This window comes from Pseudomonas sp. LAMO17WK12:I10, from assembly GCF_900215185.1.
In the GTDB taxonomy this organism is placed as follows: domain Bacteria; phylum Pseudomonadota; class Gammaproteobacteria; order Pseudomonadales; family Pseudomonadaceae; genus Aquipseudomonas; species Aquipseudomonas chlororaphis.
This window is the reverse complement of record NZ_OBDX01000011.1, coordinates 1-188197: the sequence shown is the minus strand read 5'-3', so window position 1 is coordinate 188197 and position 188197 is coordinate 1. Positions and strand designations below refer to the sequence as shown.

124 protein-coding genes and 1 pseudogene are annotated in these 188197 nt (G+C 65.8%); 62 read left to right on the top strand and 63 right to left on the bottom strand.

All coding sequences use genetic code 11. The features are described from left to right. Positions 1-165: helix-turn-helix domain-containing protein (locus CRO75_RS14590; RefSeq protein WP_143503925.1), on the bottom strand; the 165-nt coding region annotated here is incomplete at its 3' end. A 151-nt stretch (positions 166-316) separates the two neighbouring features. After that, positions 317-832 (bottom strand): transcription/translation regulatory transformer protein RfaH, encoded by a 516-nt coding sequence (rfaH, locus tag CRO75_RS14585; protein WP_097136389.1) that lies wholly within the window; start codon positions 830-832, stop codon positions 317-319. Between the two features lie 772 nt (positions 833-1604). On the opposite strand from rfaH, the gene CRO75_RS14580 reads away from it, so the two are divergent. The 19 genes from CRO75_RS14580 to CRO75_RS14495 all read left to right on the top strand — a co-directional run bounded on the left by CRO75_RS14580 (position 1605) and on the right by CRO75_RS14495 (position 27559). Next, the gene (locus CRO75_RS14580) at positions 1605-3533 is read left to right on the top strand and encodes a phage tail sheath C-terminal domain-containing protein (protein ID WP_097136387.1); all 1929 of its coding nucleotides are present in this window, start codon (positions 1605-1607) and stop codon (positions 3531-3533) included. 12 nt (positions 3534-3545) lie between these two features. Then, positions 3546-4064 (top strand): phage tail protein, encoded by a 519-nt coding sequence (locus CRO75_RS14575; protein ID WP_097136385.1) that lies wholly within the window; start codon positions 3546-3548, stop codon positions 4062-4064. A gap of 9 nt (positions 4065-4073) precedes the next feature. Then, complete coding sequence (locus CRO75_RS14570; RefSeq protein WP_143503931.1) at positions 4074-4811, top strand: hypothetical protein; 738 nt, start codon at positions 4074-4076, stop codon at positions 4809-4811. Next, positions 4808-5665, top strand: a complete 858-nt coding sequence (locus CRO75_RS32845) for a hypothetical protein (protein WP_158539496.1) — start codon at positions 4808-4810, stop codon at positions 5663-5665. The genes CRO75_RS14570 and CRO75_RS32845 overlap by 4 nt, the downstream gene beginning before the upstream one ends. A 38-nt stretch (positions 5666-5703) precedes the next feature. After that, positions 5704-6837 carry a Pvc16 family protein gene (locus CRO75_RS14565; RefSeq protein WP_158539495.1) on the top strand — a complete coding sequence of 378 codons (1134 nt, stop codon included), beginning with the start codon at positions 5704-5706 and terminating at the stop codon, positions 6835-6837. Between the two features lie 38 nt (positions 6838-6875). Continuing rightward, positions 6876-8987 carry an ATP-binding protein gene (locus CRO75_RS14560; RefSeq protein ID WP_239990585.1) on the top strand — a complete coding sequence of 704 codons (2112 nt, stop codon included), beginning with the start codon at positions 6876-6878 and terminating at the stop codon, positions 8985-8987. Then, positions 8984-9247 carry a hypothetical protein gene (locus CRO75_RS14555; RefSeq protein WP_097136371.1) on the top strand — a complete coding sequence of 88 codons (264 nt, stop codon included), beginning with the start codon at positions 8984-8986 and terminating at the stop codon, positions 9245-9247. The genes CRO75_RS14560 and CRO75_RS14555 overlap by 4 nt, the downstream gene beginning before the upstream one ends. Continuing rightward, on the top strand, positions 9244-9912 hold the full coding sequence (locus CRO75_RS14550; protein WP_097136366.1) for a hypothetical protein: 669 nt from the start codon (positions 9244-9246) through the stop codon (positions 9910-9912). The genes CRO75_RS14555 and CRO75_RS14550 overlap by 4 nt, the downstream gene beginning before the upstream one ends. Before the next feature lie 8 nt (positions 9913-9920). Further along, the gene (locus CRO75_RS14545; protein ID WP_097136361.1) at positions 9921-10193 is read left to right on the top strand and encodes a hypothetical protein; all 273 of its coding nucleotides are present in this window, start codon (positions 9921-9923) and stop codon (positions 10191-10193) included. Between the two features lie 62 nt (positions 10194-10255). After that, the gene (locus CRO75_RS14540; RefSeq protein WP_097136354.1) at positions 10256-11401 is read left to right on the top strand and encodes a hypothetical protein; all 1146 of its coding nucleotides are present in this window, start codon (positions 10256-10258) and stop codon (positions 11399-11401) included. Beyond that, positions 11401-11985 carry a phage baseplate assembly protein V gene (locus tag CRO75_RS14535; RefSeq protein WP_097136347.1) on the top strand — a complete coding sequence of 195 codons (585 nt, stop codon included), beginning with the start codon at positions 11401-11403 and terminating at the stop codon, positions 11983-11985. Before CRO75_RS14540 ends, CRO75_RS14535 begins: the two co-directional genes overlap by 1 nt. Beyond that, positions 11982-12308 carry a hypothetical protein gene (locus CRO75_RS14530; RefSeq protein ID WP_097136341.1) on the top strand — a complete coding sequence of 109 codons (327 nt, stop codon included), beginning with the start codon at positions 11982-11984 and terminating at the stop codon, positions 12306-12308. The genes CRO75_RS14535 and CRO75_RS14530 overlap by 4 nt, the downstream gene beginning before the upstream one ends. Before the next feature lie 2 nt (positions 12309-12310). Then, entirely contained in the window at positions 12311-12697 is a 387-nt protein-coding gene (locus CRO75_RS14525) for a GPW/gp25 family protein (RefSeq protein ID WP_097136335.1), read from the top strand. Positions 12698-12709: 12 nt separating this feature from the next. After that, positions 12710-15271, top strand: coding sequence for a baseplate J/gp47 family protein (locus CRO75_RS14520; RefSeq protein ID WP_097136329.1), 2562 nt, complete (start codon positions 12710-12712; stop codon positions 15269-15271). Next, positions 15271-17934: a hypothetical protein gene (locus tag CRO75_RS14515; protein ID WP_097136321.1), complete on the top strand. Its 2664-nt coding sequence runs from the start codon at positions 15271-15273 to the stop codon at positions 17932-17934. Before CRO75_RS14520 ends, CRO75_RS14515 begins: the two co-directional genes overlap by 1 nt. Then, positions 17931-20300 (top strand): hypothetical protein, encoded by a 2370-nt coding sequence (locus CRO75_RS14510; protein WP_097136314.1) that lies wholly within the window; start codon positions 17931-17933, stop codon positions 20298-20300. Before CRO75_RS14515 ends, CRO75_RS14510 begins: the two co-directional genes overlap by 4 nt. 13 nt (positions 20301-20313) lie before the next feature. Continuing rightward, entirely contained in the window at positions 20314-25017 is a 4704-nt protein-coding gene (locus CRO75_RS14505) for a right-handed parallel beta-helix repeat-containing protein (protein ID WP_097136308.1), read from the top strand. Between the two features lie 60 nt (positions 25018-25077). Then, the gene (locus CRO75_RS14500; RefSeq protein WP_143503928.1) at positions 25078-26952 is read left to right on the top strand and encodes a DUF4157 domain-containing protein; all 1875 of its coding nucleotides are present in this window, start codon (positions 25078-25080) and stop codon (positions 26950-26952) included. Positions 26953-27166: 214 nt separating this feature from the next. Beyond that, positions 27167-27559 carry a hypothetical protein gene (locus tag CRO75_RS14495; RefSeq protein WP_097136297.1) on the top strand — a complete coding sequence of 131 codons (393 nt, stop codon included), beginning with the start codon at positions 27167-27169 and terminating at the stop codon, positions 27557-27559. A gap of 292 nt (positions 27560-27851) precedes the next feature. Here the strand turns inward: CRO75_RS14495 and CRO75_RS14490 are convergent, their stop codons facing one another. The 12 genes from CRO75_RS14490 to fabD all read right to left on the bottom strand — a co-directional run bounded on the left by CRO75_RS14490 (position 27852) and on the right by fabD (position 91850). Next, positions 27852-29810, bottom strand: coding sequence for a GMC family oxidoreductase (locus tag CRO75_RS14490; protein ID WP_097136291.1), 1959 nt, complete (start codon positions 29808-29810; stop codon positions 27852-27854). 10 nt (positions 29811-29820) lie between these two features. Beyond that, on the bottom strand, positions 29821-32328 hold the full coding sequence (locus CRO75_RS14485; RefSeq protein WP_097136283.1) for a hypothetical protein: 2508 nt from the start codon (positions 32326-32328) through the stop codon (positions 29821-29823). Between the two features lie 250 nt (positions 32329-32578). After that, complete coding sequence (locus CRO75_RS14480) at positions 32579-33409, bottom strand: 4'-phosphopantetheinyl transferase superfamily protein (protein ID WP_097136277.1); 831 nt, start codon at positions 33407-33409, stop codon at positions 32579-32581. Continuing rightward, on the bottom strand, positions 33391-34146 hold the full coding sequence (locus tag CRO75_RS14475) for a metallophosphoesterase (protein ID WP_097136271.1): 756 nt from the start codon (positions 34144-34146) through the stop codon (positions 33391-33393). Before CRO75_RS14475 ends, CRO75_RS14480 begins: the two co-directional genes overlap by 19 nt. Positions 34147-34203: 57 nt before the next feature. Next, positions 34204-35628, bottom strand: coding sequence for a cytochrome P450 (locus CRO75_RS14470; RefSeq protein WP_158539494.1), 1425 nt, complete (start codon positions 35626-35628; stop codon positions 34204-34206). A gap of 49 nt (positions 35629-35677) precedes the next feature. Beyond that, positions 35678-47128, bottom strand: coding sequence for a beta-ketoacyl synthase N-terminal-like domain-containing protein (locus tag CRO75_RS14465; RefSeq protein ID WP_097136257.1), 11451 nt, complete (start codon positions 47126-47128; stop codon positions 35678-35680). Then, on the bottom strand, positions 47128-54237 hold the full coding sequence (locus tag CRO75_RS14460) for a beta-ketoacyl synthase N-terminal-like domain-containing protein (protein ID WP_097136252.1): 7110 nt from the start codon (positions 54235-54237) through the stop codon (positions 47128-47130). Before CRO75_RS14460 ends, CRO75_RS14465 begins: the two co-directional genes overlap by 1 nt. Beyond that, the gene (locus tag CRO75_RS14455) at positions 54221-72316 is read right to left on the bottom strand and encodes an SDR family NAD(P)-dependent oxidoreductase (protein WP_097136245.1); all 18096 of its coding nucleotides are present in this window, start codon (positions 72314-72316) and stop codon (positions 54221-54223) included. The genes CRO75_RS14460 and CRO75_RS14455 overlap by 17 nt, the downstream gene beginning before the upstream one ends. Further along, entirely contained in the window at positions 72313-80673 is an 8361-nt protein-coding gene (locus CRO75_RS14450) for a non-ribosomal peptide synthetase (protein ID WP_097136238.1), read from the bottom strand. The genes CRO75_RS14455 and CRO75_RS14450 overlap by 4 nt, the downstream gene beginning before the upstream one ends. A gap of 42 nt (positions 80674-80715) precedes the next feature. Further along, on the bottom strand, positions 80716-84606 hold the full coding sequence (locus CRO75_RS14445; protein ID WP_097136230.1) for a beta-ketoacyl synthase N-terminal-like domain-containing protein: 3891 nt from the start codon (positions 84604-84606) through the stop codon (positions 80716-80718). Next, positions 84606-89960 carry an amino acid adenylation domain-containing protein gene (locus CRO75_RS14440; RefSeq protein ID WP_097136223.1) on the bottom strand — a complete coding sequence of 1785 codons (5355 nt, stop codon included), beginning with the start codon at positions 89958-89960 and terminating at the stop codon, positions 84606-84608. The genes CRO75_RS14445 and CRO75_RS14440 overlap by 1 nt, the downstream gene beginning before the upstream one ends. Positions 89961-89963: 3 nt before the next feature. Further along, entirely contained in the window at positions 89964-91850 is a 1887-nt protein-coding gene (gene fabD / locus CRO75_RS14435) for an ACP S-malonyltransferase (protein WP_097136215.1), read from the bottom strand. Between the two features lie 887 nt (positions 91851-92737). Between fabD and CRO75_RS14430 the strand changes: the two genes are divergently transcribed. Together CRO75_RS14430 and CRO75_RS14425 are read left to right on the top strand one after the other, a co-directional pair. Beyond that, the gene (locus CRO75_RS14430; RefSeq protein ID WP_097136210.1) at positions 92738-93451 is read left to right on the top strand and encodes an SGNH/GDSL hydrolase family protein; all 714 of its coding nucleotides are present in this window, start codon (positions 92738-92740) and stop codon (positions 93449-93451) included. A 160-nt stretch (positions 93452-93611) separates the two neighbouring features. Then, positions 93612-94112 carry a DUF4142 domain-containing protein gene (locus CRO75_RS14425; protein ID WP_097136206.1) on the top strand — a complete coding sequence of 167 codons (501 nt, stop codon included), beginning with the start codon at positions 93612-93614 and terminating at the stop codon, positions 94110-94112. Between the two features lie 39 nt (positions 94113-94151). Here CRO75_RS14425 and CRO75_RS14420 read toward each other — a convergent pair whose 3' ends face one another. Continuing rightward, a complete protein-coding gene (locus tag CRO75_RS14420) occupies positions 94152-94394 on the bottom strand; it encodes a hypothetical protein (protein ID WP_081361448.1) in 243 nt (80 codons plus the stop codon). A gap of 236 nt (positions 94395-94630) precedes the next feature. On the opposite strand from CRO75_RS14420, the gene CRO75_RS14415 reads away from it, so the two are divergent. Together CRO75_RS14415 and CRO75_RS14410 are read left to right on the top strand one after the other, a co-directional pair. Next, the gene (locus CRO75_RS14415; RefSeq protein ID WP_097136204.1) at positions 94631-94810 is read left to right on the top strand and encodes a general stress protein; all 180 of its coding nucleotides are present in this window, start codon (positions 94631-94633) and stop codon (positions 94808-94810) included. A gap of 83 nt (positions 94811-94893) precedes the next feature. Further along, complete coding sequence (locus CRO75_RS14410) at positions 94894-95307, top strand: CBS domain-containing protein (protein ID WP_097136202.1); 414 nt, start codon at positions 94894-94896, stop codon at positions 95305-95307. A gap of 128 nt (positions 95308-95435) precedes the next feature. On the opposite strand, the gene CRO75_RS14405 is transcribed toward CRO75_RS14410, so the two are convergent. Then, a complete protein-coding gene (locus tag CRO75_RS14405) occupies positions 95436-95627 on the bottom strand; it encodes a PLD nuclease N-terminal domain-containing protein (protein ID WP_097136200.1) in 192 nt (63 codons plus the stop codon). A gap of 338 nt (positions 95628-95965) precedes the next feature. Here CRO75_RS14405 and CRO75_RS14400 point away from each other — a divergent pair, with 338 nt between their 5' ends. From CRO75_RS14400 to CRO75_RS14390, 3 genes are all read left to right on the top strand, one after another. Further along, complete coding sequence (locus CRO75_RS14400) at positions 95966-96655, top strand: DUF2238 domain-containing protein (RefSeq protein ID WP_097136194.1); 690 nt, start codon at positions 95966-95968, stop codon at positions 96653-96655. A 103-nt stretch (positions 96656-96758) separates the two neighbouring features. Beyond that, entirely contained in the window at positions 96759-98093 is a 1335-nt protein-coding gene (locus tag CRO75_RS14395; protein WP_097136188.1) for an erythromycin esterase family protein, read from the top strand. A gap of 42 nt (positions 98094-98135) precedes the next feature. Continuing rightward, the gene (locus tag CRO75_RS14390) at positions 98136-98354 is read left to right on the top strand and encodes a hypothetical protein (RefSeq protein ID WP_097136395.1); all 219 of its coding nucleotides are present in this window, start codon (positions 98136-98138) and stop codon (positions 98352-98354) included. Positions 98355-98374: 20 nt separating this feature from the next. On the opposite strand, the gene CRO75_RS14385 is transcribed toward CRO75_RS14390, so the two are convergent. Further along, a complete protein-coding gene (locus CRO75_RS14385; RefSeq protein WP_097136182.1) occupies positions 98375-99241 on the bottom strand; it encodes a phytanoyl-CoA dioxygenase family protein in 867 nt (288 codons plus the stop codon). Between the two features lie 79 nt (positions 99242-99320). Between CRO75_RS14385 and CRO75_RS14380 the strand changes: the two genes are divergently transcribed. Beyond that, positions 99321-100343 carry an AraC family transcriptional regulator gene (locus CRO75_RS14380; protein WP_097136174.1) on the top strand — a complete coding sequence of 341 codons (1023 nt, stop codon included), beginning with the start codon at positions 99321-99323 and terminating at the stop codon, positions 100341-100343. A 205-nt stretch (positions 100344-100548) separates the two neighbouring features. Here the strand turns inward: CRO75_RS14380 and CRO75_RS14375 are convergent, their stop codons facing one another. From CRO75_RS14375 to CRO75_RS14360, 4 genes are read right to left on the bottom strand one after another with little or no spacing between them, the layout of a single operon-like run. After that, positions 100549-102735, bottom strand: a complete 2187-nt coding sequence (locus CRO75_RS14375) for a lipase family protein (RefSeq protein ID WP_097136169.1) — start codon at positions 102733-102735, stop codon at positions 100549-100551. 12 nt (positions 102736-102747) lie between these two features. Then, positions 102748-103524, bottom strand: coding sequence for a hypothetical protein (locus CRO75_RS14370; RefSeq protein WP_097136166.1), 777 nt, complete (start codon positions 103522-103524; stop codon positions 102748-102750). Continuing rightward, entirely contained in the window at positions 103524-104378 is an 855-nt protein-coding gene (locus tag CRO75_RS14365; RefSeq protein WP_097136163.1) for a DUF4123 domain-containing protein, read from the bottom strand. Before CRO75_RS14365 ends, CRO75_RS14370 begins: the two co-directional genes overlap by 1 nt. Continuing rightward, positions 104375-106450 carry a type VI secretion system tip protein VgrG gene (locus tag CRO75_RS14360; protein WP_097136161.1) on the bottom strand — a complete coding sequence of 692 codons (2076 nt, stop codon included), beginning with the start codon at positions 106448-106450 and terminating at the stop codon, positions 104375-104377. Before CRO75_RS14360 ends, CRO75_RS14365 begins: the two co-directional genes overlap by 4 nt. Positions 106451-106804: 354 nt before the next feature. Here CRO75_RS14360 and CRO75_RS14355 point away from each other — a divergent pair, with 354 nt between their 5' ends. Beyond that, a complete protein-coding gene (locus CRO75_RS14355) occupies positions 106805-109219 on the top strand; it encodes a DUF3772 domain-containing protein (RefSeq protein ID WP_097136159.1) in 2415 nt (804 codons plus the stop codon). Positions 109220-109307: 88 nt separating this feature from the next. Here the strand turns inward: CRO75_RS14355 and CRO75_RS14350 are convergent, their stop codons facing one another. The 5 genes from CRO75_RS14350 to CRO75_RS14330 form a co-directional block, all read right to left on the bottom strand. Continuing rightward, a complete protein-coding gene (locus tag CRO75_RS14350; RefSeq protein ID WP_097136158.1) occupies positions 109308-110267 on the bottom strand; it encodes an SdiA-regulated domain-containing protein in 960 nt (319 codons plus the stop codon). A 75-nt stretch (positions 110268-110342) separates the two neighbouring features. Next, positions 110343-111806: a glycosyltransferase family 39 protein gene (locus CRO75_RS14345; protein ID WP_097136393.1), complete on the bottom strand. Its 1464-nt coding sequence runs from the start codon at positions 111804-111806 to the stop codon at positions 110343-110345. A 63-nt stretch (positions 111807-111869) separates the two neighbouring features. Further along, a complete protein-coding gene (locus CRO75_RS14340) occupies positions 111870-112172 on the bottom strand; it encodes a lipid-A-disaccharide synthase N-terminal domain-containing protein (RefSeq protein ID WP_097136156.1) in 303 nt (100 codons plus the stop codon). A 1-nt stretch (position 112173) separates the two neighbouring features. Beyond that, entirely contained in the window at positions 112174-112914 is a 741-nt protein-coding gene (locus CRO75_RS14335) for a glycosyltransferase family 2 protein (protein WP_097136154.1), read from the bottom strand. 81 nt (positions 112915-112995) lie between these two features. Then, on the bottom strand, positions 112996-113994 hold the full coding sequence (locus CRO75_RS14330; RefSeq protein WP_097136152.1) for an NAD-dependent epimerase: 999 nt from the start codon (positions 113992-113994) through the stop codon (positions 112996-112998). A 492-nt stretch (positions 113995-114486) separates the two neighbouring features. Between CRO75_RS14330 and CRO75_RS14325 the strand changes: the two genes are divergently transcribed. After that, positions 114487-116010, top strand: a complete 1524-nt coding sequence (locus CRO75_RS14325) for a sensor domain-containing diguanylate cyclase (protein ID WP_097136150.1) — start codon at positions 114487-114489, stop codon at positions 116008-116010. Here the strand turns inward: CRO75_RS14325 and CRO75_RS14320 are convergent. Then, positions 116007-116885, bottom strand: a complete 879-nt coding sequence (locus CRO75_RS14320; RefSeq protein ID WP_009043954.1) for a LysR family transcriptional regulator — start codon at positions 116883-116885, stop codon at positions 116007-116009. The genes CRO75_RS14325 and CRO75_RS14320 overlap by 4 nt on opposite strands. A gap of 101 nt (positions 116886-116986) precedes the next feature. Here CRO75_RS14320 and CRO75_RS14315 point away from each other — a divergent pair, with 101 nt between their 5' ends. After that, a complete protein-coding gene (locus tag CRO75_RS14315) occupies positions 116987-118378 on the top strand; it encodes an aldehyde dehydrogenase family protein (RefSeq protein ID WP_097136148.1) in 1392 nt (463 codons plus the stop codon). A 196-nt stretch (positions 118379-118574) separates the two neighbouring features. After that, positions 118575-119432: an SDR family oxidoreductase gene (locus tag CRO75_RS14310; protein ID WP_097136146.1), complete on the top strand. Its 858-nt coding sequence runs from the start codon at positions 118575-118577 to the stop codon at positions 119430-119432. Positions 119433-119504: 72 nt separating this feature from the next. Here the strand turns inward: CRO75_RS14310 and CRO75_RS14305 are convergent, their stop codons facing one another. The 4 genes from CRO75_RS14305 to CRO75_RS14290 all read right to left on the bottom strand — a co-directional run bounded on the left by CRO75_RS14305 (position 119505) and on the right by CRO75_RS14290 (position 121346). Then, entirely contained in the window at positions 119505-119948 is a 444-nt protein-coding gene (locus tag CRO75_RS14305; RefSeq protein WP_097136144.1) for a YetF domain-containing protein, read from the bottom strand. Positions 119949-119956: 8 nt separating this feature from the next. Then, entirely contained in the window at positions 119957-120472 is a 516-nt protein-coding gene (locus tag CRO75_RS14300) for a hypothetical protein (RefSeq protein ID WP_097136142.1), read from the bottom strand. Positions 120473-120480: 8 nt separating this feature from the next. After that, positions 120481-120981 carry a CinA family protein gene (locus CRO75_RS14295; protein WP_092419739.1) on the bottom strand — a complete coding sequence of 167 codons (501 nt, stop codon included), beginning with the start codon at positions 120979-120981 and terminating at the stop codon, positions 120481-120483. Positions 120982-121136: 155 nt separating this feature from the next. After that, complete coding sequence (locus CRO75_RS14290) at positions 121137-121346, bottom strand: hypothetical protein (protein WP_097136140.1); 210 nt, start codon at positions 121344-121346, stop codon at positions 121137-121139. Between the two features lie 320 nt (positions 121347-121666). On the opposite strand from CRO75_RS14290, the gene CRO75_RS14285 reads away from it, so the two are divergent. Both CRO75_RS14285 and CRO75_RS14280 read left to right on the top strand, forming a co-directional pair. After that, complete coding sequence (locus tag CRO75_RS14285) at positions 121667-121969, top strand: hypothetical protein (RefSeq protein ID WP_097136138.1); 303 nt, start codon at positions 121667-121669, stop codon at positions 121967-121969. 146 nt (positions 121970-122115) lie between these two features. After that, positions 122116-122673 (top strand): ATP-dependent Clp protease proteolytic subunit, encoded by a 558-nt coding sequence (locus tag CRO75_RS14280; RefSeq protein ID WP_085530812.1) that lies wholly within the window; start codon positions 122116-122118, stop codon positions 122671-122673. Between the two features lie 51 nt (positions 122674-122724). Here CRO75_RS14280 and CRO75_RS14275 read toward each other — a convergent pair whose 3' ends face one another. After that, positions 122725-122955, bottom strand: a complete 231-nt coding sequence (locus CRO75_RS14275; RefSeq protein ID WP_009043963.1) for a hypothetical protein — start codon at positions 122953-122955, stop codon at positions 122725-122727. Positions 122956-123265: 310 nt separating this feature from the next. Between CRO75_RS14275 and CRO75_RS14265 the strand changes: the two genes are divergently transcribed. Both CRO75_RS14265 and CRO75_RS14260 read left to right on the top strand, forming a co-directional pair. Further along, on the top strand, positions 123266-124633 hold the full coding sequence (locus CRO75_RS14265) for a sodium:proton antiporter (protein WP_097136135.1): 1368 nt from the start codon (positions 123266-123268) through the stop codon (positions 124631-124633). A 193-nt stretch (positions 124634-124826) separates the two neighbouring features. Beyond that, positions 124827-125303 carry a hemerythrin domain-containing protein gene (locus CRO75_RS14260; protein ID WP_097136132.1) on the top strand — a complete coding sequence of 159 codons (477 nt, stop codon included), beginning with the start codon at positions 124827-124829 and terminating at the stop codon, positions 125301-125303. An 86-nt stretch (positions 125304-125389) separates the two neighbouring features. On the opposite strand, the gene xth is transcribed toward CRO75_RS14260, so the two are convergent. Together xth and CRO75_RS14250 are read right to left on the bottom strand one after the other, a co-directional pair. After that, complete coding sequence (gene xth, locus CRO75_RS14255) at positions 125390-126187, bottom strand: exodeoxyribonuclease III (protein ID WP_097136130.1); 798 nt, start codon at positions 126185-126187, stop codon at positions 125390-125392. Between the two features lie 59 nt (positions 126188-126246). Further along, the gene (locus CRO75_RS14250; RefSeq protein ID WP_097136391.1) at positions 126247-128193 is read right to left on the bottom strand and encodes a PAS domain-containing sensor histidine kinase; all 1947 of its coding nucleotides are present in this window, start codon (positions 128191-128193) and stop codon (positions 126247-126249) included. 335 nt (positions 128194-128528) lie between these two features. Between CRO75_RS14250 and CRO75_RS33005 the strand changes: the two genes are divergently transcribed. The 5 genes from CRO75_RS33005 (at position 128529) to CRO75_RS14230 (ending at position 131940) form a co-directional block, all read left to right on the top strand. Next, a complete protein-coding gene (locus tag CRO75_RS33005; RefSeq protein WP_177409750.1) occupies positions 128529-128702 on the top strand; it encodes a general stress protein in 174 nt (57 codons plus the stop codon). 158 nt (positions 128703-128860) lie between these two features. Then, a complete protein-coding gene (locus tag CRO75_RS14245) occupies positions 128861-129319 on the top strand; it encodes a metallophosphoesterase family protein (protein WP_097136128.1) in 459 nt (152 codons plus the stop codon). Between the two features lie 242 nt (positions 129320-129561). Then, positions 129562-131097, top strand: coding sequence for an FAD-dependent oxidoreductase (locus tag CRO75_RS14240; RefSeq protein ID WP_097136126.1), 1536 nt, complete (start codon positions 129562-129564; stop codon positions 131095-131097). 142 nt (positions 131098-131239) lie between these two features. Next, positions 131240-131671, top strand: a complete 432-nt coding sequence (locus CRO75_RS14235; protein WP_097136124.1) for a hypothetical protein — start codon at positions 131240-131242, stop codon at positions 131669-131671. A gap of 44 nt (positions 131672-131715) precedes the next feature. Continuing rightward, positions 131716-131940 carry a hypothetical protein gene (locus CRO75_RS14230; protein ID WP_062826311.1) on the top strand — a complete coding sequence of 75 codons (225 nt, stop codon included), beginning with the start codon at positions 131716-131718 and terminating at the stop codon, positions 131938-131940. Between the two features lie 117 nt (positions 131941-132057). On the opposite strand, the gene CRO75_RS14225 is transcribed toward CRO75_RS14230, so the two are convergent. Then, positions 132058-135126 carry an FAD-binding and (Fe-S)-binding domain-containing protein gene (locus CRO75_RS14225; RefSeq protein ID WP_097136122.1) on the bottom strand — a complete coding sequence of 1023 codons (3069 nt, stop codon included), beginning with the start codon at positions 135124-135126 and terminating at the stop codon, positions 132058-132060. A gap of 160 nt (positions 135127-135286) precedes the next feature. Between CRO75_RS14225 and CRO75_RS14220 the strand changes: the two genes are divergently transcribed. After that, positions 135287-136189 (top strand): LysR substrate-binding domain-containing protein, encoded by a 903-nt coding sequence (locus tag CRO75_RS14220; RefSeq protein ID WP_062825931.1) that lies wholly within the window; start codon positions 135287-135289, stop codon positions 136187-136189. 17 nt (positions 136190-136206) lie between these two features. Here the strand turns inward: CRO75_RS14220 and CRO75_RS14215 are convergent, their stop codons facing one another. Both CRO75_RS14215 and CRO75_RS14210 read right to left on the bottom strand, forming a co-directional pair. After that, positions 136207-136977: a phytanoyl-CoA dioxygenase family protein gene (locus CRO75_RS14215; protein ID WP_097136120.1), complete on the bottom strand. Its 771-nt coding sequence runs from the start codon at positions 136975-136977 to the stop codon at positions 136207-136209. Positions 136978-136982: 5 nt separating this feature from the next. Further along, complete coding sequence (locus CRO75_RS14210; protein WP_097136118.1) at positions 136983-137213, bottom strand: DUF317 domain-containing protein; 231 nt, start codon at positions 137211-137213, stop codon at positions 136983-136985. Between the two features lie 287 nt (positions 137214-137500). Between CRO75_RS14210 and CRO75_RS14205 the strand changes: the two genes are divergently transcribed. The 3 genes from CRO75_RS14205 to CRO75_RS14195 are packed head-to-tail and all read left to right on the top strand — an operon-like array spanning position 137501 to position 139877. Further along, positions 137501-138892, top strand: a complete 1392-nt coding sequence (locus CRO75_RS14205) for an S-type pyocin domain-containing protein (protein ID WP_097136116.1) — start codon at positions 137501-137503, stop codon at positions 138890-138892. 1 nt (position 138893) lies between these two features. Beyond that, the gene (locus CRO75_RS14200; protein WP_239691092.1) at positions 138894-139367 is read left to right on the top strand and encodes a DUF6392 family protein; all 474 of its coding nucleotides are present in this window, start codon (positions 138894-138896) and stop codon (positions 139365-139367) included. Between the two features lie 27 nt (positions 139368-139394). Next, the gene (locus tag CRO75_RS14195) at positions 139395-139877 is read left to right on the top strand and encodes a DUF6392 family protein (RefSeq protein ID WP_097136114.1); all 483 of its coding nucleotides are present in this window, start codon (positions 139395-139397) and stop codon (positions 139875-139877) included. Between the two features lie 55 nt (positions 139878-139932). Here CRO75_RS14195 and CRO75_RS14190 read toward each other — a convergent pair whose 3' ends face one another. The 7 genes from CRO75_RS14190 to CRO75_RS14160 form a co-directional block, all read right to left on the bottom strand. Next, a complete protein-coding gene (locus CRO75_RS14190) occupies positions 139933-140373 on the bottom strand; it encodes a CBS domain-containing protein (protein ID WP_097136112.1) in 441 nt (146 codons plus the stop codon). A gap of 95 nt (positions 140374-140468) precedes the next feature. Next, positions 140469-140858: a nitrite reductase small subunit NirD gene (gene nirD / locus CRO75_RS14185; protein ID WP_009043980.1), complete on the bottom strand. Its 390-nt coding sequence runs from the start codon at positions 140856-140858 to the stop codon at positions 140469-140471. Then, positions 140858-143419, bottom strand: a complete 2562-nt coding sequence (gene nirB / locus CRO75_RS14180) for a nitrite reductase large subunit NirB (RefSeq protein WP_097136110.1) — start codon at positions 143417-143419, stop codon at positions 140858-140860. The genes nirD and nirB overlap by 1 nt, the downstream gene beginning before the upstream one ends. Positions 143420-143869: 450 nt before the next feature. Further along, positions 143870-146284 (bottom strand): TonB-dependent receptor, encoded by a 2415-nt coding sequence (locus CRO75_RS14175; protein ID WP_097136108.1) that lies wholly within the window; start codon positions 146282-146284, stop codon positions 143870-143872. A 68-nt stretch (positions 146285-146352) separates the two neighbouring features. Further along, on the bottom strand, positions 146353-147315 hold the full coding sequence (locus tag CRO75_RS14170) for a FecR domain-containing protein (RefSeq protein ID WP_097136106.1): 963 nt from the start codon (positions 147313-147315) through the stop codon (positions 146353-146355). Beyond that, on the bottom strand, positions 147315-147824 hold the full coding sequence (locus CRO75_RS14165; protein WP_097136104.1) for a sigma-70 family RNA polymerase sigma factor: 510 nt from the start codon (positions 147822-147824) through the stop codon (positions 147315-147317). Before CRO75_RS14165 ends, CRO75_RS14170 begins: the two co-directional genes overlap by 1 nt. Positions 147825-148028: 204 nt before the next feature. Further along, positions 148029-150173, bottom strand: a complete 2145-nt coding sequence (locus tag CRO75_RS14160) for a phospholipase C, phosphocholine-specific (RefSeq protein WP_097136102.1) — start codon at positions 150171-150173, stop codon at positions 148029-148031. Between the two features lie 290 nt (positions 150174-150463). Here CRO75_RS14160 and CRO75_RS14155 point away from each other — a divergent pair, with 290 nt between their 5' ends. Then, positions 150464-153178 (top strand): hypothetical protein, encoded by a 2715-nt coding sequence (locus CRO75_RS14155; RefSeq protein WP_097136100.1) that lies wholly within the window; start codon positions 150464-150466, stop codon positions 153176-153178. Positions 153179-153223: 45 nt separating this feature from the next. Here the strand turns inward: CRO75_RS14155 and CRO75_RS14150 are convergent, their stop codons facing one another. After that, a complete protein-coding gene (locus CRO75_RS14150) occupies positions 153224-154129 on the bottom strand; it encodes a helix-turn-helix domain-containing protein (protein ID WP_009043999.1) in 906 nt (301 codons plus the stop codon). Between the two features lie 162 nt (positions 154130-154291). On the opposite strand from CRO75_RS14150, the gene CRO75_RS14145 reads away from it, so the two are divergent. The 4 genes from CRO75_RS14145 (at position 154292) to CRO75_RS14130 (ending at position 158737) form a co-directional block, all read left to right on the top strand. After that, positions 154292-155650, top strand: a complete 1359-nt coding sequence (locus CRO75_RS14145) for a glutamine synthetase family protein (RefSeq protein ID WP_097136098.1) — start codon at positions 154292-154294, stop codon at positions 155648-155650. 249 nt (positions 155651-155899) lie between these two features. After that, complete coding sequence (locus CRO75_RS14140) at positions 155900-156988, top strand: polyamine ABC transporter substrate-binding protein (protein ID WP_097136096.1); 1089 nt, start codon at positions 155900-155902, stop codon at positions 156986-156988. After that, complete coding sequence (locus CRO75_RS14135) at positions 156985-158286, top strand: FAD-binding oxidoreductase (protein WP_097136094.1); 1302 nt, start codon at positions 156985-156987, stop codon at positions 158284-158286. Before CRO75_RS14140 ends, CRO75_RS14135 begins: the two co-directional genes overlap by 4 nt. A 145-nt stretch (positions 158287-158431) precedes the next feature. Then, positions 158432-158737, top strand: coding sequence for a YceK/YidQ family lipoprotein (locus tag CRO75_RS14130; protein WP_009044003.1), 306 nt, complete (start codon positions 158432-158434; stop codon positions 158735-158737). Positions 158738-158802: 65 nt separating this feature from the next. Here CRO75_RS14130 and CRO75_RS14125 read toward each other — a convergent pair whose 3' ends face one another. Continuing rightward, the gene (locus CRO75_RS14125; protein WP_097136092.1) at positions 158803-159570 is read right to left on the bottom strand and encodes an EAL domain-containing protein; all 768 of its coding nucleotides are present in this window, start codon (positions 159568-159570) and stop codon (positions 158803-158805) included. A gap of 250 nt (positions 159571-159820) precedes the next feature. On the opposite strand from CRO75_RS14125, the gene CRO75_RS14120 reads away from it, so the two are divergent. Continuing rightward, positions 159821-160825, top strand: coding sequence for an AraC family transcriptional regulator (locus CRO75_RS14120; RefSeq protein WP_097136090.1), 1005 nt, complete (start codon positions 159821-159823; stop codon positions 160823-160825). 58 nt (positions 160826-160883) lie between these two features. Here the strand turns inward: CRO75_RS14120 and CRO75_RS14115 are convergent, their stop codons facing one another. Further along, positions 160884-161408, bottom strand: coding sequence for an SgcJ/EcaC family oxidoreductase (locus CRO75_RS14115; protein ID WP_097136089.1), 525 nt, complete (start codon positions 161406-161408; stop codon positions 160884-160886). A gap of 170 nt (positions 161409-161578) precedes the next feature. Between CRO75_RS14115 and CRO75_RS14110 the strand changes: the two genes are divergently transcribed. Genes CRO75_RS14110 through CRO75_RS14095 form a run of 4 tightly spaced genes read left to right on the top strand, consistent with a single transcriptional unit; the run spans position 161579 to position 166222 of the window. Continuing rightward, on the top strand, positions 161579-162763 hold the full coding sequence (locus CRO75_RS14110) for a sensor histidine kinase (RefSeq protein WP_097136088.1): 1185 nt from the start codon (positions 161579-161581) through the stop codon (positions 162761-162763). Beyond that, a complete protein-coding gene (locus CRO75_RS14105) occupies positions 162760-163434 on the top strand; it encodes a response regulator transcription factor (RefSeq protein ID WP_097136087.1) in 675 nt (224 codons plus the stop codon). Before CRO75_RS14110 ends, CRO75_RS14105 begins: the two co-directional genes overlap by 4 nt. Next, positions 163431-165773 (top strand): ATP-binding protein, encoded by a 2343-nt coding sequence (locus CRO75_RS14100; RefSeq protein WP_097136084.1) that lies wholly within the window; start codon positions 163431-163433, stop codon positions 165771-165773. Before CRO75_RS14105 ends, CRO75_RS14100 begins: the two co-directional genes overlap by 4 nt. After that, positions 165770-166222, top strand: coding sequence for a response regulator (locus CRO75_RS14095; RefSeq protein WP_097136082.1), 453 nt, complete (start codon positions 165770-165772; stop codon positions 166220-166222). The genes CRO75_RS14100 and CRO75_RS14095 overlap by 4 nt, the downstream gene beginning before the upstream one ends. 14 nt (positions 166223-166236) lie before the next feature. Here the strand turns inward: CRO75_RS14095 and CRO75_RS14090 are convergent, their stop codons facing one another. The 12 genes from CRO75_RS14090 to CRO75_RS14035 all read right to left on the bottom strand — a co-directional run bounded on the left by CRO75_RS14090 (position 166237) and on the right by CRO75_RS14035 (position 178616). Further along, positions 166237-167496, bottom strand: a complete 1260-nt coding sequence (locus CRO75_RS14090; protein WP_097136080.1) for a DUF2235 domain-containing protein — start codon at positions 167494-167496, stop codon at positions 166237-166239. A 235-nt stretch (positions 167497-167731) separates the two neighbouring features. Beyond that, positions 167732-169087, bottom strand: coding sequence for an OprD family porin (locus CRO75_RS14085; RefSeq protein WP_097136076.1), 1356 nt, complete (start codon positions 169085-169087; stop codon positions 167732-167734). Positions 169088-169167: 80 nt separating this feature from the next. Continuing rightward, positions 169168-170373: a heparan-alpha-glucosaminide N-acetyltransferase domain-containing protein gene (locus CRO75_RS14080; RefSeq protein ID WP_023965444.1), complete on the bottom strand. Its 1206-nt coding sequence runs from the start codon at positions 170371-170373 to the stop codon at positions 169168-169170. Between the two features lie 354 nt (positions 170374-170727). Beyond that, positions 170728-170988 carry a hypothetical protein gene (locus CRO75_RS14075; RefSeq protein ID WP_097136070.1) on the bottom strand — a complete coding sequence of 87 codons (261 nt, stop codon included), beginning with the start codon at positions 170986-170988 and terminating at the stop codon, positions 170728-170730. Positions 170989-171182: 194 nt separating this feature from the next. After that, positions 171183-172082 (bottom strand): polysaccharide deacetylase family protein, encoded by a 900-nt coding sequence (locus CRO75_RS14070; RefSeq protein WP_097136067.1) that lies wholly within the window; start codon positions 172080-172082, stop codon positions 171183-171185. A 157-nt stretch (positions 172083-172239) separates the two neighbouring features. Beyond that, the gene (locus tag CRO75_RS14065; RefSeq protein ID WP_097136060.1) at positions 172240-172926 is read right to left on the bottom strand and encodes a phosphoribosyltransferase; all 687 of its coding nucleotides are present in this window, start codon (positions 172924-172926) and stop codon (positions 172240-172242) included. Positions 172927-172949: 23 nt separating this feature from the next. Further along, positions 172950-173840, bottom strand: a complete 891-nt coding sequence (locus tag CRO75_RS14060; protein WP_097136054.1) for a universal stress protein — start codon at positions 173838-173840, stop codon at positions 172950-172952. A 132-nt stretch (positions 173841-173972) separates the two neighbouring features. Then, positions 173973-174740: an ABC transporter permease gene (locus CRO75_RS14055; protein ID WP_097136047.1), complete on the bottom strand. Its 768-nt coding sequence runs from the start codon at positions 174738-174740 to the stop codon at positions 173973-173975. Beyond that, positions 174740-175939 carry an ABC transporter substrate-binding protein gene (locus CRO75_RS14050; protein WP_097136045.1) on the bottom strand — a complete coding sequence of 400 codons (1200 nt, stop codon included), beginning with the start codon at positions 175937-175939 and terminating at the stop codon, positions 174740-174742. The genes CRO75_RS14055 and CRO75_RS14050 overlap by 1 nt, the downstream gene beginning before the upstream one ends. A gap of 173 nt (positions 175940-176112) precedes the next feature. Next, the gene (locus CRO75_RS14045) at positions 176113-176925 is read right to left on the bottom strand and encodes an ABC transporter ATP-binding protein (protein WP_097136044.1); all 813 of its coding nucleotides are present in this window, start codon (positions 176923-176925) and stop codon (positions 176113-176115) included. Further along, the gene (locus CRO75_RS14040; protein WP_097136042.1) at positions 176922-177992 is read right to left on the bottom strand and encodes an acyl-CoA dehydrogenase family protein; all 1071 of its coding nucleotides are present in this window, start codon (positions 177990-177992) and stop codon (positions 176922-176924) included. Before CRO75_RS14040 ends, CRO75_RS14045 begins: the two co-directional genes overlap by 4 nt. 63 nt (positions 177993-178055) lie before the next feature. Then, a complete protein-coding gene (locus CRO75_RS14035; RefSeq protein ID WP_009044043.1) occupies positions 178056-178616 on the bottom strand; it encodes a carboxymuconolactone decarboxylase family protein in 561 nt (186 codons plus the stop codon). Between the two features lie 104 nt (positions 178617-178720). On the opposite strand from CRO75_RS14035, the gene CRO75_RS14030 reads away from it, so the two are divergent. Next, positions 178721-179644: an AraC family transcriptional regulator gene (locus CRO75_RS14030; RefSeq protein ID WP_097136040.1), complete on the top strand. Its 924-nt coding sequence runs from the start codon at positions 178721-178723 to the stop codon at positions 179642-179644. Between the two features lie 36 nt (positions 179645-179680). Here CRO75_RS14030 and CRO75_RS14025 read toward each other — a convergent pair whose 3' ends face one another. Next, positions 179681-180628, bottom strand: a complete 948-nt coding sequence (locus tag CRO75_RS14025; RefSeq protein ID WP_097136038.1) for an ABC transporter substrate-binding protein — start codon at positions 180626-180628, stop codon at positions 179681-179683. A gap of 337 nt (positions 180629-180965) precedes the next feature. Between CRO75_RS14025 and CRO75_RS14020 the strand changes: the two genes are divergently transcribed. From CRO75_RS14020 to CRO75_RS14005, 5 genes and pseudogenes are all read left to right on the top strand, one after another. Beyond that, positions 180966-181958 carry an aliphatic sulfonate ABC transporter substrate-binding protein gene (locus tag CRO75_RS14020; protein ID WP_097136036.1) on the top strand — a complete coding sequence of 331 codons (993 nt, stop codon included), beginning with the start codon at positions 180966-180968 and terminating at the stop codon, positions 181956-181958. A 64-nt stretch (positions 181959-182022) separates the two neighbouring features. Continuing rightward, the gene (locus tag CRO75_RS14015; RefSeq protein WP_097136034.1) at positions 182023-182871 is read left to right on the top strand and encodes an ABC transporter permease; all 849 of its coding nucleotides are present in this window, start codon (positions 182023-182025) and stop codon (positions 182869-182871) included. Between the two features lie 18 nt (positions 182872-182889). After that, on the top strand, positions 182890-183603 hold the full coding sequence (locus CRO75_RS14010; protein ID WP_062825980.1) for an ABC transporter ATP-binding protein: 714 nt from the start codon (positions 182890-182892) through the stop codon (positions 183601-183603). 132 nt (positions 183604-183735) lie between these two features. Beyond that, on the top strand, positions 183736-183897 hold the full coding sequence (locus CRO75_RS33000) for a hypothetical protein (RefSeq protein ID WP_007929067.1): 162 nt from the start codon (positions 183736-183738) through the stop codon (positions 183895-183897). A gap of 62 nt (positions 183898-183959) precedes the next feature. Further along, positions 183960-184542: pseudogene (locus CRO75_RS14005) on the top strand (XRE family transcriptional regulator). 49 nt (positions 184543-184591) lie between these two features. On the opposite strand, the gene CRO75_RS14000 reads toward CRO75_RS14005, so the two are convergent. Then, a complete protein-coding gene (locus CRO75_RS14000; protein WP_097136032.1) occupies positions 184592-185548 on the bottom strand; it encodes an SDR family NAD(P)-dependent oxidoreductase in 957 nt (318 codons plus the stop codon). Positions 185549-185671: 123 nt separating this feature from the next. Here CRO75_RS14000 and CRO75_RS13995 point away from each other — a divergent pair, with 123 nt between their 5' ends. Next, on the top strand, positions 185672-186622 hold the full coding sequence (locus CRO75_RS13995) for an AraC family transcriptional regulator (protein ID WP_097136026.1): 951 nt from the start codon (positions 185672-185674) through the stop codon (positions 186620-186622). A 58-nt stretch (positions 186623-186680) separates the two neighbouring features. Here CRO75_RS13995 and CRO75_RS13990 read toward each other — a convergent pair whose 3' ends face one another. Together CRO75_RS13990 and CRO75_RS13985 are read right to left on the bottom strand one after the other, a co-directional pair. Further along, positions 186681-187190 (bottom strand): hypothetical protein, encoded by a 510-nt coding sequence (locus CRO75_RS13990; RefSeq protein WP_062825983.1) that lies wholly within the window; start codon positions 187188-187190, stop codon positions 186681-186683. Positions 187191-187572: 382 nt separating this feature from the next. Continuing rightward, positions 187573-187788: a TOBE domain-containing protein gene (locus tag CRO75_RS13985; RefSeq protein WP_097136019.1), complete on the bottom strand. Its 216-nt coding sequence runs from the start codon at positions 187786-187788 to the stop codon at positions 187573-187575. Between the two features lie 244 nt (positions 187789-188032). Here CRO75_RS13985 and CRO75_RS13980 point away from each other — a divergent pair. Further along, positions 188033-188197 (top strand): helix-turn-helix domain-containing protein (locus tag CRO75_RS13980; RefSeq protein ID WP_143503925.1); only part of this gene is annotated, 165 nt, incomplete at its 3' end.

Here is a 188197-nt window from a genome sequence, read left to right as displayed (position 1 = left end):
CTTCAAGGCTTTGGCAAAGGTGTCGGGATGAGCGGTGATACCCGTTTCAGCGTGGAATGCATCCGCTAATTCAGCTTGGCTGGAGAAGGGATGGGCTTGTGCAAGCTTGACTAGCATTGGGTACTGCTCTGCGGTAATCGCGGGCGGGCGTCCGATTCTAGGCATGACTTCGAGGCTGTCCAGGCAGAAGAAATGGTAACTTTAGTTTATTTTGTCTACACCTTCTAAGGTCGTTGAAGGATTCATGAACGACGGATATCGCCCATCAGTTAAATTAAGTATTAGCCACTACCCGCCATCATCCTCATGCTTATGTCTACATCGCTACTCGACCCACCAAATAGGATAACGGTACGCGGATCTGTTGCTGACGATTAAGGATGTTCAGCAACAGCATGACCCGCTCTTCGCCATCCACGGCAAGGAAAATCGCGGACATCTCGGCATCGGAGCTCACCTTGACCTGGACCTTGTCGCCCGGATTAAACGCCTTGAATACGGTGGCAATAGCACAACGTTGGACAAGGTGTCCGATGATGTCATCCGGCACGCGACATGGTTGACCGGAGAAGCTGACGACTTTGCTCACACCGCGGGTCGCGCGTAGCGCGGTCCAATTGTCCTGGGCGTGTAGATGGACAAAGAGATAACCAGGGAACATCGGTTGTGTGAGCTGCTTGAATCGCCCCCCCTTGATGGTTTCGCAGGTCATGGCTGGACAAAAGCAGTCGAATCCCTGGCGAAGCAGATGCTCCTGCGCTCGCTGATCCTGACGCGACTTGCATTGCACGAGGTACCAAGCGATATCGGGTAGATCTATTGGCCGATTCATTAGCTGTCCCTGGCACGAACAAATCCTTCCCTGACGTTAGTTCTTTCCATCTACCCAGGCTGTTTGACCGACTAATGGTAGGGTGAAGAAAACAAGTTCCGCGCCAAGTGCTTTCCGGCCTATCCGCTGGTCGGAAAATATCGCTTCGCCTTGTGGAAAAAATTGCACTACCTGCAACTCGAACTATCTTGAACTTTGTTCTACCCCTACGACCAACCGAAGGCAAATTGCCATCAACTATAGCAGATGGAACTGTGTCAGTTTTTTAATACGCACGTTCCAGTCCTGCACTATTCGCCCCCATTGTGCAGCGGCGAGCCGCGGTAGCCTTGCCTACCATATTTTCTGGATAACTCGTTCTATATCATCAGCTTGCTGCTACTCAAGGGTGAATGATCATAAGCACTTGGCAGGCCATCAGTTCAATAGGTCGCGCTCGGTCAGGCCCGTCTTCCTTATTGAAAAATTGATGACCACTCTGCCCCGCTTTATTTGCCTACTTGAATTCCGATACGTACGCAAACAATTGGCTGAACGGCTTTATACCTTGCGGTAATTAACCAGGTCGCAACTAACTGTATATAGGCTTGATTGATATATGTTTTAGAGCCTGCCTGAATATACGCAGGCTCGATCCGCAGCCAAGTGCCAGACACTGTTTATATCCCGGTCTTCCAACTCATGAACTCATCCATACCAACAGCCCCACCAGGGAAGTCTGTGCCGGACTTGCCCCAGGGTGGGGTCTCTGTATAGCAAAGGAGCCGGCGTCATGGTCCAAGTCAGCTATCCCGGTGTCTACATCGTCGAAAAAGCCAGCGGAGTACGCACCATCACCGGCGTCGCGACCTCGATCACCGCTTTCGTCGGTTATACGCGCAAGGGCGTGCCCGACAGGGCCGTGGCCATCACCAGCTTCGCCGATTTCGAGCGCGGCTACGGTGGGCTGGATCGCGACAGCCCGGTGTCCTATGCGGTGCGGCAGTTTTTCATGAATGGCGGCACGCAGGCACTGATCGTGCGCGTGGCTGCCGGTCACGCCACTGCCGGGTGGACCTTGCAGAACGGCGCGGCGGACGACGTCCTGCAGGTCGCGGCAGCAACCCCCGGAGCCTGGGGAAATGACTTGCGGATCACGGTCGAGCACACCGGCGTACGCAACATCGACGCCGACTTCAACCTCATCGTGTCACAGCTGCCACCGGGCGGTGGCGCAGCGGTGCCGATCGAGACACACCGCAACCTCAGCATGGACGCGAATTCGGCACAGTACGTCGAGTCGGTCGTCAACCACGCCTCGGCGGCGATACGGGTGACCCGCGACGCGATGCTGCCCGCGTTCACCCAGCTCGGGTTTGCGGTCAGCGGCGACCTCTCGGCAGCGTTTGCCCCGCTGACCGCCAGCAATGCAACCCTGGGCGGTACCCTGGACGGCACACTGCCTTTCCTGATCACGCTGGCCAACACCAGTTGGCCCGACATGGCTACGCTCCTGGCCGAGGCGGAGGACGCCATTGATGCGGTGCCCGGCCTGGCCGTCCGCCTCGAGGTCGTGGAAACCGGCGCCGACGGCGGCGCGGGCAGCGACCACCTGACGCTGCGCTCGCTCACGCCCGGTGAGACCTCCAGTGTCGTCATCGCCGGCGGCTCGTTCGGCGGCCTGGCCGCGGTCATCCATATGGGCCTGGCCAACGGTGGCCGTGAATTCACCGGCGCGGCCGAGCATCGCCCGGTCGCGCTCGCCAACGTTGCGCCGAGCAATGCCGGCGCCGACGGCTCGCGCGGCGGCGCCCTCGACTTGCTCGGACTGGAGTTGTCCAAGACCGGCATCTATGCCTTGCGCGACGTCGATCTGTTCAACCTGCTGCTGATCCCGGAAACCTTCGATATGACCGCCGGACAGGAAGCCGGGTTGATTCCGGCGGCGGTCTCGCTGTGCGTGGAAAAACGCGCCTTCTACATCGTCGACGCGCCGTCGAACCGCACACTCGCGACGCCCGGCACGGCGATCGGGGCCTGGGTGCAGTCGATGCTGCACAGCCTGAGCAACAGCGCACGCAACGCCGCCACCTACTTCCCGCCGGTGCGCATCGTCGATCCGCTCGACGGATTGCGCCCGCGTGCGATGGCCCCCTCGGGAACCCTGGCCGGCATCTATGCGAGAACCGATGCACAGCGTGGCGTATGGAAGGCTCCGGCCGGCACCGACGCGACCTTGAACGGCGTGCTGGACGTGACGCTGCCGATCAACGACATCGAGAACGGCCAGCTCAATCCGCAGGGGATCAATGTGATCCGCAGCTTCCCGGCCTACGGCCGGGTGTCCTGGGGCGCGCGCACGGGACGCGGCGCCGATGCCCACACCGACGAGTACAAGTACATCCCGATCCGCCGCCTTGCGCTCTTCATCGAGGAAAGTCTCTACCGGGGTACGCAGTGGGTGGTGTTCGAGCCCAACGACGAACCGCTGTGGGCGCAGATCCGCCTCAACCTCGGCGCGTTCATGAACGACCTGTTCCGCCAAGGCGCGTTCCAGGGCAAAACGCCGCAGGAAGCCTTCTTCGTCAAGTGCGACAAGGAAACCACGACCCAGGCCGACCGCAACCTCGGCATCGTCAACATCCAGGTTGGCTTCGCACCGCTGAAACCGGCGGAGTTCGTCGTTATCACCATTCAGCAGATCGCTGGCGATCTGCAATAAGGGAGTCGAATCATGGCCCAGTTCGCCGTCAACACCCATCGCTTCGATCCCTACAAGAACTTCAAATTCCGTATCAAATGGGACGGTCGCTACGTCGCCGGTGTCAGCAAGGTCGGTGCGCTCAAGCGCAGCACCGAGGTGGTCGAGCACCGCGAAGGCGGCGACCCCTCGACCTCGCGCAAGTCGCCTGGGCGCACCAAGTACGAGGCCATCACGCTGGAGCGCGGCATCACCCACGACCCCGAATTCGAGGCCTGGGCCAATAAGGTCTGGCACGTGAACACCGGGCTCGGTGCCGAGGTGAGCCTGAAGGACTTTCGCAAGGACCTGATCCTTGAGGTCTACAACGAGACCGGCCAGGTGGTGCTTACCTATAAGATCCTGCGTTGCTGGGTGTCCGAGTTCCAGGCGCTACCCGATCTTGACGCCAATGCCAACGCGATCGCGATCGAAACGCTCAAGCTGGAGAATGAGGGTTGGGAGCGCGACCCGGATGTCTCCGAACCGGCAGAGCCGGCCATCGCAGGGTGATCCCAAGCCATGCACCAGCCTCCCTTGAACGTGCGGCCGTTCGGCCAAGCGGTAGACCTCGACCTGGACTTCAACGACGAAAACCGCCCGGAGCTCGTGACCCGGCTGCTCGCGCAATGTGCCGAGCACGGCGACCCGGCGTTCTGGTGGTCGCAACCGGTCAGTGCCCGCACCTCGGCCTTGCTGCGCCTGGTCGCCGCGACCGAGCGGGCCGAGGCGTTTTCCTTCACGGCCCGCTGCGCGCACCTTGCCTGCGGCGAAACCTTCGAGTTCGAATTGCCGCTGCAGGCGCTGGTCGCCAGCGCGGACGACGCGACCCCGATCCGGGTGCTGCTCGACGGGCAGCGCTCGGTGACGCTGCGCCGCCCTACCGGCGGCGACCTGCGCCAGTGGCGTGCCGCCCGGCCGGCTTCACGTGCCGAGGCGGTGCGCATGATGCTCGACACGCTCCTGCCCGACGGGCAGGTCCAGCCACAGGACGAAGCGCGATTGGCCGAATCGATCGCCGTGGCAGACCCACTGGTGGCCTTCGCGGTGTCATGCAGCTGCCCAGCCTGCGGGGCCATGAACGAGGTGCCGGTCGATCTCGACGCAACGGCGCTGGCCCGGCTCGGCGCGCACCAGCAGGCACTGTTGCGCGCGGTGCATGGCCTGGCGTCGCACTATGGCTGGAGCGAATCGCAGGTGCTGGCCATCCCGCCGGCACGCCGCGCGCAGTACCTGGCATTTATCGAGCAGCAATCATGAGCGACTACTTCGGCGCACTGCTGCGTTCCAGCGGCCTGGCGGTCGGCCCTGCCGCGCCGGCGGACCCAGCGCCGCCGGCGAGCGCCGCGGATCTGTTCGAAACAGATCTCCAGCGCAGTGCACCGGCCCCGCAACCGCCAGCCGCGCTGACGACCCAGGACCAGGCCCGGCCATTGAACCCAGCGGCCAACCTCGAGCGCCACTCCGAGCCCGAGCCCGACGTGCCGGCAGCCCGGCCGGCGCCCCCCGGCATCGCCACCCCGGCGGCCGTTGGTCGCCCGCGCGACAAGGCCAGGGGCAAGGACGCGCTGCCCGCCGCCGCGCAACCACCGGTGGCGGCCGCCTCGCCCACCGAGCACGATACCCCGCTCGCCCAGCCGCCGGGCCATGATCGGGTGCGGGCGGTCATGCACTGGCTAGCGGCCGACCCGCTGCTGGCGCCTTCCGAACCGCCGGGCACCACGGGGCAAGAACCCCTGGCGACTGTGGACCTGGCCGACCAGTCTGTCATATGGGAACCGCTATCCAGGGTGGCCAGCGAGCCGCGCGCCAGCAGGCCCGCGCAGGCGCCGACGCATCCCGTGGCGCAGTCTGTCGAGGCGCTGCACGATGCACCTCGCGACGCAGCGGCCGTGTTGGTACAGACGGCCTTCGCGCCGCTATCCTCCCCGCCGCCCTCGCCGCGCGACGAACGAGTCGACATATCCATCGGCGCGATTCACCTGCGTGTCGAGGTCCCGGCGGCACAGACCCTGGCCCGCCCATTGCCACCGCCCGCGGCCGCGCCACATGCCGGCGCAGCCGCCTCGGCCCCACGCAGCGCCCTCGCGCGGCGTGCATTGCGCCGTATCTGACCATGGCACTCGCTGACTCTGGCAGGGCGATCGGCGCCGTGACGCTCCTGCTCCAGGACCACCTGATCCGTCGCGGTTTCGAGGTCTCGATTGGCAAGCCTGAAGATGCAGCCGGGAACGATACCAACGAGAAACTCAACTTGTTCCTCTACGAAACCGCCTTCGATCCGCACCTGCGCAACCTGTCGCTGCGCGACGGCGAACCGCCTCCGCTGTGGCTGGTGCTGAAGTTTCTGCTAACCGCCTTCGACACCGCCGAAAGCAGTGACAGCGCCGCCGCGCACGAGCTGCTGGGCCGTGGCATGGCGGCGCTGCACGACCTCAACTTCCTGCGCCTGGACCCACTGGTGCCGCTGGATGTGCAGCTTGCGCTGGAAAACAATCCCGAGCCGCTGAAGCTGAGCTTCGACGAGTCGAACGCGGACCTGCTGTCCAAGACCATGCAGGGCACCGATGAACGCTACCGGCTCTCGGTGGCCTTTCAAATGCGCCCGGTGATGATAGTGCCGCCCAGCCTGCCGCGCGGTTCGCTGCTGGTGGGGGTCGACTACAGCACCGCGCCCGAGACGCTTATCGGTCGCGACGGCGTGCGGATCGCGGTGATCCCGTCGCTCGGCGCCCGGCTGGAGCGGCTCGAGCCCGCCACCTTCGAAGTCGGCGCGACGCTGACGCTGTATGGCGACGACCTGAGCGCCAGCAGCATGGAAGTGGTGCTCGGCAACGTGCCGCTGACCATCGTCGAGCGCCAGGTCGACCGGCTCGTGGTCACTGCCGAAGGCAGCCCCGGCACCCCCATCGCGTCCGGCGGCACCTTGTCGGCCGGCGAGATGCCGCTTGTCGCGCACCGCCGGCTGTCGCCGACACGCACGCGCTCGAGCAACCTGCTGGCCGCGCGCCTGCTGCCGACCTTGCACAGCGCCGCGCTGGTCGCCGGCAACCTCGAACTGCAAGGCCTGTTGCTCGGCAGCGCCTCCGACGACGTAATGGTGTTGTTCTACCGCGAATCCGACGGCGTGACGGTGCACCTGTTCGACACGCCCACCTCGGCCCCGGACCAGCAGTCCCTGGCGATTCCCGGTGCCGCGGCGGCGGTGCCGGCGGGCAGCTACCGGGTCATCCTGCGCGTGAACAACCAGCAGGCGAAAGCCAGCCCCATCGTGGTGGTGCCATGACGATCAACCCGCTCGCCGCGTACGACGTCGCCGATCCGGTGGCGTTCCTGCCGGGCGTGCGCGGCCAGGATGCGCTGGCCCAGTATTGGCTGGGCCAGGTCACGCTGCGGCTGCGCCGCGAGGTCTGCTGGCTGTGGCGCGAACGCAGCCTGCAAGGCACAGCCAGTATCGGGGACACACCTCTGCCGCCACCGGTGGACGCGGCGCTGGCCGCGCTCGACCTGCTGCGCTATGAGCGCGACAAACGCGGCTTTTTCGCCGAGGACATCACCGCGCGTTACCTGAGCGAGCGCATCGCCATGGCCGCGCCCCCGGCGGCGGCCGACAGCGCCCGCGGGTCCTTCGGCTGGGTCGTGCAGCACCTGGGGCTCGCGCCGGTCGAGTGTTTCGTGCTGGCGATGGCATTGCTGCCCAGCGTCGACAGCGCCGCCGGCCCGGTGATCGCCAGTTGCCTGAACGAACCGTCGCGCAGCACCCCTACCCTCGCGCTGGCACAGCGCCTGTGGGACGCGCCGGACGAGCTGCTGCGGTGCTTCGACCCGGCGCATGCGTTGCTGCGCCATGGCTTGCTCGCCGGTCCTCCAGACCTGGGGCCGCACGACTGGCAGAGCGCGCTTTCAGTGCCGTCGATGGTCGCCCGCGAACTGTTATTCAGCCCAAGCGAGCTGCCGCCGGCGCTCGAGGCGATCAGCCTATCCTGGCTGCCGCAGAGCCTGGACCCGGCGACCAGCGCGCGCATTGGCGCCGTGCTGGCGAACTTGCGCGGCGCCGCCGGGAGCCACGGCATGCACATCGTGCCGGTGATCGGCGTGCCCGGCGCGCCCCTCGCCGAAGTGGCGGCAGCCTGCGCCGAGCGGGCCGGCGTGCCGACCGTGCGGCTCAGCGCCGCGCTGCCGCGCGAGTACCTGGCACAAGCGCTCTGCACCGCCTGGTTGCGCGGCTGTGCCGTGTACCTGTCGGCGGACAGCCTGAGTGCCGGCGCCGCCCACGAAGGCGGGCTGATGGCCCCTTCGCTGCCGGGCCTGGCGCTCATGCTGTTCGTCGGCGTGCACGATCGCGCCACATTAGCCGGGCTGGGCACGACACTACCGGCCATCAGCGTGCCGCCACTGAGCTACGCCCAGCGGCTCGGCTGCTGGCGGCAACGACTGGCCGACACCCCGCTCGCCCCGGCGCTGCCCGAACTGGCACGGCGCTTTCGCTATGAACAGACGGCGATTGCCCGTGTGAGCACGGAGCTGGCGACACTCGCTCGGTTGCCCAGCCGCGCCGAGCTGTTCGCCGCCGCGCGTGCCGACCTCGACCTGGGCAGCCTGGCGCAAATCGTCGAACCGCGTTTTGCCCGCGGCGAGCTGATGCTGCCGCCGGCACAGGCGGTGCAGATCGACGAAATCGTCGCGGCCATGAATAACCTGACCCGCGTGCACTACGAATGGGGCACCGCGCGCGCCTGGAACGAAAGCGGGCTCGCCGCCCTCTTCGCCGGGCCACCGGGCACCGGCAAGACCATGGCCGCCGAGGCACTCGCCGCCGAGCTCGGGTTGCCGCTGTACCGCATCGACCTGTCCCAGGTCGTCAACAAGTACATCGGCGAGACCGAGAAGAACCTGCGCCGCCTGTTCGATGCCGCCGACTCGGCGGACGTGATCTTGTTCTTCGACGAGGCCGACGCCCTCTTCGGCAAGCGCACCGAGGTCAAGGACGCACACGACCGCTACGCCAACCTCGAGATCAGCTACCTGCTCGAACGCATGGAGCGTTTCAAGGGCCTGGCGATTCTCGCCACCAACCGCAGAAAGGACCTCGACGAGGCGTTCCTGCGCCGCTTGCGCTTCGTTGTCGAGTTCCCGTTACCGGGGCCGGCCGAACGGCTGCGCATCTGGCACAGCGTGATCCCCGCCGGGGTCGATGCGAGCGAAGTCGACTTCGAGTTCCTCGCGCAGCGTTTCGCCCTGGCTGGCGGCCATATCCGCGGCATCGTCTTCCACGCCTGCCTGCAAAGCGCGGCCGAGGGCGCGCCCCGGCGCCTGGGCATGCCGGCCGTGATGCAGGCGCTGCAACGCGAGTACGACAAGCTGGACCGTGCCAACAGCCTCGACCAGTTCGGCCCCTACGCCGCGCTGGTCGCCGCCCAAAGGACTAAACGATGACCGCGCCCTGCGCTGCCCGCCGGCGGCTCCACATCGATGCGCTCGAACTTGACCTGCGCGGCGTCTCGCCGGCCACCGCCGAGGCGCTCGCCCGCCTGCTGGGGCCAGCGCTGGCCCGGGCGCTGGCCCAGCAGCCTTATGCGCCGCTCGCGTGTCTGGATGCCGGCCGCCTCGCCTGCGCCGCCTCGCCCGACGCCGAGGCCCTGGCCACGGACATCGCGCAGCGCATCGCCGGTCGTCTGCGGGAGGAACAACCATGAGCCTGCTGCGCGGCGCATTGATCGAATACGGCAGCGGCCTGATCGGGCCGATCCCCAATGTGGTCATCTTCCAGTTCAACCCGGAGTCGCTGTCGCGCACGCTGGAGATTCCGCCACGGCCAACCGGCCCCACCCGGCGCGAAACCGCCCAGGCGGGCGAGAAGACGTTCGAGAGAATCAGCTTCAAGGCGCACTTCAGCGCCGCCGACATGCTCGATGAGGGCAAGGCGCTGGCGCAGCTGTTCGGCATCGGGCCGCAGCTCGCGGCGCTGGAGCAGATGGTGCTGCCCAGCGGCAAGGTCGCCGGCCTGCTCGGCGCCGCCCTCGATGCGATAGGCGATGCGCTCGGAGGTGGCGGCGACGAGCCGCCGGCCCAGCCGATCCCCCGGGAGAAGTACCCGCGCATCCTGTTCATCTGGGGCCTTACGCGGGTACTGCCGGTGACCATCGACTCGATGAGCATCGCCGAGCTTGAGTACGACGCGATCCTCAATCCGACCCGTGCCGAAGTCGATATCCAGCTCAGTGTCATTTCGGTGGATGACTGCTCGGACGACCTGCTGGCCAAGGGCGCGCTCGAATACTCGAGCATCGCCAAGCAAGCCCAGGCCATCGCCAACCTGGCCAACACCGCCGGGCAGATCGTTGAATTCATCCCGCTCTAGGAGGCCGCATGTTCTTGCCCAACTCGCGCTACGCCAAGGTTGCCACTGTCGAGACTCGCACCTCGACCGGCGAAGCCGTGGTCGCCCTGAAGCTACGCTACCTGACGCCGATGGGCGGCGAGCCACAGAGGGTGCAGGCGGGCGATCGCCTCGATCTGTTCGCCCAGGCCCGCACCGGCGACGCGACCCAGTTCTGGCATGTGGCCGACGCCAACACCGCGCTCGACAGCCGCACCCTGGTCGCCGCACCGGGCGACACCCTTGTCGTTCCGCGGAACTGAGATCAATCCCCCTTCGTTTCGCCCCTGCCGTGCCTTGGCGCGGCCCCGTGGGAGGCATGGCCATGACCGAACAACACTGGCGCGTCTGGTTTGGTGACAACGCTGCAAGCGAAGAGCAACTGCGGCGCATCGAGGAAATCCAGGTCACGCAGGAGATGGATGCCTGCTGGGAAGCGCAGCTGCGCATGGTGTTGTGCCTGGATGAAAACGGCGTCTGGCTGCATTGGCCCGGCGACAGCAGCGCGCTTTTTTCGCGGGTGCGGGTCGAAATCGATATCGGCAATGGCCGCTTCGTGCCGCTGATCGACGGCCCGCTGGTCAGCGTCGATGCCGCGCTCGACTCGCAACCCGGCCGCAGCGCCGCGACCTTGGTGGTACGCGACGACAGCGCCTTTCTCAATCGCGACGAGGAAACAGAGGCGCCATTCGAACACCGCAAGGCCAGCGATATCGCCACGGAGCTGTTCGGCCGCTTCGAGCAGATCGGCGATACCCGCATCGACGCCACCCAGGCCTCGCCGCAGACCACCACCCGGCGCGGCACCGTACTGCAATTTCTGCGGGAGCTGGCGAAGGCCAACGACCGCCATGCCTACGTGCTACCGGGTGACCGGCGCGGAGCCAGCATCGGCTGCTTCCTCGCCGACCCGGCGGACGCGGCGGGCCTGCCGCCTCTGGTGCTGGTCGGCGAGAGCCGCAACCTGACCAACGCCAGCGTCATGCAAGACCCCGAAGGTGGCGAGCGCACCCAGGCCCAGGTGCTGCGGGTCGACGATCAGGGTGTCACGCACTTCGAGACCAGCGCGGCAGACCTCGGCCTGATGCGCACGCTGCCGGCGCTACCTGCCGACCTCACGCCGCGGCGGCTGCTGAACCCGTCGGACAACACCCGCGAAGACCCCGCGTCGGCGGCCACCGCGCAGGCGCGGCGCAATGGCTATATCTACGTACTGACCAGCCAGGTGATTCCGGGTTGCTATGGCGGCCTGCTGACGCCCTACCAGAAGGTACGGGTCGACGTCGGCGCCACGCCCTACAGCGGCGACTATCTGATTACCAAGGTGGTCCACCGCATCACGCCGTCGCTGTACACCCAGGAGCTGGAAGCCAAGACCGACTCGGTGACCGAGGTCTCGGAGGCGGCCGTCGCTGAAGCGCTGGGTGGCGGCCTGCAATGGGCGGTATCGGTAAATGGAGGAATCTTCTGATGACCGACCTGATGGAAAGCACCGTCGAACGACTGGTCGAGCGCGTCGGCGCAAGGTATTTCGGCAAGTACCGCGGCATCGTCAGCGATGTCGACGACCCGGACAACCAGTGCCGCATCCGCGCCACCGTGCCTGCCGTGCTGGGCGAGCAGACCTGCGGCTGGGCCCTGCCGGCCGCGCCCTTCGCCGGCGACGGTCACGGCATGGTGTTGCTGCCCAAAGTCGGCTCGGGGGTGTGGATCGAGTTCGAGGCGGGCCAGCTGGACAACCCGATCTGGTCGGGCGCCTGGTGGGCCAGCGGCCAGCGGCCCGAGCCGCAAGGCCAGGGCGTGCGGGTCATCGTCTCCGAAGCAGGCCACAAGGTGATCCTCGACGACGAGGCGAACGAGGTGAAGATCGTGCACGGCGACCCGACCATCGCCAAGACGATCACCCTCACCGCCAGCGAGATTGTGATCAGCTGCGGCGCCTGCGAAATCAGGATCGGCAACGAGAACATCTCGCTGAATAACGGGCTGATCAAGGTCGGCCTGGCCGGCGTCAGCCTGGTAAACGGGGCGATGAGCTTCGGAGTACCGCCATGATCCCGATCCTCACCACCGCCAGCACCGTCATATGCCCCCACGGCGGCATGGCGCAGCTCATCACGAGCAACACCCAGGCGCTGGTCGACGGCGCGCCGATGCTGCTGCAAACCGACGTGCATCCTATCGTCGCCTGCCCGTTCACGCCGGTTGCCTACTCGCCCTGTGTGTCGATCCGCTGGCTGACGGCCGCCACGCAGACCGCGCTGCACAACGTACCGGTGCTGCTGCAAAACAGCGTCGGATTGTGCCTCAACGCGGCACAGGTTCCACAGGGCATGGCCATCGTCGTGCAGGTCCAGCAGCAAGCCAAGGGGATATGAGGATGGCGCTTTCCAATGGTCGACACCTTGGGTTCCCGTTCCGCATCGGCGGCGACGGACGCACCGCCGCGCCGGCGAATGATGACGCCCATGTACGCGACGAGTTGCTCCAGCTGCTGCTGACCAGCCCCGCCGAGCGCCTGTTCCTCCCGGAATTCGGCGGTGGCGTGCGCAAGCTGGTATTCGAGCCCGCGTCGGAAGCGTTGCGCGGCGTGGTCAAGGCGCGGATCACCCATGGGCTGTCGCGCTGGCTGGGCCACCGGCTCACCGTCGAGTTGATCGATGTCGCCTGGGACGACGCCGCGGCGACGGTGGAGCTGACGGTGAAATACCGGCCCGCCGGCAGCCCGGACTCACGCGTCGTCACCTTCCAGCGCAGTTCTCGCTAGGGTTCATCCGTCATGGCTGCCATCACCTTTCCCGATCTGGTCGACGACCGCGCGGACGCGCTGCAAAGCCACGGCCTCGACGGACTGAAACTCGCGCTGGTGTCGCTGCCGCCGGGGCCGAACCCGGACCATGCCGATATCGACCTGCGGTTCTTCAACGGCCTGCACCTGGCAGCTATCCTCGCCGACATCGGTGGCGACCCGGTGCGTGCGCGCCAGGTATTGCGTATCCGTGGCGGCTCGCGCATCGTCGCCGGCAATGCGTCCGGACAGGTGCAGGTCACCGCCGTGACGGGCATCGATGCGACGCGCCTGTCGCTGCGCATCGCGCCCGTCGGCGACTACTCGACCTACCGGCTCGACCTGGTCTGGAACGCGAGCCTGATCGATCCCTTCTTCAGCAGTATCGGTTTCAAGTTCCGCCCTGGCTGCTTCACCAATGACTGCGCCCCGCCGCAACCCGGCCGCCCTGCGGCGCCCAACCCGGCAATCGATTACCTGGCAAAGGACTACGACTCGTTCCGCCACACGCTGATGGTGGCGATGGCCGAGCGCGTACCGGGCTGGGCCAGTACCAGCGAGGCCGACCACGACCAGGTGCTGATCGACCTGTTCGCCGCCGCCGCCGACGAGCTGAGCGACTTCCAGGACCGGGTCATGGTCGAGGCTTACCTGGCGAGCGCGCGCAAGCGCGTGTCGCTCGTGCGGCACGCCAGGCTGGTCGACTACCATGTGCACGAGGGCAACCAGGCCAGTACCTGGCTCGCGCTGGACGTGGTGGCTGGCCAAGCCCCGTTCACCCTGGACGACCAGGAGCTGGTGGCCTGGACCGGTAGCGACCCGGCGCAAGACAATGCGGTGTTCTTCGCCAGCCGCCAGCGCCGCCTGTTGCCCGCGCAGCGCCAGCGGCTGGACCCGCTGTTGAACCGCCTGCGCCTGCACACGTGGCGCAATGCCCAGCCGGCCCTGGCCGCCGGCAGCACCAGCGCCGACATCGCCCTGCCAAGCGGCCTCGCTTCGCAGGTCGAGGCCGATGCACTGCGTGACCTGGTACGCAACGGCCTATGGCGCGAGATGCTGATTGCCGAGGAGCTGAACCCGCTGACCGGCGCCAAGGCCGGGCGCCGCCGCGCGAAGCGGCAGCTGTTGCGGTTGCTGCCGGGCAACCAGAGCGACCGCGGCGCCGCCGAATCGATCTTCGACCCAGTGACGAACACCTGGATCGTCCGCGTGCACTGGCGCGAGGAAGACGCACTGCGCTTCGATTACAGCTTCACCACCTTTTGCCCCGGCCCGCCGCCCGTCAGCGTGGAGAACGTGTCGCTGTTCTACGGCAACCTCGTGACGGTGCACCAGGGCCGACCGCTGCAGGTGCATTTCCACGAGCCGGGCACGCTGCTGCCAAGCGACACCGAGACCGTCAAGCATCGTCACTACCAGCGCCTGGACCGTTACGGCAATGGCCGCGACTGGGTACTCGCCGAGCTGCCCGACGAAGGGCCTCTGGCCTTTTTGCCGCCGCGCCACGGCACGGCGCCGACCGGCGAGGAGCCGGCGCGTTCGACGCTGTGGCTTGAAGTCGAATCGCCCGGCGCGGCACGCGAAACCTGGGATGAAGTGGAGAGCCTGGTGCACAGCGACGATTCGGCGGAGAACGGCGACCACTACATGGTCGAGACCGACGAGCAGCGGCGCAGCGTGCTGCGCTTCGGTAACGGCGGCAACGGGCGCCTGCTGCCGAACGATGCGCAGGTGCATGCCGAGTACCAGGTCGGCGGCGGCCACACCGGCAACATCGGCGCGGACCAACTGGTCAACGTCCAGCCACTAACCGGGGCCCTGGGCGCGGCGATAGTCGCGGCGACCAACCCCTTCGACGTCACCGACGGGCGCGACCCGGAACCGCTCGAGCGCATCCGCCGCAACGCACCCGAAGCCTTCCGCGCCCGGCAGTTGCGGGCGGTGACGCTGGCGGACTATGTGCAACGCGCCGAAGAAGTGCCGGGTGTCGCGCGCGCGGTGGCACGTTACGCTTGGACGGGCAGCTGGCGCACGGTACGCATCGCCATCGACCCGCTCGGCTTCACCGCGCTGGGCGATGAGCGTTCGGACGCGCTATGGGCTGAATTGCGCCCGCGCATTGCCGACCACCTCGAAGCGGTACGCCTGATCGGCGAGGACCTCGAACTGCGCCCGCCGCGCTACGTGCCGCTGGAAATCCGCGTGGTGGTCTGCGCCGCCGAAGCCTACTGGCGCGAAGACCTGCGCTTTGTGCTGGAGCAGGAGTTTTCCAACGGCTGGACCTCGGACGGTCGGCGCGGCTTCTTCCACCCCGATCAATGGACATTCGGCCAGGCCCTGCACCGCAGCCTTATCGAGGGCCGCATCCAGGCAATCGCCGGCATCGAGCATGGGGTGAGCATCAGCATGAAGCGCTTCTCGGCCCCGCAGCCAGGCGTGCCCGGTGCCGAGGTGCTGGAGATCGGTTTCGACGAAGTCCTGCTGCTGGCCAACGACCCTGACCACCTCGAACGCGGCTTGATCCGCTTCGACGTCCAGGGCGGGAGACGATGATGCCTTGCAACCCGCTGATCACCGACCCCTTTGTCTTCCCCCGGCGCGCCGACAACCGCCCCGGGCTGCCGCGCATCGCCTACCGCATCGGCCGCTACGTCGACTTCGTGGAAGCGATGACGCGCGGCATCGACGCCGCGCCCGAGCTCGCCGCCTGGACCCATCGCGAAGCCGACGACCCCGGCATCGCGCTGCTGCAAGGCGCCGCCCTCCTCGGCGACATCCTCAGCTTCTACCAGGAGCACTATGCAAACGAGGCTTATCTGCGCACCGCCGCCTGGCGCGAGAGCGTCGCCGAGCTGGTGCGCCTTACCGGCTACCGCCTCGTTCCGGGCATCGGCGGGCGCGCCACGCTGGCTTTCGAGGCGCGCGGCGACAAGCCGGTGACCCTTCACGCGGGGTTTGCGGTCAAGGTCGAGCTTGCAGACCTGGCGGCCCCCGCTGACTTCCAGACCGATGCCGGACTCAGCACCTGGCCGCACCTCGGCCGCTTCAACCTGTACCGTCCGCGGGCCTATGCCGGCACGCTGGGCGCGGGCGCTACCTCGTTCGAAATTGTCGGCGTGGACGGCGCCAGCGACACCGCCAGCCTCGCCGCCTTCGAGCTCAAGGTCGGCGACCGCCTGCTGCTGCAAGCGCCGGAACCGGGCTGGACCTCCAGCGGCTCGACCCTGACCCAGCAGCAGGCCACGCAGGTGGTCAAGGTCAAGCAGCTCACGCGCCTGCTCGGGCGCATCATCGTCGACCTCGACACCCCCATCCTGCAGGCCTGGAACCAACCGGTGGCGGCCTACCGGGTCAATCGCTCATTCCGCCATTTTGGCCACAACGCACCGGCCAGAACGGTGACCAGCAAGAAGAACAGCAGCGAAATCGTCGGCGCGCTGGAGTCCCAGACTTACTTCGAGCGGCACGTTTATGCCAACCACGATTGCAGCAATACCAGCGCCTCGATCGAACTCACGGCAACCTCAATCCCCCTGGATGGGCCAATCAACGACCTGCAAGCGGGCACCCGGGTCATAGTGCAAACCCGCGTCGGCACGAGCAGCGTCACCGCACCTGTGGCCTTGAGCGTCGTGCGCCGTATCGTCGAAGTGCAAACCCGCACGATCGGTTTCGGCAACCTCAACGGCGCGAGCACGCTGCTGACTCTGGACCAGCCGCTGGTCAAGCATGTGATGCCTGGCTCGCCCTCCAGCGATGTGCGCGCCTACCTCATCCATGAGGTGACGAGCCCGCCGCTCGCCCTGAAGCCGGTCAGCAATCCCTCGGGCAACGCCTTCGCCAGCGGCACCGGCGCGCTGCGTTTCTACGGCACCGCGGCGCAGGCCAGGGTACTGGCAGGGCGGCGGCTGTACCTGACCCATCCCGACGGGCGCAGCGTTGAGTTGCTTTGCACCAGCAACGCGGCCAGCTTCGCCGCGTCAACGCCGGACATCGCGAAGCTGTGGTCGCTGAACTTCGACCGGCCGCCCTCGCCCTTCACCCGTGCCGACTTCGACGAGGCCGAGCCCAGCGTCACGGTGTTCGGCAACCTGGTCGATGCCTCGCAAGGCAAGGCCGAGCGCGACGCGGTACTCGGCAACGGCGACCACCGCCAGGCATGGCAGACCTTCGTGCTGCCAAAATCACCACTGACTTACTTTATCTACGCAGGCGGCCTCCCAGCGCAGACACCTGAACTCCAGGTGTGGGTCGACGGCCGCCGCTGGACACGCGTCGATGCCTTCTATGGCCATGGCGCGCAGGAACAGATTTATATCGTCCGGGAAAATGCCCAAGGCCAGAGTTTCGTGCAGTTCGGCGACGGCGAGACCGGGGCGCGCTTGCCGTCCGGGTTGCAAAACGTCGTCGCCGTCTACCGCAGTGGCGTCGGCGCGCACGGCGCGATCAAGCCCGGGGCCACGCCCACCACGAGCGAGCGGCCGCCGGGCTTCGACAGGCTGTCGCTGGCCGGCCTGGTGTCCGGCGGCGCCGCGCCGGAGGCCCCCGAGAAGGCGCGCGAAGCGGCGCCGGGCAAGGTGCAGAGCCTGGGGCGGCTGGTCAGCATCCGCGACTACGAGGCCGAGACCCTGGGGGTGCCCGGCGTGGTCACCGCGGCCGCCGCCTGGGACCTGCATGCCGGCGTGCCGGCGGTGATCCTGCGCGTGCTGCTGGAAGCCGGGCGCGAGGCCGAGTTCAGCGCGGTGCGGGCGACGCTGGCGCATGCGCAGCGCTGCCGTGGGCCGGATCGCTTTGCCCTGGTGGTGCAGCAGGCGCTGGCGCGCTATGCCTTCATCGACCTCAGCTATGCCCGCGACCCGGGCTACCGGCAGCAGGACGTCGAGGCCGACCTGCGCGCCGCCCTCGGCCTGGCCGGCGATGCCGCTAACGAACGCAGCGGCCTGTTCGGCCTGCGGGCACGCCGCCTGGGCGAGCACGAGTACGCCAGCCGCATCGAAGGCCGCTTGCAGCAGGTGCCGGGGGTGCTCTGGTGCAAGCTCTCGGCGCTCGGGCTGTTCGCGGCCGGGGTGGGCGATCCCCAGACCCTGCCATTGCCGGCGACGCCACGGGCACAGGCTCAAGTGCTGCCGTGCAGCCCGCATGAGCTGCTGCAACTCGCCACGCAGCATTTGACGCTGACCTCGGTGGCCGAACCTTGCGCGGGAGAATACGCATGAATCCGCCCAGGGTCCCGCTGTTCGAGCGCCTGCCCGAGATCTATCGCACGCGCGACGCCGAAGTCGCGCCGCCGAACCAGCTGCGCGCCTATCTGGGCGCTATCGAAGGGCCGTTCGGCGCCCTGCACCAAGACATTGCGCAGCTTTACCAGGACCTGTTCATCGACACCTGCGACGACTGGGTGATTGCCTACCTCGCGGATCTGCTCGGCACCACGCACCTGAAGGGCGAGCCGCGCACCTTGCGCGCCGATGTCGCCGACACCATCGCGCTGCGCCGGCGCAAGGGCACCCTGGGGGCGATGGAGCGCCTGGCGGTCAACCTCACCGGCTGGGCCTGCCGTGGCGTCGAGCTGCGGGCCAACCTCGGCTGGACCCAGCACCTGAACCACCCGCGGCCCGATGCCGGCGGCGAGCCACCCTACGCGGCCCCCGGGCTGACCCGCTTCCATGTGCCGCGTAGCGGCACCGCGCCGATCCGCGACCCCGCCGCACTGACGTTACTCGGCACCCCGTTCGACCACTTCGCCTACACCGCCGATGTGAAACCCGCGTTCGACGATACCCGCCATGTCAACCTGCCCAACCTGGCGATTTTCCTCTGGCGGCTCGCGGCCTATCGGCTGCCGCGGGTCCTGCCGCTGGCCAAGGCGAGCATCGACCTCGGCCCTCAGCCCGCGGACCTGGCGCGGTTCGCGCTGCGCTTCGACCTGCATCCGCTGGACATCCCGGTGCGCCTATTCAATACCAGCCGCCCCGGGTTCCTGCGCGCGGGCACCTCGGGAGGCGTGGTCTCGCCGCTGACCGAGGCCGACGCCGTGCCGGGGCCAATGCTCGATGCGCGCTTGACCAGTCATGCACCTTCGGGCCATCCCGAGGCCTATGTGCAGGTCGACTTCTACAACGCCGCAACCGCGCCGCCGAGCGGCTTTGACCTCGGTGACGTCGGCCTGCACCTGTTCATGCCGCACACCCTGGCGCCCCTGCTGGTGCCGCCGGCGCCGCTCAGCGAATGGCAGTGGCTGTTCCGTGGCGACAACCTCTGTGCCTGGGAAAGCGGCCTGCGCCGGCCGCTGCGCAGCGGCGAGATCGTCATCGACCCCGACATCGGCCGTGTGCTGGTCGGACTGGAGACGGCGGCGCAGGCCGCTGAGCTGATCGTGTCGGAGAACGGCAGCCTCGTCTCGCGCCTGTTCACCAGCTTCACCTACGGCGCCGCCGGGCCTGTGGGCGCGCATCCGCTGACGCGGCACTTCCCGGCGCTCGCGCCCACGGTGGAGCTGCGCCACGTCGGTGAGGTCGGCGGCGGCATCACACTGCAAGCGGCGCTGGACGGCCTGGCCGCCGTGGCCGCGCCCGTGGTCATCGAGATTCACGACAGCCTGGTGCACCGCATCGACCTGTCGCTGCTGCCCGGCACCGCCACCGACGGCACCCTGTCGTTGCGCCTGGCGCAGTCACTGACGATTCGCGCCGCCGGCGATCACCGACCCATCCTGTTACTGGCGCAACCCTTGTCGCTGCGCCCGGTCGCCGCCGGCTCAGCCACGCCTTTCGAACCCCAGGTACGGCTCGAAGGCCTGTACATCGCGCCGGACCAGGACGCGCCCTTCCCCGCTGGCCAGGCGCTGATCGACCGCGCCGCGGTGGCGCGCCTGGAGATTATCGGCTGCACGCTCGCGCCGGGCGGCCACAGCCTGCGCGACGGCAACCGCGCCCCCATGCAGCCGGCGCTGCGGCTGGTCGACGGTTATGGCTTCAGCGACCCGGACGACGTCGCCGCCTTCGTGCCCACCCCCGATATCGTGATCCAGCGTTCGATCACTGGCAGCATGGCCCTCGACGAGCGCTACCGGCTCGACATCCAGGACAGCATCGTCGACGCCGGGCTGGGCCTCAACGACGCAGCAACGGGACTGTTCGCCATCGCCGCCGCCAGCGACCCGGTGAACGGCTGGGCGGCCGCACTCGACTTCGACGGTCTCACCTGTTTCGGCCCGATACGCGTGGCCGAGGCCGGCGGCTTGGGCGGCCTCTTCACGCAGCGCTTCGAGGTGCTGGACAACCAGCGCGGCTGCATCAAGTGGAGCGCGTTCAGCGGCGACGGCGACCGCCTGCCGCCCAACCACTTCTGTGTGCATGCGCCGGACGCGCGCATGGTCTTCACCTCCGAACGCTTCCACGACCCGGGTTATGCGCAACTGCGGCGCGAGACCGACCGCCGGGTGCGCGAACTCGGGCCTGACGACGATGCAATGGGCGCCTTCGGTTTTCTCCTCGAAACACACAAATGGACCAATCTGCACGTGCGGCTACACGAGTTCATGCCAGTGGGCGTGAGACCGCTGATCGTGCCAGTGACATAAGGAAGGGAAAGCCATGCAAGGCGACTTCTCGGTATTGAACTTCGACCCCCACGAACACGAGCGCGGGGTGAACCCACCCGCCGACGGCGTGCTGCGCAACCTCAGCGGCGTGCTGCACCAGCAAGGCCGCGTGACCACCGATGCCGACCTGAGCGAGGGCGAACTGCTCGAACTGGGTTGGCACGGCCAAGCCGGGCGCGACATTATCGGCGCCGGTGTCTGCGCGGTGCCAGCCGCCGAGCCGCAGGGTTTTCGGGTCGAATCGGCGGCGCTGATCGACGGCGCGGTGCGGGTGAGGCTGCGCCCCGGCCGCGCCTGGGCCGATGGCATCCTCACTCACCTGGCCGGCGAGCCGCCCGATCCGCTGGCACCGGTGGCGCGCCTCGCGGCTTACTTCGGCCCGCCGCTGGCCGACCCGCTGCCCACACCGCAACAAATCGCCGACGGCACCCGCGACGCAGTGATCCTGGAGGTTTCGGAAGAGGCCCTGCACGGCTTCCAGTACCCGCAGCGGCTGATCGAGCCCGCGCTGGGCGGGCCGGATACCTGCGAGCGCGCCTTCGTCAACTTCCGCCTCCGCCTGCTGCGCCTGGCCGCGGGCGAAGACTGCCGCAGCAGCATCGCCAAGCTCGGCGACGACCCATCGGCCAAAGGCCGGCTCAGCGCATCGCTGGTGCCGGTGCAGGCCATAGTCGGCGACTGCCCGGTGGTCGGCGGCGGTGGCTACATAGGCTTCGAGCACTGCCTGTACCGCATCGAGATCGCCGATATGCCGCCCGCAACGCCGGCACGCTTCAAGTGGAGCCAGTGGAACGGCGGCCTGGCCGGCCGTGGGCGCTTCGACTTGACGAGCGATCCCGACCGCGTGATCATCGACGCCGGCCGCACGGCCATCGTCAACTCGGGTCTCACCGAGTTCTACCTCGAAGCGCTGCAATACGACACGTTGATCGGTGCCTGGACAGTGGTATACGGCAGCACCGCCACCCTCAACACCGACCACGACCTGGAACTCGCCGCACCGGCCAGCTTCGGCACGCTGCCCGCGACCACCGACTCGGTGTTCTTGCGCCTGTGGAACGGCATCGCCGATGTCTCGGCCTTCCCCGACGTCGCCAACCCGGTCGAGCTGCGCGACGGCATCCGCCTCGCCTTCGACGCGCCGGCCGCCGGCAACTACCAGCCGGGCGACTACTGGACCTTCAAGGTACGCGCCGGCGAAATCGCCAATCCGCAGGTGCTGATCGACGCCGCGCCGCCCACCGGCATCGTCTACCACCGCGTGCCACTGGCCGAAATCAACTGGACCGCGCAGGGCGACACCGAGCTCGGCGGCAGCATCGAAGACTGCCGCAAGCGCTTTCGCCCGCTGACCAACCAGAAGATCTGCTGCACCTTCCTGGTCGGCGACGGGCTGTCCAGCTTCGGCGATTTCAACTCGCTGGAAGAGGCCGCCGCCCACCTGCCGGCAGCCGGCGGCGAGCTGTGCCTGCTGCCCGGATTGCACCGCGCCAACCTGCGCCTGGAAGGCCGCCGCAACGTCAAGATTCACGGCTGCACCTGGCGCACGCTGGTGCTGCCGCACACCGAGACGCGCGGGCAACCCATCCTGCATTTCGTCGACTGCATCGGCATCGAGGTCTGCGATCTCGACCTGCTGACCTACGACGGTATCGCGGTGCGCATCGACGGCAGCGCTGAACACAGCTGCCAGCATCTGCGCCTGCACGACAACCGCATGATCGCGCGCACCAACGCGGTCCGTGTCAGCAACGCCGCCGATCTGGCAATCGTCGGTAATCGCCTGCACCTGCTGGACACGGTCGATGGCCGTGCGACGATCTCGGTGCTTGCCGACGACGTGCTGATCGAGCGCAACACCCTGTTGCTATTGCCCTTCGTCGACCCGACACCCGATGCGCCGGACGAACCCGACGACGACCCGACACGCGACCCGGCCGACCCCTGCGCGCGCCCCCAAATCCTCTACCTGTTCCCGATACTGGTGCAGCAGTACGCGTTCGCGGCCTGGACCTTCCTCGTCGCGCAACTGGCGCCCAAGCAACCCTATCGCGCCATTTGCGGTATCCATGTACGCGCCGGTTCAGAGCGGGTGCGCATCCTGGAGAACTCTATCGCCGGCGGCGCCGGCAATGGCATCACGCTGGGCGGCGACCTGGACCCGGCGGACGTCCCGCCCGCTCCGCCGAGCGAGCCACCGCGCGTCACGGCAGTCGACAATCCGGCCACGGCCCCCGCGGCGGTGAATCTCACCGCCAACGGGCAGTTCCTCGCCCTGGTGCAGGACGAGCAAGGCCGGCCGCTGCCCGACGTCGACCTGTACCTGGAAGCCGAGGAAATCGCCACCGACCGCAGCGACGCGCAAGGCATGGCCAGTATCCAGGCCGCACCCGGAGCCTACCGGCTGGACGTGTCGCCGCCCTATAGGGTGCTGCGTATCACAGAGGCGCGGGACGAAGGCGTGCTGGTCAACGCCGTCACCCTCGCCGCGCGCGACAGGACGGCCGCGCGCGGCTTCCTCCATGAAATCACCATCGAGGCCAACGACATCTCGATGATGGGCCTGTCGGGCATCGGCTTCGCGCCACGCCCCGGCGCCGACCTCAAAGGCCAGGCCCGGGCGATCCCTAGCAATGACCCCAAGGCCGCGCTGCTCGCCTACATCGACGCGGCGCTGCTCAATCTCGCGCTGACGCCGCTACTGCGCTCGACCGACCCGGTGCGCGACCTGGTGATCCTCAACAACCGCCTGCACCACAACTTGCTCAACCCGTTCACCGAGGCGCTGCTGGCCGAGGCGCAGTTCATAGGTCGCGGCGGCATCTCGCTGGCCATCGTCGAATCGGCGCGGATCAGCGCCAACCACATCTATGAAAACGGCCCCCGCGCCGCCGACCCGGCCTGCGGAGTCTTCGTCGGCTACGGCGACAACCTGGAGATCACCGACAACGTGCTCGCCGCCAACGGCGCGACCACGGCGGACTTCGAGAACAACCGCAACGCCGGCATCCGTGGCGGCATCTACGTCCGCTTCGCCGGCGCGATCACCCGCCGGCTCTCCACCTCCAGTGGCCGCAACACCGCGTTGCGCATGCACGACAACCGCATCGACCAACCGGCCGGCCGTGCGCTGAGCGCCTTCACGTTCGGCCCGGTGTCGGTGGCCAACAACCACTTCAACAGTGAGTTCAGCGGCCTGTTCGGCTTCCTCGACACCGCCGTGGGCGGCGTGTTGATCCTCAATCTCGGCGGCATCCACCACCTGCTGGCCCGCAGGTTCGGCGCGTACCTAGCGTTCGAGCCCGGCGCCAGTACCGGCAAGGGGCGCTTTGCCGGGGTTGCCGAGCAGGCGTTGCCCGGCGGCGAGACGCTGTTCGACGACAACTATGTACGCCTGGGTCTGGTCAACCGCTCAATCACCTCGCAGGCGCTGCTGTCCATCGACGACCTGGGTTATGCCTCGAACACCACGGCGGTCTACCGGAGCGACCCCTTCTTCGCCAACGCCGTGCTGATAGCCGACAGCCTGCGCGCGACAGCCTCGCGCTTGCGCGAAGACGCCACGCGGACGATCTCGCTGCTGTCGATGGCGATCCGCATGAACATGACGGCGCTGAATCAGGCCGACCACTGCATCGTTGCGCGGCCGATCGCCGGGGCCAACCCACTACCGACGGTGGACCAACCCAACCAGGTGCTGGACGCCGAAGCCTGCAGCCGGATGTTTGCGCAACCCTCGGGCCTCTGGCGATTCCTCGCCAGTGTGCTGGCAGCCAACGCCGAGCAGCTTGGCGGCACGCTGTCCCAGGAGTCCTTCAGCCCGGACGAACTGACGACGCTGATGCACCAGAACATGGCCACGGCCATCAGCCATGTCAACGCCACCCAGGTCGCCACCACCAGGGCCTACCAGGTCGAGGCGGCACGCATGGCGTTCAAGCGCGGCGCCGAGCATCCGACCACGCTGGCGCTCGTGGCGCAAGGCCAGGCCGGCGCGCGGGTCAACCGGATTCTGCGGGTCAGCGCGCAAACCCTCAGTGTCTCGGCGCCGTCGGCGCCCGCGGGCGGATCGACCCTGAGCGGCCGCTTCATCAACGACCGCGGCCAGGGCCTGTCGGAACACCTGATCGAGCTGGCGAGGGCCGACGGCAGCCGTGTCGAGAGCGTTGGGCGCAGCGATGCCACGGGGTTCTTCAGCGCCACCTACGATGAATCGCGCACCGCAGCGCTGGCCAAGGAAGGCAAGCTCTTCGCCCGCGTGCTGGACCTCGCCGGCAAGGAGCTGCTGCTGGACAAGGCCGTGCTGCGCTTCGCGCCCGACGCCCGACTGCAAACCACGCTGGTGGTGCCAGTGCGCGTGGTGCCCAGGTCGGTGGCGGTCGGCGGCACGCTGATCTATTGGACAGCGCCACCTGCGCAGCCGGGACGCACCACCCTCGAACAACTCGATCTCGACGAGACAACGCGCAAGCAACTGAAGGCCGCCCGCATTGTCGACGTGGAGGGCATCCTGGAGACCGACCCGAATACCCTGGCCAGGATCCTCGGCAGTGAGGAACTGGCGCAAAAACTGATCACCATGGCCAAGCGCCTGCTCGGATCGACCCCGCCCGAGCCGCCGGCACCGCCGAAGCCCGCGACACCCCCCCGCCACCCGCCGGCCGGCAAAAAGAGCACGCCGAAGAAAGCCAAGTAACGGGACATGACCACCGCCCGGGCCGGCAACCATCGCCGGCCCCTGGCGAGGAGAATCGCTATGTTCACGCAAGCCCACAAACCCGGCAAGCCGGCCCCGCACCAGGCGCCGGCCACGCGCGCTGCGCCAGCGCTGCCCGCATCGAGGTCCGCCATACCACGCAAAGCGGCTTGCGCCTGTGGCGGCAGCTGTCCGCATTGCCAAGCCAAACGTGTCCAAGCCAGGCTCAGCATCAGCGAACCGGGAGACGCCTTCGAACGGGAAGCGGAGCATGTCGCGCAAACCGTCATGCGCATGCCGGACCCCACGACGGCCAACCACGGTTCGCCAGCGCGACAAGCACCCTCGATTCAGCGAATGCCCGCGCTGAATGAACAAAACCAAGGGCTGTCCATGTGGTCCACGGACCAGTCCGATCCGCTCGAACCCGAGTGGTTCGGCGACGAGCGAGGCGCCCTGTCTCACCTTGCCCGGCGCGCGGCCAGTACCCAGGCGCCGAACCAAGGGCCGGGGGGGACGCTGGAAGCGGAGTTCGACAAATTGCCGCAGGGCGGCACAGCCCTGTCCCGCGAGGAGCGCCAGTTTTTCGAACCGCGCTTCGGCAACGATTTCGCCAACGTACGCATCCATGCCGACGCAAACGCCGACCGTCTGGCGCGCAGCATCAACGCCGAGGCCTTCACCTTCGGCTCGCATATCGCCTTTCGCTCGCAGCGTTACGCGCCGCGCAGCGAATCGGGCCAGCACTTGCTCGCGCACGAGCTGACGCACGTGGTGCAGCAGACCGGCGCAAACCCGACCGCCGCCCGCCAGATACAACGCACCCTGGGCGACGGCCATGACCTGGCGGCGCCGCGCTTTTCTGGCAACGTGACCCTGGAGGCGGCATTTGACGATGAAGTCCTGCTGCGTCGCGGGGCCAAGGGCGAACCGGTGCGCCGGGTCCAGGAATCGCTGCGCGATATGGGCTATGCCCTGCCGCTAAGCGTGTCGCGCCTGCTGCCAGGGCGCATGGACGGCGATTTTGGCGCGGAAACGGAAGCCGCGGTAACACAATTCCAGCGCGACGCCGGCGCGGTCGACATCGACGGCATTGTCGGTCCCGAAACCATGGGGCTGCTCGACACCCACGACGTATCGCGACCGACCGCGCGCCCGCCGGCGATCACCGGCCCGGTGCCGGCACCACTGGCGGCCACGGATTGCGATGCCCGCTTCACCGGGGTGACGTTCGCGCTCGCCAATCAGGTCGCCAGTGGCGTGGCCATGCCGGCCGATATCCGCGTCGCGACCGCGGGCGGGCGTCAGTTCCTGCGGATGCGTGGGCTTACGCCCGTCACTTACCACCCGGACATCACCATTACCGCACCGAACGATGCCACCGCCCAACAGTTCCGCATCGGGTTCACGCAAACGCTCTTGAACAGCAGCCGCATCGCGAACTACAGCGGTGGCGGCGCCGTGGCCACCATCGTGCCGACACTGCCGATCAAGGATGGCGCGCCGAACGATTACCATCCCATTTTCGTCACCAACCCCGGCGCGGGTATCGTCGAGGACTTCACCGCCGCCGGCGCCACCACGACGCTCACCTGGCCGGACGTGCCCGGTGACGGAGCCTTCGTCAACCTCAACGACAACCCGTCCTGCGCCGTCGCGGGGTTGCCGGCGCAAACCATGACCCGCATGCGCATGAACGACGAGTTCCGCATCTGGGTCGTGGTGCAACATCGCTCGAGCGGCTGCGTGCGCGCCCTGCACCATATCGATTGGAACCTGGACTGGTCGGCAACCCTGACGCCGGCGCTGGGAGCGCCCACCGTTACGGTCACCAGCAACGTCAACAACGTGACCGCCGCCGACGGCGACGGCAGCCCTCGCTTTGTCCAGGGCGGCAACGTGCCTGGGGAAATAGCGTTCAAGCGGTGCGTGTAGGCGTGCCGGGACACTCTGAACCTGGGGCTGGTCTGGCGCCTCGAAAGCTCCTGTCTTGAAAGCTGCTACCTTGAAAGCTGACACCTCGAAACCGATTGCCAGCAACAGATTGCCTGTAAATAACCTGGCTTGCGCATGGCCAGCCTGCGCAACGGCACTGCTCGCGGGCGAAACCTCAGCCGGCGAACGGCCGCCGCCTCTCGGGAGCTCGCAGATGAACGATTCGGATCCACCATCGGGCCACAGCGCTTCGGCAACGCCCTACGACCTGGTGAAACTGCTGCAATATCGCGGCCCGAGCCTGCGCCGCGAGCAATTGCTGCCCGACGACATCAGCATCCTGGACTATCGAAATTCAGATGAGAATGAACGCCTCATCTCAACCCTGCTCTCGGCAAAAGGTATTCCGTTCCACCTCGACCGCCCGTCGCAGAAGGGCTGGAGCCAATCCAGGCAGCGTCTGAGCGTTTCTGTTCCGCGCCAGTTCCTCGACTCAGCGCAAGCGCTGCTCACGGCGGCGACCCAAGCTGGCGCGATAGAAGTAGTCGAAGGGCTGCAAGGCCTGCCGGGCGTGCCGGAGGACCCGGTCTGCCCTCCCGAGGAATAGAACCGCGATCACGCCGTCGGGGAATTCGCCGCGCTGCGCAGACGCCGCTCAGAAACTCTCCGGCGCCCGCCGCAACGGATGAACCGACTCCCGATAGCCGCCCGGCTTCTGGCGTTGACGCTGATCCAAAGCACCGACCGGACCATCACCCGCATCGCCGAGACCCGCAACTATCTCTGCCAAGCGCGTTTCGCCGAGCGCTTCCAGAAGCGCTTCGGGTATTGGCCTCCGACGGTCAGATAGGTTCCAGAGCAAGGCCGAGCTTCTCAACCACTCAGCCCCCTCCCCTCACTCACCGTCTCGACGCAACCATCGCCTCCACCGTGGTCGCCCTGTCCGCACTGGCCGTAGCCTGCCCTGCCCCCCGCACTGCCTGCGCCCGTACCGCGGCCGCATCCTGCAGGATCACCTGCGCCGCTTTCTCCGCCGCCACATAGATCGAAGTGACGATGAAGAAGCCGGGGATTTTCGGGAAGATCGAGGCGTCCACCACCCGCAGGTTGCTCACGCCGCGCACGCGGAAGGCGCTGTCGAGCACCGCCATCGGGTCGTCGTCGGCGCCGATCGGGCAGGTGCAGGAGGCGTGGTGGCCCCAGGCCTGGTTCATGACGAAGGTCCTGAGCTGTTCGTCGGTCTGTACCGCATCGCCGGGCAGTTCCTCGCTGGCGATCAGCCCGGCGTCTTTCAGCGGCTGGGCCAGGTTGCGCACGAACTTGATGCCCTCCACCACCGATTGCAGGTCTTCGCCCTGGGTGTCGCTGCCCTCCTCGAAGTAATGAAAGTTGATCAGCGGGGTGTCGGCCGGGTCTTTCGAACGCAGGGTGACGTAGCCGGCGTTGTTGTTGGTATGGGCCTTGAGTATGGCCCAGGTCAGGTAGTTCAGGTGCTCGACGATCAGCTTCGAGTAGCCGGGGAAATAGCCGCGAAACAGCGCCAGCAGGGAGAAGCAGAACAGGTCCGGCAGCGGCCGTTGTTTCAGGGATTTCTTGATGATCGCCAGGACCGCGCCGTTGGTGCTGTAGACCCCGACCTTGCCCTTGGCCCACTCCTCGTACTGCGGATCGCCCTTGGCGTAGCGCGCGTCCTTGAGCACTTCCCAGTGCTCGAAGTTCATCCGGTTGACCACCCCGACCTCGTAGCGGTCCTGCAGGTTGCGCCCTACGCCCGGCAACTCGACTCGCACCGGGATGTCCTTGGCTTCCAGGGTTTCGCGTGGGCCGATGCCGGAGAGCATCAGCAGTTGCGGGGTGTTGAAGGCACCGCCGGCGAGTATCACTTCGCGGCTGGCGTGCACCTGGCGCAGTTCACCGGCGGCATTGCGCGGCAAGGTGCAGGCCCGGTACAGCCGCGCGCCCTTGATGTACTCCACGCCATAGGCGCGCTGCTGGTCATCAAGCAGCACCCGGGTCACCAGCGCGTCCAGCTCGATGTGCAGGTTGTCCGGGTGGCGCTTTTGCACATCCAGCAGGCGTTCGCGGGTCCCGTGGCGATGGTGGTGCCGGGTGGTCAGCGGCGGATAGCGCAGGCCGATGGCTTCCTCGCGCACCAGCCGCCAGTCGTTGGGGTCGCCCACGCCCTGCAGTTGCCAGCCGATGCGCTTGAGGGTTTCGCCCAGGGTCTTGAACGCCTGCTCGGCGGACTTGACGATCGAGCGCACCAGCGACAGGTCGTCGATCACCGCTTCCGGCACGGCCTTTTCCACGTGCAGCCAGCCCTTGAAACCATGCCGCGACGGGTTGATGCCGAACCAGGAGAGAAACCGCTGGAACGGCCGGTGATGGCAGTTCTCCAGGCGCTGGAAGTGCTCGCGCATGGCACTGGCGTTCCACGACGGGTCGCCGGTGATCTGCGCGATATGGTCCCAGTCCTGGTTGTGCGGGTAGACGGTGATCATCGCGTTGTGCGCGGTGCAGCCGCCCAGGCAACTGGCCCGCGGGTACAGCACCCCGTCGACGTTCTCGCCCTGGAAGGTCCGGGTGAACTTGGGGTCCTGCAACTGGCGGGCGTCGTTGCTGTAGTGGCGGACGAAGAAGTCCCAGCGCATCGCATCGTTCTCGGTGGAGCGCGGGTGGAACGCCGGCACTTCGTACTCCTCCGGCAGCCGCGGGGCGGTGGTGTCCGCCGCCGCCGGGTCGCTGCCCGATTCCAGCACCAGCACCTTGCGGCCCTGTTCGGCCAGGCGGGCGGCGACGGTGCCGCCCCCTGCCCCGGAGCCCACCACGATGTACTCGTAATCCGTTTCGTTGTTCATCGCTGGCCACCTAGAAAGTTTTCAGCAGGGCGATCAAGGCTCGTTTGTCTGCGTCACTCAGGCCCGGCTCCTCCTTGAGGAAACTGGTGCCGAAGTAATGCCCCTTGTCCACCACGAAGTCCGGGCACTTGCTCACCTGCAGCAGCGGCTTGACCAGGCCGGCGAAGACCTTGCGGGCTTCCTCGTCGGTGGCGCCGGCCGGCAGTTGCTTGAGGTCGTGCTTGATCTTCAGCAGCAGGTCCAGCACCTGGTCGCGTTTCTCCAGGTCGATGTTGGACAGCAGGCTCACCGGCGTGCCTTGCGGGATCGGCCCGAGCTGGATGCCATCCTCGCCGAACAGCCACGGCAGCCAGCGGCCGAACAGGCCTTCGAGTTTTTGCAGGAAGGTTGGCAGATAACCGCTGCTGACCCGCAGGTAGCTGGTTTCACTGGTAACGTCGACGGTACCCCTATGGCTCTTGCCGGAGCGGGTCATGACCTGGAAGTCGCCGGTGCGGTTTTCCGGCCACAGCAGCATCTCGATCGCGCTGTCGAAGGACGCCATGCGGTCCTCCACCCCGCCTTTCCAGTGGAATTGCCCCAGGCGGTTGTTCAGCAGCAGCGGCGCGGTGGACCACACACTGACCAGCGACGCCGGCCGCGTATAACCACGTCCGCCCGCCGGCATCGCGTATTCCCAGGGCTCGCCGGTGTAAGGGTTCTGCACCAGCACCGAGCCTACCGCCGGCAACTGCTTGTACGACTCCGAGGAGAAGTTGTCCCAGATATTGCCGCCCAGGGCGTTGGTCGCCAGCGGGCTGCAGGCGTTGGTTTCGGTCAGGGTGACCGGCACCCGCAGTTCGGTGGAGAGGAAGTTGTCGGTCAGGAACTTCTCATCCTTGACGATGGCGCGCATCGCCGTCTTGAACTCCGGCGTCTTGCTCCAGGTCCAGTAATTGTTCCAGCACTTGAGGTAACCGTCGTTCACGCAGCCATGGTCGGGAAAGAAGGTCCAGGCCTTTTCCGGCAGTTTGCTGGAGTGGCAACGGGCGCAGGTGTCGGCGAAGACTTCCTTGCCGCGCTCCAGTACCGCCGCCGGTTCGCTCAGGTGTGCCGTGCCACCGGGGGCGTTCTTCAGGTAGTCCGGGGTCGCCGAGGCCAGGAAGAACAACGCCAGGTCCGGGGTCTGCGCCTCGTTGGCGTTCCAGTAGGAGGAGTTCTTGCGCGCCACGTCAATGCGGAACGGGGTGATCGGCTTGCCGCCGATCAGCGGCCGGAAGTGGGTGGTCCATTCCTCGCTGTACAGGCCGATATTGATGAACACCCGGTTCAAGGCCCCGAGCGCGCCCACCGAGTCGGCGCCGTCCTTGAGCACCCGCGGGGTGAACACCGTGTCAGGCTTTTTGTAGAACTGCGCCAGCGGGCTGTCCGGCGGCACGCCGGGCACCTCGTTGAACTGGCGGTTGTTCAGCCTGCCGCCGGCGAGTTTTTCCTTGCCCAGGTTCGAGGCCAGCTCGATGCGCGCCTTGAGGTTGTAGACTGCGTTCATGGTGCGCGGGTTGTTGATGTAGTCGGTGGAGACGAACGAGGTGTCCAGCGCTCCCGGTTTCGAGGTGTGGAACAGCTGGTACGGGAAGCTGCTCGGGTCCTGGTTCCACATGAAGATCCGGTCGACCCAGAAGTACTGCGCGCCGGGGTTGGAGTTGAGGTTGGACCAGGCCGGATGTTCAGGGTCGGCCGGCGGGTTGGTCGGGTTAGGCCCGACATGGCAGAAGCCACAGGACATGCCGACCCGGTAAGGTTTCACCAGCTTGCTGTCGTTATAATAGGCCGGGTCTTCGTAATAGCGCTTGGCGTCCCACTTCTTCTGCGCGTGCTCGTCGAAGTCCGGGTTGGGGAACAGCCGCAGGCCGACGATCCCGGTGCCGTAGCCGTAATAGGAGCCCACCGGCAGGTTCTTGCCCCGGGCGCCGATCTTCACCCCGGGGTACTTGGTTTCGTTCTCGAAAGGGTCGGCGGCGCAGGACGGGTCGCGCTTGTCCAGCCACAGGCCGTAGCGATCGTCGCGCGGCCCCTCGCCCTTGACGTAGCAGGGTTCGTTGACCACCCCCAGCACTTGCCAGCGTTTATCGCGGTTGTATTTCAGGCTCGGGTGGTTGGAGACGCTCTTGAGCAGGTCCAGGTTGCCGACGCTGTCGCGCGAGAGCTTGTCCCACAGCGCATCGTTGCCGGCGGTCCAGACGATCCAGTTGTTGCGCCCACGGGCGAAGGCCTGGAGCGCCTGCTGTTCGGTAATGCCGGGGATGAAGGGCGACAGCCGCTCGACCAGCAGTTGCGGTTGCCTGGACACGCCGTAGTCCATGTCGGCGAAATAGTCCTCGTCGGCGCCTCTGAGGCTGCTGGCATCGCGGCCGACGCACTTGGCTTCGTCGAGTCGCTCGCCGGGTTTGTCGCCGCAGGGGTTTTTCGTCTCGCTGCTACAGCCCTGTAACAGCACCAAAGGAAGGAAAATGCTCAACATCAGCTTCACGGGTGTCATGCGCTGCTCCTTGCATGTGCTGCAGACCGGTCCCTCTGTCCTTGGGGACACCTGTGTCGCGACCGGTTCTTTTTCTGATGGCCGAACAACCGACTGCCTGCGCACCGGGCCGGTTAACCTCGGTGCGCCAGCCGCTTTAAAACGCCCTACAGCCGCCATACTAGGCCATGGCAAGCGGGTCAATACGTCCATTTGGCGATGAAAAGCCAGGGGTAATTGCGATTGGCTATGCGAGGGTTTACCAGGGACGTTACACGGGAACGAGGTGCCCTTCGGCGGCGGACGTCCGACACATGACGGCAACCCTTGGCCCATGGGTCAGCCCGGGCACCGTTTCGTACAGGCGCACGGCAATCCCGGGCGGGCGTGGCGATTGCGGACGGCAGCCCAGGGACAGGACAAAGGGCCCGCTTTCCCACTGCCAGAAGCGCCAGTCCCGCGCTTCGAGCGGCTCCAGCGCCTGGCAGGAAAAGCCGATCCGCCCCGGCGTCGCCAGATCAAAGGAGAAACTGTCCAGGGGGATCGACAAGCCTTGGCCGCATGCCTTGATATAGGCCTCCTTCAAGGTCCACAGGCTGATGAACGCCGAAGCCCGCCCGGCTGCCGGCAGGCTGGACAGGTAGTGGACTTCGCGGGCGGAAAAAAATCGCTCGGCCAGGTCCGCGTCGGCCATCCGCTGCCGTGACTCCACGTCGATGCCAACGCTGTTTTCCAGGGTCAGCGCCAACGTCACCAACCCCTCGGTATGGGACAGGTTGAACGCCATCGGCACCGCGGGCGCGACAATGGCCGGCTTGCCCCAGGCATTGCTGGCAAATACCCATTGGTGCGGCGCCACCCATGGCGCATACAGCGACAAGGTCGAGCGCAGCAGCGCCCGTGTGACCAGGTACTGATGGCGGTGGTGCTCGAACATCAAGCGTGCCATGCGCTCGGTTTCCTCGGCGCTCAGCCAGGAGCGATACGCCGCCAGCAGCGCCGCGTCGCCAATCTGCGGGTCCCGGGCGCTCCAGACATGGATCTCACCGGATCCCAGCCGCAAGGGTCGAGCGTCGGGCGTGCTCACAGTGCCCCCAGGCATAACAACGCCTTGTTGGCGATATGCCGCTCCGATGGATAGCCAAACGCATTGTTGATATAGGTCACGCCCTCCAGGGTGACGCGGCGATTGAGGTGGCTGTGCCCATAGATATGGGTCTGGGCCCCCAGCCGGCGCACTTGCTGCTCGAGGCGCGCCGAGCCCAGCACCGGATACAGGTAGCGGTACTGGAGCGGCACGCCGTCCGGCATCAGGTCGATCCTGGGCAGGAAATGGGAGAACGACACAATGTGGTGCGCTCCCCGCGTATCGGGCTGCTGGTTGAGTTCATCGAAGGCCCGGCTCACCGCCTCGTCGTCATGGCCGTCCCACTGGCAGGCCTTGAAGTCCATCCAGTTGGCTCGCAACGTCTCGTTGAACGGGCCGAAGGAATAGTCATACCAGCCCAGCAACGGCACGATCAGGGTGCTGCCCACGCGACACGCCTGGGTATGGACCCCGGCGTCCCGGCAGGCCTGGCTGACGGTGCGGTACTTGTCGAACGACGAGCGCAGCTCCGAGCGAATCACCCACAGGTCGTGATTGCCCGGCACGAAGCACACATGGCGAAAGCGCCTGCTCAACTGCGCGAGGCTGGACCTGAGCAGGCCGATTTCATCGGCAACATCCCCCGCCACGATCAGGGTGTCGTCGAGGTAGTCTTCACGGGACAACTGTTCAAGCCATTTCCAGTTCTGCGGATGGTCGGTATGGAGATCTGAAACGGTAAATAGCCGCATGAGGGTACCTGGGCAAGCATAAGCATTGGGAACGGCCCACTGGCGAGGGCTGCGAAGTCACGCCGCATCGATTTTCCTGGCCACCGATGCCGTGGGCGTCTCCTGCGCCGGACGGGCGCCGAGACGGATCTTCAGTTTGTCCGGCACCGCGAAGGTGGTGAATACCTCCTTTATCTGGTCCTTGTCGATCAGCTCCAGGTCGAAGTACTTGACCAGCATCGCCACCGCCACTTTCAGCTCGACATGGGCCAGGGACGCACCGGGGCACGAACGCGGGCCATAGCCATACGGAAACTGCTTTTTCCGTGTCTCCCTCATATCGATCAAGGCGTGCGGTTCGTCCAGCCAACGGTAAGGGTTGAACACCGAGTCCTGCTCCAGGTCCTTCAAACCATCGATCCGGGTCAAGACAAGCATCTTGGTGCCCTGTGCCAGCTCGATATCATCGATGACGGTATCTTCCAGCGTCTCCATCACCATCAAGGGCAACGTGGATTTGATCCTGAAGGTTTCCTCGATCACCGCCTCGGTCAGTGGCAGGTCGGCCAAGGCGTGATAGTCGAGCTGATGCAGATCCAGGCTGGCGACTTCGTTGCGCAGGTTGTCCTGCAGGACCGGGTCCTGGCCGAGGAAATAACACAGCCAGCCGAGCATCGCCGAGGTGGTGCCCTCCCCGGCCAGAATCAACGCCATCATGTTGGCGAACAGCTCATCGTCGGTGAGTGCGCCCTCTTCGCTGTCCACGGCTTCGAGCATGGTGTGCAGGATGCAATGGGCCCCCACGTCTTCCTGGTGTCGCATGCGCTCGCGGGTGTCCCGGGCGATACCGATCACCATGTTCTTGAGATCGTTCATGGAGCGGTCGAAGCGATGGTCCGACGGCAGCTTGAACACCCGCCAGTAAGGCACCACGGCCCGCATGCGGTTGTTGATGGTGTTGACCACGTCATGGAAGGTCTGCAGTGACTGGCTGTAGTCGTTCTCCAGGCTCTTGAGGTCGAAACCGAACACCAGCAGGCAACTGACATCCACCGAAAAGCGCCGCAGGTCGTCCCGCAGGTCCAGCGCCTGCTCCAGATTGCCGCGCAGGCGATCGCGCAGCTTCAGCGCGGTACTGGCGATCTGTGGAGTGAACGCCACCAGGCTGCGCTTGGCAAACGCCGGCATGACCAGCCGTCGCTGACGCTTCCAGGACTCGCCTTCATCGGTGAACAGGCTGCTGAAGCCGACTTCGTCGAACAGTCTGGCCATCTCTTTCATGCGCCGAAACTGCGAAGGCCGGTGCTTGAGGATGTAGCGAACCTGTTCGGGCTCGCTGAAGACCACGCAATGCATACTGGCTATCTGCAAGCGAAATGGCGCGAGGCCAAAATCCCGCGCCCATTGCTCCACGGACAGGTGAAAGGCGTTTTTATCCAGCTGGTGCAAGTTGCCCAGCAAGGGCAAGCCGCGACGTTTCGGTAGATCCTTTAGCGTTTTCATCAGTGACCTCGATGCGGATTGTCCAATGCGTAAAAGTGGGTGGGAACCGTCAGGCGCCCGCCTCCCTGCTGTCGTGCAGCACAGCGGCCATGCCCGAGGGCACAAGGCGGATTTCGGCGGCGCCCGACGGCGTTCCAGGGGCGTTGTCGACAATGTCCTGCAGGACCTGGCCGACATACGCCGTGACCTGCTCGACGCTCTGCCCCGGCTCGATAAACAGGTGGTTGCCCTCGAAGGCCTTGAAGGTGAATCCCGCGTTGCCCAGGCGGCGCCAGCCGCGCACATCGCTCTCCGGCACCTGGATATCCCCCAGGCCGTGCAGGCCGGAAATCGGCAGCGCCAAGGGGGCCGGTGCCCCCGGCTGGAAGCGATCGACCATCTCGAAGGTGGCCACCAGCGAAGGCAACTGCGCGTGGATCAGCTCGCGGCTGAAGTTGAACAGCCCGGCCTGCTTCATGGAGAACTCCAGGGCGTCGATCAGTTTGCCGATCACCGGCTCGGTGCCGGGCTGGCAGATCTCGTCCAGCGACGGCATTCGCTCCAGGCCGTGCTGGCGATAAACCGCGAGCATGTCGCGGATCACCGGATTGACCTCCTGGCCCGGCGCGGAATAGGCCGCCGCGAACAGATGCCGGGGCATTGGCCTGCCGACCGCCCGCAGGTGCTGGCACCAGACATAGGCCATCAGCGCCCCGGCACTGTGGCCATACAGGGCAAAGGGCTGGTCCAGTTCATCGCCCAGGACCTCGGTCAAGGTCGCCGCCAGGCTCCACATGTCCTGCAGCGGCCTTTCGCGCAGGCGGTCGCCACGGTTGGGCAGTTCGATGGGGCGCACTTCCACGTCGGCGGGCAGCAACGCCTGCCACTCCTTGAACACCGTGCTAGACAGGTGCGCGTAGGGGAAGCAGTACAGGCGGATCCGGCTCCCGGGGCGCGCCTGCCCGCGCAGCCAGCGGCTCTTGTCCCGGGACCAAGGTACGAGTTGGGTAAAGGGCGCAAACGCACTGTCCGCCGCCGGCTGCCCAGGGCTGGCCACGTGCGCGCTCCCGGCGCTGTGCGGTTCGTCCGGCCGCACCTGCTCCAGCAACTGGCGCAGGGTCATCTTGAACAGGCCGCTGACGGCGATCTGCTGATGGTCCAGGTGTTTTTGCAGCTTGATCAGCATCAGCGAATCCATGCCCAGTTCCAGCAGCGCCTTGTCCAGGTCGATCTCCTCGGGAGTGCAGTCCAGCAGCTCGGCAATGATCGCCAGCAAGCCGTCGCCGGACAGCCCGCCCGCCTCGGCCAGCTGTGACTGCACGGCGGCGGACAGTTCGCGATTGCTCGTCGCCAGTTGCTGCAGGCTGGCGCGGGCGCAAGTGACCAGGCTTTCGCCGCGGCTGTCCAGCAGCGCCCAGGCGGTCTGGAAGCGGCGCACGGCGGCGGTCGGGACGGCCTCGCCTGTCGGCGCGTGCAGCAGATTGACCAGGCGATACATCTCCTCTCGGCGCAAGGGGCCATTGAGATAAATGTCCTCCATCGTGGTGGTCATGTAGGGCACGTTCTCGTCGCTGTCGGCCAGCAGGATCGACGGCTGCAAGGCCGCATCGATCAGCCCCGGATGAGCGCCAAAGGCATAGCCGCCGGGCTCGAACTGCGCGGTCAGGGTCGACAGGCTGAAGCGTTCATGGAGCCGGCACTCGTCGATGGCCCGCACGAAGCCGTCGGCGGGAAAACCCATTTGCGTGTAACGCGCGTAAAACGCCGTTTCGTCCAGGGTCCGGTTCGGCGTGCCAGGGCTTTGCAACACCGCGGCCAGGTGCGCCTGCACCGACGTGTCGGTCTGGGTCATCGAGGCGAAATCCACCAGGGCTTCGGCCGTCTGCATCCAGGCGCCCGGTGGCTGCGCCAGGGCCCGATAATCGAACCTCAGGCGATATGCCTCGGCGGCCAGCGGTTCAATGCTCATCCGCACCTGGGTGGTGACGTTGTGAGCTATCAGCAGCGGCGACTGGAAGTCGAAACGGCTGACATGCAGGGTGCTGCGCCCGAAGCATTCGCGGAACACCTGGTAGATAGCCTCCAGATAGAAACCGACATGGAAATTGCCGGTGTCCAGCAAGCCCGGGGTCTGCGCTGGCAGGGTGAACAACGCCTCGCGGGTAGCACCGCCCTGCCCCGAGTACTCCACCTTCAGGAAAGCGCCGGACGCAGTGGCCACGGCGGGCACGGTAGCGGGAGACGCGCGCCGCGCCCAATAGGCCTTGAGGGCCAGTCTGGGCCGTGGGTAATGGGCGAGGAACAACCGCTCGCGCTCGGGGGCTGGCGCTGGCGTGTCCACCGAAGTGAGCACGACATGGGCGTTGACCCCGCCAAAGCCGAAGGAACTGACCCCGGCCACCCGCCCCGCCCCGTCCCAGTCCAGCGGGCGGTCCGGCAGGCGAAACGCCGGCTGGCTCGGCGCCAGCAACGGATTGAGGGTCGCCAGGTGGTTGTTGCCGGGAATTTTTCCCAGGTAGAGGCACAAGGCGGCCTTGATCACGCTGGCGATGCCGGCGGCGGGCTCCAGGTGGCCGATATTGGTTTTCAGGCAACCGAGAATGCAGCCCTCGCCGGCACCGCGCCCGTCATTGAGCACATTGCCCAGGGCCTCGATCTCTACCGGGTCGCCCAGGTAGGTGCCGGTGCCGTGGGTCTCGACGTAGCCGGCCCGGGCCGGCGCCAGGCCGGCCCGCTGGAAGGCCTGGCGGATCACGTCTTCCTGGGCCAGGCCGTTGGGCGCGGTCATGCCGTTGCTCTTGCCGTCCTGGTTGACCGCGGAACCGGCAATCAGCGCGTACACCCGCGCATCCGGGTGTTGCGCCAGGTGCTGGCGCGCATCGGCCTGGCGTTGCAGGACGATCATGCCCACGCCCTCTCCCGGCACATAGCCGTCGGCCTTGGCATCGAACGTCTGGCAACGGCCCGAGGGCGACAACATGCCCGAGTCCTGCAGCAGCCGGGTCAGGGCCGGGCTCAGGTTGAGGCTGACACCACCCACCAGGGCGAAGTCGATCTGCCCGCTGCGCAGGTACTGGCAGGCGATGTCGATGGCCACCAGTGTCGAGGAACACGCGGTGTCCAGCACCAGGCTGGGACCGCGCAACCCATAGTGGTAGGACAGCCGGTTGGCGGCGATGGAACCGGCGTTGCCGGTGGCGATGAACAGCGCATTGTCCTTGTCGTAGTCATTGGCGAACTGCATGTACTCGCTGGCGTATTGCGCAATGAAGACCCCGGTGCGGGCAAGGCCCGGATGGTCCTTGATCCCTGCGTCCTCAATGGCCCTGTGGGCATTGAGCAGCAGCAGGCGCTGCTGGGGGTCCATGAAGCGCGCCTCCCGAGGCGAGATATTGAACAAGCCCGGGTCGAACAACTCGATGTCGTCCAGGTAACCGCCGTGGATGCCCAGCAGATCCTGGTCGCTGAAGCTGTCGTTGAGGCCCAGCAGGTCGCGCCGGGCCCTGGGGTAATGGCCGACCCCGTCGAAGCCTGCGCACAACTGCTCCCAGAACCGTGGCAGGTCGGGCGCCTTGGGGAACTGCCCGGACATGCCGACTATGGCAATGGCGGCGCTCTCCTCGGCCGGCCGGGTAACCGGCGCCTGGCCTGTGGCCGCCGGAGCCGGTTCGCGGCTGCCGTTCAGCGGGCCCTGCTCACGGTTGGCGGCAATGTAGTCGGCCAGGGCGCGGATCGTCGGGTAACGGAAGATCGCCGACGGCAGCACCTGATAGGCCAGGCGCTGGGACAGGGTGGAGAAGAACGCCAGCGAGTTGACCGAATCCAGGCCGATCTCGGCGAACGTCTGCTCCGGATGGATATCCTCCAGCCCCAGCAGCTGTTGCAGTTCGTCACGCAGCAGCGCGCCGATATCGAGGGGTTCGCCCGCTGTGGCCTGGGCCGTCGCCATCGCCTGCGCCGCCGGCTTGCCCAGGCGCTCGCGGTAATGGGCAAACACCGGCTGGGTCTGTATCGCCGGATTGATCGCGGCGAACCGCTCCCAATCGGCATCGAACACAATGCATTCGTCGATGGCGTTGGCCAGGATACGTTCGAGCAACGCCACCCCTTGATCGGGGGTCAGCATGCGCATGCCCAGGGCATCGAAGAATGCCCGGTGATTGTGCGCCACCGCCATCCCGGCGCCGTCCCAGTCGGTCCACTGGATCAGTTGCGCCGGTAACCGCCGCTGCCGACGCTCGGCGGCGAAGGCCACCAGGCCTGCGTTGGCGGCGCTGTAGGCGCTCAGGCCGTTGCCCTGCATGCCCTCCACCGCCGAGATCGACGAAAACAGACAGAAATAGCGCAGCGGATCGCCCAGGGTGAGCCGTTCCAGCAGTTGCGCGCCCAGCAGTTTCGGCCGCGCGACCTCGGCCAGCAGGCTCGCCGAGGTCGCCTGGATGGCAATCGCCTCGGTGGTCACGCCGGCCAGATGGAACACGCCGCTGATCGGTCCGCCAAGGAGCGGGCGCAGCCCGTCCAGTTGCCGGGCCAGGGCGGTCTCGTCGCTCAGGTCCGATTGCACGTAGTGCAGCCGCACGCCCTGCTCCCGGGCCAGGCTGTCGATCAGCACCTGCCCGGTGGTGCCTGCGCTCAGGCCGGGGTGCCGCAGCGGCGCCGACAGCGGTTTGCGGCCGATGACGATCAGCGATTTCAAGCCTTTGTTCACCAGCCAGCGCAATACCGTCAAGCCGATCCCGCCGAAACCGCCGGTGACAATCATGCTGCCCGACAAGTCCAGCGCCGGGTCCGACGCGGGATCACGGGCAATCGCCAGCGGTTGCAAGGCCGGGGTCAGCCACTGGCCACCCTGCAAGCGCAGGCGCAGCAGCGCCTGCCGGCAATGCAATTGCTCGACGATCTGCTCCAGGCACGGGCTTTCCAGGCTGTCGGTGTCCAGCACGAGGCTGCCGATTTCCGGGACTTCGTAGCGCAGGAAGCTGAAGTACTTCGTCAGGCTTTCCTGGACCCCATCGGTCTGGCCGTCATGGGTGATGTTCAGCAGCACCAGCTTCAGGCCCTTGCGGGTCGTGGCCAGGCTGGCCAGCGCCTGTACCCGTTGGGTCAAGACTCCGGCCTGCTCGGCGAAACGTCGATCCAGCTCCGCCCCGAACAAGGTCGACAGCGCCGAATACGGCTGCAGCAGCACCAGGGTATCGGCCTGGCTGTCGTCGATCAGTTGTGCGATGCGGCGCTCGTCGAAGACTTCGCTGGAGGTGGTGACGCCCGGCTGCAACGCCCAGGCTTTCAGCATCACCCGATCCTCACCGAACACCAGCACATGGCGCGGGGCCGTTGCTGGCCGGCCGGCCGGTGCCTCGACCCAGCGCGCCTGCATCAGCCAGTGGTCGAGGTTGACCAGCGGCGCGGCGGTTGCGGCCTGGAGCGGGCTCGGGTCCAGGCCCGCCAGCTGGTCGGCGATCCAGTGGCGCCGGGTCTGGAACGGGTACCCCGGCAACGGCACACAGCGGCCGGGGGCCGCGCTCCCCGGCCATTGCACAGGGGCGCCGGCGACCCAGGCCCGGGCCTGCCCATCGAGATCGTCGGCGGCGACAGTGGCCGGGGCTCCGGCGCCACGGTCCAGGCTGTCGGCCAGGTACAGGCCAGGCACCGGGGCGCTATCCGCCTGCTCCAGCCAGGCCCGCAAGCGCATGCGGGCCTCCTGGCGGTCGGCCACCACCAGGGCCAGGCGAAAACGCAACGCCGCCCGATGATGGCCAAGGGTGAAGGCGATATCGGCCAAGGCATGCCGGTCATTGCCCGGCTCATCGAGAAACCCCAGCAGGCGACATGCCTGCTCTTTCAGCGCGCTTGTCGCCTGAGCGCTGAGCACCAGCACGCAGGGACTGTCCGCCATCGCGGGCGGGGCGACGGTCTCGGGGGCCTGTTCCAGGATCATGTGGACATTGACCCCGCCCGCGCCGAACGAACTGATCGCTGCTCGCCGCGGCACGGCCCGGCCCTCGCGCTCGACCACCGGCCAAGGCATCGCCCGGTCGGGGATATGGAACCCGGCCCTGGCGAAGGGAATATCGCTATTGAGCGGGCCATGCAGCAGGCTCGGCACCAGGGTGCCGTGCTGCAGTTGCAGGACGGTCTTGGTCAACTGGGCGATCCCGGCACTGGCCTCACCATGGCCGATGGAGGCCTTAACCGAACCCAGCGCTCGCGGGACAGGCGCATCGCTGCCGTTCGCATAGGCGTCGATCAGCCCCTGGATCTCGATCGGGTCCCCCAGGGTCGTGCCGGTGCCGTGGGCCTCGATGTAGTTGATGGTGTCCCGGGGGACGCCGGAGCGGGCCAGCGCCGCATTGATCGCCTGGGTCTGGCTGACCGGGTTGGGCACGGTAAAACCCTGGGTCTTGCCGTCGTGGCTGACCCCGCTGCCCTTGATCAGCGCCAGGACCCGGTCGCCGTCGCGCAGCGCATCGGCATGGCGCTTGAGCAACACCACGCCCACCCCCTCGCTCGGTACATACCCGTCGCCGCCGGTGGCGAATGCCCGGCAGCGGCCGTCGCTGGCGGCGAAGCCTGCGGCGCACAAGGTCAGGTACTTGCTGGGGTGCAGGGCCAGGTTCACCCCGCCGGCCAGGGCCGCACGGGTTTCGCCGTTGCGCAGGCTTTCGCAGGCCAGGTGCAAGGCGTACAGCGATGAAGAACAGGCCGTGTCCACGGTCAGGCTGGGGCCGGTGAGGTTGAAGAAGTACGACACCCGGTTGGCCACGGAAAAGGTTTGCGAGCCAGCCGGATAAAACGGCGCGCGCGCCTTGAGCGCATCGGCCCCCACCAGCTGGTAGTTATTGACGCTGACCCCGGCGAAGACCCCGAAGTCCCGGGGTGTGGCCTGCCAGCGCGGCGTCAGGTAGCCGGCGCTTTCCAGGCAGGTCCAGGCCATTTCCAGGAACAGCCGTTCCTGGGGATCCATGAACGCGGCGTCCATGGCCGAGACATTGAAAAACGGCGCATCGAACTGGCTGACGTCCCCGAGGAAGCCACCCCACTTGCAATAGATCGCATCCGTACGGCCTTTCGCCCCCGGGGTGAAGATCGAACGGTAGTCAAAACGCTCCAGGGGAATTTCCGTCACGCAATCGACGCCATCGCGCAGGTTCTGCCAGAAGGCCTCTAGGGTCTCGGACTGCGGATAACGGCCGCTCATGCCGATGATCGCGATGCTGTCGTCGTCCATCGCCGGCGCGCTATCGGCGCTGCCCGACGGGGTGCTGGCGATGACCGGCCGGAGCGTCTCGGCCGGGATGGGCGCGGCCACGGCCAGGCCTGGTCGCGCCTGCAGGTACTCGCTGAGTTCGTGCAGGGTCTTGTACTTGTAGAACAGCGTGGCGTCGGTTTCGCCGGTCCAGGCGCTGACCTGCTGGTTGAGTTTCATGATCATCACCGAGTCCAGCCCCAGGCTTTCGAAATCCCCATGGGGATCCAGGCGCTCAGGGCTGATGCCAGTGATCTCGAACAGGGCCTGGGCCAGGCGCTCGAACGCGGTTGTGGCCTGGGCGAGCGGCGCCAGGATGACGGTGTCTGCCGCCGCTGGAGCGGCGACCGCGTTCGCCAGCGCCCGGGGCTCGAACCAGTAGCGCTCCTGGGCGAAGGGATAGCCCGGCAGGCTGATGCGCCGTGGCCGATACTCCTGGTCGCCCGTGGGGCGTTGCTGCTGGTGCCAGTCCACTGCCGCGCCCTGGGACCAGAAGCGCAGCACTTCATCGAGGCGTTGCCGCTCGATCCAGGCATTCACCAGCAACTGGACATCCACCTCGGCCAGTTGCTCCGGCAAGCCGCCTGCCGACGTGCGTTCGCCGACGAACACCTGCTGTTCGCGCAAGCGCGCCAGGGCCCGGGCATCGAGCACCTCGACCGCGAGGAACAACTGCAGTTTCTCCGACAGCTGCGCCAGGGAATCCACCAGCAGCCCGAGGCGATGCGGATGGACCTCGCGCCCGCTCTGCAGGGTGAACGTCACGTCCGCCAGCCGGCGCTGACGGCCGTCCGCCGCCGCTTCCTCCTCCAGCAAGGCGGTGACTCGGGTGCCCAGCGCCCGGGCCAGGCGTTGCAGCTGGGGCTGGCTGGCGGCGGACAGCGGAATCAGGAAGGCTGGTGTCGAGACCTGGCGCCGGTCCTCGGCCGCCAGGTACTCCTGCAACACCATATGGGCATTGGAGCCGCCCGCGCCGAACGAAGACAGGCCGGCCAGACGTGGCAGGGCCTTGCCCTCGAGGTGCAGCGCCGGCCAGTCCTCCAGTTGCTGCTGCACCACAAAGGGCGAGGCGGCAAAGTCGATCCGTGGGTTGAGGGTCGCGCTGTGCAGCGAAGGCACCCGTTGGCGGTGCTTGATCTGCAACAGCACCTTGGTGATCCCGGCAATCCCGGCGGCGCTTTCGCAGTGGCCGATGTTGGATTTCACCGAACCGATGGCGCAGAACTGCCGGTCTTCGGTGTAGGGCCGGAAGGCCGCGCCGAGGGCGGCGATTTCAATCGGATCGCCCAGGGCGGTGCCCGTGCCGTGGGCTTCCAGGTAGCTGATGTGTCGTGGGTCGATGCCGGCCCGCCCGTAAGCGCGAGCAATGACGTCAGCCTGGGTCTTGACCCCGGGCACCGAATAGCCGGCGGACTTGCCGCCGTGGTTAATCTCGCAAGCCTTGATCAGCCCGTAGATATGATCTCCATCGGCCTCGGCCCGGGCGCGCGGCTTGATCAGCATGACGCCGACGCCCTCGCCCGGCACATAGCCGTCGCCGCCTTCGCCGAAGGCCTGGCAACGGCCTTCGCTGGAAACGAAGCGCCCCTGCCCCAGCATCAGGTATTTGTTCGGGTGCAGCGACAGGTTGACGCCGCCCACCAGGGCGCTGCTGCAATCGCCTCGCTCCAGCGCGCGGCACGCCAGGTACAAGGCGGTCAGCGAGGATGAGCACATGGTGTCGACGGCCATGCTCGGGCCGGTGAAATTGCACACATAGGACACCCGGTTAGCGATGCTCGAGGCACTGCCGCCCAGGGCCATGGGGTTGCCCAGCACCGTCTGTTGTGCACCGTACAGCTGATACTCCTGATACATCACGCCCACGTAGACCCCCACGTCCCGGGGCAGGCCCTGGCGGGTGTAGCCGGCGTCTTCCAGGGCATGCACCGCGCATTGCAGGAACAAGCGTTCCTGGGGATCCATGAACCCCGCCTCGCGGGGTGTGATGGCGAAATAGAAGGGATCGAACTGGTCGATATCCTCGAGAAACCCGCCCCAGCGGCCATAGGTCTTGCCCGGGCGATCCTTGTCGGCGTCGAAGTACAGCCCGTGGTCCCAGCGCGTGGCGGGAATCGGGGTGATGCTGTCGACGCCCTGGCTCAGGTTGCGCCAGAACTGCTCCAGGTCGTCGGCCCCCGGATAGCGTCCGGCCAGGCCGATAATGGCGATGTCATCCTCGGCTGGCGCCAGTGCCGCAGCGGCTGCCGGGCGGGAAAAGTTGGCGTTGCTCAAGCGCGCCGGATCGCTCACCTGCCTGACCGAGGCATTGACGATGCTGGCCAGGTGTTCGCCCTCGAGCGACAACACATCGACGTCGAACGCGACATAGCCGGCCTTGGCCGTGCGCAGGCGATTGACCAGATAGACCGTGGACGGCAAGGGCCTGGCCTGGACGATGCGTTCGATCAGCAGCGGCACATACATGCTCGACTGAGGCTGGCCGAAGTCCGGGTCGCGAAAGAAAAAACAGCCGTTGAGCAACAGCGGATCGAACCCGTAATGCGTGCGCCCGCCCTTGGCCCGGGGGGCACCGAGGTCGACCTTGCTCACCAGCAGGGAGTCGCCATCGGTGTACGCCTCGCGGATGTTCTGCAACAACGGCCCCACGCTGAACTGCGGGATCCGCCGGTAGGACTGCTCGATCGCTTCATCAGACAGCCGCGTCAGCCCCGCCAGCAGGCTGTCCGGCGATTGATGGCGGGCCTCGAACCGCTCCTTGAGGCGCAATTGCCCGACACAGCAGGGTTCGACGTTTGCCGCCCGGTCGCGGCGAAAGCCGACGCTGAATGCTTCGCGCTGCGGGTCCAGGGCAACCGTCAGCTCCACCGACTGCCCGGCCTGCAAGGTGATCGGTCCCCCCAGCAGGCGGATGTGCCCCAGGCTCAGCGGAAAGCTGGCGGCGCCCCATTGCTCCAGGCAGGCCTCGATGGCCAGGCACGGATGGGTCACGCCCATCAAAGCCGGCGTGCCCAGTACCAGGTGGTCTTGCAGATAGGCTTCTTCGGCGACGAAGCGCTGGGTCCAGGACGCGCTTTGCGGTATTGCCGTGCCCTGCTCCGCAGCGGGCGCCGGAGCGCTGTCTGGCACTGCGCCATAGTGTTGCTGGAAGAACGCTCCCAACTCCTGCAGGGTAGTGTGTTCGAACAACAGGGTCGGCGACAGCTCGAGCCCCAGCGCCTGGCTGGCATGGGTCACCAGGTCGAGCAGGTCCGCCGAATCCAGCCCCAGCTCGTAATAGCCTTTGTCCAGGGCCACCTGCGACACGCCGGTGCCCAGTTTGTCGGCAATCAGCCGCCGCAGCCTGAGCACCAGCGGATGCTCGCTGCCGCCAGCCGGCGCCGTCGGGGGCGGCGCCTGCCGGGTAGGCACCGGCGGCGCTATCGGCGGTTGATGCAGGCCCTGCTCGGCCCGCACCCGCTTGGCGGTGAAACGCTCGATCTGGGCGATTTTCTCGCCGCTGTCGGCAAAGAACTCCAGGGTGAAGACCACCAGTTCCCCCTGGACGCTGACCGAGTCGGCCTTGATCCGCACCCGGCATTGCCCGGTGATCGGCGCCACCGCGCTGAAGCCCTGGAACAGCAGCGGCAGGTACAGGCTTGGCGGCGGTGCCGATTGCTCGCCGTTGCGCAGTTCCAGGGCCTGGGAACTGATGGCCGCGCCGTCGAACAGCGCCGGGTGGAACAGAAACCGCCCGGCATCGGGCAGCGCCTGCGGCCCCAGCGTCAGGTTGGCCAGCAAGCCGTCGCGACCGGTACGGATATGTCCGCGTACCTGCATGTAGTCGTCATGCATCAATTGATGGTCGCGGCACTGTCCGTACAGGGCCTCTGGGGTCACCTCCCGGGCACCATCTGCGGCCTGGGGCGCGAGCCGCTCCTCGGGTGCAAAAGCCGCGGCACCGGTGTGTTCGAGTTCCGCCGTGGCATAGGGCCGGGCCTGGCCGTCGGTGCTCAGGTCTTCGACCAGCAGGGTGTAATACCGCGGATCATCGCGAAACAGCGCCACCCGCACCACCAGGGTGCCGTCAACCCCCTCGAGGGCCAGGGGGCGGTGGATGCGCAAGGTCTGCAAGCGGTGCTCGGCGAACCCCAGACCATGCTTTTGGCAGACCTGGTAGATCAGGTCGATATAGGCCAGCCCCGGAAACACCGGACGTCCGTGCACCCAGTGGGCGCCGATGACAGGGTTGGCGCAAGACAGCGAAATCTTGCTCTCGGCCAATAGAGTGCGCATCAGAGTTGCTCCCAGATCATAGAGGTGGCCGGCGCGTGGTCGCGGGCCAACGGTATCGGTTCCATCGTCGCCGCCAGCGGGGCATGGCTCTGGCGCTCGCGGTTCAGGATCGGCGCGGCCAGGGGCTGGCGCCGGGCGGGTACGGTCGGTGCTGCCGGGCTCTGCAAGATGGCGTGCACGTTGTTGCCGCCATCGGCGAAGCAGTTGAGGGCGATCCGCACCGGCCGCCCCTCGGGCAGCGCCACCGCGTTGCGCGGAAAGTAAAAGGCCGAGCGTTCGAGGTCGAAATGGCGCAACGGCAGCTGTCCCGAGAGGAACGGCACCAGGCTGTGGTGCTGGATCATCAGCACCGCCTTGATAAAGCTGGCGATGCCTTCGGCGCACAACGGATGGCCGATATTGGGCTTGATCGAACCCAGCCCGCAGGGATTCCCGGCCGAACGTCCCACGCCCTGGCCCTGGCCATACACCGCATCGATGGCCTTGAGCTCCAGCAGGTCGGTGACCTGGGAGCCGGAACCGTTGACCTCGATATAGTCGATCTGCCCGGGCGTCAGCCCCGACTGGCCCAGGGCCTTGCCCATCACCGCCTTCTGGCGCTGCACATTGGGCGTGGCCGGGCCGGCGGTGCGCCCGTCGTTGTTGCTGGCCAGGGCGCTGAGCCGGGCATACACGGTGTCGCCGTCCAGGCGGGCCCGGGCAGCAGTCTTGAGCAGCACCAGGCCGACCCCCTCGCCCAGCACGATGCCGTCGGCCCGTTCATCGAACAGGTGGAACCCGGTGCCGACACTGAGCAGCCCGCGCTGCTGGAACAGGGCATGGGTGCGCTCGCCGTCCAGCAGGCTGACCCCGCCGACCACCGCGGCGTCGATTTCGCCGCTGCGCAGGGCCTGGACAGCCATGCCCATGCCCACCAGCGCCGAGGAACAGGCGGTATCGATCAGCAGGCTCGGGCCGCTGAAGTCGAAGAAGTGCGAGAGATTGGCCGCCAGGTAATTCTGCCCGGCCACCACGATGGGATTGCGCGCCTGGCGCAGGGCCTCGGGGTCCAGGCTGCTGCGGGCGCGGCCGCCCAGGTAGACCCCGGTGGCACTGCCCCTGGTTTCCTCGACCCGATAGCCGGCGTGGGCCCACAGCTTCAGGCACTCCTCCAGCACCATCAGCGCCTGGGGGTCCATGGCGTGGAAGTCTTCCGGCGGAATGTGGAAGGTCTCGCGATCAAAACAATCGGGGTTCTCCAGTGTGCCGGCCAGGTAGTGCGCGCCGTCGGGCCAGCGCCGGGACGACACGGGCGCCAGGGCGCTGCGCCCCTCCTTGAGCAGGCGCCAGTAGTCGTCGAGGCTGGCCGCCCCGGGAAAACGCGCCGACATGCCGACCACGACAATCTCATTGTCCTCGGCCTCGCGCCCGCCGGACGTCATCTTGGGTACCGGCGCCGATGGCCCAGGCATCGGTCCGGGCAGCACCGAAGCTGGCTGGGGTAGCTTGGGCGCAGGTGCGGCGGCGTCGACGGCAAATGCCTGTTCCAGGGCCGATCCCTGGTGGGCCAGCAGCCATTGGCTCAGGTCCCTGAGATTCGGATGCTCGAGAATCAACGACGGCGCCAGGTCGACCTTCAAGCGCCGATTGATGGTACGCAGGATCTGCGCCATCAGAATCGAGTCCAGGCCATAGTTGGCGAAATCCAGCCGGGGATCGAAATCCGCCGCGGCGATCCGCAGTTCACCGGTAAACAAGCCACTCAACCATTGCTGCACCTGAGCCTCGAGGGCATCGCCCGCGACAGCGGCCCCCGCCGGCGCCGCGCTGGCCTGCGCGGCGACGGGCGCCTGGGGTATCGGGGCCTGCAACCACAGGTCGGAGTTGAAGCACGCCGGCAACAGCACCCCCGAGCGGCCGCTGGCCAGCGCTCGGTCCAGCAACGCCAGGCCGTCCTGGTCGCTCAGCCCCAGCAGGCCGGTGCCGCGATACAGCGCGCTGTCCATGGCCCCCATGCCGGTGTCGGTCCAGCTTGGCCATTGCAGGCTCAGTACCTTGTCGGCCTGATGCTGCGCGGCAAAGGCATCCAGGTAGGCGTTGGCCATGGCGTAGTCGATCTGCCCCGCTGCCAGTTCGGGCAATTGCGCGCTGACCGAGGAGTAAAGGACGCACAGCGACAGCGGCGAGCCCTGCAGCGCCCGGTACAGGTTGTCCAGCCCACGGGTCTTGGGCGCCAGGACCTTTTGCACATCGGCAAGCGGTTTGCGGATCAGCGCCGGATTGTTGTAATCCCCCAGGCCCGCGCAGTGAATCACCCCGCCCACCGGGCCCAGTTCGCGGCCGATCCGTGCCACGGCCTGCTGCATCGCCCCGGCATCGTTCATGTCCACCGCCAGGGTCAGCAACTCGACCCCCTGCTGTTGCAGGGCCGACAACGCGATCAGCTTCTCTTGCAGCGGGCTGGCCGGGCCCGCCAGCAGCGCCGGCCATTGCGCGGGCGGCGGCAAGGCTTCGCGACCGCTGAGCACCAGCTTGCGCACGCCGTAGCGGGTGACGAAGTGCTGGGCGCACAACAGTCCCAGGCCCCGGGTGCCGCCGGTGATCCACAGCGCCTGCTCGCCGGGCAGGCTGAAGGCCGGCCTGGCGGCACGTTCCGCCATAGCCCGCAGCGCTGGCAGATAGACCTGCCCGGCGCGATGGCAGACATGCCGTTCGTGGGGCGCGCGATACATCTGTTCGATGATTTGCGCCACCAGCAACGGGTCGTCGGCCGCCAGGTCGGTGTCCATGTGGCCACTGCGCAGGCGCTGATACTCGGCGCCCAGGCAGCGGTACAGACAGGCCGGGACCGCCGCCTGGGCCGCAGGCGCCAGGGAGGCCGGCCGCTGGAAGGCTTCCAGGTACCGGGAGACGTACAGCAGGCGGATGTCGCGCATGCGGGTCTGCTCGACCAGCCGTTGCAGGCCCTCGAACCAGCCCTCCAGGTCATGGGTGCAACGCTCGACGAAGGCCGGGTCGCAGCCGGTGATGTCCAGCACCCCATACAACTCATGCCCGTTGACTTTGCACAGCGGTTCCGCGCGCAGGGCCAGTTCGCTGATCGGCACGATCCGCGCGGCGTCCAGCCCCGCAGCCAGGCGCTCCGCCAGGGCCTGGGTGGCCGCCGTGCAGATAATCAGCATAAAACCCGCTTCGCGGCTGTGGGCAGGCGTGCCCGCCATTGCCGGACGCAGCGACCACTGTTGTTCGAACAGAGCGTTTTGCGCCGTTGACAGGGCTTTCTCCGGCGCTGCCGGGTGCTCGATGGCCGGCGCGAACGCGGCCAGCCAATAGCGTTCGTTCTTGAACGGATAGGCCGGCAGCGGCAGGCGCCGGGGCAGCCGTTCAAAGCCCTGCCGGGGCCCGTACAGTTGCGCCCAGGGCACCGCCACGCCCAGCACCCAGACGCGGGCCAGGGCCGGCAGATTGGCCTTGTCCAGCCAGGTGTGCAGTAACTGTCGGGCGTCTTCATCCCGGTACAGGTCCTGGGTGTCCTTGCCCTGGCTGGCCGAACCGCGCTGCCATTGCGGGTCGACAGCGGACGCGGCCAGGCTGTGCAGGCGCTCTTTGAGCTCGTCGAGGCTGGCGACCACCGTGGCGACGCGATGCTCCATGGCTTCGCGGCCCACTTGCAGGGTGTAGGCCAGGCTTGGCAGCGCATCGTCGCAAAGGTGTAGACGCTCGATGGCCGCCAGCAGGTTGCCGGCCATCAGCGGCAGGCGGGACGTGTCGCGGGCCGACAGCAGAATCAGCCAGACGGCCGCAGATCGAGCCTGGACCGGGGCCGGCGGATAGTCCTCAACGATGGCATGGGCATTGACGCCCCCGGCGCCAAAGCTGCTGATCCCGGCAATGCGCCGGCCCTGCCCCTCCTTGACCGGCCAGGGTACCAACTGCTGATTGACCTGGAACGGCGTCAGGGAGAAATCGATGTTGGGATTCAGCGTCTGCGAATGCAGCGACGGCACTATGACCTGATGCTGCATTTGCAGCAGCACCTTGATCAGCCCCGCGACCCCCGCCGCGCCTTCGCAGTGGCCGATGTTGGACTTGACCGAGCCGATCAGGCAGGGCGTCTCGCGGGGCTGCCCGGGATCATGTTCGAAGGCCCGGGTCAGCCCGCTGATTTCGATCGGGTCGCCCAGTTTGGTACCGGTGCCATGGGCCTCGATATAGCTGATCTGGTCCGGGGTGACCGCCGCCCGCTGCAAGGCCTGGCGAATCACCTGGGTCTGCGCCGAGGGGTTGGGCACGGTGTAGCCGCTGGCACGGCCACCGTGATTGACCGCGGTACCGCGGATCACCCCGTAGATGAAGTCGCCGTCGCGCTCGGCGTCCTCCAGGCGCTTGAGCAACAGCACGCCCACGCCTTCGCCGGGAATGTAGCCGTCGCCGCCCTCGCCGAAACTCTCGCAATGGCCCTTGGAGGAAATGAACTGGCCCTGGGACAACATCAGGTATTTGCTGGGGTGCAGGCTCAGGTTCACGCCGCCGGCGAAGGCCGTGTCGACCGCCCCCGAACGCAGGGCCTGGCAAGCCATGTCGAGGGCCACCAGGGAGCTTGAGCACATGGTGTCGATGGCCATGGCCGGACCGTTGAAGTTGCCGACATAGGCCATCCGCGTGGCCACCGAGGAAGTGCCGCCGCCCAGGCCCATGGGCGTGGTGGATTGCGCGGCGAACAACGGATACTCTTGGCCCATGACGCCGGCGTAGATCCCGACATTGGCCGCGCCGTCCCCCGCGCTGCCGCGCTGCAAGGCTTCGCGGGTGTAGCCGGCGTCTTCCATGGCCATCCAGGCGTGTTGCAGGAACAGCCGTTCCAGGGGGTCCATCACTTCGGCTTCGCGGGGCGAAATCTGGAAGAACAGCGGATCGAAGGTGGCGGCATCGTCGATAAAACCACCCCATTTGCTGGAAATGGTCCCCGGCTCGCCGTTGTCACTGTAGTAGTCGCGCCAGTCCCAGCGGCTGGCCGGGATCTCGCTGATGCAGTCCTTGCCCGCTTGCAGGTTCTGCCAGAAACCGTCGAGGTCGTAGGCCTGGGGAAAGCGCCCGGCCATGCCGATCACGGCCACCCGGTGACCGCCTTGGGCCTGGACCTGAGCCCTGGTTGCGGCTGCGGCCGGTCGAGGCGCGACGCTCGGTTCCAGGCGACGCAACGAGGCATTGACCAGCGACGCCAGCGCGCGCCCCTCGGCGTCGACGATCAGCGAATCGAAGGCGATGAAACCGTCCTTGACCCGCTTGGGCCCGGTCACCACGAAGGCCTTGCGGCCCGCGCGGCGCCACAGGGTCAGGCGTTCGATCAGCAGCGGCACGAAGGTGGCGGCCGCGCCCTGGGGCGACTGGCCCGAGACGGGAAACAGATAACAGCTGTTGAGCAACAGCGGGTCCAGGGCCAGGCCGTTGACAAAGGAGCGCTCGGTGGCGCCCAGCTCGACCTCGCAGATCAGGCTGCCATCGGCGCCCTCGTAGGCGGCGACCAGGGTCTTGAGCATCGGCCCCAGGGCAAAGGCCGGCACCGCGCGGTACCAACTGTCGATCTGCTCCTGGCTGCACGGCCGGGCCGCGCCGATCAACGCCTTGAGATCGAGCGCGGCTGGCTCGGTGCGTTCCGCCGGTTGCAGGCGGCCTTCGCAGCACAGGCTGGCGCCCTCCCCGGCTAGGCGTTGATGCACCCTGAAACCTGTACCGCCGTCGGCCGCAAGGTTGACCTCCACTTCGGCGACCTGCCCCGGTTGCAGCTTCAGCGGGCCGCCATGGAAGCGGATGTCCTGCAGGCTGAGCGGCAAGCCCGCCACACTGGCCAATGCGGTGTGCAGCACCAGGCTCGGGTAGGTGATGCCCATCAGGGCCGGTTGGCCGTCCACCCGATGATCCAGCAGGTACGCCTCGTCGGCGGCAAAACGGTACGCCGCCGAAGCCATCAGCTGCCCGTCGGACACTGGCGCCGTCGATTGGGGCGTGGGCGCCAGCTGGCGAAGATGGCCCAGCAGTTCCTCGACGGTGTTGTGTTCGAACAGCAAGGTCGGGTTCAGGCGCCGGGACAGCAGTTGTTCGATGTCCTTGAGGATGGTCAGCATCTGCGCCGAGCTGAGGCCCATATCGAAAAAGCCGCGCTGCGGGTCCACCTGATCGACGCGGGTCTGCAGGTGCCGGGCAAACACCGCCAGGATCGCGGATGCCAGCTCGGGGCCCGCGGCCTTGGCGGCCTGCGCACGCTGCGGAGCTTGCGGCGCCTGGACCGCGGATGCTCCCAGCGTGGCCCTGACACGTTTGCCGGTCAGCTCGCCAAGGCTGGCCACCCAGCGGCCCGCCAAGTCGTAGAAGTCGATGTCCAGCTTGCGAATATCATTGGCCGTGCTGATCCGGGCCAGCTCGACGCGGGCCACGCACGCCTCCTGCAACAGCGCCCGGGCCTGGAAACTGCCGTAGTGCAAAGGCAGGTACAGGCCGTCATCGCCAGCGGGTAAGCAGTCTTCAAGCACCGCGGAGGCCACAGCCGCGCCGTCGACCAGGGTGGGATGAAACAACGCATCGGGCATCAGCTGCCGCCATTGCGGCGCGACGCCCAGCTCGATCAGGCAGCCCCAGGGAAAGCGATGGATGCAGCCTTCGGCCAGCAACAGCCCGTCATGCACCAGCTGCCGCTGCCGCGCCTGGGCATATAGCTGCTGCAGCGGGACCTGGCTGTCGGCCTCGGCCCTGAGGGCGGCCAGGTCCAGGTCGGGCCTGGCCCCCGCCCCCTCGAGCGTCGGGTGCAAGCGCGCCGTGCAGTACTGCACCTTGGCCCCGACGACAGCCTCGCCTTGCAGCACCACGCCGTCGACATCCACGCCCCAGGCGTCGTCCTGGGGCTGCAGCGCCAGGGTCAGGCGCAGCGCCGAACCGGCCTGGACGATCAACGGCTGGTAAATCACCAGGTCGCGCACCTGGGTATGCAGGCAGTCGAGCCCCAGGCCGTCGCGGGCGACCCGCAGCAGCAAGTCGATATAGGCCAGGCCCGGCAACACGGACTGGCCCTGGACGCGATGATGGGCAACCAGCGGATGCTCGGCGCCGAGCGTCAGATCAAAGTACTTGTTCATGAATCACACCCCAGCTTGACGGGATAGAAGAAGGCGCAACCGCCGCTGCCACGGGGGCAGGCTCAACCCGGGCAATGGCGGCCGGCGCGGGGTCGCGGTGGCGGGAAAAAGAGCGACGGTCGAACACCGGGGCCGGCAAGGGCTGGCGCATTTGCTCGTAGCCAGGGGCGGCGATGAACTCTTCGAGGATCACATGGCAGTTGGTGCCGCCGTCCGGGAAGCAGCTCTGGGCGGCAACCCGGGAGCGGCCGTCGGGGGTTTTCCAGTCCAGCGTGCGACGGTTGAAATGCACCCGCGAAGTGCCGAAGTCGAAGTGTTCGAAAGGCCCCAGGCCGCAGGCGCTGGGCACGATCTGCCGATGGTGCAGGCTCAAGGCGCAGCGTACGAAGCCGGCCAGCCCCGAGGTCAGCAGCAGATGGCCGACGCTGGGTTTGACCGAGCCCAGACAGCAGGCGTCCAGGGCGCTGTCGTCGAGTGCGTAGACCTGGGCCAGCGCCTTGATCTCCACCGCGTCGACCACCGCCGAACCGCCACCATTGACCTCGATATAACCGACGTCCCGCGCGGTTTTTCCGGCCTGCCGCAAGGCTTGCCGCATCACTTCCTGCTGCGCCTTGAGGCTGGGTGAACCCGGCCCCAGGGTGCGGCCGTCGTTGTTCACCGCCAGGCCCTTGACCACGCAGTAGATGCGGTCGCCGTCGGCCTGCGCCGCGGCCAGGGTCTTGCAGACCAGGGCTACCACGCCCTCGCCCAGCACATCGCCCGCGGCGCGGTCGTCGAAGATATTGAAGGCGCCGTCGGGGCTGAGGATATTGCGCGCCGAGAACAGGTCGTGGGCGTCGGACGAGGTCAACAGGCTGGTGGCGCCCACCAGGGCCATGCCGATGCTGCCGTTGCGCAAGGCGTCGCAGGCCAGGGACATGGCGGTCAGGCCCGAGGAACAGGCGGTGTCCACCACCAGGCTGGGGCCGGTCAGGTTGAAGAAGCGCGACAGATTGCTCGCCAGGTAGTTCTGCCCCACACCGAGGATCGGGTTGCTGGCCTCGGCCAGCGACCGGGCGTCGGCGGTGACCCGCAGGCGGCCGCCGATGTAGACGCCCACCGGCCTGCCCGACAGCTCCCGCTGGGAATAACCGGCATCGAACAGGGCCGTGACGCCTTGTTCCAGCATCAGGCGGGCCTGGGGGTCCATCACCGCCGCGTCCTTGGGATTGAGGCCGAAGAACGCCGGATCGAACCGGTCGATAGCGTCCAGCCAGCCGCCGTAGGCCTGGCCATGTCCGCCCGGCCAGCGCTGGTCGCGCATCGGCCCGATGGCCGACCCGCCGCGTTCTTGCAGGGTCCAGAAGGCCTGGGCATCTTCGGCGCCGGGCAGGCGCACGGCCAGGCCGATAATGGCGATGTCCGCTGGCCGGGAGGTCTCGGTCTCGGCCAGGGCTGGCGCTGGTTCAGGCTGCGCCAGCGGTGCCGGTCCGGGGCTCTGCTCCAGGAGGCCCAGGTGTTGCTGCAGAGCCTCGGGGTAAGTGCTTGCCAGATGCTCGCTCAGGCTGCCCAGGGTGGTGAACTCGAACATCAGCGACGGGTCCAGGCGGTTGCCCACCCAGGCGCCGAGGCGCTCCATCAGTTGCAAGACCATGATCGACTCGATGCCGTAGTCGGCGAACGCCATGTCCCGGTCCGCCAGTTGCCCGGCGGAGAACTTCAACTCGTCCATCAACAGCTCGCGCATCGCCTGTTCCACGCTCGCCAGCAAGGATGCGGGCGCCACTGGGGCCGGCACGGCCGGGCTTACCGTGGCCTGAGCTTGCGCGGCCGGGGCGGCTGGATGCCAGTCCAGCTGCGCCGGGCTGAACTGCTCCGGGTCGATATGGCAAGGCAGGCAGACCCCCGGGTTGTCCGGCGACAGGGCCAGGGCCAGCACCCGATCCAGCAGGCTCAGGCCGACAGCAGTGCCCAGGGGCTTGAGTCCCATCTGCGCAGCCAGCGGCCCGCCGTTACCCACTGCCATGCCGACTTCGGCCCAGGCCGGCCATTGCACGGAGCACAGCCCCACGCGCCGGTGAGCCAGGGCGAACTGATCCATATAGGCATTGGCCATGGCGTAGTCGCTCTGTCCCGCCGCCAGGGCCGGCACGCTCGCCGAGACCGAGGAAAACATCAGGAAAAAGCGCAGCCGCGGGCGGTCCAGACGTTGATACAAGGCTGCCAGGCCGGAGATTTTCGGCGTGCACACCGCTGCCATGTCGGCCACGGGTTTCTTGATGAAGGCTGGCGCGTTACTCACCGATCCGGCGCAATGGAAGACGCCGGTGACAGGCCCTAGGTGGTTTTCAACAACAGCGATGGCCTGATCGATGGCCGCTGGCGACTCCAGGTTGCACGACTGATAGGCGACCCGTGCGCCCCGCTCCACCCAGCCTTGCAGACGGCGGACCCTGGCCAGTATCCGGCCGTCGAGCCCGCTATCGCCGGCCAGCACGCGTGGCCACTGCCCGGCGTCGGGCAATGGCTCGCGGCCGATGATCGCGATGGCGCGCGCACCCGCCTGGAGCAGATGGTCCACCAGTGCCGCGCCAATCCCACCGGTGCCGCCGGTCACCAGCAGCACATCGTCCGCCTGGTAGGCCGGCGCCGCCGTGTCGGGCGTTGCGAGCGGTTCGAAGGTGGCGACAAAACGCTCGCCCTGGCGGTAGCAGCAGTCCGCCTCGGCGTCGGCGTTGAACTCGGCCTCGATCTGGGCCATCAGAGCGGTCTGTTGCGTCGGGTCCAGGTCGGTATCCAGGACTCCCGCTCGCACGCTGCGATACTCGGCATTGAGCATCCGGTACAGGCCCGCGGTGCGGGCGCCTTGCAAGGTCGGCCGCAGTTGGTGCCGGCCGTGGGTCACCAGCAACAGCCGCGGCACGTGTTGGCGCTGCTCGGCGACAAAGGCCTGGAGTAGCGCCAGCTTGCCCCGTTCGAGAGCGGTGCTGGCTTCATAGCGTTCATCCAGGGCCGTCAGGTCGATCAGCCCGGTCAACGGCCCCGGGCAACGACGATAGGCCGCCAGGGTGCTGTCCGGGTCATGGAAATCGACTCCCTGCTCGCCCTGATGCACCAGGTAATGCTTGTCCACGCCGCTGCTCGCGAACAGTCTCCGGGCCAGCGCCAGGGTCGGTTCGGTACACAGGATCAGCAGTGCGCCCGGGGCCGCGGGCAGGTCCGCGCTCGCCAGGGGCGCGGCCTGCCAGGCGCGGACCAGGATCGGCTGGTCCCCCAGCGAGGGCCGCGCCGGCGCAAGCGCATCAAGGCCCAAGGGCGCCCAATAGCGTTCCTTGGCGAAGGGGTACAGCGGCAGGCCGATGCGCCGCCCCCGATTGCCCGGTTGCAGGTTGGCCCAATCCAGCGGCGCGCCTTCGACCCAGGCGCGCAGGCGCGCCTCCAGGGCCGCCCCGGTCACAACAGCGGCAGGCGCCACACCCGCCCTGGCCCGGTAGAACACTCCGGCCCCGGCCGGTTCGCGCCACACTCCGGCGCCGCTCGCAGCCTCTGCCTCCAGATGCACCCAGTTCAGGCTCAGGGTCTGCAAGCGCGTCGCGAGAACGTCCAGCGAGTCGGCCATGAACACCAGGCGCTCACGCATGGCTTCGCGCCCCACCTGCAAGGTATGGGCGATGTCGGCCAGGGTCCGTGGATGACCATCGGCCAGGGCCAGGCGCAGTTGTTCCACCTTGTCCCGCAGCTGCGCCGCGGTGCGCGCCGACAACGGGATCGCCCAGGCCTGTCCGTCATCGCTGGCGGGCCGGGCGACGCTTTCGCGTTCCGAGGGTTCGCGCAGGATCAGGTGCGCGTTGGAGCCGCCGGCGCCGAACGAGGACACCGCCGCCACCCGCGCTTCGCCCTCGGCCACCCCCCAGTCCGCCAGGACCTGCTGGACCCGGAACGGCGTGCCGGCGAAGTCGATATTGCCGTTGAGCACCGCCGAGTGCAGCGAGGGCACCAGTTGCCGGTGCTGGAATTGCAGCAGGATCTTGGTCAGCCCGGCGATACCGGCCGCGCTTTCGGTGTGACCGATATTGGATTTGACCGAGCCGATGGCGCACTGCCGGCCGTCCTGCGGGAAAGCCCCCAGGGCCTTGCTCAGCCCGGCGATCTCGATGGGATCGCCCAGGGCTGTGCCGGTGCCATGGGCCTCGACGTAACTGATGGTGCGCGGGTCCACCCGGCCCTGCCGCAAGGCGGCCGCGATCAACGCCGCCTGGGCATTGGGGTTGGGCACCGAATAGCCGTTGGTCTTGCCGCCATGGTTGATGGCCGACGCCTGGATCACCCCATAAATGCGATCGCCCTGGGCCAGGGCATCCGCCAGCGGGCGAATCAATACCGCGCCGACCCCTTCACCGGGCACGTAGCCAGTACCGCCCTCGCCGAAACTGCGGCAACGACCGTCGTCGGAGAGGAAACGGCCCTGGCCCAGCACCAGGTACTTGTTGGGGTGCACGGTGACGTTCACCCCGCCGGCGATCGCCAGCGCGCATTCGCCGGCCAGCAGGCTCTGGCAAGCCATATGGATCGCAGTCAGCGACGAGGAACACATGGTGTCCAGGGTCACGCTGGGGCCATGCAGGTTGCAGAAGTACGACACCCGGTTGGCGATCGAGGCGACGTTGCCGGGAATCGCCAGCGGATGGCCGAGGGCCGTCTCCTCGGGGCCGTAGAGCTGGTACTCGTTGTACATCGCGCCGACGAATACCCCGACGGCGGCGCTGTCCAGGCTGTGGGCGGCGCTGTGTTCGCCACTGTAGCGGCGCGCCGTGGCGGCCAGGGTCGCGCGGGTGTAGCCGGCATCTTCCAGCAGGTGATAGGCGCATTGCAGGAACAGCCGCTCCTGGGGATCGAGGATCTGCGCCTCACGGGCCGAGATGTTGAAAAACAGCGTGTCGAAGCAGTCCACATCGTCGATGAAGCCGCCCCATTTGCCGTAGGTGGTGCCGGGAATGTTTTTCTGCTCGGCGTAAAAGCGTTCGTGGTTCCAGCGCTGCGCCGGGATCGGCGTGATGCAGTCGCGCCCCTGCCGCAGGTTGGCCCAGTACTGCTGCAGATCAGCCGCCAGCGGGTACTGGCCGCTGAGCCCGACGATGGCGAACTCCGCGAGGTCGTCAGCGGCAGGCGCTGGTATCAGTGGCTGTCCGGGCTGCTCAGATACGACGGGGACGGTGGTTGGCGGGACCTCGGGTGTGGCGACGCTGGAGGCCGGCGCCAGGCGTCGTGCCAGTTCCTGGCCATGCTGCTCGAGGAAATACCCGCAGAGTTTCTCCAGGGTCTGGAATTCGAAGAACAGGGTTTTCGACAAGGGCCCGAACACTTCTTCGAGGCGGGCGGTCAAGCGCCCGACCATGATCGAGTCGATGCCGTAATCTTCCAGGGGCGCCCGGGCATCGATCCGATGCGCCGGCAGCGCGAACACATCGCAGAGCAATTGCTTGAAGTACTGCTGCACCTGCTCCGCGGTCACCGCTGCGGCCAGGGCCTGCGTGGCCCGGGGCGGTTCGACCGGCGCGCAGGCCGCCGAGTCCAGGCCAAAAGGCGCCAGCGCCTGGGCCGGATCGCCTTCGGCCACCAGCATCTGGGTCGCGCCTTCGGCCAGTGCGCTGCGTAGCGCCGACAGCGCCACCGCCGTGCTCAGGGGGCGAATCCCCAACTGGCTCCACAAGCGTTCCTCGGTCACTGCGTCGGGGCGCATGCGGCCTTCGGCCCACAGCGACCAATCCACCGCCAAGGTATGGCCCTGGCGTTCGCCACGGCGCACCTGCTGGTTGCGCACATAGGCAAAACCATCGAGGAAGGCATTGGCCGCCGCGTAGTCGGCCTGGCCGACGTTTCCGGTCACGCCGCTGGCCGAGGCGCAGAGCACGAACCACTCCAGGCCCAGGTTGCGGGTGGCGTGATCGAGGTTGGCGGTGCCGCGCACCTTGGGCTCCAGCACCGCGGCGAACTGCGCCTGGGTCTTGTTGAGGATAAAGTCGTCGGCCGTGATGCCGGCGTTATGGATCACCCCGCTCAGGGGACCGTGGGCCTGTTGCACCGAGGCCAGCAAGGCTTCGACTTCCGCCAGTTGGTCAATGTCCGCCTGGCAGTACACGACCCGTGCCCCGCGCTGTTCGAGGTCGGCCAGTTGCTGGTGTTGCGCCTGGCCCAGCAGCGAGCGCCCCACCAGGACGATGCGCGCGTCGCGGCTGTTTTCGATGATCTCCCGGGCGAAGATCCGCCCCAGCCCGCCCGCGCCGCCGGTGATCAGGTAGCAACCGGCATCCTTCCAGACCGGCCGTTGAACGGCCGGCGCCGCACTGCGGTTCCAGACCGGCACCCGCTGTTCACCGCCTTCGAGCCAGACCGCCGAGTGCTCGGTGCCGATCAGCCCCGGCTCGAACCCGTCCAGGCTCGGCATGGCGATCAGTTGCCCGCGCAGCCTTGGGTTTTCCAGGCACGCGGTCTTCAGCAAACCCTCGAGGCCGAGCATGACCGGCGCCGCCGGCCAGCCGAGCAGCAGCACCTGGATAAACAGCGGCTTCTGGCCGGCGCCGGCCCCCAGGCAGGTTTTCAGGTGGACGAACAAGGCTTCGGCCGCCGCCTGGTAATCCCGGGCCAGGGCCTGGTTGTCCTGGCCGCTGGAGCGCACCTCCAGCGCCTGCACCTGTGCCTGGGGAAACAGCTGGCCGAGGCGGCTGGACGCCGCCAGCGGGTCGCCGGCCGACAGCAACAGCACCTGATGCTGGCCCGGCACCCGCGGCACCCGCGGCGACCTGGCGCTCGCGGCCAGCGCTTGCCACTGGCGCAGCAGGCGGATCGGGGCGAGCGTCTCGCGCCCGCCCAGGGCGATCTCCCGCGCAGCCAGGCCGTGCAGGCTCACCCGCAGGCGACCCTGGTCGTCGTACAGCCCGGCATCAAGCTTGCTCACTGCCCCCTGGGTATCGAGGCTCAGCAGCGCCCACATCCTGGCCTCGAGAGCGCCGTGGATATCGAGCCGCTCCAGAGCGAACGGCACTTTCGGCGGCAGGCTGCCGCTGCCGTCCACACCGAGGAAGAACCCCGCCGCCCCTTGCAGCGCACCGTCGAGCAAGGCCGCATGCAAGGTCCAGCCAGTAGTGGGCTGGCCGCCCGGCGCCTCGGGCAATACCAGACGCACCAGGCATTGCCGGCCATCGCAGTGGACCGCCTCGACCACCCGGCAAGCCGGGCCGTAGGCCAGCCCTGCCGCCTGGAAGGCGGCGTAGCAGCCGGCGCCCGACAGGACATGGGTGCTGCGTGCCTTGAGCGCCTGGATATCCAGCATGGCGGGGACCGCAGGGTCCTCGGCCAGGGCCGTGTCGAACAGCGACACCACGCCCTGGCCATGCACGATCGCCTCGACCTCCAGCTGGTCCGCCCCGCGGCTGACAATGCTGTAGGCAAAGCCGTCGGCACCGGCCAGCGGGGTCAACCGGGTTTCCACCTGCCGCGCCTGGTCAGCGTGCCAGGTCAGCGGCGCCATCCAGCCGACCTTGGCCAGGCGCGCGCTGGTCCAGCGCGGTTGCAGCGCGCTGGCGGCTTGCAGGGCCATTTCCAGGTAAGCCACTCCGGGCAGCACGTGGTGCCCTTGCACCACATGGTCGGCCAGGAAGAACTCCTGCCCGGTGAACGTCGAGACAAAAGATCCGCCACCCGCCTGCGCGGCCAGCAGCCGCACCAGCGGCTGTGCCGTAGGCACCGATGGCAGCCTGTCGCGACCGGGGCCCCGGGGGTCGACCCAGTAGCGCCCATGTTCGAAGGGATAGGTCGGCAGTTGCAGGCGCGCGGGTGCCTGCCGTGGGTAACGCAAGTGCCAGGGCAGCGCGTACCCCTGGCAGTAGAAATCCGCCAGGCCACGCAAGGTTTCCTCGTAGCCCTCGGTTTGTGCGCCAGCCTCCAGGTCATCCCCCAGTTGCCGCACCCACTGCTCGATGGTGCGCACGATGGAAGGTTGCGGCGCCTGGCGCTTGTCGCCTTTGCCCAGCAGGACCCGCTCCTGGAACACCTGCGCCGGGAAGGCGTCGTCGCTGGCCGCCCGGGCCCGGGCCTGTGGCAGGTAGTCGCTGGCCAGTTGTCGCAGCAGGTCCAGCGCCGAAGCCTGGTCCTGCGCCACCAGGGCACAGCGGTATTCGAAGTGATGGCGACCGTCGAGCAAGGTGTGGCTGAGCGCCGCCAGGTCCAGTTGCGGCTCGCGGGCCAGGACCTCGATCAACTGCTCGAGCCGATCGCACAACGACAGGATCGAACGCGCCGACAGCACCATCAGGTACGCCGCCGAGGCCCCGAAGCGCTGCGGCGGACGACGTTCGGCGCCCGCCAGGTCGCGCAGGACCACATGGGCATTGGTGCCGCTCATGCCGAAAGCACTCACCGCGCCGTGCCGCGCGCCGTCGGCCTTGACCGGCCATGGGCGCAGCGTGGTGTTGACGAAAAAGGCACTTGCCTGCCAATCGACAAAGTCGTTGTGGGTCTCGAAATTCAAGCTCGGCGGGATGCTTTCATGACGCAGCGCCGATGCCAGGCACAAGGTGCTGACCAGGCCCGACGCGGCCAGGCAGTGGCCGAAGTTGGTCTTGGTCGAGGTCAGCGCGCAATGGGTACCTTCCTGCGAATGGCCGAAGACCTGCGCCAAGGCGTTGACCTCTACCGCATCGCCCAGGGCGGTGCCGGTGCCGTGGGTGACCACGTAATCGATCTGCCGCGGTGCCAGGTTGCAGGCCTCGTAGGTCGAGGCCAGCAGGCGGGCCTGCGCCGCGCCGTTGGGCGCGGTGATGCCGTTGGTCTTGCCGTCGTAGTTGATCTTGCTGGCGGCGATCACCGAGACGATCGGATCGCCGTCGGCCAGGGCCGCCGACAGCGGCTTGACCACCAGTGCCACCACCGCCTCGCCGGGGACCATGCCGTTGGCCCGCTGGTCGAAGGTGTGGCAGCGACCGTCCGGCGAAAGCATGCCGGCCTGGTCCATGCGGGTGAACGACTGCCGGGTGAGCATCAGGTTGGCGCTACTGACCAGGGCCATCTCGCACTCGCCCAGGCGCAGGCTCTGACAGGCTTGATGCAACGCCACCAACCCCGAGGAGCAGGCCGTGTTGAGCGTCATCACCGGGCCGTCGAGATCGAGGAAATACGCCAGGTGCGAGGCGGCGATGGCGCTGTGGTTGGCCGTGATGGAGCCGGCACCGCCCAGCTGGAAATACTCGCCTTCCTCCAGGCCGACAAATACCCCGACGCGGTGGCTGGCCAACTGGCGCGGGCCGATAGCGGCATCCTCCAGGGCGCGCCAGGACTCTTCGAGCAACAAACGCTGGCGCGGGTCCATCTCTTGCGCCGCACGCGGGGAAATGCCGAAGAACAGCGGATCGAACTCATCGACGCCGCGCAACGAACCGCAGCTATAGCCATTCGGGGCTTGCGCCGCGCTCACCGCGCTGCGGCCGTCGAGCAGCAACCGCCACATTTCATCGACCGAGTCGCACTGCGGGAAACGGCCGCTGGCGCCGATGATCGCGATGGGCTCGGCCAGCAGCGCGCCTCCGTTGCCCGGGGCCTGGGCAGGCGCCGGGACAATGGCCCGTTGCTCGCTCGAGGGCCGCGCCGCCTGGGCCGGGGCCGTGACCGGCGCACGATAATGCTCCGTCAACGACGTTGCATGCTGTTGCGCCAGGTGTCCGGCCAGCCGCGCCAGGGTCGGATGGGAGAAAAACAGCGCCGGGCTGACGGCAAAACCGAAGCGTTGCTGCATTTTCTTGGCCAGCCGCGCCAGGTTGATCGAATCGAAGCCGAAGCTGCTCAGGGTGGCATCGCCGGGCAATTCCTCAACCGGGATCTGCGCCACGTCGCTGCACAGGCCTTGCAGCTCCGACAGGACTTGAATGTGCAGATCGATCGCCGCGGATGCCGGCGATGCTTCGGCCCGCGGCGCCACTTCGGGTTGCGCCGGGGTGTCCAGGTCGAACAGTTGCGCCAGCCGCGAAGCGTCGCCGCAGGCCACTGCCGCGTGCTCCAGGCCGCTGTGTAGAATCGCTTCGAAGGCCGCCAGGCCCTGTTGCGCGGTGAGCAAGGCTTGGCCACTGCTGTGCAGGTAGGACGCCAGGCCACGCCCCTGTTCGGAGTCGACGGCGGCCCGCACCGGGCCCATGCCGCCGTCTTTCCACAGCGGCCAGTTGATGGCGATGGTCTGCCCGTGTCGCTCGCCGCGGGCGACCCGCTGGTTGCGATACGTGGCGTGGGCCATCAGGAATCGATTGCCCATGGCATAGCTGGCCGCGCCCATGTCGCCGAGCAAGGCGGCGGTCGAGGAGAAATAGCAGGCATGGACCAGCGGATCGCCGGCGGTCAGGGCATCGAGTATTTCGCTGCCGGCCACCTTGGGCGCTAACACCGTCTGGAATGCCTGCGCCGAGGCCTGCAACAGCCCCGGCCCCTCTTCGACACCGGCGGCGTGAATGAACCCCTGTAGCGGGCCAAAGGCCGCGCGGGCCTGGATCAGCGCCTGCTCCATGGCGGCGAAGTCCGTCACATCGGCCTGCCAGTAACGCACCTGGGCGCCACTGGCGGCCAAGGCCTGCAAGCGCTGCTCCAGGACTGGCGTCGGCGCTGAACGCCCCACCAGCGCCAGGCGCAAGGCGCTGCCCTGGGTGCGCGCCAGATGATCGGCGAACAGCAGCCCAAGATGGCCGCTGCCACCGGTGATCAGCCAGGTATTGGCCCGGGCCGAAGGCATGGCCGCCGGTTGCGCAGTTTCATCCACCACAAGGGCCAAGCGCTGCATCGACAGTTGATAGCGCTGATGCCCCACATACAGGCTGCTGCCGCTTGCGCCGCCGCGCCATTGCGCCAGCAGCGGCTCGAAACAGGCGCTGGCCCGCTCCTGGCCGGCCAGGGCGAAGTCGCACGCCGCGGTGCTTTCCAGCAACAGGGTCTGCCAGGCGGTCTGCGCCAGGATGCGCGGCATGGAACGCTCCAGGCCGATCCAGGACTCCAGCTGGCAACGGTCCGCGCCGTCGCGGCAGATACCGGCCAGCAACACCCGCTGCAGGTTCTGTTGCAAACGGACCAGCGCCTGGACCAGGTTCACCAGCAGCACAGGCTGTCGCGCGAGCTCCGGCGCTTCCAGCGGCCACAGGTACAGCAGGCCGTCGATGGCGCCATGCTGCTGGACAATCGCCCCCAGCACGGCGCTGAGCTCATGGACCCGTTGCGGGTCGAGCACGAAGCTGTCGGCGCTGCCATGGCCCCGACGCGAGAGGAACACCAGGCGACTGCCGGGCAGCTGCATTGCCGCCAGCTGGCGCAACTGCGCCTGATGGTCCGGATCGGACAGGCAGCACAGCACCAGCCGCGGTTGCTCCGGCGCCGCGCTGGCGATCTCGGCGAGCGCCGGTTGCCAGTGCTCGGCGAATGTCAGCAATGTGTGCCGGGTGGACGGATCGGGCGCCGGTGGCGTTGGCAGCGGTGGTTCGTCGATGGCCCAATGACGGATCCGCGCAAACGGATAGCCCGGCAATGCCACCCGGCGCACGCCGGCGGGACGCGGCAGCGCGCGCCAGTCCAGGGCGCTGTCGCGATGTCGGGTCCACAAGCGCGCCAGGGAGTGCAGGTCACTGGCCGCCAGGGCCTGCTCCCAGAGCTGGTCGGGCGCCTCGGCGCCGTTGTCGTCGGGACTGTTCCAGTAGACCGAAGCGGCGGCCGTGAGCTCGTCGCTCAATTGGCCCAGGCGTTGCGCCAGTTCCGCCACGCTGCCCACCACCAGCGCCAGGCGCTCGGCCAGCGGATCGCGGCCCACTTGCAGGGTGTAGGCCAGGTTCGCCAGCGAGATATCCGGTTGTTTCTCGAGATGGCGGGCCAGGCGCCGGAGGCTTTCCAGCAAGCGCTCGCGGGTCCGGGCCGAGAGCACCACCAGTTGCTCGCTGTCCGCATGGGGCGTGGCGGTCGGCGCGACATACTCTTCCAGCACCACATGGGCATTGGCCCCGGAAAAGCTCAGGCTGCTGACCCCGGCCCGGCGCGGGATCGGTTGGCCCTGCGGGTCGCTCAGAGCCGCCCACGGCTGCGGCCGATCGATGATGTAGAACGGGCTGCCGGCCAGTTTGATGTAGGGGTTCTGCTCCTGGAAATGCAGGTTGCCGGGCAAGGTGCGGTGCTGCATCGACAGGATGATCTTGAACAGCCCGGCCATGCCGGCGGCGGCTTCCAGGTGACCGATATGAGTCTTGACCGCCCCCAGGCCGCAGCGCCCTTCGGGAATGTTCACGCCGTGGTTGCGCGACAAGGTGGCGAAGGCCTCTTTCAGGCCATTGATTTCAATCGGGTCGCCCAGGGGCGTGCCGGTGCCATGGGTTTCGATGCAGGTGACGGTCGCGGGGTCGACCCCGGCCCGGGTATAGGCATCCACCAGCAGCATCGCTTGCGCCACCGGGTTCGGCGCGGTCAGCGAGGACGCCCGCCCGCCATGGTTCTCGGCGGTGGCGCGGATGACCGCGTGGATGTTGTCGCCATCGGCGATGGCCTTGTGCAGCGGCTTGAGCAACACCGCGCCGGCCCCTTCGCCGCGCACATAACCATTGGCCTTGTCGCTGAACGTCATGCAGCGGCCGTCTTCGCTCAACATCCCGGCGTCGCTGAACGACAGGGTGAGAAACGGGCTGAGGATCAGGTTCACGCCACCGGCGATCGCCATCTCGCAGCCATTGCGGATGGACTCCACCGCCCGGTGCAGGGCGACCAGCGAACTGGAACAGGCGGTGTCCACCGGCTGGCTCGGGCCATGCGTGCCCAGCAGGTAGGAGATGCGGTTGGCCAGCACCGAGTGGGACAGCCCGGTGGAGGAATAGGCACTGATCGGTTGCCCCGAAGCCACCAGCAGGTTGAGGTAGTCGGTCGCGCCGACGCCGATAAAGACCGAGGTCTGTCTGCCGGCGAAATCCGTGCTGGCGTAGCCGGCGTTGCCAATGGCGCTGAACACCGTCTCCAGAATCAGCCGCTGGGACGGGTCCATCAGCTTGGCTTCATGGGGCGAGATGTTGAAATACAAGCTATCGAACTTGTCGACATCGTCGATGAACCCACCCCATTTGGCGCGGGTCTTGCCGCCCTCGGCCGGGTCGCCGTAGATCGCCTCCCAACTCCAGCGCTGTGCCGGCACCGTGGTGATCATGTCATCGCCGGCGAGCAGGTGTTCCCAGAAGCGCTCCAGGTCGGGCGAGCCCGGCAGCACCCCAGCCATGCCGATGATCGCGATCGGCATGGCGCCGCTGTCGGCTTGCGCCATGACCGCGGTTTCGAGCGTGGCGGCCACCGCTGGCCCTGGTTCCGGCGCGGCCGCTGGCGCCGCGACGGCTTGCGGGTACTGGGCCGAGATGAACCCGGCCACCGCGGCCAGGGTCTTGTGCTCGAAGAACAGCGCCGGGGTGATATCGATGCTGTAGTGGTGGTTGAGTTTGTTGGCCAGCTCGACATAGGTGATGGAGTCGAATCCGTAGCTGCCCAACTCGCTGTCGACGTTGAACCCCGCCGAGCTGGTGTGCAGCACCCCGGCTGCCAGGTCCTTGAGAGTGGCCATCAGGTCGGGGCCGGCGGGCGCCGACAGGGCATATTCGCTGGTCAGGAATTGCGCCACCGCGTCCAGGGTCTTGTGTTCGAAAAACAGCGCCGGAGTAATGTCCAGGGCGTAGTCGCGGTTGATCCGGTTGGCCAGCTCGACATAGGTGATGGAGTCAAAGCCGTAATCGGCCAGGGCCACCTGTGGGCGCAGGCTGCTGGCGTCGCGCCGGAGAATGTCGGCGGCCAGCTGGCCCAGCGCGAGGCCCAGGCTCTCGCCGGCGCCCCCCGGGTGCGGGTTCACCACCGCGGCAGGAGCCGGCCGCGCCGTGGCCATGCCGAGGGTTTTCTCGATCTTCGCCCGGTCGCCCGGCGCCACGCAGATCGACGTCGGGCTCGCCGGGGACAGACCCAGCAAGACCTCCAGCCCCTGTTCCAGGGACAGCGGCTGCACGCCCATCACATTGCGCATCAGGGTCTGGTTCTGCTCGCTGATCCGCATCCCGCCGTCGCGCCAGTACGGCCAGTTGACCGCCAGGGATTTGCCCTGGCGCTGCCCGGCCCGCACTTGCTCGTCGCGCCACTGGACAAAGTGATCGAGATACTGGTTGGCGTAGGCATAAGCCGACTGGCCAACGGTGCCGGCCAGGGACGAGATGGACGAAAACACCAGGAACAGGTCCAGCGCGTCCGCGCGGGTCGCCTCGTCCAGGTGGCGGACCCCGGCGAACTTGGGATCGAGCACCGGCCCCAGGGCACTCAGATCCTGCTTGACGATCAGGCTGTCGCGGATCGCCCCGGCGGCATGCAGGACGCCATTGAGGGCACCGAACTCGGCCTGGATGGCCTGGTGCAACGCAGCGACGTCGGCCTGGCGGCTGACATCGGCTTGCAGGTAACGGGTCACGCCCGGCAAACCGGTCTCTTCGGCCTCGGCCAGGGCTGGCGCCACGCGGTCCGGCGCGGAGCGGCCGCAAAGAATCACCCGGGCGGCGAAACGCCGGCGCAGGTGACGGGCAATCTGCAAGCCCAGGGCGCCGGCGCCACCGCTGATCAGGTAGACCCCATCCTGGCGAAACAGCCCCTGGGGTGCGAACGCCGCCGCCCGCTCCAGGCCCTCGAGTCGTTGCACCTGACGCAGCTGCTGCCGGTAACGGACCAGCACCTGGCCGGCCTCCGGCGCATGACCCAACTCTTGCGCCACATGCTGCGCGGCATCGGCTTCGGAGCCCTCGCTCACGTCCAGGACACTGGCCGACAGCCCGGCATGCTCATGGCGCAAGACCCGGGCGAACCCGGCCAGGGCGCAATGATCCGGGTGGGCCGAGCGGCTCACGAACAGCAGCCGTCCCCGGCTGCGCTGGCGTGCCACCAGCGCGGGCAGGAGCTGATACAACAGGTGCAACAACGCCTCGCCTTGCAACCCTTCCTCCAGCAGGAACAGCAGATTCAAGTCGCCGCCGGCCGGCAGCCTGTCCAGCCACCGCTGCCAGTGCGCATCGCTCCGAGGGTCGATGCCCAGGCTCTTGCCGCCGTCGCCGACCAGCATCGAACCGTCGGCGGCGGGCGTTGGCGACACCCGCCAGGGGGTGAAGCCCAGGGCCTGCTCGAGTGCCTGCCCTGCCCCTTGGGTCGCGGTGAACAGCACAGTGTGCGCGGCCGCCAGCGGGGCTGCCTGGCCGTCGAGGCTCTGCGCCTGCCAGCGGGGGGTGAACAGTTGCAGATCGTCTTGCTTGCGCAGCGAGTAAGGCCGGTAGGACAGGCTGCGCATGGCTGCCAGTACCTGTCCGTCGTCGCTCAGAAGGTCGATGTCGAAACGCTTTTCGGCGAACTGCGCCGAACCATGGTTGCCGGCCACCCGGGCATAGGCGTGGCAGGTCGCCGTGAGCGGCGCGTAGACGGTGATCTCGCCGAGGGCGTAAGGGATGTACAGGGTGTTGTCCCGGCTGGGATCGCCAAGCAGTCCCAGCAGGCTCTGCAAGGCGCCATCCATCAGCGATGGGTGCAGGGTGTAGGCCGCCAGGTCATGGCGCAGGGCCTCGGGCAGGATCAGTCTGGCCAGGGATTCGGACGCATTGAAGTACAAGGTTTCCAGGGTGCGCAGGCCCGGCCCGTAGACCAGATCGTTGCGGTCGAAGATCCGGTAGCAGTCCCGGGCCGGCCAGACCTCGGTGCAGCGCGCCTTGATCGCCGCCAGGTCCAGGCGAGGCACCTGGCTGGGGGCCGGCACCCGCCGTACCCGGCCCTGGGAATACAGTTGTCCGGCACCGTCGCTGACCCGATAAGCCGTGCCGCGCTCGGTCTCCTGCAGGTCGACCTGCACCTGCCGGGGCTGGTCGGTGACGATCACCGGCTTGATCCAGGCCACGTTCTGCACTTGCTGCAACTGGCCGTCCGGCGTGCCGGCGCCGGCCAGGCGCTGAGCGGTGATGGCCATTTCCAGGTGGGAGACGCCGAGCAAGGTCGGCGCCCCGGACACTAGGTGGTCCTTGAGGTAAACCTCGCTGCCGTCGAAGCGATGGCTGAAACCCGGCTGGGCTGTCCCGCTCAGCCGGCGGGACAGGATCGGGTGCAAGGCCGGTGCTTCGCCGGAAACACCGGGCGTGCCGGCGGCCCAGTACGGGGTCGCGGCAAAGGCATAGGTGGGTAGCGGCACGCGGCGCAGGTCGTCCTGGGGCGCGAACCGAGACCATTGCACGGCCGCCCCGGCCACCCACAGGCGGGCCAGGTCGCGCGCCATGGGTTGTGGCAGCGCGGCGAGCTCGGCCTGGGCCGCCTCGCGGCCCTGCTCGTCGGCTTCGCCACCGACAAACACCTGCTGGCGATCGGCACCCTCGGCAAGAAAGCCGCGCAACGCCTGGGCCAGCGACTCCAGGGAATCACACAACAGGGCCAGCCGGGCGGGCATCGGGTCGCGCCCGCTTTGCAAGGTGTGCAGCACGTCGCGAAAGGCCGGCAGCGACGCGCCGCTGTCCAGCCAATGAAGCAGGCGCTCGGCCATCACCACCAAGCGTTCCGGGGTGCGGGCCGAGAGCACCGCCACCCCGGCGCCGGGAGCCTCGGAACGGGGAGCGGGCGCCGGCGCCGGCGCGGCCGGCACGTACTCTTCCAGCACCAGGTGGGCATTGGTGCCGCTGAACCCCAGGGAACTGACACAGGCCCGTCGCGGGTGATCGGCCTGGGCGGCCCAGGGCTGGAGGCGATCGAGGGTGAAGAACGGGCTGTTGGCAAAATCGATGTGCCGGTTGGGTTGTTCCAGGTGCAGGGACGGCGGCAGCGTCTGATGGCGCAGGCACAGCACGGCTTTGATCAGGCTGGTGATGCCCGCCGCAACCTGGGCGTGGCCGATGTTGGTCTTGACCGAACCTATGGCGCAGAACTGCTTGTGTTCCGTCTGCTGGCGAAAGGCCGCGGTCAGGGCCTCGAGTTCGATGGGATCGCCCAGGCGCGTGCCGGTGCCATGGGCCTCGACATAACCGATGGTGCGCGGGTCGATCCCGGCGCGGGCATAGACGTCGCTGAGCAATTGAGTCTGGGCATAGGCGCTGGGCACGGTAATGCCCGGGGTCTTGCCGTCCTGGTTGATCCCCGAGGCGCGAATCACCGCGTGAATGATGTCGCCGTCGCGCTCGGCGGCCGCCAGCGGCTTGAGCACCACCACCCCGACCGCCTCGGAAATCACAATGCCGTTGGCCCGCTCGTCGAAGGTCTTGCACAGGCCGTCCGGCGACAACATGCCCAGCTGCGAGGCCAGGACAAACAGTTCCGGGGTGTTGTAGAGCATCACGCCACCGGCCAGGGCCACGTCGCAGGTGCCGCTGAGCAGGCTTTCGCAGGCCATGTGCACCGACACCAGGGACGACGAACACGCGGTGTCCACGGCCACCGCCGGGCCCTTCAGGTTGAGGAAGTAGGACAGCCGCGCGGCGAGGATCGATGAGGCGTTGCCGGTCAGGCTGTAGGCATCGGCCGGCATCTGCTGCTGGCGCAGGTGCGTCAGGTAGTCGCCGGTGACGCAACCGACAAAGACCCCGCACTTGCTGTTGGACCAACTGCCCGGCGCATAGCCGGCGTCTTCGATGGCGCCCCAGGCTTCCTGGAAAAACAGGCGCTGCTGAGGGTCCATCAACAGGGCTTCGCGGGGGCTGATGTTGAAGAAGTCGGCATCGAAGCCCTTGATGTCGTCCACCAGGCCGGCCCATTTGCTGTAGCTCTTGTCGCGGGCGCTGCGGTCGGGATCGAAATAGCCGCGGCTGTCCCAGCGACTGGCGGGAATCTCCGCCACGCTGTTGCGCCCGGCCTTGAGGTTGTCCCAGAAGGAGCTCGTGCTGTCGGCACCGGGGAAGCGCCCGGACATGCCGATAATGGCAATGTCCATCGCGCCCGCGGGTTGCTCCTTGGCAGGCTGGCTGCTGCCGGCCACCAGGCGCAGCAGGTCGCGGCCCTGGACCAGGGAGATGTGGCCGTCCTTGACCAGGTTGAGGATATCGGTGGTGGTAATGCACACAGTCATTGGAAATCACCCATTAAACGATTGGCCTGGTCGACGCTGAGTCGACCGCTCTGCAATTGCGCGAGGATCTCGAGCACGGCCTGGTCCGGGTCGTCCGCGACAGGCTCGGCCGACTGCGGTGGCGTGACGGGGAGTGGCGCGGCATTGCCCCTGGCGTGCCGTTCAAGCGCGCCGGCAAAGCTGCCCAGGGTCGGATGCTCGAACAACAGGCTGACCGGCAGCGTGATGCCCAGCTCCTGCTGGATCTGGTAGATCAGGCGGGTCGCGGTGAACGAGGTCCCCCCGGCGTTGAAAAAATGGCTGTCGTCGCGCGCCTGCGGCAGGCCGAGGATGGCCGCCCAGACCAGCCCTACCCGCTCTCCCCGGCCCGGCGCCGCCGACACCGGCGAAGACGCGGCCTCGACGGTTTCCGGCGCCGGCAGCGCCTTGCGATCGATCTTGTTGTTGGGGGTCAGCGGCAACGCGTCGAGGCGCACGTACAACGACGGCACCATGTACGCCGGCAGCTCCCGCGCCACCCGTTGCCGCAGATCGGACTTGAACGCCTCATCGAGGATCACCGGCGCGCCGATGACCACATAGGCGGTCAACACCCCTTCGGCATCGTCACCGCTGCCGCGCTGGCGCAGGGTGACAACGCAATCGCGCACCTGGGGATGGCCGCGCAGGATGTTTTCGATCTCGCCCGCCTCGATGCGAAAGCCACGGACCTTCAACTGGCCGTCCTCACGGCCGAGGAACTCAAGCTGCCCCTGGGGTGTGAGGCGTGCCTGGTCCCCGGTGCGGTACACCCGGTCGGCGGCGGCCTGGATGAATTTTTCGGCGTTCAGGTCCGGGCGATTGAGGTAGCCGATGGCGACCCCTTCCCCACCGATGCACAACTCGCCGGCCACGCCTGGGGGCACTTCCACCCGGGCGCCGTCGAGAATGTACAGGCGAGTGTTCTGGACCGGCTTGCCGATCGGCACGATGGCCGACTCGCCCTGGCCATCGACCCGCTCGACACAGGACCAGATGGTGGTTTCCGTGGGCCCGTAGAGGTTCCACAGTTCACGGCTGCGCGACAGCAGTTCGCGCGCCAGGCTGCGGGGCAGTGGCTCGCCGCCGCACAGAATGCGCAGGTCCGGCTTGCCGGCCCAGCCGCTGCTGACCAGCATTTGCCAGGTGGTCGGGGTGGCCTGCATCAGCGTGATCCGCTGCTCGTCCAGCAGGCGCTGCAACTGCAACCCGTCCATGGCCGCCTCGCGGGAGGCCAGGACCACGCAGGCGCCGTTGACCAGGGGCAAGTACAGCTCGAGCGCGGCGATGTCGAAGGAAATGGTGGTGACGGCGAGCAAGCGGTCCTGCGCCGAAAGCCCCGGTTCCCGACCCATGGACTGAAGGAAGTTGCTCAGGGCCTGGAGGCCGATCTGCACGCCCTTGGGGCGCCCGGTGGAGCCCGAGGTGTAGATCACATAGGCGCAGTCTTGCATGCGCGACAGGCACGGCAGGTTGTCGGCCGGGCGGACATCGATGGCCCCGGCCTGCGCGGCCAGGTCCAGCAAGGTCGTGGCCTCCAGGCTCAGGCCCTGGGGCAAGCCGGCCAGGCTGTCGACCACCATGAAGGCCGGCCGGGCATCCTCGACCATGTGTTGCAGGCGCTGGGCGGGGAAGCCCGGGTCCATCGGGATGTAGAAGGCGCCTGCCTTGAACACCGCGAGCAACGCCGCGACCAGGTCGCCCGAGCGCTGCATGCACAGGGCGACCCCCTGGCCTTGCCTCAGGCCTGCGGCCTGCAAGTGATGGGCAAGGCGATTGGCCCGCTGGTTCAAGGCCTCATAGCTCCAGCTGCGCCGGGGGTCGATCAGCGCGGTCTGCGCGGCCTGCCGCAGCACTTGCTGCTCGAACAACTGGGCGGTGGTCAATGGCGCCACGGGTACCTGGATGCCTTGCAGCCAGGTGGCCGAGCGCGCGCGATCCTGCCCGGCGACCACAGGCAGCGACCAGACCGGGGTCCCGGGCTGGCTGACGCAGTGCTGCAACAGGGTCAGGAAGCTGTCTGTCATGCGGGTCATGGTCGAGGCGGCAAACAGATCGGCATTGAACTTCAGGGCGCCGGCCAGTTGCCCGTCGATGTCCATCATCTCCAGACCGATCTCGAACTGCCCCTCCTGCTGGGCAAACGGCAAGGACTCCAGCTGCAGCCCCTGGTGCTGGATCGGCAGCCCTTCGCGGGGCGACAGGATGCGGATCAAGTCACTGTCCTGGTGCGGCTTCTGATAAACGAACTCGGCCTGGAACAGTGGCGTACGCCCGGCTTCGCGGCTGGGGTTGAGGTCCTGCACCAGCTTGGCGAAAGGCACTCGCTGGTTCTCCAGGGCCTCCAGTACCACCTGCTTCTGCTGGCGCAACAGCTCGCTGAAAGACGGATTGGCCCGCAGGTCGGCGGCCAGCACCACCGAGTTGACGAAGTAGCCCACCAGCGGGTTGAAGCGCTGGTCGATCCGCCCCGAGACCGGCGAGCCGATCCACACCTGGCGGTCCGAGGAGTAGCGGCCGAGCAGGCACTGGTAGGCGGCCAGCAGCACGGTGAACACCGTGACGCCTTCGCGTAGTGCCAGGGCCTTGATACCTGCGCTCAGTGCGCTGTCGCACTGGATCGCCACCGAGGCGCCATTGAAGGTCTGGGCCTTGGGCCGCGGGAAGTCCAGCGGCAGGTTCAGGCGCACCTCGGGGTCGGCCAGCCGGTGCTTCCAGAAATCCCGCTGGCGCTGGCCGGCGGCGCTGAGCAGAAAAGCCTCTTCCTCGCGCACGAAATCGGCAAAGCTGGCGGTCAATGGCGCCAACCGCGGCTGCTCGCCACGGCACAAGGCCGCGTAGCCGCTGAGCAACTCATCGAGCAGGAGCCATTGGCTCCAGGCGTCCGACACCAGATGGTGGACGGTCCACAGCACCAGGGTGTCGTGCTCGCCGCAGATGAACAGGCGCAACCGGCTGAGCGCGCCTTGCAGGTCGAACGGCTGGCGATGGGCGCTTTGCAACGCCTGTTGAACCTGCTCGCGGGACTGGCCGACCAGGTTGCTCACGCCAAAGTCGGGGAGCGCCACTGGCGGAATTTCCTGCACCGGTTGCCCCAGACGTTCGCTGAACCGCGTGCGCAGCGCCGGATGACGCTGCACCAGCAGGCTGTAGCTGCGCTCCAGGGCGACGCGATCCAGGGGCGAGCGCAGGCGGAAGGTCATGGCGATGTGATAGGCCGCGCTGTCCTCGTTGAGCTTATGGATAAACCACAGCGCTTGCTGGCCGTGGCTCATGGGCCACACCTCGACATCGGCGAGCGGCGCGGCGCGGGCGATCCCCTCGGCCCTGGGCATGGGGGCCAGGTAAGGGTCGGGATAGCTCACCGCGACTGCCGGCGCGGATGCGGGCACGGGTGTTGCCACAGGCAGCGGCTCAGGCTGCGGTACGGCGGCGCTGGCACTCTCGGCCAGGTGCTCCTCGCAGATATTCGCGGTGAAGGCCTTGAGGCTGGTGTGGCGCAGCAGCGCCGCCGGTTGCACGTTGATGTCGAAGGCGTCGTTGATCTTGTTGATCAGCATCATCGCGCCGATGGAGTCCAGGCCATACTTCATCAGGTCCTGGTCCGGGTCGATATCGGCGGGCGCCAGCTTGAGCAACTCCGCCAGCTCGACAAGGGTTCGCTCCGCCACGGCCGACGGGCCTTGCGCCACCGCGCCGCTGCTTGGCGTCGGGCGCGGCGCGGGGGCCGCGCCGCGCGGCGCCTGGGGGAATTCGTTCCAGGCCGCCTGGACAATACCGGCCTGCCCCTGAATCACCACCCGTTGCGTGGCCCCTTCGGTGGCCAGGCTGCGCTTGAGCGCGGCGATTCCGGCGTCGGCGTCCAGGGCCACCAGGCCGCGACTGCGCTCGAGGAACAACTCACTCTGCTCGTCGATCCGCATGCCGCCGTCACGCCACAGGGTCCAGTTGATCGCCAGGCTACGGCCCTGGCGTATCCCTTGCTGGACCCGGCGTTGGCGTTGGGCGACAAAGCTGTCGAGGAAACGGTTGGCATAGCCGTAGTCGGTCTGGCCGGAGAATCCCATGACCGCCGAAATCGATGAATAGACCACGAACAGGTCCAGGGCCTCGTGCTCCAGGGCCTTGTCCAGCAAGGTGACGCCAATGGCCTTGGGGTTGACGATGCGGGCGATCTGTTCGGCGCTCTTGTTCGCCAGGGCGGCGTTTTCCATGATCCCCGCGCAATGGAACACGCCGTGGATACGTTCGACTCGCTGCCGGACTCTGGCCAGCAGGTCGACGCAGCCTTGCGCGTCGGTGATATCGGCAGCCAGGTATTCCACCTGCCCTCTCTGCTCGTTGCGATTGAGCGCCTCGAGCTGCTGCTGGATGGCCGGCGCCAGCCGCTGCGCCGGCGTGCGGCCGGTGAGGAAGACCCGGGCGCGATAATCCTCTACCAGCGCCCGGGCCAGGATCAGCCCCAGCCCGCCGGCCCCGCCGCTGATCAGGTACACCCCACCCTCGCGCAAGGCATCGTCGCCCGTCGCGGCCTGGGTATCGGGCACGGCGGCCAGCACCAGGCGCCGGTCCTCTTCCAGGCGCACCTCGACGCCTTGGCCGGGTTGCTGGCGGACGCCGATTTCGCCTTCCATCAGATCGGCCAGGCGTTGCGCCGAATGGCCGGGCAGACCGACGGAACGCGCAACCCACGACGGCTGCTCGGCCGCCAGGCCGCGCATGAATCCGCCCACGGCCACCGCGGCCGGTATGTCATGGGGGTAGAAGTGCAGCAGCACCGTACCCTTGGCGGCCTCGCCACGGATCAACTGCTGGCTGATGAACACCAGCGAATACAGATTCAGCGTCAGGGCCTGCTGCAACTCCACCGGCGCCCCCAGGGCCCAGGCATGCACGACGGTCAGCGCCGGGTTGGCGCAGGCGTCCCAGAGCCTGGCGTAATCGTCCGGATTGCCGGGCGCCAACTCATAGTGCCGGGGCCCGACGCAGCGAAAACCGGCGGCGGGATACACCAGGATGTCCTGGGGCCGCGCCAGGTGGGCGGCGATCTGCGCATCGGCGACGAACAGCAGGCGCGGTGCCTGCAGTTGCGCGGCTTCGATGCCGGGCGCGGGCGTCGCGGGCAGCCAGTCCATACGGTACAGATGGCTGGGCAGCGCGGCCTGCTGCACCTTGAGCGGCCGCAGCGTCAGGTTGTCGATGTGCACCAGCAGTTCGCCGCTCTCACTGAGGATGTGCACCGAGCACTGGGCGCTTTCGCCGTCGATCTCGCGCAGTTGCGCAACGCTGTAGAAACGTTCGGGCAAGGCCTTGAATACAGTGATCTGGTCCAGGGCATAGGGAATGTAGGTGCTGCTGGGGTCTTCATCCTCGCAAAAGCGGATACACGGCTGGAAAGCACTGTCGAGCAGCGCCGGGTTGAGGACGAAGCCATCGAGCAGCCGGTAGTGCTCGGCAAGCCCCGCGGGCACCGGTTGTTGGCCCTGGCTGGCGCCCGCCTGGCGCTGGATATCGGCTATCAGGTAGCACCCGCTGCGAGACAGGGTATTGATGGCGCGAAAGCTCGGCCCATAGGCAAAACCCTGGGCATCGAAGCGCGCATAACACCCCGCCCGTTCGTCCAGCAGCCTGGCGCCGGCCAGCAATGCGGCAAGCTGCGGCACCGACGGCGGCTCGGGAACAGTGGCGTCCAAGACGATTTCACCCTGTGCGCAAAGCGGCTCGCCGGCGTGGGACAGATCATGGATCTCAAAGCGGGTCTTGCTGTTTTTCTGCTTCAGGCGCAGTTCCAGGGTGGCCGGTTCGCGGTCCACCAGGAAGGGTTGCAGCCAGACGATATTGCGCACCCGGGAAACCGCCTGGCCGGCGGCCAGGTAGCCGGCGGTGCAGGCCATTTCCAGGTAGGCCACGCCGGGCAGGGTTTTGCGCCCAGCGATCACATGGTCGGCAAAATAGAATTCGTCGCCGTGGAACACCGAACGGAACGCCAGTTGCTCGAAGGTCGACACGTTGCGCTGCAGCAGTGGCGAAAGCCCTTCGGCTACAGCCGGGGCGCCAGGCGCCTGAAACACCGGCATCTGGCAGGGCCGCCGGGCAAAGGGATAGCCCGGCAGGCTCACGCGCCGCGGTTGTGGTTCGCCACGCCGGGCCCACAGCGGCCGCCAGTCGAAACCGCCGCGCCGCACCCACAACCGGGCCAGCGCCGCCCATTTGCCCTCCTGCGCCCAGCGCAGGGCCATAGCAGGGACTTCTTCGGCATCGAGCAAGGCGTCCCGCTCGACAGCGGGTTTACCGTGGAACAGCGTGGCGTCGCGCTCATCGCCAGCGCTCCCCGCCAGGTACGCGGCCAAGGCCTCCGCCACCGCCGGCACGGAGTCGGCCACCAGCGCCAGGCGCGCGTCCATGGTTAGGCGCCCGACCTGCAAGGTATAGGCCAGGTCCTCGAGGCACAGCGTCGCCCCCTGGGTGCGCAAGAACGCTTGCAGCGCGCTGGCATAAGCCCGCAGGCGTTCCTCGTTCCGGGCGCTCAGCACAATGACCTGAGCCGCGGGCGCGGCGGCGGGCACCGGTGCGGGTTGCGGATACTCCTGCAGCACGAGGTAGGCGTTGGTGCCGCTGAAGCCGAATGAACTGACCCCGGCGCGACGCTGGGTGCCGGCGGGCACTGTCCATTCGCGATTGTCGGTATGGATGAAAAAAGGTGACTGATCGAGCCGGATATGTTCGTTGAGGGTCTGGAACTGCGCCGAGGGCGGCAGGCGTCGATGGCGGATCGCCAGGAGCGCCTTGAAGAACCCGGCCACCCCCGCCGCCGCCAGCATGTGCCCCATGTTGCTTTTCACCGAGCCCAGGGCGCAGAAACCGCAATCGCCGGTGAACGGCTTGAACGCATTGACCAGGGCCTCCACTTCGATCGGGTCCCCCAGGGGCGTGCCCGAACCATGGGCCTCCATCAGCCCGAGGGTGCGCGGGTCGATGTCGAACTGCCTGAACACCGCCTGCTGCAACTCGGCCTGGGAAGTCTGGCTGGGCGCCGTGATGCCATTGGTCTTGCCATCCTGGTTGACGCCCCAGCCGATCAGCGTGCCGTAGATCGGATCGTTGTCGCGCCGGGCATCCGCCAGGCGCTTGAGGGCCACCACCCCCACGCCTTCGGCCGGGACAAAGCCGTTGGCGCGCTGATCGAAGCTGTAGCAACGGCCATCGGTGGACAGCATGCCGGCCTGGCTGGCCATGATATGGATCGACGGGTCGCTGAGGATCGACACGCCACCGGCCAGGGCCAGGTCGCTGTTGCCCATGACCAGGCTGTCGCAGGCCTGGGCAATGGCCACCAGGGAAGCCGAACAGGCGGTATCAATGGTCAGGCACGGACCGCGCAAGTCCAGCAGATAGGCGATGCGCGCGGCCAGGATCGAGGTGCTGCCGCCAAGGAAACCGGCGGCGCTCAGGGCATTGCCGTTCTGGCTCTGGCCGTAGTTGCCGCAGCCGACGAAGACCCCGCACTTGCTGCCGGCCAATTGCTGCGGATGCAGGCCGGCATCTTCCAGGCAGCTCCACGCCTCTTGCAGGAACAGTCGCTGCTGGGGGTCCATGTCGTCGGCATCGGCCGGGGAAATATTGAAAAACAGCGGGTCGAAGCGATCGATATCGTCGACGGCGCCGATGAAGTCGCAATAGCTCTTGCCCGCCTGGCGCGTCGGGCTGTAGGCCTGGTCCATGCGCCAGTAGTCACGGTCGACGCGGCTGATGCAGTCGCGCCCTTCGGCCACGGCCTCCCAGAACGCCTGCACATTGCGCGCCTGGGGAAAACGCCCCGACAGGCCGATGATGGCGATCGCGCCGGCGTCGGTCGTGGCTGCCGCGGGCCTCGCGGCAGGCGCCCGGGGTGCCGTCACGGGGGGCGTCTCGACGGGCTGGGCATTGCCGCGCGGTTGCCTGCGAAACGACGCCAGCTTTCTCGGCCCCAAGGCAACCGCCGGCGCCTGTTCCCGGGCAATCGGCGCCGGTACGAGGGCTGGCGCGATAGGCGCCGGACGACGCCCGAACATCGTGCGCGCCGGACGCTGGGCGCTGCCTTCGCCCTCCTGGGCGGCAAGTTCCTGGTGCACCAGTTCGGCCATCCGCGCCAGGGTCGGGTAGTTGAAGACACGGACCGCCGGGATGCTCAGCCGATAGGTCTGGTTGACCTGGGCCATCCACATCACGCCGATACGCGAGGTCAGGCCCAGTTCGAAAAAGGTGGTGCTTTCGCTGATTTCCTCGGCGGCAACGCCCAGCGTCTCAGCCAGCAGGCAACGAATGGTGTTCTTGACCGATTGCAAGTCTTTGACAGACATCTGAGTTCCATCCAGAAAGTTAGGTACGCAGGCTGCGCGGGTTCAGGCGTGGGGCTTGAGTGCAATCACGCTGGCGTGCTCGAGGCCGTCGGTGGCGGCCTGGCCGTCATAGTCGATGGCCAGGCCCTCATATCCGGCCTCCTCCACCAGCAGCCCGGCGAGCCGGCATTCGCGGGCGAGGATCTCGGGGTCGACCAGATTGATCAGCGGCGTGCCGTTGAGGGCATCGCTGGCGTGGCTGCCGCTGTCGATGGCATTGGCGGCACCGGCCTGGGCGCGGCTGTGGAAGTAGTCGGCGATATCGGCGATATAACCCGGCCACTCATCACCCCGGGCGTTCAGGCGCTCGTATTCGTCGACCCGCGCCGCCCAGTGCGGGAAGTACGGGCTGTCGCAGATCAGGAACAAGCGACCGCCCGGCGCCAGCCAGCGGGCCATCTTGCGAATCGACTCGCGAAACGCCTCGGGCGGCAGGAAATGCAGGACCCGCGCGGCATGAATGGCCTGGAACCGGCCCGGCGCGAAATCCATCTCGGGCAACGCGCCCGCCTGGGTACTCAGGCGGCCGCGTAGCCGTGGCGCCACGTTGTCGGCAAGAATCGTCAGGTGCTGCTCTTCGATATCCACCGCCAGTACCCGCGCACCCCGTTCGAGCACCGCTATCGTCGCCACGCCGTAGGCGCAGCCCATGTCCATCACTTCGCCAGCCGAACTGGCGGCAGACTCGACGAACAATTGCGAACAGGCCGGCAGGACGGTGGTCATGGCGCCGGTGCCGTTGAGCGTCGGGATCATGCCCTTGAGCTGTTGCGGCATGCTCACCGAGGCCGGCACCGCGTGCGCGTCCAGGGCCTCGGCGTGACTGCAAACCACGTCCCGCAGCTGCGTCAGCACCTCGCCCGCGGCGTCGCAAATATCCACGTCCAGGCGAGAAACCGTGGATGGCATCTCCACCTGGGCAAAGTCGTTGTCGGAGGGGCGCAGCCACAGCCAGGCGGCCTTGTCCAGGGCGTCATTGACGAGCACTTCAGCCACCGACAGCAGCGTGAGGGCATGGTTGTCGCAGGCCTGCGCCCGGGCCAGCAACCCGGTCAGCTGCACCAGCACCGCCGCTGGCTGCGCCACCGCATGCCAGCCGGGCTCGCCCGAGCGGGCCGCCACGTCCAGCGCGGCGATCGGCTGGCGCGGCTGGAACAGCGCCTGGCCGTGGATATGCAAGCCGGCCTCGCCCAGGGAACTGACGCGGTAATCGATCAGGTCGTTGTCGCCCGGGACCAGGGTCAGCTCGACAGCGACCGGCTGCTGATTCACCCACAGCGGATGGGGAAAGATGATGTCCTGCAACAGCAGACGCACCGGCTCGTCGGGCGCCACTTCCGCGGCCTGGCGCGTGGCCTGGATCAGCATGTGCAGATGCGCCAGCTCGACGAAACGGCGGGACGGGTCGGCGCCCCGTTCGACGAACCAGCGCTCGTGCCCGGTGAATTCCGAACGGTATTTTTGCGCCATGAAGGTTGAAACGTTGTGCTGCAGGATCGGCGCGAGAGGCACATCGCCCGGACGGCTGGCAGGCGCCTGGGGAATCCACAGCGCATGCCGGGCAAAGGGATAGGTCGGCAACCGGGCTTTCCTCGGGGCCGGCTGGCCGGCATACAGGCGCTGCCAGTCCACCGCCACCCCGGCGACCCAGATGCGCCCCAGGCCGCGCGGGTTGCGCTCATCGAGCCACTGTTGCACGACACGCTGCATCTCCGGGCTGGCGAAAAGCTGGCGCACGTCCTTGCCGGTCTCCAGGTCGCGGGTGAGGAAGGCGCTCGCCTCCTCCTTGCCGGACAGCAGCCCTTGCAGACGCTCGGCCAATACCGCCAGCGAATCGGCAAATATCACCGCGCGATGCTCGAAGTGTTCCCGGCCGGTCTGCAGGGTGCAGGCAATCTCCTGCAGGCTGAAGTCCCCGGCCGCGGCCGATTGCAGATGGGCGAGCAGGCGCTTGGCGGTCTGCACCAACTGGTCCGCGGTGCGCGCGGACAACAGGATCGCCTGTTCGCCAGCCGCGGGCGCCACGGCGGGCGGCTCGGGGCTGAGGTATTCGCCGAGCACCATATGCCCGGTGACGCCGCCAAAACCGAAGTTGTGAATGCCGATATGCCGGGGCTGGCGCTGCCCGTCGAACGCCTTGGGTGCCCAGGCCCCGGTCTGGAGCACCGGTTCGCAGGCGAAGTCGCCCTGTCCGTTGTCCCAGTTGAAGTGCTGCAGGTTGGCGATCTTGATCAAGGTGTCGTGCTTGAACGTCAACAGGCTCTTGATCAGCGAGATCACCCCGGAGGCCCCGGAAAAATGCCCCAGCTGGCCCTTCAGGGTGCCGAAGCCCGGCTTGCGGGCACAGCCCTTGAAGACCTTGTCGAACGCGCTGAGCTCCACCTCGTCGGCCAGCGGGTTGGCGGTGCCCTGGGCTTCGATGTAGTCGATGTCCTGGGGGCGCAGGCCGGCCTGTTCGAGGGCCTCGGCGATGGTTTCGCAATGGATTTGCGCATTCGGCGCGGTGAGGTAGAGGCTCTTGCCGCCATGACGCACCGACAGGCCCTTGATCACCCCCAGGATCGTATCGTTGTCGCGTTCGGCCAGCGACAGCCGCTTGAGCATGACCACGCCCAGGCCATCGCTGAAAAAGTGCCCGTTGGCTTGCTTGTCGAAGGGGCGGACGATGCCGTCGCCGGTAAACAGGCCGAGCTTGCGGTTGTAGATATTCACTTCCGGGCTCAACACCAGGTTGACGCCACCGGCTATGGCCGCCTGGGCCTGGCCGGTGCGCAGCGCCGTGATGGCCCTGTCGATGGCGACGAAAGAACTGGTGCAGGCCGCATCGACCGTCGATACCGGGCCCTTCCAGTCGAAATAGTGGGCAATGCGATTGACCAGCATGGCGTGGGCATTGCCGGTGTTCAGGTGGCCGTCGATCGCCACCCGGCTGGCGCGGATCAGGTCGGCGTAGTCCTTGCGCTCGATGCCCAGGAATACCCCGATTTTCTGCTGGCGCAATTGATCGCGCTGATAACCGGCGGTTTCCAGGGTCTCCCACACGGCTTGCAGCATCAGCCGGTGCTGGGGGTCGATCAGCGCCGCTTCGCGAGGGGAAATATTGAAATGCAGCGGATCGAAGCCGCGCACATCGTCGATAAAGGCGCCGTGATAACAGTCGGTCTTGTCCGGGCTGTCGATGTCGCCAAAGATCGCCCGCCAGTCCCAGCGGTCGGCCGGCACCTCGCCAATGAACGGTTCATCGGCCACCAGGCGGCGCCAGAAGTCGTCCAGGCTGTCGGACTTGGGCAGGCGCGCGGCCATGCCGATGATCGCGATGTCCTCGCTCAGCGCCGAGGTTTCATCGTGCCTTTGCGGCCCCGTCGCGGCATGCCCCCGGGGCCCCTGCCCGCTGGAGGGGCGAACGGCCCTGGCGATCGGCTGGACCGTTGCCCCGGCCAGGTGGGCGTGCTCATGAAAGTAGCGCTGCAACTGGTCGGCGACCACATGTTCGAGGTGGCCGGGTGCCGCTGCCGGGGCTTGCCCGAGGTCTGCCCTGGGCGCGATATGGCGCGCCAGGGCCGACAGCGAGGGGTACTCCATGAAAGTCGAAGGCGCCAGTTTCAAACCCTGGAAATGCGCACCGATGCGCTGCGAGAACTCGGTCAGGGAAATAGAGCTGAAGCCATAGTCGGCCAGGCTGCGGTCGGGCTCGATATCCCCCTGATCCAGTTGGAGGGTGGCGGCCAGGAAGCCGGTCAGCTCGGCCAACACCTGTTGCTCGCTGATCGAACCCGGTGCCGCCGGCGTGGGTCGCTGCACCGACTCATGCAGTTGCCTGATCACGACCAGCGCCTGCTCATCGGAAATGCTCTGGCTGGAAACCTTGTCGATAAAAGCGTTCAGGTATGGCATCACGAGGCCCTCGAGATTTTCTTGAGTTCCGACAGGAAATTGTCAGCGTTGATTTCTTTGTTCCGGATCTTGCGAATCAGCCCGAGGTACAGGCGGTCGTGCTCGGCGATCACCCGGTCGAGGGACTCGGTGGCCTGGTCGATCGCCAGCGCGCGGTCGCTGAGGGGCGTCAGGAACTGGCTGTCCCAATCGAGCCGCAACGGATTGTCGAGCTGAGCCAGGGCCGCCTGCTGTTCCTCGGCGGTGATCTGGCCCTGGGCCGCCAGGCTCGCCACTGCCTCGCTGCCCAGCCCGGCCAGCAGGCGCGCCTTGACCTTGCTGATTTCCAGGTCGCCGGTCTCGTCCTGGATAAAGGCGCGCTTGCGGCTCGCGGCAACGATGGCGGCAGCCCCGGCGCTGGCGTGGGGACCGCGCAGGCGGTACTGGCCGGGAAAGCACGGCGTGTTGAGCAGGCTCCAGAAGGCTTTGAATTCGCCAACCGGGTCCGGCACCAGGCCGAGCTTCATGCCGATCACCACGCTGGCCAGGGGGCCCATGATGATCTTGTCGGTGTCGGCCGTTTGCTGCAGTTCCTGCTGGCTGAGCCAGTACTTGCCGGAAACCACCTGGGCATACCAGCGCGACGCCATTTCCAGGTAGGGAAAGGTGCCGATGACCCCGATTTCCTGCAACCCGTACTGGTTGAACAACCGCGGGTCGTCCCGGTAGAACAGGCCCATGGCCAGGTCCCGGGTCGGCTCCAGGCCTTGCACATAGTCATACAGCGCGCCGGTCCGGTAGCCGGTGCACAACACCACCACGTCGATGTCCTCGAGCGCCTGCTCGTGGCCGACATGGAAGCAGCGGGCGCCGGCGAATCGTTCCACCTGGCCGAAGACCGTCTCGATCTTCCCGCTGTCGACCAGTTCCACCACCTCATCGTTGATGTGAATGAACGGGTGTTGCCGGAACTCGTTCAGGGTCGGTTGCAAGCCGCTGCGCTGTAAGGCCTCACTGAAGGCCGGCATCACCCGTTGCAGGCGGTCGATATTGCGTTGCGCCCGCAGGGCATCGGGTATCAGCAGGTTGGCCGGGGAAACAAAGTCATTGGGCAGGAAACCCACCATTCGAGGCAGGATGAACTTGCGCGAACGCAGGCTCCAATAGACCTTGGCGGCGACCTTGCTGGCTTCGCCGGCGATGTCCATGCCGCTGACGCCATTGCCGATCACCAGTACGCGCTTGCCCGCCAGCGGCGCATTGTCGAAGTACTGGCCCGAATGCAGCACCTGGCCCGTGAAGGTCTCCAGGCCGGGAATACGGGCATGCTGGGGAATCTGGTAACGCCCGTGGCACAGCGCGACCCCGTCGAAGGTTTCCTGGCGACGGGTCCCGCCGGATTCGATTTCCACCTGCCAGCCATCGCCCTCGGCCCTGACCGCAACCACCCGGGACTTGCAGTGGATGTGCCGCTCGAGGTCGAAGCGCGTGGCATAGGCCTGGAGATAGCGCCGCACATCGTGGACATCGGGAAAGGTGTCGCTGATGTCTTCGGGGTAGAAGTCGGAAAAGAAGCTGGTGTCCCTGGAGTTCTGGAACCGCGTGGTGGAGTAAGTGCCGGCCTCTTTGTCACGCTTGAGATTCCACACCCCGCCCAGGGTGTCCTGGGCCTCGTACACCACCGGTCGATGGCCCTCTTCGAGCAATGACTTGGCCATCACCAGGCCACCGGGGCCGGCACCGATCACGCAAATCCTGCGGGACCCGGGCCCGGCCGGCGGCGCCGGTTCGTCCTTGGCCCATGCGTTGTAGGTCTTGAACTGGAACGGATAGTGCGGCAGCGCCAGTTTCCTCGCGCTGCCAGGCGGATGCAGGGCATGCCAGTCCTGCGCCGCGCCCGCGACCCATTGCGCGGCCATGGCGCCCAGCTCGTCGTCCGCGCCAAGGTGCCGGTCGCTGTGGAAAATACCCGACGGCCAAGCCGCGGCGCCTGCCGACAATCCTTCCAAGGCACGGGCCAGTTGCTCGCACGCCTCGGCGATGGAACGGACAACAAAGGCCAGCCGCACCTTGAGTGCTTCGCGGCCGACTTGCAGGGTGTAGGCCAGGTCCCGCAGCCGCACCTGCGGATGGGCGTGCAGGTGAGCCCGCTGGTTTTCCAGGACAGTGGCCAGTTGCGCCGGGGTCTTGGCGGAGAACACCAGCAAATGCGCGGTGTCGTCTTCGGCGCGGGTATCCTCCGGCGGGCAATACTGTTCGACGATCACATGGGCGTTGACCCCGAATCCATAGCTGTTGATGGCTGCGCGACGAGGCGCCGCCGTATCGGCCCAGGGCTGGTTCTGCGCACTGATCCGCAATACGCCGGACGAACACAGCCGGGCGCCATCCTCTTCGGTCACGCCGGGTACCCCGGGCTTGATGCCTTGTTGCAAGGCGAACACCACCTTGATCAGCGCCGCCATGCCGCAGGCCACTTCGCTGTGGCCGATGCAGGGTTTCAAGCTGCCCAGGGTGCAGTCCGGCGTAGCCGATCCGGGTCCGCCCTGGCCGGCGAACACCGCTTCCAGGGCGCTCACCTCGACGCTGTCGCCAAGCAGCGAGCCGGTGGCGTGGGTCTCGATATAGCCCAGCGAGTTCGGTGCCACGCCAGCGTCCGCCAGCGCATCGAGCATGGCGCTGCGCATGCCTTCCTGGCTGGGGGCCGTGAGCGATGCGGAACGCCCGCCATGGTTGACACTGCTGCCCTTGATCACCGCCGCGATCCGGTCGTTGTCGGCGAGCGCCCGGGCCAGGGACTTGAGGATCACCACCGCCGCACCTTCGGAGCGCACGTAGCCGTTGGCCCCGGCCTGGAAGGACCGGGTGCTCTGGTCGGGGCTCAGCAGGCCCATGGCGTTGTAGCTGTGAAAATATTCGGCGGAGAGCAACAGGTTGACCCCGCCCACCACCGCTTGCTCGCACTCGCCATGACGGATGGCGCGGATCGCCCGATGCAGGGCGACCAGCGACGACGAACAGGTGGTCTCGACGCACTCGCTGGGACCGAAGAGGTCCAGGCTGTAGGACAGCCGATTGGCCACCATCGACGCAAGCTGCGCGGTGGCCAGGTAGCCCTTGTTTTCTTCGGCGTGCGACGCCGCGACAGCGTAGTCGTTCTGCGCGGCGGCAATGAACACCCCGGTACGTCGCTGGCTGAACGCCTGGGCGCTGATGCCGGCGTCTTCCAGGGCGCGCCAGGTGTAGGTGAGCATCAGCCGCTGCTGCGGATCGATCAGGTGCGCTTCCTTGGGCGCCATCTGGAAAAAGACCGGGTCGAAATCGAAGGCGTCGGCAATGAACCCGGCCCACAGCGGCGTATCGTCCCGCACCAGCTGTGGGCGCATCAGAGCCGCGGATGTCACGCAATTGCGCCCGGCCAGGATGTTGTCCCAGAACGCTTCCGCGCAGGGCGCCTGGGCGAAGCTACAGGCCATGCCGACAATGGCGATGTCCTGCCGCGCGTCGTCGCCCTGGCTGGCCTGCCGGTGACTGTGGGCAGGCGCTTGGGCCATGCTCGCCGGTGCCGCTTGCGGATGGGCCAGCAGCCGTTGCGCGATGGCCGTCGGGCTGGCGTGGCGGGCAAGGTCGGCCAGGACCAGCTGGGTGTCGAAGCGCTGGTTGAGACGGGCGAGAAAGGCATTGGCCGAGATCGAGTTGCCGCCGATCTCGGCGAACAGGCTGTCGGGCTGGATATCCTCCACCCCCAGCAACGCCTGCCATTGTTCGATGATGTAGCGCTCGACATCCCCCTGCCCCGCGGCGCTGGCGCCCGGTGCCAAGGAAATGGGCCGTTGCGCCAGCAGCTTGCGGTCGACCTTGCCATTGGGCGTCAAGGGCAAGCGCTCGATGGCCACCAGGAAGTTCGGCACCATGAAGTCGGGCAACTGCCCGCCGAGCCAGGTCTTCAGGCGCCCGGCCAGGGAGCTGTCCGGCACATTCGGCTCACGCGGGACGAAGTAGCCCACCAATTGACCGGAACCGGCCTGTTGCCGGGCCACGACCACCGCTTGCAGGACCTCCGGATGGCTGTCCAGCTGCGCTTCGATATCGCCCACTTCAACTCGGTAGCCACGGATTTTCACCTGGTTGTCGATCCTACCCAGGTGTTGCAACAGGCCATCGGCCTGCCAGCAGGCCAGGTCGCCCGTGCGGTACAGCTTGCCGGAGGTCTCGAGGGTGTGGTCGATGAACTTTTCGGCCGTCAGGTCGGGACGATTCAAATACCCTTCGGCCAGCCCCGCGCCGGCGATGCACAGTTCTCCCGGTTCGCCGATGGCGCAATGGCTGCCGTCCTCGCGCAGCAGGTAAAGCCGGGTGTTGGCAATGGGGCGGCCGATGGACACCGGTTGCCCGGGCTCGAGCTTCTGCAGCGTCGACCAGATGGTGGTTTCGGTCGGCCCGTACATGTTCCAGACAGCATTCCCGGCCTGTTCGAAACAGCTTTTCAGGGCATCCGACAAGGGCTCGCCGCCACAGAACATGCGCAATTGCGCCGAGGGCTGCCAGCCGGCGTGGAACAGCATCATCCAGGTCGCCGGCGTCGCCTGCATGAGGCTGGGCCGGACCCGGGCGATCAGGCTCATCAGTTGGCTGGCGTCGCCTGCGGTCTCGGCCGGGCAGATATGGCAGCGAGCGCCGACGACCAATGGCAGGAGAAGCTCCAGCCCGGAGATATCGAAGCAATGGGTGGTCACCGCCAGCAAGGTATCAGCAGCGGACATGCCGGGCTCTTCGGCCATCGACAGGAGAAAGTTGCTCAGCGCGCGATGGCTGATCATCACCCCCTTGGGTTGGCCAGTGCTGCCGGAGGTATAGATGATGTAGGCCAGGCTGCCGGCAGCCAATGCCGGTTCCGGCAAGGACGCCTGGCACGCGGCCACGAGCGGCCATTGGCGGTCTAGGGCAAGGCTGCAGCAGTGCTCGCCCAGCAGTGCGGCGAGCCTCGGCTCGACCGCTGCCTGGGTCAGCACCCAGCGGCTGTCGCTGTCCTCGAGCATGTAGCGCAAGCGCTGTTCGGGGTACGCCGGGTCCAGCGGGATATAAGTAGCGCCGACCCGGGCGATGGCGAGCATCGCCAGCACCAGGTCGAGGGAGCGGTTCATGAAAATCGCGACCCGCGAGCCGCTCCCCACCCCCTGACCGGCCAGGTAGGCGGCCAGCTGGGTGCTTTTTTCCGCCAATTGGCGATAACTCAGGCTGTGCTGCGCATCCGCCAGGGCAATCGCGTCCGGCGTCGCCCGGGACCGGGCCTCGAACAACTGATGAAAACCCGCTTGGTTGTCGAAGTCGCGCGCATTGACGCTCCACGCCGATGGGACAGGATTGACTGACATGGGCTACTCCCCTGAACGGCCGGTGATTTCGTTGAGAAGAATGTGAAGGTTGCTCAGGTCCTTGCCGAACTGATTGATCGAATGGCTGTACCTGAGACTGTTGGGGCGGGTGTATTTGATGAAGTTGGCCAGCGAGCCGGTGGCGCTCAGATCGACGAACAGCGCCTGGCTGCCGCTGTTCGAGAGGTGCTTGATCAAGCCATGGAAGTCGACGCTCTGGCGGATGATGCGCCACACGTAATCCCGGGCGTTCGCCAGGTCGCCGGCGTGGATGGCCCGGGCAAACGTGGAGGAGTAATAGGGAATGCCCGGCGCCTTGAAGTCGATGCCCTCGAGGATCGCCAGGACCTTGTCCCGCACTGGCTCGATATGGCTGGAGTGAAACGGATACTGGACAGGCAGCTCGATGGAAATCACCCCCATGGCGTCCAGGCCTTGCCTGATTCGGGCCAGGTCCGCCTGAGCGCCGGCGACACAGAAGTTGTCGGCAAAGTTGATCCCGGCCAGTTCCACCCCTCGGTACAGCTCCGGGTGTTGCTGGAAATGCTCCACGGGTGCCAGGACGCTCAGCATCCCGCCCTTGGGGCCATGCTCGGCCAGCACCCGCGACTGGCGCAGGGTCAGGCGCAGCCCGTCCTGCCAGGACAGGCAGCCGCTGACCGTCAAGCCGATGTACTCACCCAGGCTGTAGCCCAGGACGGCCTTGGGCTCGACCCCCTCGGCGCGCATCATGGCGGTCAGGCTGTAGCCGATGGCGAACAGCGCGGGATGGGTTTGCAGGATCGAATCGAACGGCTCATACACCCGCCGCGATTCATCGTAGATAACCTTGACCAGGGAAAACCCCGCCTCCGCTTCCACCAGCGCGCTGCAGGCATCCATCTGCTGGCGAAAGGCCGGGTTGTGCTGGTACAGCTCGCGCCCCATCTGAAAGTACTGGGTGCCCTGCCCGCCATACATGAAGATCGTGTCCTGCATTGGCGAGGCCGGCGGGGCCGGGTCCGGTGCCGCGGAGGGTGGCGGGATGACCATCGGCGCCTTGAGAATCTTGTCGGTCAGCTTGGTCAGGACATTGCCAGGCCCGAGTTCTTCGATCGGCTGGATATCCTGGGTCAGCAACCAGGAAATACTCTCGTACCACCTCACCGGATGAGTGATCTGGCCGCTGAGGATGGCGGCGTAATCGCGCTGAGGATAAGGGCGCGCCGTCATGTTGGAGATGACGGGGGTCGCCAGGGGTTGCAGCGCGAACCCTGCCAGGTAGTTGGCGAACTCGCGTTCGACGTCCTTCATGTAGCGCGAGTGAAAGGCCGCGCTGACGTTCAGCGGGAAATAACTGGCGCCGGCCTGCTCGAAGATGGTTCGGGTACGTTCGCCGACAATGTCGTCGTGCAGGCCGGAAAGAATGATCTGGTCCGGTGAGTTGATATTGGCCAGGTCGATGCTGTCCAGGCCCTTGTCGCGCAGGAGGGTACGGACTGTTTCCTCGCCCAGCCCCAGCACGGCGGCCATGCCGCCCTTGGGCGCCTGGCTCATCAGTTGGCCCCGGCGCTGGACCAGTTGCAGCCCGGTGGCGAAATCAAAGCCGCCAGCGGCAAACAGCGCGCAGTATTCGCCCAGGGAATGACCGGCGAAATACGCCACCTGTTCGTTTCCGGAAGCGCTCTGCAAGCGATCCAGGTACGTCAGCGCACTGACCGTATAAAGCGCCGGCTGGGTGTATTCGGTCTGGTTCAGGCGCTGATCCCGGTCTTCGAGACACAGGTCGACGATGGAGTAACCGAGCATGTCGCTGGCCAGGTCCGTATAGGTTTTGAACTTGTCGAAAACCTCCTCGCCCATGCCCTTGAATTGCGAACCCTGGCCGGGAAAAACATAGATCTTTTGCATTCGTTCACCTTTTAGCAGGTACAGCCGCGCCTCAAAGATGTATTTGATTCAGGCATGCCCCACACTCGGCCCTCAGCAACACTGCCGCAGCTTATATTAAGAAGAAATGATGAGTGTCATCGACCACAGAAGAGCTTCGAGCTTAGTCAATACAGCCGCTCAAGCAACTCCCGATTTTCAAAAAGCAACGTAGCACAGGATGTTAGCGATCATTGTGAAGAAGTGCGCATTGCGCTTTATGAAACATTTTTAATCTTATTCAGAGCCACAGAAATATTCTTGCAAAAAACCAATAAAAACAATGGTTAGCGAATATAATAAAGAAATATCCCAGGCGTACAAAAGGCAATGACCTGAAAATCAGGGACAGGATTTAATATATAAATTTGACACCGAACAGATACTAATCATGTTCCGAAAATACCCTGCAAGCCATTCAAAAACAGCAACTTGTAGCCAGCATGGCGAGCACGCAACTAACTGAATGGAAATAACTAAACAGGTAATTAAAGTTAGATCCTGTTACACACCACGAAACCAGAGGCAACTTTATGAAACAACTGCTGCGATATTATTTTGGCATCTTATTAGCTGTTCTCTGCTTATGTGCTGGACAAACGTCGACTGCATTTCCCAAGCTCCGCAGGGCGTAACCCCATGAGCATCGCCACAGAACTTGGAGTGCCTGCACGGTATTTCGGACGGAACCTGGGCGGTGCTGACGACTACACTCGTCTGCAATATGCCTTTTGAGGCCCCCGCCTCCTGGCGATTGCTATGCCCCACGCAGAGGCAATCGCGCAGGATGCCGCCGACAGCGGGCTTCGACGCGACGCCGGGTAACCCGCCCAGGCGGCACTCTTTTTTCACCGCGAGCTTAACTGCCCATGACCGACGTGTTCGCCAAGGTGGCCCTGGGGCCGCTGTTACTCGCCCAGGGCCTTTACACCCGCTGGGTCACCCCCAGGTTGCCGGAGGCCGAAGGCCCGCGCCAAGGCAGGCACGCCGACGCCAGCGGGCCGGCCCTGCGCCTGTTGATCCTCGGCGACTCCGCAGCGGCGGGCGTCGGCGCCCTTACCCAGGAGGAGGCGATCGCCGGCCGGCTGGTGGCTGGCCTCGCCGGCGACTTCCAGCTGTCATGGCAGCTGCGGGCACAGTCCGGGCTGGACTCGCGACAGTTGTTCCAGCTGTTGGACGCGGGCCCGGCCGAGCCCTTCGATGTGGCCCTGGTGTCCATCGGCGTCAACGACGTCACCAGCCGCATCGCCGCGGCCGAATGGCAGGCGCGGATCTCGCGCCTGATCGCCCTCTTGAGCGAGCGCTTCGAGGCCCGGCACATCGTCTTCCTGCCCGTGCCGCCGATGCACCTGTTCCCCGCCCTGCCCCAGCCGCTGCGCTGGTACCTGGGCCTCAGGGCCCGACGCTTCAGCAGCCTGCTGGTCGAACTACTGGCCGGCCAGGATCGTTGCGCATTGCTGGCGACCCGCTTCCAGCCGGCCGCCAGCCTGATGGCCGGGGACGGCTTCCACCCTTCCCCGGCGCTCTACCGGATCCTCGCGGATGACGCGGCGCAGGTGATTCGCCAGCGCTGCGGCCGCTGAGTCACACCTGGCTGAACCCGGCACGCCCGCGGCCTGCGGATCGAAGCGGGCCAGGCTTGCCTGCGGATGGTCGAAAAACCTGGAAATAATTTAAACCTTTGCCGCAGGTTCCCTATCAACCGTCAGGCGACACCTGTCGTGCCACGAATGGAGAAAGAACATGAACAACCTGCTGATGAAACAAGTGGGCCTGTTGTTCCTGCTGAGCGCAGGAAGCCTTTCAAGTGCAATGGCGATGAGCTCCAGCGACTTTGTCGAAGAGGCCGCGCAAGCCGGGATCAATGAAATCGAAAGCAGCAAGCTGGCCCTGGAAAAAAGCGCCTCCGCGGACGTCAAGGCCTTTGCCACGCAGATGATCAGTGATCACAGCAAAGCCAATCAGGAATTGCGGGTGCTGGCGAAAAAACTCGACATCCAGATCCCGGACGAAGCCTCGCTGACGGCCAAGGCCAAGCAAATGATCCTGGAGATGCGCGACGAGTCCTTCGACAAGGCCTATGCCGACAACCAGGTAGTGGCCCATGAGAAGGCCGTGGAGTTGTTCAAGAAAGAAGTGGCGTCTTCGGACAAGCCGGACCTGAAAGCCTTCGCCGAGGAGACCCTGCCCAAGCTGCAGGACCACCTGGACATGGCCAGGCACCTGCAGTCCAAGACCAAGTGAAGCACCGGCAAACCCCGCCTGAGCGCGGGGTTTGCCGGCTCACGCCTTCGGATCGGCGACCCTTTGCGCCACGGCTTCCTCGATGGCCCGCTCATAGGCGGTGTTGGCCTGGTCCTTGAGCTCGAGCCAGCCGGCCTGGTCGATCACGCCGCTGCGCAGCATGTTTTCCGCCGCGTCCAGCAGCGCCTGATGCCAGGCGTCGGGCGAGTCCGCACGGTAGCCGCGGTCCTCCAGCAGGATCTTCCAGGCCTCCAGTACCGAGGCCTTGCGTTCGCTGATCATGACCGTTCTCCTCTGTTGATGACCGATAGACTTTCGAGTCCCGACCGGGCGCCAATGTTCAGCTCAACGGTCCGGTGCGCGCCTGGCCCGACGACCAACGCAAGCCAGACGCCGCGCCGGCTAACCACTCGTCGTACGCCGCCGAACAAATTTCAACTTTTGAAAAATCCCGGTACTCCCAATTAGTGCTTGCTGCAACTGCGAGCGAAATTCAATCGACCAAGAGGTAGCGAATCATGGCCAACACCGGACATTCCAATCCCGGGAATTTTGCGAACGATCGTCAAAAAGCATCCGAAGCCGGCAGGAAAGGTGGCCAGGCATCGGGCGGCAACGTTGCCAACGACCGGCAGAAAGCGTCGGACGCCAACAAGAAAGGCGGCCAACCCGGCGGCGCCCGCGGAGGGCGTAGCTGATCGTTGAGCCCCACCGTGCAAGGGCTCCGGCCCTTGCCTCTCATGCCGGGCCACCACGGCCCGGCCTTTCGAGGAGAACCATGATGAAGATCTCTGAAGTCATGACCCGTGACGTACAGACCGCACGTCCCGAGCAGACGCTGCGGGAAGTCGCCAACATGATGGCCAGCATCGACAGCGGCGCCATCCTGGTGAACAACGAGGACCGGCTGGTCGGCATGATCACCGACCGCGATATCGTCATTCGTGCCGTGGCCAAGGGCCAAAGCTGCGATATGCCGATCAGCAGCGTGATGAGCAGCGACATCCGCTATTGCTTCGACGACCAGGAGGTCGACGAAGTGGCCCGCAACATGGCCGATATCCAGCTGCGGCGCCTGCCGGTGGTCAATCGGCAGAAACGCCTGGTGGGCGTGGTGTCCCTGGGCAATATCGTCAAGGCCCACGATAGCCAGGCCAACAGCACGGTGCTGCAGGGCGTGGCCAAGGCCCATTGATAGCCTGGCCCCAGACGGCTGTGGCCGAGCGGCCACGGCCGGTATTTACCCGCTGGGCCGCTGCGCAAATCGCCACGTAGCGGCCCTCGCCTGGCGCCCAGGCGATGCCGGCCTGCGCCCCGCAGTCACTATCCTTTGCTGTGCTCGGGCGACGTCGGCCCGCTACCCGGCTTGATTCCGCGCGGGCCGGCGATGCCCCAGGCGATCAGGCCCAGCACGGGAAAGATGACGATGCCAAGGAACCACATGACCTTGACCCCGGCGGACTTGCTGCTGCGAAAGACGCTGATGATCGCCCAGAGATCGAGGAGGATGATCATCGCGGCGACGAAGATCCAAAAATAGCTGACAAAGATCTGTCATGACGGCTACTCCCCTTGGGTTGATACAACTTAGGTTTCATTCCCGCTCGACGGGTTCAACCTTTCTTGGCTCCGCCGAGCATGGCGCCAGGGCGCTCCGCTGCCGTTACGGCCGGGTGCCATTCGTCTCTTCCCAGCGTCTTGCAACGAACGTCCCGGCGCCGGAAAGACCCAATGCATAGGCATTTTTGAAAGTGCGCGGGAGTGGCTATGAAACCGGTCGAACGCCGTGTCGGCCTCCTGGGTCGCGAGGCTGTCGAGGGGCCCGGGTGGTTACCTGGCCTGGCGCTGGGCTCATGCCGCGGCCCTGGCGCGACAAGCTGACCGGCCCCTTCGAAAGTGCGCGTATGGACAATTCGAAGATATCGCACGCCTCCCCCGCTCAAGTGGCCGTCAGCCTGGCGCTCGGCATGGCCCTGGTCGTTGCGTCCGGTATCGCGCCGCACAATCGCGTGGATTGGCTCCTGGAAAATATCCTGCCTGTCGCCTTGCTGTTGGCGCTGCTGGCGGGTTGGCGATATGTGCGGCTGTCCCCGCTGGCGTATGGCTCGATTCTTTTATTGCTGGCCATACATGAGCTCGGTGCCCACTACACCTATGCCAAGGTGCCCTATGACGAGTGGCTGCGCCATGTCACCGGGCAGTCGCTGAATGGCGCCCTGGGCTGGGAGCGCAACCAATATGACCGCCTGGTGCATCTGAGCTACGGCCTGCTGTTCTATCTGCCGGTGCGCGAACTGCTGGGGCGCTGCACGCCGTTGCGTGGCTTCTGGCTGGCCACTCTCACACTCAGCCTGATCCTGGCCACTTCCGCGTCGTACGAGCTGATCGAATGGATCGGTGGCCAGTACCTGGGCAAGGACAAGGCCAAGGCTTTCCTGGCGACCCAGCGCGATCCCTGGGACGCGCAAAAGGACATGGCGCTCGCCTTGGCCGGAGCCTGTGCCAGCGAGGTCATCCGTGCCCTCGCGGCATTCAGGCGTTGAAGCCTCGACCTTCGGTCCCCGGGCGGGAACATCGCCCCCGCGCCAGCGTCTGCTCTGTATCGACCCTGGCAATTCAATCCTCGACCCGAGAGGAGGCAGCGCCATGAAGTCACACACCAAGGACCCGCAGGCGGCCCGCCAACCCGGCACCGCGCTCCAGGCCTTGCTGCGCCGATACGCCGAACCCTTGCCCGCCCTCGAATCCGCGGCTTTCGGCGAGCTGTTCGACCGTTATGCGGACGCCAGGGTGGTATTGATCGGCGAAGCCAGTCATGGCACCCGTGAGTTCTATCGAACCCGCGCGGCCATCAGCCAACGGCTGATCACCCAGCACGGCTTCGGCATCGTCGCCATCGAGGCCGACTGGCCCGACGCCGGACATATCGACCGGCATGTGCGCGATCTGGGCCCGCCCACCGCCGGGCAGCAGGCGTTCAGCCGCTTTCCGAGCTGGATGTGGCGCAACGTCGAGGTGTGCGATTTCATCCGTTGGCTGCACCGCCACAATCGCCCCCTGCCCGCGCAGCAGCGCGTCGAGTTTCGTGGGCTGGATGTCTACAGCCTGCGCAATTCCATCAGCGAAGTACTGGCCTACCTCGATTGCACCGACGCCCGGCTGGCGCATGAAGCGCGTCGCCGTTATGGCTGCCTGACGCCCTGGCAGGACGACCCGGCGCTGTATGGCCATTTCGTCGAGCGCGGACACGAGGCTTCCTGCGAAGAAGCGGTGGTCCAGCAGTTGAACACCTTGTTGAGCGAGCGCCTTGCCAGCAACCCTGAAGCGCTCTTCAGCGCCACCCAGAATGCCCGGGTCATACGCTCTGCCGAACAGTACTACCGGGCCATGTACCGAAGCTCGGCCGCCTCCTGGAACCTGCGCGACAAGCACATGTTCGAGACCTTGCAGACCTTGCTCGCGCACCGCGGCGCGGGCGCCAAGGCAGTGGTCTGGGCGCATAACTCACACATCGGCAATGCGGCGGCGACCGACATGGGCTGGCGCGGCGAATTCAACATCGGCCAGCTGTGCCGCACGGCCTACGGCAACGCTGCGGTGCTGATCGGCATGAGCACCGACCGCGGCCAGGTGGTGGCCGCCGATAACTGGGACGGTGACATGGGGATCAAGGAGGTGCGGCCTTCCCTTGCGGACAGCTGGGAGCAGCAGTTTCTCCAGGCGGGCATTCCCGCCTCGTTGACCGACTGGCGCGCCCCCGAGCGCGAAGACCTGCGCCAGGCGCTGTCCGAGCCGCTGCTGGAGCGGGCGATCGGCGTCATCTACCGGCCCGCGACGGAGCGCCAGAGCCATTATTTCCAGGCGGTGCTGGGCGAGCAGTTCGATGCGCTGGTCTGGCTCGAAACGACCAGCGCCCTCACGCCGTTGCCGGTGGCCAGCGGCCCTAGCCATGAAGAGGACACTTTTCCTTTCGGGGTATAGACCTCCCCCTTGACCATCAAGAACCCCAGCGAGGGCCCCACCATGAACCCTGAATCGCACTATCCGAAAGCATCCACATCGGCCTCCGGGACCGCCCCCGAAGAGCGCCCCGGGCAGCCGGACCCTGGCGACGAAGATGAGCAGAGCCATGGCGTCGATGACGCCGCCACGCCTGGCCCTGCGCCAGGCAACGAGCAGGAGGCCGAGGACATCGCCAGGAAAATCGCCGAGATAGAAAGGAAGGTCGCCGACGGCAACTGAGCCCCTCGGCCCGGCAGCACTCAACGCCCCTGCGGCTCTTCGAGCATGCGCTTGGGGTGCATGCCATTGACCATGCCCATGAACGGCGCGTGGATCGAGTAACCGAGCATGCGCTGGATGTGTTCGCTGCATTGCCGGGCGACGTGGCGCGGGGTCGACAGGATGAAGTTCTCCTGCTGGCGCGCCCAGGGTTCGCAGTACTGCGCCGTCAGCGCCAGGCGTGGCGCGCCGCTGCGATTGGCACCGCCGCCGTGCCAGAGGGTGCCGAGAAAAAACACCACCGAGCCCTTGGGCATGACCACCGGCAGCACGGCGGCCTGTTCGGCGGCGGTGGGCAGGCGCCCGTCCCACAGATGGCTGCCGGGAATCACCACGGTGGCGCCGTTGTCGCCGGTGAAGTCGTCCAGGGCCATGATCGTCGCCGCGCCATAGGCCGGCCGCGGGCGGGCCATGGGATAGAAGGCATCGTCGTAATGCAGGTGCTGGGCGCACTCGCCCGGCAGGATATTGATCGCCTGCAGCTGCGACAGCAGGTAATTGGGCGCCAGGAGTCGGTCCAGCAGGCCCAGGATCAGCGGGTGCTCCACCAGCCCATCGCAGACCCGCGTTTTCGCAATCACCGCGTACAACCGCTGGGTGCGTGCGCCCTCGAACGAGTTGCGCCCGGTCTGGCAGAAACGTCCCAGCAGATCCTCGCGCATGCGACTAACCTGCTGCTCATCGAACAGCCGTTCGAGCACCACGAAGCCGTCGCGTTGCAGGCGGGCCATCAGCTCGTCGAGTTGCGCGGCGGGCACGGCGGGCTGGGTACCGGCGGTCGACCTATAGGTCCTGGCGCATCCGTTGCTCATGTAGTCGTGCCGCTCGGGCAAGGTTGTGGTTGTCATCGACTGGCTCCTTGGGAGTGGGTCGTATCAATCTGCAGGACGCCGGAGTGGCCGCCAATGACGCTTTGCCTCAAATGACATGACCCGCCCTTACCCGCACTGGATCGTCGCCCCGACCATTCCCGCGCGTTTTGTGCGCGAGATGCTGGAGCAACTGCGTCTCGACGCCGACGCACGCGCCGCGCTGCTCGAGCGTTGCGACTTGCCCAGGGAAGCCCTGCGCGACGGCTATCGCGTGGCGCCGCTCAACTACCGCGCCTTGAGTCGCCTGGCCGTGGGCGTCGGCGCCGATGAAGCCTTGGGGTTCTTCGCCCGCACCGTGCCGCCGGGTAGCTTCGAGCAATTGCTGCGGCTGCTGGTGCACCTGCCGACCCTGGCCGATGCCTTCGAAGAGGCCGCGCGCTTCTACAAGCTGTTCGACGATTCGCCGCCCTGGCGCCTGGAAAAGCACGCCAGGATTGCCCGCCTGGTGCTGACGCCGCGCCCCGGGGCGCAAACCGACTCGGTGCTCTGGCCGCATATGCTGCTGTTGGCGCTCTGGCACACCGGCAGCTGGCTCACCGGCGAAACCCTGCCGCTGCGGCGGATCGTCCTGCCCGGGCACCTCGGCGCCTTCACCGCGCAAACGCGCTTTCTGTTCGGCCGCCAACCGGCTTTCGCCACGCAGACATGGCTGGAGCTGCCGGCGGTAAACCTGCAGGCGCCGCTGATGCGCCGGCCGTCGGAAGCGGCGCGCTTCGCCCGCAACCTGTTGCCGGCGGTGATCGCCCCCGGCCCGCTGGCCAGCTTCGAAGCCCACCTGCGCGCCTTACTGTGCGCCGCCGAGCCCTTTGCCGGACTGTCGGAACTCGAGGCGGCCAGGGCCCTGGGCATTTCGCGGCAGACCCTGGCCCGCCGCCTGGCGGCGCTCGGCGTGACCTTCCTTGGGGTGCGCGATGAATTGCGCCGGGACCTGGCCTGCACCCTGCTCACCCGCGGCTCAGTGAGCGTCGCCAAATTGGCCGAACGCCTGGGCTACTCGGAACCCAGCGCCTTCCAGCGCGCCTTCAAACAGTGGACCGGGCTGCCACCGGGGGCCTATCGCGGCGGCCGGCGCGGGTGATGCAGGAAAAAGGGGTTTCCACGACTCAAGTTCAGGCGGTGATGGGGCACACTGCGAGGACGATTACTGTTGACATCTACGGCGCTGGAGTGCCCGTTGAAACCGTGGCGAAGGTTCTTGAAGGGCTCTTCAAACCCTAGAGATTCGAGTGGGAGATTGTGTAGGCACACCATTTCGTCGCGCGTTGCCTGCTACTGCTCCGTCATTAGACGATTGAATCAATATCAAGCGTATGTGGCGCGCCAATGGTGTGTCCGTAGATTGAAGCCAACAGACCATCATCAGCGCTTGCAGTAGGGGCCATGGCCAGTTGTTCGGCGACTCTGTTTTCCGGGTGAGCATTCCAGCGCGGCAGGCTCTCGGTCAGCAGGTCAGGCTGTGTTGAAACCGAACCATAAACAAACTTCTGGTCAATCGTCACTCGGCGCAGGGTCTCCAAACGTTCGAGGGTCATTTGCACTTTATCGACCTCGCGATTGAGCGCCTCGATGACTAGTTCATGGGCTCGGGCATAGGGACCGGGGTTAGCGTTGAGTATGCGGCGCCTGAGGCGCAGTTGGTCAGTGATTTTTGTCAGGTCGCCCTTGACCCGTTCGACCTCTCCATCGGTCACTCGCGAACGCTTGAGCTCCAGGGCCTCCTGCCAGCGTCGCAATGTCGCCCAGCAACCAGGGATATAGCCACCGACCATTGAATGATTACCCGCGTCAAGGATCTGCGAAATCAATCCCGGTCTTTCAGGCAATCCCTTGTTCTGTTGAATGGCCAGGGTGCAGGCCGCATGCTGGGTAATGGTGTCGCAACCTGGCTCCCAAAGGATGGCGGATTTCTCCTGGCCACCCAGGTCTACTGGAAAGAAGTGGTACAACGTCCCGTGATGCTCATAGGGTTCTCCGCTCAGGTTGGTAATACCTGCTACGAACACCGAGAGGCCCAAGGGGACGTTGACGAAGGTCAAGGCTGCCCCTGTGCCATAGACAGATGCCTTGGTGTTCATCCAGGTCCCCGGCACGCTGGGCACTGGGTCGTTATGGTTGACCATGCGGTAATGCACTAAATCGGCAGCACCTTTTACGAAGGTCGCGTCAGCAGCCCTTGGGGAGCCGTAGGTGTAGAGCACGATGTCTACTTCATATTCTTTCTGGCGGCGCAGCATTTCAGAGAGCAGCAAGGTAATTGCCCCTCCCAGGCTATGGCCGCAAATGATCAGTTTCTGTCCGGTGTAGAACCTTTCAAGATACTTGAGCGTGAGGCTATAGACCTTCAGTGCGGCCTCATAGAATCCTCGGTGCACCTTGCCCACACCTTGTGTAAATGGAACCTGAAACGCATCAGCATCGCGGAGCCCATCCGCGAACTTCTCATTGGTGCCGCGTACTGCAATCAGGACCAACTCATCGTTATGCGTGATAAACGCTTGGGTGTCGGTGTTATCAATTTGGTTACGATCATCAAGAAAATGAATTTTGGCTGGATGTTCTTGTTCTTCTTCTAAATCCGGGCTATTCGATGGATAAAGGTCAGGGTCAAACGGCACGATTTCCAGGCGCTTGGAGTACGGCACGTCTTCATACAGCGGGTAGTACGCCTTGGCTTGCCCAGGGTCCACCTTCCAGATTTCATCGAACTTGGCCAGGGCGTCGCCAAACCAGTTACCCATACTGGGTTTCTGTAGGAAACCTACAGTCTTCTTCGTGATCGGTGCCTTATCCGGTTCCTGGCCAAACGGGTTGTAGCTCAAGGTGGCCATGATGGCGAGTTGATACAGATTCAGCGCACAGAACTGCGAATCGGTGGAGAGCATCGGGCGCAAGGCCCGTAAAGGGCGAACTTCCAGTACGTTGTGCTTGTTGGGCAGCAGACAGACACCACGCTCGCCATGTTCCCGCATCAGCTTGGCCCATCCCGGACGGAGTGGGTAGTGACAATCGACCTCAGGTGGTAAGTGCGCAACATGTTGGACGAAATGACGAACTTCGACTTGGCAAAAGAAATCCGCACAGGCTTGCGCCGGGTTGCTTTGGGTCCGTGAGCCGTCTTTATGAAAGTAACGAGTTTGCTCGGCGCGAACTTGAAGCTCAGTTATTGGAAGTGGGTAATGTGGTCTTTGCATACGGCGTACATAGGTTAGTTCCTGTCCTTGATATTGCTCTTCGATGATTAACGCTATTGGGCCAGCAAAATGATTGTCTACTTTGCCTTTGCCCGTGCCATCGAGCTTTCCGGCGTATGTGTAGCCTTCCGTGTCGATGACTTTATAGGACAGTCCTGCGTATGGCGCACCCTCGCCGAACTCATCCACTAACTGAAAGCTGGTCCACTTACCTTGAACAGGGCAGGTAAACATACGGTTATTTAGCGGATGCTTCAGTTCTTCATCCAAAGTAGTCATTAAGTGATTTCCTTATTCTGTGCAGCCAGGGTAAATAGTACAAGTACGGCCATCCGGCATTTTGAAAGTGCTGAAGTCTTTATAGTTGCCGAAGCAATATGCGTCTTGATCTTCAAGGCCTTTGCCCAGACAGCGTTTCCAGCCATTAGGCACCTTGACCCAGGTATCACCCCACCCCGGTCTTTCCTCATCAGCCAGTTTGATATTCAGTTTTACGGTTTTACCCGGTAGTTGATCCAAGGTGTAAGCCCCAACGGGACGCCCTTTCGTCACCACTCCCTGAGCATCAACTTTCTTGCAGTCGAGGAGTTTTCTTATGTATCGCTTAGGACCAACTGTACGGAACATCCATTGGCATTGACCATTTATGGTGCTTTCTCCAGCAGTATCAAAAAATCTTTTTTGGTGTTCTTCAAGCTGCTCACGAACAACAATTACTGCCGTATCGCTGCTGAAGTCTCCATAGTCTTCTCCATAAGCAGCGTAAATATCTAATTCGACACGATAGATGGCCAGTCGACAACCTTCGACAGTGCGATATATGGGAATTTCAGAGTCGGGCTTGTATCTTTCATTGTAATCCAAATGCCATCTTTGGTTGTAGCCAACATCCGTTTTTTTAACCGTGCAGGTTTCTCCCTTGATGGGGGTATATTGAGCCAGTGCTTCGTAAGTAAAGTTAGAAGGCATATCGGTGGTAAAGGTAAAGCTTTCCGATTTACCAATAGCGCACCCTGCTACTAGGGCCATACAGGAACCCCAAAACAGGCTTTTAAATATTCGTGTCATTACGAGGCGTCTCCTTGCCAGAATTGTGCTGTCTGATAAACCCGCTGGAAATGAGCTGTCGGAGTTTCCTCAGGGTGCGCCTGCCAGCGCGCGGCAAGTGTACCGTCTGTTTCCTTTAAGCTCTGGACCAACAAGAACTCCAGTTGCTCCGGTGATTGCCAACCCCAGGCGTCAGCCAAGGCCAACTGAGCGCTGAGCCATAGGCCGGGATCTTGTTGCTCGGCCATTTGGGCGTAGGCCTCCATATGCTCTGCCAATAGATAGCGGCGGGCATTGACCTCGCGTAGATGGGCCGATTGGTCGCCCTCGGTGGGCACGTTCCACCATGCAGGGTTCTTGGGGACTGGATGGTTGCCTGGGGCTGGGTTGCTATGGATTTGCCAGTGTTCTCCCTGCCAGTAGCAGACGCTGATTATGGGCCCGAGGTATTCAGGAAGGACCTCGACGGTCAAGTGCCCCAGTGCGCGGCTCAGCACACGGTTGTCGTGAAAGCGGTAGAGAGCCTGATGGGGGCGTATCCCGACAATCAGCCGTTCGCACCAATGTCTGACCAGCTCGTTTAGTCCTGCTTCTGGCGCCACACTGGCCAACCAACCCCAGTTCCTTTCAGGCGCCTTGAGCAACTCGTTCAAGCGTCCATCTTCAGGGTTGTCGATGAGGAATATAAAAGGCCCTGCATCCGCCAGAGCGGAGACGGGCGTCTCGCTGTACACGCTGCAATACTGGCCAGCATCCTGACTGCCTGATAGAAGCCGGCGAGTGTTGAGTTCTCCCTCAGAGTCCAGAATCAGGCATAGCGAATACCCAAGACGGTGTTGTTCGATCATCCATTGCTGAGGCGCCGTTCTGGTCATGCCGTGGCTCCTTCAGTCAGGCAAAGACCATTTTTGCAGGCCTCGCAGATCGGACAGAAGTCAGGGCTTTTCACCTTGGAGATGGCCATCAGGGCATTCTGGGAGGGGGCAATCATCGGCGCGAGTGCTGGAGGGGTCATCAGGGCTGTCAGTGCCCCAGGCAATATGGGGTTGGCCGCAGTGCCTCCTACCGGGGCGCCACCGAGTTGAATATCGGAACTGCTGAGGATCCCACCAGGGCCAATCACAATGTGTTGACCACCGGCCTTCAAGGTAATGCTGGCGCCTGCGTCCAGAATCAGGTTGGCTCCGGCTTTAAGGTGGACTTCCTGCCCCGCTTCGGCGACCAGCGTTTGGCCTACGCGGGTATGGCTGCTGTTACCTACCAACAAGTAGTCGTTGGCCTTGAGTTGGACTTTGCGGTCAGCGGTGACGGTGCGCTGGTCCTCGGCTTCCAGCACGACGATGCTGTTGCCCTTGATGGTTTCCTTACGTTCGTTGCCGACTTCCAAGCGGCTATCGTTTTCGACTTTCTGTTCCATGTCACGTTGGGCGCGCAGGTAGATCAGCTCTTGGCCGCTACGGTCTTCCAGATGCAATTCGTTGAAACCGGTGCTGTCGGGCGAGCTGCGACTGCGGAAAACGCTGCGAGTCTTGTGGGCGGGCAGCTCGTAAGGGACAGGGTTAGCGCTGTTGCTGAGACATCCACTGATCAAGGGGGAATCCGGGTTGCCCTCCAGGAATGAAACCAGTACCTCCATGCCAACCCGAGGGATGGTCACCGCGCCGTGGCTGGTTCCTGCCCAACTGGAAGCGACCCGCAACCAGCAACTGCTTTTGTCATCGATCAGGCCTGCGCGGTCCCAATGGAACTGGACCTTGACCCGCCCATACTGGTCACAATGGATTTCCTCGCCTTGGGGGCCGGTGACCACAGCGGTCTGACTGCCGAATATCCGGGGTTTCTCGTAGGCCTGTTGCGGGCGGTAGAACACGTCCCACGGAGTGGCCGTGAAAGTGTTGCGATAGCCCTGATGGAAGCCGTCCTTGCGCTCGCGGGTATCACTGAGAAGGCTCTCTTCCAGCACCTGGGGTTGCAAGCCTTCGTGGCGAATTGAAGTGAGCAGCCAGAGGTCATTCCACTCTTGGCGTGGATGCTCGCAAAGCTCCAGAAAGTGGCCGCTGACCAGCGAGGGTTGATCGCTTTTACCTTCGGCCTGACGGTAGTCGGCACGATGTCCTTCCAGGGTCCGTTGGCTCAGCAGCTTGCCCCGTTCGCGCTGAAGGAAACCACCAGGGTAGCGGTAATCTTCCAGATCAGGCTGCCCCTCCCGAGGTGCTGGGCAGTAGTCAGCCTCCAGCGTCATGCGGGCTTTCTCGAAGTCGTAATCACGTTGCGAGGTTCGACTGGTGCGGGTCGCAAGGCGCAGGCTAAAGCCTTTGATCACGGGGTCATCGGCAACCAGACCACTGTCCTGCACATAGGCTGTCGGTCTGCTCAGCCTGGGGAATATCGTCTGGTCGTCACCCAATACCAGTACGTGGCCCTGTTGCGAATGTTGAAAGTGGTAATGGATGCCTTCTTCCCAGCACAGGCGCTGAATGAAGTAGAGGTCAGATTCGTTGTACTGGACGCAATAGTCACGGGCTGGGTAGATCGACCCCAACTGAAACTGGTAGGCATTGCTTTGGATACCGTGCTCTTCAAGAACCTGCGCGATGATGTGCGGGACGGTTTGCTGCTGGAATATTCGTTGGTTGGTCCGGTGCGCCAGATAGGTTAACTGCGGGACCAGGGTCAGGCTGTAACGGGTCAGACGCTTACCGGAGTCGCCTTGCGCGATGCGATAAACCTGTCCATGAATACCGGCGCCACTGTTGTTGAAGGCCAGAAAGGCCTGCTTGTGCAATAGACTTTCAATGTCCAGGTCGGGCCGTTCGCTGACCAACTCCAGATCAAATGAATAGGGCGCGCTGATGGATTCTTGGCCAGTGAAGGAAAGGACCTGAAGGTCGTGCTTGAAGTCGTTGAGGGTCAGGCTGAACTGCATCTGTGGACTTGCATTGAACATCCAATGCTCCTTTTCCAATCATGTTGCGTGGCCCCATAGAGGGCAAAGGCTTCTGTGGGTAAGCAGGAAGCAAAACGCCTTCACGCTAACAAGCGAGGAAAAGAAAATATTTGGGAGCTTTCCCAAAATACCGGTTGAATTGTCGGTATTCAGGCTGCACCGGCCCGATCCGCCACGTCCAGGCGCCTCTGGGTGGATTTTTTTCACCGTCACCCCGTTCTCGAACGCCGCGTAAACCGGCATGCTGCGCCACCCTGATCGCCAGGGCAGCGGGCCACCCACCGGGGAATTTATCCCGGGATAGCGCGGTCTATGCTCGTCAGGGCCGGTGAACAGCAAAAGAGGACATGAAAGATGCGGCGAGCCAGACAGAACCGCTGGGGGATGGGGCTGTTGGCCCTGTTGTTGTGTATCGCCTTACCGGCCTTCGCCGGGCCCCAGGCGCCGGGGCCGCAGACCGTCGCCCGCGGTCCGTTGCCGCAGCTGGACGAGGGCGCCGATCTCGAACAGCTCAACGATCGACTTGAGTTTATCCGCCAGAGCGTGTCAGCCAGCGGCAACGATGACTTGCTCTCGGACTTGCGCCAGGCCGCGCTGCAAGTGCAGAAGCAGGCCGACAGCCTGGTCGCCCTGCGCGCCACCGATATCGAGCGCCTGGACGACCAACTCAAGGTCCTGGGCCCGCCGTTGCCCGACGAAGCGCCCAGCCTGACCAGCCAGCGCCAGGTGCTGAGCGCGCAGAAGGACAACCTGCTCGACGAAGAGCGCCAGGCCACTCTGCTCAGCCAGTCCGGCCGCGACCTCGCGGCGCAGATCATCAACCTGCGGCGCAGCCTGTTCAATTCGCAGATCAGCACCCGCTCGGCGAGCCCCCTCAGCCCGGCCTTCTGGTCCACGCTGATCCGCCCGACCGAGGACGACCTCAGGCGCCTGAACCGCCTCTCCGATGAGGTCTGGACCGCGTTCGAGACGGCGCTGGCCCCCGGCAATCGCGGGCTGTTCATTACCACGCTGGTCATCGCGGCGCTGATCTGGGTGGTCGGCCGGCGCCTGCTGGAACGCCTGGCGATCTGGTCGATGATCCGCTGGCTGCCCGAAGGCCGCCTGCGCCGCAGCGCCCTGGCGCTGACCGTGGGGCTGGCGACCATCGTCACCATCAATGCCGCCGCCTCGCTGCTGCGCTGGGGGCTGGTCAACAGCGCGACCCTGAGCGCCGATGTGCTCAACCTGATCGGCCAATGGCTGACCCTGCTGATTTTCTGCTCCTTCATCGTCGGCCTCGGCCGCGCCATGTTGATGTTGTCGCGGCCGTCCTGGCGCCTGCCGCCGATTCCCGATCAGATCGCCACGGCCCTGGGGCCGTTCCCGCTGATCCTCGCGCTGGCGCTGCTGCTCACCGCCGGCGAGGAACGGATCAACAGCGTGATCGCCAGCAGCCTGGCCCTGACCGTGGCGGTCAACGGCCTGACGGCGCTGGTCACCGCGCTGATCTTTTTCTTCGCCCTGCTGCGTCATCGCCGTACCCGCCGGCGCTTCGAGCTGGAGCGCCCCACCGGCATCGCCGGGCTGCTGCCCTTTATCGTGGCGGTCTGGGTGGCGGTGATCCTGCTGTCGTTGCTCAGCGGCTACCTGAGCCTGGCGTACTTCCTCACCGTCAAGCTGCTGTGGATCAGCGTGGTGACCACCAGCGCCTACCTGCTGATCGCCTGCTTCGGCGACCTCTGCGAAACCCTGCTGTCGCCCAAGCAGCCCGGCGGCCTGGCGCTGGCGGCGGCCCTGGGCCTGTCGCCGCGCCACCAGGCCCAGGCCACCACCGTGCTGGCGGGCATCGGCCGGACCCTGCTGCTGTTCACCGCGGCGCTGCTGGCCTTCATGCCGTCCGGGTCGAGCCCGGGGGAACTGCTGGAAGGCTTTACCCAGCTGGATGTCAGCGGCCGGTCCCTGGGCAACCTCAACATCGTGCCCCAGGACCTGCTGCTGGCGGCGGCATTCCTGGTCGGCGGCATGTTCGCCGTGCGTGTGCTCAAGCGCTGGCTGAGCGAGCGGCTGCTGCCGGAAACCAACATGGACGCCGGCATGCGCGCCTCGCTGGTGACCCTGGTCGGCTATATCGGCTTTGTCCTGCTGGCGATCGTGGTGATGTCGACCCTGCGGATCAACCTGACCAACCTGACCTGGGTGGTCAGCGCCCTGTCGGTGGGTATCGGCTTCGGCCTGCAGGCCATCGTGCAGAACTTCATTTCCGGGTTGATCCTGCTCACCGAGCGGCCGGTGAAGGTCGGCGACTGGGTCAGCCTGGCCGGGGTCGAGGGCGATATCCGGCGGATCAACGTGCGCGCCACGGAAATCCAGATGTCCGACCGCTCCACGGTGATCGTGCCGAACTCGCAGTTCATCTCGCAGAACGTGCGCAACGTGACCATGGACAACGCCCTGGGCGTGGTCGGCATCACCCTGACCCTGCCCCTGGAAACCGATGTGCTGCAGGTGCGCGAGCTGTTGCTGCAGGCCTATGCCGAGCACGAGGCGATTCTCAAGGCGCCGGCGACCTCGGTGTCGTTCAAGGACCTGACCAGCAATGGCCTGATCATCAGCGTCAGCGGCTATGTCGGCAGCCCGCGCTCGGTGTCCGGCGCCCGCAGCGACCTGCTGTTCACCATCCTTGGGCGCCTGCGCGAAGTGGGCATCGCCCTGTCGTCGCCGCAGAACCTGATGTTGATCAGCGACAGCCAGGACAAGGCGGCCGAGCCTTCCACCGCAACCTCTTGAGGACAGCGCCGGCGCGAGCGAAACCGGGCCCGCTGGTTTCGCTCGCGGCCTTTGGAACAGGCCGAGGTCGGTTCTTTATCGAGGGTTTTCAGGGCTTCCTGAACCTGTAGAACAGGTTCGGTTCACTGACGACATAGAGGTCGCCATCGTTGTCCATGGTCAAGCCTTCGGCCCCGTAGGTGCTTTTCTTCAGGTCGCTGAAACGCCCGAGCAGGCTACGGAAGCTGACCATCTCGCCGGTGTCGCTCAGTTCGATCAGCAGCGCCGATTCCTGGCTAAGGATCACCAGGTGCCCGGTGTTGGGGTCGTAATAGACATCCGAGATGTCCTTGGCGAAGACACTGCGGTCGACCCACGAGGTGAGATCGAGAATCCTGATCTGCAACTTGCCCTCGAGGCTTTTTTTCACCCCCGATATTTCGTACAGCTGACGCGGGTCCCGCTCCTTGGTGACGAACAGCCGATCGTTGACGGCATCGTAGGTCACGCCCTCGAACCCCTTGTTGTGCTTGCTCAGGTTGATGCCCAGGGCCAGGAACTGGGTGTCCTTGGCATCGATGATGTCGCCCGGGTGTTCGGGCATCCTGAAGAAAGCCAGCTGCTGGAGGTTCTCGTCGGCGATGGCCATCAGCCCATCGCCCATGTAAGTCAGGCCCTCGGGGTCGTCGAAGCCGTGCAGGGGGTAGCGCTCAATGATGTCGCCGTTTTTGCTCAGCACCACGATCATGTAGGGCGCCGCATTGGTCATGGCCAGCAGTCGGTCCTGGTCGTAATCGTAGGTAATGGCCGATAGATCATCATCGATGCCCACCACCGGCTTGGCTTCGATCACCACCTTGTAGTCCGGGAGCCAGATGCTTTTGTCGACCCATTGGGCGGCGTTGAGTTTGCTCACGACATAGAAGTAGAGCCGGTCATGCCAGTGGAACCTGACCACGGCAACGCTCGCGAGCGCCGTGATTATCAATACCACCGACCACAGGGCGCCAATGCGCAACCAACGGCGGGACCGGCGTTTTACCTTGGGCAGCTCGACAGCTGTATTCATCGTACGTTCCTTGTTGGCGGACGGGGCCTATCCTTGCCCCGGTTTCCGGATGAGATAACGGCATCGCTACAGGTTTCAAAGATGGGGCAGTTGCCAGGCGAAACGGAACGGCGCCGACCCGGAGCGCTCATGGCATTGGCCGTTGTCGGCGTCGGCCTGCACCAGGAACCACTCCCCGGCCGAGTCGTCCTCGACTTTTCGCGCCTTGTCGGGTTTGAAGCATTGCGCCAGTTCATCGGCCTGGATCAGCGCGAAGGCACTCGGGTTGCTCCTGAGCCAGTCGGCGGCCTTCTGGGTCTGGTGCACCGCATCCATGCCGAAATGCACGATGGGTTGGCGGGCGAACAGCCATTGGCCCTCACGCCAATGGGTCAGCATCAGTTCGGCGCCCTGGGTCATGCCGGCCACTTCGGCCATGAGCGCCTGGCGCACGTTGAGGTGTTCCTTGATCGGCTCGATGAAGCCCCGGGCGAACCAGGCGGCGAACCAGAAGAGCGCCAGGCCGATGAAGACCTTCCGCGCTCGTGGGCGCTGGCCGAACCAGCGGCGCAACAACCAGGGCCCCAGCGGCGCCATCACCAGCACCAGGCCAGGCAAGGCGGGAAAGATGTAGAGCTTGCGTTTGCCGCTGCTCAGGGTGAAGAACAGCAGCACCAGCACGACCCAGCCCAGCAGCACCAGGACCCGGCCATCGCGCTTGCTCAATTGACGCCGCCAGGCAGGCACCAGCCAGGGCAAGGCCAGCACCAGGGGCAGCCAGTACTTGGGAATGACCTTGAGGAAGAAGTACCAGAACGGTTCCTGGTGGTGCCAGGCATTGGCGTAGCGTTGCGCGGTCTGGCGCAGCAGGATCTCACTCACGTAGGCGCGACTGGCCTCGTCACCGTAAAGGCTCACATACAGCACCAGCGGTAGCAGCCACACCGCGATGGCCGCCAGGGCCACCCCCAGGCCCAGCCACCAGGCACGCCCCTGCCCCGGCATCCGCACCACGCCCGGCCAGCCCTTGCGCACGGCATAAGCGTAAGGGATCAACATCAGCGCCGGCAGGAAGCCCACCCCCTTGCTGATGATGCCGAAGCCCATCGCAGCGCAGGCGACATAGAACCAGCCCCATGCCGGCCCCAGCAGCAGGTGGCGGACCAGGCCGTACAGGCCGAGCATGATCCACAGGCACAGAAAACCGTCGATCTGCCCCGCCCGCAGTACGCTGTAGGTCTGGTAGGTGGCCAGGAACAGCAGCGCGGCAATCACCCCGATGCGCCGGTTCCACAGGCGCTTGCCGAGATCGTAGAGGCAGGCCGTGGTGACCACCCCGGCGATCAGCGCGGGCAGGAACAGGGCCAGGCTCGGCGCGCCGGTGAGGCGAGTGAACAGGGCAATCGTCCACATGAACAGCGGTGGCTTGTCGGGGTAGATCTCGGCCGCGCGGTGCGGGATCAACCAGTTGCCGTTCTGCAGCATTTCCAGGGCGACGCCGAGAAACCTTTCCTCGTCGACGTTACTCGGCTGGCGCAGGCCGATCCCGGCGCCAACCATGAGCGCCGCCAGTAACAGCAGCAACAGCAGCTCGATGCGGGGGGAATGGGTCAGTCGCACGTTTCAGCCCTTCTGGTCCTTGAGTGTGTGTTCTTCTGCTCTTGTTTCTTTACTGCGGGCGATCAGTTGCAGGTTGCGCAGGTACACGATGAAGCCGAAGGACTGGCCGATGATGAAGACCGGGTCCTGGCGGTAGATCGCGTACGCCAGCAGCAAGGCGCTACCCACCAGGCTCAGGTACCAGAAGCCGACGGGTATCAGGCTGCGTTTCTTGTATTCGCTGTACAGCCATTGCAGGGCGAAGCGGCCGGTGAACACCAGTTGCCCGGTGAAACCGACCACCAGCCATAAGGTTTCCTTGCCCATTTCAGTTCCCCAGTTCGCTAGGCGCGGTATCGAAGCGTGTGCGCCGGATCAGCCACCAGACGCCGATGAGATCGAGGATGCCGACCAGCGCGCGATCCAGGTTTCCGTACTTGGAGACCCCCGCGCCCCGTGGACGATGGTTGACCGGGTGCACCAGCATGCGGCCCCGGTGGCGCTGGATCAGCGCCGGAATGAAACGGTGCATGTGATCGAAATAGGGCAAGCGCAGAAAAGCCTCGCGCTCGATCAGCTTCAGGCCGCAGCCGGTATCCGGGGTCTGGTCCTTGAGCAGGTGACCACGCAGTTTATTGGCGAAACGCGAGGCCCAGCGCTTGCTGGCGGTATCGCGCCGGTTCACCCGGTGCCCGGCGATCAACTTGAGGTCGCCGGGGCATTGGCTCCCACGGACGATCGCGAGCATGCCGGGAATGTCCGCCGGGTCGTTCTGCCCGTCGCCATCCAGGGTCGCCAACCACCTGCCCTGTGCGGCCTGGGCGGCGTGGTAGATCGAAGTGCTCTGGCCCAGGGAACGGTCATGGCTGAGGATGCGTAACTGCCAATAACCGGAGTTCTTCAGCGCCAGCAAGATCGCCGCACTGTTATCGGTACTGCCGTCATCGACGACTATCACTTCGAAGGACTCGCCTTGGAGTGCCTGGCGAACCTCCTGCAGCAGGTCGGGGAGGTTCTCTGCTTCGTTCTTGGCCGGAATCAGCACTGAGACGTAGGGTGTATTCGACATGATGGATTCACTGACAGATTGATCTTCTGGTTATGCGGCAATGCGCTGGCGCCTTGCCATGTTCAGGTGCGACAGCACGGGTCATACCCGGTAATAGTCCCGGTACCAATCGACGAAATGCCTGGCACCCACGCTCAGGGGCGTACTGGGCTGGAAGTTCACCCGCCTGGCAAAGTCATCGACGTCCGCCCAGGTCTGCAGCACATCGCCGGGCTGCAAGGGCATGTAGTGCTTGACCGCTTCGACACCGGTCGCCGCCTCGATGCAGCCGACGAAGTCCAGCAGCCGCACCGGCGAGCCCAAACCGATGTTGTAGAGCCTGGAGGGGGCCGCGGGGGCGCCCTGCCCGCTCGCCTGGCGATCGTCGGGGATGGGCAGGCAGTCCTGGATGCGCACGATCCCTTCCACCACATCATCGATATAGGTGAAGTCCCGCGACATATCGCCGTTGTTGTAGATGTCGATCGGCTGGCCGTCGAGGATCGCCTTGGTGAACTTGAACGGCGCCATGTCCGGCCGTCCCCAGGGGCCGTACACGGTGAAGAAGCGCAGCCCGGTGCTCGGCAGCCGGTAAAGGTGGGCGTAGGTGTGGGCCATGAGCTCATTGGCCCGCTTGGTCGCGGCATAGAGCGAGATGGGGTGATCGATGGCATCCGCGGTGGAAAACGGCAGCTTGCTGTTCATGCCGTACACCGAACTGCTGGAGGCATAGACCAGATGGCCCACGGCGCTGTGCCGACAGCCTTCGAGCAGGTTCACAAAGCCTGTCAGGTTGGAGTCCGCGTAGACGTCGGGGCACTCCAGCGAATAGCGGACCCCGGCCTGCGCGGCCAGGTGGATCACCCGCTCGAAGCGCTGCCCCCGGAACAGCGTCCGCATGCCCTGCCGGTCCGCTATATCGAGTTTTTCGAAGGCGAAGTTGGTGTGTTGTTGCAACTGCGCAAGGCGCGCCAGCTTGAGGTCGACACTGTAGTAATCGTTCAGGTTGTCGACCCCGACCACCTCATGCCCGGCCTGACAGAGCCGGGTCGCCGTATGGAAGCCAATGAAACCTGCCGCGCCGGTGATCAGGATCTTCATGCCACTGCCGCCCCCATGACAGGAGGAACAATGGCTGCGCGATTATGCGGAACCTGAGGCTCGAGGCCAGTTCCCAAAAGAGTGAGCATCACAATTCGTTCCTTGAATAGTTTGCGCGTTGTTCTATGTCGCTCTTGCCCAGGTGCGCTTCACTCCTTGCGAAGCGGTACATGGCTGTACCAGTGATCAACGGTAGCAGGTCATGGCGAATCGTCATGTTTTACCTGGAAAATTTTATGAATCCGGGTGCGGGGCCGGTGCGATTGCGCTTGGCGGGAAGCGATGAGATTCAGCTACCGGCGTATTCCCAGTATTAGCCGCTAGAATCATGAAACATTCATGACGGCCCCCTCACCAATGCTTCGGAAGATGCCAACGACCTGCTGGCCTTCCTGGCGGTCCCCAGGCCAGGGGTTTCCCAATCGACGTCGAACCTATCATCAAGGGCCATGACGACAGCCCTGTTTCACTCCAGGCAAGACAAGGAACACCATGGACGGAAAACCCGACATCAGCCTCGAAGACATTGCCCTGGAGTCGAAACGACTTCCCGCACTGGCGGTCACCATCGCCTTCCTGATGGTGGTCGCGGTGTCGATTCTCAGCATCTATGGCATCCAGGTCATCAACAGCAAGGCCCATGAACTGGCGCAAGCCCGGCTGATCTCCGGCAACCTGGCCCTGTCCATCGCGCAACAGGCGACCGACACCTTCGACGAAGCCAACCTGATCCTGGAAGAGCTGATCGAGCGCCTCGACGACCTGTCGCCCCAGGCCCTGGAAAAAACCCAGAAGCTGCTGAAAAAGCGTGTGTTCACCACCGAACAGTTGCACGGCCTGTTCTTCTATGACCGGGAAGGCAACTGGGTGCTCACCTCGTTCGACTACAAGCCGCCAAAGGCGAACAACTCGGACCGCGACTACTTCAAGTTCCACCGCGAGAATGTAACCCTGTCCCCCAGGGTCGGCGCGGCCCTGCGCAGCAAGACCACGGGCGACTGGGTGATCCCGTTCTCGCGTCGGGTCAACGACGCCCAGGGCAACTTCAAGGGCGTGGTGCTGGCGACCATCAAGATGGAGTACTTCGACAAGTTCTTCGATCGTTTCAGCATCGACGACAAGGGCGCGATCTTTCTCGCCCTGCCCCAGGGCACGATCATCGCCAGGCGGCCGTTCGACGAGAAGCTCATCGGTGCGTCCCTGGCCCGGGGCGAAATCTTCTCCGTGCATATACCCCGTGCCCCGGCCGACACGGTCATGGTCAAGTCGATCATCGACGGCGTCGACCGCCTGTTCGGCTATCGGGTGCTGTCCAAGTACCCGCTGGTGGTGGCGGCGGCCAATTCCCGGGAGTCCATTCTCAGCGGCTGGCGCGCCGATACCTACCAACTGACCGCGATGATCGCCGTGGTGCTGCTGATCAACCTGCTGGTCGGCATCCTGCTGTTCAAACAGGTGCGCAAGGGCCTGCGGGTGGAAAGCCATTTGAAGAAAGCCCGCTCGGTGCTGGAGACCCTGGTGTTGCAGGACGGCCTGACGGGCCTGGCCAACCGCCGGCACCTGGAGCGTAACCTGGAACTGGAGTGGCGGCGGGCGGCCCGGCAACGCTCGTCGATCAGCCTGATCATGCTCGATATCGACCACTTCAAGAGCTTCAACGACCGCTATGGCCATGTGGCGGGCGACCATTGCATCTGCGCCGTCAGCCGGGCCATCAGCCAGTGCGTGCGACGCCCCTCGGACCTGGCGGTGCGCTACGGCGGCGAAGAGTTCGCGGTGCTGCTGCCGGACACCGAGCCTGGCGGTGCCTACGTGCTGGCCGAGAGCATCCGCCTGGCGGTACAGGAACTGGCGATCGAGCATGTCGACAACCCCGGCGGCGTCGTGACCATCAGCCTCGGCGTCTACAGCTGCGTGCCCGCCACGCCCGAGTTCAAGACCCTCTTGATGCAGGCCGACTCGGCGCTGTACATGGCCAAGCGCGCGGGGCGCAACCAGACCGTGCCGACCTCCTAGGCGCTGGCCGATACCGCCCCGCGCTCCTCCAGCAAGCGCACGAAGTGGGTCAGGCTGCGCGATACCGTGCCGCGGCGCCAGATCAGCCAGGTCTGCAGGAAACGGAACGGCTGCGCCAGCTGCCAGATGCTCACCGTGCCGCAGCCCGGCATGCTTTCCAGCATGCTGCGCGGCATCAGCGCCAGGCCGGCGCCGGCACTGACGCAGGCCAGCATGCCGTGGTAGGACTCCAGTTCATGGATCTTGCCCGGCACCGCGCCATCCTCGCTGAACCAGCGTTCGAAGTGATGGCGGTAGGAGCAGTTGGCGCGAAAGGCGTAGATGCTCTCGCCGTTGACGTCGCGCCCGCGGGTGATGGGCGCATGCCCCAGCGGCGCGATGATGAGCATTTCCTCGTCGAACACCGGCACGCCTTCCAGGCTCGGGTGCAACACCGGGCCGTCGACGAAGGCCGCGGTCAGGCGCCCGGACAGCACGCCATCGATCATGGTCCCGGAGGGTCCGGTGGACAGGTCCAGCTCGACCTTGACGTGCTTCTGGTTGTAGGCCGCCAGCAAGGCCGGAATCCGCACCGCCGCCGTGCTCTCCAGGGAACCGAGGGAGAACGGGCCCTGGGGTTCTTCGCCGGCGACCGTCAGCCGCGCTTCCTGCACCAGGTCGAGAATCCGCCGGGCGTAGTCGAGGAAACTCCAGCCGGCCGGCGACAGGCGCAGGCGGCTTTTCTCGCGGATAAACAGCTCCACCCCCAAATCCTGCTCCAGCTGCTTGATCCGCGTGGTCAGGTTGGAGGGCACCCGGTGGATGAGTTGCGCCGCGGCGCTGATGCTGCCCTGCTCGGCCACCGCCTTGAAGATTTCCAGCTGCACCAGGTCCATCTCATTCTCCAAACGTGAAAGATATGCTCTTTATTATTCAGTTTTCATAAGCCCTGTACCAGCCTAACCTGCGGCCATTCCCCAGCCCACAGGACGCTGCCATGACCCCGGTTTCCAGCCAGACCCACGCCCTTTCGATCAACCCCGCCACCGGCGAGCAGATCGCTCATTACCGCTATGAATCCGCCGAATCGCTGGACGCTGCCCTCGCCCGCGCCGCCGCGGCCGCCGCCCAGTGGCGGCGCAGCAGCCTGGAGCAGCGCTCGGCCCTGCTGCTGGCCCTGGCCAAGGCCCTGCGCGACAACGGCGACACCCTGGCCCGCAGCATCACCCTGGAAATGGGCAAGCCAATCGCCCAGGCCCGCGGCGAGATCGAGAAGTGCGCCCAGCTCTGCGAGTGGTACGCCGCCGAAGGCCCGGCGATGCTCGCCCCCGAGCCGGCCGCGGTGCCGAGCGGCAAGGCGCGCATCGAGTACCGGCCGCTGGGCCCGATCCTTGCGGTGATGCCGTGGAACTTCCCGATCTGGCAGGTGCTGCGCGGTGCGGTGCCGGCGCTGATTGCCGGCAATACCTACGTGCTCAAGCATGCGCCGAACGTCATGGGCAGCGCCTACCTGCTGCTGGAAGCCTTCCAGCGCGCCGGTTTCCCGCAGGGCGTGTTCGAGGTGATCAACGTCACCGCGGACGGCGTCTCCCGGGCCATCGCCGACCCGCGGATCGCCGCCGTGACCTTGACCGGCAGCGTACGCGCCGGCATCGCCATCGGCGCCCAGGCCGGCGCGGCCCTGAAGAAATGCGTGCTGGAACTCGGCGGTTCCGACCCCTTTATCGTGCTCAACGACGCCGACCTGGACGCCGCCGTGCAGGCCGCGGTCATTGGCCGCTACCAGAACACCGGGCAAGTCTGCGCCGCCGCCAAGCGCCTGATCGTCGAGCAAGGGGTGGTCGAGGCCTTCACCGAGAAGTTCGTCGCCGCCACTCGCCAGCTGGTAGTCGGCGATCCGCTGGCCGACGCCACCTACATCGGCCCCATGGCGCGCTTCGACCTGCGCGACGAACTGGACGCACAAGTGCAGGCCACCTTGAGCGAAGGCGCGACCCTGCTGCTGGGCGGCGCCAAGGCCGAGGGCCCGGGCAACTTCTACCAACCCACGGTGTTGGCTGGCGTCACCGACCGGATGACCTCGTTCAAGCAGGAACTGTTCGGCCCGGTGGCCTCGATCATCAGCGCCCGGGATGCGCGACACGCCCTGGAACTGGCCAACGACAGCGAATTCGGCCTGGCCTCGACTATTTACACCCGGGATGTCGCCCTGGCCGAACGCCTGACCGCCGAGCTGGAAACCGGCGGCGTGTTCATCAACGGCTATTGCGCCAGCGATCCGCGGGTGACCTTCGGCGGCGTGAAGAAAAGCGGCTTCGGCCGTGAGCTGTCGCACTTCGGCGTCCGCGAGTTCTGCAACGCACAGACGGTATGGCTGGACCGCAACTGATCCCCACCCCCGCCCCTGCAGGAGCGAGCGTGCTCGCTCTTGCAGAAGGGTTATCCGGCGCCGAGGCCCTGGTTCAACCGCCTGTCGCGCTGCGGGCCACTGCGTTTCAACTTTCAGCGCCGGCTGTTCTCCCAATAGATGTCCGGCCCGGTGAAACCCGGGCGTGTCCTCACCGACATCGACAGGAGACACACCGATGAAAACCTATCCCCAACCACCCTTCCCGCCCCAGGCCCAGCCAGTCCCTGGCAGCCAGTGGCAAATGCAGCCTTACCCGGACTGCGGCGAACAGAGTTATGTCGGCTCGGGCCGGCTGGCGAACAAGGTCGCGCTGATTACCGGTGCCGACAGCGGTATCGGCCGCGCGGTGGCCATCGCCTTTGCCCGCGAGGGCGCGGATGTGGCCATCGCCTACCTCGACGAACACGAGGATGCCCGCGAGACCGCGCGCTGGGTCGAGCAGGCCGGCCGCCAGTGCCTGCTGCTGCCCGGCGACCTGGCGCAGAAGTCGGTGTGCGACAGCGTGGTCGAGCGCACGGCGGCGCAATTCGGGCGTATCGATGTGCTGGTGAACAACGCGGCCTACCAGATGACCCACGACGAAATCGAAGACATTTCCGACAGCGAATGGTGCAAGACCTTCGATATCAACATCACCGCCATCTTCCGCATCTGCAAGGCGGCCCTGGCGCACATGGGCCAAGGCAGCTCGATCATCAATACCAGCTCGATCAACTCCGACATGCCCAGGCCCACCCTGCTGGCCTACGCCACCACCAAGGGCGCGATCGCCAACTTCAGCGCCGGCCTGGCGCAACTGCTGGGCAAGCGCGGCATCCGGGTCAACAGCGTGGCGCCGGGGCCGATCTGGACCCCGCTGATCGTCTCGACCATGCCCGAGGACCACGTCAGCCACTTCGGCGAACAGACGCCCCTGGGGCGCCCGGGGCAACCGGTGGAAGTGGCGCCGATCTATGTGCTGCTGGCTTCGGATGAGGCCAGCTATCTATCGGGTTGCCGTTATGGGGTGACCGGCGGCAAGCCGATCTTGTAAGCCGCAGCGGCGCTGGCGCGCGCCTCGGGCAAGCCTCGAGGCGTGCCAGCCCGTCTCGAGGGGCCGGGCCCCTCAGTCATAGGCAATGATCGATATTTTCCCGTTGCGCTCGATCACCGCGAACTTGATCTGTTCCAGGCTGGTGAGGCCCTGGCTGGCGCGGGCCGCTTCAAGTATGTCCGCCTCCACCAGCCGGGCATGGCGCATCCGCCCGCGCAGGAGCCGGCCATGTTCGACGATCACGGTCGGCCCGCCGTCGACCAGCCGCGAGAAACCGGCGGAGTGCAGCTTGAGCAGCGACAGGCCGACGTCGATGACGATCAGCGTGACAATTACCAGCAGCGCATTGGTCAGGGAAAAATCCTCGCCGAGCAGGGCCTGCTGGGTCGCCTCGCCGATCACCATCAGCAGCACCAGGTCGAAGGTGGTCAGCTCGGCCAGGGAACGCCGCCCGGCGATCTTGAACAGCACCAGCAGCACCAGATAGATAAACGCCGCGCGCAGGACCGAATCCATGGCATCACCTAGGGATAAATGAACTGGGAAATGGACAATGGCAGGTGGTCGGCCAGGCGGATCCGGCTGTCATAGAACCCCACCCCGGTACCGAGCAGCGTCAGGTACAGACGGGCCTGGCCATCGGCGTCGGCGCGCAGCCACAGGCGGATGCCAGCGCCGGCGGAACTGGCCTTGAGCGGCTCGGGTTGCAGCGCCTGCACGCTGAAGCCCTGCAACAGCTCGCCGGCGATTTCCACCTCGAGCAATTGCCGCGCGCCGCCGCGCAGGTGCAGGGTCAGCGAATCCGTCGCGCCGTTGCGCAGAAAGCGCTGGTACTCCACGCGCAGGCTCCCGTCCGCGCTGCTGATGTCCCGGGTGCTCAGCGGGCCCCTGGAAAACAGACCGGCCAGGGTCAGCAGGACGATCACCACCAGGGCATACCAACCCACTCGCTCGAAACGCCAGACCTTGCGCTGCAGGGCCATGTCCTCCTGGATCGGCTGGCTGCGCGGCAGCAGGTCGTCTTCGGCGGAATCGTCCATGGTCGCCCCTAGCCACGTTCGCCGTTGAGCGCGGCCTGGTGAAAGTGCGGCAGTTGCAGCAGGCCGTGCAGCGACGCCAGTTCCTGGACCTTCTCGCGGGAGCCGAAAAACCGTTCCTTGCGGGTGAACAGGGCCAATTGCCCGGCAATCGCGAAGGCCCAGGCGAAACACACCGTGCCCGCCGGGATGCCGTCGACATCGTCCGGCCCCAGCAGCCCGGTGGTGGCCACCGCCACCGTGGCCGGGCTGTCGCGCAAGGCGCCCAGGGCCATTTCCCCGGCGACTTCGCAGCTGGTGAGGTTGAAGGTCTCGATGGTCTGGCGGCTGACATTCAGCAGGCGCTGCTTGGCCTCGGACGAATACACCACGTAGCCGCTTTCGATCAGCTCGCCGCTGCCCGGCACCTGGGCCAGCAAGGTCACCATGGCGCCAGCGGTGCAGGACTCGGCGGTGGTCAACCGCAGGTGCTGCTGGCGCAGGTACTCGACAATCTGTTCCACGCCGCTCATGTCGATAGGTCCGTGTGGGGTTGTTCTGGGTTGACCGCTGGCGTTCGCCCACGTTCTATCGAGGTGCGCGGTCAATGAAAAGGAGCTGCCCGCGGCACGCGGCCGCCCAGACAGAAACAAGCCCGCCACACCGGCGGGCTTGTTTGCGGGACGCGTCAGCGTCGGTCATCGGAGAGTGGCGTCGGCTCGTCTGGGGCCGGCAGGTCGGGGTCCATCGGCCGCTCCCTATCATCGTCCTGAGGCTTGTTGCGTTCGGCATCGCCGTTGACGTTGGGGTCGGTCACCGGGTCGTTCCGACGGGCCGGTTGCAGAGGGTCGGGTTCGGGAGTGCGGGGCTCGCTGGGGTCATGCATCGACGGGTTCATGGTGCACCTCACGGCAGGCCCGGGGAATCCGGGTCTTATCGGGTTAGGCACTGGGCCGGGCCACGGGGTGCGAGGCAATGGATGAGTGGTCGGCCAGGCTGTCTGGCCCTGGTCACCGATTGAAAAACATGATTTTTCGCTGCGCGGAACCGCGGGCGATCCAACAGTTTTTCCGCTGCTTGTTTTTGCAGTCCCGCCGCCGGTGGCCGGGTCGAATGCTTACCGATACACGACCAGCGCATTGGCGCACGCCCGGGTTCGGGTCCGTCGCCGGACACCCTGCTGAGCGGCGCCCGATTGCACAGAATAAGGAGAATGTCATGAACAGCCCCCACCAGCGTTTCCAGATCCGTGCTTGCCGCAAGTTCGCCCTGGAGCAGAACCAGCGACTGTTCAACCAGGCCCGGGCCCTGAATGCCCAGGCTTATGAACTGCTGGAGAATGGGCGCCTGGATATCGACACGTTCGAGCAGTACCGCCGCCTGCGCAACAAGGCCGAAGCCAAGCAGCGCGAAGCGATCGAACACCTGCGCCTGGTGAACCAGGAGTTCGCCGAACTGGAAAGCCGGCCCAAATCCACGCCCGACAGCGACCCGGCCATCCTGCAGCACACCGGGCGCTGAGCCGTTGCCGCGTTGACAGCCGCCGGTTCGGGCGCCGCGCGCCTCCGCCCGTCGCTCGCCACGGGTCGCGAAGAAACCTTCGCCGCCGCCCGGGCTCAATCGTAGAGCCTGGGCACACGATGTGCCCCACACCGGGAGGCCGTCCGATGACCGAGCACATCGTGCATTTTCACTGCCAGATCGACCAGGGCACCACCGAACGCTTTCGCGACAGTTGCCTGGAAGCCATCGAACAAGGCGCCACCTCGCTGCTGCTGAATCTTTCCACCACCGGCGGCAGCACCAACTTCGGTTTCACCCTCTACACCTTTCTCAAATCCCTGCCGGTGCCGCTGTGCGCGATCAACGCGGGCAACATCGAGTCGATGGGCATCATCATGTTTCTCGCCGCCAACCGACGCATCACCACGCCGCATTCGCGCTTTCTGATCCACCCGATGAACTGGTACTTCAGCCAGAGTTCGGTGGATCACCAGCGCCTGCGCGAATACCTCTCCAGCCTGGACAACGACCTGGCGCGCTACGTGAAAATCTACGAGCTGGAAACCGCCGACGCGGCGACCCAGCTGGACATCTTCAAATGCCTGTCGGCCGAGGAAAAGGTCATCGCCGCCCATGAGTCGCTGGCCTACGGCATCGCCCACGAGGTGCGCCAGGTGGTCTTCGCCGACGACGTCAGGCACTGGAAAGTCTCGGGCGGCTGACCCAGTTGCCCCGGGCGACCAGGCGGCCCCATCGCTGCGCGAGCCACGGTCTCAACCGGACTTTTCGTTGTCCTGTTCCGGGGTTTCGTTGCCAGGTTCCGTGGCGCCCGGTTCGGGCTCGGGGCGATTGGCCGGGCCCTTGGCGGGCTTTTTCTCATCCGCGGCCGCGGCCCGCCCGGGGTAGCCAGGCAACCCGTGGGCGTCCTGCGGTTCCAACGGTTCGGGGGCGCGCGTGCGATCGTTCTGCGGATCGTTGCGCGGATCAACGGGCTGGCGAGTCATAAGCACCTCCGTATCGGTCCGGGCGGCATTGCCTGTTCTTGTTCGATGCCGACCCGCGCCCCGGGTGCGAAGCACTGGACGAATGGCCATGGCGCCTGCCGTACGGCTTCGCGGTGGAACGTCCGGGCCTGGCGGGCGTCTTCAGCTTGAGGGCCCGCTGTTTCGAGCTGGCGAGTGTTGCTGCCTTGTACGTCCGCGCTCATGAGGATCTGTCCATGCCTGTCGTTCCCAGCCCGTTCATGATCGCCGCCGCGCTGGCCGGGCCCGCCAACGCTCAAAGCAGCCTCGCGGCGCGCGACCCGAGGCCGGCATGACCTTCATTGCCTGGGTCGCGGTCCTGGGCGCGGTGCTGCTGATCCTCGCGCTGACCTCCTCCTACCTGCGCTGGATGCCCGTGACCACCTCGGTGGTCTGCCTGGCGCTGGGGATCGCCATCGGCCCCGCCGGCCTGGGCCTGCTGCAACTGGATATCCACCAGGCCTCGGGCTGGATGGAACACCTGACCGAAGTGGCGGTGCTGTTCTCGCTGTTCGTCAGCGGCCTCAAGCTCAGGTTGCCGCTCAACAGCCGCAGCTGGCGCATCGCCTTCGGCCTGGCCGGGCCAGTGATGCTGCTGTCGATCGCCGGGGTCGGCCTGCTGCTGCACTACGCCTTGCACATGCCCTGGGGACCGGCGCTGCTGATCGGCGCGATCCTCGCCCCGACCGACCCGGTGCTGGCGACCCTGGTCCAGGTCAGCGACGCCCAGGACTACGACCGTGTGCGCTTCGGCCTGTCCGGCGAGGCCGGGCTGAACGACGGCGTGGCGTTTCCCTTCGTGATCCTCGGCCTGCTGCTGACCCGCCAGGGCGACGACCCCGGCGCCTGGCTCGGCGACTGGGTTTTGTTCAGCCTGCTCTGGGCAGTGCCCGCGGGGCTGCTCAGCGGCTACTGGATGGGCCGCGGCCTCGGCCACCTGACCCTGCACCTGCGCATCAAGCACGCCGACAGCACGGTCTCGCCGAACGACTACCTGACCTTCGCCCTGATCGCCCTGGCCTACGTGGTGGCGGAACTGATCCACGGCTACGGCTTTCTCGCGGTGTTCGCCGCCGCCCTGGGGTTGCGCCAGGCCGAGGTGCATTCCAGCGACCATGCCCGGGCGCCGGCCGAACACCTGGTGCAACCGGTGGTCGGCCACCAGCATGTCGATCCGGCGCAGGCGGTGCATGGCGACGTCGAGGCCCTGGGCGAAAGCCAGGTCGCGGCGGGCATCATGCTCGGCGACATGCTGGCCTTCGGCGGCCTGGTGGAACGAGCCATGGAAGTGTTCCTGGTGACCCTGCTCGGCGTGGTGCTGGTCGCCCATTGGGAGTGGCATGCGCTGACCGTCGGCGCCCTGCTGTTCCTGCTGATCCGCCCGCTCAGCGTCTTGCTGATCCCCTGGGGCCGCCTGCTCGACGGCCGCCAGCGCCTGCTGCTCGGCTGGTTCGGCATCCGCGGCATCGGTAGCCTCTATTACCTGTTCTATGCCCTCAACCATGACCTTGACCCGGCGCTGGCCGACGCCAGCGCCAACCTCACCCTGTCGGTGGTGGCCTTGAGCATCCTGGCCCACGGCCTGAGCACCCAACCGATGCTCGCCCGCTACGAGAGCAACAAGAAACGCCAACGCCATCCCGACCGACCACCGGGATAAGCCAGCAGAATGCAGGGCGCCAAGGGCCTGCGCCATGCAGCTTGCACGAAGGGGTTGTCGCGACGCTGGGCACAAGCCATTGATTAGCCTGGGGTTTAGTCAATCCGTCAGTCTGGCACGGGCGATGCAATTTTCAGTGCTGACGAGGACGACATGCGAGCGTCCCATTACCCGTGACAGCAGAGGAACCATCATGAACGCCATCGACCTGTTGCTAGCCGACCACGAACGCGTGAAAACCATCCTGACCCAACTGAGCGAATCCACCGAGCGCGGGATCAAGAAACGCACCGACCTGCTGAACAAGCTGGAAATGGAAATCACCGTGCACACCCAGCTCGAAGAACAGATCCTGTACCCGGCGTTCAAGAAAGCCGGGGGCAAGGAACAGCAAGTGATGTATTACGAGGCCAAGGAAGAGCACCGCACTGTCGACTCGCTGGTGCTGCCCGACCTCAAGGCCACCGATCCGGCGGCCCCGGAATTCGCCGGGCGGGTCAAGGTGGTCAAGGAGCTGCTCGAGCATCACATCGACGAGGAAGAGCGTGAGATGTTTCCCCAGGCGCGCAAGCTGCTGGGCAAGGCGACCCTCGAACAACTGGGCGCCGAAATGGAAATGCTCAAGGCCGAATACAAGAAAACCATGGGCACATCGCGCCATGCCGCCTGACCCCTTTCCTCACCCTGGCGAGCTCTTTTGCTCGCGGGCCCGGCCTTGGCGCCGGGCTTTTTTATGCCTGTGCCTTGTCTTCGGGCTCAACCGCGCCGCTTGCGCGTGCCCAGGGCAATCCAGGCGGGCGCGTGGTCGCTGGCGTGGGGTTCGTTGCGCACCCAGGCATCGACCCCGGCGTTCTCCAGGTAAGGAGCCAGGGCCCGGTTGAGCAGCAGGTGGTCGATGCGCAGGCCGGAGTTTCTTGGCCAGTGCTGGCGAAAGTAATCCCAGAAGGTGTAGATCCGCTGATCCGGGTACAGCTTGCGCAAGGCGTCGGTCCAGCCCTGTGCCAGCAGCCGCTGGTAGCACTCGCGGCTTTGCGGTTGCAGCAGCGCGTCCTTGAGCCAGGAGCGCGGGTTGTAGATATCGAAATCCGTCGGCACCACGTTGTAGTCCCCCGCCAGCAGCACCGGGTGCGCGCTGTCCTGCAGGGTCGCGGCATGCGCGATCAGGCGCTCGAACCAGGCCAGCTTGTAGTCGAATTTCGGCCCCGGTTGCGGGTTGCCGTTGGGCAGGTACAGGCACCCCACCAGGACGCCGTGGACCGCCGCCTCCAGGTAGCGGCTTTGTCCGTCGTCCTCGATGCCCGGCAGCGCGCGACGGATTTCCAGGGGCTGGCTGTCGCGGGCGAGGATCGCCACACCGTTCCAGGACGCCTGGCCGTGATGCAGGCTGCCATACCCCGCGGCCTCCAGGGCCGCCTTGGGAAACTCCCGGTCGAGCGCCTTGAGCTCCTGCAGGCAGACGATGTCGGGGCGCTCGCGTTCCAGCCAGGCCAGCAGGTTCGGCAGGCGCGCACGGATGCCATTGAGGTTGAAGGTGGCGATTTTCAGCGCGTTCATCGGCAGTGCCCCCTGGTCGTATCGACGTATCCGCGGCGCCCGGGGAGCTCAACCGGCGGTCAGCGGCACGTCCTGAGGCTGGACGGCGTTTGTCTCACCGCCTGCGCCAGCGCCTCGATCAATTGCAGTTGGGTGTAAGGCTTGGGCACCCGCGGCAAGGCCGCGGCCAGCCCCTCCAGGCGCTGGGCATAACCACTGGCGAGAATGATCGGCAGGTCCGGGCGCAGCTCGCGCACGGCGCTCGCCAGTTGCCCGCCGTCCATCACCGGCATCGCCAGGTCGGTGATCATCAGGTCGATCGCCGGGTATTCGGCGAACCGTTGCAGCGCCTGGGCCCCGGACATCGCGCAGAGCACCTGGTGCCCGAGGTCTTCGAGCAGCAGCGTGGTGCTGGTCAGCACCAGGCTGTCGTCGTCGACCACCAGCACGCACAGAGGCTGCTGCTGCGAGTCCGGAGCCGACAAACGAGCCGGGGCGACGGGGGTCGCCTGGCTCGCCAGGGGCAACCACAACTCGGCGGTGGTGCCCTGCCCCTTGAGGCTCTTGAGGATCAGCCGGCCCCCCAGTTGCTCGGCCAGGCCATGCACCATCGACAAGCCAAGGCCGGTGCCCTTGCCCACGCCCTTGGTGGTGAAAAACGGATCGGCCGCCAGGGCCAGGGTCTGCTCGTCCATGCCTTCGCCGCTGTCGATCACGCACAGGCGCACATAACGCTCATGGGGCAGGTTGACGCCGGCGGCCTGGCCGCTGTCGCACAGATCGGCCTTGAACACGAGGGTGCCGCCGCCCGGCATCGCATCGCGGGCATTGGTCGCCAGGTTGAGCACTGCCAACTCCAGCTGGTTGACGTCGGCGAGCACCGTCGGCAGGGATTCGGGCAGCTCGGTGAAAATGCTCACCTGGGGGCCCAGCGAGCTGCCAAGCAAGCCACTGAGGTTGGTCATCAGCTGCGTCAGGGCCACGGGCTCGGTCTTGAGTTCCTGGCGCCGGGCAAAGGCCAGCATGCGCTGGGTCAGCGACACCCCACGCTCGGCGCCGACCACCGCGTTGTCCAGCAGGCGCGAGAGTTTCGGGTCGTCGCCGATGCGTTTGCGCGCCAGTTCCAGGTTGCCCAGGATCACCGTCAGCAGGTTGTTGAAGTCATGGGCGATGCCGCCGCTGAGCTGACCGATGGCTTGCAGTTTCTGCGCCTGGAACAGCGCCTCGCGGGCACTTTCCAGGGCCTTCTGCGCCTCGACCGTCTCGCTGATATCACGGGTGACCTTGGCGAACCCCAACAGCTCACCGGCATCGCCGCGGATCGGATCGATGATCACATGGGCGAGGAACTGCGTGCCGTCCTTGCGTACCCGCCAGCCCTGCTTCTCGAAACGGCCTTCGCGGGTGGCGATTTCCAGGGCCCGCCGGGGCACGCCGTCGAGGCGATCCTGCTCGGTGTAGAAGCGCGAGAAATGCTCGCCGATGATTTCCTGCGGCAGGTAGCCCTTGATCCGCTGCGCGCCGAGGTTCCAGCTGCTGACCCGGCCGTCGGGGTCGAGCATATAGATGGCGTAGTCGGTGACGCTCTGCACCAGCAGGCGAAACTGCTGCTCGCTCTGCCTGAGGGTTTCTTCGGCGATCTTGCGCTCGGTCAGGTCGCGGGTGATCTTGGCGAAACCCAGCAGCTGCCCGCTGGAATCGCGGATCGGGTCGATCACCACATGGCACCAGAAGCGCGTACCGTCCTTGCGCACCCGCCAGCCCTCGCCCTCGAAACGCCCCTCGGTGAGCGCGGTATTCAACGCGCGTTCCGGCAACCCGGCCTGGCGGTCTTCGGGGGTGTAGAAGCAGGAAAAGTGCGCGCCGAGGATTTCCGATTCCTGGTAACCCTTGAACCGCCTGGCGCCGGCATTCCAACTGGTGACGATGCCCTGGGGATCGATCATGTAGATCGCGTAGTCGACCACCGCTTCGACCAGCAAGCGAAAACGGTCCTCGTCCAGAACTCTGCGCGGCTGATCAGCCATATCGGTCTCCGCCAGGCTATTTTTATGCATTCTTGCGCATGGGCCAGTAGGGTCGGTTGTCTGGCCATCGGCACGCGGCCAACGCAAGTCCGGCCAGCCAGCCGGTAAATGCCGCGCGTCGTTCAGTTAGACCGATAGGCCCCCCGGTCCTCCAATTGAAAATACAACTCGATCCCGCAGGCCCTATAAACCGACTTAATGTTGGACAACTGCCCGCGGGCAATCGATCCCCCGCCACTCGTCGTCCCGCAAGAAACTTTTTCAAACTTTCGTTTGCGGTTGTGTTTCCCAACTTTGCGAGGTGTCAAATCGCTCACTACCGAGGATTGAAAAAAATGGCTACCAGCGGAAAGAACCCACTCATGGACACCCAAAAACCCTCACCGTCCGGCAAGAAACCCGGTGGCCAGGGCTCGGGCGGCAACATCCCCGCCGATCGGCAAAAAGCCCCTGACGCAGGCAAGAAAGGCGGCACCCAAGGCTCCGGCGGCGGTACCCGCAAAGCCTGATCCACAACGCCGGAGTGTCGTCCCGGACGCACTCCGGCTTTTTCTTGCCCGGACAGCCCATGCCACCGGCCTGCCCGCGCCGGTTATCGTCGAGCGCGACTGGCTATGCTTGCACCACGGCGAAACCACGTTGGCCAGCCTTCGATGAAAAGCGGCGCATGAAAATAGGCCTGATCTCCGACACCCATGGTTTGCTTCGCCCCGGCGCGCTGGCGGCGCTGCAGGGCTGCGCGCATATCCTGCATGCCGGTGATATCGGCGACCCGCAGATGCTCGCCACCCTCGGACACCTGGCGCCGGTGACCGCGGTATTCGGCAATGTCGATCAGCCCCATGACTGGGCCCGGGCATTGCCCCATCACGTCACCGTGCAGCTCGATGGCGTCGACCTGCTGCTCTGCCATGTCCTGGCCGAGGTGCCGAAACCCCTGCCGCCGGGCGTGCGGGTGGTGGTCAGCGGCCACTCCCACCGGCCGCTGCAGTTCTGGCAGGACGATGTGCTCTACATCAACCCGGGCAGCGCCGGGCCAAGGCGCTTCAAGCTGCCGGTCAGCCTGGGCTGCCTGACTATCGAGGCCGGCCAGGTCGAAGGCCGGTTGATCGAACTGGCGGTCTAGCGGTCTGGCTGTCTAGCGGCCGGGCCCGGGCATGACCGGCTATCGGAGCGCGCCCATCGGTCGCGCTTTGCAGGGTCCACACTTAATCCAGCGATTGGCGGCGTTCATGACGAAAGCCGTGCGAAGCCACTTGGCCGGGCCGCGTTGCGCCCTCGAGCAGAAGATTCCGTACCCGGCCCCGCGCCCCCGAGAAGGTGGCGCGCAAGGATGGCCGAGGGCGCGCAATACGCAGGAGAAAAGCGATGACCTTTTATGTCGTGGCCCGCCTCGACCAGTTGCCCGAAGACCGCGGCACCCGGGTCCAGGTCGGCGCCGAAGCCGTGCTGCTGGTTCGCACCGGCGATCAGGTCCGGGCCTACCAGGCCGATTGCCCCCACGCCGGGGCGCCGCTGGAACAGGGCGCGGTGTATCAGGGGCGCCTGATCTGCCCCTGGCACAAGGGCGCCTTTGCCTGCGACAGCGGGCGGGTCTGCGAGCCGCCTCCGTTGGCGAGCCTCAAGCGCTACAAAGTCGACATCCGCCATGACAACCGGGTCTGGGTCGCCGACCAGCCCATGGCCGAACCCGCCCCGCCACGGCAGGCCGGCTCGCGTCGGCTGCTGGTGATCGGCGCCGGCGCTGCCGGGGCCGCGGCCGTGGCGACCCTGCGGGCCAAGGGTTACACCCGGAACCTGACCTGGATCGACAAGCAAGCGCGACCCGCCTATGACCGCACCGCCTTGAGCAAATACGTGCTGGCCGGCGAAATGCCGCCGGAAGAGGTTCCGGCCCTGCTCGAGCCGGAGTTCTATCGCAAGGCCGATCTACAGGTGCTCAAGGCCGAGGTCCTGCGCCTGGACCCACGTCGGCGGCAAATCCTGTTGGCCAACGGCCAGCATCTGGACTACGACGCCGCGCTCCTGGCCACCGGCGCCGAGCCACGCCTGCCGGCCATCGCAGGCGCCGACCTGCCAGGGGTGTTCATGCTGCGCTCGCGGGAGGATGCCGCGCGCCTGCTGGAACAGGCCCGGCCCGGTAAGCGCGTGGCGATCGTCGGCGACAGCTTTATCGGCCTGGAAGCCGCCTCGGCCCTGCGCAAACGCGGGCTGATGGTGCACCTGATCGGTCGCCACCCGGTACCGCTGCAACGCCAGTTGGGCGAACGCATCGGTAGCGCCATACGGGCCCTGCATGAACAGCACGGGGTGATCTACCACGCCGGTTGCGAAGCCCGGGCCCTGGTCGGCGAGGGCCAGGTGCAACAGGTGGTCCTCGACAATGACCAGCGCATCGCCGTCGACCTGGTGCTGTTCGGCATCGGCGTCAGCCCTGCCACGGCCTTCGTCGAAGGCCTCGAGCGGGCCGAGGACGGTTCGCTCAAGGCCGATGCCGGCCTGGCCGTGGCCGATGGCCTGTGGGCGGCCGGCGACCTCGTGAGTTTCCCCTGCGACGGCCGCTCGCAGCGCATCGAACACTGGCGCGTGGCCCAGCAGCAAGGCCGGCTCGCCGCCTGCAATATGCTTGGCGAGCAGCTGAGTTTCAGCGTGGTGCCCTTCTTCTGGACCTATTTCTACGACCAGACCTTCGAGGTGCTCGGCCATGCTCGCCGGTGGAACCAGATCGTCTTCGAGGGCGAGCCGGAGCAGTACCGCTTTATCGCCCTGCTGTGTTTCGACGAACAGGTGGAGTCGGTAGTCGCCTGCGAGTACCCGCGGGCCATGGCCCTGCTGTCGCAGCGCATGCAACAGCCGCTGTCGCGCAGCGAGGCCCTGGAGCTGATCCATGGCACGCCGGAATGAAGTGGCTGGCGACAACCGCTCGGCAGCCCCACGGAACCCCAGGCAAGGGCCGATTTTCCAAATTCAGGCAGGGTTTGACTGTCTCGGCCGCCCGCTACAGCGCAGGTCGCCGAGGCCCCCAGAGCCAGGAAGAGGGATCGCCATGAATAGCCGTACGCTGACTTGTCTTGCCGTGGTTGCCCTGTGCAGCGGCGGCGCCTTCGCCCAGAGCTGCGACGTGGTCACCCGCTCGCAAAGCGCCGATGTCGCCAATGTCGACACCCACACCTGTTACCTCTTCGAAGGCATGCCGGCCGAAGCCATCGGCTGGTCGTGCAGCAATGAGAGCACGGGCACCCTGGCCCAGGAGAAACAAAAGGTCGCCAATTGCGACGAGTCCTACCTCGCCGTGTGCCGGGCGCGCCTGACCCAGGAAGCGCTGGCCAACCCGCGGGCGACCGCCAAGGACCCACAGGGTTCGTCCCTGAACATCCCCGACAAGGCCCGGGTGGTGACCTTTTATTACCAGGCGGAACACCTCCAGCAGGCCAGGACCGACTGTGAAATGGCCGGCGGCAAATGGCAGTGGAAATGACCCTGGCCGGCCATAGGCAGGATTCAGACGAGGACGATGCATCCATGAGCAGGACAGAACGAATCAACCGGGAGCTGGCGCACAACGCCCGACTGTTTGCCGAAGCCGACCGCCTGGATGTCCAGGCCTATGAGCTGCTTAACACCGACCATGTCGACGACGACCGCCTGGCCCTGTTCAGCCAAGCCAAGCAGTTGGCGAACGAAAAATACCTGGAAGCGCGCAACGACTGGCTGCGCATCAAGCAATTGATGGACGGCACCGACTGAAGCCCCCCGCGCCGGCGGGAAGATCCGAGATGCTGGATTTGCGGTCGCTGCGTCGGAATGCCGCCCAAACCGAGCGCAGCCTCGCGGGCTCGGCAGCGGCTACATCGCCCCCTGTCGTCAGGTCGCTAGCGGGCGTTTGCGCAGTTGTTCCAGCAGAGCCTGGAGCGGATGCTGCAGGCCCTGCCCCTCCTGGCGCTTGACCTGGCTGCGGCAGGAATAACCGTCGGCCAGCAGTCGGCCGCCCTGGCCGTGACGCGCCACCAGCGGCTGCCAGGACTGCTGGTAGATCACCTGCGAAGTGGCCAGGTTGCGGCTCTCGTGGCCGTAGGTCCCGGACATGCCGCAGCAACCGCTGGCCAGCACTTGCAGCTTCAACCCCATGCGCGCGAACACCTGTTGCCACAGGCCGATGCTGCCCGGCTCGTTGGTCTTCTCGGTGCAGTGCGCGAGGAACTGATAGGGCTCGGCCTCGGCGGTCGGGTTCGCTTCGGCCGATGCCTCACTAGGTACTGCAGGCAGCACCCGGGCCAGCCATTCCTGCGGCAGCAGCACTTCGGGCGCCTGCGCCGCCCCCAGGGTCTTGCGGTATTCCTGGCGGTAGACCAGGGTCATCGCCGGATCGAGCCCGACCAGGGGCACGCCGCTGGCTTGCAGCCTCAGCAGCGATTGCGCGTTGTAGCGCGCGGCCCGGGCAAAGGCGCCGAGGAAGCCCTGGACCTGCAAAGGCTTGCCGTTAGGCGCGAACGGCGCGAGGTAGATCTGGAAACCCAGGCGCTCGATCAGCTCCAGCCACTCGGCCGCCAGCGGCGTTTCGAAGAACCGGGTAAAGGCGTCCTGCACCAGGATCACGCTACGTTCGCGCTGCTCGGCGGACAGCGCCGCCAGTTGCGCGGCGTTGGCCATGCGCACGTTGCGCCGGCGGCACACCGCCTGGAAATCCAGGGTGCTGAGCAACGGGCTGTCGACCATCCCCGCCAGGTGCTGGAGCGCCCGGCTCACCGGTGCCGCGCCGATCAGCGCGTTGTACAGCCGCGGCAAGCGCGCCAGATAGGGAACGCTGAACTCCAGGGAACCGATCAGGTAGTCCTTCAGCGGGCGCAGGTAGCGGCCGTGGTACAGCTCGAGGAAGCGCGAGCGGAACTCCGGCACATTGACCTTGACCGGGCACTGCCCCGCGCAGGACTTGCACGCCAGGCAGCCGGCCATGGCGTCGTACACCTCATGGGAGAAGTCCTCGCGCCCGGCCAGCCGCGCCGCGCTGTTGTAGACGCGCCGGGCCAGGTTGGAAAGCCGCGCGCCACCGCCGTTCAGCACGTCCACCCCCTGCTCGCCCTGCAGGCGCAGCCACTCGCGGATCAGCGAGGCGCGGCCCTTGGGCGAATGAATGCGGTTGCGGGTGGCCTTCCACGACGGGCACATGGCGTCGTCCGGGTCGAAGTTGTAGCAGGCGCCGTTGCCGTTGCAATGCAGGGCGCTGTCATAGCTCTGCCACACGCGCTCGTCGATGGTGCGGTCGAGCTCGCCGCGCAGCACCACTTCGTCGACCCGGGTCAGGCGCGCCTCTGGCACCGAGGCCGGGGTGGCGATCTTGCCGGGGTTGAGCTGGTTGAACGGGTCGAACGCGGCCTTCAGGGCCTGCAGCGACGGGTAGAGTTCGCCGAAATAGTCCGGCACGTACTGCGAGCGCAGACCCTTGCCGTGCTCGCCCCACAACAGGCCGCCGTGCTTGTGGGTCAGCGCCGCCACCGCATCGGAGATCGGCCGGATCAAGGCCGCCTGCTTGGGGTCCTTCATGTCGAGGATCGGCCGCACGTGCAATACGCCGGCGTCGACATGACCGAACATCCCGTATTGCAGGCCGTAGCCATCGAGCAGCGCACGGAACTCGAGGATGTAGTCCGCCAGGTTCTCCGGCGGCACCGCGGTGTCTTCGACAAAGGGCTGCGGCCGCGCCTCGCCCTGGACGTTGCCCAGCAGGCCCACCGCGCGCTTGCGCATGGCGTACACCTGGTTCACCGCCTGGGCGCCGATGGCCAGGGTGTGGCCCAGGCGCAGCACCGAGCTGTCCTGCTGCAGGTGGCGGACAAAGGCGTCGACCCGCTGCTCCAGTTCTTCCTGGTCGTCGCCGCTGAACTCGATCAGGTTGATGCCCAGGGTCGGGGTGTCGGCCTGCTCGGGGAAATACCGCGCCACGCCATGCCAGACGATGTCCTGCATGGCCAGCATCAGCACCTTGGAATCCACCGTCTCGATCGACAGCGGTTTGAGCGCCATCAGCGCCTTGGCATCGCGCAGCGCATCCATGAAGCCGGCGTAGCGCACGTTGACCAGGATCGAGTGCCGGGGAATCGGCAGCACATTCAGCCGCGCCTCGACAATAAAGCCCAGGGAACCCTCGGAACCGCAGAGCACGCTGTTGAGGTTGAAGCGCTCCGGCGTCTCGCGCAGGTGCGCCAGGTCATAGCCGGTCAGGCAGCGATTGAGTTTGGGAAAGATCGCCTCGATCAGCTCGGCCTGGTGGTCGGCGATGTCCTGGGCGCAGCGGTAGACCTCGCCGATCCGCCCGGGCTGCGCGGCCTCCTCGGTCAATTGGCGGTTGTCGATGGGCGCGCTGTCCAGGCGGCTGCCGCCCAGCAGCACGGTGCTCAGCGCCAGTACGTGGTCGCGGGTCTTGCCGTAGGTGCAGCTGCCCTGGCCGCTGGCGTCGGTGTTGATCATGCCGCCGACGGTGGCGCGGTTGGAGGTCGACAGCTCCGGGGCAAAGAACAGGCCGTGGGGCTTGAGGGCGGCGTTGAGCTGGTCCTTGACCACCCCGCTCTGCACCCGCACCCAGCGTTCCTCGACATTGATCTCGAGGATCCGGTTCATGTGCCGCGACAGGTCGACCACGATGCCGTCGGTCAGCGACTGGCCGTTGGTGCCGGTGCCGCCGCCACGGGGGGTGAGCACCACCGCGCGATGTTCCGGGCTCGCCGCCAGCCGGGCCAGGCGTTCCACGTCCGCGACATCCCGGGGGAAGACCGCGGCCTGCGGCAGCCGCTGGTAGATCGAGTTGTCGGTGGCCAGCACCGTGCGCAGGCCCAGGTCACGGGCGATCTCGCCGCGAAAACCGTCCGCGGCCAGGGCGTCGAGGAAGCTTTGGTAGTGGGCCAACGGGTCGCGTTCGGGGGCAAGCAGAGCAATCATCAAAAAGGCTTCCAGGCAGAGAAAAGGCGCAGCGGTGCATGCAAAACACGTATGCTTGCACGCAGCCCGAGGGGCGGCGGCCAGCCGAAAAAGCCTATTTTCCTAGAGCCTTGCACCTTGGGCAAATGTATTTCATGTGCTTTTTTCATGAGTTTTATGAATGAACCCGAGACGACTCACTCCGTCGATGTCGGTGCTGGTGGCCTTCGAGGCCGCGGCGCGGCATGGCAGTTTCACCAAGGCCGCCGAAGAACTGGCGCTGACCCAGAGCGCCGTCAGCCGCCAGGTCCAGGCCCTGGAGTCGCTGCTGGAAGTGCCGCTGTTCAACCGTGACGGCCGGCATATCGAGCTGACCGCCGCCGGCGCCCTGTATCACCACGAACTGGCGGCGGCCCTGGCGCGAATCCGCAACGCCACCTTGCAGACCATCGCCCACAAGGCTGGCGGCGGCCCGCTGCACCTGGCGGTGCTGCCGACCTTCGGCTCGAAATGGCTGCTGCCGCGCATGCATGACTTTTACGCCAGCCACCCGGGCACCCTGGTGCATATCCATTCGCGGATCGTCACCAGCGACCTGTCGAAGGACACCGCCGACATGCACGCCATCATCTGCGCCGGCACCGGCCACTGGCCTGGCTACGAGGCCCATCGGCTGCTCTCGGAAAAGCTCACGGTGGTGGCCAGCCCCAAGGCCCTGCCCGAGCACGGCTCGATGTCCGTCGGCGACGTGGCGCAACAGTTGCTGCTGAACGTGGTATCGCGTCCCGACGCCTGGCCCGAGTGGTTCGAGCAGAACGGCCTGCATCCGCGGGCGATGCGCATGGGCCCGGGGTTCGAGTTGACCGCGCACCTGATCCAGGCGGTGGTCGCCGGCATCGGCATCGGCCTGGTGCCGCGCATCCTGGTGCAGGACGAGATTCACAGCGGCGAACTGGTGGCGCTGTTCGAGCCGGTGGACAGCGGCCGCGGCTATTACCTGGCCTACCCCAGCCGTTATCAGCACCTGCCATCGCTGCAGGCGTTCAGCCGCTGGCTGCTGTCGATCCCCTTTCCCGACAGCTGACGGCGCCGCCGCCCGGTTCAGTCGTATTCCGCTTCCTCATGCTCGCCCAGCAACCGCCGCTGGCGCGCCGAGGCCGCCGCCAGCACCTCGGGGTTGAAACGCCAGTGCAGGTACGGCGAAAACTTCTGCGCCACCATGCGCCGGCCATAGTGCACCTGCAGCAGGTAGCGGATGCGTTCGGCGCTGCTGTTCTCGCTGCCGGCATGCCACAGCTCGCTACGAAACATCAGCGCGTCGCCGGCCTGGCACAGCACGGCCCGGGCAGTTTGACCATGCCAATGTTCCTCGCCGGCCCGTGGCGGCCGCCCGGCTCGATGACTGCCCGGCACCACGCGGGTCGGGCACAGGTCCTGGTCGATATCGTCGAGGTACAGGTGGCAAGTGCAGATCTGCATCGGCAGCTCGAAGGCCGGATCGCTGAGCAGGCTGCGGGGCAGTCGCATCGCCAGGTAATCCAGGTGCAGGCCCATCCCCTGGAAACCCGGATGACAGCGCCAGGCGGTCTGGCCGATGACATGGCAATCCTCACCCAGCGCCGCTTCAGCCAGCTCAATCACCCCCGGCAGGTCGAGAAACGGTAGCCACAGCGGGTCGCGGTTGAACACGCATTTGTAGTGTTCGAGCACGCCGCTGTAGTCCCAATGCTGGGGCTTGAGGCCGTCGATGGCCCGGCGCAGCAACTTGATCCGGTCCGCGTCGAGCACCCCGGGCAACAGCACGAAGCCTTCGCGGTGCAAGGCCCGCAGGCGTTCGGCGGTCAGTGCTGGTGGGGGCGACACGGAGGTCATGGCGGCTAGTCGATGGGGCCGATATTGATCAGCCGGTCGCTGCCCAGCCCCGGCACCCTGGCCAGGACATCGACCGGCGTGGCGGCGGAAAACTCGATGACATAGCCCATGCCACTGCCGTCCTCTTCCATGGCCACCACCCAGCGCGCCACTTCGTCGGGGTTCAGGCTCAGCGCCCGCGCCACCCGGCGCTGGCGACGTTCCTCGAGCGTTTCGTCCAGGGAGTCGTCGTTCATCTGGCTCAACCTCCGGCGGCTAACAGCCTCTGCGGGCCTGGCGCGGCCCTTACAACAGCTGTGAAAAACATTGTGGGCAAAAGTTGAATCCCGCTCCGTGCGCCGTGACGAACGGCAGCTTTTAGCGCCAGAAGCGGATCGCCGGTTTTATCGCCGGCCCACAAGCGAGTTTTCTTTCGAGCGTTTCAGAAAGGGCCTAAAGCGCCACGCCAGGATGGCCCCCTAGCATGCGTGGTTTATCCAGAAGCCGGGGCCGCTCATGCATTTACTGATTTGCGCTTACTGACATGCGCTTGTTGAAAGCCTCCGACCGGCAGGCACGCAACGCGCACGATCCGTATTTCGCCGAAACCCAGGTGCGCATGGCGCTGCAACGCAACCGGTCAAGCCTTGCGGGGTTGGACGAGCTGTTGCGCGAGCACTACAGCATCAACAGCGACCGGGAAATTCTGGCCGCCGTCAGAAACGGCGACTGGGTGCTGGTCACCGACAGTTCCGCCGCAACAGCAAGCGGCAACCTGCTCTGCCCCGCGCCCGAACCGCAGCCGGTCTGCCTTCGGCCAGACCCCTGGCCCGATCCCACGCCCCGCACCGACCTGGTCTTCGCCAAGTCCATCAGCAGCGCACCCTGGGGCACCACCCAGGCCGGCAGCGCCAGCGAGCCCGCGGGCAATTTCGGCAAGACCATGCTCATGGCCTCCTCGGCGACCGAGGTCGGGCTCGGCAGGGTCGCCGGCGAACGGCTCCTCAGGAGCTTCGCCTGGTCAGTGCAGATGGCCGGCACCGCGGCCAGGACCCTCGGCGGCCCGGCGGGACAGGTGCTGCTCCTGGCCATGACCCCGACCCGGCTTGGCGACGACACCTTCTACAGCGAAGAGCAACTGCGCGAGCTGCGCGCCGCCACCACCCGCGTGCGCTTCCAGTTCCGCCGCGACCGCCAGGGTGTGCTGCACATCCACGGCATCCACACCAGCGCCCAGTCGGGCCAGGACAGCGTCCCGGTGATCAAGGCCCACTGGAACGCCGACAAAAACGCCATGCAGGCCCACCTCGGCACACTCACCATCACCTGGACACCGCACAGCGGCCCGGTGGTCACCGCCCCGACCCCCTACCCGGGGGTGACCGATGAACTGGCCAACCTCATGGTCCACCCCATCGCCGAAGGCGGCGACAGCCAACTCCAGGGCGCGCCCATCGACGAGCTCAAGGTCGAAGACTGCATCATCACCTTCCCGATCGGCAGCGGCCTGCGCTCGTTGTACCTGGTCTTCGCCAAGCCCCTGGTCAACCCGCTGGAAGTCGGCCCGGCGAATGATCTTTCCAGTAGAAGCGCCAAGGATGGGTTGGATATTGATCACATACCGTCGCAGAAGGCGTTGGAAGCGTTTTTGAAGGCGAACGTCCCGGGCATTGCCCAACGCGACATCAAAGAACATCTACGCAAAGCACCAAGTATCGCAATTCCTCGTAAGGTGCATCAGAAGTACAGTGAGACGTATGGTGGTAGGAACACTAAGAACCAGCAGGCCAAGGATGCAGCTGACCTACGGGCTGCTGTAGACACTAATCTCGATGCCATCAAGCCGTACCTACTGGAAGAAGGCTTTACCGAAGAGCAGATTGAAACGGCACGCACAAACTTGCACGACCTCCATCAGGAACAAAACTGGTATTGATATGAACGCCGCAATGATTGATGACTTTGTTAAAAGTCTCGGGTGTACTTACCCCGAGTTGATCGCCTCTGGAATGTATCTTCCTGGAGGTCCGCCAACAGGTATTTTCGAGGACAGCGACACCCTATCAATGTCGCCTGAGCCTGGTATAGAGCTGGAATTTTGGGCCAGCAACCAGCGGTTTGAAGATCTATTTATTACCTTCCTCGAAACGTTTCCCGGAAGGCCAACCTACAAAGGAGGGCTTCCCTATCAGCTCAAAACCAAGATGAACCAGAGCTGGGTCAGATCACAGTTCGGTGAGCCTCTGGAGTCAAAGGGTCCATATAAAATCCCGGTGCGAGGACTGGTAGGCGGTTGGGAAACCTATCGTTTTCCGGGCATGTCCAAAAACATCAATGTGCTGTTCAAATACAACATTGAAATGGAAGTGGAAGGAATCGTCTTCCGACTAAACGAAAAATCCCACGCTTAGTTCTGCGAGGGCGCAGGGAGCAATGAAATGAGCGCAGCAATGATCGATGACCTGGTTCAACGCCTCGGCCGCACCTACCCCGAAATGATTGCCTCAGGGATGTATCTCCCGGATGGACCACCAAAAGGCGTCTTTGAGGACAGCGATACCATAGCCATGTCACCGGAGGCAGGTATCGAACTTGAGTTTTGGGCCAGTACCCAACGCTTTGAAGCCTTATATATTTCCTTGCTAAAGCGCTTCCCAGAACAGTCAACCTACAAAGGAAAACTGCCCTACCACCTCGAAACCAAGATGAATCAGAAATGGGTCAGATCCCATCACGGCGAACCTCTGGAGTCAGGAGCCCCCTATAGAATCCCGGTGCTGGGCATGACTGGCGGCTGGGATACTTATCGTTTTGCAGGTTTCCCCAAACATATCCATGTGCGGTTCAAGTACACCGTCGACATGGAAGTGGAAGGCATCGTCTTCAGGCTGAACGAAAAATCCCAAGCACAGCATCTATAGGAAGACAGCCCGTGCTCCCCCAAGCGGAATGAAGCAGCACAAGGTGCTGCTCCCCTCAATGCCCGCGAATATAGTGCTCCAACTGCCGAATCAGGTCCGCCTGCTCGACAATCGCTTCCTTCACCAGATCGCCGATCGACAGCAGCCCGATCAGTTGCTCGCCTTCCAGCACCGGCAGGTGGCGTAGGTGGCTGTCGGTCATCACGGCCATGCAGCGTTCGATGCTGTGCTGGCTGTCGGCGGTGACCACGGGGGCGCTCATGATGGCGCGGACCGGGGTGCCTACCGATGAGCGGCCTTGCAGCACCACCTTGCGTGCATAGTCGCGTTCGCTGATAACGCCGACCACCTGCCCGGCCTCCATCACCGGCAGCGCACCGACGTTTTTCTGCGCCATCATCTGCAGCGCTTCGAGCACCATCTGGTCCAGGCCGATGCAGTGCACCTGGCGGTTTTCCACGGCCTTCAACTTCAGCAACTGAGCAGCGGTTTTCATGGGCGTCTCCGATACCTTGAGCAACAGGGGTTCCGGCCCCGCGCCACGGGGCGCGAAGTCAGGCATGGATCTGGATCGAGTAAGGCGCGCGCGGCTTAGCGCACGCCGATTTCCACCACGTCGCCACGCAGCCGCGCCGGCCAGGTGCGCAGGCGTTGCTCCGGGTATTCCAGGCAGGTGCCGTCGGCCAGGCGGAAGTGCTGCTTGTACAGGGGCGAGGCGATCACCAGCTCATCCTTGATGCAGCCCACCAGGCCGCGGCCGATCACGTTGGCGCCGGACTGCGGGTCGTGGTTGTCGATGGCGTAGAGGGTCTGCTGCGCGGCATCCGGCAGGTAGATCAGCGCCACCTGGGCGCCGTCGTGCCAGACCACCACGCCGCTGTGGCTGACCAGGTCCTGGCGGCTGCACACCGCCTGCCACTGCACGCCGGGCTGCTCGGCGAATGCACTTTCGATAGGTTGCGGGCTTGGCGACAGGCTCATCAGAGCACCTCCTCGGTGACAGGGATCAGGTTGAGTTCGGCGGCCATGATCGGCCGGCGCTGGCCGCGTTCCTCGACAAAATGAATGTCCGGGTCGGGGCGCTGGTCGTTGACGAAGGTGCGGAAGCGCTTGAGTTTTTCCGGGTCCTTGAGGGCGTTGGCCCATTCGCATTCGTAGCGGTCCACCACCAGCTGCATCTGCGCTTCCAGCTCGGCGCCCAGGCCCAGGCTGTCGTCGATCACCACCGCCTTGAGGTAATCCAGGCCGCCCTCCAGGCTCTCGCGCCACACCGAGGTGCGTTGCAGGCGGTCGGCGGTGCGGATGTAGAACATTAGGAAGCGGTCGATGTAGCGGATCAGCGTCTGGTCGTCGAGGTCGGTGGCGAACAGTTCGGCGTGGCGCGGGCGCATGCCGCCGTTGCCGCAGACGTACAGGTTCCAGCCGTTCTCGGTGGCGATCACACCGACGTCCTTGCTCTGCGCCTCGGCGCATTCGCGGGTGCAGCCGGACACCGCGAACTTCAGTTTGTGCGGCGAGCGCAGGCCCTTGTAGCGGTCCTCGATCTCCAGGGCCATGCGCACGCTGTCCTGCACGCCGTAGCGGCACCAGGTACTGCCCACGCAGGACTTCACGGTGCGGGTCGACTTGCCGTAGGCATGCCCGGTCTCGAAACCGGCGGCGATCAGCTCGGCCCAGATATCCGGCAACTGGTGCAGCTGGGCGCCGAACAGGTCGATGCGCTGGCCGCCGGTGATCTTGGTGTAGAGCTCGTATTTCTTCGCCACCTGGCCGATCACGATCAGCTTGTCGGCGGTGATCTCGCCACCGGCGATCCGCGGCACCACCGAGTAGGTGCCGTTCTTCTGCATATTGGCCATGAAGGTGTCGTTGGTGTCCTGCAACAGCACCAGGGTGCGGTCCATGATCGGCTGGTTCCAGCACGAGGCGAGGATCGAGCCGATTGCCGGCTTGCAGATATCGCAGCCGACGTGGCCACGGCCGTGCTTGGCGAGCATCTCGTCGAAACTGAGGATGCCCTCGACCCGCACCAGCGCGTACAGCTCCTGGCGGGTATAGGCGAAGTGTTCGCACAGGCTCTTGTCGACGCTGACGCCACGGGCGATCAGTTCGTGCTCGAACACCTGCTTGAGCAGGCCGGCGCAACCGCCGCAACCGGTGCAGGCCTTGGTCCGGGCCTTGAGCTGGCCGAGCTCGGAACAGCCGCCGTCGATGGCCGAGCAGATCGCGCCCTTGGTCACGTTGTGGCAGGAACAGACCGTGGCCGACTCGGGCAAGGCGCCCGGGCCGAGGGTCGGCGCGCCGGCGCTGGACGGCAGGATCAGGCCGGCCGGTTCGGCGGGCAAGGCGATGCCGTTCTGCATGTATTGCAGCAAGGTGTCGTAGTAGCTGTTGTCGCCCACCAGCACCGCGCCGAGCACCTGCTTGCCGCTGGCATCCACCACCAGGCGCCGGTAGCTGGCCGTGGCTTCGTCGATGAACTGGTAGCTGCGCGCGCCCGGGGTCAGGCCCTGGGCGTCGCCGATGGAGCCGACATCGACCCCCAGCAGCTTGAGCTTGGTCGACATGTCCGCGCCCATGAAGGGTTCGCCCGGCTCGCCGCACAGCTGCGCGGCGACGCTGCGGGCCATCTGGTAACCCGGGGCCACCAGGCCGAAGAGGCTGCCGTTCCAGCTGGCGCATTCGCCGATCGCGTAGATATGCGGGTCGCCACTCAGGCACTGGTTGTCCACCACCACGCCGCCGCGCGGGCCGATCTCCAGGGCGCAATCGCGGGCCAGGGCATCCTGGGCGCGAATACCCGCAGAGAACACAATCAGGTCGGTTTCGAGGAAGTCGTCGCCGGCGAAGTTCATCCGGTAGCGGTACTGCTCGCCGGCGCTGATCGACTGGGTGCCCTTGCCCAGGTGCACCCCGACGCCCAGGGCTTCGATCCGCGCCTTCAACGCGCGACCGCCCTGCTCGTCCAGCTGCACCGGCATCAGCCGCGGGGCGAACTCCACCACATGGGCTTCCAGGCCCAGGCTCTTCAAGGCGTTGGCCGCCTCCAGGCCGAGCAGCCCGCCGCCCACCACCACGCCGCGCCGGGCATTGGCGGCCGCGGCGCGGATGGCGTCGAGGTCTTGCAGGGTGCGATAGACCAGGCGCGAATCGCCTGCGGCGCCCTCGATCGGCGGCACGAAGGGATAGGAGCCGGTGGCCAGCACCAGCTTGTCGTAATGCACCGGGCCGGCGGCGGTGATGACCTGGCGGTGCTCGCGGTCGATGCGCAACACCGCCACCCCCAGGTGCAGGGTCAGGCCCGGGGCCTGGTACAGCGCGGCATCGCCCAGGGCCAGGGACTCGGCGTCGCGACCGCTGAAATACTCGGACAGGTGCACCCGGTCGTAGGCGCGCATCGGCTCTTCGCTGAAGACGTGCAGGCGGTACTGCTCGAGGGCGCCGTGCGCCACCAGCTGTTCGACGCAATGATGTCCGACCATGCCGTTGCCGATCACGATCAGGGTTTTGTGTGTGTTCAAAGGGGCAACAATGGCATTCATAAATAGCACCCGACCCAAGCCAATCACGGTTTTTTTAAAGCAAAAAAAAGCGCCTGAAACCTCACGGTTCCAGGCGCCTTTGCCTGTTATTTGCGGTGTGCGATCGGGCTGCTGTGCCTGACTCACCGAGTGCCCATGGCCGGTTGGCCGATCGATCCGCGTTGACCGAGTGGGCGGCCCGCCCGCGACATGCGCGGTGGGGCGTTAGCGGCTGTCTTGCAGCCTTTGTGCCAGGCGGCGCCGCACGCCTTGAAAGGCCGTGCTGGCGGGGTTGCGCGGTCATTCCGTACGGCTCGCGGATACACGACCCAGGGCCATGAATCGCCTTAGCCTGGTGCGCCGCGCCTTATAAAAGTGCAAATCCGGCTGGTTCGGCGGCACCTTCCCAAGCGCGAAGCATGCCGGCGCAAGCGTGCAACCCGGGCGCCGGCCTCTGCTCGAATGGTCCGCTTAGAAACCCACGGTTGCCGAGAGCAACAGGGTGCGGGGAGTCGCCAGGGTCAAGCCCGGCTCGCTGTCGTCCGAGGCCCCGGCCGAGCTCCAGTAACGCTTGTCCAGCACGTTCTCGACATTGGCGCGCAAGGTGATGTCCTTGTCATCGAGCTTGAATGCGTAGCGCGCGCCCAGGTCGAAACGCTCCCAGGAGTCGATTTCCTTGCTGTTGGCCTGGTCCAGGTACTGCGAGCTGGAATAGATGCCGCGTGCGGTCAGGGTCAGGCCCTGGACCTTCGGCACGTCCCATTCGGCCCCCAGGTTGACGTTGTACTTCGGTGTGGCCGGCGCGCGGTTGCCGTCGAAGGTGCCGCTGGTGGTGTCCTTCAGTTCGCTGTCGATGTACATCACCCCGCCCAGCAGGCGGAAGCCCTTGAGCGGTTCACCGAACACGCTGAGCTCGACACCGTCGTTCTGGCGCTTGCCATTCGGGCCGAAGACCCGGGTGGTGGCGTTGGTCTCGTAGGCCGGCTGCTTGATGCGGAACACCGCGGCGGTCAGGGCGAAGGCCCCGGCGTCGTACTTGGCGCCGGCCTCGACCTGGCGGCTGATGAACGGCGGGAAGATTTCGTCTTCGTTGATCGAGGTCGACGGCGCGATCTTGCCCTGGCTCAGGCCTTCCATGTAGTTGACGTACAGCGACAACTGGTCGGTGGCCTTGAACAGCAGGCCGCCCGAAGGCGAGACCTTTTCCTCGTCGTAGGCGGTGTCGCCCTTGATACCGTCGCTCCAGTCGTCGACCTTGACCCGCTGCCAGCGCGCGCCGAGGGTCAGCAGCAGGCGGTCATCGAAGAAACCCAGGGTGTCGGACAGCGCCACGCCGCTGAAGCGGTTCTCGGTGTAGACCTTGGGGTCGAAACGCGTCGGCCGCGACGGGGTCGGCGTCGGCCGTGGGTTATAGAGGTTGCTGGGGGACGCGGCATAGCGCGCGCCGCCGTTTTCGAAATCCATGTAGAAGTAGCTGGCCGCCAGGTTGACCTCATGGCTCACCGGGCCGGTGTGGAACCAGCTGCGCACGCCCGCCGTGGTGGTGCGCACGTTTTCGTCGCGGGTGAAGTCGCGCGGCTGCACGCTGAAGTCGCCGGCGTCGTTGGTGATCGACACGGCATGCCGGAGGAAGTCGTGGTTGCTTTTGCGCGCGCCGACGCCGCCGTACAGCATGATCGAGTCATTGACGTCGTATTCGGCGTTGACCGTGCCGAAGGTGTCCTTGGTCCGTGCCTTGCTCCAGGACTGCGCATAGTTGTGCCGCACATCGTCGGCGTCCGGCACCTTGGCGTTGGCGCCTATCTGCACCCGCTCCTGGGGCGCGTCGGTGTCGCGCTCGGTGTGGCCGATGTCGGTCGACAGGCGCAGGCGTTCGCCACGGAAGTCCAGGCCCAGCACCGCCATCTCGCGGTCGACACTCTGGTGATCCCACTTGGTATCGCCGGACTGCTTGACCGCGTTCAGGCGCACGCCGAACTTGTTGTCCTCGCCGAAGCGCCGGCCGATGTCCACCGCGCCGCCCACTTGGCTGTCCGAGGCGTAGCTGCCGGTGAGTTCGGTGATGGGCTTGTCGGTGGCGCGCTTGGGCACCACGTTGATCCCGCCGCCGACGCTGCCCCGCGGCGAGATGCCGTTGATCAACTGGGTCGGGCCCTTGAGGATGTCCACCCGGTCGGCCATTTCCATGTCGATGGTGTAGGTCGGCAGCACGCCGTACAGGCCGTTGTAGGCGACATCGCTGTTGAACAGGCTGAAGCCGCGGATGGTGAACTGCTCATAACGGCCGCCCGCCGGGTTGGTGGCGCGCACCGAGGGGTCGCTGGCGATCAGGTCGCCGAGGGTCCGCGCCTGCTGGTTCTTCACCACTTCGCTGGTGTAGGTGGTCATGCTGAACGGCGTTTCCATGAAGTCCTTCGAGCCCAGCAGGCCTTGCGAGCCACGGCGCGCCACCTGGCCACCGGCGAAGACGTCGCTGTCGGTCGCGCCGCTGGCGCCGAGAATCGAGGTCGGCGCCAGTTGCAGGCTGCCGCCTTGCGGCGCCAGGGTCAGGATATATGCCTGGTCGCCCACCGGTTGCAGTTGCAGGCCGGAGCCTTGCAGCAAGCGGGCAAAGCCCTCCTCCACCCCGTACTCGCCGGACAGGCCGCCGCTGTTGCGGCCGCTGACCAGCTGCGGGTCCACCGACAGGTTGACGCCGGCGAGGCCGGCGAAACGGGTCAGCGCGGCGCTCAGCGGGCCGGCCGGCACCTGGTAGCTGCGCCGCGCGGCGTCGTCGGCCAGGCTGGCCTGGATGAATAACGGGCTGGAACTGAGTGTCAGGATGAGGCCCAACTGCAACAGTCCGGGGGAAACCGGACGCAAACGGTATGGCAATACTACGGGCATGGGAGGAAGCTCTCGTTTTTTGTTCACTTACCTGGAATGACCGGCGAGGCGAAAAAAAGGGACAGGCTTCAGCCAATATTTTTTTGCGGGGTTTCTTTTGCCGAAGTCAGGGTGACCCAATAACGGGTGCGCGAATGCACCTCCAGCGGCAGGCTGGCGGCCAGCAGCGACAGCACGCGGTCGGTGTTGTCGAGACGGAAGCTGCCGGTGACGCGCAGGGCTTCCAGTTCCGGATCCCAGCGCAGCAGGCCCGGACGATAACGACCGAGCTCGCGCAGAAAATCCCCCAGCGGCTGGTTCTGCGCCATCAGTACGCCGTCGCGCCAGCCCGGCAGCTGCGCGTCGAAGGCATCGATCTGCCCGGCGCCGTCCACCCGCAGGCGGACCCGCTGGCCTTCGCGCAACTCCAGTTGCGGCCCGAACAAGGGTTGCAGCTGCACCGAGCCGCTGACCACCGACACCCGGCAATCGTGTTCGTTGAGGCGCACGCAGACTTCGCTGCGGCTGACGACGATGCGGCCATAAGGCGCCTGGATGGTCAGCGGCGCGCTGCCGGTGACCTTGAGCGCCATCTCGCCGCGCACCAGGGTCACCTGCCGGGCGCCCAGGTCGACGTTGACCGCGCTGGCGGTGTTCAACTGCAAGGCGCTGCCATCGGCCAGGGATAATTTGCGATGTTCGCCAGTGCCGGTCTGCAGGTCGGCGCGCCATACGTCCAGGGGCAGCTGGCGCCCCAGCAGCCAGGCGGTCGGCACCAGCGCGGCGACGCCGAGGGCGCGCTTGAGGACCGCGCGCCGCGACGGCTCGGGACGATCCAGGGTGGCCAGCGCCAGGGCCGAAGGCAGCGCGGAGAAACGCTGGCGCAGCAGCTGCGCCTTCTGCCAGGCGCTTTCGTGACGGCTGTTGCTGTTGCGCCAGTGCTGCAGGCGCGCGTGATCGTCGGCGTTGGCCGCGCCGGACTCCAGCAGCGCCAGCCACTGGGCGGCCGCGCGGGCCACCTCACGGGTTTCGCTGGACGGCGCCGAGCGCATCACAGCTCCACCAGCAGGCAGTGTTCGTAGGCCTGGGCCATGTAGCGCTTGACAGTGCGTTCCGAGACGTCGAGACGTTCGGCGATCTCGCGGTAGCCCAGCCCTTCCAGCTGGCTCCAGAGAAACGCCCGGCGCACCAGGGGCGGCAGGCCGTCGAGCAATTCGTCGAGGGCTTGCAGGGTTTCCAGCAGCACCCAGCGCTGTTCCAGGGACGGCACGCTGTCTTCGGGCAGGCTGGCCAGCGCGTCCAGGTAAGCCTGTTCCAGTTTGCGCCGGGTATAGAAGTTGCTCAGCAGGCGCTTGCCCACGGTCACCAGGTAGGCCCGTGGTTCGCGCAGGTCGACCAGCTGTTGGGAGCTGGTGAGCACGCGCAGGAAGGTGTCCTGGCTCAGGTCCGCCGCATCCCAGGCGTTGCCCATGCGCTGGCGCAACCAGCTCTCGAGCCAGCTGCGATGATCGCGGTACAGGGCATGTAGGCTTTGCTCCGGTGGCGTCGCTGCTTCAATCATGTCAAGAGCCCTGCGCGAAGGATTATTCAAATGAGACTGATTCTAATTAATATTCATGAGGCAAACCAAGTCCTTTCGTGTGATGGGGTTCTGGTTTTCGTCTGCTGGGGAACATCGGCGGGTGCCCTGGAACCAGGGTCCCAGGGGCTGAAGTGATCCAGGTGAAGCACCCGGCCCCTTGCGGGCCGGGCACGATTGCGCGGTTTACACGCCCATCAACGGGTCGCTGATGCTGTGCGCACCGGTTTCCAGGCGTCCGGCCAGGCGCCGCAGCCAGCCGCCCTCGCCGCGCAGGGTCAGGTCGTACCAGCCGCCGCTGGCCTGGCAGGCGAACATCTGGTGGACCTCGCTGCGCCCGGGCACGTCGAAACGCCATGGCCCCTGGTGGGTGTAGGGGCAACGCTCGATGGTGATCGACACCGGCTCCTTGCCCGGGTTGCTCAGGGTCAGTTGCAGGTTGTTGCCGCGGCTGAACATCGACACCTCGGGCTGACGCTCCAGCAGATTGCCGTGGAAGCTGCGGTGAAAGCCGTTAGGCCCCAGCAGCCACAGCTTGTAGCGGCCCGCGGTCTGCCAGCTGTCCTTGAGCTGCTTGCCCGCCTCCACCGTATAGCGACGGGGAATGTCCAGCAGGTGCAGGCGATCGTAGACATGGAACACCGCGCCCTGCTCGCCGCTGTTCTGCAGGCTCAGGGTCAGGCTCAACGCCTTGCGCCTGGCCTTGGCCTCGACATTCAGCCGATACGGCAAGGCCCGCGATGGCCGGGCCACGCGCTGCTGCTGCGGCAGTTGCTGGCGGCTGGGGTCCGGCAGCGGCACCTGGGCCAGTTGTTCCTGGCGCTGGCGCAACAGGTCCGCGGCCTGGCGGGTGGTGGTGTGCAGCGGCGGGAGGATTTCGCTGTTGGGATTGACGAAGTTGAAGGCCGAAGTCAGGTCGCCGCACACGGCACGGCGCCAGGCGCTGATGTTCGGCTCGCGCACGCCGAAGCGCTTCTCGAGAAATTGCAGGACCGAGGTGTGGTCGAACGCCTGGGAGTTGACCCAGCCGCCACGGCTCCAGGGCGACAGCACCAGCATCGGCACCCGTGGGCCGGGGCCGTAGATGCCGCCGTCCGGACGCGGTTGCTGGGTGGTCCCCGGTGGCGCCGGGTGGGTGAATACCTCACTGTCGAAATCCACCGTGGACTTGCCGGCAAAGCTGCCGTCCAGGCGCCGTGAAGGTGCCGAGGGCGACGGCAGATGGTCGAAGAAACCGTCGTTCTCGTCGTAGTTGACCAGCAGCACGGTCTTGCTCCAGACCTCGGGGTTGTCGGTCAGCGCCTTGAGGATTTCCTGGGTGAACCAGCCGCCCTGTACCGGGCTGGACGGCCCCGGGTGCTCGGAATAAGTGGCCGGGGCGACGATCCAGCTGACCTTGGGCAACTTGCCCTGCTGCACATCGTTGCGAAACCCGGCGATCATGCCTTCCAGGTCGCTGCCGCTGCGCGCCGGCAAGGTGTTGCCATTGCCCTTGTACAGCGGCACCCGGGCATTCAGCGCATCGCTGTACGGCACGAAGGCAGTGAAGTCTTCCGGCGGCTGCGCCGGGTTGCCGGCCGCCACGCTGGCGCGCCGGTACTGGCGGAAACCGGCCAGCGGGTTGTCGCCGAAGTTGTCCGGCAGGTACTGGTAGATCTTCCAGCTGACGCCCCGCTCTTCCAGGCGCTCGGGGTAGGTTTTCCAGGTGTAGCCGACGTCCACCGCGCCCGGGCCGTCCCATTCGTTGACCACCGCCGCCACATTGGCCCCGGTCGGGCCGTTGGTGCCGGTCCAGTGGAACAGGCGGTTGGGGTTGGTCCCGGCGTGCACCGAGCAGTGGTAGGCATCGCACAGGGTGAAGGTGTTGGCCAGGGCGAACTGGAACGGCAGCTCCTGCTCGCGGTAGTAGCCCATCGATGTGTTGGTCTTGAAGGTCGGCCAGGCGCTCATGCGCCCGCTGCCCCAGGCCGCGTGCTCGTCGATCCACGAATGCGGCGTGCCGTTGACCCGCTGCGCGTTGCCCCGCGAGCTGTCCAGGTGATACGGCAACACCACTCGCCCGATGCCCTGCTGCTCCCACACCGAACGCTTGCCGGGCAGCGGGATGGTGAAGCGGTCGCTGAAACCGCGGACCCCGGGCAAGGTGCCGAAGTAATGGTCGAAGGAGCGGTTTTCCTGCATCAGGATCACCACATGCTCGACGTCGCGGATGGTGCCGGTGCGGTTGTTGGCGGGGATCGCCAGGGCCTGGCGGATGGAGTCTGGCAGTAAGGTAAAGGCCGAGCCGATAGCGGCGGCCTGCATGAGCTTCCTGCGAGTGAGAGTAGGCATACGCGGTTGAATTCCTTGAAGTTACAGGGCGGGAAACAGCGACCCACGCAAAGTAGTGACCTCAAGTAACAAGCAAGTTACACGGCGGTTGCAGACCGCGGTCAAGGCATTCATTGATCTTGATACAGCCGCATTAACTCTCTAAGCCGATGATTTTTAATTACATTTCTAAATAAAGAATATTTCGTGAACTTCATCCCGAGTTACTCCTTGTATTCGGAAAAATGTGACGGCGTTCTGCTTTAATCCTATTTACACAATGCCACTACTTCAGTTTGCAAGGAGCAATCATGGACTCGACCCAGCACTACGAGGGGGAAAGGAAGCGCATCGAGAACCGCCGTACTGCATTGGGTCTCAAATACCTTCCCGCGCCGGCCGGCCAGCCTCCCAGGATCTGGGGGCTGGCGCTGTCCGGGGGTGGCATCCGCAGCGCCACCTTTTGCCTGGGGGTGCTGCAGGCAATGGCCCGGGCCGATGCGCCGGAACAGGCCAACCCACGACCGTCGAAGACACCGCAAGACAACCTCACCACCACCCTGCTGCCGCGCTTCGACTACCTCTGCACGGTCAGCGGCGGCGGTTATATCGGCAGTTTCTTCTCCAGTCTGTTCATCCCCAATCGCCTGCGCCGGGAGCAGGCCCAGGAGCGCGCCGAAGCCTCGCACCTGTCGCCCGCCCAGCAAGCGGCCAGGACCGCGGCGGTCAACGCCTATGAGGTCCTGCACTACGAGCCGCCGGGACGTATCAGTACCCACATCGACTACGCCAACGCCAGCGACAAAGACATCGGCAAGGGCCCCACGGCCTGGCTCCGGGAGAACGGCCGCTACCTGACCCCGACCGGCTCGGGGGACGCGCTCTACGCCCTGGCGATCACCTGGCGCAACTGGCTGTCGCTGCACTTCGTCATCGGCATGCCGATTGTCCTGGTCCTGTCGTTGCTGATGCTGTTGCAAGTGAAGTACGTGCCCAATCTGTTCCTGCTGCCCGGCGCGGTGTTCCTCCTCGGCTTACTGCCCTGCTGCCTGGCCTACTGGCTGGTGCTGCCGAAAAACAGCCTGAGCAATCCTCCGGCCCTGAGCAATCTGGCGGCCGTGGCTTGCACGGTGATGGTGCTGGTCTTCGTCGGCATCTGGGCGCTGCTGCAACAGCCGGACGACAGGCCGAACGTACGCTACCTGTTCCTCGGGTTCGCCGCCATCGCACTGCTGGGCATCGTCTACGCCTGGCTGCTGATCTGGCGCCTGAAATACCGCACCCGCAAGGCCAACGACGAAGACGGGATCTTTACCGTGCGCAACTACCGGGTCGAGGTCACCCGGGTGCTGTCGCAGATCATCATGACCCTCGGTGCGCTGCTGTTCGCCGCGTTCCTGGTGTCGCTGTCCGAAGCGATCTACCTGCACCTGCAGAGCCTGACCCAGGGCACCGTCGGCATTCTCCCGGTGCTGATCTGGCTGGTGCGCCGCGTGGCGCTGTTGCGGGACGAGAAGAGCCTGCCGGACTGGCTGCGCCTGCTGCCCCTGGAGGTCATGAGCCTGATCGGCGGCGTGCTGTTGCTGGCGGCGGTCTGCCTGGCGTGGATGCTGTTCGTGATATGGGTCACCGCCGATGGCAGCATCCGCCTGCAGGAAGACGGCTATGTGCTGCGGCTGGCCCTGCTGGCCGGGGTGGCGGCGGCCCTGACCTGGGTCAGCAGCCGCTTCGTCGGTTTCCTCAATACCTCGTCGTTGCAGTCCTACTACAGCGCGCGCCTGGTCCGCGCCTACATGGGCGCCACCAACGGCAAGCGCTTCGACGGCACGCCCGAGCAACGGCGCAAGCACATGAGCGTGGCCGAGCCACTGAGCAACGACGACATCAGCGTCGAGCACTACTACGGCACGCCGAACGCCGGCCCGCTGCACCTGATCAACGTGACCATGAACCTCACGGTCGACCCCGCCGAGCAACTGGTGCAGCGCGACCGCAAGGGCAAGCCGCTGTGCCTGGCGCCGGGCAGCGTCAAGGGCGAAGGGGCCTTCATCCTCGACGGCAAGCTCTATCAGCGCGACCTGGAGAATATCCCCGCTTCGGAAATCGCCTACCCGCTGACCATCGGCCAGTGGATCGGTGTTTCCGGCGCGGCCTTCACCACCGGCCTGGGGCGCGCCACCAGCCTGGGCATGTCGCTGCTGCTGGGCCTGGCCAACGTGCGCCTGGGCAACTGGTGGCCCAGCCGCTTTATCGACGCTAAACCGGAAAAGCCCAGGCAATCCCTGGGCCTGAAGCTGTCGCGCTGGCTGCCAACCCAGACCTACCTGTTCTACGAATTGACCGCGCACTTCCATGGCCATCGGCGCGCCTATCAATACCTCTCGGACGGCGGCCACTTCGAGAACACGGCGGCCTATGAACTGCTGCGCCAGGAACGCCAGGTCGAGCTGATCGTGATGTGCGACTGTGGCTGCGATCCCGACTACCGGTTCGACGACCTGAGCAATCTCATCCGCCTGGCGCGCATCGACCACGGCCTGGAGATCAGGGAAGACGCAGCGATCACCCGGGACGATGTACTGGGCAAAGTGTTCGGGCGCATGGAGGACTTCAAGATCGCGCCGTCGCCGGCGGACCCGCATTGCGCGCTGCTGCTCAACGTCTACGCCTGCACCGAGCCGGACACCCTGGTCAGTCGCATCCTGGTGCTCAAGCCCCGGCTGATCCCATCGGTATCGCCGGACGTGCAGAACTACGCGTTGATCAACACGTCCTTCCCCAACCAGCCCACCGTCGACCAGTTCTTCGACGAGGCGCAGTTCGAAAGCTACCGCCAGCTCGGCTTGAGCATCGGCCAGCAGGTCTTCGGCAAAGGGGTCAACGGCGATGCCATCGCCCAGGCACTGTGGCGCTACCTGCGCGAACATCCTGCGGGAAGCGCGCACGAGGATGACCAGCCCAAGCCGCCGCGGCCGAGCCGCAATGGCCAGCGCCGCCCTTCGGCAGACAGGCCTCCCCGTGCATGACACTGGAAATGGCACCGACCCTGCGGGCCCGCGGTCAGGAACAGCTCAACGCTGGCCGCGGCGCAGGGTCTCGCTCGGCAGTTCCTTGAACAGCGCGCGGTAGCTGCTGGAAAACCGCCCGAGGTGCCAGAACGACCAGCGCATGGCCACCTCGGCCACGGTGGTTTCGTCCGGGCCGCGGCGCAGCAGTTCGCGGTGCGCACTGTTCAGCCGGCGCAGGCGCAGCCACTGGGTCGGCGCCATGCCGGCGAAGGCCTTGAACGCGCCTTGCAACTGGCGCAGGGAAACCCCGGCCACCTGCGCCAACTCCAGCAGGTTGAGGCTGTCTTCCGGGCCGTCCGCCGCCCACTGCGCCACCCGCTGCATGATCGCCCGCTCCTCGGCGCGCCGGCGCAGGCCGCCACCGTCCAGGCGCACGCAGGCGTTGTCGAGGATAAACAGGCAGTCCTCCAGCAACTGCTGGGTCAGGGCTTCGCGACTCGGTGGGTCGAGGGTCTGCGACAGGCGCGTCAGGGTCGTGCTGAGCCAGCGGCTGAACAAGGCGTTCTGCCCGCAGTTGAGCGGCGCCAGGAACAGGCCATCGAGGCGCTGCGCGTCGAGGCCATGGCCACGGACGAATTCCGGACCGAACACCACGGCGATTTCCTGGTAGTTCTCCGGGGTGATCCAGATGTTGCGGCTCTCGCCGTTGAGCAGGTACAGGGCGTTGTCGCTGCGATCGAAACAGAACGCCAGGGAATCCTCGGGCGCGCTGAAATTCTGCTCGACCCGGGTGTTCATGCATTCCTCGTAGATCTGCACCCCTTGCAGGTCCAGATAACGCACTTGCCCGGCGAAATGCCCGGGCGACATCTGCTGGTAATGCTGCACCCAACCCGGGGTGGCACGGATCTGATCGGCCACATCGAAGGTGTTGAAGGCCTGGACCTGGAGAGCTGTCGACGCTGTCATGAAGGAACCTTGCGCACTCTTTTGGTGCGCTTTGGTGCTGCTTAAAGTGGATAGATGGAACCGCGAGGCTTGCCCAAGATAGTCGCCAACGCGCCACAGGGGAAGCCTTGCCGGACCACCCCAAGCACTGACGCGTCACCGACAATCATTGACGAGGTCCTTATGAATGCCCCTTTCGATCAGCTGTCTGCCTGGCTGAAAGAACACAAGATTACCGAAGTGGAATGCGTGGTCAGCGACCTGACCGGCATCGCCCGCGGCAAGATAGCGCCCACCAACAAGTTCCTGCATGAGCGAGGCATGCGCCTGCCGGAAAGTGTGCTGTTGCAAACGGTAACCGGGGACTTCGTCGACGACGACATCTACTACGACCTGCTGGACCCGGCGGACATCGACATGGTCTGCCGCCCCGACGCCTCGGGCATTTACCTGGTGCCCTGGGCCATCGAGCCGACCGCCATTGTCATCCACGACACCTTCGACAAGTTCGGCAACCCCATCGAGCTGTCGCCGCGCAACGTGCTGAAGAAAGTCCTGCAGCTGTACGCCGACAAGGGCTGGCAGCCGATCGTCGCGCCGGAGATGGAGTTCTACCTGACCCAGCGCTGCGAAGACCCGGACCTGCCGCTGAAGGCGCCGCTGGGCCGCTCCGGCCGGGCCGAAAGCGGACGCCAGTCGTTCTCCATCGACGCCGCCAACGAATTCGATCCGCTGTTCGAGGATGTCTACGACTGGTGCGAAGCCCAGGGCCTGGACCTCGACACGCTGATCCACGAAGACGGCCCGGCGCAGATGGAAATCAACTTCCGCCACGGCGACGCCCTCGACCTGGCCGACCAGATCACTGTGTTCAAGCGCACCCTGCGCGAGGCCGCGCTCAAGCACAACGTCACCGCCACCTTCATGGCCAAGCCGGTGGCCGACGAGCCCGGCAGCGCCATGCACCTGCACCAGAGCGTGGTCGACAGCGCCACCGGCAAGCCGATCTTCGCCGACGCCGAGGGCCGCATGAGCGAGCTGTTCCGCCACCATATCGGCGGCCTGCAGAAGTACATCCCCAAGGTGCTGCCGATGTTCGCGCCCAACGTCAATTCGTTCCGCCGCTTCCTGCCGGACACCTCGGCGCCGGTCAACGTCGAATGGGGCGAAGAGAACCGCACCGTCGGCCTGCGCGTGCCGACCTCCGGCCCGGAAGCCATGCGCGTGGAAAACCGCCTGCCCGGCGCCGACGCCAACCCTTACCTGGCCATCGCCGCCAGCCTGCTGTGCGGCTACCTGGGCATGGTCGAGGGCATCGAGCCGAGCGCCGCGGTGGAAGGCCGGGCCTATGAGCGGCGCAACCTGCGCCTGCCGATCACCATCGAAGACGCCCTGACCCGCATGGAAGAGTGCCCGACCATCGAGCGTTACCTGGGCAGCAAGTTCGTGCGCGGCTACGTCGCGGTAAAACGCGCCGAGCACGAGAACTTCAAGCGCGTGATCAGCTCCTGGGAACGCGAGTTCCTGTTGCTCAGCGTCTGAGACCTGCACACCGCGCACACCGTTGTAGCCGCTGCCGAGCCTGCGAGGCTGCGATCGATGGCGCAGCCATCGCCAGACCGTCGCACGCGGTGTACCTGATACAAGGCGGTTGCCGGGTTTACGACGGCTGCGCCGCCGATCGCAGCCTCGCGTTGCTCGGCAGCGGCTACAGGGCCACAGGGCCACAGGGCCACAGGCGGCTTCATGAATTTGGCAAACACCATAACAACCGCAAAAAGGGGTATCGCTATGCGTCTATGGAAATCGGTGGCTCCGCTGGCCCTCACGGTGCTGTTCGGCGCCACGGCCCAGGCCGAATCGACAGTCAGCGTGTACAACTGGACCGACTATATCGGCGAGACCACCCTCGCCGACTTCCAGGCAAAAACCGGGACCCGGGTCATCTACGACGTCTTCGACTCCAACGAAACCCTGGAGGGCAAGCTGCTGGCCGGGCGCACCGGCTATGACCTGGTGGTGCCGTCCAACCACTTCCTGGCGCGGCAGGTCAAGGCCGGGGCCTTTCTCAAGCTGGACCGCGCGCAGTTGCCGAACTGGCAGAACCTCGACCCGAAACTGCTGGCCCTGCTGGAGCAGAACGACCCCGGCAACCAGTACTCGGTGCCTTACCTGTGGGGCACCAACGGCATCGGCTACAACGTCGACAAGGTCAAGCAGGTGCTGGGGGTCGACAGGATCGATTCCTGGGCGGTGTTCTTCGAGCCGGAGAACCTGAAGAAGCTCAGCCAGTGTGGCGTGTCGATGATGGACTCGCCGGACGAAGTGTTCCCGGCGGTGCTCAACTATATGGGCCTGGACCCGCGCAGCGAAAACCCCGCGGACTACAAGAAAGCCGAAGCCAAGCTGCTGGCGATCCGTCCCTACATCACCTACTTCCACTCCTCCAAGTACGTCTCGGACCTGGCCAACGGCAACATCTGCTTGGCCTTCGGTTATTCCGGCGACGTGTTCCAGGCCGCCAACCGCGCCAAGGAAGCCAAGAACGGGGTGAAGATCGCCTATTCGATTCCCAAGGAAGGCAGCAACCTGTGGTTCGACCTGCTGGCGATCCCGGCGGACGCCAGCAATCCCAAGGAAGCCCATGCCTTCATCAACAACCTGCTGGATCCGCAAGTGATCGCCAAGGTCAGCGCCTATGTCGGCTACGCCAACCCCAACCCGGCGTCGCAGCAATACATGGACCCCGAGCTGGTGAACAACCCCGAGGTCTACCCACCCCAGGCGGTGCTCGACAAGCTGTACATCTCCAGCCCCCAGAGCCCGCAGACCATGCGCCTGATGACCCGCGCCTGGAGCAAAGTGAAGTCCAACCAATGAACCGGCACAGCCATGCACAACACACCCGCTCCTACTACGCCGCCTCGGCCAACGCGCTGCCGGACTACCCGCCGCTGAATGCCGACCTCAGCGCCGACGTCTGCGTGATCGGCGGTGGTTTCACCGGGGTCAACACCGCCATCGAACTGGCGCAGCGCGGCCTCTCGGTGATTCTCCTGGAAGCCCGGCGCATCGGCTGGGGCGCCAGCGGGCGCAACGGCGGGCAACTGATCCGCGGCATTGGCCACGACGTCAGCGGCTTTTCCCGCTACGTCGGCGCCGAGGGCGTGCGTTACCTGGAACAGGCCGGCATCGACTCGGTGGCGCTGGTCGGCCAGCGCGTGCGCGAGCACGGCATCGACTGCGACCTGCGCTGGGGCTTCTGCGAGCTGGCCAACACCCCGGCCCAGTTCGCCGCGTTCCAGGCCGAGCAGGAACACCTCGCGGCCCTGGGCTACGTGCATGAAACCCGCCTGGTCGCCCCGCAGGACATGGCCCAGGTGGTGGCGTCCTCGGCCTATGCCGGGGGCCTGGTGGACATGGGTTCCGGGCACCTGCACCCGCTCAACCTGGTGCTTGGCGAGGCCGCCCTGGCCCGGACGCTGGGGGTGCGGATCTTCGAGCAGAGCCCGGTGCTGGAGCTGATCCACGGCGACAGCGTGCGGGTGCGTTGCGCCAGCGGCACCGTGCGCGCCGGCAGCCTGGTGCTGGCCTGCAACGCCCACCTGGATGACCTGGAGCCGCGCCTCGCCGGGAAGGTGCTGCCGGCGGGCAGCTACATCATCGCCACCGAGCCCCTGGCGCCGGCCCTGGCCGCCGAACTGATCCCGCAGAACCTGGCGCTGTGCGACCAGAAGGTCGGCCTCGACTATTACCGGCTCTCGGCGGACCGGCGCCTGCTGTTCGGCGGCGCCTGCCACTACTCCGGGCGCGACCCGGCGGACATCGGCGCCTATATGCGGCCGAAGCTGCTCAAGGTGTTCCCGCAGCTGGCGAATGTACGCATCGACTACCAATGGGGCGGCAAGATCGGCATCACCGCCAACCGCTTCCCCCAGGTCGGGCGCCTGCGCCAGTACCCCAATGTGTATTACGCCCAGGGCTACTCCGGGCACGGGCTCAACGTCAGCCACTGGACCGCGCGCCTGCTGGCCGAGGCCATCCACGCCGGGCACAGCCAGGGCCTGGACATCTTCAGCGCAGTGCCGCACATGACGTTCCCCGGCGGCCCCGCCCTGCGCGCGCCGCTGCTGGCGCTGGGCATGCTGTGGCATCGGTTGCGTGAGGCGCTGGGCTAACGATTACCTGGGTGATAGGCGCCAGGCTTGCCGGCGATGGCGATTGCAAAGGCGCCGCCGTCATCGTCGGCAGCTCGCTGCGAGCCTTGCCATTCAGGCTGGCCTGAAGCCTCGAGCGATGCGAAGATGCGCGCCGCAAATCGGCTTGCTAAGGAATGGCATCATCAAAGCGCTCACTGCTCTCGTCCTGCTCGGCACACTCGCCCTCTCGGGCTGCGGCACCCTGATGGCCCGTGCCAGCAATCAGTACATTTCCTACGACCTCTACAAAGGCACCCAGCAGAATATCCAGCTGCTGACCATGCGTGACGCCCGCGGCTACGACGGCTACGCCACGATCTACTGCTGGATGAGCATCGTCTGCCCGCTGGTGGCGGTGGTAAGCCTGCCGGTGGATGCGGCGGTCGATACCGTGCTGCTGCCCTACGACGCCAAGGGCGTTTATTACTGAAGCCGCGGCCGGTCGATGCGGCCTGGGTAAATGGACCAGCGCTATCGCTGGCAAGCCGTCACGACTCAATCCGTCACCACAGGCTCGGCCACCACGCCACGCAACCGGCATGGCGCGCCCAGGCGGTCGAGCCGTGGCCGGCCGAACAGGTAGCCCTGGCCCCATTCACCACCGCAGGCCGTGGCCAGGGTGCGGTCGGCTTCGCTCTCGATGCCTTCGATGATCACGCAGGGCGCCAGGGTCTTGCACAGCTGCACCAGGTGTTTCAGGGTCTGCACGCTGTTGGGTTCGCTGCGGGCGCGTTGTAGGTAACCCTGGTCGATCTTGACCATGTCGGGGCAGGTCTGGCGGATGAATTCCAGGGTGCCGAGGCCGGCGCCGAAGTCGTCCACCGCCACCCGGCAGCCCAGCTCGCGCAGGCACAGGACAAACTCGATGGCCGCTTCGGTGCTCGGCGGCATGGCGCTTTCGGTGATTTCGATCACCAGCCGCGCGGCCACCGCAGGCGCGTCGCGCAATTGCGCGAGGGTGGCGGACCAGAACGGATCGACGATCGCGCTCTGCGCCGAGATGTTGCAGCCCAGGCGCAGGTGCTCGTCGTCCAACAGGCGCTCGATCACGCCCCCCACCACGCTGCGGTCCAGCTCGCGCATCAGCTGATGGCGTTCGAGCATGGCGAACGGATAGGCGCCATTGCCGGGCTGTTCGACATGGCGCAGCAAACCTTCCAGGTACAGCACCCGGCTGGTGTCGGGCAGCCGCACCACCGGCTGGAAGGCCAGCGCCAGTCGCCCCTGCGCCAGTTCCCGATAGAAGTCTTTGACGCTTTGCATGACAGATCCGTAGTCGAAGCGGCGACAGCGCGCCGGGTGGGCTTGGCCAGGATGCGTCGGCGCGCCCGACGTGATAATGGCTCATTGCTATTTATGATCCCCCCTGCCCGGACGGCTCGAAAGTGTTCCCGGATACCTTTCGTTTGTCCTTGGAAACACCGCACCGCCCTTTCTCGACTGTGGCCCGAGGTTTATTGCGATCATGCGCCAGCGCCAATGACATCAATTAGCCACTAGCCCAGGAAGTACTATGCACAGAATGACCGGCACCAGTTTCCGGGTGCTTGCCGATGTCCTGAGCGACGCCGGAGTCAAGGTCGAGGCCTTGCTCAAGCGCCATGGCAGCAGCCACCAGGAGACCTGTGAAAACCCCATGGGCGTCAGGCTGGAGCTGGTCTACGCGGTGCTGCAAGACGCCGTGCAGCTGTGCGGCAACCCGGACCTCGGCCTGCTGGCGTACACCAAGGCCCACCCGGCCAACCTGGAAGTGCTCGGCTACGCGCTGATGTCCGGCGCCACCCTGGGCACCGCGCTGCAACGCCTGGTGGACTATCACTCGCTGGTCAGCAACGGCTTCTATCTGTGCCTGGAGCGCAGCCCCCAGGCCGTCACCCTGATCGGCTTCGACATCGCCCTCGAACCGGGCCTGGTGCCGCGGGCCTTCATCGATGCCGGCGCGGCGCAGACCCTGGGCCTGGTGCACTGGCTGCTACCCGGCCACAAGCCCCGACCGCTGGCGGCGAGCTTCACCTACCCGCGCCCGCCCGACACCCGCGCCCTGGAGCGCCTGCTGGGCGCCAACCTGCAGTTCGACGCGCCCTACAACAGCCTGAGTTTCAGCCCGCGCGATTGCGCCATGGCCCTGCCCAGCGCCGACCCGGCCCTGGACGTGCTGCACATGGAATACGCGCGAACCCGCCTCAAGCTGCTGCTCGACGGCTCGATGACCGCGCGGGTAAGGCGGGTGTTGTCCGAGCGCCTGGCCCAGGGCGGGCCCAGCGACCTGCGGCATATCGCGCAGCTGGTGGGGGTCAGCAGCCGCAGCCTGCAGCGACGCCTGGGCAACGAAGACACGCACTTCTCGGCGCTGCTCGACGAGGCGCGGTTGATGCTGGCCCACAGTTTCCTGCGCAACTCGGCGCGCAGCGTCAAGTACATCGGCGCCCTGCTCGGCTTTCGCGACCAGAGCAGCTTTCACAAGGCCTGCCGCCGCTGGTTCGGCATGACCCCGGGGCGTTATCGCCAGGAAGGCTGAAGACAGCAAAACGCCGGGCACAAGTCCCGGCGTTTTTTCAAGGTGCGGCAGCGCTTGCTCAGCGATGGCTGGCCTGCAATGGCGGCTGCGCTTGGGGCATGGCCGAGGAATGGTGGTTGAGGATCTTCCACTGACCGTCGATGCGCTCGTAGAGGAAGGTGTAGCGCGCCTGCACCTGGCGGGTCGCGCCACCGGCCTCGTGCAGGGTGAAGGTGTAGACGCCGCTGTCCATGGCCGCGTCCGGGCCCAGGCGGCGGATTTCCCGGTAGTTGATCTTGCCCACCGGCTTGCCCGCGAGGAAGTGCTCGAAGTAGTCCTCGATCTGCGCCGGGGTGGTGCGCACCTGGTTCGACACGGTCGGCTGGAGGATCGCGTCGGCGGCGTAAAGACTGGTTACGTTTTTTGCGCTGCCGGTTTGCAGGGCCGCGTTCCAGCGATCGAACAGGCCGGCGATCTCCCGGTCGCCCTGGTTCTGCGGCTGCGCGGCGACGGTGCGGTACACATAAGGCGTGGCGTCCAGGGCCTGGGCCAGGGGTGCGGTCAGCGCCAGTAACAGGGCGATGGCGGTGGTTGGCAGTTTCATCGGAAGGCTCCAGTGGGTTTCAATGCGCCCACTTTGCCCACCTGCTGCTGCCTCGCCATCGGCCAACCGGTGCCGGCGGCCTATGCCATTCGGCAGATAGGCCCACAGCCGGCAACCGGGTCTAATGCCTGCTCGCGAGCGCACGCCCTTCACGCTGGAGCCTGTTTTTCATGCAAAGCCCGACCCACGACCCCGGCAGCGCCCTGGCCATTCGCAGCCAGTATCGCCAGGCGCAAAGCCGCGCGGCGCGCCTGCGCCTGCTGGTGGACACCGGCCAGGAACTGACCCAGCTGCCACCCGCGGCCATGCGCCAGCGCGCCCTGCAACGGGCCTGTGCCTTTATGGCGATGGACCACGGCCTGCTGCTGGAATGGCACGCCGCCCAGCCGCCCCAGGCCACCGCCCAGCACGGCGGCAGCGAACGCCTGGCCGCCCTGCACGAGCTGGCCAAGTCTGCGATCCTGCACCCCGAATGGCTGCCGCAGACCGATGCCGCCCTGCCCCAGGTGCTGCGCATTCCCCTGCCCGGCGCCGACGGCCAGGCCTTCGGCGCGCTGCTGCTGGCCAACAGCGTGGCCCTGGCCGCGCCCGACAGCGAGGACCTGGAATCCCTGCAACTGCTCGCCACCCTGCTGGCGGCGCACCTGGAAAACCAGCGCTTGCTCCAGGCCCTGCAAGCCCGGGAACGCACCATGTCGGAACTGGTGCACCGGCTGTTCAGCGCCCAGGAAGACGAACGCAAGCGCGTGGCCTACGACCTGCACGACGGCCTGGCGCAAACCCTGGCCGGGCTGCACCAACGCCTGCAGGGGTTTGCCGGGCGCTGCCCGACATTGCCGCAGGAGCTGCACAACGAGCTGCAAAGCATCCTGACCCTGGCCCAGGGTTGCGTCGGCGAGGGCCGGCAGTTGATCGGCGGCCTGCGCCCCAACGTGCTGGACGACTTTGGCCTGTACAAGGCCATCGACAAGGAAGCCGACCGCCTGCGCGACGCCGGTCTCGAGGTGCACTGGCGGCAACAGTCCAGCGCGCGCCTGCCGGGCGCCGGCGAGATCGCCCTGTTCCGCATCGCCCAGGAAGGCATCAACAACATCCTCAAGCATGCCCGGGCCAGCCGCGTCGAACTGAGCCTGCACCTGGCCGACGGCCAGGCCGCGCTGGCGCTGGCAGACAACGGCGTCGGCTTCGCCCTGGACAGCCCGCTGTCCAGCTGCGGCGGCCAGCACCTGGGCCTGGCGGCGATGCAGGAACGCGCCAGCCTGCTGGGCGGCGAGCTGTCCTGGCACAGCGCCCGCGGCCACGGCACCCGCCTGCTGGCCCGGGTGCCGCTGCCCGCTGCTGGAGAACAGCCATGAACCCTGCCCTGCGCCTGGTGCTGGCGGACGATCATGAAGTCACCCGCACCGGTTTTGTCGCCCTGCTCGCCGGCCACCCGGAGTTCGAGGTGGTCGGCCAGGCCCGCGATGGTCAGGAAGCCCTCGACCTGTGCGAGCGCCTGCAACCGGACATCGCCATCCTCGACATCCGCATGCCGCTGCTCAACGGCCTGGGCGCCGCGCGCCTGCTGCACCAGCGGCAACCGGCGATCAAGGTGGTGATCTTCACCATGGACGACAGCCCCGACCACCTGGAAGCGGCGATTGCCGCCGGCGCGGTCGGCTACCTGCTCAAGGACGCCAGCCGCAGCGAAGTGCTCGGCGCCCTGCAGCGGGTGGCCCAGGGCGAGGAAGCCCTCAACAGCAGCGTCAGCGCCCGGCTGCTGCGGCGCATGGCCGAACGCAACGCTGGCGGCAGCGGCGCTGCCCAGGTTGTCGCCCTGACCGCCCGTGAACGCCAGGTACTGGGGCTGGTGGCCGGGGGGTTCAGCAACCGCGAGATCGGCGAAAAGCTCGGCATCACCACCGGCACCGCCAAGGCCCATGTGGAACGGGTGATCGGCAAGCTCGGCGCGGCGGACCGCACCCAGGCCGCGGTGCGCGGCATCGCCCTGGGGCTGGTGGCGCAGCCCGCGGGAGACTGGCCATGAGGCTCCTGGCCAGCCGGCACTGGCTCGACCTGCCCCTGCGCGGCAAGGCGCTGGTGGTGATCTCCCTGCCGCTGGTGATCCTGCTGCTGTCGCTGGTGCTGATCTACATCACCGAACGCCAGACCGCCCGCGCCGAGGAAGACGTGCGCCGGGTGCTGCTGGTGCAGGGCGACATCCAGACCGTGCACACCCTGCTCGCCGAAGCGGCGGCCAGCGTGCGCGGCTACCTGCTGACCCGCCGCGAAGACTTCCTGCCCAGCTACGAACGTGCCCAGCCGCTGATCCAGGCCGCCCTGCAACGGCTGGACAGCAACATTCGCGATGCGCGCATGCGCGACCACCTCAAGGCCATCGCCCCGCTGATCGGCCACAAGCTCGACGGTCTGGTGGCCCTGCGCAACGGCCGGCCCGACGACAGCGCCAGCATCACCGCGATCCTGATCGAGAACAAACAGGTGCTGGACGTGCTGCGCGAGCAGATCAGCGCCATGCGCATCCGCGAAGACGGCCTGCTCGCCGAACGCAGCGCCGCGGCCTCGGCGACCCGCATGCGCCTGCTGCTGGCCACGCTGCTGGCAGCGCTCTGCGGCTTGTTTGGGGCGATTGTCGCGGTGCTGTTCTTGTCCAAGGGCATAGTCGCGCGGGTGCAGCAGGTGCAAGGCAACGCCCAGCGCCTGGCCCTCGGCCAACCGTTGCGCCCGCAAGCCCCGGAACAGGACGAAATCGGCCAGCTCGGCACCCGCCTGGTGGAGGCCGGGCAGCTGCTGGCCGAGCGCGAGCGCGCCCTGCGCGACAACGAAGAACGCCTGCGGCTGATCATCGATGGGGTCAAGGACTACGGGATCTTCGCCCTCGACACCCAGGGCCGGGTCACCACCTGGAACGCCGGCGCCGAGCGGATCAAGGGCTACAGCGAACAGGAAATCCTCGGCCGGCACTTCTCGCTGTTCTACCTGGCGGAAGAATGCCCGGCGCACCCGGACATGGCCCTGCGCGAAGCCACCCGCGACGGCCATTACATGGAAGAGGCCTGGCGCTGCCGCAAGGACGGCAGCCGCTTCTGGGCCAGCGTGGTGATCACCGCGCAGTACGACGCTAGCGGCGCGTTGCGCGGTTTCTCGAAGATCACTCGCGATATCACCGACCGCCGCGCCGCGGAAATCGCCCTGCGCACCGCCCGCGAGGAAGCCGAAAGCGCCAGCCGCGCCAAGAGCGAATTCCTCTCGCGCATGAGCCACGAACTGCGCACCCCGCTCAACGCCATCCTCGGTTTCGCGCAACTGCTGGACATGGATTCGCCCAGCGGCCAACGGCCCCAGGTCGGCCATATCCTGCGCGCCGGCCAGCACCTGCTGACTTTGATCAACGAGGTGCTGGACATTGCCCGCATCGAGGCCGGGCACCTGGCGCTGAATGTCGAGCCGATCGCCCTGGCCGCGGTGCTGCACGAGGCCCTGACCCTGGTCTCGCCGATGGCCACCGACGCCAGCATCCAGCTGGCCGCCCTGCCCGCGCTGAGCGAGCACAGCGGGGTGATCGCCGACCGCCAGCGGCTGATCCAGGTGCTGCTCAACCTGCTGTCCAACGCCATCAAGTACAACCGGCCCCGGGGCCAGGTGCGGATCGCGGTCAAGGTGCTCGACACCCGGGTCGAGGTGACGGTCAGCGACACCGGCGCCGGCATTCCCCTGGAGCGCCTGGACCAGTTGTTCCGCCCCTTCGAACGCCTGGGCGCCGACCCGCGGGTGGAAGGCACCGGCCTGGGCCTGGCCCTGAGCAAGAGCCTGCTGGAAATGATGGACGGCAGCCTGCGGGTGCACAGCACGCCGGGCCAGGGCTGCTGCTTTACCTTGCAACTGCCCTTTGTCCAGGTGGCCGCGGCCGGCACGCGCCCGGCCCTGGAGCAACAGCTAGTGGAACAACCGACGGCGGTGCTGCCGGCCCGGGTCGAGGCCGTGGCATACCGCGGCCAGGTGCTGTGCATCGAAGACAACCTGTCGAGCCTGGCGCTGATCGAAACCCTGCTGCAACGCCGCCCGGGCATTCGCCTGCTGTCGAGCATGCAGGGCCAGATGGGCCTGGACCTGGCGCGCCAGCATGCACCGCAACTGATCCTGCTGGACGTCAGCCTGCCGGACCTTACAGGCCTGGAAGTGCTGCGCCGGCTGCGGGAGTCGTCGAGCACCGCCAGCACCCCGGTCGTGATGATCACCGCCGACGCCAGCGCCCTGACCCACCGCGCCCTGTTGCAGGCCGGGGCCACGGCGATCCTGACCAAGCCCATTCATATCCCGGCGTTTCTCGCCCACCTTGAGCAACATTTACCGGAGCCCGCATGAACCACGATTTGCGCATCCTGATCATCGACGACCAGCGCCCCAACCTCGAGCTGATGGAGCAACTGCTGGCCCGCGAAGGCCTGCACAACGTGCTGAGCAGCACCCAGCCGCTGCGCACCCTGGAGCTGTTCAACAGCTTCGAGCCGGACCTGGTGATCCTCGACCTGCACATGCCCGAATTCGACGGCTTCGCCGTGCTCGAACAGCTCAACCGACGGATCCCGGCCCACGATTACCTGCCGATCCTGGTGCTGACCGCCGACGCCACCCGCGACACCCGCCTGCGCGCCCTGGCCCTGGGCGCCCGCGACTTCATCAGCAAGCCGCTGGACGCCCTGGAAACCCTGCTGCGGATCTGGAACCTGCTGGAAACCCGCGCCCTGTACAAAGCCCTGCGCCAGCAGATGCCGGCGCAGCAGATCGAGCTGCTGCGCCGGCATCGGCAGTGAATGGGCGAGCGACCCTAGAGGTTGTACTCATCCAGCCTCGGCGAGTCACCCACCTGCTCGATCAGCGCGGCATCGATGCGCAGCAGGTTTTCCGGCTGGTAGGTCAGCTGGCTGCCCCAGGGCTGGTCGTCGGCCAGGGAGCCTTTCAGGCGGACGGCCACGGAGTCATGCACCCGGACTTTCTGCCCGGCCCCAGGCACGGGAATCTCCCGCGACCTGGGTTTGCCGAACGGCGGCATCGAACCGTACTCACGGACTCGCTTGTGGGTCTTCGGGCTCCAGACCAGGCGTGGCACCCACTCGGCGATCAGCCAGTTGCGGGTCAGGGAATCGTGGGCCTGGGCCAGCGGATCCTGTAGCACCGAGGAGGCGGGATAGAGTTGCGCGCGACAGGCTTCGACATCGATGCTCAACCCGGCCTCCAGGCACTCGCCGACCATCCAGCGCAAGGCAATCAACGCCAGCTGCGACTCGCCGACCGGGTAACCGCCGCCCACATCCGAATGCACACCGGCGAACCAGACCTGTTTCAGATTCACGCCCTGGCCTTCTGTCCAGAGGTTCTGGCGGAAAAAGCTGCGGCGTTCGTCCAGGGACACCGCATGGCGGATGATCTTCACGTCATCGTTCCTGCGGGTGTAGGGAACGATCAGCGGGTCGTACACCCAGCCCACCGAACTCACGGTGTCGAACAGCCCGAGAAAGTGAATGCTCACCGGCCGGGCAAAGCTGGCCTTGAACGCTTTCATCAAATCGAAGTCCGGCTTTTTGTCCGCGCTCATGCGCCACCAGGTGTAACTCATCGCCCGTTGGCGATTCGGCTTGGAATTATCAGCGGATTTCAAGCGAGTGGTCAGCAGCGACCAGGCAAAGTCCATCAGCTGGACCTGATGGGCCGGCAACAGGCCGATGGTGTGCAGCAGCGCCGCCAGGACCCGCACCGCGTAGGAGCCGCGGGAGAAACCGAAGAGGAAGATCTGGTCACCGTCCCTGTAATTCTCCATCAGGAAGCGGTAGGCATTGAGCACGTTGCGCTTGATGCCCCAGCCGAACATCAGCCCGGCGATGCGCGACGGCACCTTCTGCCATTCGAACAGGGTTTCGCTGAGCCCGAAGGTGCCCACACCCTGGTCGTAATAGGCCAGCAGCGTTTCGCTGTCCTTGGGTAGCGAGCGAAACAGCCGGACCACGTTGGTCGGTTCGTCACTGAAACGGTTGTTGGTGCCATCGATGCAGACAATCAGCTGGCGCGCCTTGATCCTTGTGTTCTCCACGACCTGGTTCCCTCGAGAGTCGTCAAGTGAGGTTCCCGCGCGGCCAGTCGGCCAGGCAAGGACCGGTGTCACCCTACGTCCGTGTCATGACAACTGCTGCGGTAAAGCGTGAAGGGCTCTCCAAGGCATAGCAGCATTAATGGTGCCCGGCCATAAAGCCCCGGGCAATAAATGTCCGGACCATGAACCCCCCTCCGCAAGGAGGGGCCGGGCGCCGACGAGCCGTGCCTGGGCGCTAGAACCTGCCGCCCAACGGATACTCGATCGCCAGCCGCAACTGGTCGGCATCCAGTTCGGCCTGGGCCTTGTTGCCGCGGTGCACGGCGTGGCGCAGGGTGACGGCGAGGTTTTTCGCCGGGCCGGACTGCACCACGTACTTGGCCTGCAGGTCGCGTTCCCAGTGCTTGCCGCCTTCGCCGTAGCCCAGCCAGGCGTAGCCGCCGCGCGGGTCCATATGGCTGCCGTCGATGCCACTGCCGCGCACGTACAGGGCGCTGAAGGTCAGGCCGGGCACGCTGTAGCCGGCCATGTTGAGGTCGTAGCGGGCTTGCCAGGAGGCTTCCTCAGGGGCGTTGAAGTCCGACAGGGCCACGGCGTTACTGAGCAGGATCGCGCCACGGGTGACGTAGTCGTAAGGCGTGTCGCCGTCGACCTTCTGGTAGCCCAGGCCAACACTGTGGGCGCCGCGCTTGTAGGTCGACATCAGGCTCCAGGTGGTGTTGTCGATGCGCCCCGACAAGGCCTTGCCGGTGTCCTGGGTGCGGTACAGGTTGAAGTCGAACGTCAGGTCCTGGCCCGGGCTCAACGGCAGGTTATAGAGCGCGCCGAGGTACTGCTGGCGCCAGGTGTCTTCGTACAGGGCGCTGAACAGGCTGGCGTTGAGGCCCTTGATTGCAGTATTGCGCACACCGATCAGGTCGAAGCTGTCGCCCTGCTGGCCATTGGAGTAATTGACCACGAACCCCTGGTCGTGGCTGGTGGCGTTGCGGTCGGTGCTTTCGTTGAAGTGGCCGCCGTACAGGGTGGTGTCGCTCAGCTCGCGACTGGTGAGGAACCAGCCGGTGGCGGTCTCGGGCAGCAGGCGGCTGTCGGAGGAACCGAACACCGGGGTCTTGACCCGCTGCTCGCCGTAGCGCAGTTCGGTGGAGGAAAAACGCAGCTTGGCCACCGCGCCGCCGCGGCTGAATTCGTCCTTGGGGTGGCCGTCGTTGTCCACCCCCAGCAACCGCGCCTTGCCGGCCCGGCCACCGCCGCTGTCGAGCTTCCAACCGGAATACACATGGGCGTCCAGGCCGAAGCCGAGCGTGCCCTGGGTGAAACCGGAGCTGTAGTCGGCCATCAGGCCGTAGGCCCACTCCTCGGCCAGGTCGCTGCGTTCGGCGCGGGGTTTGTAGGCGTTGCGCGCGCCGTTGCTCAAGGAGCCGTGCCGATAGTCGCGACGGTCGTAGAGGCTGCGGTTGAACAGGCTCCACTGGCTGTCTTCGATAAAGCCCTTGGCATTGTCCTGCTCCGCGGCCAGCGCGAGCAGGCTCTGGCCTCCCCAAGGCCAAAAAAATGCCAACAACAGGGTGTGTCGGGTCAAGGTCTTCACTGTGGAACTCCCGAAAATCGATAAATGACAGGCGATAGGAAGCAGTGCGCCGCTATACGGGCGCACCACCGGGATCCCACTCAGAGGTATTTGAGGATCGCGATATCGCGGCGACGCTGCTTGAGGCCGGCGAACCAGCGCGTCGGGAAGAACAACAGCACGCCGAGGATCAGGCTCCACAGCCAGACGCCGGACAGGTTGTCGAAGCCGTAGTAAGTGCCCTGGTTGGCGCCCCAGATGGCCACGGCCACCAGGTACATGGCCTTGAGCACGTACAGGTGCAGCAGGTAGAAGAACATCGGCGCGCCGCCGTAGATCGCCAGTTGCGCGGTCGACCAACGCTCCTGGACCTTCTCGAAGTACGCCAGGAGGATCAGTCCCAGGCCCAGGGTCGGCATCAGGAACATCAGCGACGGCGGGTACTTCTTGGCGCTCATGAAGCTCATGAAGGTGCGCAGCGCATCGCCGGTCTGCACCCAGGGTTTCTCGCCGTAGACGTTCAGGTAGCGGATGAACACGAAGGCCACCAGCAGGCCGACGCCGACCTTGAGCAGCCGCGAAATGCGCACCGCCGGCTGCACGTCCTTGCCGAACCACGGGCCGATGGCCCAGCCCAGCAGGATCACGCCGATCCACGGCAGCACCGGGTAGGTGGTGCGGGCCCGGGTGAACTCGGTGATGTCGATGAACACCCGCTGGTGCAGGATCGACCAGGGCACGAAGAACGGCGACTCGGGGCCCACCACCACGTCATCCAGCAGGTTGTGCCCGGCGACGATGGCCACCCCCAGCACGATCAGCCAGCTGCGCTTGAAGTGCAGCAGGCCGGCCAGCACGATCATGCAGATGCCGATGCACCAGATCACCTGCAGCCACAGGGTCTTGGGCGGGAACTCGGCGTTCCAGGCAAAACAGACGAAGGTCAGTTCGAGGAACACCAGGAACAGGCCACGCTTGAGCAGGAACACCGAGGTTTCCCCGAGGCTGTGTTTCTGGCTGTAGAGCCAGGCCGACAGGCCGGTGAGGAAAATGAACACCGGCGCGCAGATCTCGCTGAGCAGGCGGGTGAAGTACAGGTCCGGGGTCACGCTCAGGGCATCGATCGGGTCGGTGACCTGGCGATGCAGGAGGAAGGTCTCGCGCACGTGGTCCACCAGCATGCACAGCATGACGAAACCACGCAGGGCGTCGATCGCCAGCATCCGCGTATTGGCCTTGGCCACGCTGCCCGCCAGCGCAGGGGACGCAACGCCCGCCTGCCCTGCCAATCCAGTAGAAAGAGTCATATCGCTCACTTGTGTGGAAGGTCGTTGAACCAGGACAGGACGGTCGCGACGGGACGCGGGATGGTTCGCCGGGATACAGGGGCTGGCCCTGTGGGGGTGTTTGCCATGCAAATTGGCATTGTCGTGTGCTCCTTGGGGCTCTCATTCAACGAATCGCGCGCGGGGGTGAACGATCAAAACGAAGAAATGTTATCAGATAACATTTCGTATTGAGAGTGTGGACGAGTGAGGGGCGTGACAATTTACGTCGGGGGATGCGGTCTTTGGGGATCAACGAGCGGATTGCGCCCTTTCCGAAACAACAACGGCGCCCTCGGGCGCCGTTGTCAGGTCGGGCGAAAAGCGCCCGGCGACTCAATCATCGTCGTCGTCATCGTCACGATCGCGACGATAGCGCCCGTCCTTGTCCCGCCGGTCGTAGCGGCGGTCGTAGCGGCGGTCGTAACGGTCGTCGTCACGATCGCGGTCGCGGTAGTAATCGCGGTCATAACGGCTGTGGTCGCGCCAACCGTCATGGTCGCGATCGTAGCGTCGGCCGTCGTCCCAGTGGGGGTAGCAGCCACCCAGTAGCAGCGTGGAGCAAAGGGTCAGGGTGAGTGTCGCGAGTCGCTTCATGAAAGTGTCCTAGAACCTGGGGCAGAACGATGGGTTGGCAAAGCTGCCCGGCAACGCAACGGGCCCTGTGCGAACCGGCGGCGCCGGCCCCTGCAACCACCCATGTGACTGTAAAACCAGCGTTTTATTCGATCCTGGCGAGGCACTGGCGGACCGACGGTTATGTCTTGTCCAATGTGAACGGTCACGCCTGCTCAATGGGAATTCCTGTCCCACAGCCAGTTCCACAGCCCCGGCAAGCGCACCGGCTGTTCGCTGTTGCTGACAGTACGGGCCATGACCGCCCGTTGCAGCGCCGCGGTATCGTCGTAGAACGGCTTGGGCGCGGTCGCAAGGCCAGTGGCCTGAGCGCTGTCGAGCAGGATCTGCAGGTATTCCCGGGTGTGGCGGGCGGTGTAGCGATTGAGGTCGTGGAAGGTCACCACCACCGGGATCGCTCCGTCCACCGTCGGCAACTGGCCCAGGGCAATGCGTTCGCGCACTTCCGACAGCTGGCGCAGCATGTTGGCCCGGCGCCGTGGGCTGGCGTTGAAGCCCCAGACCTTGCCGTCGTTGGCGCTGAGGTCGGTCAGCAACACATGCAGGCCATGCCGTTGGTAGGCGGCGAAAGTGCGCTTGTCGTAGTTCCAGAATGGCGGGCGCACCAGGTTCGGCGGCACACCGGTGATCAGCGCGATATCGGCGCTGCCGTCGTTCAGGGACGCCTCCAGTTCCGGTGGGTCGAGCGAGCGATGGTTGGTGTGCCTCGGCGTGGCGGTATGAAAGCCCAGCACATGGCCCTCGGCATGTTCGCGGGCCATCAGCCGCCGGCCGATGTCGCTGCCGCCGGCCCGCGAGGCCCGGGTCTGGACGAAGAACACCGCTTTGATCGCCGGTTGCAGTGGATTGTCGAGCAGGTCGTCGAGCACCCGTTCGGTCGGGTTGTAGAAACTGGAAGCGCTGGGGCCATCGTCGAAGGTCAACAGAAAGCGGATCGGCGCCTGGGCGCGCAGGCGTTGCTCGGTCTGCGCGGTCATTTCGATGGGAGCAGCAATGCAACCGCCCAGACCAGCGGCGAGCAACACTGCGCAGAGAAGCTTGAAGCCTTGTTTCATGTTTTGCCCTGTGCCGGACCGTTGCGGTCGTCACCTCAATGGCAAAAATCCCTCGCCCATGGATCCCTCGCCCAGCCTGCACGCAGCGCCGGGCACAGCTTGGAGGGGCAACGGCGGTTTGGGTTCCGGAGCGCCCGCGTTCAGGCAGCCCGGGCCTTCATGCCGAACCGCCTTCGCAGGGTCGCTGCCAGGCGCGCTGCAACAGGTCGATCACCTCCTCGTCCGAGGTCTGGGCAAAGTCCGCGTAACCATTGCCGATCGACACGAACCACAGGGGCGTGATCGGGCAGATCAGCTCGTCGACCTCGAAACTCAGGGTGTCGACGGTTTCCTGCGGCGCCAGGGGCACGGCCACCACGATCCGCGCCGGGTGCTGCAGGCGCGTCGCCTGTACCGCGGCGTGCATCGAGGCGCCGGTGGCCAGCCCGTCGTCCACCAGGATCACCACCTGGCCACGCAGGTCGGGCGCGGGCCGGTCGCCACGGTAGACCCGTTCGCGGCGCTGCAACTCCTGGGTTTCCCGTATGGTCACCGCTTGCAGCGCGGCATCACCGAGGTGATGGCTGCTCAGGACGTCCTGATTGAGGATGCGGATACCACCGCTGGCGATGGCGCCCATCGCCAGTTCTTCATGGCCGGGCACGCCAAGCTTGCGCACCAGCATCAGGTCCAGCCGCACCTCCAGGGCCCGGGCGATTTCCCAGGCCACCGGCACCCCGCCCCGGGGCAACGCCAGCACGATCACCTCGGGCCGGCGGCTGTATTTCTGCAACGGCGCGACCAGCCCTTGCCCGGCGGCCTGGCGGTTGCGCAGGGTCATCTGCAATGACGGATATTCGCTCATGTCTCACCTCCCAAGGCGCCCGGCTACAGCGCCAGCAGGCTGCAGGGCAGCTGATACAGCGCGTGCTCGGTGGTGCTGCCCACCAGTTTCTCCAGGCCCTGGCGATGCACGCGGCCCATGACCAGCACGTCGGCCTGGCTCTCGGTGACGAAGTTGGCCAGCACGGTGACCGGTTGTCCGAGGATGAAATGCCGGCGTTCCTCGGGCACGCCATAACGCTCGGCCAGTTCCAGGAAGGCTTTTTCCAGGGTCACCCGCAGTTCCCGGGTCAGGTCCGCCAGCACCAGGCCACCGCCCCCGGCATCGCCCAGGTAGACCGACGACACGTCATAGGCGTGCAGCAGGTGCAGCTCGGCATCGCATTGCAGGGCCAGGCTGTTGGCTTCGTGGATGATCCGGTCGTTGAGCCCGTTGTGCTGGTACTCCGGCCGTGACGGGTCGACCGCCGCGACCACCATTTGCGGCAACGTATGGCCGTGGCGGCCCATGAGATACAGCGGCACCGGGCACTGGCGCAGCAGGTGCCAGTCCATCGGCGTGAGAAAGGCGCGTTTGAGCGCCGGTTCGTGCTGCACGTCCTTGATCAGCAGGTCGGGCTGGATTTCCGCGACGTGCTGCAGGATTTCCTCCAGCAGGTCGTCGGCCCAGGCCACCTCGCCGTTGACCTTGACACCATGGCCGCGCAGGCGATGCACCTCCTCCTGCAACCATTCCTGATGCCCCAGGCGGTAACGTTCGCGCGCCTCATTGCGCACGTTGTGCTCGAACAGGGAAAGAATCGACGCCGGTTTCAGCAAGGCCGCGATATGCAGGCTCGCCCCGCTGGCCTTGGCCAGGGCAGCGGCACGCGGGATCGCCGGGGACTGGCGCATTGCCGGGTCGATGACCAGCAGCAAGCGTTGATACTGGCTCATGGCGCACCTCCAGATAGGCTGGACGCCCACGCCGGCCACCGGCGCCCGCTTCGCTATACGCCAGTGCGTCAACGCCGGATCGAACGCCAGCATGACTTCAGACTTCCCACTGACAATGCGCCCGTCGCGGCGTTACGGCAAGTGCGTCCAGCGCCGGTGCAGACCACGGGCCAGGCTGTCCAGGGCAAAGCCCAGGGCACCGATCAGCAACACCATGGCCATCAGTTCCGAATAGGCCAGGCGGTCGCGGGTATCGAGGATGAAATAGCCCAGGCCGGCGCTGACGCCGAGCATTTCGCAAGGCACCAGGACGATCCACAGTATGCCGATGGCCAGGCGCACGCCGGTCAGCACATGGCCCAGCACCCCGGGCAGGATCACCTTGCGCAGGGTTTCCCAGCGGGTGGCGCTGAGGCTGCGGCTCAGTTGCAACCAGCGCGGGTCGAGCTGGCGCACCCCGGCCGCGGTGTTGAGCAGGATCGGCCAGACCGCGGCGAAGGCCAGCAGGAAGTAGATCGGCTGGTCCCCTACCCCCATCAGCATCACCACCACCGGCATCCACGACAGCGGCGAGATCATCCGCAGGAACTGGAACGCCGGGGTGGTGGCCGCCTCCAGGTGGCGGTAGCTGCCGATCAACAGGCCCAGGGGCACGCCGACCAGCAAGGCCAGGGCCAGGCCGACCAGGATGCGCTTGAGGCTGACCAGCACATGCTCGTACAGCTCGGCGCGGCCCAGCAGTTCCAGCAGGCTGGCCAGGGTCGCCGTCGGCGAAAAACGCGCCGCGAGCCCGTCGGCGCCGCCAAACAGGCGCCCCCCCAGCCACCACAACAGCAGCAGGCACAGCAGCCCCGCCACGCCCAGCAGCCCATGCAGGCTCGATGCGGATCGCTTGGCCATCAGAGGCTGAACTCCTCGCTGCGTTCGAAGCTGTCGGGCAAGCCGAATGCCTTGAGCCCGCCGACCGACGCGATGGCGTTGCGTACGAAGCGCTCGTCCACCAGATCGCGGGCGGTGTGCTGCGGGTCGAGGCTGGCCAAGAAGCCCTTGTCGCCTTCGATCAGGGTGTCCTTGAGGCGCTTGACCAGTTCCTCGGTGTAGCTGGGGAACGGGTACGGCTGGAAATCGATGCGCTGCTCGTCCCATTGCGCGTGCTGGATCGCGCCGTCGGCCAGGTACTGCTGGCGTTCGCTGGCACTCGGCGCCAAGACCCGGCTCAACACCTGGGGCGCATGCGGGGTGTAGCGGTTGGCGCCGTCGCGGGACAGCAGACTGGCGGCCTCGGCGCGGTGGTCGCGGGTCCACAGCTGGGCCTTGACGATGGCGTTGACCACCTTCTGCGACCATTCGGGGCGATTGTTCAGGTCCTGCTCGTGCATGAACACCACGCAGCAGGCGTGGTTGCGCCAGATATCCCCGGTAAAGCGCTGCACCCGGCCGACCTTGAGTTCCTCGGCCAGGGCGTTGAAGGGTTCGGCGACTATGTAGCCGGCGATGCGCTTGCTGGCCAGGGCCGGCGGCATGTCCGACGGCGGCAGCACCAGCAGGTTGACCTCGTTGGCCGCCAGTGCACTGCTGGCCGGCCGACTCACCGGGGTCAGGCCGTTGTCGCGCAGCAGTTGCTGCACCACCACGTTGTGGATCGAGTACCAGAACGGAATCGCCAGCGCCTGCCCGCCCAGCTGCCGCACCTCAGTGATGCCCGGCGCCACGGTCAGGCCGGAGCCGCCAACGTGGTTCCAGGCCACCACCTTGGCCGGCACCTTACTGCCATAGCGAGCCCAGACGGTCATCGGCGACAGCAGGTGGATCACATTGACCTGCCCGGAAATAAAGGCCTCGATCACCTGCGCCCAACTGCGCAGCAGCACCGGGCGCTCGGAGCGGATGCCCTCGGCCTCGAACAGGCCGTTGTTATGGGCCACCAGCAAGGGCGTGGCGTCGGTGATCGGCAGGTAGCCGATACGCACCGGCGCATCCGGCTCCGCGGCGGCGCGAGCCTGCAGGCTATTGAGCAACGGCAAGGCGCCGCCGGCGGTGAGCAAGGCGCTGAGCTTTAGGAAGTCGCGACGGCTGTGGGTGAAGTCATCCAGGCACATGGTGTATCTCCGATCATTCGGGCAAGGGGTTGAACCCGGCCATTTACCGCCTCTTGCGGCTCATCCGGCTCTCTTCTGTAGGAGCGAAGCTTGTTCGCGATAAAAACCTCAGTGCGGCGCAGGGTTCCAGATATCCCGTCAGCGTTGAGGTCATTTGCGAGCAAGCTTCGCTCCTACAGAGACAGAGGTTCAGGCTGAGGCAGGGCTTGGGGTTGTGCAGCGCGGCTCGCCCGCCGAAGGGTTTTGAGAATCTCGATACGCAGGGCGCCCAGTTCTTCCACCAGCTCGGCGCGCGGCTGAAGCAGGTCGATGCGCCACTCGCCGAGGGTCCGCGCCGGGCTGTTACCCAGTAGCAGAATTCGGTCGGAAAGCAGCAGGGCTTCGTCGATGTCGTGGGTGATCAGCAGCGCCGCGGTGCGGTGCTCGGCAATCACCTTGAGCAGCAGTTGCTGCATGTCGGCGCGGGTCACTTCGTCCAGCGCGCCGAAGGGTTCGTCGAGCAACAGCACCTGCGGCTGGCGCGCCAGGCAGCGGGCCAGCGCGGTGCGCTGGGCCATGCCGCCGGACAGCTGCGCCGGGTAATGCCCGCGGGCATGCTGCAGGCCGACCTCGGCGATCGCCTGGTCGATCCGCGCCTGGCGCTGCCGGGCGTCCAGCGCCGGCTGGCGGGCGAAATCGAGGCCGAAGGCGACGTTGTGTTCCAGGTTCAGCCAGGGCAGCAGGCTGGGGTCCTGGAACGCCACGGCCACCCGTGGATGCGGCCCGTCCAGCGTCTGGCCCAGCAGGCTGACGCTGCCACTGTGGGGCGCCTGCAAGCCGGCCAGGACCCGCAACAGGCTGGACTTGCCGACACCGCTGGGACCGAGGATCGACACCACCTCCCCCGGCTGCAAGCGCAGGTCGAAGCCTTCCAGCACCGCTTGCCAGCCTGCTTCACCGGGGTAGCCGAGGCTGATCTGCCGGGCTTCGAGCAAGGCCGCGCTCATGCCGCCGCGTCCCGGGCCTGGCGCTGCAACTCGGCGCGCAACTGCACCAGGCTCGGCGTGACGATTGGCACGAAGGCCGACTCGCGCCAGCGCCGGGCAAAACCGCCGCCATGCTCGCTCAGGTAGGCCTTGCCGCCGCTGGCCTGCAACTCCAGTTGCACGGCGTTGGCGGCGGCTTCGGCCAGGGCGATGCGCAGCCGGAACAGCGCCGCTGGCTGGGTCAGGAAACGCCTCTCCAGCAAGCCGCGCTTGAGCTGGTCGACGCTCTCTTCCAATTGCTGGCGTTGCTCCTGCAACGGCTCGCTCAGGATCGAACGCCCGCTGTGCAGATGCGTCTGCACTTCATCCAGCGCGCGCCGCGCCAGGCCGATGGCCATGCCGCATTGCAAGCCGAGAAACGCCGGGCGCACCGCCGGCAGAAAGGCCTTGGCATCCTCGTGCAGCAACCAGTCGTGGCCGACCTCGACCTGTTGCAGCTCCAGCGCCGCGGTGTTGCTCGACTGCAAGCCCATCAGTTGCAAATCCTCGGAACGTTGCAAGCCGGCCAGGCCCGCGGGGATCGCCAGGATAAAGGGCGCGCCGCCCTGCTCGTGCTCGATGGCCGCGGCCACTACAAAACCGCTTTTGCGCAGATTGGTCACCCAGTGCAGGCGCCCGTTCAGGCACCAGCCGCCGGCCTGTGGCTGCGCGCGGACTTGCAGGGCCTCGATGCCGGAGAGGAACTTCATGGCGTTCGACAGCCCGGTGGCCCCCGCCAGTTCGCCGCTGAGCAGGTCCGGCAACAGACGCTCGCGCAAGGCCGCGTTGGGGCTGTGCAGCAGGTATTCGATAAAGGCCCGCTGGCCCCAGAACACAAAGGCCGCCGCCAGGGAACGGCTGGCCACCGCGGCCAGCGCCTCCACGGCGTCGCCCAGGTCGCCGTCGCTACCGCCCTGCCCGGGCGGAATGCCGATGCGCAGCACCTGCGCCTCGGCCAGCCGCGCCAGCACCTGCTGCGGGTCACAGTGGCCCAGGTCCAAAGCCTGGGCCTCGGCGTCCAGCCATTGACTGAATGCGGGGTTGAGCATGTGGTTTTCTCCTTTTTTACGCGGCACCGGCCAAACGGCCGTGCCTTGAATCAAGCCGCTGCATCATTGCTGCGGCGCTTGCCAGCGGTACTTGGCCAGTTCCGGGTTCAGCGGCGTGCGGGCGAACACGTTGGCGAAATTGCACAGGGTCGCCAGGCTCACCCCGAGTATCACTTCCAGGGCATTGCCCTCGCTGTAGCCGGCGGCCTTGAACGCCGCGAACGTCGGCTCGCTGACGTTGCCACGGGTGGCGATCACCTCGGCGGCGAAGGCAGCCAATGCCTGCAGTTTTTCCTCCGGCAAGGGGCTGCGCTCACGCAACGCGCTGATCACTTCGTCCGGCAGTTTGGCCTTGTTCTGCGCCACCGCAGTGTGCCCGGCCACACAGAAATCGCAACCGTGGGTGGTGGCGGCCACCAGTTGCACCACCTCCCGTTCGGCCAGGCTCAGCTCGGCCTTGCCATTGAGCGCCGATACCGTAACGTAGGTCTCCAGCGCCGCCGGGGCATTGGCCAGGATGCCCAGCAGGTTGGGGATGAACCCCGAGTTGTTCTGGGCGTTCTGCAAAAACGGCCGGGCCGCTTCGGGAGCGCTTTGCAGGCTGTGTAGAGTGATGCGCGACATGCGGTGGACTCCTGCTGTGTAGGTGTCCGGCCAGTCTGTTGGTTATAAGAATTTCGATCCATATTCTAAAGTAGCGATTACTTGCTCCTGAGTGTTTCCATTAGATGATTTCGTCCAGCCCATTGGTTGATTGGTTATTAGAAAGCCTCGAACTCGACGCCAGCCTGTTCCATGTCGGCCGCTACTGCGGCGGCTGGCACGCCAGCACCCACGGCCTGGCCCGGGCCAGCTTCCACCTGATCGTGCAGGGCCATTGCTGGCTGCATATCGAGGGCGATGAGCCGGCCCAGCGCCTGAATGCCGGGGATGCGCTGTTCCTGCTGCGCGACCTGGACTATCGCCTGTCCAGCGCCCAAGCGCATGACGCCGCCCTTGAACTGCCACGCAGGGCCATGCAGGCGCTCGACGCTCACGCACAAGATCAGGCCGAGGATGGCGTGGGGTTGGTCTGCGGCTTCTTTCATTTCAAGTCCGGGCTGTCGTCGCTGATCATCGACGGCCTGCCGGACTGGATCGTGCTGCGCGCCGGCGACCCGTCCCTGAGCGCGGCCCGGGCCCTGTTCGAGTTGATCCTGCAAGAGTGCCAGCGCACGCCCGCGCCCTCCTCGGCGCTGCTGGAGCGCCTGAGCCATCTGCTGTTCCTCTATGTGCTGCGCCAGCAAGTGGCCGATAACCAGGGCCTTGGCGGGCTGGTGGCGCTGGCCCGGCACCCGGCCTTCGCCGCGCTGCTGGAACAGCTGATCGAACACCCCGAACAACCCTGGCCCCTGGAAAGCATGGCGGCCTGCACCGGGCTGTCGCGCTCGGCCTTCTTCAAGCGCTTCAACGAACTGGCCGGGCAATCCCCGGGCCAGGTCCTGCTGGCGCTGCGCATGCGCCATGCCTGCCAGTTGCTCAAGGCCAACCACACCGTGGAACAGGTCGGCGCGGCAGTGGGTTATCAATCGGTCGCGGCCTTTACCCGCGCCTTCGCCAAGGCCGTGGGCGTACAGCCGGGGGCTTATCGGCGCCAGCACGAAGGGCGTTGAATGCGCCGGGGCCTGTGACCTGGCCCCGGCAAGGCGTCACTGGCTCAGGGCCTGGGTAAAGGAAGTGTCGACAACAGTCGCGGTGGCCAAGGGCGCCGACAGCGCCTTGACCTTGAACAGGAAGTCCGCGGTGCTTTGCAGGTCGGCGGCGGCCTGCGGGTCCACCGGGCCGACGCTCATGTGCGCCTGACGCAGCCAATGGCGCGAGACGTTCGGATCGAGGTTGGCCTTTTTCGCCCACAGGTCGGCGTACTGGTCGGTGTGGCTGTCGACCCAGGCGCGAGCCAGCTTCAGGCGGCCGAGAAAGTCGGCGATGGCTTCACGCTTGCTGTCGATGGCTGGGGTCGTGGCGGCGATGGCGCTGAGGCCGGGCATCAGGTTCTTCGCGGTGAGGATCGGCCGCGCGCCGGAGAACAGGATCTGCTGCGAGATATAGGGTTCCCACACCGGGAAGGCGTCGATGCTGCCCTGGGGCAAGGCCGCGGCGGCATCGATCGGCATCAGTTTGATGAACTCGACATGGTCCTCCGGCAGGCCGGCCTGCTCCAGGGCGCGCAGGGTCAGTTGCTGGCTCCAGGCACCGGGCCAGTAGGCGACTTTCTTGCCCTTGAGGTCGGCGATGGTCTGCACCGGCGAATCCTTGGGCACCAGCAAGGCGATAGTGTCCGGGTTCTGCCGCGAGACGCCGATCAGCTTCACCGGCGCCTGTTTCGCGGCGAGGAACAGAAAGCCCGAATCCCCGAGAAAGCCCAGGTCCAGGGCGCCGGTATTCAGCGCTTCGGCCAGCGGTGCGGCGGCCTGGAAGTGTTTCCAGTCGACCTTGTAGGGCGCACCTTCGAGCACACCCGAGGCCTCCACCGAGGCGCGCACGTTGTAGTAGTTCTGGTCGCCGACCTGCAGCACCAGCGGCTCGGCGGCCTGGGCCAGGGGCGCCGCGAACAGGGTGCTGAGGAGCAGACGGCGCAGGCGTCGGGAGAGCGTCATGGGAAATTCCTGGATGATTGGAAAAGCGGATTCTCTAGAACATAACGCTCTTAGAATCCGGTTATGAAATTCTGTTAATGCATAAGCTCATAGCCGCTTTGGCATCCGCAACCGGGGACTGTTGGCGGAGAAACAGCGCGGCAACAGACTGTCGGCCAGGCAACATCGCCAGAGGCTTTTTCCTGTTGGCAACACCTCGAAAACGCCCTTCCCCGGCTATGGCACAGAGCCTGCAATATTCCTTTCCAGCAGGATTTATTCCTGCCGTCCGCGACTTTTGAAATAAGCAGCGGAAATAACCACATTGCCCTCTCGCCGCCTTGTCCGGAGCCGCTCCATGAAACCCGTTTTGCGTTTCTCCCTGGCTCGCGCCAGATACCTGCTCAGCGCCTGCGTCCTGGCGCTAGGCCTGCAACCCCTGGCCCAGGCCGCGGAAAATCCGCCGGCCGAAGTGCACCTGGACTATGCCTATTACTCGCCGGTCAGCCTGGTGCTCAAGCACTTCGGCTTTCTCGAAAAGGCCCTGCCCCAGACCAAGGTCGGCTGGGTTCTCAGCCAGGGCAGCAACCGCTCCCTGGAATACCTCAACAGCGGCGGCGTCGACTTTGCCTCGTCCGCCAGCCTGGCGGCGGTGCTGAGCCGGGCCAACGGCAGCCCGATCAAGTCGGTGTATGTCTACAGCCGCGCCGAATGGACCGCCCTGGTGGTGCGCAAGGACTCGCCGTACCAGACCATCGCCGACCTCAAGGGCAAGAAGATCGCCGCCACCAAGGGCACCGATCCCTACCTGTTCACCCTGCGCAGCCTGCAACAGGCCGGGCTGAAAAAAGACGATGTGGAACTGGTGCACCTGCAGCACCCGGACGGCCGTACCGCCCTGGAGAAAGGCGACGTCGACGCCTGGGCCGGCCTCGACCCGCATATGGCCGCCAGCGAAGTGCAGGCCGGCTCGCGCCTGCTGTACCGCAACACTGCCTTCAACAGCTATGGCGTGCTCAGCGTCACCGAGCAGTACGCCAAGGAGCATCCGCAGACCATCGCCAGCGTGCTTGCCGCCTATGAGCAGGCCCGCGAATGGTCGGTCAAGCACCCGGACGAACTGGCCAAACTATTGGCCGACGAATCCGGCCTGCCACTGGAAGTGGCCCGGCTGCAACTGTCGCGCACCGACCTCGGCAACCCGCGGTTGAGCGCCGAGGATGTGTTGGCCTCCAAGGCCGCCGCGCCGATCCTGGTGTCCGAGGAACTGGTGCGCCGCGGGGTGAACGTGGACCAGGTGATCGACCAACTGCTCGACACCGGCGTCAAGCAGGCCGTGGCCCGTCAATAACCCACCGCCCAGGCGACGACCGAGCCCGCGCCTGGCGCGGATTCGGCGTTGCCGGAGGATCGCCATGAGCAGCGACAGCAACAACCTCTCGACCCGCCTGGCCCTGTCCGCGCCGGGCAAGCTCCCGCGCTTCAACCCCGCCCGCTGGCGCCTGCGCCTCAAGGGCCTGGCCCGGCCGGTAGCGATCATCCTGCTGCTGGAGTTCGTGGTGCGCATCGGCTGGCTGCCGTCGTACCAGATGCCGGCCCCCAGCGAGATCGCCCTGACCCTCGGCGACCTGGCCGAAGGCGCGCTGTGGAAACACATCGGCGCCAGCCTGCTGCGGGTGCTGCTGGGCTTTGCCATCGGCGCCGGCCTGGCGCTGGTCTTCGCCGCCTGGGTCGGCCTGAGCCGGGAGGCCGAAGCCTACCTGGAGCCGACCTTCGCCGGCCTGCGCTCGATCCCCAGCCTGGCCTGGGTGCCGTTGCTCCTGCTGTGGCTGGGCATCGACAAAACTTCGAAGGTGGTGCTGATCGCCATCGGCGCCTTCTTCCCGGTGTACCTCAATGGCGTGGCGGCGATTCGCGATATCGACCGCAAGCTGGTGGAGGTCGGTCACATGTACGGTTTCGGCCGGCGCCGGCTGGTGCGGCGGATTCTCCTGCCGGCCGCCCTGCCCGGGCTGTTCACCGGCTTGCGCAGCGGCATGAGCCTGGCCTGGATGTTCCTGGTGGCCGCCGAACTGATCGCCGCCACCAAGGGCCTGGGTTATCTGCTCAGCGACGGCCGGGAAACCTCGCGGCCGGACATCATGCTGGCGGCGATCATCGTCCTCGCGGTGCTGGGCAAACTCAGCGACGGCATGCTCGCCGGCCTGGAAAAACGCTTCCTGGCCTGGCGCGACACCTTCAATGGCCAAGGCGGCAATGACTGAAACACAGAGGATCGAGCCATGACCCAAGCCCTGCTGGACATCCACGTGGAACGCAAGACCTTCGCCGCCACCACCGTCCTCCACGATATCCACCTGCAACTGCAACCGCGGGAAACCGTGAGCCTGCTGGGCCCCAGCGGCTGCGGCAAAAGCACCCTGCTGCGCATCGTCGCCGGCCTGGAGAAGGACTTTCAGGGGCAACTGCGCAGCCATACCGAGCGCCTGGCCTTCGTCTTCCAGGAACCGCGGCTGATGCCCTGGCTGACGGTGGAACAGAACATCGGCTTTGGCGACGACGCGCATTACGACCGCGCCTGGGTCGCGCAACTGATCGAGGAAGTCGGCCTTGCGGGTTTTGCCCAGGCCCTGCCCAAGGCGCTGTCCGGAGGCATGGCGCAGCGGGTGGCGATCGCCCGCGGCCTGTACGCGCGGCCACAGGTGCTGTTGCTGGACGAACCCTTCAGCGCGGTGGACGCCTTTACCCGGATGAAACTGCAGGACCTGCTGCTGCAACTGGCCGAGCGTCACGCCATCGCCCTGCTGCTGGTGACCCACGATGTCGACGAGGCGCTGTACCTGAGCGACCGGGTGCTGGTGATGGACAACCGCCCCAGCCGTATTCGCCAGGAACTGGCGGTGCAACTGAGCCACCCGAGGGACCGCCGCGACCCGCTGCTGGCCCGGCTCAAGGCGTTGTCCCTGACCGAATTGCACAAGGCCCATGTGATTTGAGCGGGCTTTGCCACGGCCCGGCGTCTAAGAACACAAAGGAATTAATAAATAAATAATCAGTATTTATGGTTATAAATATAACCACGTACTCTCAGCTCATCCCGCCCATTGGTCACGACAGTGAAGTGCCTTATGAAACCGACCGACAACGTTATCGACTTCGCCCAGTTCCGTAAACGCAAGCAGGCCCAGCAACTGGCCCGGGCCATGTGGGAGATGTACGCGCGCAATGCCGGTTACCAGGCGTTCCAGTGGGTTCAGGCGGCCCGGCCGACCAGGACCTACCACGCGTGAGCGCCCAGGAACCCTCGCGCTTTCTGGCGAGCGCCGACGAACCCGGCCTTGATTTGACCCCTCTGGAAACTCAGGAAGAGGACCCCATCAGCGAACGGGTCGCGCAGAACCTGCAACGCCTGCGCAGCAAGCGTCATCTGTCCCTGGATGCCCTGGCCCGCCAGTGTTGGGTCAGCCGGGCGATGCTGGCGCAGATCGAGTCCGGGCGCAGCGTGCCGTCGATCAAGGTGCTGTGCAAGATCGCCAAGGGCTTGAAAGTGTCGGTCGCGGCCTTTCTCGAACACCGCGCCTTCGAAGGCGTGGCGGTGCTGCCGTCGAGCCAGAGCAAACGCCTGGTCAGCGCCAACGGCGCCTTTGTCAGCCGCGCCCTGTTCCCCTTCGACGTGGCGCGCCAGTCGGAATTCTACGAACTGCGCCTGAGCCCGCTCGGCGAAGACCAGTCCGAAGGACACGGACCGGGGGGTCCAGGAAAACCTGGTGGTGTCCCAGGGCGTACTGGAAATCAGCGTCAACCAAGAACGCTACCTGCTCTCCACCGGCGACTCGATCCTGTTCTACGCCGACCAGCCGCACCGCTACCGCAACCCCGCCGACAGCGAAGCGGTGGCCTACCTGGTGGTGACCTACCCGGAACGCCTGGACTGAAGGTGGAGTTGCGCCACGCAAATCTCTGCCGCGAAAAACACACCACGGCTCATGAGAAGGCATCCACCCGGGTCAGTTCGGCCGACAGGCGCCAAAGACGTTCGGCCTGTTCCGGATCGACTGCATGGGGCCTTACGCCAACGAACGAAGCCGGCTCGCTCTCGTCGAGCCTGGCCACCTCGCAGTCTTCGCAATACAACCCACCCAGGCCATCCAGCTTCGGCGATGTCGCGGCCCAGACCTGGGTAGCGGCGCCTTGCCGAGTGTTCTTGAAGGCCGGGTTCGCCGGATTGCCCTCGGCGTCTATCCAGCCCAGGGCGACCATTTCTTCCTTGGGCAGGTAACGCTGCAGAGGTGTGGCGATCATGCCGGGGTGCAGAGAGAACGCCCGCACGCCCTGCTCGCGCCCCAACCGGTCCAGGTGCACGGCGAACAGCGCGTTGGCGGTCTTCGACTGGCCGTAGGCAAGCCACTTGTCGTAGCCCCGATCGAACTGCGGGTCGTCCCAGCGAATGGCGGATGAGTGATGGCCCGCGGAGGACACCATCACCACCCTGGCGCCGCCTTGCAACGCCGGCCAGAGCCGGTTGACCAGCGCATGGTGGCCCAGGTGATTGGCCGCGAACTGCGCCTCCCAACCGGGTCCCACTCGGGTTTCAGGGCAAGCCATGATGCCGGCGTTGCCCATCAATATGTCCAGGTGCGTGCCGCTCGCCAGAAACGCCTCCGAGAAACGTTTGATGCTCGCCAGGTCGGCCAGGTCCAGCCCATGCACCTCGACATTGGCGAGACCGGCAACCTGGGCCTGGGCCGCCTGGCGATCGCGGGCCGCCACTATGACCCGTGCCCCGGCGCCGGCCAGCGCCCGAGTGGTTTCCAGGCCCAGGCCGGAATGCCCTCCCGTTACCAGAGCCGTGGTTCGGGAAAGATCGAGGCCTTCGAGTACCTCGGATGCCGTCGAAGCTGCGCTGAAACCGGAATGAACAGGCGTCTGTCTATGGGTCATTGCAATATCCTTTACGAATGGAAACCAAGCTGCCAACTTGAAGCGCTTTCATTCTGCGAGCCCGAACCTGGAGCGTGAATGCAATGGCGTCCTACTTTCTATCGAGAGCGTCCGGTTTGACACATGGATCCCCTATCAGAAGTCCTCACCCAGCTCAGTAGCCAGCATTCCTTTTTCGGTGGTTTGAAAGCCGGCGGCGACTGGGCCGTGCGCTTCCCGGCACCGGAAGGCGTCAAGTTCAACGTGCTTGTGCGGGGGGCTTGCTGGCTGGCCGTGGAAGGAGAAGCAGAGCCGATATGGCTGCAAGCAGGCGACTGTTTCCTGCTATCCCGTGGGCGCCCCCTGTTGATTGGCAGCGATCTTTCGCTGCCAGCGATCGCTGCCGAGGAGATCTATCCTCACGCCGTTAACGGCGTGGCGCACTGCGGCAGTGATGAAGATTGCTTTCTGGTCGGCGGGCGTTTCGCCTTTGGCGACGAAGCCGAGCTTCTGTTCGACAGCCTGCCACCGGTCGCGGTGATCAAGAGCGAGTCGGATCAGGCATCCGTATTGCGCTGGGCCTTGCAGCGGCTGGCGCACGAACTCTCCACCCCATCCCCGGGCGGCGCCCTGATGGTCCAGCACCTGGGTCACATCATGCTGGTGCAGGTACTGCGCATTTACCTGGAGCAGGAAGGAGGCAATACACCGGGTTGGCTCTCGGCGCTGTCCGAGCCGCGTATCGGTGCCGCCGTTCAGGCCATTCACACCCGCCCTGCTCAGCGCTGGACGGTCGAGGCCCTGGCCAAAGTGGCCGGTGTCTCGCGCTCGACACTGGCGCTGCGTTTCAAACAGGCCGCCGGCTTTTCGCCCCTGGAATACGTGTTGCGTTGGCGCATGCAACTGGCGACCCGTTCCTTGCGCAACACCCACCTGACGATTTCCTCGATCGCCCAGGCCCTGGGCTACGAGTCCGACAGCGCGTTCAGCAATGCCTTCAATCGCATCATCAAATGCTCGCCACGGCAGTACCGGGAACGAGCAAGGGCCGTCGCCCAACCCCAGGGGGAATCCGAAGTTCGAGTGGGTGCCTGAAATAAAAAAGCCCGGCGGGATCATCCCGGCCGGGCTTTTTCTGTGCCGCTGCGAGGAATCAGCAGGTGCAGCACATCATCGGCATGCCGTTGCAGCTCATCATCATCGGCATGCCGCAGTCGTTCATCATCTTCATCATCAGGGCGCAGCAGCTTTTCATCATGTCCATGTTCATGCCGGCCATTGGCATGATCTTGCACATCATGCAGTCGGCCTCGACGGTGCACTCCATCACGCACTTCATCGATGGCATCGGCATGCCCATCATCGGCATTGGCATCATGGCGCCCATCATCGGCATGGCCATGCTCGCCTGGGACATGCACATCATGCTCATGTTGGCGCAGTGCATCATCATCGGCATGCCGCAGTTCATCATCATCTGCATCATTTGCGCGCTGTTCTTGAACATGGCCATGTCCATGCCCGCGGCCGGCATCATCTTGCACAGCATGCCGTCGTCCATCATTTCGCAGCTCATGGTCGCCATCATCATCGGCATGCCCATCATCGGCATCATCGGCATGTTGGCGTTCATCGGCATTTGCATCTGCATGGCATTCATCATGGTGAAACTCCCTAAGCGATTCGATAGTTGGACGAAGCTGATGGGGCGGATTCTAGGGAGTGGCGAACGCCGCACAAGATGCCGATCGAACAGCAATCGCGGCTGCCGGGACAGCTTCAGCGCAGCCGCTCGCGCGGGATTTTCCGCTTCAGCAGCCGGATGGATTTCATGGCGGATAGGAGCAGGACAACAGCGTGTTTTCCGCTGCGATGGATATGCGCGAATCAGCGCATCCCATAACCCAAAGAAATAATCATTCTAAAGAGGCCCGACTTTTCTCGGGAAAAGGCGGCTTGCCAGCCTCGCCGGTGCCCTGTGGCAGGGTTCGGCGAGGGTCGCGAGCGCGGGTGCGGGGCATGACGCGGGGTCGGGATCGCGGGGCTCAGAGCTTGGCGATCGACACCTCGGTGGATTTGACGAAGGCGATGACCTCGCTGCCGACCTTCAATTCCAGGTCGCGCACCGAACGCGTGGTGATCACCGAGGTGACGATGCCCGAGGCGGTCTGCACATCGATCTCCGAGACCACCTGGCCTTCATGGATCTCCTTGATGATGCCCTTGAACTGGTTGCGAACATTGATTGCCTTGATGATCATGATGGGCCTTCCTGTCTGGGGTGGGCACTGGCGCAGCGCCGTGCAGGCCTCTAAGGTGCCCTGTGTCTCTTCATGTTAAAAGGAATAAATAGTAGTTATTTTATTCCTTAAATGAATATGAAAGTTTCTCCCGCCTCTTCGTTACCTTGACCGGCCACCGCGCCTTTGCTTCTCTGGGTCCCTAGAGGGTGTAGACAAAATAAACTAAAGTTACCATTTCTTCTGCCTGGACAGCCTCGAAGTCATGCCTAGAATCGGACGCCCGCCCGCGATTACCGCGGAGCAGTACCCAATGCTAGTCAAGCTTGCACAAGCCCATCCCTTCTCCAGCCAAGCTGAATTAGCGGATGCATTCCACGCTGAAACGGGTATCACCGCTCATCCCGACACCTTTGCCAAAGCCTTGAAG

What these genes read in the sequence shown, in the direction of transcription:
- CRO75_RS14205 (WP_097136116.1), top strand. Translation starts at nt 137,501, where the DNA reads ATGCGCTTGTTGAAAGCCTCCGACCGGCAGGCACGCAACGCGCACGAT.
- CRO75_RS14290 (WP_097136140.1), bottom strand. Translation starts at nt 121,346, where the DNA reads ATGAACCCGTCGATGCATGACCCCAGCGAGCCCCGCACTCCCGAACCC.
- CRO75_RS14260 (WP_097136132.1), top strand. Translation starts at nt 124,827, where the DNA reads ATGAACGCCATCGACCTGTTGCTAGCCGACCACGAACGCGTGAAAACC.
- CRO75_RS14065 (WP_097136060.1), bottom strand. Translation starts at nt 172,926, where the DNA reads ATGAGCGAATATCCGTCATTGCAGATGACCCTGCGCAACCGCCAGGCC.
- CRO75_RS14550 (WP_097136366.1), top strand. Translation starts at nt 9,244, where the DNA reads ATGAGCCTGCTGCGCGGCGCATTGATCGAATACGGCAGCGGCCTGATC.
- CRO75_RS14555 (WP_097136371.1), top strand. Translation starts at nt 8,984, where the DNA reads ATGACCGCGCCCTGCGCTGCCCGCCGGCGGCTCCACATCGATGCGCTC.
- CRO75_RS14170 (WP_097136106.1), bottom strand. Translation starts at nt 147,315, where the DNA reads ATGCGCTCGGCGCCGTCCAGCGAAACCCGTGAGGTGGCCCGCGCGGCC.
- CRO75_RS14105 (WP_097136087.1), top strand. Translation starts at nt 162,760, where the DNA reads ATGAACCCTGCCCTGCGCCTGGTGCTGGCGGACGATCATGAAGTCACC.
- CRO75_RS14495 (WP_097136297.1), top strand. Translation starts at nt 27,167, where the DNA reads ATGAACGATTCGGATCCACCATCGGGCCACAGCGCTTCGGCAACGCCC.
- CRO75_RS14225 (WP_097136122.1), bottom strand. Translation starts at nt 135,126, where the DNA reads ATGATTGCTCTGCTTGCCCCCGAACGCGACCCGTTGGCCCACTACCAA.
- CRO75_RS14235 (WP_097136124.1), top strand. Translation starts at nt 131,240, where the DNA reads ATGAATAGCCGTACGCTGACTTGTCTTGCCGTGGTTGCCCTGTGCAGC.
- CRO75_RS14125 (WP_097136092.1), bottom strand. Translation starts at nt 159,570, where the DNA reads ATGCAAAGCGTCAAAGACTTCTATCGGGAACTGGCGCAGGGGCGACTG.
- CRO75_RS14350 (WP_097136158.1), bottom strand. Translation starts at nt 110,267, where the DNA reads ATGAATACAGCTGTCGAGCTGCCCAAGGTAAAACGCCGGTCCCGCCGT.
- CRO75_RS14335 (WP_097136154.1), bottom strand. Translation starts at nt 112,914, where the DNA reads ATGTCGAATACACCCTACGTCTCAGTGCTGATTCCGGCCAAGAACGAA.
- CRO75_RS14455 (WP_097136245.1), bottom strand. Translation starts at nt 72,316, where the DNA reads ATGACTGTGTGCATTACCACCACCGATATCCTCAACCTGGTCAAGGAC.
- CRO75_RS14210 (WP_097136118.1), bottom strand. Translation starts at nt 137,213, where the DNA reads ATGAACGACGACTCCCTGGACGAAACGCTCGAGGAACGTCGCCAGCGC.
- CRO75_RS13985 (WP_097136019.1), bottom strand. Translation starts at nt 187,788, where the DNA reads ATGATCATCAAGGCAATCAATGTTCGCAACCAGTTCAAGGGCATCATC.
- nirD (WP_009043980.1), bottom strand. Translation starts at nt 140,858, where the DNA reads ATGAGCCTGTCGCCAAGCCCGCAACCTATCGAAAGTGCATTCGCCGAG.
- CRO75_RS14275 (WP_009043963.1), bottom strand. Translation starts at nt 122,955, where the DNA reads ATGACTCGCCAGCCCGTTGATCCGCGCAACGATCCGCAGAACGATCGC.
- CRO75_RS14405 (WP_097136200.1), bottom strand. Translation starts at nt 95,627, where the DNA reads ATGATCATCCTCCTCGATCTCTGGGCGATCATCAGCGTCTTTCGCAGC.
- CRO75_RS14415 (WP_097136204.1), top strand. Translation starts at nt 94,631, where the DNA reads ATGGCCAACACCGGACATTCCAATCCCGGGAATTTTGCGAACGATCGT.
- CRO75_RS14055 (WP_097136047.1), bottom strand. Translation starts at nt 174,740, where the DNA reads ATGGCCAAGCGATCCGCATCGAGCCTGCATGGGCTGCTGGGCGTGGCG.
- CRO75_RS14030 (WP_097136040.1), top strand. Translation starts at nt 178,721, where the DNA reads ATGATTTCGTCCAGCCCATTGGTTGATTGGTTATTAGAAAGCCTCGAA.
- CRO75_RS14250 (WP_097136391.1), bottom strand. Translation starts at nt 128,193, where the DNA reads ATGGCTGATCAGCCGCGCAGAGTTCTGGACGAGGACCGTTTTCGCTTG.
- CRO75_RS14525 (WP_097136335.1), top strand. Translation starts at nt 12,311, where the DNA reads ATGGCGCTTTCCAATGGTCGACACCTTGGGTTCCCGTTCCGCATCGGC.
- CRO75_RS14120 (WP_097136090.1), top strand. Translation starts at nt 159,821, where the DNA reads ATGCACAGAATGACCGGCACCAGTTTCCGGGTGCTTGCCGATGTCCTG.
- CRO75_RS14545 (WP_097136361.1), top strand. Translation starts at nt 9,921, where the DNA reads ATGTTCTTGCCCAACTCGCGCTACGCCAAGGTTGCCACTGTCGAGACT.
- CRO75_RS14575 (WP_097136385.1), top strand. Translation starts at nt 3,546, where the DNA reads ATGGCCCAGTTCGCCGTCAACACCCATCGCTTCGATCCCTACAAGAAC.
- CRO75_RS14480 (WP_097136277.1), bottom strand. Translation starts at nt 33,409, where the DNA reads ATGCCTGGGGGCACTGTGAGCACGCCCGACGCTCGACCCTTGCGGCTG.
- CRO75_RS14395 (WP_097136188.1), top strand. Translation starts at nt 96,759, where the DNA reads ATGAAGTCACACACCAAGGACCCGCAGGCGGCCCGCCAACCCGGCACC.
- CRO75_RS14070 (WP_097136067.1), bottom strand. Translation starts at nt 172,082, where the DNA reads ATGAAACAAGGCTTCAAGCTTCTCTGCGCAGTGTTGCTCGCCGCTGGT.
- CRO75_RS14010 (WP_062825980.1), top strand. Translation starts at nt 182,890, where the DNA reads ATGACCCAAGCCCTGCTGGACATCCACGTGGAACGCAAGACCTTCGCC.
- CRO75_RS14265 (WP_097136135.1), top strand. Translation starts at nt 123,266, where the DNA reads ATGACCTTCATTGCCTGGGTCGCGGTCCTGGGCGCGGTGCTGCTGATC.
- CRO75_RS14390 (WP_097136395.1), top strand. Translation starts at nt 98,136, where the DNA reads ATGAACCCTGAATCGCACTATCCGAAAGCATCCACATCGGCCTCCGGG.
- CRO75_RS14475 (WP_097136271.1), bottom strand. Translation starts at nt 34,146, where the DNA reads ATGCGGCTATTTACCGTTTCAGATCTCCATACCGACCATCCGCAGAAC.
- CRO75_RS14505 (WP_097136308.1), top strand. Translation starts at nt 20,314, where the DNA reads ATGCAAGGCGACTTCTCGGTATTGAACTTCGACCCCCACGAACACGAG.
- CRO75_RS14175 (WP_097136108.1), bottom strand. Translation starts at nt 146,284, where the DNA reads ATGCCCGTAGTATTGCCATACCGTTTGCGTCCGGTTTCCCCCGGACTG.
- CRO75_RS14035 (WP_009044043.1), bottom strand. Translation starts at nt 178,616, where the DNA reads ATGTCGCGCATCACTCTACACAGCCTGCAAAGCGCTCCCGAAGCGGCC.
- CRO75_RS14220 (WP_062825931.1), top strand. Translation starts at nt 135,287, where the DNA reads ATGAACCCGAGACGACTCACTCCGTCGATGTCGGTGCTGGTGGCCTTC.
- CRO75_RS14050 (WP_097136045.1), bottom strand. Translation starts at nt 175,939, where the DNA reads ATGTGCCTGGATGACTTCACCCACAGCCGTCGCGACTTCCTAAAGCTC.
- CRO75_RS14385 (WP_097136182.1), bottom strand. Translation starts at nt 99,241, where the DNA reads ATGACAACCACAACCTTGCCCGAGCGGCACGACTACATGAGCAACGGA.
- CRO75_RS14245 (WP_097136128.1), top strand. Translation starts at nt 128,861, where the DNA reads ATGAAAATAGGCCTGATCTCCGACACCCATGGTTTGCTTCGCCCCGGC.
- CRO75_RS14515 (WP_097136321.1), top strand. Translation starts at nt 15,271, where the DNA reads ATGCCTTGCAACCCGCTGATCACCGACCCCTTTGTCTTCCCCCGGCGC.
- CRO75_RS14445 (WP_097136230.1), bottom strand. Translation starts at nt 84,606, where the DNA reads ATGCCATACCTGAACGCTTTTATCGACAAGGTTTCCAGCCAGAGCATT.
- CRO75_RS13990 (WP_062825983.1), bottom strand. Translation starts at nt 187,190, where the DNA reads ATGATGAATGCCATGCAGATGCAAATGCCGATGAACGCCAACATGCCG.
- CRO75_RS33005 (WP_177409750.1), top strand. Translation starts at nt 128,529, where the DNA reads ATGGCTACCAGCGGAAAGAACCCACTCATGGACACCCAAAAACCCTCA.
- CRO75_RS14195 (WP_097136114.1), top strand. Translation starts at nt 139,395, where the DNA reads ATGAGCGCAGCAATGATCGATGACCTGGTTCAACGCCTCGGCCGCACC.
- CRO75_RS14305 (WP_097136144.1), bottom strand. Translation starts at nt 119,948, where the DNA reads ATGGATTCGGTCCTGCGCGCGGCGTTTATCTATCTGGTGCTGCTGGTG.
- CRO75_RS14365 (WP_097136163.1), bottom strand. Translation starts at nt 104,378, where the DNA reads ATGACCAGAACGGCGCCTCAGCAATGGATGATCGAACAACACCGTCTT.
- CRO75_RS14155 (WP_097136100.1), top strand. Translation starts at nt 150,464, where the DNA reads ATGGACTCGACCCAGCACTACGAGGGGGAAAGGAAGCGCATCGAGAAC.
- CRO75_RS14215 (WP_097136120.1), bottom strand. Translation starts at nt 136,977, where the DNA reads ATGACCTCCGTGTCGCCCCCACCAGCACTGACCGCCGAACGCCTGCGG.
- CRO75_RS14160 (WP_097136102.1), bottom strand. Translation starts at nt 150,173, where the DNA reads ATGCCTACTCTCACTCGCAGGAAGCTCATGCAGGCCGCCGCTATCGGC.
- nirB (WP_097136110.1), bottom strand. Translation starts at nt 143,419, where the DNA reads ATGAATGCCATTGTTGCCCCTTTGAACACACACAAAACCCTGATCGTG.
- CRO75_RS14320 (WP_009043954.1), bottom strand. Translation starts at nt 116,885, where the DNA reads ATGGACCTGGTGCAGCTGGAAATCTTCAAGGCGGTGGCCGAGCAGGGC.
- CRO75_RS14580 (WP_097136387.1), top strand. Translation starts at nt 1,605, where the DNA reads ATGGTCCAAGTCAGCTATCCCGGTGTCTACATCGTCGAAAAAGCCAGC.
- CRO75_RS14520 (WP_097136329.1), top strand. Translation starts at nt 12,710, where the DNA reads ATGGCTGCCATCACCTTTCCCGATCTGGTCGACGACCGCGCGGACGCG.
- CRO75_RS14410 (WP_097136202.1), top strand. Translation starts at nt 94,894, where the DNA reads ATGAAGATCTCTGAAGTCATGACCCGTGACGTACAGACCGCACGTCCC.
- CRO75_RS14425 (WP_097136206.1), top strand. Translation starts at nt 93,612, where the DNA reads ATGAACAACCTGCTGATGAAACAAGTGGGCCTGTTGTTCCTGCTGAGC.
- CRO75_RS14345 (WP_097136393.1), bottom strand. Translation starts at nt 111,806, where the DNA reads ATGGTTGGCGCCGGGATCGGCCTGCGCCAGCCGAGTAACGTCGACGAG.
- CRO75_RS14285 (WP_097136138.1), top strand. Translation starts at nt 121,667, where the DNA reads ATGAACAGCCCCCACCAGCGTTTCCAGATCCGTGCTTGCCGCAAGTTC.
- CRO75_RS14465 (WP_097136257.1), bottom strand. Translation starts at nt 47,128, where the DNA reads ATGCGCACTCTATTGGCCGAGAGCAAGATTTCGCTGTCTTGCGCCAAC.
- CRO75_RS14540 (WP_097136354.1), top strand. Translation starts at nt 10,256, where the DNA reads ATGACCGAACAACACTGGCGCGTCTGGTTTGGTGACAACGCTGCAAGC.
- CRO75_RS14110 (WP_097136088.1), top strand. Translation starts at nt 161,579, where the DNA reads ATGCAAAGCCCGACCCACGACCCCGGCAGCGCCCTGGCCATTCGCAGC.
- CRO75_RS14100 (WP_097136084.1), top strand. Translation starts at nt 163,431, where the DNA reads ATGAGGCTCCTGGCCAGCCGGCACTGGCTCGACCTGCCCCTGCGCGGC.
- CRO75_RS14400 (WP_097136194.1), top strand. Translation starts at nt 95,966, where the DNA reads ATGCCGCGGCCCTGGCGCGACAAGCTGACCGGCCCCTTCGAAAGTGCG.
- CRO75_RS14330 (WP_097136152.1), bottom strand. Translation starts at nt 113,994, where the DNA reads ATGAAGATCCTGATCACCGGCGCGGCAGGTTTCATTGGCTTCCATACG.
- CRO75_RS14380 (WP_097136174.1), top strand. Translation starts at nt 99,321, where the DNA reads ATGACCCGCCCTTACCCGCACTGGATCGTCGCCCCGACCATTCCCGCG.
- CRO75_RS14300 (WP_097136142.1), bottom strand. Translation starts at nt 120,472, where the DNA reads ATGGACGATTCCGCCGAAGACGACCTGCTGCCGCGCAGCCAGCCGATC.
- CRO75_RS14340 (WP_097136156.1), bottom strand. Translation starts at nt 112,172, where the DNA reads ATGGGCAAGGAAACCTTATGGCTGGTGGTCGGTTTCACCGGGCAACTG.
- CRO75_RS13995 (WP_097136026.1), top strand. Translation starts at nt 185,672, where the DNA reads ATGGATCCCCTATCAGAAGTCCTCACCCAGCTCAGTAGCCAGCATTCC.
- CRO75_RS14230 (WP_062826311.1), top strand. Translation starts at nt 131,716, where the DNA reads ATGAGCAGGACAGAACGAATCAACCGGGAGCTGGCGCACAACGCCCGA.
- CRO75_RS14150 (WP_009043999.1), bottom strand. Translation starts at nt 154,129, where the DNA reads ATGACAGCGTCGACAGCTCTCCAGGTCCAGGCCTTCAACACCTTCGAT.
- CRO75_RS14500 (WP_143503928.1), top strand. Translation starts at nt 25,078, where the DNA reads ATGTTCACGCAAGCCCACAAACCCGGCAAGCCGGCCCCGCACCAGGCG.
- CRO75_RS14535 (WP_097136347.1), top strand. Translation starts at nt 11,401, where the DNA reads ATGACCGACCTGATGGAAAGCACCGTCGAACGACTGGTCGAGCGCGTC.
- fabD (WP_097136215.1), bottom strand. Translation starts at nt 91,850, where the DNA reads ATGCAAAAGATCTATGTTTTTCCCGGCCAGGGTTCGCAATTCAAGGGC.
- CRO75_RS14490 (WP_097136291.1), bottom strand. Translation starts at nt 29,810, where the DNA reads ATGAACAACGAAACGGATTACGAGTACATCGTGGTGGGCTCCGGGGCA.
- CRO75_RS14370 (WP_097136166.1), bottom strand. Translation starts at nt 103,524, where the DNA reads ATGACACGAATATTTAAAAGCCTGTTTTGGGGTTCCTGTATGGCCCTA.
- CRO75_RS14355 (WP_097136159.1), top strand. Translation starts at nt 106,805, where the DNA reads ATGCGGCGAGCCAGACAGAACCGCTGGGGGATGGGGCTGTTGGCCCTG.
- xth (WP_097136130.1), bottom strand. Translation starts at nt 126,187, where the DNA reads ATGAACGCGCTGAAAATCGCCACCTTCAACCTCAATGGCATCCGTGCG.
- CRO75_RS14095 (WP_097136082.1), top strand. Translation starts at nt 165,770, where the DNA reads ATGAACCACGATTTGCGCATCCTGATCATCGACGACCAGCGCCCCAAC.
- CRO75_RS14570 (WP_143503931.1), top strand. Translation starts at nt 4,074, where the DNA reads ATGCACCAGCCTCCCTTGAACGTGCGGCCGTTCGGCCAAGCGGTAGAC.
- CRO75_RS14135 (WP_097136094.1), top strand. Translation starts at nt 156,985, where the DNA reads ATGAACCGGCACAGCCATGCACAACACACCCGCTCCTACTACGCCGCC.
- CRO75_RS33000 (WP_007929067.1), top strand. Translation starts at nt 183,736, where the DNA reads ATGAAACCGACCGACAACGTTATCGACTTCGCCCAGTTCCGTAAACGC.
- CRO75_RS14140 (WP_097136096.1), top strand. Translation starts at nt 155,900, where the DNA reads ATGCGTCTATGGAAATCGGTGGCTCCGCTGGCCCTCACGGTGCTGTTC.
- CRO75_RS14375 (WP_097136169.1), bottom strand. Translation starts at nt 102,735, where the DNA reads ATGACTACTTTGGATGAAGAACTGAAGCATCCGCTAAATAACCGTATG.
- CRO75_RS14040 (WP_097136042.1), bottom strand. Translation starts at nt 177,992, where the DNA reads ATGCTCAACCCCGCATTCAGTCAATGGCTGGACGCCGAGGCCCAGGCT.
- CRO75_RS14200 (WP_239691092.1), top strand. Translation starts at nt 138,894, where the DNA reads ATGAACGCCGCAATGATTGATGACTTTGTTAAAAGTCTCGGGTGTACT.
- CRO75_RS14315 (WP_097136148.1), top strand. Translation starts at nt 116,987, where the DNA reads ATGACCCCGGTTTCCAGCCAGACCCACGCCCTTTCGATCAACCCCGCC.
- CRO75_RS14420 (WP_081361448.1), bottom strand. Translation starts at nt 94,394, where the DNA reads ATGATCAGCGAACGCAAGGCCTCGGTACTGGAGGCCTGGAAGATCCTG.
- CRO75_RS14430 (WP_097136210.1), top strand. Translation starts at nt 92,738, where the DNA reads ATGACCGACGTGTTCGCCAAGGTGGCCCTGGGGCCGCTGTTACTCGCC.
- CRO75_RS14485 (WP_097136283.1), bottom strand. Translation starts at nt 32,328, where the DNA reads ATGACACCCGTGAAGCTGATGTTGAGCATTTTCCTTCCTTTGGTGCTG.
- CRO75_RS14025 (WP_097136038.1), bottom strand. Translation starts at nt 180,628, where the DNA reads ATGACGCTCTCCCGACGCCTGCGCCGTCTGCTCCTCAGCACCCTGTTC.
- CRO75_RS14440 (WP_097136223.1), bottom strand. Translation starts at nt 89,960, where the DNA reads ATGTCAGTCAATCCTGTCCCATCGGCGTGGAGCGTCAATGCGCGCGAC.
- CRO75_RS14295 (WP_092419739.1), bottom strand. Translation starts at nt 120,981, where the DNA reads ATGAGCGGCGTGGAACAGATTGTCGAGTACCTGCGCCAGCAGCACCTG.
- CRO75_RS14020 (WP_097136036.1), top strand. Translation starts at nt 180,966, where the DNA reads ATGAAACCCGTTTTGCGTTTCTCCCTGGCTCGCGCCAGATACCTGCTC.
- CRO75_RS32845 (WP_158539496.1), top strand. Translation starts at nt 4,808, where the DNA reads ATGAGCGACTACTTCGGCGCACTGCTGCGTTCCAGCGGCCTGGCGGTC.
- CRO75_RS14190 (WP_097136112.1), bottom strand. Translation starts at nt 140,373, where the DNA reads ATGAAAACCGCTGCTCAGTTGCTGAAGTTGAAGGCCGTGGAAAACCGC.
- CRO75_RS14470 (WP_158539494.1), bottom strand. Translation starts at nt 35,628, where the DNA reads ATGAAAACGCTAAAGGATCTACCGAAACGTCGCGGCTTGCCCTTGCTG.
- CRO75_RS14510 (WP_097136314.1), top strand. Translation starts at nt 17,931, where the DNA reads ATGAATCCGCCCAGGGTCCCGCTGTTCGAGCGCCTGCCCGAGATCTAT.
- CRO75_RS14115 (WP_097136089.1), bottom strand. Translation starts at nt 161,408, where the DNA reads ATGAAACTGCCAACCACCGCCATCGCCCTGTTACTGGCGCTGACCGCA.
- CRO75_RS14060 (WP_097136054.1), bottom strand. Translation starts at nt 173,840, where the DNA reads ATGAGCCAGTATCAACGCTTGCTGCTGGTCATCGACCCGGCAATGCGC.
- rfaH (WP_097136389.1), bottom strand. Translation starts at nt 832, where the DNA reads ATGAATCGGCCAATAGATCTACCCGATATCGCTTGGTACCTCGTGCAA.
- CRO75_RS14075 (WP_097136070.1), bottom strand. Translation starts at nt 170,988, where the DNA reads ATGAAGCGACTCGCGACACTCACCCTGACCCTTTGCTCCACGCTGCTA.
- CRO75_RS14015 (WP_097136034.1), top strand. Translation starts at nt 182,023, where the DNA reads ATGAGCAGCGACAGCAACAACCTCTCGACCCGCCTGGCCCTGTCCGCG.
- CRO75_RS14165 (WP_097136104.1), bottom strand. Translation starts at nt 147,824, where the DNA reads ATGATTGAAGCAGCGACGCCACCGGAGCAAAGCCTACATGCCCTGTAC.
- CRO75_RS14045 (WP_097136044.1), bottom strand. Translation starts at nt 176,925, where the DNA reads ATGAGCGCGGCCTTGCTCGAAGCCCGGCAGATCAGCCTCGGCTACCCC.
- CRO75_RS14000 (WP_097136032.1), bottom strand. Translation starts at nt 185,548, where the DNA reads ATGACCCATAGACAGACGCCTGTTCATTCCGGTTTCAGCGCAGCTTCG.
- CRO75_RS14280 (WP_085530812.1), top strand. Translation starts at nt 122,116, where the DNA reads ATGACCGAGCACATCGTGCATTTTCACTGCCAGATCGACCAGGGCACC.
- CRO75_RS14310 (WP_097136146.1), top strand. Translation starts at nt 118,575, where the DNA reads ATGAAAACCTATCCCCAACCACCCTTCCCGCCCCAGGCCCAGCCAGTC.
- CRO75_RS14460 (WP_097136252.1), bottom strand. Translation starts at nt 54,237, where the DNA reads ATGAACAAGTACTTTGATCTGACGCTCGGCGCCGAGCATCCGCTGGTT.
- CRO75_RS14240 (WP_097136126.1), top strand. Translation starts at nt 129,562, where the DNA reads ATGACCTTTTATGTCGTGGCCCGCCTCGACCAGTTGCCCGAAGACCGC.
- CRO75_RS14325 (WP_097136150.1), top strand. Translation starts at nt 114,487, where the DNA reads ATGGACGGAAAACCCGACATCAGCCTCGAAGACATTGCCCTGGAGTCG.
- CRO75_RS14530 (WP_097136341.1), top strand. Translation starts at nt 11,982, where the DNA reads ATGATCCCGATCCTCACCACCGCCAGCACCGTCATATGCCCCCACGGC.
- CRO75_RS14080 (WP_023965444.1), bottom strand. Translation starts at nt 170,373, where the DNA reads ATGACTCTTTCTACTGGATTGGCAGGGCAGGCGGGCGTTGCGTCCCCT.
- CRO75_RS14360 (WP_097136161.1), bottom strand. Translation starts at nt 106,450, where the DNA reads ATGTTCAATGCAAGTCCACAGATGCAGTTCAGCCTGACCCTCAACGAC.
- CRO75_RS14145 (WP_097136098.1), top strand. Translation starts at nt 154,292, where the DNA reads ATGAATGCCCCTTTCGATCAGCTGTCTGCCTGGCTGAAAGAACACAAG.
- CRO75_RS14450 (WP_097136238.1), bottom strand. Translation starts at nt 80,673, where the DNA reads ATGTCTGTCAAAGACTTGCAATCGGTCAAGAACACCATTCGTTGCCTG.